The following is a 230,686-nucleotide window of genomic DNA, read 5'->3' as shown; positions in this document are numbered from 1 at the left end:
CCGTTCATTTAGTATGAGCAATCCTAACCGTGTTCGCTCACTTGTTGGTGCCTTCACTGCAGGGAATCCAGTTAATTTCCATGCAGAAGATAGCAGTGGTTATCAATTCTTGTATGAAATTTTAGTCGATCTGAATACGCGTAATCCACAGGTAGCATCAAGACTGATTGAGCCGTTGATCCGTTTAAAACGTTATGATGCAAAGCGCCAAGCACAGATGCGCAAAGTGCTTGAACAGTTAAAAGCGCTTGATAACCTTTCTGGTGATCTATTTGAAAAAATAACCAAAGCGTTAGAAAGCTAGTTTATATATAGCTAGCCAATTATTGGTTTTAATAAGCCGCTAAAATTTAATTTAGCGGCTTATTATTGTTTATGACAAAAGTGGAATATTAAATGAGAGATAACTCTCATAAAATGGTTGTTTTTCTCCCGAAACCCCAGACAAATGCATTTTTATTGATTTTTTCGTGGTAAAAGGGCAATAAGATAGGGTAATCTGTAGCGCGTTTTATCCGACGAAAAAATCGCATGTATGAATGAAAGCTCGGCAAATTGTATTTGGCGGGGTTTTAGCGTGCGACATGATGTCTACTCTATTGAAACGTACTAGTAAAAATAGGTTATTGGATATGCTATATCACCTTGCCCGCAAGGCACTATTCCAGTTCGACCCCGAAAAAGCGCATGAATTGACTTTTCGCCAGCTTCAACGTTTGAATCATTCCCCTTTCCAATGTCTTATTCGCCAATCAGTTGCCACTAAGCCCGTTCAATGTATGGGGCTTTCCTTCAAAAACCCACTAGGGCTTGCTGCGGGTTTAGATAAAGATGGTGAATGTATTGATGCATTTGGCGCAATGGGTTTTGGGTTTATAGAAATTGGTACAGTAACTCCTCGTCCCCAATCTGGTAATGATAAACCGCGGTTATTTCGACTTGTAGAAGCTGAAGGTTTAATTAACCGGATGGGCTTTAATAATAAAGGTGTCGATAACCTTGTCGAGAACGTCAAGAAATCGAATTACGGTGGGGTCATTGGAATCAATATAGGTAAAAATAAAGATACGCCTGTTGAACAAGGTAAAGATGATTATTTAATTTGCATGGATAAGGTCTATGCTCATGCAGGTTATATTGCTATTAATATCTCCTCACCAAATACGCCAGGGTTACGTACATTACAATATGGCGAAGCGCTGGATGATTTATTAAGTAGCATAAAAGCAAAACAACTGGAATTACAATTACAGTACCAAAAATATGTGCCTGTTGCTGTAAAGGTTGCGCCTGATTTATCTGAAGAGGAAATTATCCAAGTTTCAGATAGCCTAGTCAGACATAATATCGATGGCGTTATTGCAACGAATACCACGTTAGATCGTTCTTTGGTTCAAGGGATAAATCATTGCAATGAAGCAGGTGGATTAAGCGGTCGTCCTGTACAATTAAAAAGCACACAAGTTATTAAGATTATTTCGCGTGAATTAAATGGCAAACTGCCAATAATTGGAGTGGGTGGAATTGATTCCCTTACTGCAGCACGTGAAAAAATGGAAGCGGGTGCCTCTTTAATTCAAATTTATTCTGGTTTTATTTACCATGGGCCAAAATTAATTAAAGATATTGTTAATCATATCTAGTAATAAATTGTAAATTTACCTATCAAGGGGGTTTATTTATTCCCCCTTTTAAACTATATTGCTAATAGTGGCTATTTTTGTATCAAATTGAACTCAATTTTTAGTAGATTTGCTATTTAGATAACAATATTATCCGGGTATTTCTAACGTATCTTATTTAGTAGATCCAATTTTTAGCATATAAAAATAAGCCCTAGAGTAAATTTAGAAAGGATCACTATAGAGATCATTTCTGCTATATTTACCGGTAAATCGCTAAAGGGTCGTTTATGAATATTAAACCTGATGATCATTGGCGTTGGTATTTTGATCATGACCATAATAGAGTGATGTTAGATCTCGCCAACGGCATGATATTTCGTTCATGTTTTCCTGCTAAGATGCTAACGGTTTTTGCTCGTAATGAGATGCCATTTAGTATCGAAGATGCAGGTGAATATTATTTATTCGATGAGCAGGCTAAAAGATTAAATATTACTCAAGAAGAAAGAGCTGAATTAGTCTTAAATAGCTTAGTTGCTTTTCGTTTTTTAAAACCACAGATGCCAAAGAGTTGGTATTTTTCTTCATTTCACTATATTAATGAACCTAAGCAGGGGCAAATAATTCAAGTGTGTTTAGAAAATACAAACCAGTACTTCACATTTATTATTGCTGAAGCTGGCCCATCTGCGAGTTTATGTTTATTAGCAGAACCAATCTTAGAATTACCCGATCGAACTTTACGGTTTTGCGATCCAATTAAGATCATGAACGATCGCATGCTTGAATATTCATCTAAAGTTAAACGTCAATTATATGGTAATGCTATTTAAATGATCGGCAAGGATCTAGTGAAAAATAGTTAAATAAATAGGTTTCTTTGCTAATTTAATTAATCTAGTTATGAGTGTTTAACACCATCTGAGAATTACTCCCCTGATGGTGTTAAAAAGCAAAACCAACATTTAGTTAAACGCTAATTTAACCGCTGTTTTTGGGATACAGCTGCAGGCGAGTATGTAACCGTTTTCTTTGATGGCACTTTGTTTTAATGGAGTGACTTCCCCAGAAATAAGCTTAATTTTACAGCGACCACAAATACCTGCTCGACACGAATAAGGGATAGTTAAACCATGGGATTCTAATTGTTCAAGGATCACATTTTGGTTATCACCTGTATATTCTGTTTCCTCAAAAACTAAACTGACATTATTGGCTTGAGTATTTAATTTATTAGCTGCTAGGTCATTTTCCCGCTCTTGAACTAAATATTGTTTTGCAGGTTTAGTTTCTAATACCGTCAGGGTATCACCAACACGAATAACACCTGTATTTTTGATAATCACATTTTGGCCAAAATCGACATCGCCGGTTTCATCTGAACGGAAGGTTTGTAGTGTTGCAAGTGGTTCACTGTGGGGGTGTTTAATCCCTTTTTCTGGGCTAACAGTCGTTAAAATGCATCGGCTACATGGCCTATCTAATGTAAAGACGACATCACCAATTTGAATAGTTTTCCATGTATCTTCTTCAAACGGCTTGGCGCCAGTAATAATTAAGTTGCCACGAAACTGTTCTAATTTAATACTGGCAGGGCATCGACGTTGCAGTTCTTGGACAGAAGCTTCGTTGATCAGTAAAAAGGGATAGCCGTCAGCAAAAGACATTGGCACATCTTGGTATTCTTTGACGCGGCGAGAAAGCTGAGGACTAAGCCAGCGTAGTTGTACAGGTTCGTCAAAAAAGCTAGTTAACCAACTATTTATCGCTTCAGGGGCAATAAGTGCGTGAAAATGATTGCCCCAAACTTCAGTAGGGCTCTGTTTCTCATCAAAGTCCTGATACAATACTGTTGCACTTTCGCCATTTGGTGCTCGCAAGTGAAGACCATTATTGAGCATTACCGGTGTAAAAAGTAACATTTGTGGATATTTTCTCGCCGTAATAAATTTACCTTCCAGCGTGGTTACCATAAAATTACGATCAAAAGTCAAACCGCTAATATCAGCGAAGGCGTGGGATAAACGAACTCCTCGCATAGATTTAACTGGGTGTGTATAAAGGCGCGAAAGCGTTATCATTTTTTAATCCTTATAATTGTGCGTAGCAACTTTATGACAACTGCATAAGATTAGCTATAATGCGCAACAATTTTTCATCCAAATTGGTAATAAATACTATGAATTCTCTGTTTGCCAGCACAGCTCGCGGCCTTGAAGAACTACTGAAAACGGAATTAGAATCGCTTGGCGCTAGCCAATGCAAAGTGGCCCAGGGGGGTGTCTATTTTCAGGCCGACGAACGTGTTATGTACCAAAGCCTACTGTGGAGTCGGCTGGCATCGCGTATTTTATTGCCACTGAATGATTTTGACGTCTACAGTGACTTAGATTTGTATCTTGGTGTGCAAGCTATCGACTGGAGTGAGATTTTCTCCGTCAATGATACCTTTGTTGTTCATTTTACAGGGACTAACGAAGAAATTCGCAACAGCCAATACGGTGCATTGAAAGTTAAAGATGCTATCGTAGACAGCTTCGTACGCAAGCTAGACCAGCGCCCTGATGTCGCTCGCCAGCAAGCAGATATTCGTATCAACGTCTACCTTAATAAAGAAAGAGCCAGTGTGGCACTCGATTTAAGTGGTGACTCGCTACATATACGTGGCTACCGTGATTTGGCAGGCCAAGCGCCCTTAAAAGAGACACTGGCAGCAGCAATTATTAACCGTTCTGGTTGGCAACAAGGAACACCATTGGTCGATCCGATGTGCGGTTCAGGAACACTGTTAATTGAAGCTGCAATGATGGCAACAGATAAAGCCCCGGGATTACACCGTACTCATTGGGGCTTTTATGCATGGTCGAAATTTAACGCGGAACTTTGGCGTGAATTAACCACAGAAGCGCAAGTTCGTTTCCGCCAAGGTTTGAAAGAGACGACATCACGTTTTTATGGTTTTGATATTGATAAGCGTGTACTTGAAATGGCTCGTGCGAACGCGCGTCGTGCAGGGTTACAAGACTTAATCACCTTTAAGCAAGGTGATGCCGCAGCATTGGAAAACCCAGTTAACACCGATACGATAGGAACAATTATCAGTAACCCGCCTTATGGTGAGCGTTTAGAAAGTGAGCCTGCTTTAATTGCGCTACATAGCCAATTAGGGCGTATCGTGAAGGCCCGCTTCCCTGGGTGGCGTTTATCGATTTTTAGTGCTTCTCCTGAGTTACTTAGCTGTTTGCAACTGCGTTCAGAGCGTGAATTTAAGGCCAAGAATGGTCCTTTAGATTGCGTTCAAAAGAATTATCAATTAGCGGCTACACCGTCAGAAACTATCGCGGAAATTTCACCTGATTTTGCAAATCGTTTACGTAAAAATATCAAAAAATTAAGTAAATGGGCAAAACAACAAAGTATTGATAGTTATCGTGTTTATGATGCGGATTTACCGGAATACAATGTTGCGGTTGATATTTATGGCGATAAAGTGGTGATTCAAGAATATGCACCACCAAAAACCGTTGATGAACGTAAAGCTCGTCAACGCTTATTTGATGTGATCACTGCAACAATGAATGTGCTAGAACTGACATCGAATCAGCTAGTGTTAAAAACACGCCAGCGCCAAAAAGGTAAGCAGCAATATGAGAAATTAGCCCAAAAAGACGATTTCTTTTTAGTACAAGAATACAATGCAAAAATGTTGGTGAATTTGACGGACTATCTAGATACGGGGTTATTCCTTGACCATCGTATTGCCCGTAAAATGTTAGGCCAAATGAGTAAAGATGCGGATTTCCTAAACTTGTTCTGTTATACCGGTACTGCCACTGTGCATGCAGGGCTTGGTGGCGCGAAAAGCACCACTTCCGTCGATATGTCACGTACTTATCTTGAGTGGGCTGAAAAAAACCTACAAGCGAATGGGCTAACAGGTCGTCAGCATCGTTTAATTCAAGCGGATTGCTTGAGTTGGCTGGCAAATAGCCGGGAGCAATTTGATTTGATCTTTATTGATCCGCCAACATTTTCAAATTCAAAACGCATGGATGGTACATTTGATGTACAACGGGATCATATCCAATTGATTACCCATCTAAAACGGTTATTGCGCCGTGGTGGAACCGTGATGTTTTCTAATAACAAACGCGGTTTCAAAATGGATCTTGAAGCAATTAAAGAATTAGGATTACAAGCACAAGAAATCACAGCTAAAACACTGTCAGAAGATTTTGCTCGTAACCGTCAAATACATAACTGCTGGTTAATTAGCCACGCAGAGTAAGGATAGAATCAATGGCTTTAATTAATTTGTTGGGTGCATACCTTTCGTTTAGTGATGCCCCATTACTGGATAATACCGAAATTCATATCGAAGATAACGAACGTGTGTGTTTGGTTGGTCGCAACGGTGCGGGTAAATCGACATTAATGCGAGTGTTAACGAAAGAGCAGCCGCTGGATGATGGCCAGTTAATTTACGAGCAAGACTTGATTGTTGCTCGCTTACAGCAAGATCCACCGCGTAATATTGAAGGCACTATTTTTGATTTTGTGGCTGAAGGCGTTGCAGAACAAGCTCAGTACCTCAAAGATTATCACCATGTTGCGAAAGAGGTCGAAACTGACCCGAGCGAGAAAAATTTAAATAAATTAGCTGAATTGCAAGAGGTGTTGGATAACCGTAATTTATGGTTATTAGACTCTCGTATCAGTGATGTCCTGAAAAAACTCGGTTTACCTGCGGATGCAGAACTGTCTTCATTATCAGGTGGTTGGTTACGTAAAGCGGCTTTGGGCCGTGCGTTAGTGAGTAACCCGAGAGTATTATTTTTAGATGAGCCAACCAACCACTTAGATATTGAAACAATTCTTTGGCTGGAAAATTTCTTAAAAGATTTCCAAGGTAGTATCGTATTTATTTCCCATGACCGTTCATTTATCCGCAATATGGCAACCCGTATTATTGATTTAGACCGTGGGCAATTGTCTTCTTGGCCGGGTAATTATGATGACTACTTGGTGAACAAAGAAGAAGCTTTGCGTGTAGAAGAGATGCAAAATGCAGAATTCGACCGTAAATTAGCCCAAGAAGAGACGTGGATCCGCCAAGGTATTAAAGCGCGTCGTACTCGTAATGAAGGGCGTGTTCGTGCACTGAAAGCGCTACGCGTAGAGCGTTCAGAGCGTCGTGAAGTGATGGGCACAGCGAAAATGCAAGTCGGTGAAGCAGCTCGTTCTGGCAAAATTGTATTTGAAATGGAAAATGTGAATTACCAGATTGATAATAAAGTACTGGTAAAAGATTTTTCAGCTCAAGTATTACGTGGTGATAAAATCGCTTTAGTTGGGCCAAATGGTTGTGGTAAAACAACATTGTTGCGCTTAATGCTAGGGGATTTACAAGCAGACAGCGGACGAGTGCATTGTGGTACTAAGTTGGAAGTTGCTTATTTCGACCAGCATCGTGCGGCATTAGACCCAGATAAAACCGTGATGGATAACTTGGCAGAAGGCAAACAAGAAGTCATGGTAAATGGTAAGCCACGCCATGTTCTAGGCTATTTGCAAGATTTTATGTTCCCACCAAAACGTGCGATGACACCTGTTCGAGCACTTTCAGGCGGTGAGCGTAACCGGTTACTGCTCGCGCGTTTATTCCTAAAACCAAGTAACTTATTGATCCTCGATGAACCGACTAACGACCTTGATGTCGAAACTTTAGAGTTACTTGAAGAATTAGTTGATGGTTACCAAGGAACGGTTTTACTGGTTAGCCATGACCGAGAATTTGTCGATAACAGCGTGACAGAGTGCTGGATCTTCGAAGGTAATGGGGTTATTAACCGTTTTGCTGGTGGGTATTACGATGCTCAACAGCAAAAAGCACAAACCGTGAGTTTGAAAGCAGAACAAACGGGTAAAGTGGCTAGCCAAGATAAGCAGACGAAATCGAAAGAAACGGTAAAACGTTCAAATAAGCTCAGTTACAATTTATTACGTGAATTGGAACAATTACCAGCAAAATTGGAACAACTTGAAAGTGAAATTGAAGCGCTGCAAGCTCAAGTTGGTGATGCTGATTTTTTCAACCAACCACATGATGTAACAGAAAAAACGCTGAGTCAGTTAGCGGCAAAAGAAGCTGAGTTAGAGCAAGCGTTTGACCGTTGGCAAGAGCTTGAATTGCTGAAAAACGGCTAATTACGTTTTAATTAAAGGAGCAAATACACTTTGTGCAACCATGAGTCTCATGAACATGTGCTTTGTCCTCAGTGTGACATGTTGGTTGCAGTCCCTGAATTGGAGCAAGGGAGCAAGGCAACGTGTCCACGCTGCGAGACCACATTGGTCTCAAAGTGGCGATATCCGTATAAGCAGCCAGCAGCATATGCCTTCAGTGCATTAATTATGCTGTTTGTTGCCTGCTTATTCCCCTTTGTTAAGATGGGGGCCGCAGGGATTGAAAATGAAATTTCGTTATTTCAAATAATTGAAATTATAGCAACCACACGTTATAGCGGTCTGGCACTCTTTTTTCTATTTTTTTCATTGATTATTCCTGCATTTTGTATGATCACAATTATTCTTTTAGGGTTACAAGTTCATATTCCTAAAGGAATTAAAGTGGTGATCACCCGTATTTTGTTCCAAATGAAAGCGTGGTGTATGGCTGAGATTTTTTTAGCGGGGGTCTTAGTCAGTTTTGTTAAATTGATAGCTTACGGTGATATTGGCATTGGGTTAAGCTTTTTACCTTATTGTGCGTATTGCATGCTACAAGTAAGGGCTTTTCAATGCTTAGATCGCCATTGGCTGTGGAACCGAATTGAAGCGGCTCCGAAGCTAGATAGGCGGTTAATCGTGGGCCAGACAGGTATTAAACAAGACGTACGTTTATGCCTAGTGTGTACGGCGATTTTACCTGCCGAACAATCAAAATGTCCACGTTGTCACTCCCATGGTAGTGTACGTAAAAACCAAAGTTTACAATGGACTTTAGCGCTTTTAGTCACATCAATTATGTTGTATATCCCTGCTAATGTGCTGCCAATGATGACTACTAATACGTTGGGAACGGCATTAAATTCGACCATTATTGATGGTGTGATTTTGTTGTGGGAAGACGGGTCATACCCTGTTGCCATGGTGATTTTTGTGGCCAGTATCATGGTACCTACATTGAAGATGATAGGAATTGCATGGCTTTGCCTCGATTCTAAAGGGTACGGTAATCGCGACCCGCATCGTATGCACTTTATTTATGAGCTGGTGGAATATGTCGGCCGTTGGTCAATGATAGATGTGTTTGTTATCACTATTTTAGCCTCTTTGGTTCAAATGGGGCAATTGATGAATATTGTCCCTGCAATGGGGATTATTTTCTTTGGTGTGGTTGTTATTCTCACAATGTTTGCAGCGATGACCTTTGACCCTAGATTAACATGGGATCGCTGTGAAAGAAAAAATGAAGTAAATACTGTTGAACAAGAAGGAGTCATCGGGTGACTGATAAAGAAACACCACAGGCCAATGCCAAAATTAGCAAGCTAAAAAGTTGGTCGCCTGTATGGGTGATCCCAATAGTGACGCTCTTGCTTGGTGCTTGGGTCTTATTTTACCACTTTAGCAACCAAGGCCCAGAAGTGACATTAATCACTTACAATGCTGAAGGAATAGAAGCGGGTAAAACGAAAATTAAAAGTCGCAGCGTTGATATTGGCGTTGTGGAAAGCGTGACACTCGATGATAATTTTAGTCGAGTGATCATTAAAGCGCGCTTGAACAATGAAATGAAAGAGTTGCTACGTACCGATTCCGCGTTTTGGATTGTAAAACCGACAATCGGTCGTGATGGTGTCACTGGGCTGGGCACATTACTTTCAGGTGCTTATATTGAGCTTCAACCGGGGTTAGCGGCAAAAGAGCATTTCGAGTTCACTCTGTTGGATACCCCTCCTCTTGCATCACCAGATGCTAAGGGCATTCGTGTGGTACTGGTGAGTGATAAAGCAGGGCAATTAAACCCAGGTGACCCTGTATTATTCCGTGGTTACCGAGTCGGTTCTGTTGAAACTAGCAACTTTGATATGGATAAGCGTGATATGCGCTACCAATTATTTATCAATGCGCCGTATGATAAATTAATTAGTTCAAATGTACGTTTCTGGAAAGACAGTGGTATTGCTTTTGATATGTCATCCCAAGGTGTTCACGTTGAAATGGGCTCAATTGCTACACTGCTTACTGGTGGTGTGAGTTTTGATGTTCCAACGGGATGGGTTCCAGGTGCAAATGTGAAGGAAAATACGGAATTTCAACTGTTTGACAACCAAAGCAGTATTCAAAACTCTTTGTATACACAGTATCAAGATTTTGTCTTATTTTTCTCCGACTCAGTGCGAGGCTTGCAACCAGGCGCGCCGGTCGAGTTCCGGGGTATTCGTTTAGGTACTGTTGCACAAGTGCCTTTTTATACGGAAGGTTTAGACCAATCTCTGGATAATGACTTTAGAATTCCTGTTTTGATTCATATTGAGCCAGAACGTTTCTCTAAAGATGTTGGCAAGAATTTTAATTTAAAAAATGAATTAAATTTAGCATTGAAAGATGGCTTGAGAGCATCATTAAAATCAGGAAATTTACTAACTGGCGCATTATTTGTTGACTTGGATTTTGTGCAAAATGCAGAGCCTTATAAAGGCCCAATGGTGGTTGCTGGCTATAAAATTATCCCAACAACCAGTGCAGGGTTAGCGCAAATTCAACAAAAAGTCATTGCAGTGTTAGATAAAATTAACAATATGCCAATTGAACCGATGCTTAATCAAACCACACAAACATTGGCAGAAGGGCAAAAAGTTGTTAAAGAGGCTAATGCTATGTTAGCTCAGCTCAACAAAGTGATGGCGAGTAAAGAGTTCCAGAATTTACCTCATGACTTGCAAAAAACACTGCAAGAAATGAACCGAGCAATGCAAGGTTTCCAACCTGGTTCACCAGCTTATAATAAAATGGTGGATAACATGCAACGTTTAGACCAAGTATTGAGAGAAGTTCAGCCACTTTTACGTACCTTGAATAATAAGAGTAATGCACTAGTTTTTGAAGCTGAACCCACGAAGGATGTTGAGCCTAAAGGAGTGAAAAAATAATGAGATATTTATTATCGATATTTGTTTTGTTATTGGCGGCTTGTAGTAGTACTCCAGAGAAAAAGTACTACCAATTGCCAATGAAAACTCCTCAGACACAATCTGCAGAGGTGATGGATAAAGGCCAAGTATGGTTGCAGCGTATTATGTTATCGGATGTACTGACGTCAAATGGTATTACCTACCAAACGACAGATGTCAGTTATACCAATGCAAGTACCCACTTATGGGCTAGCCCATTAGAGCAACAACTTGGGCAGTCGATGGTGAGTGAATTATCTGCAGCATTACCTGAAAAATTGGTATCGTTGCAGCCATTACAGAACTCACCGGATACACTTGATATCACTTTAACGGCCTTTAATGGGCGGTATGACGGGAAAGTATTAGTGCAAGGTTTCTGGACTTACTCTCATGATAACAACGTGATCCGCCGTAATTTTGATGTACAGTTAGATCAAAATGAAGATGGCTATCCAGAGTTAGTCCGTACGTTATCGATGGGGTGGCAGCAAGTGGCTGAGAGTATTGCGAAAGAAATAGATAAATACTAGTTATTGGCAACTATTTAAGTAAATTATATTAAATGCACCTTGAATATATGTAGTTTTATATATTTCAGGTGCATTATTATTTTTATCAAATATAGATATTCTTTTAATTTATATATTAGTGAACAATAACTTCTTTTATTCGCTAATATTATGATAAATAAAAGAATGTTTTTATTTTTAATTTAAATCAATGAGTTATGCTAATTGTCACATACAAGTCACACTTATGCTATTTATGACAAATATATGAAAATCTTTACTTGATTTTTTTATCAACGGGCGCTATTTCTATAGAGTACCTATTAAAAAATAGTAGGTGCTGTTTTCTTTTCCATTTAAATGATGAGGGAAGTAAGGCATGAAAAGACAGAAACGAGACCGTTTAGAAAGAGCTTTATCAAGAGGTTATCAAGCAGGTTTAGCAGGGCGCTCTAAAGAGCTGTGCCCATATCAAGCAGTAGATGCTCGGTCGCATTGGCTAGGTGGTTGGCGAAAGGCGATGGAGGACCGAACCGTAGCGGTAGTATAATCCCCATATTCTTTGATCCTTTAGGTTAAATAACCTGTACTGATTTTCTTGCGTATTTTTGGGTTTTCAAGTTAAAGAGATCAATCAATTTAAGAACCTCCGCCATTGCGGAGGTTTGCATTTCAAAGCTTAGAATGCGCTCGTGTCTTTAAAAAGACCCACTTTTAAGTCTGTTGCAGTATAAATTAATTTACCATCAACTAATACTTCACCGTCAGCTAAACCCATAATCAGCTTACGATTGATCACGCGTTTAAAGCTAATGCGATAAGTGACTTTTTTCGCGGTAGGGAGAACTTGGCCAGTAAATTTAACTTCGCCAACGCCTAACGCACGCCCTTTACCTTCACCACCGAGCCAGCCAAGGTAGAAGCCAACTAACTGCCACATTGCATCAAGGCCTAAACAGCCTGGCATGACAGGGTCGTTTGTAAAGTGGCAGCCAAAGAACCAAAGGTCCGGATTAATATCCAGTTCAGCTTCCACATAACCTTTGTTAAATGTACCGCCATCTTCAGTCATACTGACGATACGATCCATCATCAACATGTTTCCTGATGGCAATGGAGGACCATTTTCTCCAAATAACTCGCCTTTACCAGAAGCAATTAAATCATCTTTTGTGTAGGATCCGCGTTTCTCAACCATGTTCTTAAGATAGCCTTTATTATGTGTAGGGCTACAGGATAGCGTACACTTGTACGCTGAACAACTCCGATCTGCTATTTTTTACGCAATCTTTACTCAACTCATCCATTTTAAGAACCAAGGGAGTCTAGCTTTATCAGGTGAGTTTGCTTGGTTGATTCGTTCTTGAATTAAAGCTAACAGGTGTACATTTTCCTCTTCAGCTTGTTGTTCAAAGTAAGGCTGCTTAGTGAGTAAAGTAATGGCTTGGGCAACATGTTCAACAGGCCAAATATGGAATTGACCTTTTTGTACCGCTTCAACGACAGCCGACTTGGTGCATAAATGGCGCACATTTGCCATTGGGATGATGACACCTTGACTACCAGTTAATCCTCGTTTTTCACAGATATCGAAGAAGCCTTCAATTTTCTCATTTACCCCACCAATAGGTTGGACATAACCAAATTGGTCAACAGCACCGGTGATGGCAATTTGCTGATCAATAGGTTGTAGAGCTAATGCACTAATTAAAGCACACAGCTCTGCGAGCGATGCGCTATCACCATCAACTTCACCATAGGATTGCTCAAAGACGATAGAGGCGGAGAAGGGCTGAGGTTGCTCTAATTTAAGCTCGTAATTTAAATAGGCTTGCATGATCATCATGCCTTTAGCATGAATATTACCACCTAGCTCGGCTTTACGTTCTACATCTGTAAATTCACCATCACCTAAATGCGCAACACAGGTGATTCGCGAAGGTTCGCCAATGGCATCTGGGTGCCCCGGGTATTGCAAAACAGACAAACCATTAACTTGCCCGATGACTTCGCCTTCGGTTTTAACAAAGATTTGTTCTTGTAAAATATCATCTTGAGTACGTTCAGCAAGAAAACTGTGGCGCCATTGGCGATTTTCATTTGCTTGATTAAATGACTCTTGAGTAAGCAAATGGTTAACATGGTAATGGCTGGCATCGACAAGAGATCGAACTAACCAAAGAATATCAAGAGGAAGATTAAATTTATCTTCACAGTAACGTACAGCTTGTTGGATAAAAGGAAGCCAACCTTCAGGCGAAATATTCGGTAGTTTATTCGAATCAATAATGGATTTTATGTAACGCATCCATAAGGCCAATTGCTCTTCATCCTCGAAGAACATAATAGGCTCATATTCGCCATAAATAGCGCAGCTAAATAGCTCCGGTGCTGTAAATTCAAATTCTTCTAAAGCGAGTCGGTCACCAACAATAATAACTTTAAGTTCTAAGGGGTGTGGCTCAATTTCAATTGGTAAAGGTTGATTTTCAGAATAAGGTAACCATTCAAGTTGTTGACGGTTAACCATATTTTTTAGGCGAGCCCACATTAAAGGCTGGCTAATTAATGCACTAGCTGCGATAACTAATATGCCGCCATTGATTTGATGAAGTAAGCCAGGCACTAAATTCAAGGACGGGGTGACATAGCCGAATAATTGTTCAGGTTCTATCCAATTACGGTAAGCGATTTTTTCACGAGAAGAAAAACGGCTTTTAACACCATTTTTCCACTGAAAAAGTCGGTTATCTTCAGATAACTGATAATCACCATCAATGGCGTTGATCTCTGCTAGCAGGGGGGCAATTGCATTAGCATAAAGGCTAAGATATGCCTCACTTTCATCAGACTTGATAAACATAAAGCGCGTTTGGGCAAATTCATCAACAAAATGTTGTATGCCATCAGACAGCCTAGGCTGAATGTCTGACAAAATTGCAGGGGTCAACGTTTCTGAAGATACAAATTTCGTCTGAAATGACGATAAGTTAGGAATTAGGCCTTGCCATGTTAGTTCTTGACTGATCACTATAATTATCTGCTATTAATAGGGTTATAAATAGAATGCCTGCCAATAAGCTGGGCGTATATGCCTGAACAAGGTTTATTTAATAAATTTGCTAAATAATATTGTTTGTTTTATAAACAAAATTCAGGCTAATTCATTACCCAATGGGCAAGCCTGTTATATTAGCCTTTGATAGGCAATCTTGCAGCAATAATTGTTGAATTATCGACTAGAATAACGAAAACATAAACACAATAGGTAGTGTCATTGGCCAAGTTAAACCAATTAGTATGGCGCTCAGTAAACGCATAAAACAGTTAGGGTCTTTTGTAACGAGTAAGGTAAATAGCATTGCGCATACTCCGCCAATCCCATAGATGACGAGTATGTATTCAAATGTGGACATGCAGTTTTATTAATTTGTTAACAGATAGGGGCAGATTGTACACTATTTTCACAAGGGTAGGTTGTCTTCTTTACTGAAAAAGTGAATATTCTACTAAATCGAATATCTGCTTGAGTATTTTGTTTATAATCTTGCTAATATAAAGATAGGTTCAATTTTCTTCAGGAAAAATTATGAAATATCAGCAGCTTGAAAATCTTGAATGTGGCTGGAAATGGGAATACCTCGTCAATAAAGCAAGAGGTGGTGAAGCTATTACCCGTTATATAGAAAGAAGCGCAGAAAAAGAAGCGATAGACTTGCTGCTAAAAATGGAAAATAGACCGATTGATGTACTAAAGTGGATCACTTTGCATATGAATCCTGAGCTTGATAATCGAATGAAACAGAGTATTCGAGCGAGGCGTAAACGTCATTTTAATGCAGAGCATCCCCATACACGTAAGAAATCAATAGATTTAAATTTTTCGGTGTGGCAGCGTTTGTCTAATCTTGCAGTGAAGCGTAATAAAACGTTGTCTGAAACTATTATTCAGTTGATTGAAGATGCAGAACATAAAGATAAATACGAAAGCCAGATGAGCTCATTAAAGCAAGATTTACAAGCGATCCTCGGGACGTCAAAGGAAAAGGATAATTAACAAAGGTTAGCGGCTCATTACTGTTGTATGTATTCAAGTAGTATGCTTTTATTACGAGATATTTATTTTAAAGTGAATTTTTATATCGTTCCTATTATTCTAATAGTAAAAAAAAACCCCAATATTAATTGGGGTTTTTATGTTCAGTTCGAAATTCAAACTAGGGCTAAGAATTAAGCACCTGGTTGAGTTACAACTTCAGTTGTACCTTGGATTTCGATTTCAACGCGACGGTCTGGTGCTAAACATTCGATCAGAGCAGCACGGCCTTTAACATCGTCACATTTGTTACCAGTTACTGGATCTTCTTTACCACGGCCTTCTGCAGCGATTGCGCTAGCTGGAACGCCTTTAGCAACTAAGTAGTCAACTACAGACTGAGCACGTTTTTGTGACAGTGGCAGGTTGTAGTTTTGTGAACCGATACGGTCAGTGAAACCAACTACCAGTACGCGACCTTGAGTTGGGTCGATGCTGCTAAGTTCGTTGTACAGCTCATTCAGAGCTTCTTGACCTTCTGGTTTCAGGCTTGCTTTGTTGAAGTTAAACAGAACGTCTGAACGCAGAGTAAAACGTTTGTTTTCAACAACTGGAGCAGGAGCTACAACTGGAGCTGGAGCAACAACTGGAGCATCAGCTTGACCGAAACGGTAAGCAACACCAACACTCAGCATGCCGTTGTCTGGACGAGTACCGATATTGTCTTTGTCACCTAAGTTGCTAACCCATTGGTAGTCTAAACGAGTCGCCCACTCTGGAGTGATTGCGTACTCAAGACCCAATGCGTATACAGGTGCAACGCCAGTGTCAGTTTCTTTGAAACGTTCGCCATTTTGGTGAGCTTTAGCTTCAGTGCGGTAAACCATACCACCTAAACGAGTGTAAACGTCTAAGTCATCAATGATTGGATAGCTTAATTTGGTAGTTAATGAAACACCCATAGATTTCAGGTCACCGCTGTTACCAGCGCCTTTGTATTTCATTTTACCGAACCAATCGTAGCCTAGCTCAAAGCCTAAGTATTGGTTATATTGGTAACCAGCGTAGGCACCTGCACCGATTGTGTCACGGTCAGTGCTGTTACCAACAGTGCCCCAACCTGCATAGTCTGTACCAGTTTTTGCTGGGTTCAGGCTAGTGTCTTCATAGTGAGACCAACCTAATTTAGCACCGGTATACCAAGTGTTATCTTTTGGAGCTGCTTGTGCAACGGTTGCAAAAGCTGCTACTGCCACTGCTACTGCGATAGCTGTTTTTTTCATTTTTACGCCTCGTTATCATCCAATATTGGCTTGGCTTCGCTGAGCCTTATTATATGCCATTGGTTTAATTTACTTGCTAGGTTTCGCAGACATTATCTACAAAAAAATAATAAAAGTAAAAAAATAATGCCATAAGCCGAACAAGCTAAAGTCTACAACGAACTTAAAAAGATACAAGTAGAGTGAGCAATAATCGTTAAAAAAAGTATTTTTTTAGTGTATAAATCAGAGAGATATGTATATTTTTCGTAATGATTATTTTTTATCTATCTGATTGATCTACAATACTTTTAATTTAACTTTAGAGATAAATATTTCTAAAGGTTAAATTTAGTAAGAAAATTCTTAATCTTAGCTAGTGATAATGATTTGAGTGAATTTTTAAGTGGTTTGGCTGTCCTGCATGTGTGCTAACCATATTATATGTTTCTTGTGGGCGCATAATTAAACCGATAGAACGACCTTCTTGAGCTGCATATTGTAAGCGAACAAAATCTTGCTCGCTTATTTCCGGTAGCCACCCTAGAACTACACTATAATTACCACTTCTTAGTGCTTTTTCCATAGCATCAATCGTAGTGATATCTTCCATATGATTTAATTGCATAACTTTATGAGTAGGTATACCTGATTGTTCTAACCAGTGTTTACTTAGCCTTTTATTTGGAGTTAGCCAAAGTAACCAGCGTGATTGAACCCCAAACTGACGAAGCATTGGTAATAAAATATAATCCATAATAGGGTGTTTTTCATCGTAAACAAGTTCGCTCACCATACCTTGTTGTATAGAGCTATTGGTAAGCCCTGTAGCAGGGATTGATTGTGCGTAATTATTAAGAGAATGTTCTGTTGAGTTGTTCCAAGAATAGATGCTCATAATTTACCTCGTTACAATGCTGTATGAACATACAGTAACTGTATATCCATCCAATATCAAGGCTATTTTTTCAAAGCGCTTCGCAACTTTGTTGTTTTTCTCCGCATTCTTCTTGGCATTTTTTATGGAAACTCTCAAAATTGGTTACGCGTAATTATCTGTAAAAAAAGAAATTATAAAATTAATTTTCTAAAGGATGAAAATTGAGCATACCCAAAAAGGAGTTTGGTAATGTTGTTAGAAGAAGAAAAAATTTTTTATTTATCCGGTTTGTTAAGTCAATTTGGCGCATTAAAACGTAAAAATCATTTTGGTGGATTTTGTTTACTAGTCGATGATGCAATTGTGGGGCTGGTACTTGATGAATGTTTTTATTTACGAGGTTGTTTAGTAGCGAGGAGCCACTTTGAAGCGTTAGGGTTTAATCGGTTAGTTTATAGTAAAAAAGGTATTCCATTGGAAATGCGGTACTATCAACTTTCGGAACAAGTTTGGCATGACGAAGTTTTGTTTCTCCAATATATTGAGTTGGCTTACCGTTCAGCTATCGAGGAATTAAAACAAAAGCAATCAATGACCATGCGTATAAAAGATTTACCCAATATGAATATGTCAGTTGAGCGTGCTCTAGGGAAAATTGGCGTATCTCATGTTGACGATTTGCGCATGATGGGCGCAAAGGCTTGTTTTATGAAGCTAAAAAAACATGGTAGGAATAACCCCAGTATCAAGCTACTGATTGGCTTAGCAGCTGCAATAGAAGGGTGTCATAGTGCTGTTTTGCCTAAGGATATCAAACAAGAGCTAATTGCTTGGTATAATAGTTTTGAGTTGACGTCAGCCTAAACTCACTGAAAACGACTTTTACTATTAATATAATCAATATTACATATACGCTATATGAAGATGAGTGGGTATTTAGAATTTTAATACCCGCTCATCGGTATATTTATGTTGCACTGATAGTGCGAATGATTTGCCGTATCTCAGGTATTAGTTCAAGCAATAACTTAGTTTGCTCCATGATAAGCAACGTTTTTTCGTCATCACTGGTTGAAATATAATCTATGCGGTGTAATAGACTATGGCGAAGTTTATCTGATTTTTCATCGATAACTAGTGGGTCAATGGTTGTGATTTGCAAGGATGATTCAACATAGCAAATAGCATCGTTGAGTAATGAAAGATTACTTTCATTTTGCATTTTTTCACGATGTGCACCTAATGCTGAAATATAACTGAGTAAAGTATGGTTTAAGCAAAGAAGGCGAAAAGCTTGTTCTTGGGTGATTCGATAAGACTTAGGGTCAGAAGCCATATTGGAAACAATCGATGCAAACTCTGCATCATTATTGTGTGCGTCTCTACGTGCAACTCGGTACTCAAGGCGGTTGTCTTTACCTTGGTAGTACTGCTGCAAAATAGCATCTAAATAACGGCAGTTGCTATCCATGGTTTTTTGAATGACTTGGGGGAGTTGGCGGAATTTCCAATCTGGCCAAATAAAGCTAACGGCAAGTAATGCAATAAAACAACCAATTAATGTGTCAATGATCCGTGGAAGTGCAACATCAAATCCTTCGCCCAATAGGTTAAAACAAAACAAAACGAGAAGTGTGATGAATAATGTTGCTTGGGCATATTGGCTACTGCGAAACATAAAAAACAGTAAGCCAGAAATAACGATTAGCGTAAGTTGCCCTTCCATTGAGGGGATTAAATTCAGCAAAGGTAAACCAATGAGAATACCAACAATAGTTCCTATTATGCGAAGGGCTAAGCGGCGTTTAGTGGCGCTGTAGTTAGGTTGGCATACAAATAAGCTAGTGAGTAATATCCAATATCCTCTTTCCATATCAAATAGTTGGATAATAATATAGCCAGTACAAAGGAGAATTGACATTCTTACTGCATGGCGAAATAAAGATGATTTTGGCGTTAAATGGTGCTTAACCCGCGAAATAATATCACTAATACCTGATAACGATTCATCAGATAACTGCTCTACCTGTTTATTATTTTGCTGCCATGCACTTTGCTCAAGGCTCAGGCCTTTAAGTTGAACATCAATTCCTTTTAAGTTTTTAAGTAGGTTATACAGGGCTTTAATTTCATGAAGCTCAGGCGATTGCTGTTTTAGTAGCTGTAGCGATTTTTCAATGTAAGCGAAGGTACGTTCAAAACGAGGATTATGTTGGTATTGTTTACGCCATAAAACAGATTGAGCAACTTGTTGGCAGGCTCTCGCTTGCATGGTTAATAGGCGTTGGAAACGAAATAAAATATCACAGTGACGTAAAGTGCGGCTAAGCTGTTGATATTGTATGTGGGATGAACTTGCTCGTTCGTGAATGTCTTGAGCAACAAAATAATATTGTAGCGAATTTCGTGTACCTTTTTGTCCCCGATCCCCTTTTAATCGACTCAATAATGCAATTTTTGCTTGGTTCATGGTGCTAACCAAGTGGCTGTTTACTAATGCTAAATCATAAACAGAGCGTTGGTAGTCATCTTCTAAATCAGGATCAAATAAGTTAGCTTTTGCGTCTAAATAAGCTGAAAGTTGCTGATAACATTGGGTTATTGCATCTTGCAATGGCCTTACAGGAAATAAAATATGCCCAATCAAGGTTAAAATATTATACCAAATTGCCCCTGTCAGTAATAATGCGGGTTGTTGGTACCAAGTATCAAAAATGGGTACGCCGAGCATGGTATAAATGGCAATTAATAGTGCACCAAATGCGATGGTAGCGTATCGCTGTCCTAAAGCACCAAGAAGAATAAAGCCACACGTAGAAAATGCGAGGCCAAAAAAGAAAAATAAAGGATAGGGAAAAAGGAGTTCAATAGAAACGGATGCAATAAAAAAACAAAAAAGTGTAATAATTAAATTTTTTATTCTACCAGTTAGCCTATCATCTAAGTCAGTTAGTGCTGCAGCAACGACACCCAATGTGAGTGGGATGGTGATTTTAGGCTCTTGACCTAACAACCATGGCACTAAGGTTGCGCCTGTCAGGGCTATAAATATTCGGATATAATATAAAATATGGCTGTTATATAGCACACGACGATAACTGGTAAGCAGTGTTAACACAAAGTACCTCAAAGGTAAGACAAGCCTTAATCTATATAGGATAGCTTGTTTGCAAGGAATAAAAAAACGTTTGGAATCAAGCCAACCGTATTTTTGTCATTGATTTTCTCAGGTGCAGGACGTATGGAACTGAAATCAACACAGATTGGACAGCGTCTGGCTCAGCATCCCTACAATCGGGTTCGCTTACTCAACGCAGGTATTGAAGTCAGTGGTGAAAACCACCAATATCTTATCCCATTTAATGAACTCATTGATCTTCGTTGTAAGAGAGGGATTGTTTGGGGGGAGTTAGAATTTGAAATTGTGAATGAACAGGTTGTTCGTTTACATGGCACGGAATGGAAACAAACTCAGCGCTTTTACCATTATTTAAATGAAAAATGGCAGCAATGGAGCACTGAAATGAGTCAAATCAGTGCTCATGTATTGACTGAGTTAGTTAATACGATTGAACAATTGACTCAGCAAGATCATTGGTTGACATTACACCAATTGGCTGAAATAAAAGATAAAATATCACAAAAGTTCTCATCATTGCCTATGCCTTTAGCACGCATTTCATTGTTTGAAAATTGTGCATCACAGTATCAAGAATGCCTGAATTGGCTAAATAACAGCCAAGAATGTCGAAAACAAATTAATGACTATTGGTGTGAGTCTGTTTTAGTTCGTTATCACGATTTTTTCCAGCAAGTAGAAACATCACCTCTCAATTATTCTCAGTCCTTATCTGTGATCAATGGTGAGGATAATGTATTAGTGCTGGCGGGGGCTGGAAGTGGTAAAACATCAGTCCTAGTCGCTAGAGCGGGTTGGCTTATCTTGCGAGGTTTGGCAAAACCAGAACAAATTCTCTTGCTGGCTTTTGGTCGTAAAGCTGCGGATGAAATGAACGAACGTATTCACTCACGCCTACAACAAGATATTGAAGCAAAAACTTTTCATGCTCTTGCTTTACTCATTATTCGTGAAGGTAGCAAAAAATCGCCCGTGATTAGTGAGTTAGAAACAGACACTCAAAAACGGCAAACATTATTATTAAATGAATGGCGAGAACAATGTTCAGCAAAGAAAGCGCAAGCAAAAGGGTGGCGAGAATGGCTTTCTGAAGAGTTACAATGGGAAATTCCAGACGGTGAATTCTGGAAAGACGAAAAAATTAGCACTAAAGTCGCTACTCGGTTAGACCGTTGGCTAAGCTTAATGCGTATGCATGGTGGTAGCCAAAAGGACATGATTGAGAATACGGCGGAAGAAATAAGAGATCTTTTTCAAAAACGTATTCGTTTAATGGCGCCGTTATTGAAAGCGTGGAAAAGCGCATTGAAAGATGAAGGTGCAATTGATTTTTCAGGATTAATTCATCAGGCCATCAATATTCTAGAAAAAGGGCGTTTTATTAGCCCATGGAAACATATTTTAGTTGATGAGTTTCAAGATATTTCTCCCCTTCGCGCTAAGTTATTGCAAGTACTACGCAAGCAGAATAAGCAAACGACGTTATTTGCTGTTGGAGATGATTGGCAAGCTATCTACCGGTTTAGTGGTGCAGAATTAGACTTAACCACATCATTTGAACATAACTTTGGCATTGGAGAACTTTGCGCTTTAGACACGACTTATCGTTTTAATGAGCGTATTGGTGAGGTTGCTAATCAGTTTATTTTACAAAACCCTATGCAGTTAGATAAGCCATTGAATAGCTTAACTAAAGGAAATAAAAAATCCGTTATTCTTCTGTATGAAGATGCACTGGAACGTTTGTTGGATAAAATGAGTGGTTATGTCCTTGATGATGAAACGATATTAGTGCTCGCTCGCTATCATTATTTAAAACCTAATATATTAGATAAAGCCAAGACTCGTTGGCCAAAATTAAATATTCAGTTTATGACTATTCATGCCTCAAAAGGGCAGCAAGCAGACCATGTGATAATTTGTGGTTTGAATAGTGGAAAGGATGGTTTCCCTGCTCCTGCCCGCGAATCAATTATTGAGCAAGCATTACTGCCTAAGCCAGAAGATTTTGACCATGCAGAAGAAAGACGTTTGCTATATGTCGCATTAACACGGGCTAAGCAGCAAGTTTGGTTGCTTTATCACCCAGAAAAGCCGTCAGAATTTGTTGATGAACTCAAGCAATTGGGCGTTCCAAAGCAAAAGAAACCTTAAGGTAAACTTATTTTATATTAAGCGCCAGAATGCTGTGGCGCTTAATATTGATAGATTAGTTAGTTCGTTTAGTTAAGTAGCTTTGGTAATCAGGAATAACAATGTCTATCGCATTATCAAAATAGGTGGAAGTAATTAAAAAATCAGCAGTTGCAGGGTTGGTTGCGACAGGAATATTCCAAACTGTGGCTAAGCGTAGTAAAGCTTTAACATCTGGGTCATGAGGTACTGCATTAAGAGGGTCCCAGAAGAAAATCAATAGGTCGATTTTTTGTTCTGCAATCATTGAACCTATTTGTTGGTCTCCCCCCATTGGGCCACTTAACATACTGGTAACTGGCAATCCAGTGTGCTGGTTAATTAAATTACCGGTTGTTCCTGTTGCATATAAATTGTGAGTTTGAAGCCGTTCATTGTTTTTCTTAGTCCAAGATAATAATGAGGGTTTACAGTGGTCATGGGCAACCAAAGCAATATTTTTTGAGGCTGTAATTTTACGGGTAGTTGATTCCATGATATTCCCTTAAATAAGATGCGAGATAGACATCTTTAAAAATTGAATGAGCAAAGATATACAACATATATCATAATGCTAATGAATAGTTTATAGATTTTGGGAGATATTTTGATGAGAGATCAAGAAATTGCTGAAATTTTAAAGAGTGTTCGGACTATCGCTTTAGTTGGGGCGAGTGATAAAGCAAATAGGCCGAGTTATGAAGTTATGGAATATCTTTTGCATCAAGGCTATACCGTTATTCCAGTGAGCCCAAAATTGGCAGGGCAAACTTTATTAGGGCAACTTGTATACGAAAAGCTTAGTGATATACCAGAGCCTATTGATATGGTCGATGTATTTCGTAATGCAGAAGCTGCAATAGGAGTAGCCAGGGAAGCGGTAGAAGTAAAAGCTAAAGTTTTGTGGTTACAAAAAGGCGTGATTAGCGAAGAAGCGCAAAAAATCGCTTTGCAGGCAGGTTTACAGTTTGTTATGGATAAATGCCCAAAACAAGAAATCCCTGCATTAGGCCTTGAAAAATAAACTACATTTTAGCGTTAAAAAGTAAAGCAGCTAGTTAGCTGCTTTACGGTTGCGTTCATAAATAACAATATCGATATTTGCAGGTTAGTTGCGAAGGCGAGGTGCTTGCAACTGAGACCTTATTGATTCCGCTAGTTCATCCATTGATGGTTGTTCTGGATGGTCTTCTGCGGTTTCATAGGTAATTTGAGCTTCGGCCAAATAAGTATGAACAGCATCCCCATTGTCATCTTCCATAACAACATGATACCAAGGTAGATCGCGTAGTGTGCTGTTAGCGGCAATATCATCATCATGTGGTTGTTCGAGCGAATACTCAGCGTCTACATCTACAACAACGCCTAAGTAGCCGAGAAGTTTGTGTCTAACTTGTTGCCCGATTCCATATTTACTGGTGATCATCATAGCGACCTCCTAAAAGCCTTGCTTATACTTCAAACTATATATGGGCAGTGCTACGCGTTTTCAAGCTAAGATATGGACAATTATCAATAACGCAATACACTGTCTTTATACGTAACTATCAAAAGCAGTGCCTCATTTAGCAGATTATCTGTTCAATGAATAAAAAACAACTGTTAAAAGAAGGTATCAATACAATATGCTCTGACAATGGAGGCTCACATGACTGCATCAGGTCGTTATTTTTATATTTATGGTCGTGTTCAAGGGGTTGGGTTTCGTTACCAAACCTATCATTGGGCTAATCAGAATGGCATAAAAGGCTTTGTGTGTAACCGGGATGACGGCAGCGTTAAGTTAGCTGTTTATGGCTCAGAGCAAGATATTGAGTTTGTTGATGACTGGCTGAAAGCGGGTGGTCCTCCGGGAGCAAAGATAGACCATTTTTTCACCGAAAATTGGAAAGCTGAGCCAATAGCGGATTTTAGTGTCCGCTATTAGCAAGAAATTAAATACATTTCACCGGTTTTGGCAGGCCAGCAAGTTTAGTGGCTTGCTTAGCTGGGCCTTTTGGAAATAGCCGGTATAAATAGCGGCTATTGCCTTTTTCTTCCCCAAATTGTTGAGAAACGGCTTTAACCAACATACGGATAGCCGGTGAGGTATTAAATTCCAAGTAGAAATTCCTGACGAAACGGATAATTTCTAGGTGTTCATTAGTAATTTCAATATCTTCTTGCTGCGCGAGTAAAGGGATTAATTCTTCACTCCATTGTTGGCTATCAAGCAGGTAACCTTGCGCATCTGTTTCTATTTCTTGATTATTAAAAACCAACATACTCTTATTCAACTCAAATAAAATTAGAACGTAAATTTAGCAAAAATTGGGATATAACCCAAGTAAAGTCGTTAGAATGTCGATATTTTCATCTAACAGTATGAAAGACGTATATTTTTAAAGCGAATGATCAAATTAGGGGTTTACATCCAATGAGAGGATGTTTATAGTGCACGTCATTGCGGAGGGGTGGCCGAGCGGCTGAAGGCAGCGGTCTTGAAAACCGCCGATGGGAAACCATCCGAGAGTTCGAATCTCTCCTCCTCCGCCATCTTCACTTCTAGCAACATCTTCCAAAGTCTTCCAATTCCAAGTAAATCAAGCATTCCAACTAAATCACATTATTCCAATGTCTACTAACGTCTATTAAAAACTACCCCCCCTTAGGTGGTACATTTATACTCCATAATTTGAGTGCCCCCAAATGAAGCTAATCATTATACTAGCTGATGCCAGAAGAAAGCGTGATGATGCAAAGAGATTACTGGTGGAGGGAATTGACCCAAACCAACAACCCAAAGAACAAAAGCTGGTGGAATGGGCTAAAAAATAGCAGGGGAATTTATTAAGCACCATAATTCACCATAAGATATGGTGCTTGTGAATTAGCCGTGTAAGTTAATTGGTATTCATTTTTAATTGTTCTTGATAATGCTGAATTTTAAGCTTTAAGTTACTTAAGTGTTCATTTAGAGATAAAATTTGCTTTTCAAGATTAGCGTAGTGTTCAGTAAGCAAATTCATTCTCTCAAATGAAGTTGATGTTCCTATATTTCTTAGTGCCGCGTATTCTTTAATCTTTTTTAAAGGCATGCCAGTTTCTTTTAAACGAGTGATAAACTTAACCCATTCAATATCATCTTCAGAATAGTACCTATGATTGTTTGCTTGTCTGGATGATTTCAATATTCCTTCTTTTTCATAGTATCTAAGGGTGTATATGGTGAATCCGGTTAGTTGTGCAAACTGACTGATTGAATAATTCATGTATTACCTAGAAGTTTCTTGACCTAGAGTTAACTCTATCCTTTACCCTTTTGAAACTTTTGTCAAAGAGGGTATGTCATGAGAAATAAACATTATGCGGTTATTACAGGTGCGAGCTCAGGTATTGGTCGTGCAATTTCAATAAAATTAGCTGAGCGTGGATTTAATATTATTGCTGTGGCAAGGCGAGATTCCTTGTTGAACCAATTGAAAATCGAATTGCGTAAGATTAATCAATACATTGAGGTCGTAACAAAATCATGTGATTTATCTATTACAGATGATGCAATGTCACTTTATGAGGAACTGAAAGCTTTTGATATTCGGGTATGGGTAAATAACGCCGGTGTTGGATATTATGGGGAAGCATTCTCTCAGCCAATAAAAGATGCACAAACTTTATTAAATTTGAATATCAATACACTCGCAGTTCTATCGTTAATGTTCGTGCGTGATAATCAGAATATTGATGATTCACAGTTGGTCAATGTAAGTTCTGCGGGAGGATATACTATCGTACCTACAGCCGTTACCTATTGTGCTTCGAAATTTTTTGTTAGCTCTTTTACTGAGGGGTTGGCTCATGAATTATTGAACTTGGATGCTAAGATTAAAGTAAAATTACTGGCTCCTGCAGCGACCAAAACAGATTTTGGTCGAATTGCTAACGGAGTAGAATATTATGATTATGATAAAGTTTTTGGTACATATCATTCTTGCGAGGAACTAGCTGATTTCTTCATTCAGCTATATGACTCAAACAATGTTGTTGGATATATAGATAGAGAGAGCTTTAGCTTTAAATTACTAGATAATAAAATGCCTTACGCAAATAACAATAAATTTAATCAAAAAATATAAATACGAAAAAACCGCCAAAGCATAAGCCGAGGCGGTTATGTATAATTGGCTTTATCAACTAAAGGGCTCACCAAATGAAAAAATCATGGTAATAAAGCCAGTTGTACTAATGCTTATATGATGGTTGCTAGGCAGAATATACGTTAACGAAACGTTAATAATATAAGGTGTTTTTTGTTGATCTAATGGCGTTTTTATTTGTATTTTTTGGCTTAATCAGACATGAGAGTAAATAGCATGCAGTTTTGAGTTACCATCCCACATAACTAAATAATGATTAATACCATGGGTTATAAGTAAATCATCAAGGTTAGTTTCATCAAAAAATTTCAGTGGATAGAAAGATAGTAACTTGTTGAAATTGTTTTATAAATATAATATTTAATATCTTAATGCCATGGATTTTATCAAGATGAATAAATTATTAGTTCCAATTTTTTGTATTGCTTCTTTATCAGGATGTGCGGTGACTGAGTATAATTATGTTCCTGACTCACAAAAAATCAGTGAGCCTAAAATAGGTCAGGTCAACCATATTACAGTAGGGCAACCCTTAGTAAGAGAAGGCAATATTAGTGAAATAGACGGAATTAAAGTATTAAACCCTGTGCAGATAGATTTGGCATACAAAATTATTCCGGGTGTATTCAAAAAAGTGGGCTCAAGTGATAAAGGCGATTTTTATATGCCAGACCAAATAATTGACTCTGGTTCGGTCGTTGTTGAGGTTTTAGGGCAACCTTGGAATTCACTTTTAATTAAAAAAGGGGCTAGTCCTAATGAAATTTGTATCGTAACGGATGTCAATGTTGCTGTTTGTAGCGATAAAGCACAAATCGAACAGGTAAAATTAAATAATTCTGATGGTAATTCATTTGAACAAGCCTTAATTTTCAATGGGATAAATGACCAGGTTGTCGATATTAGTTATCAGAAAATAGGTTCGAATATTGAGAACCAAGGATTTGGCGATACGATTCAGTATAATCTTAAAAACAGCGACATTATTTCTTATCGAAATGTAAAATTAAAAGTTATTGATAGCTCAGAAAATTCATTAACCTATACAGTGATAAGCAATTTTTCTGACAATTAATGTATGTCGCATTAATTAACCAATTGAAAAACAGCGTTAAACTAAATTTAATCTCTAGTTAAGCGCTGTCTCGGCATCTTTTCTCGTGTTGTTATCTTGCTAACTACAAAATATTTGGATCACATCGACAATTGTATAATATTGTCTTTTTAGTATACGTCACATACTCTAAGTTAAATTGATTTAACTTAGAGTATGTTATTTATGATGAATATCCAATCTGACCACAATAGCTTTTTTATTTTATCCGATGACAAGCAAACTCGTCTTGCCGAGATTACCTTTGTTTATACTGGCGATGAACTGGTGATTATTGACCACACTGTGGTTGATGAAAGCTTAAAAGGACAGGGCATTGCAAAGTTATTAGTTGCTAAGGTTGTTGAGCGAATGAGAAATGAAGGCCGAAAAATTATTCCATTATGCCCTTTTGCAAAAGCAATATTCGATAGAACACCTGAATACAGTGATATCCGCCAATAACATTTGCTAATTACTGATGAGGTAAGTATGAGTATTCAATTTAATGATAAAATACCTGATTTACAGTTGATTACCGCACGTTCGAAGGATGTTGGTGGGCTTCCTGTTGCACGAGTTTTGCCTACAAGGGAGCGTAGGTTAATAGGAGCTTGGTGTTTTCTTGACCACGCGGGCCCGACGGTTTTTAAAGGCGACTCAGAGGGAATGAAGGTATCACCTCATCCTCATACTGCTTTACAAACATTCACTTGGATGATTGAAGGTGAAGTATTGCATCGAGATAGCCTTGGCTATGAACAGGTTATTCGACCAGGGCAGGTTAATTTAATGACAGCAGGTTATGGGATCAGTCATTCTGAAGATACCTATGGAGAGAGCCGCCAGTTACATGCTGTGCAACTGTGGATTGCTTTACCCGAAGCAGTTAAAGATATTTCCCCACGCTTTGACCATTATCCTACATTACCTCGTTGGGCTGAAGGCGAGATCCATTTCCATTTATTAGTTGGGGAATATGGCACTTATAAAGCACCAACATTGACATTTTCACCGTTGATCGGGCTTGATATTATTGCGAAGAAAACAGCCCGACAAGTTTTAACTTTACGACCTGAATTTGAATACGGTATTTTTGCCATAAGTGGAAGTGCTACTATTGAAGGACAGCAAATTAAGAGTAATGAATTAGTTTATTTAGGCAAAAATATAACAGAAATTTCTATAGAGCTAGCTTCAGATAGCCACATTTTATTACTTGGTGGTGAGCCTTTAAATGAGTCAGTACTAATGTGGTGGAATTTTATTGGTCGAACTAAAGCCGATATTCATGCCGCAGTTGAGGAATGGAACCAAGGAAACCCACGTTTTGGTCGTGTTTTTAACGATGAGCGCGAGCCAACACCAGCTCCAATTATGCCATAATCAATTTAAGTAACTCCTTTGTTATTATTTTATAAAAAAGGAGTCACAGCCATTGCTATTCTCTATTATTTTTTCATATTTATATTTGTCTTTAGCCGAAAATGGCTTTGGATTTAATTTAAGACTCATTTTTATACTCATATTATGGGGTCATAACCTGACTTTTATCGAAAAACTGATAATATGTATACAAAAGGCTATTTTTAAGTCAAAGCAAGCCGTAGCTGTTAGAGGTGGACGATAGAAATGAGTAAAAAATACCCATTGGGAATCGTTTTTTTAAGTTTATTCCCTATTTCTTTTGTATCATTAGCGTTTCAAGAACAGCAATATAACCCAGTCGTGTTTAATCTGGCTCAACTTTATGATTTCAATCCTGTTAGAGGTGCTGTTAAGCAAATAAAATCAGTTGTTTATAATGAAGATAAATCAATTAATTATGAATCAATGTTAAAAATTGGCCATGATGGTTGTGTGGAAAGTTTTACTTTTGATCAAAAGAAAGATGAGTATTTAAATGGTGCTCATAACTATCTTTTTGTAAAACGAGTTAAAAATAAATTGATTGGTAGGGATGTTAGTGGTCCTGTCGAAATGGTGATAGGTGATAACTGTCAAATAATATCTAAAAAAGATTCAAATGGTGAATTAATCTACCAATATAACAAAGATGGCATTATTGCTGGCTCATTGCTTGCTGACACGAAAAAACAATATAGCAAAAATGATTATCAGCAGTAGTAACGAATAACAGTACAATTGAAATGGGGTTAGCAGTGAACAGTAAAGTAACTGCCATAGTTAAAGCCTCTTCGGTTATTTTAGCAACCAAAAAGTAATGGTGTTCTTATTTTATAAAAAGCGGCCATTGTAAATGAAGTGGCCGCCTTTTCTATTTCCGACATGAAATTAAGAGCTGACTAGTATCTAATATCTTAATTTTCTTGCCTTTTTTTTCAATTAATTTATCACTGACAAGTTTAGATAGTGTTCGATTTAATTGCCTAACGGAGACTCCTAGCATTGCGGCTAAAGAGTCACGCTTTTCTAATTGAAAACTTTCTCCATTCTGCTTTTCAGCAAAAGTAAGATAGCGTCTTAATTTATATTCAACTGAATATGATGCACTGGAGTGTAACTGTGATGTGTTATAAAGCTTTTTACTAAGGTGCTGACAGATAAATTGCAAAAATAATGGTGAGTAAATTTCTTTTTTTCGGATCATAGATAAAGGTAGCGCAAGTAAGTCTGCATCTGTAACTGCTTGGATCGTATTATAGATACGGTCATTTTCAAGATTGCTTTGAAAAAGTTCTAAATCACCAATTATAGAAAATGTATTTTCAAATGAAAAAATGACTTTGCAACCGTTAGTTTCATAACGTTCAATTTGCAGTTTCCCGTTAACAAGGAAGTAAAGGTGACTGATTTGGCTATCTTGAAATATTAAATATTCTTTGGCCTTTATGTGGATAAGTTTTGTATTTTTGAGAGTTTCGTCAGAAATGATTTTATCAAGTTGATGATGAGTAATAAATTCTGCACGCTTTATTGTAGAGTTTATTGCTTTCATTGTTATAACCATTTTTCGCTTGAAATTATACTTAAATCATACTCGTTTTTTTCATTTAAAAAAGGACATATGTCCTTTTTTAAATGGTAATAACCTTGCTAGCTTATTAAAAAATAACTCGCAGGATATTAACATGAAAGTCCCTTTAAAACCGTCAAGCGTATTTACTAAAAGCATAAAAGCAGCAATTAACGTAATGCCAAAAGTTGAACTACACGTACATTTAGATACATGTTTAAGTTTTTCTTATGTTAAACAAACCATTCCAATACTAACGTTTAATGAGTTTAAACAAGGCTTTATTGCACCAGAAAGATGCGAAGATCTTGGCGATTTTCTACGTTGCATTGAACCGCAACTTAATATATTACAGACAAAATCTGCTATTGGGCTAGCGGTTGATGATTTGTTTGAGCAATTAAAAATGGATAATGTAATTTATACAGAAATTCGGTTTGCTCCTTTATTACATACTCAACATGGTCTTTCAAGCCGAGAGGTTGTCGATATAATATTAGATGCGATGAATTCGGCAGTTGTAAAGTACGAAATAGAAGCTGGCTTGATTTTGTGTACTTTGAGGCATTTTACTGCCTCTCAAAGTCTTGAAACGGCAAAATTAGTTGTAGAGTATCAATCTCGTGGTGTTGTAGCACTAGATTTAGCTGCCGATGAGGCTCGCTTTTCATTAGACAATCATGAAATTGCATTTAACTATGTCAGAGAGCATGGCGGCAATGTTATCGCACATGCTGGAGAGGCTTTAGGCTATGAAAGTGTGATTGAAACATTAGATAAATTAAAAGTTTCTCGTATAGGACATGGGGTTAGAAGTATTGAAAATTCAAATACGATTGAAAAGCTCAAAGCGTTAAATGTATTACTTGAAGTTTGCCCAAGTTGCAATTTGGTGTGCAATGTCTTTGATAGTATCGAAAACCACCCTATTAATAAGTTGAAACAGCAGGGCGTTAAATTAAGCATAAATACAGATGCGCGAACAGTTGCGGATGTAACATTAAATAAAGAGTACCAATTATTGCATGATATATTTGGTTGGAGTATTGCTGACTTTACTGAGTGTAATGTAAATGCATTACTGGCGAGTTTTATTGCAGAAGAAAAAAGAGCATTGTTAATGAAAGAGCTACTAAATTAATAGAGTTGATAGAAAAAGAAGGAGGTCTTTATCCTCCTTCGCTATTGTGGTTAATTATATGTAATACCATGCAAACTCCAATGATGAGTAATCTCTCTAATGATTAATAAAAAAGCACTGAATTCGCTATTTGTCGGCAATTGTGTTGAATGAATGGGGCTGCCATTAATCACATCGACCAATTCATTAAAAGCGTCTTCAATCTGCGATGTCGTGATAAAATTACCATTAATATGCCTACTTTCTATCAGTAAATTTAATTTGTTATCATGACTAAAAAGCAATATTTCTCCTGTAGGGAGCTGTTTTTTTATCGGAATAATTGCGTTTTCGATATGTTCAATTGCCATTTCAGCTTCATAAGCTGTAATAGGGGAATGCTGAAACGTAAAGCCATTAAAATTCTTAATGCCAATAGGTAAAATTATTTTATCCGATAGGTAAGATAAAATGGCTTCATTGTCTTGAATATCCAATTGAATATGATTTTTCATTGTGGCCTCATTCATATATGATGATTTCATCATGCTACGCTGGTTAGTATTATCTGTATAGTAAATCCATTAATGTGAATGAATTGTTAATATGTTGCACAACATGGTAATGAGTATAAATTGAAAATTCCCATCTTATGACGTGCTAAAATTCAGCCTTTTCTCGTCAGGGAAAATAAGATGTAATGAAACGATAAAATTGATTGTATTATATTTTGAAGTTACACTATTTTTGCAATATAACAACATGATTAAAGTTAGAAAAGTGTTTTCTAATTTATAGAATAATAAAAGTTAAATTCTAACTTCGAGTTATGCTATAAATAGATGAGTTAAAATTATCTATTTATAACAGGGTGAGCTTATGTCAGAAATAAGAATTGTTGCAACAGTAATTGCAAAAGATAATGAAGTTGATTTTGTGAAAGCAGCAACTAAATCAATTGTTGAGCCAAGCAATAAGGATGAAGGTTGTCTTCAGTATGAATTACATCAAGATAATGCTAATCCAAACATTTTTATTTTCTTTGAGATTTGGAAGGACCAAAAATCATTAGATAAACATAATGGAACACAACATTTGAAAGATTTCATTGAGAAGATAGAAGATAAAATTGATTCATTAGATGTGAAATTAATAAGCAAAATTGCATAATATTAATTAATAATGGCTAAATAACAAAAAGGAATACAAATGTATTCCTTTTTAATTTGATTACCCGAAAATTTCGGTGAGATGTGTTTTGTAATCGTTGATATATTTTTTAATATTGGGTTCTTTGATCACGTCGTTTACCATAAAGGTTGGGAATTTTTTCAATCCGAGAAATTGTTGTGATTTATGAAAGGCAAAATAGACACCATCAACACCTCGACCATCAAAAAAATTATCAAACTCATCAAATGCATCAAGAGGGGCATTCCAAGTCACCGAAAGCATATATTTTCTTCCATGAAGTAGGCCTCCAGTACCATATTGTTTGCTTGGATCTTGGCGAGTACGACCATCGCTTGTATATAAATGACCATGACCGAGGGTATAAACCTCGTCCATATATTTTTTTACCATCCAAGGCATCATCATCCACCAACCAGGCATTTGGTAAATAATCGTATCGGCCCAAAGAAATTTTTTAACTTCATTATCGATATCGTAGCCCGACTCGATATGGGTTTCTTGCATAGTGTGCCCTAACTCATTTAGCGTGGTTTTGGCTACATCATGTAATGTACGATTAAGCTGGCCTGCCGAGTGAGCAAATGTTTGTCCGCCATTGAGAAGAAGAATTTTCATTTGTATTGCCTTATTCGTTAATTGCTAAGTTATATTTAGGCTAACAAACTAAAATAAAGATAAAAAGTAGAGTAATAAAACAGAGTTTGTTACTTTAATGGATTTTTTGTCTATATTTATGATTTGATTAGGCGAAGTTTAGTCAAATATCACTATAAAGACTATTTTTATAGTTAAAACTATTAATAATAGAGATTATTGATTTTTTAGCAAAAGTCTATTGAGCTTACGGCTATTTTTCTCTGCATTATCCCATCGTATTCTTTGTCGTATTCAAATTGTCGCAGTAATTATGGGTTAGTTCGTAGCGAATGAACATGGACTATCCAGATAATTACCCGTGAAGCTTAATGTAAAAAATTTAAGAAAGGTAACATAATGACGATTCCTGTAATTGGTGTGGGTACATTCCGTTTAAAAGATGATGTCGTGATTGCTTCAGTAAAAAATGCATTAGATGTTGGGTACCGCGCTGTTGATACAGCACAAATTTATGAGAATGAAGCTGCGGTTGGGCAGGCTATTGCAGAAAGTGGCGTTGAGCGCAGCGAGCTTTATATCACAACAAAAATTTGGATTGAGAATTTAAGTAAAGATAAACTTATCCCAAGTCTTAAACAAAGTTTAAGTGATTTGCAAATGGATTATGTGGACTTAACACTAGTGCATTGGCCATCTCCAAATGATGCGGTTTCTGTTGAAGAGTTCATGCAAGCATTATTGGAAGCCAAAAAACAAGGGTTAACACGTGAAATTGGTATTTCTAATTTCACTATTCCATTAATGGAAAAAGCAATCGCGGCAGTCGGTGTTGAAAATATTGCGACAAACCAAATAGAGCTTTCACCTTATCTGCAAAACAAAAAAGTTGTAGAGTGGGCAAAACAACATAATATCCATATTACCTCTTATATGACATTAGCGTATGGCAAAGCATTAAAGGATGAGGTTATTGCGAGTATTGCACAGAAACACAATGCAACATCCGCTCAGGTTATTTTAGCGTGGGCGATTGGTGAAGGGTATTCTGTTATTCCATCATCAACAAAACGTGAAAATTTATTAAGTAACTTGCAAGCAACTCAATTACAGTTAGATAGTGACGATAAAGCGGCGATTGCAGCATTAGATTGTAATGACCGCTTAGTTAGCCCAGAAGGTTTAGCGCCAAACTGGGACTAATTGATTATTCTATATGCTCAGAGGCTAGGATTTGTTATGGCCTCTGAATTTCTGCAAGATATTGAGTTAAGCTATCAATAAAAACCCGAATACGCTGGCTGACAACGCGGTCACTGTAATATACGGCATGGAATGGTAAAGGAACAGGCTGCAATTCATCCTTTAATACTTCGACAAATTGGCCATTTTGAATATATTTATTCACCATAAAGTCAGACAAACATGCAATCCCATTTCCAGCTAAACAAAGCTGTCTTAGTGTCTCCCCGCTATTTGATGATATCCCTGCAGTAACTTCCATTAGTTGCCCATCAATGCCTTTAACTGGCCACATATTTAATGATGCAGGTTCAGTAAAGGTCAGGCATGTATGATGCAAAAGATCTTGAGGAGATTTAGGCTCATCATGTTGTTCCAGATAATTTGGCGACGCAATAATCTTGCGATAACTCTTAAATAATGGGCGAGCACGTAAGCTGGAGTCGGTGAGATGCCCTGCCCGAATAGCAACATCAACTTTCCGTTCAATTAAATTAACAAAGGTTTCCGATGAAACTAACGACAAGTGAATGTCTGGATATTGTTTGCGAAAAATAGCAACAAAAGGAATTAATATATGCAATACAATCGGCGTTGCTGCATCAATTCGTAATAGGCCTTTTGGAGAGCTTTGTGTGTCATATAATTCATCTTCTGCCGCTTGCATTTCTTGCAAGATAATTTTCATGCGTTGAAAATAAATTTCGCCCTCTGCAGTTAGGTCAATTTGCCTGGTGGTACGGTTAAGTAAATTGACCCCCAGTTTTTCTTCCAATTTTTTGACGATTCGGCTCACTGCTGAATTTGCTAAATTAAGTTTATCAGCCGCTTTACTAAAGCTTTTTTGTTCTACCACTTCTATAAATACACGGGCTTCTTCAGATGTTGCTCTCATAATAATTTTATTAGCCAATAAGATGATAGAAAAGGTGACTATTATAGTAACAGCAATAGGTCTTAAAATTTAAACTAAAAGTTTAAGAGAATGGGGTTTTATTAGCTTAAAAGCTAATCATATTGAATCATAACCTATCGCTTTTCTTAAAAGAATTTTTAGTGCTTCAGTGTAATTTTCCTTGTGAATTGCATGTTTCGCTAATTAGCACGATAAAAGCCTTAGCCTTTACTAGGGACGTGTTTTCTCCTTGATTGAGTTAGTGGATGCTTCCTTGGATGATTGCGCTGCAGAATGTATTTTTTGTCTTACCGATTGCAAGACGTATTTCACTGATATTAGTGAAAACCACATAACAGTGTTGATGAAATTTGCTAATATCAAGGTGAAATTTATGGGGACTATTTTGAATGGGTTTTTATGTCGATAAAAATTATTGCTTTATTCTTTATCACTGCGTTGGCTGAAATTGCAGGCTGTTACTTTCCTTATCTTTGGATGAAAAAGCAAGGTGGGGCTTGGCTATTGATCCCTGCGGCGTTAAGTTTAATGCTATTTGTCTGGTTATTGACATTGCATCCGGAAGCAAGTGGCCGAATTTATGCTACTTATGGCGGGATATATATTGCAACCGCATTAGTTTGGCTGAAAGTGGTTGATGGTGTGTCTCTTACCGTGACTGACTGGGTAGGTGCTCTAGTTGTGCTCCTTGGAGCAGGGATTATAATTAGTGGTTGGAAATAGACGATAGTGTTATCACGTCACCTTGAAAAAAAATATTTGTTTATTTTAAGATGACGTGCATTTAAGGCGATCACAAAATGATTCCTTTATGTTTATTTCATCAGATAAATACTAAATCTATATTTAAATTAAATTTAAAATTTATTTTTTCTAAAAAATAGACGTATTCTCTTTTACGAAATGTTAATTGAAATGGAATTTAACTAAAATAGTTTAAATGTAACATTTGATCTAAATCAATTTAACAATAAATACTCTATTGGTAGTAATTTTAATTGATGTTTAACTACTCAGTTAATATTAATTAAACTTTTATTTTCACTTTCATTGATTTTAGGCAATATCTAATCATATTAGGCTGCTATTCTCTCACCGATTTATACAAAAAATATAAAGAGGTAGCAATGAACGTTAGTCGTAGAAAGTTTTTTAAAATCTGCGCTGGCGGGATGGCAGGTACAACTGTAGCTGCGTTAGGTTTTATGCCTGGAATGGCAATAGCTAATGTACGTGAATATAAATTACTTCGCTCTAAAGAGACGCGTAATACTTGTACCTACTGTTCTGTCGGTTGTGGATTACTAATATATAGCATGGGCGATGGCGCCATGAATGCTAAATCCGCGATATTCCATGTCGAAGGTGACTCAGACCACCCGGTAAACCGTGGTGCTTTATGCCCTAAAGGGGCTGGTCTGCTCGATTATATCCAAAGCGAAAATCGTTTACGTTATCCTGAATATAGAGCACCAGGCTCTGATAAATGGGAGCGCATTAGTTGGGATGATGCCTTCACACGCATTGCACGCTTAATGAAAGATGACCGCGATGCGAATTTCATCGAAAAAAATGCTGAAGGAACAACAGTAAACCGTTGGTTATCAACAGGAATGCTTTGCGCATCAGCTGCCAGTAACGAAACGGGAATGTTGACACAAAAATTCGCCAGATCGCTAGGAATGCTAGCGGTTGACAACCAAGCGCGTGTCTGACACGGACCAACGGTAGCAAGTCTTGCTCCAACATTTGGTCGCGGTGCGATGACCAACCACTGGGTTGATATCAAAAATGCCGATGTTGTCGTCGTTATGGGCGGTAATGCTGCGGAAGCACACCCTGTTGGGTTCCGTTGGGCAATTGAGGCGAAAAATAATAATGATGCCACACTGATTGTCATAGACCCGCGTTTTACGCGTACCGCATCAGTTGCTGACCATTATGTCCCAATTCGTTCAGGTACCGATATTACCTTTTTATCGGGCGTTTTACTGTACCTGATTGAAAATCAAAAAATCAATGCTGAATATGTTCAGAACTATACCAATGCATCATTGATTGTTAGAGATGATTTTGACTTTAACGATGGCTTATTTAGTGGCTATGACGCTGATAAGCGTAGTTATGACAAAACCAGTTGGAACTATAAGTTTGATGAAAATGGTCACGCATTACGCGATGACACTTTACAAGACCCACGTTGCGTGTGGAATTTACTTCACAAACACGTATCACGCTATACGCCTGATATTGTTGAGCAAATTTGTGGAACACCAAAAGCAGACTTCTTGAAGGTTTGTGAAATTTTAGCCACAACAAGCGCGGCAGATAAAGCCGGGACTTTCCTGTATGCGTTAGGTTGGACACAACATACTGTTGGTGCACAAAATATTCGTACCATGGCCATGATCCAGTTACTGCTAGGTAACATGGGGGTTGCTGGTGGTGGCGTGAACGCGTTACGTGGGCACTCGAATATTCAAGGCTTAACAGATTTAGGGTTACTATCAACCAGTTTACCGGGTTACTTGACACTACCTTCTGAAAAACATCAGAACATTGATAGCTACCTTACTGCGAATACGCCAAAAGCGACATTGCCAAATCAGGTAAATTTCTGGAGCAACTATCCTAAGTTCTTTGTGAGTTTGATGAAATCTTTCTATGGAGATTCCGCTCAAGCTGAGAACCAATGGGGTTATGACTGGTTACCTAAATGGGACCAAGCTTATGATGTGATGAAGTATTTTGACATGATGAGCAAAGACCAAGTGACTGGCTATATCTGTCAAGGGTTTAACCCAGTAGCGTCATTCCCTGATAAAAATAAAGTGGTTAGCTGCCTTAGTAAGTTGAAATACCTGATTGTTGTCGACCCGTTAGTCACTGAAACGGCTAATTTCTGGCAAAATCATGGTGAGATGAATGACGTTGATACAGCTTCGATTCAAACCGAAGTGTTCCGTTTACCATCCACTTGTTTTGCGGAAGAAGATGGTTCGATAGCCAACTCAGGCCGTTGGTTACAATGGCACTGGCAAGCGGCAGATGCTCCAGGTGAAGCGCGTAATGATGGCCAAATATTGACCGGTATTCTGTATAAAATCCGTGAACTGTATGAGAAAGAAGGCGGCCAAGGCCAAGATCCTCTGATGCAAATGAAATGGAATTATAAACAACAATTCCATCCGGAATCAGAAGAAGTGGCGAAAGAAAACAACGGTGTTGCACTGGTTGATCTTTATGATGCCGATGGCAATTTACAAGCGAAAAAAGGCGAACTACTCAGCTCATTTGCTTTATTGCGTGCAGATGGTTCAACGGCATCTTCTTGCTGGATTTACACTGGTAGCTGGACTGAGAAAGGCAACCAGATGGCAAATCGTGATAATAGCGACCCATCCGGTATCGGTAATACACTTGGTTGGGCATGGGCATGGCCTCTGAACCGCCGTGTGATTTATAACCGTGCTTCTTGTGACACCCAAGGTAAACCGTGGAATAAAGACCGCGTGCTTATCGAGTGGAATGGTAAAAAATGGGTCGGTAATGATATTCCTGACTTCAATGCTTCTGCTCCTGAAGTCGGAACTGGGCCATTCATCATGCAACCAGAAGGTTTAGGTCGTTTATTTGCTATCGATAAGATGGCTGAAGGGCCATTCCCTGAGCACTATGAGCCATTTGAAACACCACTTGGCACTAACCCGTTGCACCCGAATGTGGTTTCTAACCCAGCGGCGCGGATTTTTGATGAAGACAAGAAACGTCTTGGTGACCACAAAGATTTCCCTTATGTCGGAACCACATACCGTTTAACAGAGCATTTCCATACGTGGACTAAGCATGCTCGCTTGAACGCAATTGCTCAGCCTGAGCAATTTGTTGAGATCAGCGAAACATTAGCAAAAGCCAAAGGAATTGCGTTAGGCGATAAGGTCAAAGTCAGCAGTAAACGTGGGTTTATCAAGGCTGTTGCAGTTGTCACTCCTAGATTACAAACGCTGATGGTGGATGGCAAACCAATTGAAACAGTTGGACTACCTATTCACTGGGGCTTTGAAGGCGCGACTCAAAAAGGGTTTATCACCAATACGTTAACGCCGTCTGTCGGCGATGCTAACTCTCAGACACCTGAGTATAAGGCATTCTTAGTTAACATTGAGAAGGCGTAAGGGAGGGGACATGTCCATGCAATCTCAAGACATTATTAAACGTTCCGCGACCAATAGCATTACGCCTCCGCCACAAGCGCGTGATGATAAGCTTGAAGTCTGTAAGCTCATTGATGTGTCATCTTGTATCGGCTGTAAAGCTTGTCAAGTGGCATGTTCTGAGTGGAATGATATCCGTGACGAAGTTGGTCATTGCGTTGGGGTTTATGATAACCCAACGGATTTAAGCGCAAAATCGTGGACGGTGATGCGTTTTAGCGAAACCACTGAAATGGGTAAGCTAGAATGGTTGATCCGTAAAGATGGCTGTATGCACTGTACCGACCCTGGATGTTTGAAATCTTGCCCATCAGCTGGAGCAATCATTCAGTACGCAAATGGTATTGTGGATTTCCAATCAGAGCACTGTATTGGTTGTGGTTATTGTATCGCGGGTTGCCCATTCAACATTCCTCGATTAAACCCGAAAGACAATCGAGTGTACAAGTGTACCTTGTGCGTTGATAGGGTGAGTGTTGGTCAAGAGCCAGCATGTGTGAAAACTTGTCCAACGGGGGCTATCCGTTTCGGCACGAAAAAAGAGATGTTGGAATACGGTGCAGAGCGCGTAACTAAATTGCAAAATCGGGGGTATGCGCAAGCGGGAATTTATGATCCTGAAGGTGTGGGTGGTACGCATGTTGTTTATGTGCTTCACCATGCTGACAAACCTGGACTGTATCATGGCCTGCCTAAAGACCCACAAATTGATACACCAATCAATCTGTGGCAGGGCATCTTGAAACCACTTTCTGTCGTTGGATTTATCGCGACCTTTGCAGGGTTGATTTTCCACTATGTGGGAATTGGTCCAAACAAAGAAGTGAGTGATGAAGAGGAGAAAGATGACCATGAGTAAGAAAAGCAAAATGATTGTGCGGACAAAGTTTATTGACCGCGCGTGTCACTGGACGGTTGTCATCAGCTTCTTCTTGGTTGCTTTGTCGGGGATCGCGTTATTTTTCCCAACATTGAAATGGTTGACGGAAACCTTTGGTACACCGCAAATGGGACGGATTTTACATCCCTTCTTTGGTGTGTTGATTTTCGTTGTGCTGATGTTTATGTTTGTTCGCTTTGTGAAACACAATATTCCAGATAAGCAAGACTTACCTTGGATTAAAAATATTGTCGAAGTATTGAAGGGTAATGAACATGAAGTGGCTGATGTAGGTAAATATAACGCCGGTCAAAAAATGATGTTCTGGAGCATCATGAGCCTGATTTTTGTGCTCTTGATAACTGGTATTATCATTTGGCGCCCTTATTTTGCACATTTATTCCCAATGTGGGTTGTGCGGTGGGGGTTGTTGATTCATGCCGTTGCTGCAATTGTATTGATCCATGCCATTTTAATTCATATGTACATGGCATTCTGGGTTAAAGGTTCAATCAACGGAATGATCGAAGGGAAAGTTAGCCGCCGTTGGGCGCGAAAACATCACCCTCGTTGGTACCGTGATGTAGAAGCGAAAGAAGCCAAAGCCGAAGCTGAAAGTAAAAAATAATTTACGCAGTAGGTGCTAAATAACATTAAGCCATCACATTGTGATGGCTTAGGTTGTTGACAAAGCGGGATAAAAGCGTGGTTTTTCCCACTTTGTGTTATCAGCCGAAAATCAATAAATTGATTTTCCTAATTTATTTTCAAAACCTATTAGATTTGCAGCTAAACATAATATGTTTGGCTGCAAATCTGAGCCATCACATTGTGATGGCTTTTTTGTGGGTATTTGGGCTTATATGGTTTCTTATTGATGAGATTTGTTTAAAAAGTCACTGGCCTTGATGCGATACAACACATGCTCTTGCAACCAATGGCCATCAGGGAGTGCTGGGTGATAAAAGTTATTTAGTTGTTTTATCATTCCTAGTCTTTTCATTACGGATTCTGATGGTGAATTAACCACTGCCGTAAATGCAACCAGTTCGGGCAGATTTAGTTTATCAAAAGCATATTCGATGACACGACTCGCTCCTTCAGTGGCATAGCCGTGGTGCCAATATTCCGGTAACAGACGCCAACTTAATTCGATACAAGGGGAAAAAGGTAAATTAGAGGCGGGAATATTTAAACCAATAAACCCAATGAATTGTCTATTGGATTTTAATTCAACAGCCCATAATCCCCATCCTCCTTGTTGAGCAAATTTATCTATGATGGCTTGCATAAATTGTGCATTTTGCTGCTCATTAAGCACAGAAGGAAAATAATGCATGACATCGGGATGGCTATTCATTTGGTAAAATGACTGTTTATCTTCTTCTTGCCACCCACGTAGCCGTAAACGTATTGTTTCTAACTCAATGATTTTCATGGCTACTTTTTATTAAGACGCATATGAAGAATAGGGAATGGATTACCTTCGCCGTCTAATTCAGAACGTGCATATTGTGTAAAACCCATATGTTGATAGAACCCGATAGCTTGAGGATTTTGTTCGTTAACATCCAACTCAGTAATGCCTAAGGTATCAATGGCATATTGAAGCAGTTTTTTCCCTGTACCTTGGCCTCTACTTTCTTGGGAAATAAACAACATTTCAAGGCGGTGTTTATCGCACCCTAGAAAACCGGTCATATTGCCTGCGCTATTGAATGTCACAAAAACAGCTAAATACGGCAAATAAATATCTTTGATAGCAATTTTTAGTTCAGCAATTTTTTCTTCAGTTAAAAAATGGTGAGTTGCTCTCACTGAAGACTCCCAAACACGAATAATATCATCATCGTGTGCACGTGTTGCGCTTTGGACTATCATTATATTATCTCCGTGTATTGATTGGAAAATCTTAACTGCTGGTTTTCTTCTGTCAATCGTTTGTTTTTAATTTACCTTAAGATTGTTTTTGAGATATTTATCGCAGAAAAAAAAGTCAACTTCGTCATTATTAGATAAGTTGCGGTGTGATTTTTCGCTAAGTTCTTTATATAGCGATGAACGTATTTTTCTTTGTTGCTTTAATTGTAGGGGTATATTAATGAAATATAAATTGCTAACTCTCTGTTTATCTACGGCATTATTAACACCTATTGCGCCTGTATTAGCGAGTACAGATAGCAAAACAGATATGGTTTTAGATCAAGTTTTAGTCCTTAGCCGCCATAATTTACGTACACCTATCGTAAATACCGGTATTCTTACTGAAGTGACTGATAAAAAATGGCCTGCATGGGATGCACAAAGTGGTTATCTCACTACTAAAGGCGGCGCACTTGAAGTCTACATGGGGCATTATTTTAGGGAGTGGATAGACCAAAACAAATTACTTGCAGATGAACTGTGTCCAACAAGTAATGAGGATGTATACCTTTATACAAATAGTCTCCAAAGAACGATAGCAACTGCCCAATTCTTTGCTGCAGGCGCATTTCCAGGATGCAAGGTAAGTATTCATCATCAGCCTGAAATTGGTAAAATGGACCCTGTTTTTAACCCAATTATTACCAATGCTTCCCCTGAATTTAAACAGCAGGCACTCGCTGAGATGGAACAATATTTTAAAGGGTTATCACTGACTGCGGGTTATGACGAATTAGATAGTGTTCTGAATATTAAAGATTCTCAGAAATGTAAAACAGACAAATTATGTAATTTAAATAACCAAAAAAACAGCTTTATTATTGAAGCTGAAAAAGAACCAGGCGTCAGTGGTCCATTAAAAATTGCGAATTCAGCGGTGGATGCGATAGACCTTCAATATTATGAAGGTTTTCCTGCTAATGAAGTGGCTTGGGGGCTTGTGAATACCCCTGAAAAATGGAAAAAACTGAATACGCTAAAAAATGCTTACCAAGAAACGTTATTTACGCCAAAAATCATTGCAAAAAATGTCGCACATCCAATACTCAATTATATCGATAAAGGCTTTGTTTCGGTCGATAAAGGAGAAACAGCAAAATTTATATTCTTAGTCGGTCATGACTCGAATATTGCGTCACTCATGTCAGCAATGGATTTTAAACCGTATCAATTACCAGAGCAGTATGAACATACCCCGATTGGAGGTAAATTAGTGTTCCAACGCTGGACAGATAAGCAAGCGAATAAAGATTTTATGAAAGTCGAATATGTTTACCAAACTGCAGACCAGCTTAGAGATAATACGTATTTATCATTACAAACACCGCCTAAACATGTCACATTAGAGCTAAAAGGGTGTCCAATTGATAAAAGCGGCTATTGTTCTTGGGAAGATTTTCAAAAAGTCATGGCGACAGCCTTAGAACAGTAATCACGGTATATTGATGCCCTACAAACTTGAGCGGGGCATCATTTTTTGGGAAGATAGCCAAATTATATATTGGGTTTATTAATATCTTATGTGGACAAAATAGTCACTATGCCTATTCAGTTTTTTCAGCTAAATCAAATTGCTACCGCAGATCTTATCGCATTAAATACTCATCCAGCTGTACTTGAACATATGCCTCTAGGCAGCAGCCATTTCGATGAACAGGCCTGCCAGCAGTGGGTTTCAGGAAAAGAGCTGCATTGGGAGCAACATGGCTATGGAGTATGGGCCATTATGATTGATGACCAATTTGCCGGCTGGGGAGGGTTACAAAATGAAGCGGGTGATGCAGATTTAGCTTTAGTGTTACATCCTAAGTTTTGGGGAAAGGGAAAATCTATTGTTAAGAATATTATTAATAAAGCTTTTACATCACTGAAGGTTGAGTCAGTTACAATACATTTACCGTTAACACGCAAGAAAGTATCCGCGATTTTACGTTATGGTTTTACTGAAGAACGCATTGTTGATTTTGATGGTATTCCTTTTAAACGCTTTAGATTAAGCCATTCATCAGTTTTATAGCATAAAAAAACCCCGCTAAAAAAGCAGGGCGTGAAAATCACGAAAATGTTTATGAGCCTTTAATTTACCCTAAATGAACACATAAATAGCCCTATAAAGTGTATGTCTTTGCTGTTTTTTGTAACAATCATTAAGGCTAAACCTTTTGTTTGTAAAATGTGTTTGCTTAAGCTCCAAATAGCACTTTAGTCTTTATTATCTAACCACTAATACACTAGTTTTTGCATAACGAACTACTGAGGCGGCATTAGAGCCCAGCAAATAGGTTGACATACTCGGGCGGCGTGAACCTAATAGAATAATATCGGCGTTGATATCTTCTGCGGTTGCCAAAATTTCGTCTTTAACAGAACCAACGGTTGCTTTCGCCTTTATTTTATCTGCAGGGATATCAAATAGTTTAATTTTTTCTTTTAATTCTGTAAGGATAATTTCAGCTTGTTTTTCGTCGTCAGGGAAGTCTCCTGGTAAGATGGTGCCACCATAGCGTAAATAGTTTGAAATTGGTGCGGTTACGGCAAGAAAGTGCACTGTTGCATCATTCAATTTTTGTAGCGAATTAACATGAGGAACTAATAAGTTAGTGAGAGCATCTTCGGTTACATCGATCGGAACTAAGATTGTATTGTACATAATATCTCCCTTTCTCTTTTATATTATAAGTTTAGAACAATATCATACATTGTGAAATTGATTATTAATAGTAATGAATTTATTGGTGGAAGGGTGTGAGCAAGTAGCCGTAATAAGATTTTTCATCAAAAAAAGAGGGGAGCCTGATGCCATTATAATGAATAACATCAGGTAAAATGCAGGAAATATTGGGGTAGATTTATTTTTTTACGCAAGCTTCTTTTAAGCCAGCTTTGCAGGCTTGAGCTAGATATTCAGCTGCAGATTTTTCATTGATTTCAATTCCCTCTCCACTTTCTAGCATTTTACCGACTTGGTATTGTGCGGGTGGAAATTTTTTATCAGCAGATTTTTTGAACCACTCAAAAGCAGTAATATAATTTTGTTTTACACCAATACCTTGATAGTAAAACTGGCCCATATAATTTTGGGCTTCAACATTGCCTTTATTGGCTGATTTTTCGAATAGATCCATGGCTGTTTCAAGGTTGGCCTCAACGCCATTACCATTTAAATACATGTCCCCTAAAAACAACTGAGCATCAGAATTGCCCTTATTCGATGCCATCGTTAACCATTTTTTTGCTTTACCATAGTCCTGTTTAAGCTCGTTACCAAGGTAATAGCCAATTCCTAACATGACTTGCGCTTTTATATCGCCTTTTTGCGCTTCTTGCTCGATACGTTTGATAGTTTCTTTGGGAACCGCAGCGACACTTAGGTTAATTGAAAAGGCACATAAAATAATAAATGAAAGAATTCTAAGCATAATTTGATATCTTATTTTAGCGTTGTTTATTTCTATTTTTAATAAAATGTCTCAATGAGATTTATTACCAACAAAGTATATTACATAAAGAAAAGTTTACATCAAAATACGTAATATAAAATAAGCTATAAGCCTGAGGAGTTTACGCATTTTTAGAGTTATTGGCATCATCTATACTCTACGATTTTAATTTAAAAATATCAATATATAATAAAAATATACAATATATTAGGGTATGGGATTTCCTATCTTTTAGCCACGTTATGTGTTTGTTGTAACAAGATATTAATAAGAGAAATGATTAAGAAGTCATGCCAGGCAGATGAAAAGATAAGGGAATGGAATATTAATTGATATTTTAAGTGTGGTTTAAGGCGTTAGGGTGATTATTTTATAAAAACATTTAATACGAATAAATTTTCGATATAAAACACATCAGAAGTGAGAAAAGTGAATTAAATAAGGGCGGCTGATGTGTTATTAGAAAGGTGTGAATTAAAGTTTACAGAATTCGCACCTTTAGCAATATAAACAAAACCTTTATGTTGATGGCTTAAAAAAGCTTATGACTCAAATAGTGGGGTAGGTTTACCATTGTCATCAATTGCAACAAAATTAAACTGGCCATGTATCACTTCTTCACGACCTTCTGAATACATATCTTCTAAAAAAATCGATACATTGACCGTCAAACTGGTTCTTCCAACTCGAATGACTTTACCCACCAACTCAACAATGGTTCCTGAAGGGATTGGATGAGTAAAATTAATTTTTTCAGTGGAGACCGTAACAAGGCGCTTACGGCTAAAACGTGTTGCGGTAATAAAAGAAACTTCATCCATCCAAGCGAGAGCAGTACCGCCAAATAGGGTGCTGTGGTGGTTAGTTGTTGTTGGAAATACCACTTTAGATACGCGAGAAATGGATTGCTCAATTTTTTGTGTGATGACATCGTCAGCGATGGAACTCATGGTCTACCTTACAATTGTTACTTAGTATGCTAGTAATTGTTAAAAGCAATAATGTTAAAAGCTAAGTGTAATACTCATTTCAAACTAATTCAGCAATAAATGTGAAGTGAATCGTTCCGGCAGGGAAATTTTTGAGAATGTCAGCTGTAGATAAAATCAGAAGAGGGAATATTAAAGGCCCAGAGTTCAAATTATGAGCTTTTAAATTCTAATGAGGCATGGAATTAATTATCTAAATACTCTGCACTCATACGAACAGCTTTTGCGATAGAACCATCTAAAACAGGGGCTGCAATTTGTGGTTTGTTGTTATCAGCAATCATGTCCTCTAATTGCCCTACGGTGTAACTTTTTTCAGCGAAAGCTGTGGCACTTAACAGTGAAATTGCTATTGCCAATAGTGATTTATTCATAATCACTCCATTTGATTTAAGTTTCGAATACTAAGCAATAGAGCCACAATAGGTAATAAAAAAACCCTTCATATTGAAGGGTTTTTTGTGAGCAAATTTTACAAACAAGTATTAACTAAATCTGTATAGACTAAATGGTTTCACATTCAGTGAGGGTTCTTTGCCTAATAACAAGTCAGCGGTGAGCTCGGAAGAAACAGGACTTTCTGTCATTCCCCAGCCTGTCGCAGTATTGATAACTAGACCTGGGTATTCATTGACTTGAGAAATGATTGGGTGCTCATCTGGTGCGATGGCCATAGCACCACTCCATTGGTCAATCAATTTAGAATCCTTAAATGCAGGGAATTCTGTTTTTAATTTTTCAAATGATGCATTCAGCTCAGGCAAGTCAGGTAATGCAGTCATATTTCTGTGTTTTTCGAATGGTGAAACTTCATCCATTTTCCAGCTTGTTGGTTCAGTAAATGAATTAATTAACTGTTCATTTAATGAAATATGGACAGGGAAATCTGGCATCGACAGCAGTGGAATGTATTTGTAGCCATAGACGAAGGAATCTTTAACAACCGGAGCAACAATCACGCGAGGAGATGTTGCGTAGGTACCATCCGCTTGTTCACGGAAGAAAATATTGCCTGGTAAAGCAACGTTACCACCTGGCGCAGTTGGTGAACCGGTGATCAGTTGCTGAGATTGATAAGCTGGTAATGTTGGGACATCAACGCCTAAGTTTTGCATAAACAGTCTTGACCAGACACCACCTGCAACAACAACACGCGAGGTTTTAATAGGCCCTTTCTCGGTGACGACATCAGAAATAACGCCTGCTTGTGTTTCTAAGCCTCTAGCAGCACAGTTAGTGTAAATTTTGATACCTAATTTTTTCGCGTAATCTGCCATGACGAAGGTCGCAATTTCAGCATCTAAGCTACCGGAGTCTTCTTCAAAACCTGCGATAGTCCATTTAGATTGTGCACCATTTAAGCGCTGGTTGAGTTCTGCGCCTTCAATGATGCGTGTTTTGAATGGAATATCTGAACCGACGTTTTTACTGCGAGTATCAATCCATTCTCTAACATTAACAAGATCTTCTTCATCGAACGGTACTTCAACGCGCCCTTGAGTACGATAGCTTGTATCTGCACCGACTTTCGCGTTCATCTCTCTCCAACGTTGTTTGCCTAAGTGGTGGAGTAAGAAGGTTTCATCTGGCATTTTATAAGTGATGACTTGGCCATAGAAGCGGGATGATTGTTCGCCTGCAATATTACCTTTTTCAACAATAACAACATCTAAACCGCGCCCAACCAGCTCAATTGCTGTCATAATTCCTAGAATTCCAGCACCAATAACAACGACGTCAGCTTGCTGTGGTAGAGGACCTTCTGTTCCTGCGACAAAACCATGTCGCGGTTTACCAGGAACAAATCGACCTTCACGCGTTAACATTGGAGTTAAAATTCCGGCCCCTGCAGCAACGGCAACAACGCCACCACCAATCAAAAATTTTCTTCTAGTAATAGCCATCTTATAAAGTTCCTTATATCGAATGAGTTTTTCACTATTGACCAAAGCTTCAATTAGAAATATTTATAATTGTAATTATATCTTTAATAATGATTATGATTGTAAACTAAATTGAGTTGGAATTAAAATTTTTAGTTAAATGTTAAAAAAAATTTTTTTCTAATATGAAATGGGCGCCAATATTTCAAGAAAAATAATGGCGCTGGCGGAATTGAAGTAGGAGAAACAGGCAGGAAAAAATGGCTTTTATTCTAGTTTATTGATTTATAAAACTTAAATTAGGATTTGGCCTGTTAGAAACAAAACGGCGTTACCTGTTAGTTTTACTCGACCAGAGGCTAGCTCGCAATGAACTACTCCTCCGCGTGATGATATTTGATGGCCAACTAACTGCACTTTATTTAGCCGATTTGCCCATATTGGTGCAATAGCACAATGTGAAGTGCCTGTTACAGGGTCTTCATCAACCCCTTTTGCAGGGGCAAAATAACGAGAAACAAAGTCATAATCGCTATTAGCACTTTCTGCTGTAATTGTTAATCCAGGTAGAGAAAGCTGTGAAAGTTTTAGCATATCCGGCTGGCAGTTTTGAACGAGTTCTGCACCTTCAAGAAAACACAGGTAACGGTCTTTCGCTATCCAAAGCTCTTTGATTTTGATTCCAAGGATGTCAGCGAGGTGTGGGTATTGGTCTGGATGACTTTGTACAGATTCAATAATTGGAAAATCGAGTGTAAATCCTTGGGCATTTTGTGTCACAACCAACTCACCTGATAAAGAGCTAAATGTTAAAGGATGAATGTTTTGTTGGAGCACATGGTTTAACACAAAGGCTGCGGCAAGTGTTGCATGACCACATAATTTTACTTCGACTTTAGGGGTGAACCATCGAATATGGCGGCCGACTAAAAATGCGGTTTCTGACAAATTAATTTCTGCGGCAATTGCAATTAGCTGTTCATCTGATAACCAATTATCGAGTAATACAACCGCTGCGGGATTACCGTGAAAAAGGGTATCTGTAAAAGCATCAACATAGTAAATGGGAGCAGAAAGGCTCATTATAGGGTTTCCAAGAGTCATTATGGGATGATGAAAGGCCAGTATAACGCCTATTTTATGAAATATAATAGGCAAATTATTAATAGGCTAATGAAGCTGGGGGGAGATCCGGTAGCGTGTGGGTTGCTACCGGATAAAAGACAATTAATCCGCGTTATTAAGCATTTGCTTCATTTTTGTCTGCATTTTTGAGCATTTTCCTGACAGGGATAATCAACGCTGCCAATACGACCGCACAGATGACCAGCGCAATAGAGACATGGGAGAATAGCTCAGGCATTGAATCCAATTGGTCTTTACGGATGTTACCACCCATGATACCTGCGGCAAGGTTACCCAACGCACTCGCACAGAACCATAACCCCATCACTTGACCACGCATTTTTTGTGGTGCGAGCAAAGTCATTGTTGCCAAGCCGATAGGGCTCAAGCACAGTTCTCCTAATGTCAGTAATAAGATACTGCCAACTAGCCAGAAAGGGGAAACGCCACTTTGTGTTGCAAGCACTTGGTTTGCTGCCACCATCATGATAGCAAAGCCACCTGCAGCAAATAAGATACCAATCACGAACTTGGTCATGCTGCTTGGGTTCATATTACGTTTAGCCAGAGAAGGCCAGAACCAGCTAAATACTGGGGCTAACAATATAATGAACAACGCATTAATTGATTGGAACCAAATGGTTGGGATTTCAAAACTGCCCATTTGGCGGTCAGTATAGTCGCGAGCAAAGATATTAAATGAAGTCGGTTTTTGCTCAAAAGCGGACCAGAAGAATGCGGCTGCAATCAGTAAAATTAAGCAAGCCAGTAAGCGAGAACGCTCGCTACTGTTTAAACCGCCAAGGAAGAACATAAATAAGAAATAGATGCCCACACAGGTCGAGATAACATAAGCAGAGCTTTTCGCGATGATTGAGGCATTAAATGGAATCGTACCATTATCAATCAAGACAACCAGTATGGCCAATAATACCATGGCAAAGGTTACCCATTTCCCCACGTTTTTGCGCTCAACTGTTGGGCGGTTCCATGTGGAATCAAGGCCAACTTCTTTATCATAGCGGCGCATTTGAGGAATGGCGTAAAAACGGAAAATTAACAGGGCAATTAGCATTCCTAAGCCACCAAGGCCAAAACCTAAATGCCAGCCATATTTTTCATGAAGTGGACCAATAATTAACGGGGCAATAAATGAACCCATGTTAATACCCATATAGAACAGAGAGAAACCGCCATCACGACGTGTATCTTCTTTCTTATACAGCGTTCCTACCATCACAGTAATACAGGTTTTAAATAACCCTGTACCTAATACGATGAGTAATAAACCAACGAAAAAGAAGGTATTTGATAAGAAGGCAGACATTGCGATGGATAAATGGCCAAACGCAATAATTAATGAGCCGTACCAAACCGCGCGGCGCTGACCTAACCAGTTATCGGCTAACCAACCACCCGGCAACGAGGTGATATAAACCCCACCAGCGAAAATACCGACAATAGCGGAAGCTTGTTCAATAGGTAATTCCATTCCGCCTTGTAATAATGCCGCACTCATAAATAGAATAAGTAACGGTCTAACTCCGTAAAAAGAGAAGCGTTCCCACATTTCTGTGAGGAAAAGCGAACTCAATGGGTATGGATGCCCAAAAAAAGTTTTTGTTTTAGTCGCAGAATTGTTCATCTGTGAACTCCCATAAATACTCTCTTGAGAGGTTGTGCATGATATAAAACACCAAGCCGTGCGCTTGAATGTCAATTGTTATTGATATGTTAACACAAGCATGTGAAACATATTTTTAACATACATTATTATAGAATCACCTATATACAGAATGAATTTATTGTAAAAGGTGTGCTTTTAAGGTGAAAAGTCGATATAACTCTCATTTCTCACGATAAGCTAGGGGAAGATACAGGATTTTAGTTGACAATAAAAGAAAGAATTTTGAATCGATTAAATTGTTTAAAATCAATTACTTGATGTTGTAAAATTTTAATTTTAAGCAAAGTGAGACAATAAAGCGTATAAATCATCAGGTTTTTGTACAAAAAATAGCAAGGGGGTTATTGGTCGGACGGGGAAGCGCGTAGACCATCGGATTGGCGCCGGATAACTAACCATGAATAAATTAAGTTGAAGAGAACTAACGCCGCAGTGAAAAAGAATACGGCTCTGAAACCATAGGTGGCAGCGACAAAGGAGCCCATTAAAGGCCCTGTCACGTTTCCAACATCGCGTAATGCTTGGTTATAGCTGAAAATACGCCCAGTCACTTGGTGAGAAATATTATAGATAATTAACGTTTGTACCGCAGGTAATAGTGCAGCATTTAGTGCCCCAAGCATAAATCGGAGAAAGCCTAACTCCCAATAACTACTTACCAACCCCATTGGGAATAATACAAAAATAGATGCGCCCAGCACGGCGAGTAAAACTTTTTCAGGGCCTATTCGGTCACTGAGTTTACCTAACATGGGCGCACTGATTAAAGCCGCAACACCGGGAATGGAGGCTATTACACCACTGACAAAGGCGAGGTTTTCTAAAGAATCAGATAGATCCCGAACATAGAGGGTGATCACGGGGTTGATTGACCCCATCGCAGCTTGAATGATCATCGTGGTGAAAAACAAGCTAATGACTAAATTCTTATTGCGTAGTGAGGCAAATACTTGCTTGCTGGACAATGCATCTTTGCGCGAAACCGGCGTGAAGCGTTCTCTAACATAAAAGAGCGTGACAAAAAAGCAAATAAACAGCACCGTTGCTGTAATAAAAAAGACGGGGCGTAAGCCATATTGGTCAGCAAGAAAACCGCCGATTAATGGGCCAATAAGTGCGCCACTGACCGCACCAGTCGCAAGGACGCCCATAGCCCAGCCGCTTTTTTTCACGGGAATTTGAGTTGCAATCAACGCGTTAGCATTAGGAACAAAGCCACCCAATAAACCTAATATGGCTCTTAAGGCTAATAATTGCCAAATATTCTGCGCAAAGCCGATTAACACCATGACAATCGCCATGCCCAGCGCGGATCGCAATAGCATTAATTTTCGCCCTTTGCGATCGGATAATCTCCCCCAAAATGGAGCGGCAATGGCAGAAAATAAAAAGGTGATACTAAAAACGGCACCAGTCCATAAATTCAACGAAGCATGGTCTTTGACACCAAGTTCTTCAATATATAACGGGAGAAAAGGCATGATCAGGCTAAAGGCGGCACCTGTTAAAAAACAGCCGAACCACACGACGTATAGGTTACGTTTCCAATACTCTGTTTTTCCCGTCATAATTTTCCCGTTATATTCAGTTCTACAGCGTTGTTGGCCTCATTCAGCTACCCAAGTCACTTTTCCCGTCATATTCAGTTCTACAGCGTTGTTAGCTTCATTCAGCTACCCGAGTCACATACTTATGTATGCTCCTCGGGATATCTTCATTTTGCCGCCTAGCTGTAGACCCGACTATTTAGGGAAAACAGTATGAAAAACAACAAGAAAAGCATCATAAAAAACAGTTGAAAAATCACGCCATATAGAGAGAACAGTATAAAAAACAGCAAGAAAAACATCATAAAAAATAGTTGAAAAATCACGCCATATAGAGAGAACAGTATAAAAAACAGCAAGAAAAGCATCATAAAAAACAGTTGAAAAATCACGCCATATTTAGAGAAAACAGCATAAAAAATAGCAAGAAAAACATCATAAAAAGCAGTTGAAAAATCACGCCATATTTAGAGAAAACAGTATAAAAAACAGCAAGAAAAGCATCATAAAAAATAGTTGAAAAATCACGCCATAATTTATCTGATTACGTTAATCATTAATGATGGATTTTGTCTAAATCCCCGTATAACGAAGGTTCCCCTTCAGGGCGTGTTTTAAAACGGCGGTGTAGCCACATATATTGTTCTGGCGCCCTGAGGATTTCTTTTTCGATAATTTGGTTCATCATGGTTGCGGTAGCCACATTATCTTCAATTGGGAAATCATCAATGGCAGGTTGAATGATCAATTCATAACCTTTACCGTTAGGTAAACGCCTTGGGGTAAAAGGCACCACTAAAGGGGAAGCCAGGCGTAAAATAATTTGTGAACCATTGGTTGTCGCTGCATTTTCTACAGCGAATAAAGGTGCAAATGTACTATTGCGTGGGCCGTAATCATGGTCGGGGGCATACCATAAAATTTCCCCATTTTTTAAGTCGCGTACCATGCCTTTCATATCTTTGCGATCCAACATATATTTATTGGAACGTAACCGCCCACGGGTTTGTAACCAATCAAGCAGGTCATTATCATTGGCGCGATACACACCAATACCCGGGTTTAACATACCAAAGGCACGCGCACCTATTTCCAAGGTTAGAAAATGAACGCCGAGCGCGATAATCCCTCTGCCAGTTTGGCGGGCTGCAACGGCATTTTCTTCCCCAATGACTTTGACCCAGCGACGAACGCGCCAATCAGGCCAAAACCAAGCCATACCCGTTTCAAATAAGCCCATGCCGACAGATTCAAAGTTTTTGTCTATGCAACGCTGCCGTTCCTGCTCACTCATCTCTGGAAAGCATAATTGCAAATTTCGTTCTGCGACTTTCACCCGCTTTTTCAAAAAGCGCTTGGAAAACAAACCTAAACGAGTTCCCATCCAATAAATGATAGGATAAGGCAATAAAACAAGAAGATATAATACGCCAATACCTAGCCAAGTTAGCCAGTAACGAGGATGGAGGAACCGTTTTTGAAATTTTGGAGCTAGTATCATTATTATCCGAATATATTAGTCATAAATTAATAAAAAGGCATGATTAAACTATATCAAATTATTCGTTTAAAGCGTTAACTGCCTGCATGGTGCTCATTAACTCAGCTAAGTTGCGAACAGCCATTTTCTCCATGACACGAGACCGATGAACTTCAACGGTGCGCACAGAAACACAGGCTGCCTCAGCAATTTCACGGTTAATTAAGCCTTGCAACACATAGCCACAGATATCTTTTTCACGAGGCGTGAGCGTTTCATAGCGCTGTTTAATTAAATACCCTTCAGTGGCTTTCGTGGTTTGTGAGCGAGCTTGCTCTAAGGTCTTAGCAAGCTGTTGGCTATCAATGGGTTTTTGTAGAAAATCAACGGCACCCAGTTTCACTTGTTCTACCGCCATCGGGATATCCCCATGGCCAGACAAAAAGATCACGGCTAATGTGCTGTGTTGTTCCCTCAGGTATTGGTGAACTTGTCGCCCATCTAATTTAGGCATGCGCATATCCAATAACACCACACCTTCTTGGTGTAATGCCGCATTTTGGATAAATGCTTCACTGTCATTCCAAACGGTAACGCTATAGCCCAATGTTTCTAGTAAGAATTGGCAGGCATCCGTCACATCGGGGTCATCATCCACGAGATGGATCACTGGCATACATATACCTCGTCGTGTAGAGGGTGACAAAATAGGGTGCTTTATGTAATGAGCATTGATTATCGTAATAAAGCCATTGTCACATATAGTTAATGTGAATGTTATCAATTACGTGGCAAAACATGCTCAATCCACGATTTTATTGTGATAATTGAAAATGAGAGTGACCATTAGGCCATGTAATCCATCATCACTCAGGTTATTTTCGATACGAATATCGCCACCTTGGCTTTGGATCAAACGCTGGCAAATCACTAAACCTAACCCTAAACCTTCTTTTTTAGTCGTAGTAAATGGTGTGATACCTTGCTCTAATTGACCCGCAGGCATACCTCCGGCATTGTCCTGCAAGACAAGTAAAAAATGCTGCTGTGAAAAATGAAACTCGAAACGCAGTAGGGTTGCCCCCGCTTGTAAACTGTTGCTGATTAAATTGGAAAGTAATTGCTCAAGTAACGTATCAGGCAACATCAGGGAGATGTCAGGCGTTTCAGGTAAAATTAACTTTGCATCGGGGTAGTGTTGGTCTGCACGCAATAATTGCCAAATATGATTAATGGCCTGTTTAACTGATTGTTGGCTCAAGGTGACTGCCGGGTCAAGACTTGGTTTACCCGCCCAGAGGCGTAAATTACGAATGATATCGGCTCCACGTTGAGCTTGGTCATCGATTTTTGTTAATGCGTTAATTAATGGGTGGCTTTCAGACTCTTTAGTCAGGCGTAGAATACACCCTTGGGCATAGTGGCGGATTGCAGACAGGGGTTGATTCAATTCATGAGCAAATCCAGAAGCCATTTCCCCCAAAATATTTAACCGCTGTGCCTTTTGTAAATTGGCTTCTTGTTCTCGTAAGCGGTTATGCGCTTCTTCTAATTGGCGGCTACGGCGCCTAACCAAAAAGGCAATCCAAACATGATTAATGCCAAGTAACACAAAAAATAACGCGACAAGGCTAAGAGTGATTTGGTTTTGAATAGTCCAACTGACGATATCTTGCCAGATTTGACGTTGTTGCGGGTGTTGGTTAACGTCCCTGAGCAAGGTTTCAACTTGAGTCACCGAGGCCGGAGCTCCCCAACGCATGGCGGCTTTATCGGTTGATAATAATGTCTTGGTGACTTTGTCGACTAAATTATCCGGCACTTCACTTAAGGCAGCAAAAGACCAGTTTGGATACAGTTCTGTGCTAGTTAAACAAGAGAGAGAGCTTGGATGTTGAATTAGTGGACGAAATTGTGTTTTATCAATCAGCCCTTCGCTATGCATATTTTCTAATAAACAGACAGGAACAATTGCCGCAGATAATGAATCATCACGCAGTGCATATAATAATGCATCAGCAGGAAAGCCTAAAAATTGCATCTTAAAGTCTTTAGCCGCATCGTAGCCCATATCCCTTAACACTTTGTAACCTAATAAATAGCCACCAAAAGCATCTGGCGAGATAGCGCCGACTTTTTTGCCAATTAGGTTTTTAACTTCTGATATATCACTGTCTTTGCGAACTAATATTAAGCTGCCAATAACATTACGCGTCGTGCTGTTGGGCTCCACATCAGAACGAAGGGAGAGCAACCAACGTAAATGATAGCGGTTATCTAACTGAATAAATTGGGCAGGATTCGTCAGTAAAAAATCAATCTTACGGTTGGAAATTGCTTCTTTCATTTCATCTAAATTGAGTGGTTGTAACGTAAAACGTTCCCCAGGAATCGACTCATTGAGTGTGTCAATAAGTGGTTGCCAATGAGATTGGGTGGAACTCGGTCCACGCAAGGCTAATACTCCGATAGTCCATTGTGCCGAAATTGCAGGCAAAGACCACGTCAGTAGCATGATTAATAGTATGTGATACAACGGCCTAGGCGATTTTTTTAACATATTTGAGTTATTCGTTGCGTTAGATCAATTTAGCTACGGGTATGTGGTAAACCACAATAGGGCGGCGGCTCCACACTTCTTACAATGGCACTACACGTTTTATCAAGATAACTCATTTGGTTTAAAGAGAAATAACAATTCCACGGGTTATCTTAACGAGACTGTACCCATTGTCAATAACGCATGTAATACAAATAACATATTGATTAATAACTTTTATTTTCGCATTAGCAATGTCAGTACTGGAGCCAATTATGGATCTGAGTAAACGAAAATTTCTACAACAAATTGGGGCGGTGACTGCGGGAGCTTCGTTAATTCCTATCGCAGAAGCTGGGCTCAGTTTTTCCCCGACACGCCGAGAAGGCAACCCAGAAAAACGTTATGGAATGTTGATTGATTTACGCCGTTGTATTGGTTGCCAATCTTGCACAGTAAGCTGCTCGGTTGAAAACCAAACCCCACAAGGCCAATTTAGAACGACAGTGAATCAATATCAAGTTGCAGTGAAGGGCGAAGAAGGTTTTACCAACGTATTATTACCTCGCCTATGTAACCACTGTGATAACCCTCCTTGCGTACCGGTATGTCCAGTTCAAGCGACTTTCCAACGTGAAGACGGCATTGTTGTCGTTGATAACGAACGCTGTGTTGGTTGTGCTTACTGCGTACAAGCGTGCCCATACGATGCTCGCTTTATCAACCACTCTACGCAAACCGCCGATAAATGCACATTTTGCGCTCATCGCTTAGAAGTGGGGTTATTGCCAGCTTGTGTTGAATCTTGTGTGGGGGGCGCACGCATTATTGGGGATTTAAAAGACCCGAACAGTACTATTCGTAAAATGCTGACAGAGCACGAAGCTGAAATCAAAGTCCTCAAACCGGAAAATGGCACATTGCCACAAGTTTTTTATATTGGTTTAGATGACGCATTCGTGCAGCCGCTACAAGGCAAAGGGCAGCCCGCATTATGGCAGGAGGTGTTCTGATGAATGGCCAAGTAACTTATATTTCAGAAGTCATGGCTCAGCCACAAGAGTTCTTTTGGCTTCCTTGGGCGGTACAATATTTCTTCTTCATAGGAATTGCTGCTTGCGCGGTACTGTACGCTTGTTATCTTCATTGGAGAAATAAACCTGAAAACAGTCGCTTAGAGATGATTGCAGTATTTATTGCTATCACGATGGGCATTACCGCTCCATTAGCATTAACCGCAGATTTACACCAAACCGCAAGGGTATGGCATTTCTACGCGCATCCAACAATATGGTCTTGGATGTGGTGGGGGTCTGTGTTACTGCCATTATTCACTACATTTATTGGTTTATATTTTGTCGCATTAGTGGTGAAACTGATTTGGAAAAAAGAGTTTAAAGCAACACGTTGGGTGGCGTTGTTGGCTGCACTTTCAGCGATAGGATTATTGTTATATACCGGCCGTGAAGCCTCAGTATTAAATGCTCGCCCAATTTGGTATAGCTGGTGGATACCAGTATTGATGTTCCTCAGTGCGCTACAAGTATTACCTGCATTGATTAACTTAGGAGCACGCCGTGAACCTCAATATCAAAACCGCTTAGCACGCTTCCAAGTTGTGACATTATTGCTGTTCGCCGTTTGTTTTGCGCTATGGCTCTCAGGTGATACCACCTCAGGTATTGCAGTACGTCAACAGTTAGATACAGCAAGCCCTGGGTGGTGGATGTTGATGGGAGTTTGTGCATTGTGGGTAATCACTTTTGCGATGTCCGTCAGTAATTTAAAAGCGAATCGCTCGGTTGCATATATCACTGTTCTCGCTTTAATTTCAATGGCTTTTGCTTGGACGATACGTTGGATTTTCCTGATGGAAGTTCAAGCGGTACCAAAATATAACATTATCGCTAACCCATACCATTTCCCATTGGGAACAGACGGATTACTGGCAATTGTCGGCACATTCGGTTTATGGATTGCATTAACAATTATTGTTCGTGAAGGTGTTCGCTGGTTTGCGAGGAGAGTGCAACATGGCTAAATTCTCAAGACGTCAATGGCTTAAAGGTGGTTTGGTTATCGGTGGTATCGCATTATTTGGTGCAAGCTACCGTGATGTGGCCAAACGTGCAGTCGATGGTCTGGTTAATGGTACGTCAGGTAAAGTCACTCTTGATAGGCTCAATGGTAACTCTTTACGTCCTGAAGGACAGGCACTGAAAGGTTGGCAAGAAAACCCAGAACAAGTGGTTGCGATGACGCAATGTTTTGGTTGTTGGACTCAGTGTGGTATTCGTGCTCGCGTTGATACAGCGAAAAATGAAGTATTGCGTATTGCAGGGAACCCTTATCATCCACTATCTCATGAAGAGCATTTTCCGTATGGCATGCCGCTGAAAACGGCATTTAACAAAATGAGTGGGGAATCAGGCCTTGAACACCGTTCGACTGCCTGTGCTCGAGGTGCGACGTTAATGGAAGGCTTAACAAGCCCATTGCGTATTCTCGAACCGATGAAACGTGTTGGCAAACGCGGGGAAGGTAAATGGGAGCGCATCAGTTTTGAACAATTAATAAAAGAAGTGGTTGAAGGGGGCGATTTATTTGGTGAAGGGCATGTGGATGGCTTACGGGCGATCCGTGACTTAGAAACGCCTTTAGACCCATCCCAACCAAAACTGGGACCAAAAGCCAACCAATTATTAGTGACCAATGCAGGTGACGACGGCCGTGATGGTTTTATCCGTCGCTTTGCACAAAATGCCTTTGGTAGTAAAAACTTTGGAGCTCACGGTTCGTATTGTGGATTGGCTTATCGTGCCGGTTCCGGTGCATTGATGGATGATTTGGACAAAAACGCCCACGTCAAACCCGATTGGGATAATGTTCGTTTCGCACTGTTCTTAGGCACATCGCCTGCGCAATCAGGTAACCCATTTAAGCGCCAAGGCCGTCAATTGGCGACTGCGCGTTTACGTGATTCATTTAACTATGTGGTGGTTTCGCCTGCATTACCATTAACAACGACTTTAGCAAATGACCACGGCCACTGGGTCCCAGTACAGCCGGGTACTGACGCTGCGTTAGTGATGGGGATGATCCGTTGGATCATTGAAAATGAGCGTTACAATGCCAAATACCTCAGTGTGCCAAGTGAAAAATCCATGGAAGCGATGGGGGAGAAAAGCTGGACTAACTCAACACATTTAGTCATTACGGATGATAACCACCCATTAGCTGGCAAATTGTTAATTTCTTCTTATATCACAGGAGAAGGTGACGATGAGAAAGCCTATTTAGTACAAGATGCCTCTGGCGAATTAAAACTGGCAAACGAAGTTCCAACTGCTGAATTGTTTGTGACACGCCAAGTGACTTTGCGCGATGGCAGTGAAGTGACGGTTAAATCCAGCTTCCAGTGTCTTAAAGAAGCCGCAAATCGCATGACTTTGGAAGAATATAGCCAGCGCTGTCATGTCCCAGTAAAAACCATTGAATCACTGGGTAAAGCATTAACGTCTTATGATAGAAAAGCCGCAGTTATTTCCCATGGCGGTATGATGGGCGGTAATGGTTTCTACACTGCATGGTCAGTTATCATGCTTAACGCATTGATTGGTAACTTAAACTTGAAAGGCGGTGTTTCTGTTGGTGGTGGTAAATTCAACGGAGAAAACGATGGGCCACGTTACAAAATTGCCAGCTATAAAGGTAAAGTGAAACCTAAAGGTGTGGTGTTATCACGTAGCAATGAAGTGTATGAAAAATCAGATGAATTCAAAGCGCGTCAGGCAGCAGGTGAGAACCCATATCCCGCAAAAGCCCCTTGGTACCCGTTTGCCAAAGGTCAACTAACAGAACAGTTAGCATCCGCCTTGATGGGGTATCCTTATGCACTGAAAGCGTGGATCACCAATATGACTAACCCTGTATATGGTATCGCAGGTATTCGTCAGGTGATGGAAGAAAAACTGAAAGACCCTAAACACTTGCCGCTGATTATAGGTATTGATGCCTTTATGAATGAAACCACGGCATTGGCAGATTACATTGTGCCGGATACCCATAATTTCGAAAGTTGGGGGTTCAGTGCACCATGGTCTGGTGTGCAGGTCAAAGCCAGTACGGCACGTTGGCCGATTGTTGAGTCACGCACGGCTAAAACAGCAGATGGCCAGCCAGTTTCGATGGAGAGTTTCTGTATCGCTGTAGCAAAAGAACTTAATTTACCGGGCTTTGGTGATAACGTGATTGAAGATATGGATGGCAACATGCATTCACTCAATACAGCTGAAGACTATTACTTAAGAGTTGCTGCAAATATGGCATGGCTAGGGGAAAAACCAGTTCCTGAAGCCGCAACAGAAGATATCCAAATCAGTGGCGTGGAGCGCATTTTACCAGCGATTACGCGTACGTTAAAACCAGAAGAAGTTCGCCGTGTTGCCTATATTTTCACAAGAGGAGGCCGTTTTGCTCCGTATGAAAAAGCCTGGGATGGCGATGCAACAGGACCTCAATGGAAAAAAGGCTTACAAATTTGGAATCCAACGGTGGCAATCAATCGACATGCCATAACGGGTGAGCGTTATAGTGGTTGCCCAACTTACTATCCACCACGTATGGCAAATGGCGATGATGTGAATACGGTATTCCCAGAACAAGAGTGGCCGTTGAAACTGATGTCATTTAAATCCCATGTCATGAGCAGTTCAACGACAGTCATTGAACGTCTACGCCATGTGAAACCAACGAATCTTGTTGCTTTGCATCCCGATGATGCAGCAAAAATGGGTGTCAAACATGGCGATTGGATCCGGATCACCACACCGGGTGGCCATGCTGAAGCCCAAGTGAGTGTTCTTGATGGTGTAATGCCTGGGGTACTTGCGATTGAGCATGGTTATGGGCACACCGAAATGGGGGCGAAACAGCATTATCTGGATGGCCAACCAATGCCAATGAATGAGGCAAATGGTTCAGGAATTAACTTAAATGACCTTGGGTTTGCTGACCCAACACGTGAAGTCGCCAACACGTGGTTAGACTGGGTTTCGGGGGCATCGGTACGCCAAGGATTACCTGCTCGCATTGAGTTAATTGGTTAAACTAAGTAGTAAGGATGGTTAGTGATGGGGACCTGCATAGCTTCATTATTAACCATCTGGTTGTTGGCAATATGTAGTAAGCAGTTGACATTGCGCATAAAACGGTGTGCTACCACACCGTGACTTCGGCAAATGCCTGGGAGGGGGAGCCCTCCCTTTTTTAATGGTTTATCGCAACAGTGGGGAAACCGATTGTTCCAAACCGATGCTTTGAAGCATCAAAACACCCATCAAAATAAATAAAATACCTGCCAAAATTTTTAGTGAGATTGCCCAATAAGGGGAAAATGACTTTCCTTTTAATTGTGATACGCGAACCGCATTATCACGCATTAAATGAACAAAAATGGCAATTAAACAAATGGTTAATGCAGTACCCATTGCCATTGCTAAGGCAGCGATAACTCCCCATGTATATACTTCTATCACATAAGAAAACAGCAATACGAGAATTGCTCCAGAACAAGGACGAATCCCCATTGATAGAATAATCAATAGGTTACTTTTAAAACTGGATTGCAATTGATGAGACTGGATAACGTGTTGGTGGCCACAACCACAGCTGTCCGAGTGGCTATGGGCTTTTGTTTTAATTATTGCTTTCGTTGAAGAATTCAATGGCTGAATGCTTTTTATCGTGAGTGGGGTTAAGTATTTTGATTTGCGGATTAACCAGCCACGACGTAATGCGCTGAGACATAAATAGCTACCCAGTAAAATAACAAATAGATAACTGATTTGTTCTGCATATAAACTGGCTTGGTTGAGATGTTTAGTAGAGAGTTGGAATAGGATCAATACTAAGGAAACTAAAGTAATCGCAACAAGCCCTTGTAAGAGTGATGCTAGTAAGCTAATGATAACACTCTGCTTTAAATGAGTCGCTTGGGTGGCAATATAGGTGGTAATAATTAATTTGCCATGACCCGGTCCAAGGGCATGCAAAAAACCATAAGCAAAGCTGGCAATCACCAGTAACCCACCTGCATACCATGGGCGAGAGGTGGTTTCTTGCAATAAGTAAGATAACCCTTGGTTTAACTGTTTTTGCCAAGCTAGGCTAAGTTGTAGCCATGATCCCCAGTGAATGTATAGCTGCCAAGTGACATAGGTAATAAGTCCTACAAACAGCGCAGTAATTATTAATTTTTGCGTACGTAAAGGCATTATGGACATTGTATATCAACCCGTTGTGCAAACTGTTTGCCAAGTGCTAAATCCTCTTCTGGATTATCACTTTTGTCTAAAGAGAAAGCGTAGGCGCGCATTGAATCGGTCACATTTGCTTCTTGTAATTCCATCTGGCAATTTGCAGCAATATCCAACGGTAGGTTAATTTGTTGTTTATTTTGGTAAGTCATACTGACATAGAAAGTTGGGTCATAAGTTTGAATTTCCACATGGGAACCTGCTATAGGCAGGGGTTGCATAAATGAAGCGGTAAAGAAGAAAACTAAAGAAAAGCCATCTTTTTCTAAATGGTAGCTATCTGGAATTCGTTTAAAGCTCACTTTCTTCCCCTGATAATAAAAATCAGTGAAATAATCTTGCACCAACACATTTGCCATAATAATAGCTTCTTGCTGTTTCCAACGAGGATCATCCGGTTTAATGCCTTTTAATTCATAGGCGATATCCGCTGATGTCATGGGGTCCATTTTCCAAACATAGCTAATCCCTGTGTATTTATCTTGTTTATTTTCAAGGGAAATTTGCATCTCAATAAAACTGTGAGGGTGTGCCGCTACTAGTGGAGCAACTATGAACAGAAATAAAAAATAGAAAGGAAAAAATCGCATCATTCAGTCAGCTAAATTGGCTTATCAAATAAATGTTATAACATAACGAACTGCAAACTAAAAAGAAAAATATTTCGGAATGATTTAAAAATCAACTTAAAACGAGTCGTTAATACTTCCATCACAATAACCTTTCAAATAAAGGGTTTTTTATTAACAAAATAACAGCGATAATATTTGATAATAATCAGATGTGGACATTTCGTGAACACCACATGATTTTAAGCTTTAAATATTAACTAGTTACAAAGGAAAAGAGAACACCATGCCAGTGTTACATAACCAAATTTCAAATAAAATCTTAAAAGAGCGCATGTTGGCTGAGGTCGAGCCGCGCACCACTATCTCTTTTTACAAGTATTTTAATATCCAAGACCCAAACGAATTTCGTAATCAATGGTACCAACAATTTAAAGCATTGAGTGTTTTTGGGCGCGTTTATATTGCCAAAGAAGGTATTAATGCACAAATCAGTGTGCCTGAATCCAATGTGAGCGCATTACGCGAACTCATTTATGCAACAGATCCCGCATTAGAAAACCTACGTTTAAATATTGCGATTGATGATGACGGTAAATCATTTTGGGTGCTGCGTATGAAAGTCCGTGAGCGTGTAGTGGCTGATGGTATTGATGACGAAACATTTAACCCAGCAAATACGGGGCAATATCTAAAAGCTCACGAAGTGAATGAGATGATTGATGACCCAAATACTGTTTTCGTTGATATGCGAAATCATTATGAGTATGAAGTGGGGCGTTTTGATAATGCGATTGAAATACCATCAGATACATTTAGAGAGCAACTGCCAATGGCGGTTGAAATGCTGCAAGAGCAAAAAGACAAAAATGTTGTGATGTATTGTACTGGTGGGATCCGTTGTGAAAAAGCCAGTGCTTATATGCTGCATAATGGTTTTAAAAATGTCTACCATGTTGAAGGTGGGATTATTGAATACGCACGTAAGGCGAAGGAGCAGGGCCTACCTTTACGGTTTAAAGGGAAAAACTTTGTTTTTGACAACCGCATGGGTGAGCGCATTACAGAGGACACATTAGCACAATGCCACCAATGTGGCGCGCCTTGTGATGCACATACCAATTGCCGTAACGATGGCTGCCACTTATTGTTTATCCAATGCCCTAGTTGTGCAGAAAAGTATGAAGGCTGCTGCAGTTCGTCTTGCACAGAAGAAATGAAACTTCCTGAGCAAGAGCAACGCGCACGCCGTGCAGGCCGTGAGGTCAGTAATAAAATCTTTAATAAATCACGTCACCGTTTATCCGATGGGTTATTAAATAAAGACAACTAGTCATTAATGTTATCTATAATAAGAAAGCCCTGCAATTAGGGCTTTTTTTTTAATATAAATATTTAAACACATTATATATAAAAAATAACTCTATTCTGTTTTTGACGAAAACTTTAGAGGTAATATGCCTTTTTTGTGAGTAAACAGTGCTATTGCTAATTCCTAGTTTTCGAGAAATAATATGATTAGGTGTTTCATTCATCCAATTGTTAATAATATTTTGTTCTTTAATTGTGAAAATAGATGACTCAATATTATTAGCAAGCTTAGTAATTTTCTCTATTTGTTCATAGTCACGAATAACCTTATCAAGAGTTTGAATAATAATATCTTTTGATAGAATGAAATAATTATCCTTTAATAACAATGGATTGTTTGTCTGTGGGTACGGGGCGTTAATATAAATATAAAACCGTGTATTATTGGTATTGCTTAATAATTGCTGTAGCGTAGGACAGTAATTAGAGTAATTACAATAATACGTTAAATTCACCAGTATAATGCTTGGTGTGTTTATATTTATAAAACCAATGGCTTCTTTTATGCATCCTGTACTAATAAATTCGAGTTTTTTATTTTTGGATAAATATTCTGTAATGCCAAGACGTGTATAATAACATTCATCAATAACTAATATTCGCATTGGAACATCCTTGTTCAAGAAGGTGCCTTACAATAAATTGGAACTGATAGTGAAGTCAACCAAGGATTAATAAAAACAATAAATAGTGTTCTTATTTTAAATTGCGAATTAGTAATTAATTAATAAGGTAATTATATAAAAATATATAATTACCTGTATGAATGAATAAATTAAATGGATATTAGTGACCCTAATATCCATTTATTTCCCTAGTGTGTTTTAAAACCAAGCTCAACATATTCCCCAGATTCTATCTTGTCTACACCTGCTTGAAGAATATGAATGAGTTGTTTAGCCACATCAGTCGTTAGCCACATGGTTTTATCCACAATAGCGTCACCTGTGTGTTTATCTTGCTCGGGGAGGTAGTGCAAACGCAACATCATAGCGTCGTAATCATCGACTGTACTGATGTCCCAGCCAACTACTGGGTGGGTTTGAATGACATCATTTTTTTTATTCATATAAACCTCCTAATCAAACATCGTGATAAATAATAAATATCTATAACTGACTAAGAGCAATGACCTCGTGATGAGTCCACTTTTAGTATAAGGAGATTTCGCCAATAAGAAAGCAAATAAAACATTTTTTTTGTCTATATGGCAGAAAATGCATAAAACGAATAACAAGCATTGTAAAAATAGAATGGGAAGTATTTTGAACTTCCCATCGGCGTGTAAACGACTAACTCAGAGAGACTGTCCAGCGTGCATCTTGCCCTGCTAAGAAAGGAACTAATTTATCATTACAGCAGTCAATGGATTCACAAATTATATTTTGTTCTTTAGTTAGCGTAATTGCCCCTTCATTCACAGGTAAGTTATAGAATTTAGGGCCATTTAGGGAACAAAAAGCTTCGAAATGCGCCAAGGCACCGAGCTCTTCAAAAACACTTGCGTAAGCCGCTAATGCGGTGGGAGCATTAAAGACCCCAGCACAACCACAGGAAGATTCTTTACGTGATTGTATATGTGGTGCGGTGTCGGTACCAAGGAAGAAACGGTCACAACCTGAAGCAACCGCTGTACGTAATGCTTCTTGGTGCACATTACGCTTCAAAATAGGTAAGCAAAATAAATGCGGTCTTATACCACCAACTAACATATGGTTACGATTAAACATCAAATGTTGAGGTGTTAAAGTTGCAGCTGTAAATTCATTCGCTTCTTGGACATATTGAGCCGCTTCTTTGGTGGTGATGTGTTCAAAAACGACTTTTAGTTTTGGAAACTGTGCCCGTAGTGGCAACATAACTTGCTCAATAAATAAGGCTTCTCGGTCAAAAATATCGATATGACTTGCGGTGACTTCACCATGGATAAGCAGTGGCATTCCTGCTTGTTCCATTGCAGCTAATACGGGGTAAATCTTTTTAATATCGGATACGCCATGGCTAGAGTTAGTTGTTGCATTGGCCGGGTAGAGTTTACAGGCAGTAAATACCCCCTCGTTAAAGCCGCGAACGACTTCAGCAGGATCTGTGCTATCAGTAAGGTAGCAGGTCATTAAAGGGGTAAATTGATGTCCTTGTGGAACCGCTTTTAGAATACGCTCGCGGTAAGCTTTTGCGGCTTCAATTGTTGTGACTGGTGGCACTAAATTCGGCATGACAATCGCGCGGCCAAAGAATTCACTGGTATAGGGAACGACCGTTTTTAACATATCATCATCGCGAAAATGAACATGCCAATCATCAGGGCGGCGGATCGTTAGGGTAGTTACAGTTGTCATTAAACCGGCTCCATAGGGGAAGAGTGAATGATGAGCGAGTGCTCAAGCCGGAATAGAATGATAAAGGTAAAGTGAAAAAATAGCTATGAGAAATCGCGATTATAGCTTATTTCAAAGGTAGATTATGTAAATGACGTAAATAGCTAACTTATTCAGGCATGCAATAGCAAAAAACCTGCTTAAGTTTCCTTAAGCAGGTTTCTCTAAATTTTGGCTCCTCCAGCTGGACTCGAACCAGCGACATACGGATTAACAGTCCGCCGTTCTACCGACTGAACTATGGAGGAACTCCTTGGTACGCAGAGGATATTAGCTTTCTCTTACTGTATTGTCAAAGGAGAATAGCGAAAAATATGTTTGTTTGCCTGTTATCTGTGCGAACTGTTGGAAGTTTGATCGAAAATTAGGTAATGGTGATTAATCAAGACCATACACAAACAAAAAGACGGTAACAAACTTAAGTCGATGGGCGGTATATTATTTCAAATTTAGTGGTTAACTGCAGTTAACCACTAATTGATGAATGTAACTTACAGAAATTATCTACAGCGGAATAACGAGAACTGGTTGGGCGATATCGTCGAGTAAACTACGAGTCACAGAGGTATTAAGCCAGCGTCCAAGTGAAGAAAGATGGCGATGAGAAATAATTAATAATTCGCAGTTATATTTTTCCATTTTTTTGGGGATGGTATCGATAGGGGTACCTGCAGCGAGTAGTCCTTGGGCTTTAAACCCCATGCTATTTAAGGCGCTGGTGACCTCTTTTAATTGTTTTTGTGCCAAAGCTTCTTCTTTTTGCGCGGCAGGGTATTCATCCCACTCATCGCTATCTTTACTTAACCCAGTGCGGCTTAGTGCAAAGGTATTATCGACAACAGTCAATACAATCACATTGCTGACACAGCCAGTCATACGCTGCATAAAACTAAGTGCATTACTGCTATTCTCAAAGCTGTCGACGGCTAACAACACATTATTAATCATGATTAGTTCCTGATAGGCGAACTAAATAGCGCCTTTAAAGTTAGCTCCCCTTTTTTCCAATACTTTTTGTAAAATGGAAAGGTTTTTGGGGATCATACGTTGATCGATAAATGAAAAATAACCCACCATTCGGTGGGCAAAGTCGCTGTGTTTTGCGTGGCTACCCAGTTGTCTGGGAGTGTGGCTTACAGTGGAGTGAAATCTTGCCCAATGGCTTAGTAGCTGATAAGTTTTTAACAAAACCAGTGTGATCACAGTTTTGTTCATCAGCGGCTCCCATCGAGTGTATTAATGGTGACATCTGCAGACATACCCACACGCAGCGCATTCATCATCTGGGCATGCTCGGTGTTGCTATCAAAAACAATTTTTACAGGTATGCGCTGTACAATTTTAGTAAAATTACCCGTCGCATTTTCCGGGGCAACGGGTGAGAAACTTACGCCAGACGCGGGAGCAATACTATCGACATAGCCTTTTAATATTTGCCCTGGGAAGGTGTCGATACTAATATCAACGACTTGGCCATGAGTAATATTTTCCAATTGAGTTTCTTGATAATTCGCGATGATGTAGAGCTTATTTTGGGGAACAATAGCCATTAAAGCATCGCCTGGCTTAACAAACTCACCGACGCGCAAACTTTTTTTACCAATTACCCCACCAATTGGGGCAGTAATGCGGGTGTAAGAGAGGTTCAGTTCAGCCATTGCTTTTTTGGCTTGAGCTAATGTCAATTCAGCATTGCTATCAGCCTGTTTGGCTTCTAAAACTTGCAACATATTTTTGGCTGCTTTTAATGATGCTTCAGCTTGTGCAACACTTGCTGTCACTGTTTGTACACGCGTAGTTGCTTGTTGTGCCGCTTGTTGTGAGCCTGCGCCAGTATTTGCCATTTTGTGGTAGCGAGTTTTTTCTTGGTACGCAAATTGGAGTTCTGCTCTTGCAGATTGCAGTTGGGCTTCTGCCGCAGCGATTAAGGCCTGTTGACGCATTAAATTGGCTTTTGCATCATCTTGCCGTGCGCGAGCAGATTGCTCTTGTGCAGCAGCCTGAGAAAGTGCAACTGTAAATTCTCTGGGATCAATGACTGCTAATAATTCACCTTCTTTAACCCATTGGTTATCTTGCACAAGGACTTCGGTCACCACACCTGAAATCTGTGGTGATATACGTGAAATATCCGCTCGGATATAAGCATCATTGGTGTTTTGAGCATTTTTTTTAATGGCGAATTTATTAATTAATAATCCTCCCATCAAAACAACAATAGCGATGATAGCCAGAGCGACATTTTTATTAATTTTTAATTTGATCTTACTCATTCTAATTTCCTGATAATCAATAACTAAGCAGCGGCAACAGACCGCGGTGGATAAATACGAGTTGGCATCACTAAAATCAGCCCGGTTAATAACAGTGCTAAACCAGAAACCAACAGATATAGGTCAGAGCTAGCTAAAACATGTCCTTGGCTTGAAGCGAGCTGTGTGAGCTCACCGATAGAATTCGTCGCCGTATCGCGATAAGTACTGCCGTAGCTGTCAGCAATGACGCCCGAATGAAAATCACCTCGCTGGCGGCTTAATAGGGCAATTGCTCCCCCGGCAGCCGTTGCTGCAAATCCTTTAACCGCATTAAACCAAGCAGCAGCAAATGGACCATCAGTGGGCAGTAATCCGCCCGTTGCCATCATCAATAGCGGAATAACGGCCATGGGTTGTGCAACAGCTTGTAAGAGAGAAATCATTCTAAAATTGTCACCATTCCAATCAGGGGTCAGTTGTGATGCGAGAAAACAAGCGGCTGTCATCAAAAGTAAACTAATGGCGAGCACCCAACGGCAATCAACTTTGGGGGTATTACAAATAATGGCTATGATAGGGAGCGTGATGAGTTGTGGGAGTGACACCCATAGCATCATGTCGGAGGTTTGTTCTAAGCGATACCCTTGAATAGACGATAAATAGCCAGAGGTAATATTCACCAAAGAAACCATAATCAACAGCACACCACCAAGGGTGATTAATGAGAACGATAGATTCCGTTTGCTAAGTAACTGCAAGTTGAAGAAGGGTAATGGGTGGTACCATTCGTTTATCAAAAACAGAGCTAATAAACCAAGTCCACCAATCAATAAAACATAAATTAGTGATGAATTTAGCCAATCAAGGCGTTCTCCTTGAGAAATACCTACGGTGAGCATAGCAAGTGCACTTCCCCCCAGAAGTAAACCTCGCCAGTTAAACTGTTTCAGTCGTTCTAAGCGTAAAGGGTCTTGTGGCAAACCAAAGCCAATGCAGATGGTGGCTATCGCCATTAGTGGTAAGTTCCAATAAAAATACCCACTCCACCCCCAGTGGAAGGCAAACGCGGCCGCAGTGGCACCAAAAGTAGCACTCCATGCAGAAACCCAGCCATAAGCTCCTAAACCTAATACTTTAATAAGCGGAGGCATAAAGCGCAGCACTACCGTCATTAACATAGGCGGGAGAGCCCCGCCCGCAAAGCCTTGTAAACTACGTATTGTTAATAGAAGAGCATAATGATCTCCTAGCCATGGTGTAATTAATCCTCCAATCAGATAAATAGAACACATAACGAGCGCAACACGACGTAGTGAGAATGTTGGCCAAAAGCAAGGAGTAAATCCTGAACCAATTACAAAACCAGTTACATAACAGGTGATTAACCAACTGCCAGTATCAATATTTAATGCCATTGCCCCCTGAATATCGCCTAGGGCGAATTTACTGGCGTTTTCTCCCACGCCACTCGCCATTACTGCTAAAAAAACACCAAATAGACCCATCCATGTGCGGCCATTAATTTCACTCGCACTGGCTATCCATTTGTTTTTTTAGGTTGTATGATAGACGCATCAACCATTTCAAACTCCTGCCATTTAAAAATTTGCTCTGTCATTTTTTAGTAGTAGTATCTAAACTTTATTTAATTGTTTAAAATGAAATGATGTAATTAAATTATTGCATGAAACGCAATCCACTAATGAGGAGGGCTGCAAAGGGGCGAGGAGGAAAAATGCCACAAAAAATCGACTTCAATTTGATTTATGCGTTGAATTTATTATTGGAGGAAGGAAGTGTAGGAGGAGCCGCCAAAAAAATGAACCTGAGTGCTCCTGCTATGAGCCGAATTCTAGGGCGAATTCGTGAGCAATTTAATGATCCCATTTTAGTCAGGGCAGGGCGTAAATTAGTACCAACTCCCAGAGCATTAGAATTAAAAGAACAACTTAGCCATATTATTGCTCAAGCAGAAGCGTTAATTAATCCTGATGAATTATTCAATCCAAAAACATTAGAAAGAACATTTGTTATTCGGGCGAATGATATTTTTATTGGCGCCTTAGGTGGTGGGTTGTTAGAAAAACTCAGGGAATTAGCTCCCCAAAGTAGCTTAATTTTTATCGCAGAAAGTGATATTGAAGATGATTCTTTGCGTAGCGGTAAAGTCGATTTGGTTATTGGTTCTTCTCGAGATTGGCACCCTGAAATTAAGGCTCAGAGCTTATTTACTAGTACTTTTCAGGCGTTGGTTCGCCCAGGGCATCCGATTATTGGACAAGTGACACCTGAGAGTTTAACGCATTACCCGCATATTAGCGTATCGCGGCGGGGGCGTACATTGGGACCAATTGATGACGCGTTACGTGACCTTCAATTAGAGCGTAATGTTGCGTTGACTTTGCCTAGCTTTCATTCAGCTATGATGCTAACGATGAACTCTGATTATATTTTGCCGCTCCCTCGCCATGTACTGCAAGGGGTAAAGAGTGTTAATTTGCCGTTAATTGAAATTGAACTCCCTTTGGAATTGGAATCTATATTTATCGTGCAAGCATGGCATCCAAGGTTGGATAGAGATCCTGCGCATCAATGGTTACGCCAGACAATTAAACAATTTTTTCTGGAGAAAGAGTAGCTATTCATTCTATGGTGCGGGTCTTTGCGGTTGCTTAGTTAGTAGCTGAATATTCAGAAGGGTAACTTTCAGAAAGATAGCAAAAAGCCCGCATTAAGCGGGCTTTTTAAATTTGGCTCCTCCAGCTGGACTTGAACCAGCGACATACGGATTAACAGTCCGCCGTTCTACCGACTGAACTATGGAGGAATTGCTTTGTTCCTGAGAACGAGGCGCATATTACCCATCCTGTTCACCGTTGTAAAGCATAAAAACGAAAAAAATAGCCAAGTGAGTGTTAAGTAATCGATTTGATGATTATCTACTCCAATAAGTGGTGTCGTTGTCTATAGTATGCGGCTTATAGGAGATGCAGAGGGAACTGATAATAGAGGTGAATAATTCATGAGTAGCAGAACATAACAAACAGATAGCAAAAAGCCCGCATTAAGCGGGCTTTTTTTAAATTTGGCTCCTCCAGCTGGACTTGAACCAGCGACATACGGATTAACAGTCCGCCGTTCTACCGACTGAACTATGGAGGAATTGCTTGTTCCTGAGAACGAGGCGAATATTAACGACATCATCTCAGGCTGTCAATCATAAAAACAGAAAAAATATCTAACTGCTCATTCACTGCACATTCTGACGAAGTTTTGCTCTAGTTAATTGATATTGAATTAATTTTGAGCTGCAAGTGTACCAGGTAATTGCGTAGAAACTTCAGGATAAGCAACATGATAGATATCATAAAACGATATCATTCCTTTTAATGCAATTAAACGCGATATTTCTTGCTTTATTGCAGAGCTAACATCTTGTGAATCAATGATTTTACTTATCGCATTATCAGAAACGGGTTCAGTGACAAACCATTCTCCGTTATAACAAACGCGTAAATCTAACACACCAATATCTTCAAAATGATAGACAGGTTTAATGTCAAAAAGTAGCACACTTGCTAGTATAATAAAGAGAATAGTGATACCCAGAGCCCAATAAGGGCCAAAATAAGGGGCATACCAAAGAATAATGGCTAGGGGGACATAAGCCGCAACCATGCCAACACATAAATAAGGGTGGTTGGCGAGAAACTGGCTATTAAAGTAAGGTTTCCCATCTCGGTTTTCACGTTTATTGATGGCATCCAAGTCTTCGACGAGTATTTGTTTGATAATATCCATGTGTATAACTCTCTCTCAGATATCTATACTAGGAGGGTATCACGAGCCGTTGAGATTGTTATATATCAGTTAAAAAAAATATTTACACAGATTGTCATCGTATCAGATAATTCTTACTGACATTTATTGGGTTGTTGGCTTTTTAAATTAAAGTTTTCTTTAAACTATCAACTAAATGCAGCATTTTTGTTAACGTTATAGTCGATAAAAGTGACGCAATCGAAAAAACGACATATTTTTGAAGTTTACCCGTATAAAATAGTTGCTATTATCTTTAAGTCATGAGTTAATGAGTGTCGGCCTGTTTAGCAGTCCTATTTGATGTATGATTACTGAGTTAGTGTGTTCTAAAGAAGAAAGTTATCACAGATAGCCTTTGACCGTGACGCTGCATCTTGGTGTTTCCCTGATTAAATAGTTGACTCTGGCCCGTATATGCCAAAAGGCAAGTTTTTTTGATGTTATATAGGAAAAGTCAAATGTCCGACAAAATGAAAGGTCAAGTTAAGTGGTTCAACGAGTCTAAAGGCTTCGGTTTCATCACTCCAGCTGATGGTAGCAAAGACGTTTTCGTCCACTTCTCTGCCATTCAGGGCAATGGTTTCAAAACTCTGGCTGAAGGTCAGCAAGTTGAATTCACCATTGAAAACGGTGCAAAAGGCCCAGCAGCTGCTAACGTAACTGCTATCTAAGCTAATTGCTTAACTGATTTTCTAAAGCCCGTCATTTTTAATGACGGGCTTTTTCGTATGCGCTACATTTATGGTTAATATATTTTGTTGGAAAAGACTGTTATGAATATTAATGACCGTGTTTATGTAAAAACAGACGGGGAAGAGCGTCGTGAAGGCACTATTTTACTTATTGAGCCCTTCAATGAAGGGGTAATGTACTTAATCGCATTACCAGATTACCCGGAAGGTATTTGGTTTTTTAATGAAAAAGAGGGTGATGAAGGGATTTTTGTTACACCAATTGAAAGATCAGTTTCAAGTTAATGAACACTTTGTTCTTTACTTAATAATTTTCCCCACTTATACTCCTTCCATCTTTTACTTAGGAGATTATTACTTGGACAGTCAGAGTTGGAATAAAAACTTAATTTAATGGCAAGCCAGTAATCATCTTTTCTTTTCACTGCTTGCCACAATGGCGGGCGGTGTCTGATGTTTCCTCATCATACTACTCCCTTATAATTGTATTTAATTAGATAGCATATTATAGCTGTATTGAGTGTGTATCATGTTGGTCTATATTTATTCTCTATTTCCTCCAGGCAATAGCTAATGGTTTTTGAGTAATTTATTTTACTCAAAATATATGGCTATATGCTTTTTATTAGGCATATAAATCATTATCCAAGTTATTTTTGGAGGGATTATCATGCTTTTTTCCCCTGATATTTTAAATTTACTGTCTGCTATGTGTTTTGGTGCATTAATCGGTGCTGAGCGCCAGTGGCGTCAACGAATGGCGGGCTTGAGAACCAATGCACTGGTTGCAACAGGTGCTGCGGTGTTTATTTTAAGTTCTGTAACAACATCTCCTGATAGCCCTGGGCGTATTGCTGCCCAAGTGGTGTCTGGAATTGGTTTCCTCGGGGCGGGTGTGATTATGCGTGAAGGCATGAACATTCGAGGTCTAAATACTGCGGCAACGCTTTGGTGTTCTGCGGGGATCGGTGTTTTATGTGGATTAGGGCAGTACTCTTTGGCATTGATGGCGACGTTATTAATTTTATGCGCCAACATTTTATTAAGAGAAGCAGCTTCACGAATTAATAAACAACCACAGCAGCAAGCGCTTGATGTAGAACAGCGCTATAAGATCCGTGTAATGTGCCATCAAACGGATGAAATTTTAGTAAGAACACTTATTTTACAAGCAATTAACGGGCTTCATATTCGATTGCAATCGTTAAGTAGTGCCGACACATTAAAGCCTGAACAGCTGGAAGTGTGTGCTGAATTCCTTGCAACACCCGCCGAGCAAAAGGAAATTGAAGCATTAGTATGCAGAATAAGTCTTGAGCAAAGTGTTAGTGCTATCAATTGGAAAGTCGCATCAGAGCTACCTGCCTGATGACTTTAAATTAACTCACTATAGGAGCTGAAATGGACGACCACCCTCCGTCATGGAGTCGTAAGCTGGAGCTATCTAACTGATAATAAACTAATTTTATTTCAGTTGGATAGCGTTAAAATCACGAGTGTTGTATTCGAGACAACGTTATGACTGAAATAAGAGAACCGCGTAAAAGCGTCAAAGCGGCTGCACGCCAAAAATATATTGTTGGCGAACAAGCGAGTAAAAATATTGAGCAAGTGCTCAATGAATATCAAACAAATCTATTAGGCTTATCTGAGAATGAGGCGATGGACCGCCTAGTGACTGAAGGTGAGAATGAAGTTGCTCATGAAAAAGCCCCTCCAGCATGGAAGCAACTACTCACTTCCTTTAAAAATCCATTTATATTCGTACTGATTATATTAGCAGTTGTTAGTTTTTTTACGGATTATGTTATTCCCGAACGTCAAGGTGAAGAAACAGACTTAACCGGGGTGATTATTATTGTCACTATGGTTTTACTGAGTGGATTTTTGCGTTTTTGGCAAGAATATCGTACCAATAAAGCTGCGGAAGCATTGAAATCTTTAGTTCGAACGACAGCTACGGTATTTCGTCGCGACAATAAAACGGGACGTTCAGTTCGAAAAGAGGTGCCGATTAAATGCTTAGTACCTGGGGATATTGTGTTGTTATCCGCAGGAGATATGGTTCCTGCTGATTTAAAGCTAGTCGAATCAAGAGATTTGTTTATCAGCCAAGCGATTCTAACAGGGGAGTCTATACCCGTTGAAAAATATGACACATTGGGTGACGTTTCAGCCAAAAGTTTAGATCCCGTATCGCCAACAGAAAATGAATTATTAGAGATTTCAAATATTTGTTTAATGGGAACCAATGTTACCAGCGGTACAGCACGTGGAATTGTGGTGGCAACCGGCGGAAAAACCTATTTAGGCTCGTTGGCTAAATCCATTGTGGGGAGCCGTGCGCAAACATCATTTGATCGTGGTGTGAATAGCGTAAGTTGGTTATTGATTCGTTTTATGTTAGTCATGGTACCAATTGTCTTACTTATCAATGGGTTTACAAAAGGTGATTGGTTCGAAGCAACATTATTCTCACTGGCGGTTGCTGTGGGGTTAACACCCGAAATGTTACCGATGATTGTTAGCTCCAATTTAGCCAAAGGTGCAATTGCCATGTCAAAACACAAGGTGATTGTCAAAAGATTAAATGCTATCCAAAACTTTGGTGCAATGGATGTGCTGTGTACCGATAAAACGGGAACTTTAACGCAAGATCGTATTATTTTAGAACATTATTTAGACAGTAATGGGCAGAAAAATAGTAAAATCTTGCAACTGGCTTGGCTAAATAGCTTCCATCAAAGTGGCGCTAAGAACATGATGGATCAGGCAATTATTCGTCGTGGTAGAGGGAACAGTGAAGTTGAGAAGCTAAAAGGATTTCAAAAAATTGATGAATTACCCTTTGATTTTATTCGGCGTAAATTGTCAGTGACAGTACGAACACCAGAAGGTGAAGCCCTACTTATTTGTAAAGGCGCCGCTGAGGAAATGTTAGCTGTTTGCCAAAGCTATCAACAAGATGGTGAGCTTCATTTACTTGATAACCAAGCAAGAGCAACAATTACTGAGCTAGTGAGTGACTATAACAGACAAGGATTTCGTGTATTACTACTCGCAACTCGCCGTTTGAATGATGCTGAAGCCAGCTTACCGCTTTCAACTCAAGCTGAGCATCAGTTAGAACTACAAGGCATTTTAACTTTTCTTGACCCAGCAAAAGAAAGCGCAATTTCAGCCATTGCAGCGCTACGTGAAAATGGTGTTACGGTGAAGGTGTTGACGGGTGATAATGCGATTATTACCGAAAAAATTTGTCGTGATGTTGGTCTAAATATCAGTGAAATCATGACTGGTCTGGAAATTGAGGCTTTGACGGACGAAGAGCTCGGTCAGAAAGTTGAGCAGGTTTCAGTTTTTTGTAAATTAACACCCTTGCAAAAATCCCGTATTTTAAAGCGGTTACAAGCAAATGGGCATACAGTTGGCTTTCTTGGTGATGGGATTAACGATGCACCGGCATTACGTGATGCTGATGTGGGAATTTCAGTTGATACAGGGACGGACATTGCTAAGGAATCTGCGGATATTATCTTACTTGAAAAAGATTTAATGGTATTAGAGCAGGGGGTGATTAAAGGACGTGAAACTTTCGGCAATATTATTAAATACTTAAATATGACAGCGAGCTCTAACTTCGGTAACGTATTTTCTGTATTGATTGCCAGTGCATTTATTCCCTTCCTACCGATGTTAGCCATTCATTTGCTCGTTCAAAACTTGCTGTATGATATTTCCCAGCTTGCATTACCCTGGGATAAAATGGATAAAGAGTTTTTAAAACGACCTCGTAAATGGGATGCAAAAAATATTGGCCGCTTTATGCTTTGGATTGGGCCAACGTCATCTATTTTTGATATCACGACTTTTGCGCTAATGTGGTACGTGTTCCAAGCAAATAGTGTTGCTCATGAAGCGTTGTTCCAATCCGGTTGGTTTGTTGAAGGGTTACTCTCTCAGACGCTAGTTGTTCATATGTTAAGAACACAAAAAATCCCCTTTATACAAAGCACAGCTGCGCTACCTGTTATGTTAACGACAGGGTTAATTATGGCTCTCGGGCTATATATTCCATTTTCTTCATTTGGTGAAATGATAGGATTACAACCGTTGCCAATAGAATATTTCCCATGGCTAGCTCTGACATTAGTGAGCTATTGTGTTGTCGCTCAACTGATGAAGCAGTTTTATATTAAACGTTTTGGCACATGGCTATAATATATTGTTAAGTCAGGAAAAAAAAAAACCAAGGATGGTTCTTCTTTTCTGTGCGCAATAAAAAGAGCCACCAGTGTGGCTCTTGTTGATCTACAGAATAAAGAAGAATAGGGCTTATTGCAGGCCTAAAGCAGCTTTCATCTGTTTCATTGCATCAATACCTTGTTGGCAAGCTTTATCTTGCTGATCCTTAGGCAGTGCAGCAACTTGTTTTTTACCTTCTTCCAGCTGACCTTTCATTGCATCTAACTGAGTTTTTGCTTGCGGGTTTTCTGAAGCTTTAGCAATTAAGCTATCAACTTCAGCGAAGTAAGCGTTACAAGTTTCAGTTGCACCAGCAACTTCGCCTTTTTTCTCTTCTTCCGAACAAGCAGTGATTGTCAGTGCCAATAAACCCATACCACAAGCTAAAATCAACTTTTTCATAATCAACCTTATTAAAATTATTTATTTATATAGCAAATTGAGTATATAAGAGATGTTTTTAATATCAAACGTGACAAATCCTAAAATAATATCTTAGCTAATTAATTAAGTTTCAATTTAATTAGGCTATCATATTTCATTTCAGGATGTTTACATTACATAATTTTGTAACTATAACTAAATTGTTTTTTATCATGTTGTTATGGGATGCCTTTGACTATTTTACGCTTATCTAGGGTGATGAATAGACGGATGAAGTGATTGAAGCTTGAGATAAAAAGTTAAAGGTTTATTAGGAGAAGGAAAAATGGTTGTCTAATTTTAATAAACATATTTTTTGACGATAATTATGTTTCAACTCGCAAGATAGAATAATGCGTTATGCGTGAATTTACCTATATAAGATTTTGAAATATTGTTATAACATTTTTTTATACACAATTAAAATTATTAAAAAATCGTTTATTTGTAACAAAATATTTACGGTTGAATGATAAATTTTTACTATGAAATATTTATAGAATTAATGGCTGTTCATTTAAGATGCAATTATAGATGTGAAAAGTGAGCTACTTCACAAATTTAAGAAGAAAACCTTTGTATCAGTATAAGTTTGATTTTTAAATTAAATTTTCTTTGTACGAAGATGAAATTATCAGGTAAAGTCTTTGTTTTTAAGCGAACTAATAAGTAAATATCGCTTAACTTATGGTTAATGATAGGTGTACAGGGTTAACGACAATTAAGTTAATTTTGTTGACGCTAACTCAAATTCATACCAAAATTGATTCACCGTAGAAATTCGCCAAAGAGCGAGATACGGGTTAGAATGTTTTTAACAAAGGGCGATACCTTTTCTTACTGTACATTTTTAGAATGATTAGTTCTCTAAAGGTAAAGTAAGAATATATGATATGGGTTCACCATATCACAATGCAACATAGCAAATAATATATTAATGCTATGGGCATACAATGTATGTAACCTGATTTATTTGGTTACAATTTTATATTTAGACTTACACACAGGGCTTTACCATTATGTCTGCTTCTATTGTAAAGAAACGGCCTCTGAGTCGTTACATCAAAGATTTTAAACACAGCCAAACTCATTGTGCACATTGTCACAAGACCCTTGATCGCATCTCTTTAGTTTTCAACGATGACATCTTAAATAAAGAAGCTATCGCTGATATGACTGAATTGGTTGATGAAGGTACCTGGGGGGAGCTGCAAGATAAATTTACTGCACTTTGTCGTTTTTGTAGTGAAATTTATTGCAATAGTAATACTGATTATTTTGATATTATGTCATTTAAACAGTATTTATTCTTACAGACTGAGATGAGCCATAGTACTGTTCGTGAATATGTTGTTCGTTTACGACGTTTAGATGAGCTGTTATCTTCTTCTAATTTTTCTATGAAAGAATTTACTGCAAGTAAAGTTCAAGAAGAGTTAAGTGAAAAAATGACAGACTCTGCATTTAGCAATTACAATATTGCATTACGTAAATATGAACAATATTTATTCTGGGAATCTGAAAAGTGCAATAATTAGAATGACATACTGAAAATAAGCATCGTTATTTTCATTGTTGTTTTTAAACAATGGTGTCCTCGTGGGCACCTTTTATGTTTCTAGCAGTAAATATATGAGATAGCACTTATCTGATAGGAACCGCGACTGTTATTCTTATGAGATAAGTGTATTTTTAAATAAACACATTGTGATGGATGGCCTGATCCTCATAAACTGCGAGGTCAGGCCTTTTGTTTATTACCCGATCGTCATTAAGCTAGCATTACCACCTGCAGCCGCGGTATTGACACTCAATGAGCGCTCATGAAGTAAGCGTTCAGTCAGCAGATTAGTTTCACCTCGTTCAAAGCCTTGTACTGAAATAATAGGCCCTTTACGTTGTGCAACCGCTGCACAAACCTCTTTTAACTGATCGCTGTCACCATGGTAAATAACCCCTTCGATTGGCTCTTTAGATTCTATCCAGTTTTTAGTTAGCGATATGGTTTTTCTCACTTTTTCAGGTAGTGACTTAAATAGCTTCTGATGAAGTTCGCTATCTGGCCATAACACCTGACAACCCGCAGAAAGCACCGCTGTTAACTGAGTTAAACAATCTTGTTCATTATCGCTAAGGCATAAAATCAAACCACGTGGGCGCAAGGTATAGGTATTCCTTTCTCCCGTTGGACCGGGCAACACACGAGTGGTTCCTGTCTGACTATGGCGTGTAAATAGCTCAATAACGGAGGGGGAAATAACCGAATTTTGTTTTTCAGACCATTGAGTAAGTGCTTCAAATGGCTCGAGTAATACGGTTCGGGCACTGGCATCCATCGGTAAATGGCTATCTTGTCTCTCTAAAGTGTTTGAAACCGCGTTATCTGGGCGTTCGCTTAATAAACGATAGAGGTATAGTGGCCCGCCTGCTTTAGGCCCAGTTCCAGATAAACCTTCACCACCAAAAGGTTGCACACCAACAACGGCACCAACCATATTTCGGTTTACGTACAGATTACCTACTTTAGCTTTTGAAACAACTTGGTTGATAGTTTCATCGATACGAGTGTGAACACCAAGTGTCAGCCCATAACCCGCAGCGTTAATTTGTTCAACGAGTGCTTCTAGCTCATCTCGTTTAAAACGTACAACGTGCAGAACAGGGCCAAAGATCTCTTTTTTCAGCTCACTAACATCATCAAGTTCTATCAATGTCGGCTTAACATAGGTTCCTTCCATTTGTTCTTGTTGATCATCATGATTTTCAAATGCGGCTTGGAAGACGACTTTCCCTTTGCTGCGCATTTTTTGAATATGTTGATCGATATTTTCTTTTGCTTCACGGTCAATCACCGGGCCAATATCAGTTGATAAATGTTCTGGATTCCCCATGCGGCACTCTTCCATTGCGCCTTTTAACATACGAATCGTTCTATCTGCGACATCTTCTTGGATGCATAGAATGCGCAGTGCTGAACAACGCTGACCTGCGCTATCAAATGCAGATGCGACAACATCAATGACAACCTGTTCTGTTAATGCAGAAGAATCAACGATCATTGCATTTAATCCGCCCGTTTCTGCAATCAGCGGGGTTGGTCGGCCCTGTGCATCTAAGCGTCCAGCGATATTACGTTGAAGTAATCCTGCAACTTCAGTTGACCCCGTAAACATGACTCCACGAACACGGCTATCACCAACGAGTTGGGCACCAATCGTTTCACCTTTACCCGGTAAAAATTGCAGTACATCGCGTGGAATACCCGCTTGATGCAAAATGGAAACCGCAATAGCACCGATTAATGGTGTTTGTTCTGCCGGCTTCGCGAGTACGGTATTTCCTGCCGCGAGAGCAGCTGCAATTTGGCCTGAAAATATTGCTAACGGGAAGTTCCATGGACTAATACAGACCACAGGCCCTAAAGGACGGTGCGTATTGTTATCAAAATCATTCTTGACTTGAGTTGCATAGTAATTAAGAAAATCTACCGCTTCCCTAACTTCCGCAATTGCATTGTTGTAGGTCTTACCCGCTTCACGAACTAAAATATCTAATAGTGGCTGTAACTGTTGCTCCATAAGGTCAGCGGCTCGTAATAAGATAGCTGCTCGTTCAGAAGGCGGAGTTGCGAACCAGATAGTACCCGCATCGTTAGCGGTATTTAATGCATGTTCAGCTTCTTGTTCTGTTGTTTCACGAACATGGCCAACTATATCTTTATTACAGGCAGGGTTTATAATTGGTGTTGCTTCAGGTAACGTTTGCGAAGCTTGGAAATTGCCCCCTAACAGCGGTTCTGCTATTTTTTGATGCATACCTGCACTCAGTAGGGCACTTGATAAGGAAGCGAGTCGATGTTCGTTTGATAGGTCAAGCCCCATCGAATTTACTCGTTCTTGGCCGTATAAATCACGTGGTAACGGAATTTTTGGATGCGGTAAGCCAATTTGACCTTCAGTTTTAGACAGTTCTAAGACATCTTTAACTGGGTCAGCAACTAATTCATCTAGCGGAATAGTGGCATCAGCAATACGGTTTACAAATGAAGTATTTGCACCATTTTCTAATAATCGACGCACCAGATAGGCAAGTAGTGTTTCGTGAGTACCGACAGGTGCATAAATACGGCAAGGGCGGTTTAGTTTGCCATCAGCGACTTTACCAACCACCTGTTCATAAAGTGGTTCACCCATTCCATGTAGACATTGGAATTCATATTGGCCTGGGTAGTAGTTTTTACCTGCAATTTGGTAGATAGCAGAGAGAGTATGTGCGTTGTGCGTTGCAAACTGCGGGTAAATTAAATTGGGAACCGACAACAGTTTTCGTGCACAGGCAATGTAAGAAACGTCAGTATACACTTTACGCGTATAAACTGGGTAACCTTCTAGCCCATCCATTTGCGCGCGCTTGATTTCACTGTCCCAATAAGCCCCTTTTACCAGACGGATCATTAAACGACGTTGGCTGCGTTCAGCTAAATTTATGATTGAGTCAATCACAAATGGGCAGCGTTTTTGATAGGCCTGGATAACAAAGCCAATCCCATTCCACCCCGCGAGTTGTGGTTCAAAACAGAGTTTTTCTAGTAAATCTAAAGAGATTTCTAAGCGGTCGGCTTCTTCTGCGTCAATATTAATCCCTATATCGTATTGATGCGCTTGTAATACTAGGGATAACAGGCGTGGATAAAGCTCTTCCATTACGCGAGAGTATTGTGCACGGCTATAACGTGGATGTAATGCTGATAGCTTAATTGAAATACCAGGGCCTTCATAAATACCGCGGCCATTTGATGCTTTACCAATCGCGTGGATAGCTTGTTGGTAAGACACCATGTAATCTTGTGCATCTTTTTCCGTTAATGCGGCTTCGCCCAGCATGTCGTAGGAATAGCGGAAGCCTTTATCTTCGAGTTTTCGTGCGTTAGCGAGCGCTTGGGAAATAGTTTCGCCAGTAACAAATTGCTCTCCCATAAGGCGCATCGCCATATCAACGCCTTTGCGTACCAGCGGTTCACCACTTTTACTAATGATGCGATTAAGTGAGGTTGAGAGTTTAGCTTCATTATGCGTAGAAACTAGCTTACCCGTAAATAGCAGACCCCAAGTCGCGGCATTGACAAACATTGAGCTACTTTGGCCAAGGTGTGATTGCCAATTCCCATTGCTAATTTTATCGCGGATGAGCGCATCTCGAGTTGCTTTATCAGGAATGCGCAGTAAGGCCTCTGCGAGACACATTAATGCGACACCTTCTTGAGATGAAAGTGAAAATTCTTGGAGTAGACCTTGAACTAAACCTGAGCGGCCGATGCCATTTTTTTGATTGCGTAGTTTTTCAGCTATTGAATAAGCTAATTTATGAGCGGCTTCAGCTTGTTCTGTAGGGAGCTGTGCTTGCTGTAACAACATTGGCACGGCTTGTGTTTCAGGAATTCGGTAAGCAGAAGTAATTGCAGAGCGTTTTACAGATTGTGGTAAAATGTGCTCTGCGAAATCTAAGAATGGTTGATAGTTAGATTCAACGGTGGTGTCTTCATCAGAAGTTTGATTTTCTTTTACATCGATACCCGGTGAGAGCTCTGGAAAGGCTTGGCCATTATCGAGTTGTTCTAGGTAATTATAAATAGCTTGTTTGATAAGCCAATGTGATGTGCGGTCAAGACGCTGAGCGGCATTTTTAATGCGTTCACGAGTTGCTTCATCAAGTCTCACACCCATAGTTGTAGTGCTACTCATCTTAATTCCTCTAGGTCACGAGTCATTTTAATCAAAAAGTTACACCACATTATCTTAATGTTGCAACTTTGTGCAACATTGTTACGTGTAATTTCTGAAAGAAATGTGAAACATATCGAGTTTTTTGAGTTCTAATAATTTCAATTAAATTGGTATTCATTTATTTGTTATATTTTACATGTAGTTATATTTATCATCTTTAGATGAGGCGATTAAACATCTGATTGTGAATTTAAGTTTAAATTTTAACATTTGTGATATGGATTCTATTTATGCAATAAAAAATAGTTAATTTCTTGTTAATTTAATACGACTCTGTCTAGGATGTGGCAGTTAAGATATTAAGTTAGTGCAACACAAACAATCACAACCTATTTGGTGTTTGCGCAGATAAATTAAATATGTGCAATAAAGTGCAACACCATGAAGTTACAAGTTATCAGCGGTCACTTATAAAGATAACTAATAATTTTAAAGCTACTCAATGGAGAAAACAGGATGACTGTAAGCACTCCGATGATCATTATGTTCGTCGTATACATTACTGGCATGTTATTAATTGGTTATATGGCCTATCGCTCAACGAAAAACTTTGACGACTATATTCTGGGTGGGAGAAGTTTAGGCAGTGTTGTAACTGCATTGTCTGCTGGTGCCTCAGATATGAGCGGTTGGTTACTCATGGGGTTACCAGGTGCGATTTTCTTGGCCGGGATTTCTGAAAGTTGGATTGCTATCGGTTTGAGTCTCGGTGCATATCTTAACTGGTTATTTGTTGCTGGGCGTTTACGTGTCCAAACAGAAAAAAATAATAATGCGTTAACATTACCGGACTACTTTACTAGCCGTTTTGAGGATAACAGTAAGATTTTACGTATTATTTCTGCTGTTGTTATTTTAGTTTTCTTTACGATTTATTGTGCGTCAGGTGTGGTCGCAGGTGGCTTGTTATTTGAAAGCACATTTAATATGAGCTATGAGAAGGCGATGTGGTTAGGTGCACTCGCGACGATTGCTTACACTTTTCTAGGTGGCTTTTTAGCCGTGAGTTGGACCGATACTGTTCAAGCTTCATTAATGATCTTCGCATTGATTCTTACACCTATTGTTGTGATCCTTTCTTTAGGGGGAATTGATACCTCTATTGAAGTGATCAAAGCTAAGAATCCTGAATATCTTGATATGTTTAAAGACATGAATATCATCGCAATTCTGTCATTATTAGGTTGGGGATTAGGCTATTTTGGGCAACCTCACATTTTAGCACGTTTTATGGCAGCAGACTCTGCTCGTACTATTCGTTCTGCTCGACGTATAAGTATGACATGGATGGTGTTATGCCTAGGTGGAACGATTGCGGTTGGCTTCTTTGGTATCGCTTATTTTGAAAATAATCCGGCTTTAGCGGGTTCGGTCATGCAAAATAATGAGCGTATATTCATGGAGTTAACGGGGCTTTTGTTTAACCCATGGATCGCTGGTATTTTATTATCAGCCATACTAGCCGCGGTAATGAGTACGTTAAGTTGCCAATTATTAGTTTGTGCGAGTGCGCTAACGGAAGACTTGTATAAGCCTTTTATTCGTAAGAGTGCTAGCCAAAAAGAGTTAGTATGGGTCGGGCGTTTTATGGTGTTGTTAGTCGCTGCAATTGCCATTTACATTGCTCGTGATCCAAATAATAAAGTTTTGGCATTAGTGAGTAATGCATGGGCTGGTTTCGGTGCAGCGTTTGGTCCTGTTGTTTTAATCTCTGTAATGTGGAAACGAATGACGCGTACGGGCGCACTCGCAGGAATGTTAGTTGGTGCAGTGACAGTACTCGTTTGGATAAAATACAAATGGTTTGATTTGTACGAGATCATCCCAGGTTTCTTATTAGCAACAATCGCGATTGTTGTTGTCAGCTTGATAACTAAAGCACCAAGTGCAGCTGCGCAGGCTCGTTTTGATGAAGCCGAGGCAGAATATAAAGCAAGTTAATCGAGCGAGTTTATAAACTAAAAAGGCCGAGTAACAATACTGTTATTCGGCCTTTTTGCTTATTTTTCATTAATGGTTCTTTTTGCGCTTAGCGAATTGGTAACCAATGAAGAGCAAAATAAACCAAACTGGTGTTGCTATTAAGGCTTGTCTTGTATCGTGCTGAAATGCCAATAAAACAACCATAAAGGCAAAAAAGGCGAGGCTTAACCACGACATCACAATACCCGCAGGCATTTTATAATGGGATGCTTTGTGCATCTCAGGTCGCTTTTTACGGAAATTTAAATAGCTATATAAAATCATGCTCCAAATAAACATGAAAAGAATTGCAGACACGGTTGTGACTAGTGTGAATGCATGCATGATATCAGGAATAAAATAGATCAGAACAATACCAAAACTGAGGCAGATACAGGTAAAAATTAACCCAGTAGCGGGTACGGCTTTTTTCGATAATTGGCTGAACTGTTTTGGTGCATCCCCTTCTTTTGAAAGCCCAAAAAGCATTCGACTGGTGGAAAATACACCACTATTTGCAGAAGAAGCTGCAGAAGTTAAAACGACAAAGTTAACAATACTTGCTGCTGCAGGTAAGCTTATCAGGACAAACATTTCTACAAATGGGCTTTTATCGGCCAATATGGTTCGCCATGGGGTAACTGCCATAATCACAATTAAAGATAACACATAGAATGCAATGATCCGGATAGGTATCGCGTTGATAGCTTTCGGTAAAGATTTTTCTGGATCGCGTGTTTCAGCGGCTGCCGTTCCGACTAATTCAATCCCAACAAACGCAAAAATAGCAATTTGGAAGCCAGCAAAGAAGCCGCTGATCCCCATCGGAAACATTCCACCATCATTCCAGATGTTGCTTAAAGATGCCGTATGACCCGTAGGGGATTGAAAATTCATGGCAATTAGTGTGCCACCTACTGCAATGAGAGCCACTATGGCAACAATCTTTATCATAGCGAACCAAAATTCGAGCTCACCGAAAAGCCTGACAGAAACCAGGTTGAGTGTTAATAAGGTGACTACGCAGATAAATGAGGTTACCCATTCAGGAAAATCAGGAACCCAAAAGCTCACATAGGCTGTTATGGCAATGATATCGGCAATACCTGTGATAACCCAGCAAAACCAGTATGTCCAACCGACAAAGAAACCTGCCCATGGGCCGATAAGGTCAGCAGAAAAATCACTGAATGATTTGTAGTCCAGATTAGAAAGTAGCAGTTCACCCATTGCGCGCATCACAAAAAATAGCACAAAGCCGATTATCATATACACAAAGATAATTGATGGGCCCGCAAGTGAAATGGTTTTACCAGAACCCATAAATAAGCCTGTACCAATTGCGCCACCAATAGCAATAAGTTGTATATGGCGGTTACTAAGACTACGTTTTAGCTGATTACGATCAGCGTTGGGTTGTGTTGATAGTGAATTCGCATTTTCTTCCATACTAAAGATGTCCGTAGTGGTTTGTGATAATTAGCCACAGTCTTTTTTATAATTTTGTGGTTATGTTTGCGTGAAATATTGTGACACAAATCTCAATTAGAGTAAGGAAAAGTTATCTTGTTAGAAACGAAGTGATGTTTATTCAAGCGATAGTTTTCTTAAATTTTACATTCGTAACTTTAAATTAACTTAGATAATAAAAATAGCAGAATCATATTGACTGTAGCAATTGTTAGGCGTTAAATAATTTGTATCGGGTTGTTAGCTCAGTTGGCAGAGTAGGTGACTCTTAATCATTAGGTCGGGGGTTCGAGCCCCCCACAACCCACCAAAATTAAACTTTAATATCAGTATGATAAGCCACTTTATAGACGGTGGCTTTTTTGTGTCTAGTAGTCATTGTCCCTTTTTTGTCCCCTGAGATTTTTCACTACCATTGATTATTTTCGTGACATGTCACAACTATTTTTATTTTGTCTAAAGTATGTCACGCTAATTTCCCCAAATAATTTTCCAGTTCATTTCAGTTTTTCAATTCCTCTCAAGCCGCATGGTTGCTGGCTTTCTGAAATTATACGGTTGATATCGCGATCCAATAAAACTCACGTAAAATAGAAAATATTTATATATTTCATTGTGTTGTGTTTTTAACGCGATCCGCTTTGTGATCCAAAAACTGAAATCTATTGAAATTCTTTTCACACATTTCAGTTTGAGATTTTTGTCAACTCCCTAGTACTGGCGCGGCTTGGCGATATGTTTTGTAGAATTTTAAAACTGAAATAATTTTTAGATCCAAATTGTGCAGGCGGGTGCGGTGTAGTGCGTTTTACGTGGTGAAATCTTTTCTTTCGTGGGCGCTGTGACTCGCTAGCGCAATGCAGTAAGTGCGATCCATTTTATTTATTGTGTGGTATGGTTGGGTGATTGGTGCGCTCTGAGTTGCGCTCAGGCTGCTATATTGGACGCATAAAAAAGCCCACACTCGGTGGGCAAATGGTGGACGATAACTTTACTTACCAATGACGGGAGAATACTTTTCATTCAAGGTGTCTGACTTGGTGCCAGTACCTTTAATCGCTTGCGCGTTTAATGGTGCGCCTGTATTGCTGTGAGTGTGTGCTGCTGTCAATTCTGCTAATTCTTTCACTACATCAAGTGTGTCTATCATTAGCTGTGCGACGTTGATTTGCTGGCTACCTATCCAAACAACAGGGGCAATAATTTGTTGCTGTGCGCCTGCGATACTTTGTTTTATTTGTCCAACTTTCTCTATCAGCTTTTGTCCCACGGTGATAGTTGAGTTTTGTCCAATATCAAGTGTCATGTCTTTTTCAATACTGGCGACATAATTTGATGATGTGGCGATTGAGTAGTCACCCTCAGATAATTGCTGTATAGCGCCCGCTAGTAATTTTCGTGTACCTAGAACGGTTAATGTGTCGCTGGCCTGTACTGTGGTTTCCCTCGCGACCAGTTCGCGCTGTTCTTTGTCCGCTTTGATAATACGTAACATTGACGCTTCATTAATGCTTTGGTCAGTTTCACGGTTCCAACTACCATCTTGTGTGACACGCTGAAAAACTTCTTTGCGCTGTTGCTGCAATTGCTCCCCTGGTTGTATGTCCGGTAGGGTATTATTTTGACTGAGCGTTTGCCGGATAAAGGGTTTATCTGGCCTGCCGCCTTCAAAAGCAATTTCGACTAATGTTCCCTCGGGTGGAAATTGAAACATACCGCTTTCACCGCCTGCCATTGGTAGTGGTAAAGGTACCGCTTTGTAAGTTGGTGCGGCTGATTCGTTACCGTCACTATCCAGCAATTGCACGTCAACGGCATATTTCGGTCTGAATGGGTCAGAAATATCACCGGCACTAACTGACTCGCTTGGTGATTCAATTCGCGCGAATTTTGGTAAATGTAAACCTGCGGATAATTCGGGGTAAGCCTTATCAATTTGTTTTTGAATTGGGCTCTTATTTTCGGCTTTCCCTGTCAATGGATTTGCGGCTGTCCAGTAGAGCGTAATATCATCATTTTCAAGCTGAATTTTATTAACCCGCTGATTATTTACCACGGTTCCGGCACGTAAATCGTGGATTAATGGATAAGTGGCGCTGTTACCTGCAGATTGATTCTTTGAAAATTCTGCGGGGATTTCGTGGCTATCGGATTTAAACATCGAATCAACCCAACTGCCGACAAAAACTTTACCATCGGGCATTTGATACCACACATAATCAGTGATACTAAAAACTACGCCTAAATTAGTTAGTAGCTGATATCCGGTACCGTTGTGGGTGAAATGAGGAATAGGCGTATTGATGTATTTTGCATCGGGTAAAATAAACGTTAATCCGCTATTTTCCTGTAAGTAGTCGGTGATGGTTTTTAATGTTGGGTGCTGAAATGAACATGGCCACATTTTATCAAACAGGCCAACGAGCTCACGAACAAATAATTTTTGAAAGCCATTATCGGCAGGTTGTGAGCGTTCAACGTATCCCGTGAAATACCGATACAGTGAATCGGTGTACCCCGTATCAAAGCGCACTAATTTACCTGTGTAATCATCTTCTGTCTCAACCGTCAAAAAACCACGACCACACGCCGATAGTTCAAGCATGATTTTAGCATCCACAATATGGACTTCATCATTGGATAAATAACAGCGGCTAATGGGTTTCATTATTATTTATTCCCTAAATCATCAATCGGTTTCAAAACCGTACTTTCAAACCAACTTAATTCGTCTTTTTCTTCTTTTGACTCTGCCGTCGGTGCTTTCGGATTGCCCGTTTGTTTTTTCGCTTTGACTTGTGCTGCGGCTCTGGCGTCTTTTTTCTCCGATACGGATAAATGCTCTCGCAACGTGAATGTGACTTGCCACGCCATCTGCCCATCAATTTCACTGGCATCAAGATTGTTGGTAAAAGTACCAATGCGAAAATTAATCGCTTTTGCGGTGTGGTTTGCCACCCGATAACGTTTTAACTTTCCGTTTTCGGTGGCTCTTGCTAACGTAAATAGTCGCGTGAGTATTTTTTCATCAATAAAATTAATCACACCCGTGATGCGCAACTCTTGCGGCTTAATGCCTTGCTCCGCTACGGATGTGCTGGACGTTTGACCGGACTGGTCTTTATCTTGAAATTGAATAGACGAATTAACTTTGATGTTTTTCAGCGGAATAGCTTCACCATCAAGGGCGAGCGTGATTGTCGGGTTCTGTGCTGTTGATTGATTTTGTTGGATCATGAAGCATTCCTTTTAGTGGTGCCAGTTCACTTCCTGCAAACAGTGTAGCCAATGTAAAAATGGCATCTGGCTCAGGGATATCTTTTTGTAGCCGTTCCGCTAAATAATCGCCTGTACCTTTGCCCGTAAAACTCCAAATAACCACGGATTTTCCGAGTAACTCCGTGAGTTTATTGCCAATCTCTTTAAGTGCGTTCTCTCTTGCTGATTTAAAGCCAGACATAGCAGATTTCATGGCATCAATACCGCTTGCGCTGCCTGCGCTATTTTTCGCCTGTTCTATCAATTGAGCATTAATTGTTGCTCGACTTGTTGATGTTGATAGTGCCTGCGGCTTAGGTAAGCCGCCAAATTGTTTGCCCGGCAATTGCATTTTGGTGACTTGCAGATTAGCCGCTGTTTTTGCCATGCGTTCCACTTGTGAGAAAACTGGCAATGGAAACACAGACGAAAACACTTGTAACAATGACATAAATTCTACCTGCGATTTAGCGCATACCATCATGACAACAATGTCAGTTTCACCCGCCCCTGCCAATTTCTTTGCAATATGATTAATGGCATTCGTTGGGCTTAAATAGCAGCCTGTATCGGTTTTTTGCCCAAGCCCGTAAATAAACGGATGTGCAGGCACCATCGAACAAGTTAGCCCCGACATGGTCGGGGACATTTTCATCAGACTTTTACGCCACTTTGGGTGTATTACGGTTTCACTGGCCATTCGATATCCGGTGCAGTAGATGTATCAACGCGATTGAGATAAACACGGTATATTTTCCATGCTTTCAATTTTGTTTCGTAATCGTCATCATCAAGACCGACTTCAATGGCATCTTGCAAATACGTGATAGTGCTATTCGCTTCATCTAATCGCTGTGCTTTTTCTTGTTCAGCCTGCGCGACTAAAGCCGCTTTTTGTGCATCGGTATCTGTTACCCACTTTTTACCATTCCACTTATCAAATTCTGTTTTTGGTGTTAACAATGTTAAATCGCTGGGCAGGTCACCAATAAAGTCAATTTCAATAGGTTGGCGTGTTTCCGTGCTGTAAGCTGTTTTTTTGCGGTAGTCAGGAACGTGTAACCATGATTTTTCGTCGTCACTGCGAATAATTGCAATACCTGATTTGGTTGGAAGGTCTGGCTTATCTAAATAAGCATCTGCAACAACAGAACCACCAAAAGGGACATTGTCTAATGATGCTCGAACATATTCACGGGTCATTGAATCGCAAAGGTAGACTTCTACCCATCCCGCGATAGTTGCTAAACCTTGTTCATCCAATTGCGCTTTTTGAATTTCAGTTGAATATCTCATTATTTCATTCTCGTTATTAAAATTTTAGCTACGTTTTTCATGCGTGTTTCGTTTGCTGTGCGGGCTACGAGAGATACATCGAACGTTAAATCCCTAGGAGCAAATGAAACTCTCCCACCCTCCGCCGAGGCCGCTTTTTGTTCTCCCATCTTTAATACGCCTTCGCCAGCACCACCCGATAAAGATTGCCCAATTAAGTCAACTTTACCCGTGAATTTCTGCAGTGCATCTTCTTGGTATGTTGCAACCTTACGACCTGCATCTATTCCTCTTCCATTGTCAGCGACTCGTATTGCATACCCCCTATCGTCTGGTAGCTTTAAATCAGGGAATATCTTTGCAGCTTCTGGATACTCAATCTCAGAAAATGAACGCCCCTCATTAGCCCAGAAGTTGCTAGGAATTGGCGCAGATGTATTCCAAAGAATTGATGACCCAATTGGACAGACTGCATTAATTGCATCCGTTACCGCTTTTTGATTCATTATTTTTTGTGTTGAACTTCCAACATCATTTGCTAAATGATTGACAGACAATGTATCTTCTGGAGCTGGCATCCAACCACTTTTTAAGTATTTCCCATTTTCGTCATATACAGCAGTAAATATTGCGCCATCACTTCCAACGGATAGCAAAATTGCAGCATCGCTAGTACTTGATTTAACTCTGATGCCTTTCATTTTTTTATATAGGTCATTATTAACATTGATTGCACCAGAAAACTCTGACGGTGGCACATTGTTAAATTCTTTTGCGGCATTAAATTTACTTGCTAACCCTATGTTTAGTTCATTATTACTGGCTTTTTCTTTCATCATCCGAGTGATGAAATCTTGAGAAACAACGCTCTCAATATCCTCCCCAAATTCATTTTTTATTTGATTTTTATCAAATTTTTTCCCTAATAAAACCTCAACTTCTTGTTTGCTAATTGCACTATCATAATCTAATAGCCATCCGCTTTTTATAAAGTTACCATTGCTTCCGTAAACTGCTGTGAATATGGCACCATTATCCCCAACAGCAAGTAAAATCGCACTATCATCATGATTTGATTTTACTCTTATCCCTTTCATTTTTTTATATAATTCGCCAGTAGATTCCATCGCCCCAGAATATTTCCCAGATGGATGGGGGACAGTAGCGCTTGAAAGGACGCCATTAAATTTCTTATTAACCTCTTGATTTAATAGATTAATATCTTGGTCGCTTAACGCGCCTATTGGGCGTAAATCTTTTACGCTCCCTGATGCGTCAATGCTGGCAATAGCAAACACCTGATGCATAAATCCAGCCGCATCAACATAATTATTTAATGTTGGTGCTGATGTAATTTTAACAACCGTGTTCCATTTGCTAATAATGTTTCCTTGATAACTAAAATCAGCGTAAATTTTAGTATTGCGCAAGCCATTTAAAATCTGGTTTTGTGCCAGCTCGCCACGTAAGCCGCCGACATAACCCAAACCTTTTTTGACGGTAAATTGTTCACCACTGCGCGTAACTTCAAAACCATCATTAAAGAATGCCGCCGCGCCGTAACTATCAATATTAATCAGGCGTTGCATTTCATCAATGCCCGACAAACGTGCAGTAAAATCAATTTGCCATGTTTCGGCAGTAGTCGTGATTTGAGTTTCTTTTGCTGCCCCTTGAAATTCCAATAAAAACGAACGGGTTAACACGTTCCCTTGTTGGCCATTTTGTGTTTTTAATTTCTTTTGGGTCGGGGCGTGGGTAATCATTGCAACCGTGCCAGATGCTTTATTTAATAAGCCTATCCAGTTGAAATCAAAATTACCAACTTCCGTACCCATCGTGACACTATAGGCCACGGCGTTTTCGCTGGCTAAACCTGCTTTATTGACCGCTTGACGGTGAACAATTTGATTTGCAGGGGGTAATTTTTCGTTTCGGTCAATGGGTTTGGTTGGGTCTAAATTCGGCACATTAGCGAACACGAATTCATCCAACAATACGGCCTTACCGCTTGCCGCTTCTTGGGCTTTCCAATTTTCGAAAGCAGTAGTAATAACTGATGCCATGAATGTAGTCCTTTACATTAATGATGCGCCAAAGGTTTCACTTGACGCGGTAATTTGTCCAATTCGAATAAATAATGGTTGATTTGGAAGCGTGGCGTAATAGCAAATATAATCGGCTTCAATAAAGCCCACTCGCATTCCTAACTCATGCACCGCCATGACTTCAAAGCGATAGCGCCTGCACGTTCGCCCGTACTGACGGATAATTTGCAGCAACAAATCAGGGTTATTCGCTATTTGCCCGTCGCTGACCCGTAAAATAATGACATCCCAGTCAATATCCGGCTGTCGCTCATTAATTTCGACATAGCCCACACCAAGGCGTTTAAATATCTCAATAAATCCTGCGACACTGCCGGAGTCTTTGGCGTTGATAAATGCATATTTCACGCGCTTACGGTATAAATCCAACGGTTCATTATTAAAGCGGTGGATATCGCGCTGATAGGCCAACAAGTTTAATAATGGCTCGGTGCATGTATCGGGGTCTAATTGCGCCAAAGGCCACGTTAACCAGCTATAAACTATTTCCCAAAATCGCTTTGCTGACCGTAATAATATGGCGAGCTCACCAAGGTTCATCCATGACGGCAATTGCAGTCGCTTTAATCGCTCTTTAAACTCGGGCATTTTGCACCTCAACCGTGAGCGATTTTAGGCGCGGCACGCTTAAATCACTGACAATATCGGGTATGCTAAACACAATAGAATCCAAGACGGAAAATTGTTTATGTAGCTCCCGACCTAAATTTGAGAATGAAAAACGCGAATATGGCCATGTTTTTTTAACGTCATAATTGGTGTTTTCACGAAATGCACAACGCACCAAATCACCCGTATCTTGTTTAAGTTTTTGCAATTCCTCTGCGGTAAAGTTTTCCACACTTTGCACAAATAAAGTCACTTTTAATACGTGCTGTGTTTCTGGCATGGGAAAACACCGCATATCATCACCGTGTCCGTGGTGGCCTTGTGCATTAATATAATCATTCACTTTGTCGATAAATGGCTGACTGGTGACGCCACTGTCCAATAACAAATACGCATTGGCGGTACCTGCGCCACGGGGCGCATCATGTAAAAAGAAAATACGGTCAATACTCAAACCAACAACATTCGCTATCATGCCGCGATAAACCGCATCGGTATGATATTGACCGACTAAGTTGTATTGATTGCGGCAGCGGTCACGCAAATCATTGTCACTTTCTGCATTCGCACCCGGAACTAATAACCAATTTTCTTCACTTTGAACGCGCTCAATCCCTGCAATCGCCACGGGTAAAATACGAAAATAACCAGGAGCAAGATTGTAAGCCCCTCCGGCATTTTCAGCGATAACCGGCACTAATGCGCTATCGGTATTTATCGCTTTCGTTTCAACGGTTTTCATACTGTAAATAATCCCGTTGATACGCTCTGTTTGCACTATGGTTCCGGCAGGAATGGTGACTGTTCCCGCACCTGCGGTACGATAAAAACGGATGACGCCTTTTGCTTCGGTGGCAGGCTTGCGCGTTAAATTGACGCCCCATGCAAACATGTCTAGCCATTGCCCTGATGCAGTGGCTAAATACATATTTTTCAAGGTGACATTAATTAATGCTTCCGTAAGCCAGCGAACAGGCTTTGTTACGATGGTATTAATCAAGCGCCAAAACGGCGACATGTCCGAGGTGTTAGTAACAAAGCCCTCATCGTGGACAATTTCCGCAAATTTATCGCTAATTTCTTCCTCTGAGACAGGCATCCCGCTATCACGTAAAACCTGTTCATAATCAATTTCAGGAATGTTTTTACTGTTCATAATTCACCCCTAAATTGATACGGCCAAAATCATAAGTATCAGCGGTTACCCAAAGTCGCTTAGTATTTTCTTCATCAATCACAACGGTACCCGGAACTAACCGTTCATCACTTTCAACCAAGATTTCCATTTGCGTGCGAATGTCCGCACGTAATGTTGGGCTACGCTCTGCCACTAATTGGGTGGCGAGTCCGCTTTCAATAATACGGTGTGCCACATCTTGGGTGATTGATTGACGGTTATTGCATAACTCCGGTTCATTGCCGGAGTTTAATGTCAAATCTCGGTTTGTAATTAATAAATCAATGTAGAGTAAGTTAACCATTATCAAGCGCAGTCCATTCCGCTAAATCCGTTGGTGACATTCCGTTTGTCACATTGATATTTACTGTATCGTATCGCTTGCTGTTATCAATCGATTGGGTTCGGTTATTGCTGATTTGCCGACTAATGCCGCCTTTCTCTACGCCGCTAAGTTGCCCACCGACTAATAAACCTGCCGCTCCTGCTGGGGCGGGGGAGCCGTCAACGGTTCCGGTAGTTTTGGTTTCAATATTGACACCCGGCAAGTAATTTAACAGGTCGATAATGCCGTTAAATGTTTTAGCAAAGGATGATTCGATAGTTTCCCATGCGTCAAAGAACAGCTTAACAACCCCCTCAATCATGTTGTCGAATGTGTCAATTAGTGAGAAGTTTTCAAATGCGCCCCAAAGTGCCGCCCAACCATCTGCAATGGCATTCCATGCGGTATTAAACGCTTGGCTAATTAATTCAGACATGGCAATAATGGTTTTGAAAACTAAGGTATCACCGAAATAATCTTTAAATTCTTGCCATTTTTGTGCCATCCATTCCCACGCTTGTGCGGCAACTAATCCAACCATGCGAACAGCTATCGCCACCACTTTAAACGCTGTCGTGTTCATTACTGCGGCTTTAACATCATCCCAATGTTTAATGAGTTTATAGATGCCATAAGCGAGTAGGGCGATAGCGCCAATTACTAATAAGATAGGCCAGCTCATAAATGAAAAGCTGACTCCTGCCGCCATTGCAGCAATACGCACCGCTAACAATGTGCCGCGAATAAATTTAAGGGCGGTATTCCATGCCAATATTGCTGTGCGATATAACCAAATAGCAGCAGTGCCCATTTTTAGCACACCACTAAATACCCCCATGATGATACTTAACCCCACCATGATAAATTTGGAAATACCCATCACGATATTTGCGGCAGCACCTGCGGCGGCAAAACCGAGTGTTCCCATCGTGATATAACCAACCCATCGTGCAATGTTAGGGAATAACGTAAACCAACGCACAAGGGTTTGACCTCCCTCTGCGAGCTTATCAATTAATGGCGTAATAACAGGTAATAGCGTCATACCAATGGCAATGCGGATAGATTGCCAAATAGACATCAGTCGTTCCCACGGATTGGCTAATTTTGCGGCTTGTTCCGTGGTGCGCTTCATTCCGTCACTAGCCCCCAAGAAACCAATATTTTTTCGCAAAATATCGACATTGCCGTAAAGCTGTTTGACCACGACGGCAGAATCACCAAAGGCCGCTTCAATTTCTTTTTGGGCTTTTAAATTGCCCTCAATACTCTTGCCGTATTTGGCTTGCAATTTATCCAGCATTTCAGGCATGGATAACATCTGGCCTGACGCATTGACGAATGACAGGCCGAGTTTTTTACCGCTATCGGTGGCTGTTTTGAGGAATGCTTCATACGCCCCCGACGACTCACCGCCTAGCGTTCGTTGTAGCTCACCCAACACTGCGAGCTGTTCATCAATCCCGACGCCAAATTGCGTACCTGCATTTTTTGCACCCTCCATCAAACCTGTTATTTCAGCCATCGATACGCCAAATGCTTTTGACATATACACGGCCTTACCTGCCAAATCTTCGGCAAATTTAACATGACCGACGGCATTGGCTTGGTTTTCAAACTGATTGAACATTTGCCCCATGTATTCGGCGGCTTCGGTTGATGTGGCTTTCAATGCAGCGGCTGTCGTATTGGTAATACGGGTTAATTGCGGCAAATCTTGCTGCGTGACATTGTTAATGGCTTTGCTGATTGCCGTAGTGGAATTGACAAAATCAATGGATGATTTTCCGTATTGGGATGCGAATTTCAGGGCGTCTTTAGACACTTTAGACATAATGCCATCATCAATACCCTGTAATGATGCACTCATCATGGCGTCATTCATTTCAATGGCAGGGTCAAGAATGCTTTTAATAGACCAGAACGCCCCGGCAAGGCCTGCACCGCCTACCGCAATTTTACCAAAGGCGACTTGGCTATCTCTAGCAAAATTAGAGACAGCCGATTGCACTTGTCGAATAGGCTTTGTGATATTGTCGATAAGGCTGAGAGTAAAATCTAACTCGCTCATGAGTCACCTTTAAACGCTAATACAATTCCGTTTGCGACTGCAATTTGCGTGTTTTCCCAGTGACGGTTATCTAACCAGATTGCAGTAGCGATATTTTCTTCCGTGTCCGGCTCATGAGGTAAATAGTGTTTTCTGAGCGCAATGAATTGCTCTAACTCATTGCGCTCAATTGCACGAACACGGTTTTTTAGTTTTTTACGCTAATTTCCAGCTTTGGCGCGTATTCTTTGTTTACTGCTTCGGCTAGCTGTGCGGCAGCCCCCGGAAAGCTGAGTAATTCGTCTAAATATTCTTTGCTTTCAGCGGTGACAATACGTTTTAAATAAGTGGTGAGCGGGGCAACTTTATTGTCCATCGACATATCGTTAATCATGCCATTATAAGCCGTGATATTTGGCTCAAAGCTAACGTCTTTTTCATTGATAGTTAACGTAATAATTTTTTTAGTCATGAGATAGTTCCTTTCTCTTTCTGATTTCGTCCGTTAATTGGTTGTGCCGTGCGGCACATTGACCGTATAAAATAGCCATTTTTTCTAATGGCTCTGAGATATCACGGCCTGTTGTTCCCGTGAGTCTCGGAATGTCCGTCGAGCATTTTTTTAACAGGTTTTCCTGATAGTTCACGCTCGATATTGTCGGCGGTTTGGTTGTACATGCTGACAAACTCATCACTAACACAAACGTTAGTAAACACAGGCTTAATAATTTCAGTGCGTATTTCTCTGGGGGCAGCATTGGCAATCCCCTCCAATTTTTCCTCAAGCGCTTGGCCTGATTGGCTTGATATTTCTTCAAGATTAATACGGGTTTTATCTGCCACTTTTTGAGCTGTTAGCTCTAAGCTGTCGTGATAAAGCCCGTTGACTCGCCAACCTGCGCCAAATGCACAAAGTAATAACGCAAGTATTAGCGCAAGTTGCTTTGTCATTACTTAACCCCGTTATGCTCTAATGAGTAGTGATTACCGTCATTAAATCGACCGCCCCACGTTCCTCCGATAGATTCCCAATATTCGCCAAGCGGTTGATGGTCAGTGGATTTTGTCAGCCACGCACCATTTTTAAACAGATTAAAATCGACGGCTAAACGTTGCGTATGCAAACTGTTTTTAATGCCTTTGCCTGATTTTGCGTTAGCTGCGGCCTGTTCTGGCGTGCGGTAAGCTTCACCAAAGGTGAGGCGGTAGCCGTGCTCGTCAGCCCAAAAAATTAATTTAGCAATCATCACGGTAAACAATGCTTGTTTTTCACTAAGTGTCATTTTTTTAACTTTCCTTGTAATAATGCGCTTCCACGCTTTTTCAGCCACATTTCAACCAATTGATATCCTGCTATCCCGAATGCCGTGCCAATTCCTGTGAGTGCTAAGGGTGAAATATCAGGAAACCATATCAATAAAGCCCCTGCTAAAACTGATATTGCCGCGCCTAAAATTACACGCCCAAAAAACAACCGAACTGTAATTTGCTCATCACTAGTTAGAATTTTTCCTATAGCAATCAAGACCCCCATAAAAAATAGGGCTATAAACGTTTTTTCGTGTTCTTCCATGAACAAAATTACCTTATCCGATAAGGGTTTGAGTTAATTCCGACTCTAAATACGGAATACCTTTAATCCGCACAAAATCAGGACTGGTGACCAGATATTTAATTTTGTGAGTAGTGAGTGCGCCACCTTTTGGGTCGGTATCTAAAATATCAGTCAAAATCAATTTATTACCGAATGATTCGACTTTCATTTCTTCATTGCCCGCCTTGGCATACCATAAGAAATCCATTGGCTTAATCCCACGCCATGAACCTGCCGCCCGCGCTTTTGCGACGATAATCTCAAAATATTTTGTACTAATTTCGATTTCACCCTCTGCGCTCACATCACCCGCGACAAAGCCGTCGGGCATACCTTTGGTTTGCGCGGCTGCGGTATTATCAGTAATGGATAGACTCACTTTTTCGACGTGAATTAAGTCGCCATCAATATTAAAGTCAAAGGATTGACCAGATAAACGTTGGCTCATTATGCGCTCTCCAAGCTAGCATCCAGTAAGATACTGACCGTAATTCCTTTCGGACATTCATACGTTCTTACTGTGATATAAATTTCAACGGTATTTTTGGTTTTCCACACAATCACGACGTCATTGTCTTGTGGCGGTTTACATTCACCGGGGAACGTGACACCGTTGATTTCTGCACTACGTGACATTTCACGCATTGTGCGAGCAAAATAGGATTTGTGGGTTTCAATGCTGTTTGGTGTACTGTTTAAGCTACGGTCTGCAATTTTTGCAATAGCTTGTAAACGAACGCGACGCGCGACTTTATCAACAATACGCAAGTTTTCAATCGCTTGAAAATCACCGCCCTCAACATCTAAGGTGCGACCATCAGACCAATACATGCCGTCATAGTCGGGATACCACATCGGTACGCTATAACGGAGTTTTTCCAACGCTTGCAAGGTGGCTAAATCAATTTCTACACCGCTATCGTCTTTAGGTTTATCAACGCTACCTAAATCAAGCAAAGCGCCTGTTTTCACCCGAGCCGGACTATCAGCAATGGTAACCGCACGGTTACATAAACGACCCGCCAATACGCCCGCTTCATTTCCCCAAAATGTGGGCACTAATTGAATAGATTCAACCGCTTCGCCTTTTTGAAGTTCACCAAGGCGCGTTAATGCTAGTTGCCACGTTTCTTTTGCTTGTAATCCTGCGACAGAAAGAATTGCCCATGTCCAGCGCCCAAACTTCGCCATTAGATTTGCGCGGAGTGTTTGCGCGGCCTTAATGGTGGCTTTGGTGGTATCACCGATATAGACATAGCCCTCAACACTGGCAACAGATTGCGCTTTCATTACCGCATCAACAAAATCGGTTTCGGCTGCGCTCTCCGGTAAGACGTGAACATAACCAAACCAGTTCTGCCCAGCATTCGCCATTGCTGCCTTGATATTCGACTTTAAAGGGCTATTTTCTACCCCCAATAATGTATCTAAATCAGTTTGAGTATTAACAGGTAAGGTTTCACCAATATGGCTCTTCCCTTTGCCCACAAACAGCAAAACACGCTCAATTTCTTTGGTTTCGCCTTGTAACTGATTGACTTGATTAACCTGAATGTTAGGCCACATAGTTAAGTCCTTTTATTTAATATCCTGCGCTTTAACATCAGCGCCAAATCCAATCCCTTGTAACTGCCTTGCGAGTGCCTTTTTAAAATCGCTGTCGCTCATGCCTAAAAAAACACGGGATGGAACATCTATCGACCATGTATTTTTAGGTGGTTTTTCACTTAACTTTCTAATTAATAAACCTGCTTGCCCCATATCCATATTTTCACAAATATGCTTTACAGTTGGTTTTTTCCAACGTTTCCCAGATTTAACCTGATATCCTAAATCACGTAATTTTTTTGCTTGTTTCTTTGTGGCTTCACGCTCAGTTGTTTTTTTTGATTGAACATCACGTTTTCTTATTGTTGCTTTCATTCCATGTTGTTGAGTGAAACCAACAACACCCGCACTTAATTTTTTACCGCCACTATGATAATTTCCACCTTGTAAATAAATTCTTACCGAATCTGTTTCAGGCATCTCCCTGATATGCAATAATTTAGGCATATTACGAAGCATTTTTTTCTTATAATTACTTTGCCTTTTTTTCCAAGCTTCACCATCAGGCGATTGTTGATTTTTAACATTTCGTTTTGCTGATGCAATTACGCCATGTTTCGCCATGCGCCATAAAAAACGCTGTTTTTTCTTTTCTGGTAATTCAAGGTTTTTTAACGCTTTTTGCATTTCTGCAAATTGCTCTTTGCTCAATTGGCCTTTAATTATCATTTTTCACGTCACTATAAATTTCAGCGTGTTCTGCGTATCCAAATTCGGTATCTGCCAGTGACCAACGTTTACCATCAAAAGGAACAATCCCGTTTATGTCTTCTTTCATCACAACGGGCTCAGCGAGTGAAATTGACACAATGACAACGGCTGTTTCGTCATCAACTTCAACAATCATAGATGGCGGTTCTTGTTCGATATTGCTATTGCCTAACTCGTTATCTTGTTCACATGCCCACGCATCAATTAGCAAAGGGATATAATCAGGATGAATCAGTCGATAAGGAAAACGCCCCCATGAAATGACAGCTTCACTTTGTCGTATCATCATTTGATATTGGTCTAAGCCTAAGTCCCGATGCGCGCGGATAAACTGTATTTCGTCCATTTCGCTTTTAAATTCAACATCGCAGACGCGTGGCGGTAAATTGGCTTTTAAAAAATCAGTTAGGCTTTTTAATTTATTCATATCATCGCCACCGTGACACGTTTTAAGCCTTTCATATTGCGGATCACAAATGCGGCTTCTGCGAGTAAATTATTCTTTGTTTCAGGGTTTTCTTGCTTCGGATTTGCCGCACGGCTGACAATTGATGTTATTTCGCCTATCAAATCCGCTTTAGCCCGTGCATAGAGTGCCTTTTTATATTGTGCACACAATGCATTTTGCCCATTGGCTTTTGCTCCCGGAGCATCATTTGCCGTGTTATAACCTTTAGACAACAATTGTTTTTTCAGTGATTCGAGCGATAAATTAATTTCAGCAACACTCGCTAATAACGCATCGGTTAATAACTCATGATTTAAATCAGGTGGTACTTGGCGCTGCTTTTGAAAATCCGCTAAATTAATATCAGGCCAAAAACCATCATTAGTTATTTCGACCGATTGATAATTTAACTCGTTGCCATTAAACATAATTTATCGCTCGCTACTTTGAATCACTCCGCCAGAATATACTTCGCAATACAAATAAAATGACTGATAGCCCAATAACCGTTCCCCAATTTACAGGTACTACCGTATTTAATTCGGCTGAAATTGAGAACCAATTCCAGACACTTAATATTCCCCAAGAAAAGCCCAGAGATAACAATAAACACACTGCAATAATGAGTAATACCAATATCGCGCCAACCATTGTTTCTGATTTCATTTTCTATCCTTGTAATAAAAAAACGGGCAGTCCGGTTTCCACGGTTAATGACATGATTGTCATACCTCCACCGCGCCCGTTTCGGCTTGCGGTAGTCGTTTTTATTCTGCTGTTAACGCTCGAATGCGCATGGCGATCCGTTTTAAATGCGTATCAACACCCACTTTCGGATTAAGCTGTCGTGCTTTTTCCATATAGGATGAGGCTTGCTCCAATGTATCAACACAATCAATGGCGCTGGCTTTCGCATCTTCATTGATATTGCTTCTGAGTAAATTCAATGCAGCAAATTTGTAGTATTTCGCCCTGATTTTTTCGTGAACTCGCCATTTTTCAGTGACATTTTTAAAGGTTCTTGAAAAATAAGGCTCAATACTGTTTCCCGCTTCATTTTCTAATGTTGCCCACGCTAAGATAGTGTCAGCAACAAAGGCCGGAAAATTACTGCGGAAATTGTCTGGGGTGAGCTGTCCTTGCTCAATGGCAATATCTGCCCAATCCAATCCCTTGTCGAAATCCCCAACATCAAATAGCCAAACGGTGCAGTAAGCAAAAATCGGGTTTCGGTAGATCTCCCCCTCGGACAAATAGCGTTCAGCGGTGGGAAGATAAGCGGGGAGTAACTCCCGCTTTTTCATTTCCACGCGGTCAGCCGTTGTCGGTTGCTCACGCAGTCTTTTGACATCCCGCTCAATCGCCCTCGCTTGTAAGTGCATGCTGGCACCATCAGCGATAGTGATGGCCTCTTGCCTTTCCAGCTTTTGCTTGACTTCAACGTCTAAGCGGTGGCGTTGTGCGGGTGATAACATTACTCTTGTTCCTGATTATCTGGATTGTTCGGTAATTCAGAAACGGTGCCGATAGTCACTGCATCTTCATCATAAGCGGCATATAACTCTGGGTATTCCAACGCATATCCCTCATTACGCAGATATTTGTTTTCATACTGCTTACGGTCTTCTACAAACTCTGCTTTACGCTGACGCGTGTTGCGCTGGGTGTAGATATGCAGGTTTGACAACATTGTCACAACCATGCGCTTACCGGGCATAAATGGCGGCACTAACGCTTTACGACCCGCGATAGTATCTGCCAGCATTTGTGCAGCGATTTTTTCGGTTGGTTTATCAGCCGCTTGATATAATCGATATTGCTCTGCTGCCACTAAATCAGCACCAACAAGCACCACCAAGCGCGGGTCATTACGGAATTGCTGTGGAATGCAGGTATTAATCAGGTCTGATGCCATCGCATCTAATGAGCGATAATCGCCTTTGTCATCCAAGGTGACCGGAGTAGTAATAATTTGCTTACCATTCTCCCAATTTTTAGCGATTTGATGCCAACCGATATTGACATCTTCACCGTTCGGGTATTTTTCAGGGTCGGTTTTAGCCGCAACTTTCACACCATTAAAACCAATACGGAGCATATCTAGCGCAAAAGATTCATTAGTAAATGTTTGCATGCGTTGTGCAAATTCGTCTTCCGAGCCAGCATTCGCCCAAACAGACAATAAACTCCATGGCAACGCAGCACCTGAGTCGGTTTCAACCAATTTATATTCGTTACCACTAACCGCAGTTTTTCGAATAAAACGACCAGTATCACTTCGACCTGTAAAAATACCCGGATTACCAACAGCGACGACTTGGCCTTGTAACTGGTCAACATCAGCGCAAGTAATCATATTAAGAAACTCAATGCGGTCTAATAATGCAGAACGCAAAGCGGTTTCTTTTGGGTCTGACAAATTAAAATAACGAGAAGTCTTATCAATCCCATAAGATTTTCTAAGGCCTTCTTCATAACTATCAAGACACTTAACTGCCTTTTGATTTAACATGGAAATCCCTCTCCTAAACTAATGACGATTAAAGATATTCGAAGCCTTTTTTGCGTTCTTTATCTTCGCCTTTAGGGTTATTTTTTGGCAACTTAGTGACTTTTTCGTCTAACTTTCCAAAGTTTTTAACGATTTGTGGTAGGTTCTCGCGCAAACGTGCGAATTCTTCCGTGTCTACCACTTCTTTTACCGTGTCGACGTCGTCTTGAACGTCTTCCACTTCCTGCTGAGTAGATGCAAGCTGTTCTTTTAACAGTTTAATTTCTTCTTCGGCAGCGGCTAATGCTTCCGCTAGTTTCTGTAACTTATCACCGTCAACCGTTTCCTCTGGCGGTGTCGCTTCTGGCTCAGCAATATTAAACAACTTACGCCAGCTTGTTTTCTTAGACTTTGTTGACATGTCCTTGTCCTTTCGTTTTTTTCGGCTGAAATGTAGCCTTGTGGTTCCAACACTGGCAGGCTCATTAGTAACAGCCAGCCCTTCAAGATACGATTTACCTGTCCCTCTAAAATTACCGTCAGGCGTTAATTCTATGGAGGTAAACAGGTATTTATCCTCGGCATTTGCGATTAATAAGCTGACAAATGGCCTGATAATGGCGAGAAGCTGTAATTCACCATGCTCATTTTCTTCAAGCATGACCTCAAGCACTTCGCCCATTGGTTCTGCATCGTGATTATGTTCCGGCCAAATTAGTGCCGCATATAATTTATAATCGTAGAGCTCTGCCGCATCTAACAGGTCTTGCCTTTCAATGACTCTGCCGTCTACGGTGTCACCCTCTGTCGCGATACATAACCATGTTGTTCTTAATTGCGACATTTACATGTTGCTCCCGTCCTTGGGTTTATTGCTTCCATTTCGTTAGGTGCTCAGTATTGCCCACATTTTTTTCACTGGCGACAAGTTCGATTCGGTTATAAATGCTTTGCCGAAAGCCGCTTAATGCCAGCGTTTAAAGGTCGGGGCACAATGCATCTACTATGGCTAAATACACGGATGCAAAAATACAGGTCGCAAAATCGTTATATTTGCGACGCTATACTCCAGCGGAAATCGCGGAGGAATTGAGCCTGCCTAATCGTCGGATTGTTTACTATTGGGCAGAAAAATGGAATTGGGCGGATATGCTCAGTCATGAGAGTGTGATTGAAGCAATTAACCGTCGCATTGTTTTATTAAGCGAGCGAACCAAAAAAACGGAGCTTGAATTAGATGAGTTAGACCGCTTGATTGCTAGCCACGTTAAATTAATGGCGCAAGCGAATAAGCACGCTGAAAAAATGGCAGCGTTAAAATCACAAGTTTCGGATATGCAAGGTCGGGGGGATTATGTCTCTGACGATACTGGCGAACCGAAGAAAAAGAAACGTTATCGTAAAAATGACATTTCTAGCCTGACACCAGAAGATTTCCAACGCTTTGCTGATGAAATGCTGTTTGGTTATCAAAAGCATTTACGTATTAATATTACAAAATCCATTCGTAATATTTTAAAAAGTCGTCAAATCGGGGCGACATGGTACTTTGCTTTTGAAGCTTTTGAAAATGCTTGTTTAACGGGTGACCCACAGATATTTCTATCAGCATCACGACCACAAGCCGAAGTTTTCCGGTCTTATATTGTCAATATTGCAGAGAAATTTTTTGGGGTGACATTAACAGGTAACCCAATTCGTTTAAGTAATGGGGCTGAATTACGCTTTTTATCCACCAATAAAAACACAGCGCAATCTTATAGCGGTCACTTATATTGTGATGAATATTTGTGGGTACCTGATTTTAAACGCTTAAATGATGTTGCATCAGCAATGGCGACGCACGACAAATGGCGTACTACTTATTTATCAACACCGAGTTCTAAAACGCATGCAGGTTATAAATTTTGGATTGGTGATGAATGGCGCGGCAATGATCCAAAGCGTAAAAAAATTGAGTTTCCCAGTGAAAAAGAAATGTGCGACGGTGGGCGTGATTGCCCTGATGGGCAATGGCGCTATGTTATTACCCTTGAAGATGCGATTAAAGGCGGCTTTAACTTGGCGTCCATTGATAAGCTACGACAACGCTACAACCCTGATACATTCAACATGTTGTATATGTGCGTATTTATCGACAGTGGCGCATCCGTTTTTAAATATGACCAGCTAGAAAAATGTGGCGTTGATGTAAATTTATGGGAAGACCATAAACCCAACGACCCGCGCCCATTTGGCAATCGCGAAGTGTGGGGCGGGTATGACCCTGCACGCTCTGGCGACACATCAACGTTTGTTATCGTTGCACCCCCCATGATGGCACCCGAAGTATTTCGGGTATTGGCAACATTTTATTGGCAAGGGTTTAGCTGGCGACATCAAGCAAAATTGATTGAAGATTTAACCAAGAAATATCGTTTCACACACATTGGCATCGATACCACAGGGATAGGTCAATCCGTGTATGAAATGGTGCAAGATTTTGCGCCACGTATTACACAGCCCATTCTTTATAGTCTGCAAATGAAAACGCAACTTGTGATGAAAATGATAGATATTGTCGACGAAGAACGCATTGAATGGGATATGGATCAGAAAGAAATCCCCGCGTCATTTTTATGCATCCGTCACACAACTACAGGTAAAGGTGGCGCAATGACATTCGTCGCAGATAGAACACAAGAAACAGGCCACGCGGATGTTTTCTGGGCAACGTCTCACGCAGTAATTAAAGAGCCGCTTAACACGGATAAAAAGCGCAAATCTAAATATATATTACCAAAGGCTGCATAATGAAAAAGAAACGGAATTCACGTAAACAAATGGCGCAACCCGCTAAAGCCCCCTCTAAAGGATTTAGCATCACACTGGGCAAGCCAACACCTATTTTAACGACGCATACTGATTATAAAAATATCTGGTATGACAATGATTTTGACCATTGGACACCACCAATCGACCGTGAAGCACTGGCGCAATTGGTGAATTTAAATGGCCAACATGGGGGCGTTCTCTATGCCCGCCATAATATGGTCACCAGTGATTATATTGGCGGTGGCCTAACCCACGAGCAATTAAAAGCGGCTGTCTTTAATTACTTTTTATTTGGTGATGTGGCCATTTTAAAAGTGCGTAACGGTTGGGGGGAAATCATCGGACTGGAGGTTTTACCCTCACTTTACTTGCGTAGGCGTAAAGACGGTGATTTTGTTATTTTACAAGAAGGTGAGCCGCTAGTTTATACCCCTGATGAAATCATTTATATCAAGATGTATGACCCACAACAGCAAGTTTACGGCTTACCGGACTACATCGGCGGTATTCATGCAGCTTTATTGAATAGTGAAGCCACTATATTTCGTCGTCGTTATTACCATAACGGGGCACACACGGGCGGGATGATTTACTGTAATGACCCGAATATGACCGACGAAGTAGAAGAACAAATTATCCAAAAACTCAGCCAAAGCAAGGGAATTGGTAATTTTGAAACCATGTTTGTGAGTGTGCCGAATGGCGACCCGGACGGCATCAAATTTATTCCCGTTGGGGATATCTCTGCAAACGATGAGTTTAGCAATGTGAAAAGTATTAGTGCGCAAGATATCTTGAATGCTCACCGCTTCCCCGCTGGCCTTGCTGGCATCATTCCCGGCTTAGGCTCTGGCGGCTTAGGTGACCCCTTAAAAGCAAGAGAAGCCTATCGACAAGATGAAGTTATCCCCGTACAAAATTTATTTATGAATGCGGTTAATAGTGAAATCGGTAGAAATGAGTCTTTGAAATTAAATTTCCGTCAAAATATCATTAAGGAAAATGAATAATGTCTAAAAATAGGGTAAAATTAAGACGTTATCAACAATCGGAGGTCTGGAACGTGCGAGTATTAAAAATATTCTGCCCCATTTGCGGCCAACGCGCGACAATTCGCAAATCGAATCGTAAACATCGTGAAATTTCAGACCTTTATTGCGCCTGTAATGATGTTGAATGCGGTCACACCTATGTTTTAAATCTAACGTTTAGTCACACAATCAGCCCTAGCGCCCACTCAGATGATTTGATTCAATCCATGATTGAAAAATTTAACCCCGAACAGCGCCAACTGGCGCTAGGGTTATTAACCTCAAAGGGTGCATGATTGCTGATTTACATCAGGGCTGCTATTTAGCAGCCTAATTTTTTGATTGCTCTTTTTTGCTATTTCTTCCCTTGCACCGTCTGCAAGTTCAGTAATCAGTGTGAGTACAACTTGACGCTCATAATGGTTGCAACCCTCTAAACTCCCCAGCTTTGCAATAACACTAATGCGCTCAAACGCTACCGATTCCTGTAATAAATCGCTCATATTCAAATTCCCATTTGTATACTGGATATTTGTACAGTATACATAAATAAAGTCATTGGGAAACCCTGTAAATCAGAAATAATTAAAATTTCTTTTGAATTACAGGGTTATGTGATTCATTTATAAACTATCTGCTTTGTGACATGTCACAGCAATATTATCCAACTTCAAATCATGCCAGCCGTTTGTATTCCAACAATCAGCCGCACCTGATAAGCAACACTGACTAACAGGTAATTGCTCACCGCATCTTTTACAGGTTGATTTTGATAACTAGCGAATTTTATCACTTAGTCGCGCAGTATCTTGGCGAATTAATAGTTGAATGTATTCATTCATTTCGTAAGGCTCCCGCCCTGGTCGACGAATAGCACAATTTTTTTTCAACATGTCCAATTCTTGGCTATCGACCATCAACTCAAATTTGATTTCGCCACTGTCTTTTTGTCGTTTACGCTGTTCCGCTTTCCGTTCTGCTGCTGTTTTTGCCATGTGCTCTACTCCCTTAGTTATCGTTAAAACAACAAAAAATCATTTCTTGAGCATCTTTTTCAATCATTCCGAATGAATCACACTGATTGACAGTTTTTTCATTCAGCAAACATAAGCTTCCAATTTCATATTCTGAGTTTTGGACAGTATCTTGATAGTAATCATTTCCTAGTAATTCCTTATATATCCAACTATTGTTATAACAACTACGAATATCTTTTGTGGAACGAAACGTATATAAAGTGACTCGCCATTTAACATGCATCGAAATTGAACGAGCCAACTCAATAATGTCAGGTAAGTTATTAATCCATGACCATTCAGAAATATAGACATCCCCTGACAACCCACCAAATGTGGTTTTGGGTAAATAATCGGGATTAAAAATATAAATACTTGCACCGTTACTTAATCTAAATATGTAATTATGGGCAATCTCAGCCTCTTTCATCATTGCATGCTTTAATAAATAATTTACTGGTACAGAACCAAAAAATATTTTATTGCGGCCTGTTAAACAGGCATCCTGTAAAGCTTCAAATAAAAAGTAGTAATCAGCGCCTATTTGCCGACCTTTTCTTAAAGAACGACCTTTCACGAATCGTGTTTGATACCATCGACACTGCCACGGCAAAAAATTCATCTGCTCTTTTTGCAGACTAAATAACAATTCACTTGTGATATTTATTTCCTCTACAGCAATTTTAGTTGTCATATTAGTTTCCTATGAGTGATTGAATTCTAGACATGGCTTGTTCACACCGAGCCAGTGATTTTTTAACTTTATCTGACTTAAATACGATTTTTTGAATATGGCCATTCGCATGAAACCTCACGCTTTGCCCGTTCTCTGTATAAATAGCCCCTCTAGCGAGAGAATGGATCATAAATTTGTCTTTTTCAGGGTCTAAAGTAATGCCAATTTCCTTAGCTTTTCTCACAATATCGGGAACAACCGTTTCTTTAGTTTTAATCGTCCTCCGTGCCTGCGTACAGTTATTGACAGAACTCCAAGGGGCGCTAATCGCGCCATCAAAACCAGCCTCCGCTGTCGCTTCGGCTAACTTCGGCACAATCTGCCAGTTCTTAATACGTGTGATAATTGGGGAGTCGTTCCCCACCAAAGTACAGTAAACCCCTTTGATACAATCGACGGGCTCACCATATGTGTTGGTCTTTTCCTCACGCTCATACCAAAGACGGGCGATAAGGTCGGCACGACGAACAAATGCACCACCTTGCAACTTGGTATATTCGCTCCAGTTGCTGGTATCTGCTGCTTTGTGGACTTCGGCAAATTCAACATCCAAACCTGTTGATGCTTCGGTATCATCCCCCATGCGGCGTAGTTCACGCCATACCGACACAGGCGCACCGCCTATTTGTTGAAACTGGCGAATTTTCCAATGTGAAGCCCAAGCGGAAACCGCACGCGCCATGTCTTTGCACTTCTGGCCTGATTCCTTATCGACTTCATCGTCCATTGCGTAACCGTCGATATTTTTTGAAATGTATTTAGCGATATAGCCTGTTGCACTGCCTTTACGTTCGTCGATAGGCTCAACGTGAAAACGGGCTCTTAATGCTTTAGGTGTAGTAAGTTCGTCTCTATCTTCTAAACGTGCATAGTGACTAAAAATAGAACGCAATTGTTTTTTATGTTCAGGCATAACAAACAGCAACATATGCCAGTGCGGTGTACCGTCGTGGTGCGGCTCAGTAACACGAAAACCAAAAACACGGATACCTGCACGGCTATAAGCTGCGCGTATTTTCGCCCACGTTTTACATAGATACTTTTGAGTTGCTCTTGGATCACATCCGTTCCAATTATCAACAAATCCGCCTGCTTGATAGGCTGAATGGTATTTTGATGGAGCTGTCATTGTGTAAAATTCACCATCACAGCCCATTTCCTTGGCGAGGTCTTCAAACCCGCGCATACGCGCCATTAGCTCGCAACGACGAACGGCTGGGTTTGCAATACTACCTAAAACCATTTTTGTAAGTTCGGTTCGGTTGCCGTCTTCGTCTTCTAATTCAAAGTCTTTAAGAAATTGCCAATTTGACCGCTTTTGCTCTACCCAGCGATGCAAGGTTGTTTTTGAAACATAAGGGGATGCGGATTTTTGAACTTGACCAATCGCGATAGCAAGGTGCTCACGTTTAAGGTCACATAAACGCTTTAAGCGACGATACCACCAAGCAGCATCAAACATGCGAAGTAATGCCGCGCAAAGTTTATCTTCATTTGGTTTAATTCTGCCTTTAATGAATTGCAGCCAATATGGCGGTTGGGTACCTGACTGTAATGTTAACTTAGCAATGAAAGCGTAAGTTTTATCAAGACGCTGACGGGCTTCATACTCATCTTTTGGATCGCTGTTGGCGTATTGCTTTGTTGCAGCTTCATAGTTATCACTCATAAAACTGGCAATTTCATTTGCTAAAGTTTTGATAACCGTTCTATCTAACTGCGCAACATTTTCTAGTTGCTCAATAAAGGGGAATGGCCTATCACCTGAAACACGATGTTTAAACTCATACTGTTTCATGACACGTTCGAATCGTGGCAATACATTTTTAGCGGTTTTGCGCAAAAATTCATTGGCACGACGACGACCCTTTTGATTAAAAAGGCGTGCGTATTTAGTGGCAAAGTAAATTGATAGGAAATCGGGGACATGAGAAATAATTTCATGACGCCACTCAGCATCATCTTTATTAGCATCCCACATAATGCGTTCAGCCAGAGTCGCTGATTTCGGCAACTCTGGCTTGTTTTCTTCTTGTTGGCGACGTATTGAAATATATACGTCGCTATTGTGTTCTTGGTTCGAGCTCATTTTGTTAGTCCGTGATGTTTAGTTAATTCTTTTTTGTTGGTATATCTGTGATAATGATTCAGCATATTCAGTATTTTTCTAAAACTCATAGAGGAGTTACCATGGACGATTCATACATTGATAACATCAAGCGAAGTCAACTTGAGGAAAAAATCTCCAAAATAGCTAAAAAGGTATCAAAAAATGAATTAGGAGGAGGGCCGATGGTGGTTGCAATTGAAAATGAAAATGGAGAAATCTATAGAGTGATAACAACATATGGAATGTCCTCATACCTTAGCTTAGTTGATAAATTGGCTGCATTAGGCTTAACGGATTTGTTTGCCGATAATTTAAGTCCGGGTAAGTACGACAGCCAATTCACATTTAAATGATTATTAAGAGCAGTTTTAGAACTGCTCATTTTTGACCATATACTTTTCAACGTATCGATTGGATGTTTCCTGATTTTCAATATGACTAATTTCACTTTCTAATAACTGGCTGATTGCCGCATAATCTGGCTTTTCTTGCAGCACATACATTTGAAGCTTACGTAGGCGTGATGCGTAACGGTCATTGCAAACCTTGCGTTCATCGTTACGATTCCAATTGATACAGACATCAATTAAAATTGCATCATTTGAAGTGGCATCTAATACGGGTGTGAATGTTGGTTCTGGTATATTCATTTATTTAATTCCTAAATTTAGAGTGTAAAAATCCCTGACGTGCTAACGTCATTTATTTAATTGGGTATTATTTAATTAAGTGGTAAGGTTAAATTTTTTGGTAATAATGGACATGAGCCTTTAAGATAATTAATGGCTTCAACAATCTTAAATATTTCTTTTGAAGTGAAATCTTCATATTGACAACCATGTCTAGATTTATCAATTTCAGCCATAAAAAATATAATAGCTAAAAGCTTTTTATTATTTGCATGGTCTTCATTAAAACGGTCACGCATTTCTTTTATAAATGATTTTAATTCTTTATTCTCTAATCCCGACGTTTTAGATTTAACTTCACATACTTTATTGATACCGTGTACACGCTGGCCTATAGACATTGGCATGTAACGTTGCTCAAGTATTGCTGGGTTCTGTTGCATAGTAATCACCTATATTCTAGAAATTAAATAAATAGTCGCAAACAAAATAACAGGAACAATATATTTTAATAAACCATCTTTTTTGTTTACGTTGATTTCTTCTAAATGTTTAAATGAGTCGCCAGTGACTTTATATTTGTACTGCTGTTTATGTGCTTGAGTCATTTCTTATTCCTCAGAATGGAACTTCATCATTACCTAGTCCGTAATCAAACTCGTTACGAACATCATTAAGTACTTCATAAACTGCACCAATATCTAATGAACATATATTCATTGAATAAAAAATTTGATTTAAAAGTTCTTTTTTCAATGTTGCTTTTTCTGATACTCTTTTAAAAACATCACCTTTAAGCTTTTCTTGTGATGGTGTTATTAAAATGTTTTTTCCTGTCATTTCAGCTAACTTTTCTAAATCACTTTTTTTATTGCACATAATTACCTCACACCATTGCTTGACTGAATCCCACAATGGTATCAATCGCTGATACAAACGCAGGGGATGAATGTAAACGGGCTGAAATTGTCACACCAACTAATGCTAAACAACGGATCGCATTATTTACGCTCTGTTTAATTTCAGCGGAACGGGCATTATTAATATGACCACCTAAAACCACTTGGCTTGCTAACTTTCCGACCTCTGCCGTTGCATTTAGAATATGTGCAGGGAAATTTCCTTCACTTGCATTATTCAAAGGTACAGACGGCTGGCATTGAAGCTGCTCTAATAAACCATCTAACAACGTGGCATCTTCTGTCGCATCCGTAATTTTAACTAAATCACTTGATGTTAATTGGTGCGGCTGTTCAGGGTTTAACTTGTTACGCAACATTTGTGCATTCATGCCGATTGCTTCCGCTATCTGAACAAGGTCACCTTTGTGAGTAATCGCAAAAGCACGACACGCATTATCAAAGTGTGATTGTTTGGAAGCCTGATAATCAAACATAGTATTTTTTCTCCTAAAGCGAATAATACTTACGCTTGAAGCGAAACATTACATTCTGACAGTGATTCAACAGTGATTGCAGCAAGATTAATAAAAACTGTACCTTGCTTTAAACCTTTATCCTTTTTGCGAATAGGTAGGCGTCCATCAGCAATCATATTGCGTACAGAGCTTTTAGATAAACCAGTACGCTTAGAATACTCACTAACTGTGACGTATGGGTCTGGAATGGTTATTGTAATGTTTGGGCGCATAAGGCAAAATCTCCTATTAGTGTGCTATTTGGTATTGCTTAGTGTTATTTGGCGCTTTGCTTAATGGGAAATTTACTTCACTTTATGTGAAGTGTCAACATTAAGCCGGCTTTATTTTGCATTGTGTAAAGTTTACGGGAAAGAAAATGAATGACTCATTTGATTTTGTATCATGTGAAAACAGCGGAGTTGTCTTAGATAGAATCATGGAAGCCTATGGTTTTACTTCAAAAATGACATTAGCTGAACATTTCAACATGGGAGCTAGTGCAATTTCAGGACGGTATAAAAGAAATATTTTTCCTGCTGATATGGTTGTCAGGTGTATGCATGAAACAGGAGCTAATCTTGAATGGTTAGTTTGGGGAACTGGCAATCCATTTGATAACGAACGAGTTGATATATTGAAGCTAACTAACTTCAAAGAACTAAACGGTGAGCTACAAAGAGCAAGCACTGTAATGTTTGATAAAGTTATGTTTTCAGCTAATAAGCCAATGCCAATAGAGCCAATTTGTGTACAAATTGACAGGGATTACTATTTAATTGATAAATCCTTTGGTGATATTTTTGATGGCAAATGGCTCGTAGATATTGAAGGAAAAATCAGTGTTCGTGAGTTAACTCGCATTCCAATCCAACGCGTTCGAGTTTCTGGCGTTGGCATGGCTTTTGATTGTGATTTAAAAGACCTAACAATACTTGGCAGGGTTATAAAAGAAATTAAGGATTATTGATATGAGCGAATCTAAAAAAGAAAATAAAGAAAAAAAACCTAAAGCAAATGAGTCTGTAGAAAAAGTAGTAACAGATGAAAAAACCTGTTTTGTTATAATGCCTATTGCGGATCACCCTGATTATCCAAAAGGTCATTTCAATCGTGTTTATGAGTATTTAATAAAACCAGCGTGTAAAAATGCTGGGTATAAAGCAATTAGGGCTGATGATAGTAAAGCGTCACATTTAATAATGTTTGATATTTTACAGAATATTGTTAAATGTGATATGGCGATATGTGATTTAACTACCAAGAATGCAAATGTTTTTTACGAGTTAGGATTAAGACAAGCATTCAATAAAAAAACTATTTTAATCACTGATGGAAAAGAAAGAGCTCCATTTGATATATCAGCATTTCGTTATATTACATATTCTCCAACGTTAAGAATAGATGAAACAACCGTAGATATAGCTAATATTACTAGCATGTTAATTGAAACAGAAAATGCACCGGAAAGTGATGTTAATTCAATAGTGAAACTATTGGAAATAGAGCCAGCTAAAATAGATTATAAAGCATTAAACTCAGAAGAATCTATGTTTTTTAAAATGTTAATGGGAATGAATGATAAGTTAGAGTCATTATCAAATGATGTTTATAGAAAGGCTAGCCCAACCCGTTTGGATTCGGAATTAAACAAATTCACCATCAATTATTCTGAAGGGGATAATAATAAACTTAACTTATCATTATATGCAATAATAAATCATGGGTTAGATATTTATAACTATGAATACTCAAATTCAGTAAGAAGATTGGGTACAGTGAAAAAGATTGATGATGATTTTATCTATTTCACCCCAAGAGCTGGTCGAATGATTAGAGTTAGAAATACTGAGGATAAATTAAGAAGAATTATAGCTACTGAACTGGATGTTTAATGTTAAAAAAACAACTCGATGGTCGCTGGCGTTTAGATTTTTATCCTGAAGGGAAGAAAAACGGGAAGGGTAAGCGCATTCGAAAAACATTCACCACCAAAGGTGAAGCGATAGCCTATGAACGTTATATTTTAGACAACACCGACAACCAACCTTGGTTGAATAATAAAGAAGACCGACGCAAACTTATTGAGCTTGTTATTTCGTGGTATGAAGCGCACGGGATAACTTTGAATGATGGTGAGCAGCGTTTAACCGGGATGACTTTTGCCTGTGAAGCAATGGGTGACCCATTAGCCACTGAATTTAATGCGCAAATGTTTTCTTCATATCGTGAAAAGCGCATGTCTGGCAAAATTTACCGTACTGAAAAATATAAGCAAGTTTCAACTCGAACCATGAATATTGAGCTTGCATGGTTTCGCGCCATGTTCAATGAACTATCAAGAATGGGAACTTGGAAACACGGGAACCCTTTACAAAGCATTAGGCCGTTTAGAACTGACGAATCAGAAATGGCTTTTCTGACTCATGATGAAATTAAGTTATTACTTGAAGAGTGCGCGAACAGTTCAAATAAGCATTTACTAACAGTCGTTAAAATTTGCTTATCAACAGGGTCTAGGTGGTCAGAAGCTGAAAGCTTGAAAGCGTCCAATGTTACACCTTACCGAATTACGTATAACAAAACTAAAGGCAAGCGCAATAGAACGGTTCCAATCAGTGAAGAGTTATACGAACTACTGACAGCAGGAAACAAAAGAGGGGCTTTGTTTACTTCTTGCTATTCTGCTTTTGGTAGTGCTTTAAAACGCACTGGCATTGAATTACCTGATGGACAATCAACCCACGTATTGAGACATACATTTGCCAGCCACTTTATGATGAACGGTGGCAATATTTTAGTCTTACAGCGCATACTTGGTCATACTGATATCAAAATGACAATGCGTTATGCACACTTTGCCCCTGACCATTTAGATGAAGCTTTGCGATTAAATCCACTTGTTACAATGCCCTAGCTAGTAAAATTATTGCCCCTTTTGTGTCCCTCTAGGTAATCAATCATTGATGCTATTTATTTCTATTTGATACTGAAATTATTTATATTTCAGTAAGTTATTGTTTTATAAATGTAAGGTACATTACTCTTAATCATTAGGTCGGGGGTTCGAGCCCCCCACAACCCACCAAGATTTTCAATGAGTTATGAGCATGCTGCGGAACCTATACTGACTGTATGGGACGTATTTGGGACGCAAGCATTAAATATTGCATCAATTTGCTTAGCATGTTTGGCTAAGTGATCTGGTGCTCAGTGAGCATATCGCAGAACCATCTCAATACTTTCCTAGCCGCCCATTTCTTGAAGATCAGACAGCGGGACGCCGGATTGAACTAACTAGGATTGCAAGGAATTTAAACAGCGTTTCAAACTAACCTGCTGAGGTGATTTTTTATCTGTTTTAATTAGTATTCAAATAGCATTGATTGTTTATGAGTTAGGCTTTTACCTCATTATTTCAATTTATTAGAGTAAAAAATAGGATCTATAAACCAATGAATAATTGGAATTGATGCTAATAAAAGTGCTATACAAATGGTTAGTAGAGTAAATGTTATTATTAATAATAAATTAAGCTCTATACCTAAAAAAACTAATGTTTGTAATATAATAAAACAAATAATTGGGTGGATTAAATAAACACCTAAAGCATTGTTTGATGTTTTCGCATATTTATCAGTTGATAAGGCAAAGTAAATAATGCTTGACCCTAACACTAGACTTATAGAAAAATTTAAAATATGAATAATAAATTCGTTGAAGAATAAATAGGAGTTGATACCGCTGAGCATTTCACTTAAGAAAGCATCTCGATAATGAAGGAATAAAATAGCTGAAATTGTAATACAAAAAATTACCATGGTAGGTTTTTTTCTTAACGAAGATATACTTTTATTATTAATAAAATAAGCGATGACAAAAAATGGAAAATATAGAATAATTGAGAAGAAACTAGAAAATGACATAAGGTAAGTTTTTGTTATATAAGAAATTATCAATGATAATATTAAAGTTATAGAGAGGTAGAATTTATTTAATTTAAAGCTTTTCGGTAATAATAAAAAAATAGCTTGCCAGATAGGCGTTGCTAAGAAAAACCAAACTCCGTACTGAGGAGAAAGTAAATAGGTTCTTAAAGTTAACTCACCGGTGAAATAAAGTGGGAGCATATCGATTGTTTGGAACGTAAAATAAATGATAACAGCAGGAAGAAGATGAGATTGTAACCCTTTCCATGTTGTATTTTTTGTTATAAATGCAACTATAAATACAAACATAGGGATTAATGTTAATTCAAAAGTATTAATAAGCAACGCATATTTGTTCTTATCAACTAAATTTAAATAAAAATTAAAAACAATTAATGAACTCAATATAAGCTTTAGTGTAGGCCAGTATGGTTGGTTATTATCTTTTATATTCGAGATTAAGTGATTTTCATTTTTCATACATATACCCTATATAAAAACTCACTTATTGTACCTCATTGAGATTTTTATTTAAAATAAATTATTTTAGGGATTATGAAAGGGAAGGTAATACGTCAAATATTGATGAGTCTTATTAAGTTAAATGTTACTCTTAATTCGAGTTAATTCATGATTTAGTAACCGGATATAAGGCTACAATATCCTTTATTCATCATTTAAGAGTACGATAAAAATCACAGATGCTTAAGACATGAAACGTGATAGACACCCCAAGGAATCTGTATTGGGGTGGAAAAGTATGATTTGGTTGAATTGCGAACAATTTAAAGAGACTATTTTTTAATATGGAATGTACCTAAGAAGTGATTGCAATTACAGGGTTTGAGACATGAGGAAAATAAAATTAACTCAAGTCTCTGCCATTTCATCAACGCCTAACAATCAGTATAGGTAAATAAAGGTGTTTCAGGCTATTTCGGCGCTATTCTTATCAATGATGATCAGTTCATGCTGTTATCAACCAATTTTTGGGTGATTGTAATTGAAGCTTCAACGCCTAATATATATAAAGCCTGCTCTAAAAGTTCAATTTTAGATGCGTAATGAATATCGAGTAAGCGTTCTATCTGTTGTGCATTGATGTTCAGCCTGCGAGCGAGGTCGATGCGTTGTGTTGCAGAATTGAGAATCGCGTTATGCAAGGCAATTTTTAAGCAGCAGATTATGGGTAAATAAACAGTAAAGGTTGCTTCACTTTTTGTTTGTGTTGCTAATGGAATAGGTTTTCTGAGTTCAATTAGTTCAGCAAAAGAAGCGAGCAAAATTTCTTGGGCTTCTAACTCAACATCTTCTTTACAATAGCTAACGCCCTGTAGCCCAGAAAAATCACTAAAGTTGATTTCATATACGTTTTCTTCCTCAATGAAGTCTACAGTTGCTTGATAATTGAACATGCTTTTCCTTAAAATTATATTTTAGTGTGCTCAGTGTTGCATTGGTGCATGAGGAAAACAAGTTTATCACTTCACTGGCCTTGTCATTTTTTCATCATTTTGTCTATATTGATCCTACATACGACTTAGAGAGCATTGTAAGCAATATTAATGTGATCTTCTTAACATAAATATATCAATGAGAGTATCGTTTTATTCGGAAATTATTGAGAAACAAAGAAAACAAGTGTGAAGACTGTCGCAAATTGGAGAATATTTTTGCTCATAAAAAGCACAATAAATTTGTTTGTTTTATAAGCAAGCTTCTCACTGAATTATTTTAACTAAAAGTCATTTTTTTCTATTCCTTCATTATTGGATTAAGCAATTTTACTTAAGTTAGGATGATGATTAGGGTATTTTGTTAAAATAAAAGTATATAGTAATCAAAGGTTACTATAACCTTGGTTAATCAAATTTGTTGTCATTGCGTGAAAACAGCTAGAACGGATAAGCATGAAGACATGTAATAATACGCTTAGTCGTTTTTATTTTAAGTGCCAATCGAATGTTTTAAAAGTGATATGAAAAATATATAGAAAATGGAATGTTCTTAATTGAAACCTTCATTTTTCACCCTTAACACAAAAGTGATTGGTTAACGTAGGTTGATCTTTTTATTAAAAAAAATGAAATCTCAGCTACTTTATATAAAAAAACAAATATTAATTAATCAAAAAAAATTACTTTAATGAATTAATAACAAAGTGATTACTTAAAATATTAAAAAAACAAAAATAACCAGTAAAAGTATTTAAGCTAAATAGTTTTTTATTATTGGTAATTTATTTAAATTTTATTAATTTTATTAATATTACGAGATGATGACATTATAATCATTGTTTAATTAATCTAATGAGAATTGAGGGTGGATACTTAATATGTATGACAATATAGTGAGAGTTTGTATGATAACTACGATTGAATAATTTTGAACGATGGTTGTAATGTAGATTAAACTTATTGAAAATTAATGATTAAGTTTTATTCCAATAGTGCCGATAACGGCTTATTACAGACATGGGTAACTCAGTTTCTTAATACTAAAAATTGATTTGGATCAATATGTTGTTTTTGATGTTGTGCTTGGTTTTTTTCGCTTGGTAATCACATGTAAAGAGTGAATGCTTTGATTAAAATCCTGCCATTTTGCTTAAGGTGACTAAAAATGTTGTGGATATTTAGGATAAAGTAATAGAAGATAAAGAGATAATGAAGATTATTTAATGAATTAAGGGGTAATCATCCCATTGGTATAAAAAGAAACATAAGTACCTTGAATAGTTAATTTAGTGGTGCATAATAATTAGCGACTAATAATGACATCAGCCATTTCTGATTTTTACGGGAACCGCTAATTTTTTAGTCATTCTTTATTGTTGTAGGTATTCAGGAAATATCTTTAATTTAAGTTTGGAAATTTGTGTGTTTATACTCCAAATTGGGTACTTTTGAATGGATGACATGGGAAAATTAATGGAATTGTATTTACCCAATTTAATTACTTTTTAAATTTAATAATTTGATTACACAATACTTTCAAATTTATATTTGTTCTTTTTGCACACAGATCGCACAGATGTTGATAATTTTCGGAAAGGAAAAAAAATGAGCTCGACGACAGATTTTCTGAAGCATATATACGATATTAACCTCTCATATTTGCTATTAGCCCAAAAACTCATCTCCCAAGAGAAAGCCTCTGCGATGTTTCGTTTAGGTATCTCTGATGCAATGGCAACTACTTTAGCAGACCTTACACTCCCTCAATTAGTCAAATTAGCAGAGACAAACCAGCTAATCTGCCAGTTTAGATTTGATAATAGTGACACAATTGAAAAGCTAACCCGTGATTCAAGAGTTGATGAATTGCAACAAATTCATACAGGTATCTTACTTTCGACCCGATTATTGCAAACGCATAATGAGGGCGACACAGAAATAGCGAGAAAAAGATGAGTACCGCAGCTGAAAAAAGTATAGTCCAAGAAGCGAATGATATTCGATTAGCCATGGAACTAATCTCTTTAGGCGCTCGCCTTCAAATGTTAGAAAGTGAAACTCAAATTAGTCGTGGTCGTTTAGTTCGTTTATATAAAGAGCTAAGAGGCTGCCCACCACCAAAAGGCATGCTACCTTTTTCTACAGATTGGTTTATGACGTGGGAACAGAATATTCATTCATCCATGTTCTATAATGCTTATCAATTTTTACTTAAAAGTGGTCAATGTCGTGGTGTGGATGCCATATTAAAAGCCTACAGGTTATACCTTGAACAGTGCATTCCAGAACCTGGTGAGGAGCCTTTGTTAGCTTTAACACGCGCTTGGACATTAGTCCGTTTTGTGGAAAGTGGCATGTTACAAAGTTCACAATGTAGCTGTTGCCATGGTTCTTTTATTACTTACGCACATATTCCTGAAAATAGCTTTACTTGTAGTTTATGCCAACCGCCATCACGTGCAATAAAAAAACGTAAACTTTCCGAGCATCTAGCCGATATTACGGTATATCGACAGGATGGCATTACTAAAGCGGTAATGTAATTGGATTGATTTGGTTAACAGGCAAAGGTTTTTGCCTGTCACTCCTAATATTCCCTTTGACTGCCATCTGTTAACCAACGGAGTGAAAGGGAATATTGTGTTAATACTCATCGGGTATATCATTGTTACAGTTGCGGTTATAGGCGGATACTTAATGGTCGGTGGCCATTTGGGTGCGCTTTATCAACCTGCTGAATTTGTTATTATTTTAGGTGCAGGTTTAGGTGCCTTTGTTGTTGGTAACAGTGGCAAATCCATCGTCGCCTTGTGTAAAGTATTACCAAAACTCTTTCGTCGTTCCTCTTACAATAAAACAATGTCAATGGACTTAATGGCGTTGTTATTTCAATTACTTAATAAATCACGCCAGCAAGGGTTACTTGCACTTGAAAAAGATATTGATAACCCAAGTGAAAGTGAAATTTTTTCCCAGTATCCCCGTATTTTAAAAGACGAATCCACCATGATGTTCATCGTGGACTACTTACGTTTGATGGTAAGCAGTAACTTACAAAGCCATGAAATTGAAGCATTAATGGACGAAGAGTTAGAAACTTTTCGCCAAGAAAATGAAGTACCGGCTTCGGGGTTAAATATGGTCGGTGACTCTATGCCTGCATTTGGGATCGTTGCGGCCGTTTTGGGTGTCGTAAATGCCTTGGGCTCAGCGGATCGTCCTGCTGGTGAATTGGGTGCTTTAATTGCTCATGCTATGGTGGGAACATTTCTAGGTATTTTAGTGGCTTATGGCTTCATTTTACCTTTGGCTGCACTAATAAGACTACGCAGTAGTGAGCAATTGAAAATGATGGAATGCATTAAAGTGACTTTCCTTTCAGCATTGCAAGGCTATGCCCCTCAAATTGCAGTGGAATTTGGCCGCAAGGTGTTATTCAGTGCAGATAGGCCTTCATTTGTTGAACTTGAAGATAAAGTTCGAGAAGTGAAAGTTGGTGCCCGCTCACAAGAAACAACTGAGGAGTAACTAACGGATGGCAGCCAATACACCGCATGTTATTCGGGTTAAAAAACGCAGTTCGCATCAGCAAAACGGGCATGGCGGTTCATGGAAAATTGCTTATGCCGATTTTATGACGGCGATGATGGCATTTTTTTTAGTGATGTGGCTAATCTCAATTTCAAGTCCTCAAGAATTAACTCAAATTGCCGAGTATTTTCGTACTCCCTTAAGTACAGCTATCAACCCAGGAAGTAAAAGTGGAGATGCCACAAACCCTATTCCAGGTGGTGGTAAAGACCCTATTTTCCGTGATGGGGATGTGATGCCAGAACCTAATAATATTATTGATGGAAATGCAAACTATCGTTTTGAAAAATTAAAAGAGTCACTTGAGCAGGCCATTTTAAAAGACCCACGTTTGAATGAATTAAAACCACATTTACTGATTGATATGATCAACGATGGGCTGCGAATTCAAATTGTAGACAGTGAAAATCGCCCAATGTTTAAAGTTGGTTCGGCAATGGTTGAACCGTATATGCGTGATATTTTGCGAGCAATAGCACCACTTCTTAATGATGTTCCCAATCGAATTAGTATCTCCGGTCATACTGATGATCTTGCTTATGCCAACGGAGCCAATTACAGCAACTGGGAGCTTTCATCTGATCGCGCGAATGCTTCACGCCGTGAATTGATTCGCGGTGGAATGGATGAAAATAAAGTCTTACGCGTGGTTGGAATGGCATCAGCTATTCATTTAGACAAAGATGATGGCTTTGCTCCGATCAACCGCCGGATAAGTATCATTGTTTTAAATGATGAAGAAACAAAGCAGATCCTCCGTGAATATGATGGCGCGAAGCCGATCAATGATGTGCTGAATAAACCGCAAAAGCCCACACCAGAAACGTCCGTGGGTGTTGTCGCTGCGGTGAAAATACCGTGATGAATTGCTGTTATTTGAATTTATTACATAACATGTTTAGTTGCCTGCCGGAATGTCCGGCAGTCAGCGTTAAGTGAAACTTAAGCGAAATTGGATAAAAACCATGGATATTACCGAGTTTTATCAAACATTTTTCGATGAAGCTGATGAGTTGCTCAGGGATATGGAACAACATTTACTTGAGCTTGATCCTTTTGACCCGGATAGCGAGCAGCTAAATGCCATCTTCCGCAGTGCCCATTCAATAAAAGGAGGGGCTGCAACCTTTGGTTTCACTCAGTTGCAGAATACGACTCATACATTGGAAAACCTTTTAGATAAGGCGCGTCATGATGAGTTAACACTCACACCTGACATTATTGATGTTTTTCTTGATGCTAAGGATGTCATGGCATCACAGTTAGATGCCTATAAAAATGATTCTTTGCCGGATGAAGAGACCTTTAAGCGCATTTGTGAGGTGCTTAGCCGGGTTGAAAATAGAGCAGAAGAGGTCACTGAAACAACGGCTGCGTTACCTGAGACTAAAGTTGATGTTGCGGTTGTTGAAGAAGCTCCCGCAGAGCAAGGTGAATATTCACACTACTTTATGATCTCGTTAAATCAGCTCAAAGAAAATGAAGTTGATTTACTGGCAGATGAGCTCAGTTTATTTGGGCACTTGTATCATACTGAAAAAACAGCAAATAGTTTGCAAGCATGGCTTGGTACAAACACTGATATTGATGATATTAGTGGCGTATTATGTTTTGTGGTGGATGAATCACAGATTGCTCACCAAGTCGTATCATTTGCGGATTGCCTCGCCTTATCTCCTGAAGAAGTCATCACGGATGGCTCCGATGGCACAATCGAAATTAAGATTCCTGAGCCGGAGAAAGAAGCAAAACCTGTAACTGTTTCACCAGCGGTAGCTGCGCCTGCAAATACATCGAAAAAACCTGCAATCGCTAAACCGAAAGGGGATTCGAGCAGTATTCGTGTGGCTGTAGAGAAAGTTGACCAGTTGATCAACTTAGTCGGGGAGTTGGTCATTATTCAATCAATGCTGACCCAACATAGTCAGCATGTCGATCAAAATGAATACAGTGATTTATTAAGCTCAATCGTACAGTTGGAGCGTAATTCTCGTGCCTTGCAAGAATCCGTTATGTCAATTCGCATGATGCCAATGGATTACGTATTTAGTCGTTTCCCACGCATGGTACGGGATATAGCATCGAAATTAGGTAAAAAAATCGAGCTGAAAGTGGAAGGAAGTTCAACTGAACTCGATAAAAGCTTGATTGAGCGCATCGTCGATCCCCTGAATCACCTTGTTCGTAATAGCCTCGACCATGGGATTGAAAAGCCAGAAGTTCGCGTGGCAAATGGTAAGCCAGAAGCTGGCACATTGACCTTAGCGGCAGCACATCAAAGTGGCAATATTTGCATTGAAGTTCGTGATGATGGCGCAGGGCTAAACCGTGAACGTATTTTGGCAAAAGCGAAGTCACAAGGCATGAACGTGCATGATGGTATGAGCAATGATGAAGTTGCGATGCTGATTATGGCTCCAGGATTTTCAACCGCAGAGGTAGTGACAGACGTTTCGGGACGCGGTGTTGGAATGGATGTGGTGAAAAGAAATATCCAAGACATGGGCGGTCGTATTCAAATCGGTTTTACCGAAGGCAAAGGCACCATTATCCGCATCTTATTACCGCTCACTTTAGCTATTTTGGATGGGATGTCGGTGAAAGTAGCGGAAGATGTCTTTATCGTGCCATTGAGTGCAATTATCAGCACGTTGCAGCCTCGACAAGAGGATATTTATCGCTTGGCTGGAGAGGAAAAAATGCTGCTTGTGCGAGGTGAATATCTACCGCTTGTTGAATTACACCACGTATTTTCCATCGAAGAAGCCGAACGAAATTTAGATAACAGTATTGTGCTGATTATTCAGAATGCAGGTCATCGTTTTGCATTGTTGGTCGACAAATTAGTTGGGCAGCAGCAAGTGGTGGTGAAAAACATTGAAAGTAATTATCGCAAGATCCCCGGTATTTCCGCAGCAACGATTATGGGTGATGGTTCTGTTGCATTGATTTTAGATGTGGCTGAACTACAAAAAATGAATAACAGCATTTTGATTAAAAAGAAACAGCAGGTTTCTCAACCTGTCGTGCACTAAATAGAGGCCATACACCATGTCTATGTTAGATGATGATTTAAATAAACACGAAGAAGAAAAAAACGGCGAAGGCTACCTCATTTTTACCTTGGGTGAAGAAGAGTATGGCATTGAGATCTTAAAAGTGCAGGAAATTCGTGGTTACGAACAAGTGACTCGTATCGCGAATACCCCTGATTTTATCAAAGGAGTGACTAACTTACGTGGGGTCATCATTCCGATTATTGATTTACGGGTGAAATTCTCCCATGAAAACGTGGTGTATAACGATAACACGGTCGTTATCGTAGTGAATTTAAAAGATCGCGTCGTTGGTATTGTCGTCGATGGAGTTTCGGATGTACTGGTCTTGAATGAAGAACAAATTGCACCACCACCTGATTTTGCCGTGACATTATCAACACAATATCTGACAGGGCTCGGAACATTAAACGACCGTATGTTGATTTTAGTCGATATCGAAAAATTATTAACAAGCGATGAAATGGCGCTGATTGACAGCATGGCTGAGTAATTCTCAGCCCCAATAATTGTTCAAATAATAATAAGTCATTAACTAAAGTTTTTGGTTGGATGACCGATATCCAAAATACAACAAAATTATGTTAGTAAAACGTCATGTACAGTCGAATTAAAATCGTATCGGGACTTTTGTCCGTCATTTTTATCTTTATTTTGCTGCAACTGGTATCCAGTGGGTTGATGTTTACCAAACTGGGCGATAACAGCGACAGCATCAGTTATTTGAATTCATTACAACGCCAAAGACAAGTATTAACGGAAAGCTGGGTCAATTTGTTACAAGCTCGAGCTAACTTAAACCGCTCTATCAATGCCTATTTACTTGAAGGTCGTAAAATTCAAGACGATGCAACGACAGAAGATTTGATTAAAGCCGCTAAACGTAACTTTAAATCAGCGGATGATGCCTATGCACGTTATAACAAGCTGATGCAAAGTTCGGATTATGATAAGGCCAAATTTGAAAAACTATTTAGCACCTATGAAACCTATCGTGATGCGTTAATCAAGCTAGGTGAATTCGCTGAAAAAGGTGACCTTGAAGGCTTTTATGCACACAGAACCTCAGGGCACCAAGTAAAATTTGAAGAGCAATTTAACGCTTATTTTGCGGATATCTCAGCAGATTTTCAAGCCGAAGTCGTTAACGCAGATAATAACTATCGCCAATCTTTATATATGTTGGTGACGCTATTTATCTTACTCGCCTTAATTGGCTTCTTTAGTTATCGCTATGTTCGTAAAGGCATTATTGAACCACTCGGTATCTTAATTGAGCGTATTAAAGTCTTTGCTTCAGGCGATTTAACACCGAATGTGACAACAATTGCCAAGAATGAAATTGGTGAGTTGGCCAATGGTGTTCAACATATGCAGCAGGAATTGATTAATACCGTTCGTGGTGTGCTAGATGGTAGCGAAACTATTTACCAAGGTACAACCGAAATTGCAGCAGGTAACAATGACTTATCTGCACGAACTGAGCAGCAAGTTGCTTGCTTAGAAGAAACCTCAGCCAGTATGAGTGAGCTGACTGCAACCGTAAAACAAAATACGGAATACGCCCACCAAGCGAGTGAATTTGCAAACCAAGCTTCAGTGATAGCAAAAGAGGGTGGCAAAGTGGTATCGAATGTGGTCAGTACCATGCTGAACATTGCCGATAGCTCACAGAAAATCTCTGATATTACTGCGGTTATCGATAGCATCGCCTTCCAAACCAACATCTTAGCGCTAAACGCAGCGGTTGAAGCGGCGCGAGCAGGTGAGCATGGTCGTGGTTTTGCTGTGGTGGCTGATGAAGTGCGTAATTTAGCACAACGCAGTGCTGATGCGGCTAAAGAGATTAAAACGTTAATTGAAGATTCAGTGTCAAGAACTGGGACAGGCGCTCGCCAAGCAGAAGATGCGGGCGAAACAATGACCAAGATTGTCGAGTCTGTCACACGTGTCACTGACATTATGACGCACATTGCAACTGCATCAGACGAGCAAAGTAAAGGAATTGCACAGGTCAGCATCGCTGTTGCAGAAATGGATAAGGTTACACAGCAAAATGCGTCGCTGGTTGAGCAGTCTGCGGTTGCAGCCAATGTATTGGAAGAACAAGTGGCAAAACTGTCGCAATTGATTTCCATCTTCCGTTTACCACCATTAAAACAAAGCGAAATACGCAATATTCAGCCGGCAGCAAGAACGGTTTCAAATATCGTTAAAACGCCGGATCTGACAAAACTGTCATCGAAAGAACATAAAGATGATGACAATTGGGAAACTTTCTAACGGTTAAGCTCAGTCTTTCGCTGCAAGGCTTTGGTTTTGCAGCGTTTCTGTGCATTAGAAAACAAGGCAATGTTTCAGAGGTTCAGTTCTCTTAGCTGGCACAAGTGGGGATTTCTATGTTTGGTAAAAATATCCGAATTTCGGTGAGTTTGTATCTACTTCTCATTTTATTTTGTGGGATGCAGATTGTGTCTAGCGGGGTTTCTGTCGGGATTGTTGTAAGTGAATTAAAATCTTTAGAGCGTATTGATTTGGGGTCTGATAAGCGAGCGATGCTTGAAGAAACCAGTAAACACCTAATGCAAGCACGCAACAGCTTAACGCAAATTGCTTTGCTGCATAAAGTGGGTGGTAACGAACCGTTGATTGAAGAAACGAGAGTAACTTTTGATAAATTACTCGAAGAAGCTGAGAAAGATTACACCACGTTTAAAAACCAGCCTCTTTTGAGTGAGAAAGAAAATCTCGCCGCTCTTGAGGCTCGGTATCAAGCCTTTGTATTGACACTCAAAGCATTAAAAACACATTTAGATAATAAAGATATTGCAGCCTATATTGAACTTCCTGCCCAAGAAAACCAGGATCAGTTGGAGCAAGTTGTCGAGGAATACCTTGAATTACTGAATGCTGAAAATGATGAATCTCTTGCAGCAGCAAGAATGTATAACACGTTTGCGTGGAGTTCATTCGCTTCAGTGATTGTTATTATCCTTGCCGTTATTGTTTTTGTTAACTACTGGATGAAACGTAAAGTGATTAACCCATTGAAAAGTATGGGAGAGCACTTTGCATTAGTGGCTGATGGTAAACTCAATCAGAAAATTGAAGTCACTACCCGTGATGAAATTGGTGAAGTGTTTGGTAAGTTAAAAGACATGCAGGAGTCTCTAGCGACTTCAGTAACAGCGCTACGTTCAAATACGGACCAAATGTACACTGGTATCCGTGAAATCGCGTTAGGAAATAATAATTTATCTTCACGTACTGAACAGCAAGCGGCATCACTTGAAGAAACCGCAGCCAGTATGGAAGAGTTAACCGCTACGGTTAAGCAGAATGCGGATAACGCGCGCCAAGCCAGTGAACTTGCTGTTAGCGCATCGAAAACCGCAACGAAAGGCGGAGAGATCACCGAAGACGTGATTGACACCATGACTTCCATTTCCAATAGCTCACAAAAAATCAGTGCCATTATTAGTGTGATTGATGGCATCGCCTTCCAAACCAATATTTTAGCATTGAATGCTGCTGTTGAAGCTGCTCGAGCGGGTGAACAGGGGCGCGGTTTCTCTGTGGTTGCTGGTGAGGTTAGAGCATTAGCTCAGCGTAGTGCGGAAGCGGCAAAAGAAATTAAAACCTTGATTGATGAATCTGTTGGCAGAGTCAGCCAAGGTTCTCAATTAGTTAATGAAGCAGGAGCAACTATGAGTGAATTGGTTGCTGCAGTTAACCAAGTTACTGAATTAATGGGTAATATTGCCTCTGCATCCAATGAGCAAAGCCGTGGTATTGAGCAAGTCGCAACAGCAGTAAGCCAAATGGACTTAGTCACACAACAAAATGCGGCGTTAGTTGAGCAATCGACCAGTGCGACGGCAGCGCTAGAAGATCAAGCGAACAACTTAGTTGATACGGTTGCATTCTTTGAATTACCTGAAAGTCAATTAAATCGTAATCGGCGTTAAGTGTTGTGAAAACTCGTTTTTGAGTTTTCGGTGGATAATCGTAACTGGTTATTTTTTCTTAGGTTATCCATCCTAAAAGGCAGCCAAATAACTGGCTGCCTCTGGGTTTTTATTGAATAGGACGACAAGTACGATGCTTTTTGTACCACAGGTAGAACCACTGACTGATGATGAGTTTGGTCGGGTTTGTCGATTTATTCATAAAAAATCAGGCATTGTCCTCACCATGAATAAAAAAAATATGGTCTATAACCGGCTGTTAAAGCGGTTGCGTGATTGTAATATCGACAATTTTTCCGATTATTTACGGATGTTAGAGCGTGAGCCTCACCATGCAGAATGGCAAGCTTTCGTGAATGCTCTGACGACAAATTTAACCGCATTTTTTCGTGAACCGCACCACTTTGTGACGCTAGCAGACTTTGTTCGCACACGTAAAAATAGCGCGATTAATATTTGGTGCGCTGCATCTTCAACAGGAGAAGAGCCATATTCGATAGCCATGACATTGAGTGATGTGCTTGGGCCAAACGCAATTAATGCCAAAGTCATTGCCAGTGACATTGACACGGAAGTGCTAGAAAAAGCGAAACAAGGCGTGTATCGCATAGAAGAGCTGAAGTCTTTAACGGCATTACAGAGACAACGCTATTTTATGAAAGGCGTTGGCGAGTTTGATGGCTATGCGCGAGTCAAGCCAGCATTACGCCAAATGATTGAATTTCGTTATTTAAATTTGAGTGACCATGATTGGCAAATGCAACATCGATTTGATGCGATTTTTTGTCGTAACGTCATGATTTATTTTGATAAAGAGATGCAGATAAAAATGCTGGAGCGTTTTGCTCCATTGCTTAAGCCAGATGGTTTGTTATTTATTGGGCATTCTGAAAATTTATCGCAGTTATCACAAAGTTTCGTTATTAAAGGGCAAACCGTCTACAGCTTGCAAGCGGCGAGGAGGGGGTAATGAAAAAAATTAAAGTGCTATGTGTGGATGACTCAGCACTGATGCGCCAATTAATGCGCGAAATTATTAATAGCCATGATGACATGATAGTGGTTGATACCGCACCAGACCCTTATGTTGCTCGTGATTTAATCAAGCAATATGAGCCGGATGTGATTACGTTAGATGTGGAAATGCCACGAATGGATGGTATTGATTTCTTAGAGAAATTAATGCGCTTACACCCAATGCCTGTGGTCATGGTTTCAACATTAACGTCGAAAGGTTCTGAAGTGACATTAAAGGCGCTGGAATTAGGTGCTGTGGATTTTGTCACGAAACCGCAAATTGGTATTCGTGAAACCATGATGAGTTATCGCGATATTATTGGTGAAAAAATTCGCGCAGCAGCTATGTCAAAAATTACTCAGCGCAGCCGTTTTGCTCGTCCGGACAAAAAGGTCAGTGAGCCAGTTTCTCAAGCCAAAGCGCTCTCTCCCTATGTTTGTAACAGCCGTGTGATTGCGGTTGGCGCATCGACAGGTGGAACAGAGGCGATACGTCAATTTCTGGAAATGTTACCTCATGAATGCCCACCTGTCGTGATCACTCAGCATATGCCTGCGGGTTTTACGCGTTCTTTTGCTGATCGCTTAAATAAGCTGTGTGTATTGACCGTAAAAGAAGCTGAACACAACGAGCTATTACAAAAAGGCCATGCATATATCGCACCAGGCGATTCGCATATGTTGATTGCCGATAAAGGCAAGGGATTTCAAGTCATTTTACAGCAAAGCGAACCTGTTAACCGGCACCGTCCTTCTGTTGATGTGTTGTTCGATTCAGTAGCTCAATGTGTTGGGCGAAAATGCATTGGTATTTTATTGACGGGAATGGGGATGGATGGAGCGAAAGGACTATTAAATTTACGTAAGCAGGGGGCAATCACTTACGCACAAAACGAAAGTAGTTGTGTGGTATTTGGTATGCCGCGTGCTGCGATTGAAATGGGAGCTGCGGATGAAGTGCAAGATATTCTCAAGATTGCCCCAAGTGTTTTAGCAAGACTTTCTTCTGTCACGGTTTAACCCGGGGCAGGAATTCACAATTGTATTTTGAAGGAGTGGTTATGGCCGCTAAAGATCTCAGTTTTTTGGTTGTTGATGATTTTTCTACTATGCGCCGCATCGTCCGTAACTTATTAAAAGAGCTCGGATTTAATAAAATAGAAGAAGCGGAAGACGGTGTTGATGCCTTAGAGAAAATTCGTGCAGGCAGCATCGATTTTGTGGTTGCCGATTGGAATATGCCAAATATGGATGGTTTAGAACTGCTCAAAACTATTCGCGGTGATGATGCATTAAAGCACATCCCAGTTTTGATGGTGACGGCTGAAGCGAAAAAAGAAAATATTATTGCGGCTGCACAAGCGGGTGCGAGTGGTTACGTAGTTAAGCCGTTCACTGCCGCTATTTTAGAAGAAAAATTGAATAAAGTATTCGAAAAAATGGGTCTGCAATAACAGTGCGTGCCAAAGGAGATTTTCATGACTGAACAAGTGGGTATGGAAGGTATTCGCAATGGTAATGATGATTTAAAACAAGTCATTACACGCATTGGTACGCTAATGAGAACCCTGCGTGAAAGTATGCGCGAATTGGGCCTAGAAAAAAGCGTTCAACAAGCCGTGGCGAGTATTCCAGACGGAAAAGACAGGCTGCGTTATATCGCACAAATGACGGCGCAAGCGGCAGAAAAAACCTTAAATGGCATTGATGTCATCAAACCACTGCAAGTGGAAATGAATAAAAATGCGCAGGTGCTGCAACAGCAGTGGCAAGAAACCGCTGGAGATGCGGTTCCTGCACAATTGCGTGAGTCAACAGAAGCCTTTTTAGGACAGGTGATCCAAGACAGCGAAACGACTAAAGCAGAGTTGTTGGAAATCATGATGGCACAAGATTTCCAAGATTTAACAGGACAAGTCATCAAAAAAATGATGGAAGTGGTTGAAGAAGCTGAAAAACAACTGCTTGCATTATTAATGGAAAATACGCCACCTGAAATGCGTGCGAAAACGCAAAACGAAAGTTTGCTCAATGGCCCGCAAATCAATAAAGAAGGCGTTAATGTCATGGCATCACAGTCTCAGGTTGATGATTTACTTGATGAGTTAGGTTTCTAATTGCTAACAAGATTTTAATTAAACTACTCTAATTACATAGGATTAGGGTAGTTTTATTGTACTTGCGTTACAAGGAAGGGATTGCAATGATAAATAACGATTTAATTTCTACTTTCGTGATTAAAGAACAAAAAGAACAAGCTGATATCGTTCAAGAAAATAACGGGGATGTTGATGAGTGCTCTTCAGAATTACAAATGAGGCAAGCGTTAATCAATCAACTTAAAAAAGCGCGTTTAGCCAATAACTTAACCCAGATGCAAATTGCAGAAAAAATGCAAACTCAAAAGCAAAACGTGTCGCGTTTGGAAAAAGCGCAATTCGACCCGAAATTAGGCACATTATTAAAATATGCGGAAGCGGTTGGCTTGAGCCTTACCTTGGATTTTCCTTCTAAGCCCTGAATTATATAGTGTATAAGTAAATCTATATGTATTCAGGTGAGTATTTAATCGCTAATCATGTTGATAGACTGCGATGATCTTACTGCCAAGTATTTGTGCAAATAGCTCAATAAAATCATCGCGGACATCCCAATTATGAAAACTAAAACCTAAATTACCGAATGCCCATTGCGGATCAAATTGCCACGCATTAAGTGGACCATGAAAATCGCAACAAAAACAAGCGAGGTTTTCTGGTTTTCCCTCATACCAATCAGATACCGTATCGCTCCATGCATGGCTCTGTTCGCTTTGTTCACTGGCACATTGTGGGCAGTAAATACCGAGGCCATTGCCACCTGCGTGAAAAACCGTGTGTTCAGTTACGATAGACAGGTAATTTTTTAGCATATCTTCCGGGAGTTGGGTTGGGACGATTTCATCATTAATGACGTACAAAATGGGTTCTTTGTGAGCGGGTGTAGGGCGATAAATGACTTCACCATATTCAACGCCTTGGAAATGTGGGTCAATAATGCCTTGTTCTTTTAGCCAGTCAAGCATGCGCTGGGCATGTTTGGGGGCATCTTCTAAGGAAATATCTGGGGCAACAAGGTGGCAAGTATCCATAATAACCCTTTATTGTTAAAAGCCATTAATAAGTAAGTCGATTGCGTGTTTAATGTTGTCTCGTTGGCAACTTAAGTCAACGATTTTTTTCCCTAATAATGAATGAGGGACGCAAGCCATTTGATGAGTCATTAAAATGAAAACCTGCCCGTTGATTGATAATTGTGGATTTAGGCGTACAGGTAATGTTTTTTTAACAAGCCTTGCTTGCTCATAAAGTTCAGGCGCGATAGTGACACTGGCGTTTTTTTCATGCTTTGAGCCATTGTACTCATGGTATCTCCTTAATTACACGTGTTCAGGCATGTGAAATTAAGCATGCTTATTGCTCAATAGCCAAATAACCCCCTTGAACTACGTCTATTTTCCACCATTGATTTTTTTACACTCTGTCATGCTATAGCGATAACTCGTATTTTCATTAAATTTTGGAATCACGGTGTCCGACGAGAGTGATGTAGAAAAAACAGAAGAGCCCACCCCCCATAAAAAGCAAAAAGCCAAAGATGATGGGCAAATCGTTCGTTCAAAAGAATTGAGTTCGCTAATGATGATGTTAGCTGGCGTGAGCTTGCTATGGTTAAGTGGCGGACATTTGGCGGCACAACTGCGGCAAATAGCTCGTCAGGGTTTTATTTTTGATGGTCATTACTTACAAAACACAGGCTTGATGATCAGCTATTTAGGACGTGTTGTCAGTGAGGCTTTATTTGCCTTATTACCCGTGATTGGTGGGTTAGCTTTGGTGGGGATTTCTGCGTCATCGTTAGTGGGTGGGCTCGTTTTTAATAGCAAGTTGATTAAATTTGATTTGAAAAAGTTAAATCCAATCAAAGGGCTAAAGCGTATTTTTTCGATGAATGCGTTATCTGAGTTATTTAAAGCAATTTTAAAATCCTTATTTGTGGGTTTAGGGGCGTTTATTTTTCTTTGGCAAAGTTGGCCATCATTACTGCATTTAGTGATGGAATCACCGGTTACGGCGCTAAGTAATGCACTACAGAAAGTCATTTTTGCCGGGTATTTAATTGTGTTTTTGCTGATCCCGATGGTGGCTTTTGATGTTTTCTATCAGTTTCGCTCCCATTTAAAAAAATTGCGCATGAGTCGTCAGGAAATTAAAGATGAATTCAAGCAGCAAGAGGGTGACCCGCAGATTAAAGCCAAAATTCGCCAACAACAGCGTGCGATTGCGCGTAACCGAATGATGGCGGATGTCCCAAGTGCGGACGTCATCGTCACTAACCCGACACACTATGCGGTTGCCCTTAAATATGACGACAAAAAAATGAGGGCGCCAAAAGTATTAGCGAAAGGTGCGGGCGTATTGGCTCAGCGCATCAAGGAAATTGGTGAAGAGCACCGAATATTACAGTTAGAAGCACCGCCGCTTGCTCGTGCGCTATATCGCCATGCGGAGATAGGCCAAAGCATTCCTGTTGCCTTATATGCGGCGGTTGCAGAAGTTTTAGCATGGGTTTACCAATTGCGCCGCTGGCGTCGTGAAGGTGGACTCAGACCAAAAAAACCGAAAAATTTGCCAGTGCCACCGACGCTGGACTTTGCTGGAGATAACAATCGCGATGGCTAATTTGGCTTCATTATTAAAATTGCCTAAAAATTTACAGGGAACGCAGTGGCAAATACTTGCTGGACCGGTTCTTATCTTATTGATTTTGTCGATGATGGTACTGCCATTGCCGGCATTTTTATTGGATTTACTGTTTACCTTCAATATTGCACTTTCTATTATGGTGCTATTAGTGGCGATGTTCACTAAGCGCACATTAGACTTTGCTGCATTTCCAACCATTTTGCTATTTGCAACCTTATTGCGCCTTTCTTTGAATATCGCCTCAACGCGAATTATTTTGTTAGATGGCCATACAGGGCCAGATGCAGCTGGACGAGTTGTCGAAGCTTTTGGTCACTTTTTGGTGGGCGGTAACTTTGCCATCGGTATTGTGGTGTTCATTATTCTTGTACTGATTAACTTTATGGTTATCACTAAGGGAGCAGGGCGTATTGCGGAAGTGGGCGCTCGCTTTGTGTTAGATGGTATGCCGGGTAAACAGATGGCCATCGATGCCGACTTGAACGCAGGTATCATTACGGATGATGAAGCGAAAAAACGCCGTGCGGAAGTGACTCAAGAAGCGGATTTTTACGGTTCAATGGATGGTGCGAGTAAGTTCGTGCGTGGGGATGCGATTGCGGGGATCATGATTATGGTGATCAACGTGGTTGGCGGGTTAATTATCGGTGTTGGTCAACACAATATGTCATTGGGTGAGGCGACAAGTGCGTATACCTTGCTGACCATCGGTGATGGCCTTGTGGCGCAAATTCCTGCTTTGATTATTTCAACGGCTGCTGGGGTTATTGTCACTCGAGTGGCAACCGATGAAGATGTGGGTGAGCAGATGGTCACCCAGCTATTTAATAACCCGCGAGTGATGTGGTTGAGCGCAGGCGTTTTAGGCCTAATCGGTTTGATTCCGGGTATGCCTAACTTTGTTTTCTTGCTATTTACTGCAGCACTGGCCGCCCTTGGTTGGTATTTAGTGCGTAAATCGCAACAACCCGAAAGTGCCACGGGAGATAATAGCCAATCGCAGCATTTCCAAGAAGCAAATAAAGTGGTTGAAGCCACGTGGGATGACGTGCAACTAGAAGATTTGTTGGCGATGGAAGTGGGGTATCGGTTGATTCCCTTAGTTGATAATGACCAGCAAGGTGAATTATTAGGGCGACTGCGTGGTTTACGTAAGAAATTTGCTCAAGAAGTGGGGTATTTACCACCTGTCGTACATATTTGCGATAACTTGGCGCTTTCCCCCTGTGAATACCGAATTCTGATCAAAGGTGCAGAAGTTGGGCGGGGAGAAGCACAGCCTGGTCGTAGCCTGGCTATTGACCCAGGTAATGCCGCCGGGTCGTTACAAGGCGACGTCACCAAAGAGCCTGCATTTGGTTTACCTGCAATCTGGATTGATGATGATTTACGTGAGCAAGCGCAAATACAAGGGTATACCGTGGTATCTGCGAGTACCGCAGTGGCAACTCATTTTAATCAAATTTTGTTGCAAAACTCCAGCACCTTATTTGGCCGCCAAGAAGCACAAATGTTGTATGATCGTGTGAAAAAAGAGATGCCAAAATTGGCAGATGACCTGATCCCAGATACCATTTCGTTAACCATTTTGCACCGTGTACTACAAAATTTATTAATGGAAGATGTGGTAATCCGCGATATGCGTACCATCATTGAAACCTTAGCTGAAATGGCGGGGGAAAATGGTGAGAATAAAGATACGGATTACCTGACGTCACAAGTGAGAATTGCGTTAGGTCGGGCTATCACCCAGCAATGGTTTGGTAATGCAGAAGAAATTCAAGTTATCGGTTTAGAAGCTAGTCTTGAACAGATCTTACTGCAAGCCGCTAAAAATGGCGGGGGATTAGAGCCAAACTTGGCGCAGTTTATTCAAACTCAAGCGGAGCAAGCCGTGGCACACCAAGAGGCGATGGGAGCCCCAACGGTATTATTAGTTAACCATGGCTTACGCCTAATTTTATCGCGTTTCTTGCGGCGCAGCCTGCCACAGCTAGTGGTCATGTCGAATTTAGAAATGACTGACCACCGTAAGATCAGAATGACGTCAATGATCAGCGGCAGTTAATTCTATCGGTATTATTTGCCATTTAGCTACAGTATTAAAAAGAGGAAAATTGCCAATAGGATACGGTAATTTTCCTCTTTTTTTATTCCAAGACTTTGCTTAATTAGCATATTTTCTTCCTTAACCATGATAATTTTTACTATAGTAAAAATTATAGTGAGTTGAAGCTAACCTGTTGGTGGGGATTCATTATGAATAATAAAATAAATGAGTTACTGAAATTTGCTCAAGAAATGAAAGCAATTGGTGGTGCTGATGGCACCGCGGCTCGCCGTATCGAGGCGCGGATAAAAACACAAGAGCTTAAGAAAAAATTCACCAACCCTAAGTCTATGACAGGAGAAGACATTAAACGTATTTGTGAGCAAAATAATATTTCTTAATCTTCTCTCGCTTCGATATTAAATATGACCAAGGAAAGTGTTTCTAAATGGGAAAGAGGGGAGATTAAACCAAATGGTGCAGCATTAAGGCTACTCAAACTAATTGATGAAAAGGTGTTTATTATCTAGTACATGAAAGGGTAATCCTTTTTAGTTTAAAAATACAAAACAACCTTAAATTGAAATTTTCTTACCTAATATAGGGCGCTTTGACTCTAAGCCATCAGCACCATAAGTAGACTGGTTATTATGCTTTTTCACAAAGTTTAGGCGCTGAGCATTTAGCTCAATATGCAATTGCAGCATCTGGTGATTACGATAATTCAGCTCTTTTAGGTTGGTGGTTAAGGTTTTAATGGCTTCCCATACCCCAGCTAGTGCGTCATTGTTCTCATAAGGTGCACTAACCTCCGCTTGTGCTTCTAATGCCAAGCGGTTTGTTTCACCATGACCAATTGCGGCAACCAGAAACCGTTTTTGTTCAGTGGTTTCTTGAAAAGGCGAAGGTGGTACACGGTGATAACCTAATAATAACTCTTCATTTTTCATTACTATCTGTAATGATTGCAAGTGAGAGAGTTGTTGCTCGAGTAATATCAGTAATTCGTCAGTCATGATGGCTATTTTTATTTCATTGATAACATGCATTCATGGGCATCACGTAAAATGCCATCGGCAATTTTTTCAGCGTCCATTTTTAAGGTGCCATCTTTGATAGCTTGTTTGATTTGCTCAACTTTAGCACTGTTAATATCGCTAGCTTGAGGTTGCAATAATTTTTTTTGTAACTCACTTGGCGCAAAAGAACTCTCTTGAACGACTTCATTGCTGGATACTTTTTTGTCGCGCATCGGGGCAGCCGCATCTTGTGGGTCGCGGTTTGTCACCTGAGTCAGCGCAGGAATTGCAGATGTTTGCTCAATAGCCATAATGTATTTTCCTATTCCCGATTTTTGTCATATGTCAGTTATCGGCTTATATTGATGAATCTTTAGTGTCTATAGTGTTACAAAATATTGCATCATTCACCAGCTATACTCGTCATACTTGAAGTTGCAGCGTTGTTGACTGCACTCAGCTAGCCGAATCACATACTCATGTATGCTCATCGGTCTATCTTCACTTGTCGCCTAGCTGCAACTCGAATTATTTAGAGTATATACTCGTATTACTGCAAGTTGCAGCGTTGTTGACTGCACTCAGCTAGCCGAATCATAGACTCATGTATGTTCATCGGTCTATCTTCACTTGTCGCCTAGCTGCAACTCGAATTATTTAGCGTATCAATGGGGTTATCTTTACCTCAATACCACTTGGACACTGCCATTTTCTAACGCTTCCCCATTCACCACTTGCCCATTTAACAAGCGTACTCGGGTATTTTGGCCGGCAGTGGCATTATTAATGGCACGACCTTCATATTTCACTGAAAAATTATCACCATTGGCGAACACAAATACCGTTTGTCCCGCTTTTATTGCCCAAGGCTGTCTTGTCATTGATTTTGTGAATGTTTGCCCGGCAGGAATATTACGCAGGGCTATCGCACCACGTAGCGCGATTTTATCGGTGCTTGCACCTGTGGGGAGTTTATGTAATAAGCCCTTCTTGGTACCGATATCGACAAATTGTATGGATTCCCCTCTATTTATATTACGTGTTGCCACGTAATACTGACCTGTCACATTCACGGTAAGCTGAATAAACTGCTTTTTCTTACCACATTGTATCGGTAGGGAAACATTACCCATATTGCGCCCACCAACTGGGGGGTTGAGCTGGGGGTTTTCACAAGTCGGCCAACGCTCAATCGGTGTTTTAATCTCAATTGAAACTTGCTTGCCTTTCCCATGAATTTGTCGAAAGTATTGGTTGATGTCTTGAGGTAACGACGCTTGAGAAAGTGTTGGAGTAAGCCCTAATAAGCTGATTACCAAGTATAATGGCAATTTTTTAGCGTAATACATCCCTTTTATCTCCCCCAGCAAGCAAACTTTTTCACGATTGCAGTTTACGCAGCTCTGAAATAACGAATGAGCCAAATAGGTCAATTATTTTGCCTTTATCTCGCCATTAGAATTTTTCGTAGGCCGCTAAGATATGCAGGTCGAATTTTAATTTTTACTCGCGAACGTTCAAATCAGGGATCGCGTTATCTCCATTGAGGGCCACTATGATTGATAAATTAAACGCCACGTTTGCTTTCCAGCAACAGGCTTTGTCAATACGCGAAGCAAGGCAGACCGTATTAGCTTCAAACATTGCTAATGCCGATACACCCGGCTACCAAGCACGTGATATTGACTTTAATCGTCAACTTCAACAAGCCATGGATAAAGGTGTGGTAGGGGGAAAAGGTGTGACTCTTGCTGTCACTTCGAAAGGGCATATCGAAGGGCGAGGAGGCAAAGCCCCCAATATTGACCTGAAATATCGAGTTCCTTACCAAACCTCAATGGATGGTAATACGGTAGATATGGACATTGAACGTAGCCAATTCGCAGATAACACCCTGAAATATCAGGCCGACCTTACATTCATCAATAGCCGCGTCAAAAGTATGTTGGCTGTCTTACAGCAAGGGTAATCTTCATGGCTTTACTGAGTATTTTTGATATCTCTGCATCAGCATTGACCGCGCAATCTCAACGCTTGAATGTCAGTGCGAGCAATATGGCCAATGCAGAAAGTATAGCAGGGCCTGATGGCCAACCATACCGTGCAAAACAAGTGGTTTTTCAAATGGCACCACAAGGGCGCCATGAAGTAGGTGGTGTACGTGTGAGCGAGTTGATAGAAGACCCTACGCCACCTCGTATGGAATATAAGCCCGGCCACCCGTCAGCGAATGAAAAAGGCTATGTGCAAATGCCAAATGTCGACATGGTCGGTGAAATGATCAACACCATTTCAGCTTCCCGTAGCTATCAAGCCAATTTAGAAGTGATGAATACAGCAAAAACCTTGCTGCAAAAGACACTCACAATAGGCCAGTAAGGGAGCGTTTTCATGGGAATTGCAGCCACAATGTACGACCCTTTGGATAATACGACAGCTGGCCCTGAGCCAGCTGCGAGTAATGTGCCAAAGAAAAGTCAAAGTGACGATATGCGTGACACTTTTTTAAAAATGATTGTCACGCAAATGCAAAACCAAGACCCAACCAAGCCAATGGAAAACACGGATTTAACCAGCCAATTGGCGCAAATAGCCACGCTTGAAAGCATGAATAAACTCAGCGATAGCGTGAGTGGTATTTCCCAACAAATTGGTTCAGGTCAGTCATTACAAGCCACTCAGCTGGTTGGTAAGGGTGTGCTTATTCCGCGCAATGAAATCATCTTAGCGCCGCTCAAGAAAGAGAGCACAGGTGAAGACAGCAATGTGACTAAGCCATCAAACCCGCTTCCTGATGAAGGCATCAGCCCAAATAGCCCTTCAACATTTGGACTGAGTAATAAAGAGGCTATTGAAGGTGAAGAAGGCGGTGAAGAGCCGCAATCTGAATATATTTCTTCGCCGTTTGGTTTCTTTTTACCGAAATTGGCAGACAAAGTTGAAATTACTATTCGTGATAAAAACCGAATGGTTGTGCGAACCATTACCTATGATACGGAAGTTAAACCCGATATCTATGATATGGCGTGGGATGGTCGTGATAACAACGGAAACTTAGTCACAGATACAACAGGAAAATATTACTTTGATGTGAAAGCCGTCAGTTCGGGGGCTGAAATCGAAGTCACCAAACTGGGGTATACCCGTGTTAACGGTGTGACTCCAGGGGCTGACGCACCATTACTTGATGTTGGCATTGGGCAAAGTGTCCCGCTGAGCAGCATTTTCAAGGTTTATCCATCTTCTTAATTTACCCCCAATACTCATGGAGAAAATATGTCTTTTTCACAAGCAGTCAGTGGCTTAAATGCAGCCTCAGCGGGGCTTGATTCAATTGGTAATAATATTGCCAACTCCGCAACAAATGGTTTTAAAGGAGCGACAACCTCATTTGCAGATATGTTTGCAGGTTCAGGTGTTGGTCTCGGTGTTAATGTGGCCGCGGTGACACAAAATTTTAAAGATGGCCCAATCACGCGTACTGATAGAGCGACAGATGTTGCTATCTCCGGAAATGGCTTTTTCCGTGTACAAGACCAAAACGGTGATACTTATTACAGCCGAGATGGCCAATTCTTACGGGATAAAAGCGGTAACCTAGTGAATAACCAAGGTATGGTGGTCACAGGCTATCCTGCGAGTGTCGACGAAAAAGGCAATGTTACCATTCAAAGTGGTGGTGTACCTGAGGGCTTGAATATCCCAACGGATATGATGGATGCAAAAGCATCGGAGTTAGCGAAATTAACCATTAATTTGAATTCAGAAGACAAAATCAAAGATAAAGCTTTCGATGTTGATAACCCTGATGATTCCGCGACTTATAATTTCAGTACAACCATGACGGCGTATGATAGCCAAGGTAACACGCATGAAATCTCTGTTTATTTTGTAAAAACAGCGGACAACAAGTGGACGGCTTACGCTAAAGATGCGAATGACACAGCAGCAACTAAGCTGGGGGATATGTCATTTGATGGTAACGGAAAATTGGTGACAGAAACGGTAACACCGGGCCCGAATCCAGGTGATGACCCTGTTGTAACGCCAATAGAAACAACGTTTGATTTTGCATACAAAGGGCTAAATGGTGCAAATGATGGCACCTTAAAAGTTGATTTAGGGAAAACTCGTCAACAAAAAGTCAGCGAATCTTCCGTCAGTGCGATTGATGTGAATGGTTATCCTGCTGGTGAATACACCACCTTTAAAATTGAAGATAACGGTTTGATTACCGCTAACTATTCTAACCAACAAAAACGTGTGGTTGGCCAAGTGGCGTTATCTGCGTTCGCAAACCCAAATGGTCTGGTATCCCAAGGTGGCAACGTTTGGGCCTCTTCTAATGCCTCTGGTAACCCAATGGACGGTGTTCCGGGTGTCGGCCAGTTTGGTAAATTAACCAGTGGTGCATTGGAATCTTCTAACGTCGATATGAGCCAAGAGTTAATCAGCATGATTGTGATGCAGCGTAATTACCAATCAAACGCGCAAACCATAAAAACACAAGATCAGATGTTACAGACGCTGGTTAACTTACGATAAAACAAGAGGGTGGCCATGGATCACGTCATTTATACCGCGATGGGGGGAGCGCGTCATGCGCTGGAAAACCAAGCGATTGTTTCAAATAACATTGCCAATGTGTCAACTGCAGGCTTTAAAGCGCAATTGTCCGCAATGCGTGCCGTTCCAATAAATGGTGACAGCGAGCAAACCAGAACGCTGGTGGTGGCATCGACTCCTGGTGCTGATATGAGCCAAGGGCCACTCAATTATACGGGTAAACAAACCGATGTTGCGTTAAACGATAAGCATTTTTTGGCTGTTGAGTTAGCCGATGGCACAGAGGCTTATACCCGTAACGGCAACATCCAAGTGTCTAGCGAAGGTGAACTTGTCATTGGCGAGCGCCGCTTACAAGGTGATGGTGGGCCGATTAACGTTCCGCCAAATGCAGAATTAACCATTGGTGCAGACGGGACAGTTACCGCACTTTTAGCCACTGACCCGCCAACGATGTTAGGGCAAATCGGGCGTTTGAAAGTGGTTGAAGCGCAACCGCAAGACTTGATCCGTGGCGAAGATGGTTTGTTCCATTTATCACCACAAGGGCAAGCGGCAAATGGCAATGCTTTGCCACAAAGTGAACGAGGAATTGTCACCGCGGGAGTCATTGAAGGCAGTAATGTCAATGCCGCGGAAGCGATGGTTTCTATGATTGCTAATGCAAGGCACTTTGAAATGCAAATGAAAGTTGTCCGCAGTGCTGATGAAAATGCACAACGGGCGAACCAACTGCTCGCTGTTAGCTAATTTCACAAAGGAATTATTATGATCCGCTCATTATGGATTGCCAAAACAGGGCTTGATGCTCAACAAACTAACCTTGATGTTATTTCCAATAACTTAGCCAACGTTAGTACGAATGGTTTTAAGCGCCAACGTGCTGTTTTTGAAGATTTAATGTACCAAAATATTCGCCAGCCGGGTGCCATGAGTTCAGAACAAACTTCGTTACCATCTGGTTTACAAATGGGTACAGGTTCACGCCCTGTTGCCACAATGCGTATTCATGCGCAAGGCGCATTAAATAAAACGGGAAATACCAACGATATCGCTATCAGAGGGCAAGGTTTTTTACATGTGCAAATGCCGGATGGTACAGATGCTTATACTCGTGATGGGGCATTACAGCCAAACCAAGATGGCCAGTTAGTGACCTCAAGTGGTTATCAAATCGTTCCTGCGATTATGATCCCCGATAACGCGAATAGCTTGTCAATTGCGCGCGATGGTACCGTGACTATCACTGTATATGGCGATAACCAACCACAGCAAATTGGCCAAATAACATTAACCACCTTCATCAATGACGCCGGTTTGGAAAGTATGGGTGAAAACCTGTATATGGAAACGGCCAGTTCTGGTGCACCAAATGAGAGCGCACCAGGTACTAACGGCGCCGGTTTACTTTATCAACATATGTTAGAAACCTCTAACGTTAACGTGGCAGAAGAGTTGGTCAACATGATCCAAACTCAACGTTCTTATGAAATCAACAGTAAGGCGGTATCCGCTTCTGACCAAATGTTACAGCGCTTAACGCAATTGTAATTGGTAAAAAATACGTAAAAATAACTCATTGCGATAGTGATGAGTTATCAATGAGAGGGATCTCTTCGTGATGATAAAACGTACACAGCAGCAAAAGAGTAACATGATGATTGAAAGCGGCACGATTTCTCAACAGCAAAAAACAGCGTTGCTAACGCATTTCATAGCGCCTAAACAGGCAGGGTTACTTGCCATTTTGGTCTTAGTTACCAGCGGTTGTGCACAAATCAAATCGCGTCCATTAGTGGACACACAAACCACTGCAATTCCAACAGCACCGACAGCACCTGCACCCAATGGCTCGATATTTCAAAGCGCGCAACCCGCTTATTATGGTTATCAACCGTTGTTTGAAGACAGGCGCCCTCGTAATGTTGGCGATATTTTAACCATTAATTTGCAAGAAAACGTAAGTGCGAGCAAAAATTCCTCTGCGAATGCGAATCGTAGTGGGAAAACAGGTTTCTTAGCTGCGATCTTACCGGGTTTCATGCAAGGGTGGATTGGCGGTAAAAACACAGAATTAGATATTAAAGGTAACAGTGACTTTAGCGGCAAAGGCGGTGCCAATGCCAACAACACCTTTAAAGGCACCATTACTGTCACAGTAGATCAATTATTGGCGAACGGTAACTTACATGTGGTTGGTGAGAAACGTATCGCGATAAACCAAGGTACTGAGTCGATTCGTTTCTCGGGAGTGGTTAACCCACGCACAATTGGTTCAGACAATCATGTGAGTTCGACACAAGTCGCTGATGCACGTATTGAATATGTGGGCGACGGCTATATTAACGAATCGCAAAACATGGGATGGCTACAACGCTTTTTCTTAAATGTTTCGCCTTATTAATTAAACATTAGCGAGAAAACAGCCGAGATAATTCAATGAAAAACAAAGTATTAATTTTGCTATCACTATTTTTTTGCTTCGCTTTTTCAGCATACAGTGAGCGTATTAAAGATTTAACTACCGTACAAGGTGTACGAGATAACGCGTTGATTGGCTATGGTTTAGTCGTTGGTCTGGATGGGACAGGTGACCAAACCATGCAAACGCCGTTTACCACACAAAGCTTGAATAACATGCTGTCACAAATGGGGATTACGGTTCCGCCGGGTACCAATATGCAATTAAAGAATGTGGCAGCGGTCATGGTCACCGCGAAATTGCCGCCTTTTGCACGAACTGGGCAGTCCGTAGATATTGTTGTTTCCTCAATGGGTAACGCGAAAAGCTTACGTGGTGGTACGCTGCTGATGACCCCCCTAAAAGGGGTAGATGGGCAAATTTATGCAATGGCTCAGGGTAACATCTTAGTGGGTGGTGCGGGTGCCAGTGGCGGTGGGAGTAGTATTAAGGTTAATCAACTCAATGGTGGCCGTATTACAGGTGGAGCGACTATTGAGCGCGAATTACCGAGCAGTTTCGGGCAAAACGGTGCGATTAACCTGCAATTAAACGAAGATAGCTTCACATTGGCACAAGATATTGCTGATGCAATTAACCGTATGGGCGGTATGGGGACTGCATCGGCGTTAGATTCAAGAACGGTACAACTACTGGTGCCTGCCAATAACCGTGACCAAGTGCGTTTTTTAGCCCGGGTACAGGAACTGAATGTACGTGCGCCAGTGGCTGAGGCGAAAGTCATTCTCAATTCGCGTACGGGATCTGTAGTGATTAACCGCAGTGTCACTTTAGATAGCTGTGCTGTTGCACACGGCAGTTTAGCGGTTACGGTAGAAAGACAAACTCAAGTTAGCCAACCGGATACCCCATTTGCGGGAGGGCAAACCGTAGTGACTCGTAATACCAATGTTGGGGTGCGTGATCAAGGTGGGGCGCTGCAAAAAGTCAATGCAAGTGTGCAATTAAACCAAGTTATTCAAGCACTGAATACACTCGGTGCAACACCAAACGATTTGATGTCGATATTACAAGCGATGGAAAGCGCAGGTTGTTTACGCGCGAAACTGGAGATCATCTAATGAGTGACATGCAGCTATTGCAAGGTGCCGCATTTGATTTACAGTCACTGGGGCAGTTAAAAGGTGAACTGAATAAAAATTCGGAGCAAGGGCTGCGCCATGTCACGCAGCAACTTGAGGCAACATTCGTTCAATTGATGCTAAAAAGTATGCGTGACGCACTCCCGCAAGATGGCTTATTTTCCAGCGACCAAACTCGTATGCTGACCAGTATGTATGACCAGCAAATCGCCCAAGATCTTTCGCAAAAAGGTTTAGGTTTCGGGGAAATGATGTACCAACAGCTCACTCGAGACCAACACACTTCAAGCGAGCCAACATCCAACAGCTTACTAGCGTTAGATGAAAAAACAGCGCAATCATTACCACCATTTAATATGGAACAAATGATGCGACACTTTGCGCCAATGGGCGATGCACTATCGGCACCATTCCAAAAAATCAAAGCATTATCGCTTAACAGCAGCAATTTTATTAGCCGATTAATTGGCCCCGCAAAAGCCGCGAGCCAAGACAGCGGTATTTCACATTTTCTGGTATTAGCACAGGCGGCATTAGAAAGTGGTTGGGGTCAGCGAGAAATTCTGAAGTCAGATGGAAAAACCAGTCATAACTTATTTGGGATCAAAGCGGGAAAAAACTGGCAAGGGCCTGTTACGAATATTATGACAACAGAAGTGATTAACGGCAAAACCATCAAAATACGTGATGATTTCCGCGTTTATGGCTCTTATGAAGAGGCGATTGCGGATTATATCAATCTATTGACAGAAAACCCGCGTTATAAAGACGTCAAAAAAGCGCCGACACCAGAGATTGCTGCACGCCGTTTACATCAAGCAGGATATGCCACAGACCCGAGTTATTCGGACAAACTGATTACTTTGATTAATCAAATACGTGGTCATCAACCAATAGGTAGTCATTCTGCTTCAAGGGCTGTACAGGCATATACCATAGATTTGAACGATATCTTCTAAAAATACGGAATTATTGGGAGTTTGGACTAAACAATTACGCTGAATTTCCGATAACCAAATATGCTCTAAATAATTTGAGTTGCTATCGCTTTCATTGTGTCAGCCAATGGTGGCGATAAGCACCCAGAACAGGAAAAGCTTATGCTGAACAATGTAATGAATAATGCGCTCAGTGGTGTGAACGCTGCACAAGGCGGGTTAAGTGTTATTTCTAACAACTTAGCCAACGCTGGTGTGGGTTACTATCACCGCCAAAGTGCTGTTTTCGGGGAGAATCCCGGTACGATGACACCTAATGGCTATTTTGGTAACGGCACTTATTTCAGCCATGTTCGCCGTGAGTTTGATGAATTTATCAATGCGCAGTACAGCCAATCCCGCGCACGTAGTGGCGACTATGAGGCGTACGTTAAGAATTGTAATAAAGTTGATGATTTGCTTACTAATGATATTGAAGATATCTCAAGCAATATTGGTAGCTTTTTCACCGCGTTAGATGCAGCTAGCAGTGATGCAAGTGACAAAACGTTGATTGACGTTTTTTTAGGCAATTCAAATGCACTACTAAGCCAGTTTAAAGAAGCGGATCGTCGTCTGCAGGAAATGGAACGCGATACCAATCATCAGATAGAAAATAAAGTAAAAGACATCAATATCTACGCTGAAAAAATTGCCGGCTTAAACCAGCAAATTTCACGGATCCGTTCAGTAAGTGGTTCAGAGCCAAACGATTTATTAGACGTGCGTGACCGTTTAGTCAATGAAATTAACTCATTAATTGGAGTGAAGGTTATTGAGCAAAACGGTAACTATAATGTGACCTTTGCCAATGGGTTACCACTAGTCACGGGGGAGAAAGCTAATCGTCTGGAAGCGGTTCCGTCTTCTAAAGATGATAGCCGTTTTAGTATTGGCTTTGTTGGAGCTAATGGCCAAGTCCGCGAAATTCCTGACGAATCATTTCGTGGTGGGGAACTCAGTGGTATTTTGCGTTCTCGCCAAGAAGTCATGGACCCGGCTTATCAAAAACTCAATAAGTTAGCATTAGTTTTCGCGACTAAATTCAATGAAGTACATAGCAAAGGTTATGATGCCAACGGCAACACGGGCAAAGACTTCTTTGAAATTGGTAAAGGAACTGTCGTTAGCAACACCCATAATAGTGGCAAAGCGGACTTTGATCTCAGTTATAGCGATGTGTCTAAAGTCACAGGCAATAACTACGAGATGCGTTTTGACGGCAGTGAATGGAATGTCACACGTTTACCAGAAGGTACCAAAGTACCTGTGGATTCAAATACGGCAGGGACACTGAAATTTGATGGTTTAGAAATCAAAATCAGCAATAGTACGGGTATGTCAAAAGGTGACTCATTTCTGGTGAAGCCAGTGAGTGGTGTGATCAACGGTATGCAGACCTTGGTCAGCAATGCATCCGATTTTGCGGCAGCGGGAAGCAAAGACAGTGGCCCTGGTGACAATGAAAACATTAAAGAACTGGTTAAATTACAAGACGAAAAACTGATTGATGGTAGTTCTACGTTTTCCGATTTCTATGCAACGTTAGTTAATGATGTGGGTAGTAAAACCAAACAAGCGCAAATTGATTCAGAAACACAGAACAAGATGACCGAGAGCTTCTATGAGCAAGAACAAGCTATCTCGGGCGTGAATATGAATGAAGAAAGTATTCAGATGCAGAAAATCCAACAGTTTTTCAATGCCAATGCGCAAGTGCTAAAAACGGTGGATGATTTATTTAACGCATTGATGCGTGCATTCTAAATATTAGCGATAGGATAAGGATTTAGCGATGCGTTTAAGTACCAATATGATTTATCACCAACGCTTGCAAGACATGAATAGTGCGCAAGCGCGTTGGATGGATGCAGGGAGCCAATTAGCTTCTGGTAAGCGTGTAAGCAAGCCTTCTGATGACCCGCAAGCATCTTCGCAAGCGGTGCGGATTAATCAGTCAGAAAACCGTAACCAACAATATGTAGCAAGCCGCGGATTTGCGAAAACGGGAATGACATTGCAAATGAGTATTTTGACTCAGATGACGGATGTGACGACGCAAATCGATACCACGATTATTCAGGCATCAAACCAAGGTGCTTTAAGCGATAAAGACCGCAGTACTTTGGCTGAACAGCTAACGGGTTTAAAAGAGCAATTAGTGGCGTTAGGTAACTCGACAGATGGAAATGGTCGGTATATTTTTGCGGGTTTTAAATCAGATAAACCGCCATTTGAAATTGATGCTAGTGGTGAGGTGCTCTATCACGGTGGTGATAAAGCCATTATGCAGAATGTGGCGAGTGACCGTGAGATGACAACCTATTTCACCGGTGCGCAAGTGTTTGATACAGACAGTAATGGTGTGGTCAATATTTTTAAAGCGTTGAACACGGGTATCGAATCACTGAAAAAACCATTGCAAGGAGCACCACAAGCAGATTTAGACCAAGCGCAAGCAGAGTTGGGTGAAGCGAACAGTGCCATCAAGTCCGCATTAGATCAAATTTCCAACATTGAAGCTAAGCAAGGTCTACAGCTACAGGAAATTGATAAATTAGACTTTTTAGCTGACACGCGCTCTATTCAAAATGCAGCCCGTAAAAGTGAGTTGTTAGAAACCAACTGGACTGGCACCACTACAGATTATTATAAAGAAAAAGCGATGTTTGAAGCTTCACAAAGTATTTTTAAAGACTTAAACAGCATGTCACTTTTCGGCAGCCGTTAATTATTTAATATTATTTTTACTCACCGCGCTTTGGAGTGATCCAAGCGCGGTTTTTTTGAGCTTTAAAAATGCTATGTTAGACAATATGTTATAGATTTGATGTAAAAAAATTGAATTAATGTTTTATTACGCAATAAACTTTAATAATTAAATGATAATATGTATTATTCTCATTTGAGTGTTTTGTGATATAGGAGATTTATGCGAGTTTTTAAGGTAAATACTAAATGGGTTTTCACTATTATTGTTTTATTAGGAGCTATTCCTTTAGCTGCAATATGGCTAAATGTGTTCTCAAATTCTACTGTAACTAATATTAATAACTGGTTGGGTGAGTTTCATGCAATATACATTAGCAGCATCACTTAACGAAATATTACCATGTGCTGTGGGAGCGATTCCATCGTATATCAAATTATCACGGAAACTACTATGTGGGGTAACTACCATTACATCATTCATCTGATTTCCTCTTTATGAAAATATAAATAAATTACAATATTTAAATACATTCATTAAAGAAATGAAACAATACACAAAATATAATGACACTTATTAAAATATTAATGAGAAGTCAATGATGTGAGAGAATGGCTATTGTGACATGTTCAGAGCGACACTGGCATATAAATTTACTTGCGAAAATAAATTAATTTTATACCTAAATTTTAGTTAGGTTTAGTATTGGGTATTTACTGAGACTGTCATTAGATAGTTTAGAAATGTATCAAATAATAGGTGATATTTACAACTATACTAGTTGCTTTTAATATAGACTACAAATAGGAAATTAAATCAGTTTTTCTTGGGCTACTTTAATTATCAAATTCGAAAAATTACTTTGATAATCAATTAATCATTAATTAATTTATTAATTATCTATTCTCAAACAAACAAATTAAACATCAATGATAGCTGCTCAAATGCTTGGTGGATAAGCCGTTCCGTGTAGCGGGGAAGTATGGAAATAATCAACCCTAACATACTGATACCGATGGTTAATGTAAGGGGGAAACCCACCACAAACACGGATAGCTGTGGGGTCATTCGGTTTAGAATACCGAGAGCAAGGTTAAGAATGAGAAATAGTGTAATGAACGGTAGTGCTAGCATTAACCCATTAATAAATATAGTGTTAGCAAATTGAACAAACACCCAAAAACCATCACGATTTAATGGTGCGGTTTGAATTGGGATAAGTTCAAATGAATTGACCACAATATAAATAAGCCACAGGTGCCCATCGAAAGCGAGAAACAATAAAATAGTGATGACGTTAAATATGCGCCCTAAAATCGGCATATTAGGTCCACCGGTCGGGTCAAAAAAGGTGGCGAACGATAACCCCATTTGCAAACCAATCACTTCTCCCGCATGGCGCACGGCAGCAAATGCCATTTGCATTGTGAGTCCCATCGCAATACCAATCACCATTTGCTGCACGATAACCCATAGCCCCATGGCAGAAAATAGGGGAATATTTACGACAGGAAGTTGTGGGGAAACAATCAAGACGACAAAAAAAGCCAATGCGACGCGAACTTTGGTAATTGCCTGTTTTTCATTAAAAAAGGGCGCTGTACCAAGCAGCGCCAAAAGGCGTATGAAAGGGTAAAAACCTTGGCTTAGCCACAATGTGAGTGTTTCGCTGGTAATGGTTAGCATTGTTAGCCAATAATAAACGGTAAATTGCTCAACAATGACCGCATATAATCGGTAAGCAAATTCAGCATCCAGGGCCCTGCAATAATAATCACAGAAATGACCGATAAAATTTTAGGGATAAAAGATAGCGTCATTTCATTCACTTGTGTGGCGGCTTGCAGTAAGCTGATAATTAAACCTGCGGCTAAAGCGGCTAATAACAAGGGAGCCGCTAGCATCAGTGCGATTTTCATCGCCTCAGTTCCCATCGCCATCACTGATTCAGGTGTCATAACTACTCCGAGTAAAATAATCCTAATTAAAAAAGCTTTGCGATAATGAGCCAAGTAATAATTGCCAGCCATCAACCAAAACAAACAACATTAATTTAAATGGCAAGGAAACTGTTGCAGGTGGAACCATCATCATCCCTAATGCCATTAAAACACTGGCAACCACTAAGTCGATGATTAAAAATGGAATAAAAATGGTAAAGCCAATTTGGAATGCAGTTTTTAGCTCGCTGGTAATAAAAGCGGGCACTAAAATACGTAACGGAACATCTTTCGCTTCTTGAATTTCACCGACTTTAGCTATCCTTGCAAACAGGGCCAAGTCGGATTCTCGCGTTTGCCCTAGCATGAAGGTTCTTAATGGTGCAGTGCCTTTCTCTAAAGCGGTTTCGAGGCTAATTTTATCTTCGCTAAACGGCTGGTAGGCTTCGCGGTAAACTTGGTCAGCAACGGGTGACATCACAAAAAAGGTCAAAAATAGCGCCAAGCCTAGTAAGACTTGATTCGGAGGCGCGGAGGGCGTTCCGAGAGCGTTACGTAATAAACCTAAAACAATAATGATGCGAGTAAAACTGGTCATCATTAACAATAAGGCAGGAATAAAGCCTAATAAGGTTAAAAATAATAGAGTTTGAACGGGTAAAGACCAAGTTTGTCCCCCATCTGCTAGAGAATGGCTAATAACGGCAGGTAGTGCCGCAGAAGCTGAATTCGGCAGTAAAAACAAGAGCGCAGTAATCGTGAAAAGAGATTTTAGAGGTAACATTGAGTGCTTCCGATTACTTATGCATAGATGTCACTGAAGCTGCAAATTTTGCAGCCTCTTGTTTTTTCTTTAATAAAGACTGAAATGTGAGCGGTTCAACTGGCAATCCCGTTGTGCTTTCAGGTTCTGATGAGTATTGGTGTAACAGGCTGATATTTTGTGTGGTAACACCTAATACTAAGCACTCATTATTCACCTCAACCACCACAATGCGTTCTTTATTTCCTAATGAGCAGCGGCTTTTGACTTTTATGAGTTGCTCATTGCCCATTTTTTTTGGCGCAAATCCTAATTTTTTCACCAACCAAGCCCCTGCTAATATCAATAAAATGATCCCCCCTAAAGTACCGGATATCTGCGTTAAGCTATCATTATGGTCAATAGCCGGCGCATTAGGTTCACTCGAGGAAACGGTTGTTGATAAAAAAGGCACAGATGTCGGTGCCTGCTCAGTTTGATTGGATATTGCCATTATTAGCGACTCACGTTGTTAATTAACGGCTTAAACGGCGCATACGTTCAGAAGGCGTGATGATATCAGTGATACGAATACCGTAATTGTCTGAAACCACGACCACTTCACCTTGTGCAATTAAATAGCCATTGATTAAAATATCCAGCGGCTCACCCGCTAAGCCATCCAGAGAAACTACTGAACCTTGGGATAAGCTCAGTAACTTTTTAATGGTCATTTTAGTGCGACCCAATTCAACAGAAAGACGCACTGGGATGTCCATGATCATATCGATATCGGACAGCTGATTTAGCGGGTTTTGTCCATCAAAGTTGTCGAAAGCCTGTGCACCAGCTGAGGCGGATTCCGCTTTTTTTTGCTGTTCCAGCGCTTCAGCCCATAGGTCTTCACTGTCGTGATTGGTTGATGCATCAGGAGAGTTCTTCGCCTCACTCATTGGTACTTTCCTCATCTAGAGTGTTTAATACAGGGTTAATCAAATGTTCTACACGCAATGCATACTGGCCATTTTGAGTACCGTATTGACTGGTTAATACGGGAACACCATCAACATTAACGATGAGGCGGTCAGGTTTCTCAATTGGGATCACATCCCCTTTTTGCAGTTGCAGTAAGCGAGAAATTCGCATTGGAATGTCAACAAAGTTGGCAACCAATTCAAGTTCAGAGCGTTTTACTTGGGTAACAAGATTGGTTACCCAAGTTTCATTTTCTTGGTGACCTTGCTCCATTGGTGGGTTAATCAAGCGCTCACGCAATGGCTCGATCATGGCAATTGGAATACATATACTGAATTCACCAACGGTATTGCCTATCTCCACTAAAAACGGTGTGGTCACCACAATGTCATTAGGAGAGGTAGTGATATTGGTGAATTTGACTTGGATTTCAGAACGTACATATTCCACTTCAATATCAGCAATTGGTTTCCAAGCATCGCGATAAGCCCCTAAAGCTAATTTGAGCATGCGATTGATAATGCGTTGTTCAGTATTGGTAAACTCTTTACCTTCTTGCCGTACAGGGAAGCGACCATCTCCACCAAATAGGTTGTCGACAGCGATATAAACTAGTGCGGGTTCAAAGGTAAACAATGCCGTACCGCGTAACGGAGGCATATGAATTAAGTTGAGGTTGGTTGGTACCGGTAAATTACGCGCAAACTCATGATAAGGTTCAATTTTAATTCCGCCTACTGTAATGTCTGGGCTGCGGCGTAGCATATTGAACAAACCCATACGGAACTGGCGAGCAAAACGTTCATTGATGATTTCGAGAGACTGCATTCGCTCACGAATAACCCGACGTTGAGTGTTCGGGTCGTAAGGGCGAACATTATCTTTCCCTTGAGTCTCTGGCACAGGCGTACTGCTTGATGGCGTATCATCATTAAGCAGCGCATCAATTTCGGCCTGAGATAAAATATTATCGCTCATGAATATTACCGCAGAATAAAAGTAGTAAATAACACATCAGAAATATCCTGATCGGTATCCCCCGGGATCAGGGTAGGGGTAAGGGTTTGCTTGATATCTTTCATTAACTGCAACTTACCTTCATGCGTCTCGATATTTTTTGCTTTTTGCTCTGAAAGCAGCAGTAACATACGGCTACGTACTTCAGGGAGGTATTCATGAAGTTGTTTACGCGATTTTTCATTCGCCAGTCGCAAGGTCACATGGATATAAAGCACTCGATCCGGCGCATCGGCAGCACCGGTTAAATTGACGGTAAATGGCTCTAATTCCATAAAAATAGGTTGTGGCATGTTCGGACGCTTTTCTTCCTCATTCGCCGTTTGTGTGCCTTGTTGTGTCGTCCACCAGGTATAACCCCCAAACCCTGCACCAGCAAGGGCAATAAGGGTAAGTAGAATAAGCAACCCTTTATTGGAACTTTTTGATTTTTTGCTCGACGACATTTAGCTGAATTCCTGTTTCTTGGATGCTAAACCCAAATGGGTTTTTACGTTATGATCTCTAGCATTATGGCTTGGTTGCCAAGAGTTAAAGGAGTGAAAAACGAAACAAAAAGGCGGTAACTCGGCGCTTTAGCTAGGAAATTACCGCAATTTGTTTATTTATTATGCAAAAGTGTTAATTCCACCTTGTCGTGATGCCGTTGTTATTGGTGTAACAGTGGCATTCGCTTCGCTGATACCGACAGCCCCCACGGATGGATGTGTGGCTTGAATTTGTCCATCGTGTTGGTGGGTATTTTGCTGCGAGCTATCAGACTGGTGGTTCAAGTTATCTTGGCCAACAGAGCCCTGAGCGAGATGAATACCACTTTCTTGTAATGCACTGCGTAGCACTGGTATCATCGACTCCATGGCGGCACGTACATGGCTATGTGGTGACACAAAATGCATCACCGCTTGGTTATCTTCGATACGTAAATGCACATTTAGTGAACCTAACTCTTCAGGATGCAAACGAATTTGCGCTTGAGAAACCCCTTGGCGAGAGAAAAACAGCATATGTTGGCTTAATTGCTGCTGCCATGCTTCGCTGCCTAATTGGCTGGCTAAATGCAGAGTTGGTGTAGAGGTTGGTGCATTCATCGTTGCCGCTTGGGCCGTTGATGTAGTTGGCATCATGCTAATCGGCGCAGTTGTTGTAGGTTGTGACGATGTGGTAGTAAAAGCACCAGTTTCAGTTTGTAAGGTAAACGCACCTTTTGTGGTTTGGTTTAGGGTATCGCTTGAAACATTTTGTAGGTTTAATACGGGTTCTTTATCACTCACTTTTTTATTCAATGCCATAAAATCGGTAGTTAAATTTTTGCCACGTATATCTTTTGGGTTATCAAGGGGAAAAAGAGATTGGTCACGACGTTCTTCTTTTTCATTCTTAATAAATACCCCAAGCTTTGGGCTGTCTTCTTCGCCTGCCAACTGTAGCTGTGAACCCTCAAGATGCTTGCCATCATCTTGATTAATGATGCCATTCGCATTATCCGTTAGATGTTGCATTTTTTGACTAAATGCCCCTAAAGCTGGATGAGCTTCAGTTCGGATTGTGGTATTCGCCGCGGTTTGTACTTGGCCTGCTAATGACTGTTTCAAGCTATTTAACCATGCTTGCTCGTTGGCGTCTTTACCTGTCAATAAGTCAGTATTAAGGGCAGTTTGTACACTATCTGCCCGTAAGTTACGGCTAAAATTGAGCTGTTCTATGGCACTTTCAGCCGTTTTTTGTCCAGCTTGGGTTTGCTCTATCGTTTCTTTACCCGCTATTGCCAATTTGTTGTCGACAATGTCTTTATTAAGAGCTTCTTCATTAACAGGTTGATTAGTAACGTTTTGTTTTTCAATAGGTTGCTGGCTATCAAGCATGGCTTGAAAGGGAAGAGCAGGGGCTTGATTTTCATCAGCGCGCGATTCATTTTGTGGTAGATTGCCATTTTTTGTCGATGACGAAGCTGGCATATTCAGGGCGTTGATGTCCATTTATTGAGGTCTCCGTAAAGTCGCTCGTTGAGCAAACTCATCCATTTGCTTTTGTTCTAAGCGGTTTTGACGTTGGTATTCAGTATGTTCAGCGCGTTGAATTAATGTATCGAACGCATTGACACGTTGTTGTTTTTCTTGCCAGTGACGATTAGCTTCGTTAACGCGTTGCTCCCATAAATTCAGTTGCTGTTGCTGCTGCTCGATGGTCAGCTCCAATGTGACCAAAAATTGCTGATAATTCTGCCACTTATCCGATTCCATGCCTGTATGCAAGGTTTGGTTGAGTTTTTGACGATATTCGGATTGATAGTTTTCCAACATACTCAGCTGCTGCGCCATTTGTGTATGCGTTTGGCGTACTTGAGCTAACACTTTCGCCGCTTCTTCCGAGGCTTCAACAGCTAAGGTGAGTAATGTTGTTAAGGCATTATTTTTGGCCATTTATCCCCTCGTTATTCGTTGGGAACCACTTGAGTCAACTGTTCGCATGCGGTTTGATAATCACATCGCTCATCAATATCTTGCTGCAAGAACTTCGACATCCGTGGGTAATATTGAATTGCTGTATCCAACATGGGGTCACTGCCCATGGCATACGCACCGACGTTAATTAAATCTCGGTTGCGTTGATAACTAGACGTTAACTGCTTGAAACGTTGAATTTTTCGGTAATGCTCTTTAGGAATGAGCTCCGTCATTGCTCGGCTGATGGATGCCTCGACATCAATCGCAGGGTAGTGCCCTGACTCTGCCAGTGAACGTGAAAGAACAATGTGGCCATCCAAAATGGCGCGAGCCGAGTCAGCAATTGGGTCTTGTTGGTCATCCCCTTCCGTTAAAACGGTATAGAAAGCGGTAATTGACCCACCATTTTTCCCATTTCCTGCACGTTCAACTAATGCCGGTAATTTGGCAAATACAGAAGGTGGATAGCCTTTCGTTGCTGGTGGTTCACCTACGGCTAAAGCAATTTCCCGTTGTGCCATGCTGTAGCGGGTGAGTGAATCCATAATCAACAGCACACTTAAACCTTTATCGCGAAAATACTCAGCGATACGAGTGGCATAAGAGGCGCCTTGCATGCGCAATAAAGGGGACACATCGGCTGGCGCAGCAACGACAACGGCACGTTTTAAGCCATCAGCCCCTAAAATATTTTCAATAAAATCTTTAACTTCACGGCCACGTTCACCAATCAACCCGACTACGATAATATCGGCTTGTGTAAAGCGAGCCATCATGCCAAGTAACACGCTTTTCCCCACACCAGAGCCTGCAAATAGCCCCATGCGCTGACCTCGACCAACCGTTAATAACGCATTGATTGCACGAACTCCAACATCCAATACACTGCTAATAGGCGTTCGTTCCAATGGGTTAATTGGTGGAGTGATTAACGGAGCGCGGGTTTTTACCTCCAATGGACCTTTTCCGTCTAATGGATTACCTTGCGCATCAAGTACTCTACCTAATAATTCATTACCAATGGGTAATAGGCGGCTAGTTTGCCCGTCATCGCCAGTTGATTGCGCATAAACACGCGCACCTGGTGCAATTCCTTCAAGGTCAGCAAGGGGCATTAATAGCATTCTTGGGCCGTTAAAACCGACGACTTCACATACCACTTCGTCCGAGCCGCCATTAATAGAGCGCTCAATAAAGCAGGTTGCCCCTAAAGGCATTTTAATACCTTCGGCTTCCATCACTAAGCCAGTGATTTTTGTGAGGCGGCCATAACGACGCACCATCGGGATCCCTTTCATCCGCGATTCTAAATCGTCCAGTGAGGCAATCCAGCGTCCCAATCGTGCCGTCATGAAAAGCTCTCCGGTGCATATAAACGGCACAATTCTTGCCAGCGTGTCGCCACAGTCATATCAATTTCACCGTCTTCTGCGACGACTCGGCAACCACCGATATGCAGTTTAGGGTCAGCCACTAAGCGCCAGCCATTCAAGTTGAGTAGGGAACCGAGATGCTGCTCGATTAATTCAAAATGATTTGGATTGACGTGCAGCTCAGGTTGCCCAGCAAAAATTGGTTTTTGCTGGAGTAAATGACTGATCTCTTCCAGTAATGCCGTACCATCACAGACGGTAGATTGGCCTAAGACTTGCTTAGCGGCGGTCAACGCTATCTGCAACAGCTTAGTGGTCACCACCGTATCAAAGGTATCGAGTGAATAATTGAACTCAGACAGCAATTTTTGCCATGTTTCAATTACGGGTTGTTGCATAGCGAGCGCTTGCTCACGGCCTTGCTCTTCTCCAGCACGCAAGCCTTGTTCAAAGCCAGCTTGATAACCTTCTTGCTGGCCTTTTTCATGCCCTTGTTGGTAGCCGGTGCGCTGCGCATCTTCTTTTATGTTATCGAGCAAGTTAATTTGCTCTAACACTTCTTTCGGCTCAAGGCATGGGACTTTGGGGGCGTCAGGTTCAGGAACATCGCTTAATGCAGGAATGCCTGAGTTGAGATCCCATTGATTAAGCTCACGAAGCTGCCAAGGTTGCCATTGGTCATTTGGAATTGTTGACTTAGACATACACGTCGTCTCCACCACCTATAGCGATTTCGCCTTTTTCGACTAAACGACGAACGATAAGCAAAATGGCTTTTTGTTCGTTTTCCACTTGAGACATACGTACAGGAGAGCGAGATTCCAAATCGTCGCGTACGATTTCCGCTGCACGAGCGGCCATATTGTTGAGGAAGTGGTCGCGTAGAGCTTGGTTGCTGCCTTTGAGGGCAATAACCAGCGAGTCTGTCGAAACATCCTGCAAAATACGTTGAATGCTGCGATTGTCCACTTCGATAAGGTTTTCGAATAGGAACATTTCATCAATAATTCGTTGAGCCAGTTCACCATCGTAATCACGCATTGCATCGATAACGCTTTCTTCTTGCTGGCTTTTCATCAAGTTGATGATTTCTGCCGCAGTTCTTACGCCACCCATTTTGCTGCGCTTGAGGTTTTGACCATCCAGTAAATTGTTCAATACCTCAGTCAATTCCGCTAATGCCGCAGGTTGTACACCACCAAAGGTGGCGATACGTAACATAATATCGTTGCGTTGGCGCTCTTCGAATAATTCAAGTACATCTGCTGCAAGGTTGCGTTTTAAATGAACCAAAATGGTGGCGATAATTTGTGGATGTTCATCGCGAATAATATCGGCAACGGTTTGTGGTTCCATATAGTTGAGGCTTTCGATCCCTGAGGTGGTTTCTTGTTTTTCAAAGATATCTTCCAGCAGGCTCGCAGCACGTTCTTCGCCCAGAGCCTTTATCAATACAGAACGCAGGTAATCGTTGGTGTTAATATTAAGCGCCGCAAATTGAATTGCGGACTCTTCAAATTCCGTTAACACTTCCGCCAGTTCATTATTTGAGATTTGGCGCATGTTTGACACCGCCATACTCAATTGCTGAACTTCTTTAGGGTTCAGGTGCTTAAACACTTCAGCAGCCTGATCTTCACCGAGTGTCATTAACATGACGGCACTTTTTTCTGTTCCACTTAAACTCATTGGGATTTTCCTAACCACTGACGGATAACCATTGCCACGATTTGTGGGTCTTTTTCTGCCATTTCACGTATGCGTTGGCTTTGGATTTCTGCGCTAACACGTTGACGAGTTAGACGACGACGCGTTTGCTCATCCATATCTTCATCAATCACTTCATCAACCACGAGAGGGGTTTTCATTTGTGTTGCAACGAAAACTTCAGCATCGGCTTGAGCTTGCTGTGTCTTACGGTATTTAACCCATTGTGGTTTGATACCAAAACGCCACATAAACCAAGCAATAATGGCAATAAGCAGTATTTTTCCGTAATCCAGAAGCTGAGCAATAAATTGTGGGCTTTCCAGTAACGATGGTACTTCCTCAACAGGCGTCTCATTGGTAAACAATGAATTAGTAATGTTGAGGGAATCACCTCGTGCAGTGGAAAAACCCATGGCTTCGCGTGTCAATGCTTCAATTTGTTGCAGCATTTCTGGCGGCAATGGCTTCATTTCTGGACCATTTTCGCCATCTTGTGAATGGTAATTAACAATAACTGCGACCGAGAGCCTATCAACGACACCAATTTGCCGTTGGGTATGGCTAATTTTGCGATCTACCTCGTAATTCGTAGTTTCATCGCTTTGTGAGTTTGAGACACTATTACGGTTATTTGCTGTTTGAGTGCCGTCTTTATTGTCTTTATTGGTTTCAATTGGTGCATTTGGTGCACTAACGGGTTGATTTGAAAGCGCTCCTGGTACTCCACCTGTTCCACCATTGTTATTTTGCATACTTTGGCTATTTTGGCGGGAACGAATAGCAGCGCTATCTGGCGTTTGGTTAGGCTTATATTCCTCTGAAGTTTGCTCCACTTTAGAGAAATCCATTTGCGCGGTAACCTGTGCATGGATATTGGCGCGCCCCACGAGAGGGGACAAAATATCTTCAATACGCTGTTTGAGATGCGACTCCATCTCTTTGGTCATTTTTATTTGCGCACTATTAACCGACTGCTGGCTATTATCATTATTGGTCAGTAAACGGCCCGCTTGGTCAACAATAATGACATTGCTTGCAGTTAATCCTGTGACACTGCTGGATACCATATGCACAATGGCGCTAATTTGCCCCTCATCGAGCATTCTTCCTGGTAATAAACCGACCGTCACCGAAGCTGTTGGTAACTTTTGCTCACGCACAAATAAGGTCGGTTTAGGGATCGCTAAATGCACCCGAGCACTTTGTACTGGGCTTAATGATTCAATAGTTCGAGAGAGTTCACCCTCTAGCGCACGTTGGTAGTTGATTTGTTCACTAAATTGGCTAATACCAAATTGTTCTTTATCTAATAATTCAAACCCCGTATTGCCACCTTTAGGTAAACCTGATTGAGCGAGCTTTAAACGTAATTCATGCACTTTATCTGCAGGAACTAAAATAGCGCTACCATTATCAGCAATTTGATATGGCACATTCATCTGAGTTAGCTGGCCAACAATATCGCCACCATCTTTAGCACTTAAATTGCTAAGAAGTACACGGTAGTCAGGGCTGCGTAACCAGAGGAGAAGGGCGACAATAATTGAAACAGCCGCAGCCGCCGCAATCATTAACGGTATTTTAGGATCAGCTTTAATCCTTTCAACTATAGAGGCAAAACCCTTTTTGGCCTCCCCCGTGTCTTTAGATGCGGCACTCATAAATATTCCCTGCTTGGCAGACTACTAGACGGATGAAAATACTTTTGGTGAAACAATGTTATTTCCCTCTTCGTAACGTCACTTTTTCACTTTGCTATTATTTCTTGTCTTGCGGGAATCTAATGACGGAATCAGCCTATAAAATTGGTGTTATTTATCGGCTTCAAGTTAAAAAGGGTGTGATAGGGTAAGCTGGCCAATATAGGTTAGTGAAAAATTCACAATAATTAATAAGAAGAGAATCGAATGACAGTTCAAGCCATTGAAGGGGTTATTTCACAATTAAATGTCGTGGCAACCCAAGCCACTAACCCAATAAAACCAGCAATAGAGCCAGTTGGATTTGCTGACCATCTGGTTGCTTCTGTAAATCAAATTAATAAAACACGTAATGATTCTGCCAAGCAAATTGAAAATTTCACGTTAGGAAAGCAAGATATTTCCTTGAATGATGTAATGGTCGATATGCAAAAAGCCAGTTTAAGTTTACAAATGGGTATTCAAGTGCGTAATAAGCTGGTGGCGGCGTATCAAGAAATTATGTCAATGCCAGTGTGATTGGTTTATCTATTTGAATAAGGTCAAGTCGTTGATAGTGATGGCCGTATATTAACGTGTGTTAGAAAACATGGGCGTGGGAAACTGCGCTTGAGCAAATTCGGTAGGAATGTGAGAAAAACATGGTTCCACTTTAAAAGTGGCATTATTAAAATCTGATTTTTTTGTAGTTTCTTAGGCCTTCAGTTAATAGCTGATGGCTTTTATTTATAGAAAAACTGAAAAGCAAAGAAAAGCCCCAAATATCAAGGAAAAATAAACTGATACAATAGGTTAGAATACACTATCAGCATAGACTCTTTATAAAGGATTTACATGAATAAAGTGTAAGCAATACAGAAAATAAAATACAAATTAGAGTCTCGTTAAATGAATAAGGAATACTAGAGGATTCAAAATAAATATACCCTCTAGCATTTGAAATAAGAGCATTAATGTTTATTGGGCCGCTCTTTGTATTGCTTCTCCTCCTGCTTCTATATCTTCACCAACACCTTTAGTGGTATTACAGGCAGTTAATGTGAAAGCAACAACTAATGAGCAAATGAGGAAATTGATTTTTTTTAACATATTATCTTCCTTTCAAGTTTAAAGTTATAAATTACAAAAGGTCATCTTTAATTATAGCAGAACAAGTCGATGACTATTTTTAGCTGTATACTGCAGTAAGGTTAGGATTAAACCCTCATATTTTTGTGGAATTAGTATTGTTAGTGATACCTGACAAATGAAAATGAGCTGCTATATTTTAAGTGTTAGTACTTATTTTGGGTGATCAATCTACATTAGCAATAAAGGGTATACTCTATGATATTAAAAGAGCTATTTATCCGTATGCTTTATGTTTTTCAATACTTATTATTTGGTTTTCTTTTGTTATTATCATCAATAGCCTTACCTAATTGGTTAGGTAACGCCACAAGTTTTTTGTAGGATAGTATCTCATCGAGAAATATTCAACGGAGTTACCATGCGAGTGAAGTCAATTTTTATGTTTTTAAGTATGCTTCTACTTAACGGATGTAGCGTTAAAGTGCCAAAAGATATATCACCTGTTGAGAAGTTTGATTTATCACGTTACCTTGGCGAATGGCATGAAGTAGCGAGAATAGATAATCGATTTGAAAAAGGATTAAGTAAAGTCTCTGCTAACTATTCTCTTCGTGATGACGGAGGTGTAAAAGTAGTGAATAGAGGATGGAATTCTGAAAGCAAAAAATGGAAAGAGAGTATAGGGAAAGCTTACTTTGTTGAATCCTCGGATACTGGGGCTTTAAAGGTTTCATTCTTTGGGCCCTTTTACGGCGGCTATAATATTATTAAGCTAGATGATAACTATCAGTATTCATTAGTTGTTGGACCTAATAAAGATTATCTATGGGTACTATCGCGTACTCCAACTATGCCACCAGAGTTATTAAATGAATACCTTAGTTTTGCAAGTAACCATGGTTTTGATAGGCAAAGAATATTGATATTCCAGTAGAACCTATTCTTTATTAAAAATGAGAAGTTTAACAAGTGAAATATATGACCCGCCAAGTGCGGGTTTCTTATTTGACATTATTACCTATATCCTCTTAAGCAAAGTTATAGGCATAATATGGCGCTTACCGACAGATAAGAAATGTTTTGTCGCGAGTACCTCAGCGATTTAAACACTACACAGGAGGCTATTCGTGCAGGATACAGCGATAAAACTGCAAACGTAAAATCAAGCCGACTGTTAATAAATGTTAACATTCAAAATAGAATTAAAGACTTAAATTAAATAGGAATGAACGTGTCGAAATAAATGCTGATTATGTTTTTAACCGCTTTGTCGAAATTGACCAAATGGATGTATCAGATATTGTCAATGATGGTGGGAAGCTAAAACCAATAAGCAGTTGGCCTAAATCATGGCGGACAACATTATCAGGTTTTGATATCTCTACGACAATCCGTGACTACGATGAGAGCACCAAAGAAACTATTCTCATGAAAATCAAATGGCCTGATAAAGATTAAAAATCATGAGCTCTTAGGTAAGAATGTCAAAATTCAGGCATTTAAAGAGCAAATTGAACGGAAAAGCTGAGAGACTCGCTAAGCTAGAAGCAGAGCAATTAGCGGACGAAGTGGAAATGGATTTGGAGATTTAGGTTAACTTTTGGGTGGTATTTTGATTATAACAGAGTGTTGTATGGTTTGTTTTTGATAAGGAGTGCTTTTTGCTGAATTAATGGGGTGAATCCTAATGCTATTTGTGTGAATCAAAGTGTAGTTTTGAAACTCAAATTAATAACTCGAGTTATTATCACATATATTACAATAAGATAATATTATGTATTTTGGCTGCTTTCACTTTTTCATCGCAAGCTAATTCATTATGGACTTATGAAGGTAGTGGCGCACCTGAAAACTGGGGGAAATTGAGTGATGAATTTAAAGTTTGTGAAAATGGATTTAATCAATCACCGTAAGGAAAAAACTTATGTGTCAGCTTGAGTGGTTGGTATATTTAGAACATTATCTAATTATGTGAGTTTTCCAATTTTGGTATTCAATTACTTACTAAATAAACAGGCTAAAGAGTACGCAAAAGGTAGAGTCAGAAATTTAGTAATGAAATTTTTAATACTTACAGCATACGATATAAATTAAATGTTTCCATATATTATTAATTAGTCCATAAAACAGGTCACTACCTTCAAGGCTTTTTATGTAAATACTAATTAATAATAGGAGATATTTAATGGATAACCAAAATTCGATTTCTAATCATATTGCTTGCAGTCTTCGTCAATTAAGGATAAAAGCTAGGTTATCAGTATTCGAGCTATCTAGAATGGCGGGAATAGAGAGTGAGCAGCAACTATATCGTTATGAATATGAAATTGATAAGATAGGAATAGCGGAGACAGTAGCTATATTAAAGGTATTGAATGTTGATATTGAAAGTTTTTTTAGTAATTTGGATGAGTATAAAACTATAATTGCATGTAGCGGAGATATAAACTAAGTTTATTTCGATGAAACTTGCTTTCGCTTGAGTTATATAGCAAAAACCAACTGTAAACGGTTGGTTTTTACTATATAGGGAGGAGCGATAAAGTGATTACTATACTAGTATATAGTGTATTTATTTAATTCTCGCAATTGAATTAATTACATGATATTTATAGCTATTGTTAAACGTCATAATAAAGGTCAATCATAATATGTCGGAGGCTCTATCTCACTGGATAATTGAATATGGATACTTAGCTGTGTTTCTGGGTTCCATGATTGAGGGAGAAACAGTAGCTTTCTTATCGGGCATAGCAGCACATAATCAATTACTTTCTTACCCTCAAGTAGTTATAGCCGCCTCTTTAGGTGGGATTGTTAGTGATAATGTATTGTTTTTTATAGGCCGTTATTTTGGAGCACAAATTTTACCCAAACTACATAGTCAAAAAGATAAAATAGTATATGCGCAAGAATATATTCAAAAAAATGAGAATTGGGTTGTTATAGGTATTCGCTTTGCTTATGGGTTAAGGACAATAGGACCTATTATTATCGGTGCTAGTGATGTAAGTCCATTTAAATTTTTTATATTAAATATTATCGGTGGCGCAATTTGGGGAGCTTTGATAGTTTCTGCAGGATATTTTATTAGTAAACTAGTTCTTTCACTACCAACTCATTTTTCAATAAGTATGCTAATAGCTGTAGGTATATTTTTGTTATTGCTAATTTTTTGGAGAAAACATCTATTGCAAAAAATGCGGAAATAATACGAGATAGCTACTTGTAATTATATTATGCGAATGCAGTATCAATACCTGATTAATACTGCATTGGTTTATAAGCTGAAAAGAGTTAATTCCCTCTATATGTTGAATAACCATATTGGCTTAAAAGCAAGGGGATATGGTAATGTTCATCTAAATTATCTATTTGAAATTCAACGGGGATTTCAGGGAAAAAACTGTGTTTACCTTGTTGCTTAAAATACTCACCAGTTTTAAAAATCACTCTATAGTCTCCTATAGAAGGCTTCTCAGGGCTGTCAGGTAAGATAGATTTAATTCTGCCATCATTACTTGTTTTTTCTGTGTTTATGAGTACCCAATTGTTTCCCTGTTTTTTCTCTAATGTAACCTCAACATTAGGGGCTGGCTTCCCTGTTTGCTGATTAAGAATATGAACACTTAAAATATTATTTGACGCTATTGAAGTTGCTGGAGTTAAAATAAAAGGAATGAATACTAAAAGTAGTTTTTTTTTCATTTAGATATCCTCTATTGATATATTGAGGATACTTTATCAATGGAGGCTAATGGTTAGCCTTACAGTTTGATTACATTTTTTTAATCTAAACTTCATTACATTAGTTAATGGTAGATAGATTAAAAATAGTAAGTTTATCGATTTCGACTGGAGTCTTTGTATGAAGACTGAAAGCACTGTGTCAACATTAATAGGAAAGAAAATTAAAATATTAAGGCGCAATGCTGGATATACCGCAAGTGAGTTTGCAAGATTGAGCGGCTGTAAAAGTGATCAATAATTGTATCGCGATGTACGAGGTGTTAATAAAATTGATACCATATGTTGGTATCAGTACTAAGGATCCTTAATATAAATATAAGTAGTTTTTTTGAGCAGATAGCTGATGAGATAATTAAAGAATTCGATGATTATAATGTAAATATATAGACATCTAGTATGGCGAGGCCGCTATAAATGGCTGCTTTTTATATTATGGAATAAATCAGTCAGTTGATTGATACTTTTTTATAGTCGTTTCTATTACCTATTATTCATTTAAATAGGATTAAGCCGCCAATCCTTAATGTTTTCAACATTCACATAGGATATTTAAGGTTGTTATCGATATTTAATTTTGCTAGGTTTTTCTATTGTCAATAATTACCCAAGTAGATCATTATGAAATTAATCTCTTCGCTTTTTTGCCTCTTTTTAGTGACAGGCTGTACATTTACACCTTCTTTTGAGCCCAATAAGTCAACCTGGCCTAAGCCACATAAAGACGCCCGTTCATCTGAACAAAAAAGAGCTGATAGAGAGGCTGTACATGAGCAACAGCGAGCTGTGATGAGAGGTGAAAGACCGGATTACGGCGTTTTTGATAGATACTAAACCCGAGGACGTAAGAACTTTTGGGTTAAGATTAAGATAAACAGCAAACTATTTGTTTATAAAATCGACGCGAAAATAAAATTTGCCATTTGGTTCTAAGTGTGGCTTAATATGCTCACTGGTTTGGAAGTACAGGCCTATTTATGTTAGTCAGTTTTAAGATGTTCACCATTAAGCGCTATCTCAGATACCACTTCATTGCGAATTCCTTCTAATTAATTCCCATAAGTACCACAAGAACAAACCGCAACATGCCTTATGGCAATTTTAAAAAATTAAAGGAAATTCTATGTCTAATACAATGACTGGTACAGTAAAATGGTTTAACGATGATAAAGGTTTTGGTTTTATCACTCCTGCAGACGGCAGCAAAGATGTATTTGTTCACTTTTCTGCAATTCAAAGTGATAACTTCAAATCATTAGCAGAAGGCCAACAAGTTTCATTCAGCATCGAAAATGGTGCTAAAGGCCCAGCAGCAGCTAACGTTATCGCTAAATAACGATAACGAATCGCTAAGCATTCAAAAACCTCGCTAAATGCGAGGTTTTTTCGTTTTATAGCCTGCTATTTTCAATAAATACAGAGTTAATATTATAAAAGTTGTTTGATAAAATAATTAGCACCATCACGAATCGCCTCGTCTGATATTTGCATCATGCGTGAATAATGTAAGAAGGCGTGCAAAGTTCCTGGGTACATTTTATATTCACAAGGTATATCATTGGCATCTAGCGTTCGGAATAAAGCCAAACTATCATCTAATAGTGGGTCAAACTCAGCACTGGCAATATAACAAGGTGGAATACCGTAGGTTAAATCATTATTGAATAAGCAATAATATGGCGCCTCTCTATCGCCAGCTTCACCAAGATAGGCATTATCATAATCTTCTAAATCTTGTTTTTGTAACCCATCCCATTCTCCACCATATAGCCGTCGGCTTATTGAATCCTGCAAACCATACAGCCCATACCACAATAAAACAGCTTTTATATTGGCACATTCTATCACGTTATCACGTAACCAAAGTACAGAAGCAAGAGATAACATCGCGCCAGCTGAGTCACCGGCACAGCCAGTTTGTTGCATATTGATATTATATTGTTCAGCATTTTGCTGATAGTACTGATAAACCATGGATATTTCCTCAATTGCTTGAGGGTAGCGTGCTTCAGGGGATAACGAATAATCAACTCCAATAACTGTACAGCCCGAATATAGTGCCAGTAAGTGCATAATACGTTCGTGGGTCTGTAAATTACCTAAAATAAACCCACCGCCATGGAGATAAAACAAGGTGGCTGATGGGGATTCAATCGGCTGAAATATACGCGTCAAAATATTGCCATATTTAGTTGGAACTTGAATATCGTGAATGGAGTGCATCGTTGGCGCTTCTGAATTCCAATATTTTCTATCTTCAATATACGCTTGTCGCATACCATTATAAGTGGCGTCAAGAGGTGCTGGAGATGGATTTTCTGCATAAAATCGCATTACAGATTGCATCTCAGGTGAAATAAGGTCTAACACATTAATTTTATTTTTTTTGTTCATTATGCTCTCCTAGCTAGATGTTTCCATTGTAAAAGGGGGGCATAATTAAGTTGTGATCCTGCTAACCAATATTAAAAGGTTCTGTATTTTTAAATTATAAGGCTTGAGAATTTATAGGTATTTTAATTTATATCTCAAACGGTGAGATCATCACCGTTTGAAATATATGTGAGTTTTAGGTGGGAAAGTTAATATTTAACGATGATGTCAGTTAACAATTATTTAGCAGCTCTTTGTATGGCTTCTCCACCGGCTTCTATGTCTTCACCAACACCCTGAGTGGTGTTGCATGCGCTTAAAGAGAATACTACAGCTAATGAACAGGCCAAAAAACAAATTTTTTTAATCATATCTTCTTCCTTTGGTTAAACTCACTTACGGGTTATAAGACATTTCACGTATAAGTATAGCAGAAGGATAAATGAGTGTTTTTTGAGCTGACGTATGTTGCGATTTGATAATATAAAAATTATCAGTTTATTATGCTTTGATTTTTCATTTTAATGAAGCATAAGGCTATAAGTTAATAAATAAAAAGAGAATTATAGCAATAAATGATAAATAGTTTTAACTATTTTAGAGAAAAGAAAGATACAGAAAAATCCGAATTCCACTATATCCTTATGTTAGTAAACATGAATGCGACTGATATTAGACCAGTTACATAAACTTTATTAATCTAAATGGATATTCCATGATGGAATTTTATCATTTTGTTAACAAATTCATCGTTATTATATTTGTGAGCTTATGTAATAATACTTAGTCGATTTTTTAATTAATCACAAGTTAAATCAAAATGTTATATATTGTCGTAAGAGAATTTTAATGTAATATCGAATCTGTTTGAAATTCCCTTGGTTTCATTGATTTATTTAAACCGCCATATAGGCGGTTTTTTTTAGTTTTTACCCAGTGAGAACTTTTCAAATAACCAAAGCCCACTTTTTTTCATTGCGAAACCAAATAGCACACCAATTAATAGTGATTGAATAGTGACCAACCAAACACCTTCTGCCGCAAAAATAGTACAGGTGCCGACAAACGTGCCGGGTATATAAGAAAGCCACTGTTTTTTAGCTTGTATACACATCAAAAAGGCAACAATACCAGTAACGAAGTATCCTACAAAGTGAGGTAACTGCTTCAGGTAGTCACCGCTGTGCAGGATCACTAAGCCCCAAACCACACCACTACAGACGGTTAATGCGGTAATACCCAGACCTTTTATCCCATCTTTAGGATAAGCAAAATAGGCTGTACAGCCTAAAAAGCCTGCCCAGCCGATTAGCCCTAAACTATCAGCAACCCAAGCCCATATACCAGAAAGAATGGCGGTTGTTAAAGAAAGACAAAATAGTAATTTCACAATATGCACTTTACGTTATGGTTGTTTGTTAATAATACGGACGATGAATGCTATGGCCTATCGCTTGGTTACTAAGCCCATTAGCTGCAAAGCCAATTTATTCTAGAGTTAAGCTTTAACGATTCAGCTATCTTTTATTCGAACACCATCTAGGGAGTTTTAGGTATGGCTAGAGGGGTAACTGACTAATAATAGGATAGTTATTTGTAATTGCAGTGACTCTGGGGCCGTGTAAAGAAAAGCATTGTATAGAGCTAAGGTAAATCTGGCAATGAGTATCCGATAATTTATATGTTTTAATTTTATCTTACTGATAATAAATAATTATCTGTAAATTTAACGTTAAATAAATAATGTATAATTTAAAGATTAATTTTGAGTGTGTGAATAGTTGATGGCTTTTTTACTTTAATTTAGCGACTCCTCGCTGTAGCATGAAGAAAATTGACTTGTGAGGTAAGGGTATGAAATGGATGATAGCTGGTGCTACTGCACTGTTATTGGTAGGGTGTGATAGCACATCGACTGCACCATTTGGCTTAAACTGGGGGCAAAGCATTGATAGCATCAGTTTTATTAAGGCGGGGAAATGCCAAGCAAGTGGTAGTAAAACAGTTTGTACTTTTGGGCAGCAAAAGCCATTTAATGATTGGAGCTATGAAAACCAACTCACTTTTGATGGTGGTACGCTCATTCAAGTGGCTACCACACTTGTTGGGGTTGAGGATTATGCCTCGCCAAAACCGGATTTTTTGGACTTCCAACAGAAGCTAGAAAATGAAATGGGCTATTTGACAAAGCAAGGGTTTAGCTCACAAGTCGCTAGTGACATTCTCACTAAATGCCAATCAGAGACTAGCTGTCACAAAGTGAGTGAGTCATCTCAAACTCGTAGTGGCATGTCTAATCTTTGGGTTACCATTAACCCTACACCAATTGCCATTATCACTTACAGCCAAGATTAAGCTTAATTTAAAGCCAGTTAATGTTGATATTAATTTGCGTGGCGAATATAAATAGTACCAATATATCATTGGTACTATTGGTTAAGGCTTATAAATAATTTATAAAAATGATAAGAACAATATAGGTTGAAGAATTACCACCCGAAGGCGACACCCGCTCCAATAACCGCAGCATCTGAATTATTCCAAGATACAGAACTGCGTAGGTTGATGTTTTCTTTTAGTTGATATTGAGCACCGGCAGCGATCGCTGAGCCATTTTTGTAATTACCTGCACCAATCCCTGCGCTAAAACGAGTATTTGTTGCGTAAGGAATATTGCTCATTGCTGCGACAGACGCAATACCGGAATTCGCTTCTTGAGCACGTTTATCTATTTTCCTATCAAGCTGATGGAGCCCATGATCTACTTTATTTTCTAAGCTGGTGAATTTGAGTTCATTAGCTTTTTGCGTTTTCGACGTGTCACTTTTTAGGGTCTTAATTGACGAGGTATTTCCAATCACTTTGTTATCTAGATTTTGCATATTGGTATTTAATTGGTTGGTGATTTGGTCAGCCGCATTGACACCAGTTAGTGCTCCTTGCAAATGTAATTCGACATCTTTTAATTTTGAGTCAAGTGCATGGTGCTCTTTTTCTCTGCCTTGTTGTATTGATGTGATTTTACTATTAATTAAATCATTGTTGTTTTTTATTTCCTGAAAAATATCTTGAGAATATATTTGTTCAAAACTAACGATTTCATCATTCAATGCTTTTAAATCATTTCGTATATCTATAGTTTCTGATTTAAGTTTACTATTATTTTGTTTTAATGTGTCAATGTCGCTATTAAAACGTGAGTCCATTTGGTTAATTGTAGTGTTGATATGGTTGATTTTTCCACTGATATCACTAATTTTTTTAACATTAGTGCTGATACCTTGCGCGTTGACACTGCTTAAGGATGGTGGAGGACTTGAAAATGAAGTGTTGGCTATTACATTGCAAGACACACCGCTAAGTAATAGAGCTGACAAAAGACGGGATGATATTTTCTTTTTCATTTGTTAATTTCCGTATTATTTAAAATTATCATCTAAAAGAAGAATGAAAGATAAATTTATTTTCCTTTATTCGTTTATAATAAAGATATTTATTTGGTGGGTAAAATCGATTTTTAAAATGATATTTATTCGGGATATCCGTGTTTGAGTGAAATAAATACAGTGATATATATTTTTTATATTAACTAGATACTTTTATTTGATGGAATTATATTTGATAGTGCTTATTTTGAAAAGTTAATTTAAATTGATAGTAACTTTAATGTGGCCTAAATATATTCTCAATATTAATAAAAACTAAAAGCGAAAAAATAGCCACAAGCGAATAGATGCCATCAGTGGGTAAAAGCAAAAACAGTGAAGAGCCTACAAAGGGTCACCATTTTTCCTGTTTTAGATGTTTTTTTCCAAATAACGTGTTATTTTTCTGTAAAATTTTATGTGGCTTATGTTCCATGAAGGGGCAGTCTAAATAGGCAGGCGTTAATTTATTGATGTTTAAAATAAATTTTGTTTTCTGATTAACAATGCCATTTTTTGCATGTTGTTGGTGAAATAGAAAGACGATAATATTTTATCTGTTCTTCATACTTCACAGGCAGAGTTGTGGCGGCAGTTAGCGGCTATTGTATGCGTCACTGTTGCTTAAAATAGTTTGAATGATTGATATTTGAATGAAAGTAATCGAATTTATAGGGTTTAAATTATGGCAGTAAGAGAAATTATTGAAATTCCAGATGAACGACTGCGTATTAAATGCAGCCCAGTGACGGATTTCGCTGCGGTACAAACCTTGATCGACGATTTGTTAGATACCATGTACAGCACCGATAACGGTATTGGTCTCGCTGCCACGCAAATTGCGGAAACTAAATCCATTATGGTGATTGATATTTCAGAAAACCGTGATGAGCCGATGGTATTTGTTAACCCTGAAATCGTCGAAAGTGAAGGGGAAACCAGTTATCAAGAAGGGTGCCTGTCAGTACCCGAAATCTACGCCGATGTAGACCGCTTCCTGCGCGTTAAAGTGAAAGCGTTCGATAGGCACGGTAAAGCGTTTGAAGTAGACAGCGACGAGTTCTTAGCGATTGTCATGCAACATGAAATCGACCATTTACACGGTAAAGTGTTCCTCGATCACTTATCGCCGCTAAAACGCAATATGCTGTTGAAAAAGCTGAAAAAGCAGCAACGTTTAAAACAGCAGCAATAGGCTGAGAGTTGAAGATAAAAGGCGTGTCAGGTCTGTCGGCCTGACACTCAAATTATTCCATCGGGCGAACGACTAACGGGGTATCCGGCTCATCAAATTGGCCATAGCTGTTATTTAATACCCGTTTTTGGTCTAATTGCTTAATTTCTTTGCTTAAAAAGTTTAAATGCTGTTGTAAATATTCTTTAGTAATGCGTTCATTTTCAATAATTTTATGCAATAACTGAATAAACTCTTCAGTTATTGGCTGCTGTTCTTCGAACGCTTGCGTTAACTTGGTGAGGTTTTCCACCGCAAGGACATATTCTGTCTCTCGGGAGACCAACGTCTCCCATTCCCCGGATTGCGCTAAGGCAACTAAATTTTCACTTAATACTAAGACATTACGGTATATTTCATGTAAATCGATAGGATTTTTATTGTCCACCTGATTATCTTTCATCCACATTTGCACCGATTTGTTGCCACGCAGAGGCGATATCGGAGAGTAACTGATAAACTTCTTGGACATAAGCCACGTTGTTTTCGAGGTTGGCGCGAAGTAACTGCATTGTCATGTACTCATACAAACTTGCTAAATTTTCTGCAAGTTCGCCGCCAGCTTCATAATTTAACGACTGCTTTAACCCAGTGTCAATGATGTCGATAGCTTTTGAGATTTCTTTACCTTTTTCTGCCACCTTACCTTGCTGCATAAAAATCTCACCGCGTTTCAGGGCACTAAGGGCCCCTTTAAACAGGATTTGGATCAGTTGGTATGGGGTCGCGTTGGTGATTTCACTCTCTAAATCAACCTGTTGGTAAGCTTGCTGTGCGTGTCGTTGATACATGTTTTTAACCTAAAAGTGTTAGCCTAATAATCGGCCTAAAGAATTCGTAGTGCTATTGAGTGAGCTCATCATTTTATCGAGGTTTTGGAATTGACGACGGTACATGTCCATGGTGTTTTCGATTTGTTTATTGGTCTGCTCAATACGTTTATCTAAACTTTTCTTTTTCTTTTGGATACCATCGGTGGCGTTGTGTAGTGAACCATCTTTTGTATCTAAAGTACCCTTTAAAAAGTTAAAGTTTTCAGTCCCAAAACCGGTTTCTTTGCCGTCACCTGCAAAAAATACTTTGACGCTTGATGGGTTTTCTTTAAGCGCTTTATCCAGAACCTTATTGTCAATTTCTAAGGTTCCATCTGTTTTCTGTTTGATCCCCATTTTATTCAGCGTGTCGATTTCACCACTATTTTGTGGAGCACGGACTTGAGTACGCATCGTACTTTGAATAACTCGTAACGTGGAATCTCCAATGAGCGGGCCGTTGGTTTTATTAGGAGTTGTTCCACTTTCATTTGGTGTGTATTTTGTCAGTTCTTTCGCTAACGTTTGGAATTCATTATAGGCATCTACCCATGCTTTAATTTTATCTTTAGCGGGCTCGATATCTTCAGAAACCATTAAATGGTCAGCTTTATTGTCTTCGCTTTCTTTTTTTAGTGTCAGTGTTAAACCAGGGAACAAATCTTTGGCTTCATTGGTTTGCGACTCAAGTTCGAATCCATCAATAGTTAACTGTGCATTTTGAGGGGCAACCTTTTGCTCCATACCGCTAGTTTTCTCATCTTTGATGATAATTTTTCCGTCTTTATCAACATCAGATTCCACATTTAGTATTTTAGCCAGTTCATCGTCACCCTCCACATTAATGCTAATGCGGTTGTCAGTACCTTCTTTTTTTGAGGTTACGACAAGGTGGTATTGATTATCTCGGTCTTTAATAACAGATGCGGTAACACCTTTATCTGTTTTATTAATTGCATCAGCGAGCTCGATTAAAGATGTACTTTGGTCATCAAGTTTAATAACAATCTTATCTTTTTCTTCTTTTTGTGAAGGCTGAGTGATCGTGATGGTACGTTCTTTAGCATTACTGCCTAAGAGTTGCTTGTTGTCAGAATGGCCTTTAGTGGCGATAGTTTGTGCTTTAGCAAGTTGCGTCACTAACACATCGTGCACACCGGCGACTGCTTTACCATCGGTTTTTACGTCAAAGGCTTTATATTCACCAGTGACTTTGGTGGTACTGATATCGCCGTATTTTTTTAAGTCCTCAGCGGCTTTTTTCAGTTTTTCTAATGATGATTGCATTTTGCCATAGGCGCTAATTTGCGCGTCATAGCTGGCTTTCTGTGTGGTTAATGGGTCAAGGCGGCGACGCTCCATTGCCTCAATTTGGTCCATTTGCACATTTAAATCTAAGTTTGCCCCGATACCGAGAGTGGATATTCCTGCCATATTTTCTCCTACGCTATGTCTGTGACATAAAACCTGTAATAAAATCCATTTAGAGTCTTATCGGCAAAACGGAGCAAAATTTTAGACTATTCTGAAAAAGAGTGATGGCGGGAGCTGATAAGAGAAAAGTAGTTAATTATCGCTATTGAAATTAAATAATAAGAAAGTTAATAAAGATAAATGAGTGTGTTAAAAACGAAAGTGTTAAAAAATAATGGCATTAAAAGCGGGCGGTAAAGCCATTTCTAACCTTATAGATAAAAATTTTCATCAAAAAGCCTAAAGGGGACTTTTTTGTAGCCGATAACCTAGTTGCTGACGAAATTCATCAAGTTAAGCATTTTGGCTTAACGCATTAATTTGAATAATAAGGATCACATCATGGCACAAGTTATCAACACTAACATTCTGTCTCTGACAACTCAGAACAACTTAAACCGTTCACAAGGCGTATTAGGTTCTGCAATTGAGCGTTTATCTTCTGGCTCACGTATCAACAGCGCTAAAGACGATGCGGCAGGCCAAGCGATTGCTAACCGTTTTACTTCAAACGTTAAAGGTTTAACTCAGGCAGCTCGTAACGCTAACGATGGTATCTCTATCGCACAAACCACTGAAGGTGCATTGAACGAAATCAATGATAACTTACAACGTATTCGTGAGTTAACGGTTCAAGCGAAAAATGGCACTAACTCTAATTCAGATATCACTTCGATTCAGAATGAGGTTGATGAACGTTTAAAAGAAATCGATCGTATCTCTAAAGAAACGCAGTTTAACGGTGTTAAAGTTCTGAGTGGTGAAAAAACAGATATGAGTATCCAAGTGGGTACTAATGATAATGAAGTTATCAATTTTAAATTAGATAAAATTGATACTAAAGTTTTAGAAGTTGAAAAAGAAAAATTATTTGATGCGAAAGTTGCGGGCACAGCTACTTCTAAAGGTGACGCAATAGATGCAACAGTTGCTGATGCTGCGATTACAGGTGCAACTGGCTTCGGTGCGGGTATCACAGCGGTCACTAAATATCAAGAAGATGGTGCAGACGTTGCAAACAAATTTGTTGTAACGAAAGATGATGGTACCGAAGTGGTTGCGACATTAAAAGTAGGTACCGGGGCAGATGCTAATAAAGCAGTTATCGATGCTGAAGAGGGTGAATTTAAAGCTACTGACGGTAAAGCTGGGTTAGAAGTTAAAGCTGATGCTCTGAAAACTTTAGATGACGCAATTAATAAAGTTGATGAAAGCCGTTCTAAATTAGGTGCGATCCAAAACCGTTTCCAATCTACCATCAACAACCTGAACAACTCTGTTAACAACCTGAGTGCAGCACGTAGCCGTATTCAAGATGCTGACTTCGCAACAGAAGTTTCTAACATGAGCCGTGGTCAAATTCTGCAACAAGCAGGTACTGCTGTGTTGGCACAAGCTAACCAAGTTCCACAAGGTGTTTTAAGCCTGTTACGTTAATTCGTGATTGGTTGATGATATTGAAGGCCAGCATTGCTGGCCTTTTTCATGCCTTTAAAATCAATATATCCAATGAAAACAATATAGTAAACATATGGATAACAGCGCCTAAAAACGCCAAAGCACGCTATAGTGTGGTCAACGTGTGGACATTTTTTACATTACTGTTTTTCCTTTTAGTGGATTATATGAGATGGCATCTTGTAAAAAATCAGGAGCAAAATGAGCATAGGTTAAGGTTTGCATTAATGAACCATGACCTAATATTTTTTGAAGCGTAATAATGCTACCCCCGTTCATCATAAAGTGGGTTGCAAACGTATGTCTTAAAGAATGTACCGCTTGTCCTTTAGGTAATGAGGGTTTGGCTTCTTTTAGTAATTGGCGAAATAAAGAATATTTAACACCAGAAAATAGCAGTCCTTTTTTATTTTTACATATAAGGTCTGCAACTTCTGACGATATAGGCACAATCCTCGCTTTACCTGTTTTGGTATAAGTAAACCGAACCTTATTTTCAATTACATGCTCTCTTTTTAATTTCATTGCCTCTCCCCATCTAGCTCCAGTACTTAAACATAGAACTGCTATGTTGTAGTTGTCACCTGATAGCTTGGATAAAAATAATTTAATATCTTCATTAGTTAGATAAGACATTTCGGGCACTTGTTCTTTCAGTCCCTGAAAACCAGCTAATGGGTGATTACCATGATAAAGATTAGTTTTGATAAGATCTGAATATATCCCCCTTAACGCTGTTATTTCCCTATTGACCGTTGATGCTTTAATTCCTTTTGCTTGTCTTATTTCCGCGTAGATATTAACTCGACCTATGGTCACCTGAGATGAAATCGGATCTGATAATCCATCGCAAACTCGCTCTGCTTTTTTTCGCTGATTAATGCCATGTACAGCGTTTTTGCCAAACAGATCCCACCATTGTGATATCAGCTCGCTTAACTTTCTTTTATCGGCTAGTTTTGGCTTCCAAGCTTTTTCAGAGTAATTTGCTAAGGTGTAACGCTCAAAAGCAATAGCTTCATGTTTTTTATTAAACTTCCTTCTGATCCGCTTTCCATTGCGGCCAGTAGGTCTAATGTCCACTTCATATCGACCATCTTCGAGTTTCTTAATTGACATAAGAAATCCCTCCAATGGCTGAAAGACTTAGCGAATCAATAAACTCGCAAAAATCTTGATGTATTGTTAACCAGTTTTCTTTTCTGAACGGGATGAGGTTGTTGTTTCTTGCCCATTGTGTGCGAGAGCCGGTGCGATTTGACCAGCTTCGGGATCGGTCTCATCAAACATGAACCAATCTCTATATTTTCTAAATCGTGGGTGTTTAAACAGCTTTATACCAGCCTCCATTGGCATCTTAGCTTTATCAGTTTCATATCCATGATATGAGGTGTAATTAATCTCTGTTATATCAGATACTTCCCTCTTTGTTAGCTGCTCTGAGTTACGGATTAGCTTTAATTTTCCACCTTGACTTATTGACATTGTTTCGATATCTCCATATTATTTCGATAAATAGAAATCACCCAGCATCGCAACTAGGCGCAAAAGAGCGCCAAAGGGCGCCCATGAATAAGAGGTTATCAGATGTCGAAAGAAATCGAAATTCCTAATACTGCTTCAGAGTTTGTTACTGAGACAAAATTTGCCGGCTATATCGGTAAAACACCCAAAGCTGTGTCTGATATGCGTAAGGATGGGAAATTGCCTTATGTAGAAGTTAAGCACCCAGATAATTCCCGCGGTGAGTATTACATCGACGTAACCGATTGGAATAAAGGCTTACGTATGGCGCGTGAAAAAATGCCAAAAGAGCTACGCGACGGCTGGTTAATCTGGTTGGGATTAGGTGAACCTCAATGATTAATCAATTAATCCAGATATCAACTCACAGTTTTAAATATCGTGGCTTTCTAATCGTTAAGTTACCGGCTAAAGCTGTGAATCCAGTAACCCGCTATCATGTCCAACGAAATGATGATTCATACGGTTTATTTGATTCAATGAGTGATGCAAAAAAATATATAGATTCATTATTTGTAATTATCGATGAATTGCCATTCTCTCCACTAATAAAGGGTTAATAAAATGACTCAATTACAATTTCAGCAACACAAACATAAATTAACGAGTTCATCATTTAATGAACATAAACGAAATAAAAAACGCCAATTATCGTTAATGGATAAAATTTTAATGATTGGCGGTATTTTATTCTTTTTATATTTATTCTCGGCAGCTATTAAATAATAGTGAGGGTTAAAAATGAAAATCAAAATAGAAATGTCAGAACCAAAAGAATTTAATAAAACAAAAACTGCATGCTCTGATGAATTTAGTGTTATTAAAAGACTACGTGCATTATCAGCAGCAAAGCATGATATTAAGCAAGATATTATATCCGTCATGAATAAAGCCATAGTTACCTATGGTTTAAGTCCTCTAGATGTTGATTTTATTATCTGTGAGTTAAGTAGTGACGTAAGAGAGGCTTGTGCTGAAATGCATTGGGAACAAGAGGTAAAGGTATACATTGCATGAGTGATATTCCAATGGATGATAACATCCCATTTTAGGGGGTTGATATAGAACATGGGAACTACGGCAATTGAGTTAGTTAAAACAAAAAAGCTTATTGAATCACTCGATAATGTGAAAACTGATGATGTGCCAGTAAAGAATGTAATAACTAGGCACTACGAAAATCACGGTGACAGCTTAGAATATCGCGTGAATGAGTTGAATAAAGCTGCTCAATTAAGGACAACCGTTTTTCATTCAAATAAAGAATGTCCAGATAATAAAGAGCTTTCCGGATTTATTGAGTATCTAAGATTAAGTGATGAGAGAATGCTTAATATGATTCTTTATTTAGCCGAAATTAATAGTGATAAACATCATTTAGGTTTTGAAGAATTTAATAAAGAGGAAATGCAATCAATTATTTCAGCAATAAATCAAATTAAAGCACTTACGGCGCTATTCCCTAAACATATCGCCATGCCTATTTAAGGTAAATAAACAAATTAATGACGTTAGCGCGTCAGGGATTCCTACATTCTAAATTTGAGGATTGGATAATGAAAAATAAAGAGATAAAGCCAATTTTGATAGGTGTTGATACTGCAACTGGTAAGCACGATTACTCCGCTGTCGCTATCAGTATTACAGCAATTCGCGAAGATGAACGCAAAACCATGTATGACAAATTTTCATCTCGCCTTGATGCCCTTGCATGCAAGTTAATCAATGAAAAATTAAATGACGAACAAATTCACCAGTTATTAGTTGGTGAATCTGAGCATTACTCAAACCTAGCTGCGGAACTGGATCATGTCTAAAGAAATTGACCTCGCTAGCGAGAACGAAATGCTTATACGTGAACAGCAAATAAAAACCATTACTAATCGCCTAGTCAGTGTTTCAGCTTTCGAATGTGAAGATTGTGGCAAGCCGATTCCAGAAGAACGCCGCATCGCATCACAGGGCTGCATCCGCTGTATTGACTGCCAAACTATTTTTGAGCTTAAAAGTAAACATTATCGGAGCGTGTGACGATGAAAAGAAAACATGAGCTCAAGCTAGCCCCTCATTACTTTCAGCTCGTTCAAGATGGTTTGAAAACAGCAGAGTTTCGCCGTGCCGATAGGGATTTTCAGGTTGGTGATGAACTGTTTTTACGTGAATTCAATTCAATCAATAAGCCTTATGCCAGTTACACCGGCAATGCTATTTCATGTCTCATCACTGACATCACAAAAATTAATGAGGTTTACCCAGAGTTAAGGGCATTACCTCCTTTTGTGATGATTTCATTTTCAGTTATTCGAATTGAGGATAATTATCGTGGCTAAATCAAATAAAACTATCCTCAAGTGGGCTGGCTCTAAAGTTCGTATCATGGAGCAATTACGCCCACACTTACCAAAAGCAAAACGGTTAGTTGAGCCGTTTGCTGGTTCATGCGCTGTGATGATGAACACGGACTATGAGCAGTATTTAATTGCGGATGCTAATCCTGATTTAATTAACCTATATCTCATGGCTCAGTCATTGCCTGTGCAGTTTATGCCAAATGCTGAATATTATTTTCAGACATTTAATCAAGTAAAAAGCTATTACGACATAAGAAACAAATTTAACACAACTAAGAAACACATGACTCCAGAAGGAATGGCTGTCAATTTTTTGTATTTAAATAGGCACTGTTACAACGGACTTTGCAGATATAGCGAAAAAACAGGTTTTAATGTTCCTTTTGGTAATTACAAAAAACCGTATTTTCCAAAGGAAGAAATAATAACCTTTGCTGTTAAATTTCAGGATGCCATCATCACTTGCCTTGAATGGCAAGATACACTTTCATTAGTTGAATATAGTGACGGTATCTATTGTGATCCGCCATACATGGGCGGGAGCGATAGCTTCACTCAATATCATACAGCCGGCTTTACCTATGCTGACCATGAAGCGTTAGCGATTGCATTAAAAGATATTAATGATAGCCAAGGCAATCCGATCACCGTTTCTAATTCCCCGCAAGCTAAAACACTTTACGCTGACCTTGGTTTTACTATTCATGAAATAGAAGCACCACGCACAATCGCTGCAAGTGGTTGTCGTAAGCCCGCAAAAGAAATTATCGCTGTTTTAGAGGGGGTTAAGTAATGATGCTTGATCCAATCAATGGCGTCTACATTAGCGGCACACGCTTTGCTATTCAGAGACATGTTGATACAGAAAATAATAAAATTATCTGGCGCTTGCTGTCATATAACCGTCGTAATCGTTGTTATAGCCTCGTTTGCTGTCATTCTGATCCGTGGATGCTGGCAATTGATTTAGTTTCTTATCATGTTCAAAACGTTAAGGGGCGAGGTATTAAAACATTAGATGTTTATCGTGAAGCGGTAGATATCATTTCTCGCCGGTGTGAAACTGCTATTAATCTTTTAAGACCTGAAACATTAGGCGGGGCGCTTAATGTCTAAGGTATTAGATTTCACCACGTTACCGCTGACTTATACCGCGGATATGGTATTTCCTTATCCGTGGAATAAGCCAAAAGATAATGATTACTATAAATCTGATATAGAAAGACCGCTTACCCGTGAACAAATTGTTCAGGGGCAAGCGATTTTAAGTGATATTCAAACCTTGCCACGCGTTCTGCGCTATCGCTATCAAAAACACTATGACAATTTATTAAAAGAAAGTGGCCTACGTAAAGCCTACGACTTTTTATATTACCGTTTCCATCAGCAGATATGGCAAAGATTGCTAGTTATCAATGCACGTTATGAAATTGAAACAAAAGCATTATTAACAATTTCAACTCGTTTATCGCCTGATGTTAGCCAATATAACCGGTTGTTTGATTTGAATGATAAATCGGTGAAAAAGTTGGCTGAAATTATTGCTATCGGTTTCTCTAATTTGTATGAAATCTATTGCGATAAGTTTACAGAACAGAATAACGGTGATCGTGAAGTTATCTATCAAGATTCAGTACAAACAGAAATTTACGGGCGTTTGGCTGAGTTGGTGAAAGGGTTACATGTTGCACCGCTTCATTATAAAGCTTACCGCCGAGTTTTGAAAAATCGTAAGAAAGGCAAAGGTAAACAAAATCTAGAAATTCGAAAAGTGATCGCGACTGTACAGCGCTTGGTTAATGCGGATTTTTGGTGCCGAAAGTTAAAAGCCCACCGCACTCAATGGCTAGAAGCCTTAATGATTGCCAATATGGATGTTTGTCAAAATCGCAATCCATATGCAAGTAAACAAGCTATTCGCGCAGTGCAAGCGCAGCGTTTGTCTAATATGCAATACCTACAAGGCATGGATATTCAGGATGTTGAAACCGGTGAACGCTTTGATCTGTTCGATAAAGTTATGGCGAGTGTTTCAAATCCTGAAATTCGCCGCATGGAACTTATGGCTCAAATGGCGGGGATTGAACGCGTAGCGAAAGAACGTGGTGATATTGGAATGTTTATTACTATGACTTGCCCGTCAAAATATCACCCAACAAAGCTACGTAAACGCAAAAAAGACGTGATCGCAGTACTTAACAGCAAATGGAAAAATGAGGCCTACACACCAAAGGACGGTCAACAGTACTTAGTCAAAGTTTGGTCGCGTATTCGTTCGGCATTTAATGACAATAACATTAATGTTTATGGTGTTCGGGTTGTCGAACCGCATCATGACGGTACACCACATTGGCACATGCTACTTTTTGTTGATAAGGCAAGTAGGGCTGATGCCATTGATATTATGCGCAAGCGTGCATTAAAAGAAGATGGTGACGAGGCTGGCGCACATAAATACCGTTTTGAATGTAAACACATGAACCGCGGTGGTGCAGTAGGCTATATCGCAAAATATATCGCTAAAAATATCGACGGTTACGCCCTTGATGGTGAGATAGACCACGAAACCGGTAAAGATTTAAAAAGTATGGCGGCGGCTGTTACTGCGTGGGCTTCAACTTGGCGTATACCACAATTTCATTTCTATAAACTCCCATCAAAAGGCGCTTATCGAGAGTGCCGTCGTTCTTGTTTGCGTGGCGTTTCTATTGCTGATCAGCTTGGTGAAGTTGCAGAGCGCGTGCGCGCGGCTGCAGATAGCGGTGATTTCTTTGAATATGTTATGTCACAAGGTGGCCCATGTATTCGCCGGAGTGAAGAAACGATACGCGTTGCTCGTGAGATCAGTGATGTAAATGTTTACGGCGAAGATGTTCAGAAAGTTGTTGGTATCTACAACCAATTAAAAGCCGGTACTCCAGTCATTAAAACGCGTGACAGAAAGTATCAAATCGTTAAGAAAAGCGCCGTTGACGTTGACCTTAATCTTTTAAGAAGCGACAGCGGAGCGCCTCGGAGTCCTGTCAATAACTGTAGATCGCGGATCACATCCAATCTATCAGATGTGCAATTTTACGAGCCTGAGCACGGCTCAGGTGAAGTATGCAACATTAAGGAATACGGTTTCGCATTTGTGGAAAAGAATGCTGGAGAATGTAGCCTAGTACAAATTTTATATGATAGTCGATAATTTTAAGTCAAATATTTTAATGGCTAACATATTGATGTTTTATAGTATAGATTGGTACTATCGTATAATAAATATTATTCGGGAGTTATAGTGTCATGGTTATAGAAAATTTAGCAATCGGATTGATTGGTAAGGCTGCTGATAAAGTTACCGAGAAGGTTACTGGTGAGTTTGCGGAATTAATGGTAAATATTCTTAAAGATAAATGGAACCATAAGTCAAAAAAAGGGAATAGATTAATAAAAGAAATTAAAGATAATAACAGTATCTATAATAATTTCATAAAATGTCATATAATGGAAAATTTGTATTTCAAAACTATTGATGGTAAACAAAAAAACATTTTCATTGAGGATGTTTTTATCGAGTCAGATATTAAAGATGAAGACGGGGAATTAAATTCAATTATCGATATACTACATGAGAGCAATGGAAATATAATATGTTTAGAAGGAATAGCCGGCCAAGGGAAAAGCACGCTATTAAGAAAAATTTTAATCGAGTGTATTAGATTTAAATTTAAATTACCAATATTCATAGAGTTAAGAAAAATAGAAAAAGAAAGTAGTATTATAGATGAAATTGTTAATGTTTTAAAAATAGCAGGATTAAATGCAGATAAAGAAGGTGTGGAATCAGCTTTATCTAGTGGCCGTCTTCTTTTGTTACTAGATGGATTTGATGAAATTGAATCAACATTTAGTAAAAGTATATTTAATGAACTAGAATATTTAAAATTAAACATTAAAACTCCGATTATTTTAACATCAAGACCTGACACTCCAATTTGTAATAGTCCCATGGTCAAAAATATGAAGCTAAAAAACCTCTCAGAAACTCAAGTATTAGAAATAATAAAGAAGAGAATGAGTGAAGATGATTTTAAAAAATCAAATATTGCATTGAAAAACAATCCAAGACTAATGAAGTCATTAATTACACCTATTCTTGTATCCTTATTTTGTGCAAGTTACCCAGAAACAGATTACATTCCTGTTACTGCCAGCGATTATTACGGTCGTATATTCCATATATTATATGAGGGACATGACAAAAAAAAATCATACTATGATCGAGAGAAAAAATTTAATATACAAACAGATGATGCGTTTAAAGTATTTACTGCATTCTCTTTCCTTTGTTTCTCTTTAGCTAAACTATCATTTGATAAAGGGTTAGCCATAGAAAATATTAGTAAATCACTGACTAAAATTGGAGTTTCATCTACTAACTTAGAGCAAAATAACTTCCTTGATGATTTAATTAGAATCACTGGATTAATAAAAAATGATGGACACAATAGATATACATTTATACATAGAAGTATATTAGAATATCATACAGCCATATATATATTGGAATCAGATGAAAAAAAGAAAAAATATCAAGATTTTATATTAAAAAAATTATTGTTATCTCAAGAAAGATATATTTCTGTAACAGAATTTCTTTTTGAAAAAGATAAAGAATCCACTATTAAAAATATTGCGATCCCATTACTTGAAAGTATAGGACTAACGGATAACAACAATGATATTTTAAAAATAAAAGAAAACCTAATAAACATTTCCATTCCAGAAGCAAGGATAGCAGTCTTACTACATAAAGAAATAAAAGAAAAAGAAAAAGTCATAGGTAAGAACTCCGTTTCTCAAACAACAAAAGGATTTTATTTAGTAAAATTACAAAATTTAAATGACATCTCTAACTCAATTAATATATTTATTGATAATAAAAAGGAAAAATTAAATCCACTTCCTACAACAATTCAGCATACAATTTTTGAACAAGAAGGTGTAAAATCTAAAGTAATTGAAGAGACTTTTTCTAGCAGTGAGGATGTAAAATCTAAAGAAATTGAAAAAACTATTTCTAGTAGTAAAGGGTTTGAAGACATATTTCTTGATGAAAAAAATTCATTATCAATGATTGATTTAATTGACAGATTTAATCTAAGGGATGTTGTTTACAAAGATTTAGACCCTACAGTAACAAAAATAGTTAATTGTTATACAACACTCAGTCATTTGTTAAATGTCATGAATTCTCAAGATACTGACTTTGATTGGGAATAGATAAAACTTTCGCTAAATAATCATAGGTAAGAAATTCCGCAATTTTCCGCCTAAATCTGCAAGTTATAAAAAGGATCGTTATCCACGTAAAGCGCCACCACTGGCGCGGTTCTAACGATCTCTTGCAGGTGCATGAAAACCGACCTATTTAGTGGGCAGGCGTGGCGGGGCTACGATTGCGCGGCGAGGTGTTTATTGTTAAATATCCGTCCGCAAAATCTCCGAGCCGTCACAGCGTTAAAATCAAATTTATATAACTAGATAGCAATTATTTTTGCACGCTTTGTGGTGGCGTGTGGTGCGTTTAAATCGCTATTTGATGGAAGAAATTTATTGCGGATTCGTCTTGGTGAGCTAGGTTTGGTATAATACAATGGGGTCTTATTATTATTTAGGGCGTCGAGATCACCTACTTGCAGGCAGAAAAATACCGCCTCAGTGGGCGGTATCATTGAATTAACTAGTAATATTATTCGTCGTCTAAGTCCAGCGAGTACTTATCAAACTTTATAATCTCCCCACCAAACCAATCATTCAATTGCATCATCTTACTTTGTAACGGCATCAACTCATTGCGCACAAATACTTTTGCCGCTTTCTCAACATCACCAAAGCCGCCCACATTTTCAGGAATGATCCCCATGATTTGTGGTGGCACGCGGTGTGCCGCTAACATATCGTCACGACTTACATTTTTAATATTAAGGAATTCATCTTTTGCGGCAGCTTCGGAAAGCGGAATAGTTTGGATGCCGTCTTTCTTTCCCCCTGGTGCGTACAAAAATAAATTGCGAAAGTTCCCTGGTCCTTTACTGCTTTTGAGTGCTTCACGAATTTTATCAACATCATCGGTTTTTTGTGCTGCATCACTGATATACAAGATATAACCGGCATGCGAGCCATTGAGATAATATTTACGGCGAAATAGTGTTGCCGATTCATTGAGCAGTACGGAGGGGATCGCCGCAAGATATTCCGGCAAGCCGTATAACTCTTGGTTAATATCCGGCTCAATCAAGTGAAACACTTTACCCGTTTGAAATTCATACGGTTTAATATCGTAGCCATATTGCACAAACCAGTAAGTTTCTAAGTCAACACCGCGGCGGGTAAACTTAGCCGGCGAATGTTTAAAATTCAGCGACTGCCCCAGACGGTTATTTCGTTCTTCAAGATACCCATTACCAAACAGTAAAAAATCTAATGCCCAACTATCAAACGTCTGACGACTTAAATATTTATTAGGAATAAAGGTACTGGTGAGAATATTACGTTTTACATAAATTGCGCTGCTATGGTGTGGGGCTGCGCGGAACGTGCGCGCAAGGCCATTAAAACTAATTGGCGGCTCATAGTAATTATCAATTTGCACACATTCCAAATAATCAAAAATTTCACGCTTATCAAGTACGGGGATTGGATCACCGAAAGTGAATGCTTCCATTGATGCGCTGTCGGTTTTTTGCGCCAGTGTTTGTGATTGGCGTTTTTTATTTTTACGGCTCATTAAAAGACCTCGACGATATTATGTTGATTGTGATTTTCACCGGTGATCGGTTCGTTATAAAGGGCGTGCATGGTTGCCCATGCTAAATCTGCGTGGCTGGCTTCTTCGCTGCGGTCAGCTTCATAAGTTGGGCGGTTACCACTGGCGGTAGTGGCACGGCGAATGGCCATAAAAGATTGCGTGATATCATTACTACCCGCGTCATATTCCAACCGGTCATGGCTAATCACGTCATAAGCTTTAAGCACCAATGCATTTTTTAAGGCAGGGTTATAGACAAATTCTTTTGCAGCAGGGAAAAATTCCCGCACATTTTGCAGGACACCATGGCCAATACCTGTGGAATCAATCCCGATGTATTGCACGTTGTAACGCTCGGTGAGTTCTTTTATCGCGTCCGATTGCGCGCGAAAATCCATGCCACGCCATTGATGATGCTCAAGTATGCGAAACTTACCGCCTTTGTGTAGCGGTGGCGCAATCACCACACAACCCGCACTATCTCCGTTTTGAGTACCTTTCGCGGGGTCATAACCAATCCAAACAGGGTGATAAGCATAGGGACGTATCATTAACGGCTGAACGTCGTCCCATATTTCCCAACTGTCCACCATGCATTTTTGCATTAACTGCAAATTAAAGATGGATGCAATATCATCGACAAACTCACACATCAGCAAGTTTTCGAATTCATCAGGGCTATATTCTAAATAGAGTTGATCAATATCGAATAAATTACACCCGCCCCGCATGGCATCTTCAATCGTGACAATTTGCCGCCACTGACCATCCCCACACATCATGCCATTCACTAACGCTTGATGGCTGATATCGACCTCAACGTGATCGGCCTTACGACGACCACGATTAAAGAGCTTTCCAGACCAGAACGGATACGCGCTGTGTGTTAATGCGGATGGGGTCGAAAAGTAGGTTTGACGCCATTTTTTGTGCATGGCCATACCGGAGGCGACTTTGCGTAATTCTTGGAATTTGGGTATCCAGAAATACTCATCAAGATACAAATTACCGTGGTAACTCTGCGCGGTACGGGCATTGGTGCCAAGAAAATACAGTGTTGCGCCATTAGGCAAAACTATCGGATCACCTTTTAAGTCAACATCAACCTCTCGCGCCATATCAATAATGTAGCCTTTAAATACGTGCGCTTGGGCTTTACTCGCCGATAAAAATATTTGGTTTCGACCGGTAATGAGTGCATCCATAAAGGCTTCACGAGCGAAAAAGTAAGTTGCCCCGATTTGGCGTGATTTTAAGATGTTGCGAATTCGGTGCTTATGGCCGGCTCCGTACCATGCTTTCTGGTACTCAAACATATTTTCACGAAAGATTTCTTCCAGCTTTTCAATCTGCTCTTCGCTGAATAAATTCTTCTCAGGGGCGCGGCGTTCACCTTTATTGCGATTGGCCAGTTTCGGGTTCAAATCAACCTCATTGCCGCCGTTTTGGTACTTGTGAATTTTGGCATGCCGCTCTACTTGGCGATAAAGTAAGTCGATTTCTTTAAAGTCTTTCCCCTCTTTATTTTCTTTACTCAATAGCGTACAAAGTCGCATCTCCAGCGTCATTTCCACGCGATCAATGGGGGTGATTTCATCCCACTTATCGCGGCGTTTCCAACTGTGAATTGTCGCGGCCTTTTCCTTGAGAGCCTCGGCAATACGCGCGATGCGATACCCACTAAAATACATGTGCATGGCGCGTTTTCTTGGGTCAAAATCGTGTAATGTTTTCATGTCGCCAGATTACTGGCTCAGACGACCAATCGCCCCGAGCTGCCGTTGTGCCATTTCCCACACAATGGCAAAGCATTGTTTCTTAGCCCCCATCCCTGAAAACATAGGCTCATCAATTTTTTATCTACGCATTAAATTTAATTGCCGGAGCCTGAGCAATGACAAAAAAATCTAAACCGGTGCGCCTTTGTGTTGAGGGAGCCACAACCGACGGGCGCAAAGTACAACGCCAATGGTTGACGGAAATCGCCAAAAATTACGATAAAAATGTTTATGGTGCCCGCATCAATATGGAGCATTGGAATTATTCTTTTATGCCGCGCTTCGGTGATGTTGAGTCGGTCTATACCGAGGAAATCAGCGAGGGAGCATTAGCAGGCAAGTTAGCACTATATGGCGTGTTAACCCCAACACCTGAGTTGGTCGAAATGAATAAAAAACGTCAGAAAGTTTACACGTCTGTTGAAATCAATCCAAATTTCTCTGATATGAACGGTGCTTACTTGGTGGGCGTAGCTGTCACGGATAACCCTGCCAGCCTTGGCACGAGCATGTTGGAATTTAGCGCGGGTGCAGATAAAGCCGCGACTTTCTCAGAACGCAAGCAAGATAAAGATAACGTCTTTACGGCGGCGGAAGAAACGGTGATTGAATTTACCGAAGAAGAAAACAAACCAGAAAAACCCAGCTTGAAAGATCGCATCATGGCGAAATTCAGTCGCGAACGTCAGCGCAATGATGTTGAACTCAATGACATTCACCAAGCGGTAGAGCTTTGCGCGGAAGAGCAAACCGAAACTGCACAAAAGCTGACTCGACTTGAAACACAAGTCAAAGCGTTATCGGGTATCAAAAAAGAAAATGAAACCCTGCGCAGTGAGCTGGACCAACTCAAAAAAGATTTGAGCCAGCAAGATAATCAGCAACACCGCCCCACGTCTTTTGGTGGCAATACAACCAACACTGAAAACCTGACTGATTGCTAAACGGGAAAAACAATGAGAAAAGAAACAAAAGTTAAATTTAACGGTTACATGACCCGTCTAGGTGAGATTTACGGTGTTCAGCCACACGAATTCACAGATTCAAAAGTGGAAATTGAGCCTTCGGCAGCCCAAAAACTGGAAAGCAAAATTCAGTTAAGCGCCGTCTTTCTGACCAAAATTAATATTGTGCCTGTCAAAGACCAAGTGGGCGAAAAAATCGGCCTCGGCATTGGCTCAACGGTTGCCGGCACGACGGACACCACCAAACAAGACCGCGAACCGACTGACCCAACTCAATTGGCCAAACAAGGGTATCACTGCCGCCAAACGAATTTCGATACCGCTATTCGTTATGAAAAACTGGACATGTGGGCGATGTTTGAAGATTTCCAGCGCCGCATACGTGATGCCATTATTCAGCGTCAAGCTCTTGACCGCATTATGATTGGCTTTAACGGGACACATCGTGCTGCAACTTCAAACCGTGAAGTCAACAAGCTACTACAGGACGTAAATGTTGGTTGGTTACATAAAATTCGCCTTGAAGCCCCTGAACATGTTTTAGGTTCTTCAACCGATAAAGACACCAACCAAATCACCCCTGAGCCTATCAAAGTGGGTAAAGGTGAAGAGTATGAAAACCTTGATGCACTGGTTATGCAAGCCGTCGACCACGCCATTTCCGAAGTCTATGCCGATGATACCGATTTAGTGGTTATCTGTGGTCGCTCATTATTAGCCGATAAATATTTCCCAATCGTCAATCGTGATCAAGCCAATACCGAGGCGTTAGCTGCGGATGTGATTATCAGCCAAAAACGCCTCGGTGGATTGCCGGCGGTACGTGTTCCCTATTTCCCGAAAAATGGAATGCTTATCACACGATTAGATAATTTATCTATCTACTGGCAAATCGAATCACGCCGCCGTCAAGTGGTGGACAATGCAAAACGTGACCGTATCGAAAACTACGAATCAGTGAATGAAGATTACATTGTTGAAGATTACGACTGTGTGGCGTTGATTGAAAACATTGAGCTGACGTCTGGAAAACCGGCGGAGCCTACTGAGCCGGACGAAGTAAAAGACGCGCCAACCGGAGAATAATCTGTGAATCCGTGGGAACGAAAACGCATGCAGGTTGAAGCCAAGAACGTCAGCGCCTATGGCGTTCTTGCTGACCCCTCGGCAGCAACACAAGTCAAATTGATGTTGCGCCAACACATGCGTGATTTAGGTAAAACCCAATCATTTGAACGTAAAGCCGCGTACAAACGTAAAGCCTTACCGCTATACGAAACGTGGATCACTGAAACATTAAAAGGCAATTCAGGCGTTCAAGATGATGTTTTGATGTACCTCATGTTGTGGAGTTTTGACGCGGGTTTGTACGCGCAAGGGCTAGATATTGCGGAGTATGCATTAAAACACAAGCTCGCCATGCCGTCAGGCCAATCTCGCACAACCGGTTGTGCTATTGCCGAAGAAATGGGAGATAGAGCCAAAGAAGCCTATACCGCAAAAAATCCCATTCCATTGGATATCTTGCAGCGCACTATGGCATTAATTGAGCATGAAGATATGCCCGATAAAGTCCGCGCCGAGCTACATAAATGGCTCGGTTACAGCTTGCGCGATAATGATTTTCCGCAACCGGCTTTATGTGAATTAATGCGTGCTCTTGAGCTTAATGAACGCTGCGGTGTTAAGCAGGATATTAAGAATATTGAAAAGTTTTTGTCAGCAAAAAACAGGGCTGATGAATAAAGAACGTGCCAACGCGCAAGGCGGCGCGAGATAAGAAATTTATTTTTCGGACTCTCGCCCACCGCCTACCTATTTTTAAGGTGACCTTATGGATTTTGTTTCACCCGAACCCGCTAACGAAAAAGACGAAATGATCACCAGTGGTGATTTTTGGCCTGCGATTAATACCCGTGCATTTCGGGAATCAATGCGAGTTGACGGTACGGTCACCCAAGGTCGATTAATTGAAGCCTTAAAAAACGCCATCATTGAAACCAACCGTGAATTATCCCGCTTTCAACAGCAAGAAATCCACTTGGGCTATACAACGTTAGACGCGGTTCCGGCCAGCAAAATTACCCATGGGGAGATTGACGTATCGGAATTAGTGATCCTTTATCGCCGTGCCGTATTCAGCGCGGCAAAAGCAAACTTAATCGAACGTTACCGCGATATTGATACAACCCCCAACGGTAATAAAAAAGCTGATGCCTTAGAGACGAATATTGATGATTTACAGCGTGATGCTATCTGGGCAATTCAGCGCATCAAGGGTACGACACACAATATTGTTGAATTGATATGAAAACCAGAGCGATAAAAGGTGACACCGTAGACGCGATATGTTGGCGATTTTACGGCCGAACGACAGGCATGACCGAGGCTGTTTTGTTAGCGAATCCCAATCTTGCCGAACATGGCGCGGTGCTACCTGCGGGGCTATTGATTGAGTTACCTGAAATTACCGAAGAGCCGGTACAGCCACTTATACAGCTATGGGATTGATACATGTTTGATAAAGATCCGAACAGTTTCGGTATCGCACAGTGGTTATTAATGCTCTTCATTTCAATGTGGGGAGGTGTTGTGAGATACATCATTGACGTTAAAACGAATAATGCCCCGTGGAGCTGGTTTGCGGCTTTTATGCAAATGGTTGTTTCTGGCTTCACAGGGTTACTCGGTGGGCTACTCTGCATAGAGTACAACCAAAGCCAATACATTACGCTGTTTGCAACTGGCGTTTGTGGGGCTATGGGGAGTGTCGCCCTCACTTATTTTTGGTCACGCTTTACAGGGGGAAAACATGTCTAACGTACCACGCGGCATACGCAACAATAATCCGGGCAATATTGATTATAACCCGAAAAATTCATGGCGAGGGGAGCTGGCCTTTGACCCTAGCATTGAGCCCCGTCATAGCCGTTTTGAGAAACCTGAATACGGTATTCGCGCTTTATTCAAGCTTTTGCGGACCTATTCAACCTACGCGGGAAAACAAGGGGTTGGCTGCGGCAAAATTGATACGGTGGAAGAAATTATTGAACGTTGGGCACCGGCAAAAGACCGCAATAATACAGAGGGTTATATTAATCGTGTCTGTAAAGAAACGGGCTTTGGTCGTCGTGATTGCCTTGATGTTTATGACAAAGAAACGGCATTCAAAATCGCTAAAGCGATAGTCCATGTTGAAAATGGTCAGCAGCCATACAGTGATGAACTGTTTGAAAAAGCGTGGGCGATGTTGTGATGTTTGAACCCAATAATGCGAGACGAAAAGCTTATGTTTAATATGAAAAAATGGGTAATCGCTTTCGTATTATTCCTTGCCGCCGGTGTCATATTCGCCGGCTGGCAAGGTCTCAAAAAAATAGACCGGCTCAATGAACGAGTCGGCATACTCACGGCAGAAAACCAACAACTCGCGTTAGACGTTGATAAAAAATCCGCGCTGATCACTGACCAATCTTTAAGTTTTCACCGTGCGAATCAAATCGCGGGTGATGCCTATCGCCGCGGCATTATTCAACGTGCCGCCGCCGAGGAAAGAAAAATTGAATATAGAACCATTCTTAAAAACGAGCCAACGTGTGATCTGCCTGTGCCTGAGTATCTTGCTGATCGGGTGCTCAACAACGCCTACCGTATCCGTGCAAGCGCAATGCGTTCCCATTCCGAAAACACTAACCCAGCAAGTACCACCGCCTCTACCGGACGGGTTCTAACTTATTGCGATTTGGCTTTGATGGTTGACCCTTTACTTGCGGCCTTAGAAACGGTCAATATTCAGCTTGGTGCAATTGAGCAATTTGATGAGGAACGGAACCGTGAAAAAACTCATTAACTTACGGGAATATTTAGACCGCAAAATTCCATTTCTCAAAGATAATCCTGAAAATTTATACTTGTTTGTTGAAAACGGGCGGATTATTTCCACGTTAGAAGAAACGCCCAGTTTTGAATATGAATACACCGCTAATATTATTATTGAGCGCTATAGTGGTGACCAAAATGTCTTAATTGCGGTAGTCAATGATTGGCTAAGAAAAAATCAATCCGATATTTCAACGAACCCCGCAAAGCGGCAACAAGATTTTAGATTTGAGGCGGTGATTTTAGATAACAAAACCGCCCACATCAGTATTGATTTAAATCTCACCGAGCGTGTATTAGCGATTGATAAAGACGGTAAATATGTGATTGAGGCTACCCCTGAGCCGGATAACCCGTTTAATGAATGGCCAACGACACGATGAATGATGATACTTTGCGTCAACTTGACAGTGAATTAACGCATTTATTAAATCGCATGTCGCAAGGCCAGCGCCGGCAGCTCGCCAAAGAAATCACTCGCGATTTACGCCGTTCTCAAATTAAGCGCATTTCACAACAAAAAAATCCGGATGGCAGCCCATACACCAAACGCAAAGCGAATTTCATCACGGTACAACGTGAAATCCAATTTATGTGGCATGGACAAAAACGTACCTTACGGAACTGGCGAGGTAATAGCAAAACAATCACTGGGCAAGATGCGAATAAAAAAGCGCAGCGCTCATTTCGTAAATCAGATATTCAGCGCTATATCAGTATCAAGAAAGATAAAATCAGTACAGAGCGCAAAACCAAGCAAACCCGCATGTTTAAAAAACTGGCCACCGCACGTTTTTTACGCGCCTATAATAGCGATAAAGAAGCTGTCATTTATTTTTTACCTTCCGCAGCAAATATTGCCGGTGTACACCAGTTTGGTTTAACAGAGCGTATTGGCAATACAAAAATCACCTATCCCTCTCGCCAGTTATTAGGGCTCACACCGCAAGAAATCAGGCATATTGAAAGTCAGATTATTGATTTCCTCTCACGATAATGTGTATCACAGACTGCACAAAAGGCAGTAGCTGCAATCAATACACTATCAATGGCACGCTTAAGAAAATCATTTTTTTGAGGTTGCCATGCGCAAATACATTCCGCTAATTCCTACTCTATTTATCATTATTTACTCACTGGTTATCTTTTTTGATACGGGCGTAGGTAACTATATTTCTGTGGTGATCATCAATACGTACATTTCACTTCACGGCTTTAAATTATTTTTTACTCTCACGCCTTTTTTATCCAATAAAGATTATGAATATACCTTTGAGGGCTTCGAAAAGCTTCTCATACCGCTTGATGAATGGATTTATCGAACGGTGATTTTATTGACAGCGATCGGTGTGATTATCCTATTCATAACAAGTCAGTGGGTTGTCGTGCCATTCTTTGTATTTTGGTGTTTTTGGCAGGGGTTGGCTCGCGGTGTGCTTTTGTCGGCAGTCAAGGCAGCGAGTAAATAAACTATGTATGCCGAGATTCGTCGCCTAATCAAAAACCTGATCCGCACTGGCACTGTGACTAATGTTGATGCACAAAAAGGGTGTCGTGTTAAAACTGGTGAGCTAGAAACCGACTGGCTAAATTGGATCACCTTGCGTGCTGGTAATACTCGCACCATGAATGCACCTAGCGTGGGTGAGCAAGTTCTTATCCTTGCTTTAGGCGGCGAACTTACCACGGCATTTGTGCTAACCGGTATCTTTTCCAATGAACATGCCGAGCCGACCAGTTCACTCACAGCAGACCACCGAACCTATTCAGATGGGGCAATCATTGAATATGAACCCGCCACTGGTGCATTAATCGCAACAGGAATTAAAACGGCCACGATTGACGCCAGCGAACAAATTAATGCCACAACAAATGTGGTTATCATCAATGCAAGTAAACAAATTAATCTCACCACACCAACAGTGATTTGTTCGGAAAATCTGACTTGTGCCACGCTCAATGTGACTAAGGGCGGCGAAATGACGGGTAATTTTACACACACCGGCGGCGCGATTAAATCCAATGGTATTACGTTGCATGATCATACTCATGGCGGTGTACGTAGCGGCGGAGAATCCACAGGAAAACCCCAATGAGATATTGCGGTATGAGTCGAGAAAATGGAAAGTGCCTTTCCGATATTGAGCATATACGTCAATCCGTGCGCGATATCTTGATCACGCCTATTGGCTCACGCATCGCACGGCGAAATTATGGTTCGCTATTATCAGAACTTATCGACCAGCCACAAAATCCCGCGCTGAAATTGCAGTTAATGTCAGCGTGCTACACCGCATTGTTGAAATGGGAGCCACGCATTTTATTAACTCGCATTAGCCTAAATAGCACTGAGGCTGCGCAGATGATTGTGGATATTGAAGCCACAAACCAAGACACCAATCAGTCACTTAATTTTTCGGTCAATGTGAGGTAACCATGGCAGCCAGTATTGATTTAAGTTTATTACCGGCACCGGATGTGGTCGAAACGTTAGATTATGAGGTGCTCTTTGCCGAACGCAAAGCGGCGCTCATTGCTGCGATGCCAGCAGAACAACGGGAAGCCATCACCCGCACCTTAGAATTGGAATCTGAGCCGTTAACCAAATTATTGCAAGAGAGCTGCTACCGTGAATTGATTTTACGTCAGCGCGTTAATGAAGCGGCTCGTGCAAGTATGGTGGCCTTTGCCACCGGTGCCGACCTTGACCAACTCGCGGCCAATAACAACGTGAAACGCCTGATGTTATCAGCCGGCGATGAAAACGCCATCCCACCGATTGCACCGGTATATGAGTCAGATTCCAATTTACGCATGCGTATACCGGCCGCTTTTGAAGCGTTAAGCGTAGCTGGCCCGATTGGCAGTTATGAATATCACGCACGCTCTGCCGATGGTCGGGTTTCTGACGCTTCTGTCATTAGCCCATTACCGGCTCACGTCACTGTCACCGTTTTATCTCGTGAGGGAAACGGCAGCGCACCTGCTGATTTAATTGAAAAAGTCGATATGGCGCTAAACGATGAGGACGTTAGGCCGGTTGCTGACCGTGTCACCGTACAATCAGCCAAGATTATCAATTATGAAATCGACGCTGTGATTTACTGTTATCCCTCTCCTGAATATGAGCCGATTATGGAGGCGGCAGAGGAACAAGTGAAACGTTATGCGACACAGCAACACCGACTAGGCCGTGACATTGTCCTTAGTGCCATTTATGCCGCTTTGCATGTTCAAGGCGTGCAACGCGTTGAACTGAAAAAGCCGGTTGCAGATATCAAATTGGATAAAACACAGGCCAGCTTCTGCACACAAATTAATGTGGCATTAGGGGGCTCAGATGAATAATCGTTTATTACCTGTCGGCTCATCACCGTTAGAGCTCGCGGCGGCCGAGTCATTGGCACAGATTGAGCGCGTGCCTATTCCTATTCGTGAACTTTGGAACCCTGATAAATGCCCCGTGCATTTGCTGCCGTATCTGGCGTGGGCGTTCAGCGTTGACCGATGGGATAAAAACTGGACTGAAAAAGCCAAACGGGATGCCGTGAAAGCCGCGATGTTTATTCATAAACACAAGGGAACGATAGGGGCATTGCGCCGTGTGGTGGAGCCGTTGGGTTATTTAATCCGCGTGATTGAGTGGTGGAAAACCAACGAAACCGCCGGCACGTTTCGCCTTGATATCGGGGTGCTTGAAACTGGTATTACTGAGGAAATGTATCAAGAGTTAGAAGCATTGATTTTTGATGCAAAGCCGGCGAGCCGTCACCTTGTGGGGCTCACTATCCAACTTGAAACGCGCGGTGAGTTTTATTGCGCGGCATCCAGTTACACCGGTGACTCGTTGACTGTTTATGCGTATACACCGCCTTTAATTTCTGTTTCTGGCCTTGATGTTCAAGGTGCGGCTATTCACTTAATTGATGAAATGAGGATTAATCCACAATGAAATACTTTGCCTTACTCACAAAATTAGGTGAGAACTTATTAGCCCAAGCGACAGCGCTAGGGACAAAACTTGAATTAACACATATGGCGGTGGGCGATGGTGGCGGGAGTTTGCCAACACCAGACACAAATCAAACTAAATTAATTGCTGAAAAACGCAGAGCCGCCATTAACACATTATTTATTGATGATAAAAATAAAAATCAAATCATTGCTGAACAAATTATTCCAGAACAGGATGGCGGTTGGTGGATACGTGAGATTGGCTTATTTGATAAAGCCGGTAATTTAATTGCGGTAGCAAACTGCCCCGAAACGTACAAGCCACAATTAGCGGAGGGGTCAGGCCGTACGCAATCTATTCGAATGGTATTGATTGTCAGCCACACTGAATCCGTCACATTAAAAATTGATCCGTCGGTGGTACTAGCAACTCGTGAGTATGTGAATACTGAAATTACCGTTATTGATAAAAAAATTGATGCACTATCAGCGCAAACCAAACTGGATTTAAATAAAAAATTCGATAAAGCGAATATTTCAGGCCAGAAAGGCAACGATAACGACAAAGTCCCTAGCCTGAATTTGTTTACGACTGAGATTGGTAAACTTGCCGCACTTGGGTACAGCTATTCAAAAATTGAATCAGACGGCAGATATCAACCTAAAGGAAATTATGCCCCTGCGGGTGACTATGCAACAAAATCTGAACTTAAAAATGGGCTTGATGGAAAACTAAATACATCATCACCAGAAGCAGAAAATAGATTAACAGTAAAAAATACTGGGGATTATGCTGCTATATCGCTCAAAAAAAATTCAAATAATAATGGTGAGCGTGTTGATATTGAAACAATGCCAAACGCAAATAATAGTTCGCTAAACATTATTTATCGAGACAAAGACGGGAGAAATGTATCTGTTACTAGCATACCTAAAAAAACAGGTACTACAATGTTAGTTGGCGATTTTGGCTGGGGTGCGACAAAAAAAGAAAATTCAATAAAAGAGACTGATTTTGGCATTAATAAACATAGAACATTTGGTGTTTTTTATCATGATTCAGATGCGAAAAATACACCAAATGGCCATCAATATGGCGGAGGGATATTTTTTGGTCGAGACCCAGCCGTATCTACCCACATGCTTTATTCGCCAGATTGGTCAAATCGGTTATATATGCGCTCTTCCAAAAGCGCATCAACGATGAATGATTGGGCTGAGTTTTATAGTACAGAGATTGCCAAATCCGATCGTAATGGACATTTAAAACACACTAACTTTCCAGATGAATTAAGTGATTACCCTGTAGGTGCTCCGATTCCATGGCCTCAGGCTACCGCTCCAGCAGGTTTTTTAGTCTGCAATGGACAGTCATTCAATAAAACAACCTATCCACTTTTAGCAAAAGCATATCCAACAGGGGTTTTACCTGATTTACGAGGAGAGTTCCTTCGAGGTCTTGATGCGGGGCGCGGTGTTGATTCTGGTCGTGCGGTTCTATCTGCTCAAGGAGATGCATTTCGAGCACATAACCACTCGGTAATTGGCGAAGATTCCGGCTCTGGTACCTCCTATTTTGGTCGGGGTAATGGAAGTCGTCGTTCAATTGCAAAAGACGCGATGAACCTTGAGGGCGGAACTGAAACACGTCCGCGCAACATTGCATTTTTATATATCGTGAGAGCAGCATAATGAAAAACTATAATTTAGAGATTGAACAAGCCGAAATTGGCGAAAATGGTTTAGCAACAAAAGCGGGTTGGATTAAAGTCTACATCGCAGACCCACAAACGCGCGAATATTTAAACGCGAGCATGGAGAATATTTATTTTGATGTAAGTGTGTCCGCTGGTGCTTATATTGATGCGCCAGAATTACCGACAAAAGCGAGCTTTGCGGTGGTGCGTAGTGAAGATGGCTCCAAATGGGAAATTGTCACCGATAACAGAGGGAAAACGGCTTACAGCACAGAAACCCGCCAACCGATTGAAATTGATTTTATTGGCGATTTGTCCGATACGCTAACTTTCTTAGAACCGAAAACAGAATTTGATAAGTGGAACGGCAAAAAATGGGTAACAGATATTGAATCTCAAAAAGCGGTATTGGTTGCACAAGCCGAGCAGGAAAAGGCGCAGCGATTAGAGGAAGCGAATGCCACTATCACGTATTTACAAGATGCCATTGAAGTCGGTCTTGATGATGACGATTACCAAGCAAAATTAACAGCGTGGAAAACATACCGTGTTTTGTTAAACCGTGTTGATACTTCACTCGCACCAGATATTGATTGGCCTGAAAAACCCGAATAACATTAATCTACTCTGTGCCCCAATCAACGGGGCTTTGTTTCATCCCTCACACAATCCCCATTTCGTGCATTTGTCTTAACCCCAACCCAAAATTGAGCTATTGCAAAATAGAGGACGCTAGTAATGGCTCAAGATTATCACCACGGCGTGCGAGTGATTGAACTCAACGAAGGCACGCGACCCATTCGCACCATCAACACCGCCATTGTCGGAATGGTGTGTACTGCTGATGATGCAGACGCAAAAGCCTTTCCACTCAATACCCCTGTTTTAATTACAGATGTGAAAAATGCAGCGGGTAAAGCTGGCGAAACTGGCACGCTTGCTCGCTCACTGGATGCCATCGGTAACCAATCAAAACCGGTCACCGTGGTTGTACGTGTTGAACAAGGCGAAAGCGAAGCAGAAACCACATCCAATATTATTGGTGGCACCACGCCCGATGGCCGCAAAACCGGCTTGCAGGCATTAACCGTGGCGCAAGGCCGTTTAGGTGTTAAGCCTCGCATTCTAGCCGTACCGGCTCATGATACACAGGCGGTTTCATCAACGCTCGCCGGTATCGCGCAAAAAATGCGTGCCATGGCTTATATTAGCGCCTATGGCAGTAAAACTATTTCAGATGCCATTGATTACCGTAAAAACTTTAATCAACGTGAATTAATGTTGATTTGGCCTGAATTCCAAAGTTGGGACACCGTCACGAATGCAGAGAGTAATATCTACGCCACCGCGTGTGCCTTGGGTTTACGTGCCAAGATTGATAATGAAATTGGCTGGCATAAAACCTTGTCTAACGTGGGCGTTAATGGTGTAACGGGCATTTCTGCCGATGTGTCATGGGATTTACAAGACCCTGCCACCGATGCCGGCTTACTTAACGAAAACGATATCACCACGCTAATTCGCAATAACGGCTTCAAGTTTTGGGGCTCCCGTACTTGCTCTGATGATCCGTTGTTTGCCTTTGAGTCCTACACCCGCACCGCACAGGTGTTATCCGACACCATCGCCGAGGGGCTAGACTGGTCCATTGACGGCACGCTCAATCCCTCACTGGCTCGTGACATTATCGAAAGTATCAATGCAAAACTGCGCAGCATGACAACGCAAGGCTATTTGTTAGGCGGTGAATGTTGGTTCGATCCAGACGTTAACACCAAAGAAGAGCTGAAAAGCGGCAAGTTATACATTGATTATGACTATACAGCCGTACCCCCACTGGAAAACTTACTGTTACGTCAGCGTATCACTGACCGCTATTTATTGGATTTTGGCTCAAAAATTAAGGGGTAATCATGGCCTTACCACGCAAACTTAAAGATTTAAATTTATTCAATGAGGGTGAAAGCTATATGGGGCGTATTGAAGAAATCACGCTACCGAAAATCACCCGTAAATTTGAAACCTATCGCGGCGGCGGCATGAATGGCGGCGTCAAAATTGATATGGGGTTAGAAGATGATGCCCTCTCAGCCGAATTAACATTTGGGGGCTTAGAAGCTCAGCTTTATAAGCAATGGGGTATCACTCAAATTGATGGCGTGATGTTACGCCTCAATTGTGCTTATCAACGCCAAGATACCAAAGAATACACCGCCGTTGAGGTCGTGTTACGGGGTCGATTCAGTGAAATTGACTCCGGTAATGGCAAGGCCGGTGAAAATACCCAAGTCAAAGCGCCTTTTAATGCCACGTATTACAAACTCATTTGGGATGGTGAAACACTCATTGAGATTGATTTACTCAATATGATTGAAAAAGTTGATGGTGTTGACCGCCTAGAAGAACAACGCGCCGCATTAGGTTTATAGGAAAAGTAAATGACTGAACCCGTAGAAAAAAATCAAATCACCGTGACGCTAGATGAACCCATCACGCGTGGAACAACCACAGTGACAGAGATTGTGGTACGTAAACCCAATTCTGGCGCATTGCGTGGTGTTCGTTTAGCCGCACTGATGGAAATGGATGTGGATTCGGCGATGTTGGTATTACCCCGCGTCACCGCACCGGCATTGACGAAACCCGAATTAATCATGATGAACCCTGCGGATATGCTGAATTTAACCAAAGAGCTTGTGCTTTTTTTGTTACCGAAGTCGGTGACTATGGATTTCCAGAACGATTAACCGTCAATGATTTAGTGGCAGATATTGCCACTATTTTTCACTGGTCACCCGCTGTCACCGATGAATTTTCCCTAACTGAATTATTAGAATGGCGTTATCACGCCCTTAAACGTAGCGGTGTAGAAGATGAGTAAAGATTTACGTTTACAGGTGATTTTAAGCGCCGTCGATAAATTTACGAAACCGTTTAAGAGCGCCCAAGCGTCGAATAAAAAATTGGCGGAAACCCTCCGCCAATCTAAACAACAACTCAAAGAGCTCAACAACCAAGCCAAGCAAATTGACGGGTTTAAGAAAACCAAGCAATCCCTTGATAGTGCGAGTCAAGCGTATCAACAGGCTACCGCCAAAGTTAGCCGGCTCGCACGTGAATTATCCACCGTTCAAAATCCCACGAGGGCCCAATCACGGGAGCTTGACCGCGCAAAAGCGGCGGCCGCAAAACTCAAAGCTGAAACCGGCACACTGAGTGCCTCATTGCAGCGCCAACGGGAAGCCCTAAAAGGCAGTGGGATTTCAACACGCCAGCTAAGCCAAGCCCAAATCAAATTAAATAGCGACATTGCCAGCACAAGCCGGCGATTACAGCAACAAGAGCAGCAACTAAAACGGGTAGCCAACCAAGAAAAGCGAATGTCTGCGGCAAAAAATAGCTATCAAAATGCCATGGGAGTGCGTAATAAAATGGCCGGTAGCGGCGCGGGTATGCTTGCATCCGGTGTGGGGTTAGGTTATGCGGCTAAAAAAGTCTTAGTACCCGGCTATGATTTTGAAATCGGCATGTCGAAAGTGCAAGCCTTAACCCGCCTTGATAAAAATTCCGACGACTACAAGATGTTAAGGGAGCAAGCGCGAGACCTTGGGGCGACAACCGCATTCACCGCTAATGAAGTTGCACAAGGCCAAGCGTTCTATGCCATGGCTGGTTTTAAGCCAGAACAAATTAAAAATGCCATGTCCGGTACTTTATCCATGTCATTGGCCGGTGATATCGACTTGGCCACCACGGCTGATATTGGTTCCAACATCTTGACCGGCTTTAAGCTGAATTCTAATGAAATGAACCGTGTCAGTGATGCCCTTGTTGCCACCTTTACCCGTTCAAACGTCAACCTCACGATGCTCGGTGACACCATGAAATATGTAGCGCCAGTGGCATCAGGTCTTGGTGTTGATATAGAAACAGCAGCCGCAGCCGCGGGAAAACTGGGTGATGCGGGTATTCAGGCTAGCATGGCGGGTACAGGATTAAAATCTATTTTAGGTCGTTTGGCTGAACCACCTAAAATGGCAGGTGAAGCTCTTGATAAACTGAAAATTAAAACTCGTGATTCAAAAGGTAACTTGCGTGAATTTACAGATATACTTGTTGAACTAGATAAAAAAACCAAAAAAATGGGTAATGCAGAACGTGCGGGATTATTCAAGCATATTGCGGGCGAAGAGGCATTTGCAGCCCTAACGGTACTTGTTGACCAAGCAGGAAGCGGGCAATTACAAACTTTAATTTCTGAAGTTAAAGCCGCCAAAGGGGAAGCGGAAAAAGTCGCCAAAACCATGACAGATAACCTTGATGGCGACTTAAAAAACTTAACCTCGGCTTATGAAGATGTAGGAATACAAATTTTTGGCGGTGCAGATAGCCCTTTGCGGGATATCACTAAACGAGTCACAGACCTCATTTCGAAGTTTGGCCAATGGGCAAAGAAAAACCCTGAACTGATCAAACAAATCACCATGATCAGCTTGGGGTTAGGTGCGGTGCTGGCCGTTGGTGGCGGTATCACATTGATGATTGCGGCATTAATTGGACCACTCGCCATGGCAAAATTAAGCCTGTCCGTATTAGGTATCAAAGGCAGTGGTTTTCTATCATTACTGATTAAGCCTATTAAGTTAATTGGAACGGCATTTATGATGCTAGGCCGTGCGCTATTAGCTAACCCGATTATCTTATTTATCGCAGGGATCGCTGGCGCGGCTTACCTGATTTATAAATATTGGGATGATATCGTTCCGTACGCAAAAAAATTATGGAACAGAGTGACAGAGATATTTTCCCAGTTTTGGGAGGGGGTTAAATCCTATGTGCTGAATTGGGGGCTTGTCGGGCTAGTCTATCAACACTGGGATGAGATTGTCGCTATCACTTCTCGCATGTGGGCATTAGTTAAGAAAACCATTTCTGATAAGTGGGATCAGATTGTCGCGGATGTTAAAGGTTTGCCGGAACGTTTTAAACAAATTGGCGGTGAGATCATTGATAGCCTGAAAAACGGCATTCTGGAAAAATGGGAGGCACTGAAAGCTCAATTTGCCGAACTCAAGCAAATGGCCACAAACATATTACCCGATTGGATGCTTTCAGATGAAACCAAAACTGTCCGCGCCATGTCACAAGTGACCGTTATTCAAGCCGGTATGAAAAGTGCGGGCATGTTCGACAATGGCGGATTTATCCCTAGTGGACAATTTGGCATTGTCGGCGAAAAAGCCCCTGAAATAGTAACTGGCCCTGCTCATATAACTAGCCGGAGAAAAACCGCTGCGCTGGCTGCGGCGGCATTAACTATGGGCTCTATGACCGCGACAGCAAAACCCATCCATCCTTATGCTTTACCCGCAAATAGCTATCAATCCGCACCAACAAACATAAACCAAAGCAATCATGCGGCAAATACTGCGCCGGTCACTATCAATGTTTATCCATTACCGAACCAGTCAGCAAACGATATTGCAAGAGAAGTCGCCAGACAATTAGAGCAAAACCAACGGCGTGAACAGGCAAGACGACTGAGTCGGTATCAAGACAGCGAGGACGATTAATTATGGCAATGGCAGCACTAGGCTTGTTTGTCTTTCAATTAAATACAACGCCTTACCAGATGATGCAAATTAACCAAAAATACCGTTATGGCGTGAATAATCGTGTCGGCAAACGTCCCGCAGTTCAATTTATCGGCCTTGATAATGACGATATCACATTAAGTGGCTCATTATTTCCGTCACTGACTGGCGGCAGACTGTCATTGCTGGTATTGGAGCAAATGGCAGAAACGGGGAAAGCATGGTCGCTGATTGATGGCTCAGGCACCATTTACGGTATGTTTGTGATTGAAGAAATCACCCAATCGAAAAGTATTTTTTTTGATGATGGCTCGGCCAGAAAAATTGATTTTACGCTGAAATTAAAACGCACTGATGAATCGCTGTCTCAAATGTTTGGCGATCTAGGTCAGCAACTCAATGATATTCGCGGAGCCTTACCGCTATGAGTTTTTTAACCAAAGATGAACTAACCCCTGCTTTTGCGCTCGCGGCAGGCGGTGAAAATATTAATAGCCTGATTCAGGGGCGTTTAATGTCATTAACCATGACTGATAACCGCGGCTTTGAAGCTGACCAATTAGATATTGAATTAGATGACAGCGACGGAAAACTCGCCTTACCTAAACGTGGAGAAACCTTATCATTGCATCTTGGTTGGAAAAACGAACCGCTGATCTACAAGGGGACGTTTACGGTTGATGAGGTTGAACATAGCGGCGTGCCCGATAAGCTCACGATCCGTGGTCGTAGTGCGGACTTTCGCGACACTTTAAACGTCAAGCGTGAGCAGTCTTACCATCAAAAATCGTTGGGCGATATTGTACGCACCTTGGCGGAACGCAATAAGTTAAAGGCGGTTATTGATGAAAAGTTAGATAAAATTAAACTCGCTCATATCGACCAAACCAACGAATCGGACGGCTCATTTTTAACGCGAGTGGCGAAATCCGAGGGGGCAATCGTCGCAGTTAAAAACGGGAATTTACTGTTTATGAAACAAGGCCAAGGCTTAACCGCCAGTGGTCAGCCCATTCAAACTATGCACATTACTCGCTCAGTCGGTGACGGACACCGTTTTTCACTGGCCGATCGTGGTGCATATACCGGTGTTATTGCTAACTGGCTTGATACACGTGAGCCGAAAAAGAAAAAAGCAGTGACGGTAAAGCGTAAGCGAAAAAGCAAACAACCTGCAAAACTCGCCAAACCGAAAGAAAAACAAGGGGAATATTTAGCCGGCGAACAAGGGAACGTCCTGACGCTTTCCCATACTTACGCGACTAAAGAAAACGCCGCTCGAGCCGCAAAAGCCAACTGGGAAAAAATCCAACGTGGTGTTGCGTCATTTTCGATTCAACTCGCGGTTGGTCGTGCAGATCTCTACCCTGAAATGCCTGTCACCGTCAGCGGATTTAAACCCGAAATTGATAACGCGGACTGGACATTAACGCGAGTCGTTCATTCACTGAATGACAGTGGTTTTACAACCGCATTAGAGCTAGAGGTAAAAATCTCGGATTTAGATATAGCTGACGAATAATTTTTTAGACTGTATAAAAACACATGATATAATTCACATAACATCAACATCATGACAAAAGGTAATCTATCATGATGAATTGTCCAGAATGCGGTCATGCTGCACATACACGTAGCTCCTATCAAGTCTCATCCGAAACCAAAGAACGTTATAACCAGTGCCAAAATATTAATTGTGGTTGCACATTTGTCAGTCACGAATCAGTGACCAAAATTGTTGTTAAACCTGCACATATTAATGTTGTTGAACCGCATCCGAACAAATATCAACAACCCTCTTTAGCATTATAGAAATCAAAGCCCCTCAATTGAGGGGCTAATTTTTGAAAACCTGATACATTCAGAGTGTAATGCGGATACTAATATTGGCCTTGAGATGCTACACCTGCAATAACAGCCGTCATTGTAGAGAAAAAGAAAAGGAAAAATACCGCAGTAAGGATAATAGATAATATGAAATACACTAATCCGGCTCTATTCCATGTCTCTTGTACTTTCATAAAAGTTTCAACAGAATCATAATCCCCATTTTTCCAAGCCCATTCATTACCTTTGAAGCCACAAACGAAAATCCAAATTAAATTAAAAACAGGTATTAAAGCAAGTAAAGGAAGGTATGACTTATTACCAAACCCCCAGATAATGTTGAAAACAAAAGCCCCCCAATTCCATCTCTTAATTTCTTGAGGTACTGCTTTATTCGTGTATGACATCTGAAATCCCTATATGTAAGTAAAATAGCAATAAAAAATCTGCAACATGATACATGACGAAGATACATAAGTTAAATTTTCATATCCACACATAAAGATATCAATTTGAACTTGCGCCTAAAAAATAAACCCCTCAAGCGAGGGGTTTATTAGTCTATAATATTAAGTGTGGTCGATATGTGGACATCGGCAGAAATAAATCCTTTTATTTCATATAATTAAACCACTATAGCAAGGCCAGCATTGCTGGCCTTTTCTTTGCCCGTCATATTAGCCGTCATATTTCGCACCATAGCGTTGTTGGCTTCATAAGTTCATCCGAATCACGTACTTATGTACGCTCATCGGTATAAACTTATTTGCCGTCTAGCTATAGCACGAACTCTATAGGCTAAAGAAACATATTTTTAAAGCCAAAACACCAAAAGCTAAAAATGGTTCAAAAAGTGGTTTTAACAAACCAACCACTCCCACTTGTATTACCAGTAAAACCCTCTGAAAATTGTGTTAAAACAATCATTAACCTGGTAATTATTCAAATTTGACCTATTTAGGATAAGGCAAATAAAGCCACATTTAGTGCCTTACTCTACGGATTGAATTCAAAACCAACACAGATAATGAATACCTTTTATAAAGCTTGAAGGGTGATTCAGGTTGTGAGTGATTTGTATACTGCCGAAGGTGTGATTAATAAAAATAGCCTATGGGAGCGTTATTACCCTCTAATACGCCATGAAGCCCTGAAACTGCAAGTCAGACTACCCGCCAGTGTTGATATCGACGACTTAATTCAAGCGGGGGGCATTGGTTTACTGCATGCATTGGAACGTTTCGATGTTACCCAAGGGGCATCGTTTGCCACGTATGCAGTGCAGCGAATTCGTGGTTCGATGTTAGATGAATTGCGTAGCCGTGACTGGGCGCCGCGCAGTGTGCGCCGCCAAGCACGAGAAATGACCAAAGCCATTGGTGTGCTGGAGCAATCGTTAGGGCGCAGCGCCACCGAGCCGGAAATCGCCAAAGCGTTGGATATCGACCTTGCGGAGTATCGCCAAGCGCTACTAGATACCAATAATAGTCAACTGTTTTCCTACGATGAGTGGCATGAAATTCACGGGGAAAGCTGTGAGCCGCAAATGGATGAAGACGATGGCGGCAACCCGCTGAGTTTGTTGCTGGATTCTAGCCTACGTGACCAAATCGCGGCGGCAATCAATCAGTTACCAGAACGCGAAAAAATGGTGCTGACACTGTATTACCAAGAAGAGCTGAATCTTAAAGAGATTGGGGCGGTGTTGGATGTCGGGGAGTCAAGGGTGAGTCAGCTGCATAGTCAGGCTATTAAGCGTCTCCGCGGCCGCCTCAGATAGATGCTCGTCATACTTCGCACCACAGCGTTGTTGGCTTCACTAGTTCACCCTAGTCACATACTTGTGTATGCTCCTAGGGCTAAACTAGCTTGCCGCCTAGCTGTAGCACGAATTATTTAGAGCATCAGTATTGAGTACTTTTAAAACTTATTTAAATTTGTTTTTTCTATTATAGGATGAATTGGTTAGGCTGTTGATATTTAAGTTTTTTATACTTCAAGCACATCGCTGCTTTCTAGACTTATGTCTGCTCCGGCTTCCTACCCACAATACGAATTATTTAGAGCATACGCAGAGGGGTATTTTAAAGCTCATTTAAATTTGTTTTTTCTACTATATTTCTACGCTTTTAACGATGTTACTTTCTATTATTCATCCAGTTCTGTCGATCTAGCCAAATAGTTCTCTGCCGTGGTGTGCCACGCTCTTGGGGATTGGGTGAAGCCCAGTTTTAAATATTCGGTGAGGTTACTGTCGGTGGAAAAAAATAAAATCTGGCAGTCGGCGGGGAGCTCTTCAGCGGCGAGGCGCATTAATTGGCGGTCGATGCCGTGTTTTTGATAATGCGCATCAACGGCCAGTTCGCAGATATAACAACAAGAACTAAAATCTGTTACTGTGCGGACAAACCCTACCACCTGCTCGCCATCCCATGCACTAACCAATAAATCCGCATTATTCAGCATCGCATCTAATTGGGTAAGATTATCGGTTGGCACGGCTTCTTTAAACGGTGACTGGCGAATTAACCGAATAAAATCCTCAATAGAGATAGCAAAGTTGACTTTATAGTTCAGGCGACTGGCAATAGCATCCATAGAGTTCCCTTTGTAATCAAACGACACTCTTATAGGTTTAGCCTGAAATAACGTAAATTTCCTGTTTTTTGTGGAATTTTATCATAGCCTAGCTATTCCAATTACTGCGTAAATGTCCTAAGTTAAATTCAAGGTAGTTGTGATGTTTAGCCCAACTGGGTAAATACCATAAGAATTCTATTCAACAGACAAGTGAACGAGATATGACTATGGAACTAAAGGATTATTACAGCATCATGGGTGTTAAACGCACTGATGATTTAAAAACCATTAAGACTGCGTATCGCCGTTTAGCGCGAAAATATCATCCTGACGTTAGTAAAGAACCGGATGCCGAAGCGCGCTTTAAAGAAATTGCAGAGGCATGGGCGGTACTTGGTGACAAAGAAAAACGCGCAGAATACGATGAAATGTGGGAACACAGGAATGACCCTTATTTTAACCAAGCTAACCAAGGCCAACAGAGCCACACCTATTCCCAGCAAGGGTTTGATGCAGGCGGCTTTGATGATATTTTTTCATCGATGTTTTCTCAACGAGCACGGGGTGGCAGCACAAGGCAGGCGCGCAGTCATCGTGGGCAGGATTTAGAAGTTGAATTGGCTATTTTCCTTGAAGAAAGCCAAGAGTCGCATAAGCGTACCATCAGTTATAACCTACCGGTCTATAACGCTTTTGGTTTTATCGAAAATGAAGTTCCCAAAACACTTAATGTCACTATCCCAGCAGGCGTGATTGACGGGCAACGCATCCGTTTAAAAGGGCAAGGCACTGCGGGGGAAAATGGCGGTGAAAATGGCGATTTGTGGATAACCATCCGCATTGCACCACACCCATTATTTGATATCAAAGGCCATGATTTAGAAGTGGTCGTGCCGCTTGCTCCATGGGAGGCAGCCCTCGGAACTAAAGTCACCATTCCAACATTAAAAGACCCAATTGTGATCACTGTTCCTGCTAATAGCCAAGCCGGACAAAAATTACGTATTAAAGGTAAGGGACTGAAACATAAAGGTACAGCAGGGGATTTGTATGCGATTATAAAAATCGTGATGCCAAATAGCAGTAATGCAGAAGCGGATGCGCTGTGGCAGAAATTGTCGGAGACCCAACAGAGTTTTGACCCACGTAAAAATTGGGGAGGCAAATAATGGAACAGTTCACATCATTAACCGTTATTGATTTCTGTATTCACACGGGTATTGCGGAAGAGGAATTACGGGAAATTGTCGGCCTTGGGATAGTTCAACCCATTGAAACTGCTAATGAATGGTTATTTGATGATCACGCAGTGATCATCGTGAGAAGGGCAGTGCGACTTTACCATGAGCTCGAAATTGACTGGCCGGGAATTGCAATGGCAATGAGCTTGATGGAGCAAAATGAGCGGCTTCAGCGTGAAAATGAGATGCTGCGGCTACAACTAAAACGTTTTATTGGTTAGTTAGCTAATAGTTTAATTGTTCACCACCACGAGCCTTAATAACTAAAATTGGGTTTGTGGTGGTTATAATTACATCTAAAATCTAAATTATTAGTAAATTGTATTATATTTTTTGATTAATTTGATAAAGCTAATAATTAAATAATATTTTAATGAACACGAACAACAAAAAAGCCCTTACCATCCAGTAAGGGCGTAATAACGACAACGAGATTTTTTATTGTTAATTAAATGGTTGCAGCTTCAGCAATTAACTTACCAAGCTCTTGCCAGTTCTCACTATCAATAAGGTCATTGGGCACCATCCATGAACCGCCGCACACTAATACAGAAGGTAGTGCTGTGTATTCTTTAATATTTTTCACACCAATACCGCCAGTTGGCATAAATTTAACCGGGTAAACGGCGCTGAGTGCTTTGAGCATGGCAACCCCGCCAGAGGCTTCGGCTGGAAAGAATTTCAACGTGGTGAGATTAAATTCAAGGGCTTGTTCTACTAAACTTGGATTATTCACACCAGGAATAATAATCACGTTCTTTTGTTGGCAATAGGCGACAATTTTGGGGTTAAAGCCCGGGCTGACGATAAAATCCACACCCGCTTCAATGGCTTGGTCAACTTGCTCTGTGGTTAATACGGTACCTGCAGCAATCAGTAATTCAGGGTAGGCAGCACGCATATTTTTAATCGCTTGTACCGCGGCCGGGGTGCGGAAGGTGACCTCTGCACATGGCAGGCCATTATCCACTAAGGCTTTTGCTAATGGCGCACCATGCTCTGCACTATTAATGGTGATAACAGGAACAACATTGAGTTTCTTAATTCTTTCAAGTAATTGATTCATGGTTAAAGCCTCTTAACATGTTTCTAAAGCAGTGGTTGGCATAGCTTCGGATGGAATAATCGCTCCCCGGTGTTGGATGACGGTTCCAGCCAGTAAATGACCTGTTTTTGCCGCTTCGCATGGGCTGCCACCTAAAATACGGCAAGCAAGGTAGCCGGCACTGAAAGAATCCCCTGCGGCAGTGGTATCAACCACATGGCTTATTTTATTGGCAGGAACTTCAATGCGTTCGTTATCAATAACCACAAAACAGGCATCGGCACCGCGCTTAATCACAATCTCATTCACGCCATATTGTTGGGTACGGGCAATTGCATCGGTTTCATCAATATCACCGTAAAGCAGTTGTTCGTCATCAAAGGTCAGAAAAGCGATCTCGGTTAACGTGAGAATTTGCTGGTATGCTTGTTGAGCGGCTTGTTTCGATGGCCAAAGTGCTGGGCGATAGTTATTATCAAATACAATTTTGGCGCCATTCTGCTTAGCTTGTTGTAACATTTCAAATAGTAACTGACGTGAAGCGTCAGGCAAAATGGCTAGGCTGATGCCACTTAAATAGATAAATTGTTGTGAATTTAGAATTTGCTGTGTGTGGGCTTTGCTGTTTTGATCAAGGCACACTGCATCAAGCCAAAATTTTGCCGCAGCATTATCTCGCCAATAGAAAAAACGGCGCTCGCCATCAGCAGCGGTTTCGATCAAATACATCCCGGGCAAATGTTTGTCTGAAATAAACACTTCTTCAGTATTGATGCCTTCTTGTTGCCAACTATTTAGCATTTGTTGGCTGAATGGGTCTTTGCCTAAACCGGTGATATAACGGGTTATCACACTGTGATCTTTGGTTAAACGAGACAGGTATAGTGCGGTATTTAGCGTATCCCCACCAAACGTTTGTTTATAAAGCTCACCCGATTTTTGCAACTCAACCATGCATTCGCCAATAACGGCAACTTGCGGATATGCACTCATTTTCACCACCGAATTAGTAAACTATTGCTGACTTGATAGTGCTATTAAAGCGCATTTCATTGCCAATTTCAATAAAAATGAAACGCCGTTTTAAAAATATCGAATCATCGTTCTTGTTTTTGTATGAAGAGACAATTATGCTACTCAAACTTAGGTGATATCAGTTAGTTTCGTTAATTTGGGGTATAATATTGCTATCAATTTATAGGATGCAATTTATAGGATGATGGAAAGGTAATGGATAAGACAACACAAACGGATGCCGTGTCAGCGGTAGTAAAGGTATTTAGTATTCTTAGTGCCCTTGGAGAGCAAAAGGAGATTGGCGTATCTGAATTGTCCCAACGTTTGTTGATGTCAAAAGCCACTACATTTCGTTTTTTGCAAACGATGAAGCAGTTGGGGTATGTCGAACAAGAAGGTGAGGCAGATAAGTATTCACTGACCTTGAAGCTCTTCGAATTAGGTGCGAAATCCCTCGAGTATGTTGATTTAATCGAAATTGCAGATAAGGAAATGCGCCATATAGGCCAACTGACGAATGAAGCGGTGCATTTGGGTGCATTAGATGAAGACGCCATTATTTATATTCATAAAATCGACTCGAGTTATAATTTGCGTATGTATTCACGAGTTGGGCGTCGTAACCCATTATATTGCACTGCAATCGGTAAGATTTTACTCGCTTGGCAAGATGAACAAACGATTCGTCTAGCATTGAAAGATGAAACCTTTAGCCAAAAAACAGCAACGACGATTTTAACCTTAGAGGACTTGCTGGCGGAATTAGCCACAGTTCGTGAGTGCCATTATGCGCAGGACCGAGAAGAGCAGGAGTTAGGCCTGCGCTGCATTGCAGTACCAGTGTATGACAGGTTTGGCCATGTGATTGCAGGGTTATCGATTTCATTCCCAACTATTCGTTTTGATGGACAACGCATTGGCGATTATGTCGAATTACTGAAAACAGCCGGGCGTAATATTTCACAGAAAATGGGTTATCACCAATATCCATAATATTGGTGATATGGGCTATTTATGAATTAAGTTGTTGAGTAAATAAATCGGTATATTCAAATTCATAGGTTTGTTCTGGGTTGCCAGAGCTTATGGCCTCTGGGAAAGGTTTATTTCCCGGGCGGTCACGGGTTAAGCTCCACATTGACACCAAGTTAAGGCCATTATTTTTAGCAAATTCAGCGAGAATATTGACATCATTAAAGTTAAACATGGTGAGGTCATCATTGAGACCAATCATGGGGGTAATTTGTACATAATTATATAGTTCGTTATCGTCTATCCCTGGATATAGCGGTTTTAGTTGGTTTTTGATGCTATTGGCGGCTTTTACCGCTGCATCCCCAAGGCTCGTGATATTCGGGTCGTAGTAGTCCATTGCCATCCCATTAACCTTTATCATTAAACCCGCATCAACCGATTTTTTCACGAGTGCTAAGCCTGTGCTGGTTAGCCCTGTTGGCATAGTCGGCAAGGTTAAGCTGAGGGTGATTTGTGGATTATTATCTACAATGACTTTTAAGGCATAAAATGCATTATCAGCATCGTACAGACCATTCTCGAAATCTAAATCAATATGTGAGGCATTGAGTGTATCAATGGCTTCTTGGTAGGTGTTGATGAGTTGTTCTTGTGTTTGTACCAATGAAACATCTTGGTTAGCAGCTCCCCCAAATGAAACAGCAACTTTAACACCGCCAGCAATCAGTTCATCACACAAAGGTTTAGCCCAGCTAATTGGCATGGATGGCTGGGCTGACCATGCTGCTTTTTTATCTAATGTGGCGGTTAAAAAACCAAGAGACAGTATATCTACCCCATACTTAATAGCGGCTTGGCTATATTTTGCATTAGGCCTGCCATTTGGGTAATTTTGCCAATCATTCCAAGTTGCATCAACACTGACATCCATATAAGGACCAAAATAAGTTTTATGCATTGTATACCCTTAGTTTGTTAATTTATAAAAGGAAATTTTAGCCTATGCTCTACGGTGTAATTGATAGGACAAGGTCACTTTTATAGAAAATTGACTCTGTAACAAGAACAAAAATTATTAGTAACCTAATAGGTTATAGGTCGGTTATGAGCATGGAAATGGAAGTGATTCGCTGTCGACTGCGTTCAGAAAGCCGGATCATATACTGATATTTGCTTATTCGCCTACCTCCACTTTTTATCTAGGAGCTGGCGCTTTGCCTTCTTTCAAATTTGTATTACCCCAATTAGCAGAGACGCTTAGATTGCCATTTGCATCATCATATGCTGTGTAAACACCCTTTTTGAGATTAATATTTCATCTTCGCATTGCCATAAAAACAACCAACAGATTTAAAATAAACCCATAATGGAACTAATTAATTATTCTGATTTGTTTTGAAGTTGAGCTTATATACTTGGACAAAATTGAAGAGGATAACAAGGTTGAAAAGTAACAGAAATTAATGGGTTAATGTGGGGGATGGTTGGTGAAAAAACACCCTTAGTATTCAGATAAGTCAATAACAACGATGTATCAATCAATTGATTTAATAACTCATGTAAATTACTTATTTGAATATTAAGGTTTTTATAAATTTCACTTATTATTATTCAACATTCAGTGTTGCTGCTGACATATAATATTCGCTTATGGACACAGCAGGAAATTGATATGTTTAAAAAGATTATTGTTATTATTTTTCTTTGTTTCACTTCTTATGGCTTTGCCAGCGACTTTACATTTAAAGAAAAGTCACCCGCTGATCGCGAGTTTGATAAAGACTACCAAGGAATTAAAGAATTACAGGCACAACAAAAGTTTGTCTTTGATCCCAAAAAGAAACTTTCTCAAGAAGAACAAAGTTATCAAGCGTTGTTAGAACAGCGAAATGCAGATGAAAACGCGTTTCCACAGCGTTTTAATGTGTGTGATGTTAACCCGACGGGAGCAGGGTGCCCTAATTCAATGGCTTGGATGAATGACCGCGAGCAAATGAAAAAAATGCTGGAGCAAGCAGGTCGTCCTTATTAATTATTGGTTTATGTGTTGGCTCTAAGGGAGCATAGCCCCCTTAGAGTTCATATTATACAGATTCAGGGAATGTTAAGGTTGCACCGGGAGCTTCACGGCTTAAATGTATGAAATTCATATGTTTTTCATATTGGTCGAGAATATCACTGATCACTTGTTCTTTAGTGTAATCCATTAAATCATTCCCTTGCGAGCCTTCCCATAAGAAAGTTTCTAAGCGGTAATAATGGGATTTTCCTGAACGTGCGCGATAGGTAAAACCAGGAACCGAATAGCGCTGAGGCCATACTTGGTAAATAAAGCTTTGTTCTTCGCCAAGGTCGACCGTTAACTCTAAATGGTCTAATCGCTCATCAGCAATCGGTGGTAAGGTGTTAAATTCCACTTTTGCTCCCCTTAAACTGAGCTCTTTTGCCACTTCTTGCATGGCTGGAATACAGACTAAATCAAGCATTCGCTGGGTATACGTTGTTCCAGGGAAATTCATCACTCGTCCCAAACGCTGTTTCCAATTGAGTGTTCCATTGCCATACAGTGGTGCTGGCGCATTGGTATTTAACGAACTAACTCGTCTAAAGTCCTCAACTTTTAATGACTTATATAGCCCAGCCATAATAAAGAAGATAACAAAACTGAATGGTAAGCCCATGATCACTGTCGTATTTTGTAACGCAGCGACGCCATCTGTCATTAACATCCCTAAGGTGAGTAAACCAATCGCGACAGACCAAAAAATCCGCAACCAATTGGGCGCATCGTTGTTAATATCACTGAGTTTTGAGGTGAAATTGCCTAACACCAAAGAACCGGAGTCCGCTGAGGTGACATAGAACAACAACCCAGTAATTGTGGCGACGGAAGCGGTTAGGCCAAAGCCGGGGTAAAGCTCAAGTAGTGAATAGAAGCCTTTTTCGGGTGCGTCGAGCACGGTTTTAGCAAGTTCGCTATTACCGTGAATGATTTCATACAATGCACTATTACCAAAAATAGATAACCACAATAGTGTGAAAACAAACGGAATAATTAAAGTGCCAATCACAAATTGTCTAATCGTTCGACCGCGAGATATACGCGCGAGGAATAAGCCAACAAATGGCGACCATGCGACCCACCAAGCCCAGAAAAACAGCGTCCAGCTATTCATCCAATCGGTTGGGCGATCAAAGGCAAAGCTGTTGAGAGTCATCCCCATAAAGCGATTGACATAGTCCCCCACATTCAGTACTAAGGCATTAAGTAAGAACTCGGTATCTCCGACAAATAAGATAAATAAAATCAAGCCAAGTGCCAAAAGCACATTGAGCTCTGATAACACGCGAATACCTTTATTTACCCCTGATGTAGCGGAGATCACTGCCATAATCACCGACAGCAGAATCAATCCACTTTGCACGGGAAGCCCTTGGGGTAAATCGAATAATACTTTGAGTCCATAATTTAACTGAACAACACCGATCCCCAGAGTTGTTGCGATACCGAAAATCGTCCCTAGTACTGCAGCAATATCCACGGTATGGCCAATCGGGCCGTCAATCCGTTTGCCAAAAATAGGATAAAGTGCGGAGCGAATGGTTAACGGCAAGTTATAACGATAACTGAAATAACCCAGTGCAATCCCCATTAAGGCATACATAGACCAGCCCGTTAGGCCATAGTGGAACAGGGTCCACACCATCGCCTGACGAGCTGCTTCTAAGGTTTCGCCTTCACCCGTTGGCGGCAGCATGTATTGAGTGACCGGCTCAGCGACAGAGAAAAACATTAAATCGATACCAATTCCTGCGGCGAATAGCATCGCAGACCAACTTAGTACGCTAAATTCAGGTTTAGATTGCTCGGGGCCGAGCTTGATATTACCAAAGCGCGAAGTGGCAACGAAAATGACGAAAACAATATACAGCGTCGCTGCTAACAAGTAATACCAACCAAAGGTTTTGGATACCCACCCAAGGGCGGCAACGATCCACTGATTTGCTGTTTCGGTCATCAAGATGGTGAAAAAAGAAAACGCCAGAATAAGGCCGGCGGAAGTAAAAAAAACCACAGAATTCAATTTATCCTTCTGCTTATTTTTTGGACTATTTTGAGTTGTCATTGGTAGTTCCACATTTTTATTTATTTAACAGGTTAAAATTACTTTCTAAGCTAATTAATTGATTTATCAGCTAAGATTTGATTTTTGTTATCCTCTCCTTTATGCTAATTGTGAACGAATTGTTGTAAACAATAGTTAATATTGATTGAACATTCAATTAAAAAAACGTTTAATACAAGGGATCAATGTATTTTTTAGGTTCAAATACCATGCCGAAGATAGGAATGCAGTCGATACGTAAACAGCAGTTAATCCAAGCCACGTTGGCAGTGATTAATGAAGTTGGAATGCAGGAAGCCAGTTTTGTGTTAATTGCCCGTAAAGCCGGGGTTTCTACAGGAATTATTAGTCATTATTTTCGTGATAAAAATGGCTTACTTGAAGCCACTATGCGCCATATTCAATATCAATTGGGGTTTGCGGTAGCAATACGCCTACGCATGTTAGCTGGGGCGGAGCCAAAATTACGCATTCAAGCGATTGTTGAAGGTAACTTCGACCCAACGCAAACCAGTGAGGCGGCGATGAAAACATGGTTAGCCTTCTGGGCTAGCAGTATGCATCAACCAAATTTAAACCGTTTACAGCAGGTCAATGACCGGCGTTTGTATTCAAATTTAAGTTATGAGTTTGGGCGAGTGTTAAGCAAAGCGGATGCGCGGATGGCTGCGAAGGGACTAGCTGCTTTAATTGATGGCTTATGGTTACGGAGTGCTTTGAGTAATGAGCAATTTCCTGTCAAGGATGCACTCAAGATCACCAACGAGTATATCGATATGCAACTGAAACGTGCAGAGGTTATCGGAACCTAATGACCAATTCAGAGGAGATAATATGCAACATCCACCGATACATAAGCTTTATATTCATGGTGGCTATGTCGACAGTTCACAACCTGAATGCGGGCAATTTCCTGCAGTCAACCCTGCAAATGGTGAAACTATCGCGCATTTGCAGTCTGCAACGCTTGAAGATATCCAATGGGCGGTAGAAAGCGCCAAACAAGGCCAGAAAGTATGGGCGGCAATGACCGCAATAGAACGTTCACGTATTTTACGCCGTGCGGTGGATATCTTACGGGAACGTAACGACGAACTGGCTTACCTCGAAACGCTTGATACGGGGAAACCACTTTCTGAAACTCGTTATGTAGATATCGTTACAGGAGCGGATGTCCTTGAATATTATGCAGGGTTAATCCCTATGTTAGAAGGGCAGCAGATCCCTCTGCGTGATAGCGCGTTTGCCTATACTCGTCGTGAACCGCTAGGAGTGGTGGCAGGGATTGGCGCATGGAATTACCCCATCCAAATCGCGTTATGGAAATCTGCACCTGCTCTGGCAGCTGGTAATGCTATGGTATTCAAACCCAGTGAAGTCACTTCGTTAACGGCCTTAAAGTTAGCTGAAATCTATACGGAAGCGGGCGTGCCTGCAGGAGTATTTAACGTGGTGACCGGGCAAGGCGGTGAAGTGGGCCAATGGTTAACAGAGAACCCTGATATTGCCAAAGTTTCATTCACAGGGGGGATCGCAACGGGTAAAAAAGTGATGGCGAATGCGTCAGCCTCTTCATTAAAAGAGGTGACGATGGAACTAGGTGGTAAATCACCTCTCATTATTTTTGATGATGCAGACTTAGATAAAGCCGCGGATATTGCCATGATGGCGAATTTTTATAGTTCAGGCCAAGTGTGTACCAATGGAACAAGGGTTTTTGTTCCTGAATCGCTTAAATCGCAGTTTGAAGACAAGATCATTGAGCGTGTAGCTCGGATTAACATAGGTTCACCTGTTGACGAAAATACTAACTTTGGGCCATTAGTCAGCTTTGCTCATATGGAAAATGTATTGCGTTATATTGCGTTAGGTAAACAGCAAGGCGCGAAACTATTGTGTGGTGGTGAACGCTTAATGGAAGGTGATTTTGCGCAAGGTGCGTATGTTGCACCAACGGTATTCACCGATTGCCATGATGAAATGCAGATCACGCAGGAAGAAATTTTTGGTCCTGTCATGAGTATTTTGAGTTATCAATCAGAAGATGAAGTGATTGCTCGTGCAAACAATAGCGTATATGGGCTTGCAGCTGGGGTCGTGACACAAGATTTAACGCGTGCACATCGGGTTATCCATCAATTAGAAGCAGGAATTTGCTGGATTAATACATGGGGTGAATCACCTGCTCAAATGCCTGTGGGCGGATATAAGCATTCCGGCGTTGGTCGTGAAAATGGCATTATGACGCTACAAAATTACACGCAAATCAAATCTATCCAAGTAGAACTCGGGGAGTTTTCATCCGTATTTTAATCACATCATTTTAATTTGACTGAAACAGAGGAGATAACAATGGTCTATGACTATATTATTATCGGTGCTGGTTCAGCCGGTAACGTTCTTGCTACCCGCCTGACAGAAGATCCTGATGTTACTGTGCTGCTCCTTGAAGCAGGTGGACCGGATTATCGGTTCGACTTTCGCACACAAATGCCAGCGGCATTAGCGTACCCATTACAAGGGCGACGTTATAATTGGGCTTATGAAACTGACCCTGAACCGCATATGAATAACCGCCGCATGGAGTGTGGACGTGGAAAGGGGCTTGGTGGCTCATCATTGATTAATGGGATGTGTTACATCCGAGGGAATGCTCTAGACTTTGACGGTTGGGCAGAGGCACCAGGGTTAGAAGACTGGCGTTACCTCGATTGTTTACCTTATTTTAGGAAAGCGGAAACGCGTGATATTGGCCCTAATGATTACCACGGTGGAGATGGTCCCGTTAGTGTGACCACACCGAAGAATGGCAATAATGTGTTATTCCATGCGATGGTGGAAGCTGGTGTACAAGCGGGCTATCCAAAAACAGATGATTTAAATGGGGTTCAACAGGAAGGTTTTGGTCCGATGGATCGCACAGTCACACCACAAGGGCGACGTGCTAGCACCGCAAGAGGGTATTTGGACCAAGCGAAAGGGCGAAGAAATATCACCATTGTGACACATGCGACAACAGATACCATTGAGTTTGAAGGGAAAAAAGCGGTTGGTGTGAAGTATTACCAAGGCCAGAGCACGGCACCTACGGTGGTGAAAGCCCGTAAAGAAGTATTATTGTGCGCGGGGGCGATTGCGTCACCGCAAATCTTGCAGCGCTCTGGCGTGGGGCCTGAAGATGTTTTAGCTGAATTTAATATTTCGCCTGTCCATGTCTTACCCGGTGTTGGGCAAAACCTGCAAGATCACCTTGAAATGTATTTGCAGTATGAATGCAAACAGCCTGTTTCATTATATCCTGCATTAAAATGGATTAATCAGCCCAAAATCGGTGCCGAATGGCTATTTAAAGGTACTGGAATTGGAGCAAGTAACCAATTTGAAGCCGGTGGATTTATTCGTACCAGTGAAAAATTTGCATGGCCAAATATTCAATTCCACTTTTTGCCTGTGGCGATTAACTACAATGGTAGTAATGCAGTCAATCAGCATGGTTTTCAAGCTCATGTGGGCTCAATGCGCTCGCCTAGTCGAGGTCGTGTTCGCTTAAAATCTTTAGACCCAAGGCAACATCCGAGCATTTTGTTTAATTACATGTCATCGGAACAGGATTGGGAAGAGTTCCGTGCTGCTATTCGTATTACCCGTGAAATTATGGCTCAACCTGCACTTGACCCATATCGCGGAGAGGAAATAAGCCCTGGAAAACAGATTAGTACGGATGAAGAGCTAGACGCATTTGTCCGCGAGAGAGCAGAAACCGCTTTTCACCCATGCGGAACCTGTAAAATGGGTCATGATGATATGGCGGTAGTTGATGGTGCAGGGCGAGTTCACGGTATTGAAAATTTACGGGTTATCGATGCATCGATTATGCCGTTGATTATTACGGGGAATTTAAATGCAACGACCATCATGATCGCGGAGAAAATTGCCGATAAAATTCGAAACCGTCCTCCATTACCCACAAGTGATGCAGATTATTATGTTGCAGGTGATAGGCCAGTGAGAAAACAGCCATTACGAGATTAGTTTATTCACGCAATTTTTATATACAAAGCGATTGATATTCATATCAGTCGCTTTTTTATGTGATTAAAGAATAAAGGTAAGTCAATTAACACCAATAATATTAATGATAATGCAAATGATATTCATTATGATCTTGATCATTATTATCATTGGTGTATATTCCAAGGCTTAATAATATTCACAAGGGAAATGAGTACGTAACCATTCAATAAATAAGGTTTTTCGAACTAGTTACATCTATGGCATAGCACTTAAATTTACTTTAAATGCATAAATGGAAAAGTATAAAAAATGTATCCTCACATCTTTTATACGCTATTTCTTCACGTCTATCTAATCATCATTAATTAATGAAGGCATTACTTAAATGATATTTCAAAATAAAAACATAATTAGCTTAATTATTATATGTTCTTCAAGCACAGCATTAGCGAATCAAACCAATACCACAACTCAAAAAGATAAACTTCTCGTCACAGCCAGCAAAATAAAGTCAAATAGCAAGCAAATAGACGCCAATGATATTTCTACCGTAAGAGGAACGACCAATTCAGATATATTTGCCAATGAAACTTCATTGCAAGTTAATAATGCACGAAATGAAGCGGGTGCACTGGATATCGGTATTCGAGGCTTACAAGGTAATGGTCGAGTCCCCATTATCATTGATGGCAGTTTGCAATCAACCAACACTTGGCGTGGTTACCAAGGAAGTACAGATAGAACTTATGTGGATATGGATTTAATCGATACAATTGAGATCGAAAAAGGGGCTTCGATGAGTAAATTCTCAGGAGGAGCCATCGGAGGTACGGTTAAATTAAAAACATTATCAGCAAATAGTATTATTCCTCAAGGTGACCAATTTGGTTTCTTATTTAAGGGGAATATTTACAATAATAACCGACGCCCGACTATCGCTTCAGATGAAAAAGGCGAGTCTGGGTATCGTGTTTCAAACGGTGTTAAGAATTCACATTTTAATAATGGCTCTATCACGACTGGGGTTGCATATCGAAATGATAAATTTGACATTTTGTTGGCTCATAGTGATAGAAAACAAGGGAACTTCTTTGCCGGTAAAAATGGTTATCATAAATACGCAAATACAGATGCTCCTATTAAACCTGGGCAAGAAGTCGTTAATACCAGCTATGAAAGTCAGTCAACATTATTAAAAACTAATATTTATCTTAACCCATACTCAAGTATTGAATTAAATTACCGACATCATGAACAAAAAGCAGGCGAGGTTTTAGCGGCGTATTGGTACCAATTCGATGGGAAAATGCCGCAGTGGTCATTAGGTAGCGCAGATATTGATACTGCCTCTTTAAACTATTCTTATAAACCCGATTCATTATGGGTAGACATGAATTTAGGCCTTTGGTGGACAAAAGGTAAATTTAAACAACGTAATGGCACAACGGATGATGTTACCGCGCACTACGGTAATCAATATCAGCATCGCTATACCGATGAACGAATGGGCTTTAACTTAGAAAATACGTCTGAGTTTGCAGATTATCCTATCGATATCACTTATGGTGTGGAATATATGCAACAAAAATCAAAGCCATTGACTAAAACCTATCAACCGATTTGGACACCAGAAGGAACCATACCCGGTGAGGAGTTAGATCCTGTAACGCGTAATGCTAAAGGAACGAATAAATCAGCCTTTACCAATATGGCATACAAAGGGGAATGGGTGAGTACTTTAGTCGGGTGGCGTATTCACGCTTTTGATGTTGATGACCATGTTTTAGGTAAAAGTATTAGCTACGGTCCGAAAAATGATTTAATGGGTGAGCTACGTTTTCATGTGACTGACGAATTTGATATTTATACCAAATATTCTGATAGCTATAGAGAACCGAGTTTATTCGAGACCACAGCATCAGGGCAAACCTACTCTTATTCTCCTGATGTTCCATTAAAACCAGAACATGCTAAATCATTTGAAGTTGGAATGAATGTAGAAAAAGAAAACCTTATATTTGATGAAGATAATGCTAAATTACGTGTGGCTTATTTTAATAATGATATAAAGGGCTATCTCTCTCAAGGAGTGAACCCAACGGGCGTATATCACCCTTATATCGTGATGAAAAACTACGATAGTTTCAAGCTCGCAGGTTATGAAATCGAACTGAAATACGATTCTAATTATGCATTTGGTTCCTTCGATGCGACATTTTATAACAATTCTGAGTTATGTTCACGAGACGAAATGGAGTTAGGTCGCCTTCCAACGGCATGTAATTCAGTTGGGTTTGCTTGGGGGTTATCGCCTTCACGTATTCCACCGAAAAAGGTTGTGACCGGTATTGTTGGGGTGAAAATGTTTGATCAAAAACTACAAACAGGTTTGCGAGTTCGTTATAACTCAGGCAAAGACTACCCTCATGAGTGGCTAGTGGGAACCGCTGCGGCCCCAGTAACTAAGCTATATTCAACCACTACATTCGATTTGTTAGGCAAATATCATGTTTCGAAAAATATTCATGTGAATTTTAACATTGATAACCTCACTAATCGCTATGCATTTGACCCAGGAACTGTGATTTATATGCCTATCCCAGGAAGAACGTTTAGACTTGGCGTCGAAGCAACATTTTAGTTAATTTCGTGATTATTACCTTAGGTTTATATTAGCCTAAGGTAATATAGAATTCATTATATGGCTTTAATAGATTAATTTTTATGATAATTTAAATAAAACAGTGTGTAATGTTGTTTATTAGTTGCGCTTTTTATGACTTTTTTCTTCGGGTTTAAGGAATATGCACTAGTCAATTTTAGACAAAAAAAACCTCCAAATATTTAAGGAGGGAAAATAAATATAAAGCGAGCCTATTTATATAACATTAATTTACGGTAAACCATAGCCGACCAGTTGAATTAATTTATACAAAAACGACATTAGCTCACAATTTATAGCGTTTTAGTTATTCAATTTAGATGAACATCTATTATTTAACAGAGTTAATCAGCCATTGTAGATAATTATCTTCAATTTGGCTTGGGTCTAAGCGAATGAGTTCTGGGGTTTCATATGGGTGTATTTTTTTTATCTCATTAAATAAATTGAGTTGATTTCCTTGAGTCGTTTTGATCAATAGTAAGATCTCCTTATCTTGTGTGATATTACCATGCCATAGATAAACTGATGTTATTTCTGGGAGTAGAGAAATACATGCAGCTAAACGATTAGCTAACAAATGTTGAGTTATTTTAATTGCACTTTCATGGCTATTGGTCGTACATAACACAATACATGGGCGTTGAGCATTTGTGGTGTAAATGTTATCAGTAGACATTTTATTTCCTTATTAGTCATATTTAGATGGGCTTTGTTACTCATATTAGATTAGTGATAAAAAGAGTATGAGAACAAAGGATAATCACTATAAGTGTTTTTTAGCATTATCAGATTAGATAATAACTAATATAAATTAAGCAGAGAGTATGGGTTCAATAGTAAAGTGTGCGTTTTTTAATCAGTTGTTATCATTATTATAATTTTTTATATATTCAACACAATTTAGAATATTTCTTGATTTTATTTTATTAATTCGATTCAGCAATCATAAATTGATGACGCTCTATAAAAATAATTGAAATTTTAGTATATTAAGAAAAAAATTGATTAGAAGAAAAATGCGAGTTTATGTGCTGTTAGCCTAGTAAAAAAGCAAATAATAAGCCCAGTTTTATTCTTACTCTTATTAATGTAAGAATAAGCTTGTTTTTGTGTGCAAGATATATCAGAAGATTAATTGCTGAAATAATATATTACGTATTGTTACAAATTAGTTTGAGTTTTTATCATAAAAGAATCTACGTACTGATAAATATCAAGGTTTTTGAGCTATATATTGTTAATCTAAAGATAAAATTAGAATATATAACTGAAATTACTCTGTATTTCCATCTTTAAACGTGTATGGATAACCTTATGAATAAACTGACACCTTTAAAACCTGTTCCAACTCTAATCGCAGTCGCAATAACATTAATTATTTGGTTTTTAATTCCTGTTCCTGAAGGTGTTAATCCAAATGCGTGGCACCTTTTGGCATTATTTGTCGGCACAATCGCTGCCATTATTGGTAAAGCTTTACCGATAGGGGGTGTTTCTATTGTCGCAATTTCATTAGTTGCAGCTACAGGAGTCACTAATCCTGAATCAACCAAAGGGGCAATTGCGGATGCCTTAAGTGGTTTTTCCAATGACCTAATCTGGTTAATTGGTATTTCTATCATGGTTTCCATGAGCTTGAATAAAACAGGTTTAGGGGCGAGGATAGGTTATTATGTCATTTCTTTATTTGGTAAAAAAACATTGGGTATTGCTTATTCATTGGCAATAGCAGAAACAATTTTGGCTCCTGTCACACCAAGTAATACTGCGCGAGGTGGGGGAATTATTCACCCAATTATGCGCTCGATTTCAGATAGTTTTGGGTCAAAGGCCGAAGATGGAACCGCAGGTAAAATAGGGCGCTACTTATCACTCGTTAACTACAATATTAACCCGATTACTTCCGCAATGTTTATTACGGCGACAGCCCCCAATCCATTAATTGTTAGCTTGATAATTAGCGAGACTAGCCAAGAAAATGAATTAACTTGGGGGATGTGGGCTATTGCCGCATTTGTTCCAGCCATCGTGTCATTAATATT

General features: G+C 40.2%; 241 protein-coding genes, 5 tRNA genes and 4 pseudogenes (2 of these 250 cut by a window edge). 133 read left to right on the top strand and 117 right to left on the bottom strand.

All coding sequences use genetic code 11. From position 1 onward, the window contains the following. From pepN to ACU696_RS16600, 3 genes are all read left to right on the top strand, one after another. Positions 1 to 304 carry the 3' portion of an aminopeptidase N gene (gene pepN / locus ACU696_RS16610; RefSeq protein WP_110731831.1) on the top strand. 2,315 nt of this gene lie to the left of the window's left edge, so 304 of the gene's 2,619 nt are visible here — the last part of the coding sequence; the start codon falls outside the window, past its left edge; its stop codon occupies positions 302 to 304. Between the two features lie 328 nt (positions 305 to 632). Further along, positions 633 to 1,643 (top strand): quinone-dependent dihydroorotate dehydrogenase, encoded by a 1,011-nt coding sequence (pyrD, locus tag ACU696_RS16605; protein WP_109911326.1) that lies wholly within the window; start codon positions 633 to 635, stop codon positions 1,641 to 1,643. Positions 1,644 to 1,912: 269 nt separating this feature from the next. Continuing rightward, positions 1,913 to 2,458 carry a cell division protein ZapC gene (locus tag ACU696_RS16600; RefSeq protein ID WP_004909622.1) on the top strand — a complete coding sequence of 182 codons (546 nt, stop codon included), beginning with the start codon at positions 1,913 to 1,915 and terminating at the stop codon, positions 2,456 to 2,458. 132 nt (positions 2,459 to 2,590) lie between these two features. Here the strand turns inward: ACU696_RS16600 and ACU696_RS16595 are convergent, their stop codons facing one another. Further along, entirely contained in the window at positions 2,591 to 3,706 is a 1,116-nt protein-coding gene (locus tag ACU696_RS16595; RefSeq protein ID WP_004909625.1) for a YcbX family protein, read from the bottom strand. 98 nt (positions 3,707 to 3,804) lie between these two features. Between ACU696_RS16595 and rlmKL the strand changes: the two genes are divergently transcribed. The 6 genes from rlmKL (at position 3,805) to rmf (ending at position 11,866) form a co-directional block, all read left to right on the top strand. Continuing rightward, positions 3,805 to 5,913: a bifunctional 23S rRNA (guanine(2069)-N(7))-methyltransferase RlmK/23S rRNA (guanine(2445)-N(2))-methyltransferase RlmL gene (rlmKL, locus tag ACU696_RS16590; RefSeq protein WP_209101262.1), complete on the top strand. Its 2,109-nt coding sequence runs from the start codon at positions 3,805 to 3,807 to the stop codon at positions 5,911 to 5,913. An 11-nt stretch (positions 5,914 to 5,924) separates the two neighbouring features. Continuing rightward, a complete protein-coding gene (locus tag ACU696_RS16585) occupies positions 5,925 to 7,832 on the top strand; it encodes an ABC transporter ATP-binding protein (protein WP_209101266.1) in 1,908 nt (635 codons plus the stop codon). A 30-nt stretch (positions 7,833 to 7,862) separates the two neighbouring features. Beyond that, positions 7,863 to 9,137, top strand: coding sequence for a membrane integrity-associated transporter subunit PqiA (gene pqiA, locus ACU696_RS16580; protein WP_196723972.1), 1,275 nt, complete (start codon positions 7,863 to 7,865; stop codon positions 9,135 to 9,137). Next, complete coding sequence (gene pqiB, locus ACU696_RS16575; protein ID WP_004909634.1) at positions 9,134 to 10,783, top strand: intermembrane transport protein PqiB; 1,650 nt, start codon at positions 9,134 to 9,136, stop codon at positions 10,781 to 10,783. Before pqiA ends, pqiB begins: the two co-directional genes overlap by 4 nt. Next, complete coding sequence (pqiC, locus tag ACU696_RS16570) at positions 10,783 to 11,337, top strand: membrane integrity-associated transporter subunit PqiC (RefSeq protein WP_004909636.1); 555 nt, start codon at positions 10,783 to 10,785, stop codon at positions 11,335 to 11,337. The genes pqiB and pqiC overlap by 1 nt, the downstream gene beginning before the upstream one ends. 358 nt (positions 11,338 to 11,695) lie before the next feature. Then, positions 11,696 to 11,866, top strand: a complete 171-nt coding sequence (gene rmf / locus ACU696_RS16565; RefSeq protein ID WP_004909639.1) for a ribosome modulation factor — start codon at positions 11,696 to 11,698, stop codon at positions 11,864 to 11,866. A gap of 129 nt (positions 11,867 to 11,995) precedes the next feature. On the opposite strand, the gene fabA is transcribed toward rmf, so the two are convergent. The 3 genes from fabA to ACU696_RS16550 all read right to left on the bottom strand — a co-directional run bounded on the left by fabA (position 11,996) and on the right by ACU696_RS16550 (position 14,732). Beyond that, a complete protein-coding gene (gene fabA / locus ACU696_RS16560; RefSeq protein WP_004909641.1) occupies positions 11,996 to 12,514 on the bottom strand; it encodes a bifunctional 3-hydroxydecanoyl-ACP dehydratase/trans-2-decenoyl-ACP isomerase in 519 nt (172 codons plus the stop codon). Between the two features lie 96 nt (positions 12,515 to 12,610). Continuing rightward, positions 12,611 to 14,347, bottom strand: coding sequence for an AAA family ATPase (locus ACU696_RS16555; protein ID WP_196723973.1), 1,737 nt, complete (start codon positions 14,345 to 14,347; stop codon positions 12,611 to 12,613). A 208-nt stretch (positions 14,348 to 14,555) separates the two neighbouring features. Further along, positions 14,556 to 14,732 (bottom strand): GhoT/OrtT family toxin, encoded by a 177-nt coding sequence (locus ACU696_RS16550; RefSeq protein ID WP_004909646.1) that lies wholly within the window; start codon positions 14,730 to 14,732, stop codon positions 14,556 to 14,558. Between the two features lie 173 nt (positions 14,733 to 14,905). On the opposite strand from ACU696_RS16550, the gene matP reads away from it, so the two are divergent. Then, on the top strand, positions 14,906 to 15,373 hold the full coding sequence (matP, locus tag ACU696_RS16545; RefSeq protein WP_004909648.1) for a macrodomain Ter protein MatP: 468 nt from the start codon (positions 14,906 to 14,908) through the stop codon (positions 15,371 to 15,373). Positions 15,374 to 15,546: 173 nt separating this feature from the next. Here the strand turns inward: matP and ompA are convergent, their stop codons facing one another. Beyond that, positions 15,547 to 16,635 carry a porin OmpA gene (gene ompA / locus ACU696_RS16540; RefSeq protein WP_109911065.1) on the bottom strand — a complete coding sequence of 363 codons (1,089 nt, stop codon included), beginning with the start codon at positions 16,633 to 16,635 and terminating at the stop codon, positions 15,547 to 15,549. Between the two features lie 355 nt (positions 16,636 to 16,990). Next, entirely contained in the window at positions 16,991 to 17,512 is a 522-nt protein-coding gene (sulA, locus tag ACU696_RS16535) for an SOS-induced cell division inhibitor SulA (RefSeq protein WP_004909652.1), read from the bottom strand. Between the two features lie 231 nt (positions 17,513 to 17,743). On the opposite strand from sulA, the gene ACU696_RS16530 reads away from it, so the two are divergent. After that, on the top strand, positions 17,744 to 18,358 hold the full coding sequence (locus ACU696_RS16530) for a TfoX/Sxy family DNA transformation protein (protein WP_004909656.1): 615 nt from the start codon (positions 17,744 to 17,746) through the stop codon (positions 18,356 to 18,358). Between the two features lie 103 nt (positions 18,359 to 18,461). Here ACU696_RS16530 and yccS read toward each other — a convergent pair whose 3' ends face one another. Then, entirely contained in the window at positions 18,462 to 20,612 is a 2,151-nt protein-coding gene (yccS, locus tag ACU696_RS16525) for a YccS family putative transporter (protein ID WP_004909659.1), read from the bottom strand. 123 nt (positions 20,613 to 20,735) lie between these two features. Here yccS and helD point away from each other — a divergent pair, with 123 nt between their 5' ends. Next, positions 20,736 to 22,787: a DNA helicase IV gene (gene helD, locus ACU696_RS16520; protein ID WP_209101269.1), complete on the top strand. Its 2,052-nt coding sequence runs from the start codon at positions 20,736 to 20,738 to the stop codon at positions 22,785 to 22,787. A gap of 55 nt (positions 22,788 to 22,842) precedes the next feature. Here helD and ACU696_RS16515 read toward each other — a convergent pair whose 3' ends face one another. Then, positions 22,843 to 23,301, bottom strand: coding sequence for a methylglyoxal synthase (locus ACU696_RS16515; protein ID WP_109911069.1), 459 nt, complete (start codon positions 23,299 to 23,301; stop codon positions 22,843 to 22,845). 114 nt (positions 23,302 to 23,415) lie between these two features. Between ACU696_RS16515 and ACU696_RS16510 the strand changes: the two genes are divergently transcribed. Beyond that, a complete protein-coding gene (locus ACU696_RS16510; protein WP_109911070.1) occupies positions 23,416 to 23,829 on the top strand; it encodes a CoA-binding protein in 414 nt (137 codons plus the stop codon). Between the two features lie 84 nt (positions 23,830 to 23,913). Here the strand turns inward: ACU696_RS16510 and hspQ are convergent, their stop codons facing one another. After that, positions 23,914 to 24,234, bottom strand: a complete 321-nt coding sequence (hspQ, locus tag ACU696_RS16505; RefSeq protein ID WP_181937016.1) for a heat shock protein HspQ — start codon at positions 24,232 to 24,234, stop codon at positions 23,914 to 23,916. A 219-nt stretch (positions 24,235 to 24,453) separates the two neighbouring features. On the opposite strand from hspQ, the gene ACU696_RS16500 reads away from it, so the two are divergent. After that, a complete protein-coding gene (locus ACU696_RS16500) occupies positions 24,454 to 24,732 on the top strand; it encodes an acylphosphatase (protein WP_184957450.1) in 279 nt (92 codons plus the stop codon). A 7-nt stretch (positions 24,733 to 24,739) separates the two neighbouring features. On the opposite strand, the gene ACU696_RS16495 is transcribed toward ACU696_RS16500, so the two are convergent. After that, on the bottom strand, positions 24,740 to 25,069 hold the full coding sequence (locus ACU696_RS16495; protein WP_004256090.1) for a TusE/DsrC/DsvC family sulfur relay protein: 330 nt from the start codon (positions 25,067 to 25,069) through the stop codon (positions 24,740 to 24,742). A 183-nt stretch (positions 25,070 to 25,252) separates the two neighbouring features. Here ACU696_RS16495 and ACU696_RS16490 point away from each other — a divergent pair. Further along, positions 25,253 to 25,340: transfer RNA gene (locus tag ACU696_RS16490), tRNA-Ser, on the top strand. A gap of 347 nt (positions 25,341 to 25,687) precedes the next feature. On the opposite strand, the gene ACU696_RS16485 is transcribed toward ACU696_RS16490, so the two are convergent. After that, positions 25,688 to 26,056: a MerR family transcriptional regulator gene (locus ACU696_RS16485; protein WP_004909678.1), complete on the bottom strand. Its 369-nt coding sequence runs from the start codon at positions 26,054 to 26,056 to the stop codon at positions 25,688 to 25,690. A 78-nt stretch (positions 26,057 to 26,134) separates the two neighbouring features. On the opposite strand from ACU696_RS16485, the gene ACU696_RS16480 reads away from it, so the two are divergent. The 6 genes and pseudogenes from ACU696_RS16480 to ACU696_RS16455 all read left to right on the top strand — a co-directional run. Continuing rightward, positions 26,135 to 26,917, top strand: a complete 783-nt coding sequence (locus ACU696_RS16480) for an SDR family NAD(P)-dependent oxidoreductase (RefSeq protein ID WP_004909680.1) — start codon at positions 26,135 to 26,137, stop codon at positions 26,915 to 26,917. A 412-nt stretch (positions 26,918 to 27,329) separates the two neighbouring features. Then, positions 27,330 to 28,013 (top strand): hypothetical protein, encoded by a 684-nt coding sequence (locus tag ACU696_RS16475; protein WP_226537858.1) that lies wholly within the window; start codon positions 27,330 to 27,332, stop codon positions 28,011 to 28,013. A gap of 207 nt (positions 28,014 to 28,220) precedes the next feature. After that, positions 28,221 to 28,496 (top strand): GNAT family N-acetyltransferase, encoded by a 276-nt coding sequence (locus tag ACU696_RS16470; protein WP_164529360.1) that lies wholly within the window; start codon positions 28,221 to 28,223, stop codon positions 28,494 to 28,496. Between the two features lie 27 nt (positions 28,497 to 28,523). Then, a complete protein-coding gene (locus tag ACU696_RS16465; RefSeq protein ID WP_109911075.1) occupies positions 28,524 to 29,417 on the top strand; it encodes a pirin family protein in 894 nt (297 codons plus the stop codon). Between the two features lie 246 nt (positions 29,418 to 29,663). Then, positions 29,664 to 30,158, top strand: coding sequence for a hypothetical protein (locus ACU696_RS16460; RefSeq protein ID WP_245211113.1), 495 nt, complete (start codon positions 29,664 to 29,666; stop codon positions 30,156 to 30,158). Continuing rightward, a pseudogene (locus ACU696_RS16455) lies at positions 30,146 to 30,256 on the top strand (TOBE domain-containing protein); the annotation flags it as partial. The gene ACU696_RS16460 and the pseudogene ACU696_RS16455, both read left to right, overlap by 13 nt. Before the next feature lie 53 nt (positions 30,257 to 30,309). On the opposite strand, the gene ACU696_RS16450 reads toward ACU696_RS16455, so the two are convergent. After that, a complete protein-coding gene (locus ACU696_RS16450; RefSeq protein ID WP_162598817.1) occupies positions 30,310 to 30,990 on the bottom strand; it encodes a Crp/Fnr family transcriptional regulator in 681 nt (226 codons plus the stop codon). Between the two features lie 133 nt (positions 30,991 to 31,123). Between ACU696_RS16450 and add the strand changes: the two genes are divergently transcribed. Beyond that, positions 31,124 to 32,149 (top strand): adenosine deaminase, encoded by a 1,026-nt coding sequence (gene add, locus ACU696_RS16445; RefSeq protein WP_209101323.1) that lies wholly within the window; start codon positions 31,124 to 31,126, stop codon positions 32,147 to 32,149. A gap of 50 nt (positions 32,150 to 32,199) precedes the next feature. Here the strand turns inward: add and ACU696_RS16440 are convergent, their stop codons facing one another. Next, positions 32,200 to 32,643, bottom strand: a complete 444-nt coding sequence (locus ACU696_RS16440; RefSeq protein ID WP_123382100.1) for a hypothetical protein — start codon at positions 32,641 to 32,643, stop codon at positions 32,200 to 32,202. 364 nt (positions 32,644 to 33,007) lie between these two features. Here ACU696_RS16440 and ACU696_RS16435 point away from each other — a divergent pair, with 364 nt between their 5' ends. Next, the gene (locus tag ACU696_RS16435) at positions 33,008 to 33,298 is read left to right on the top strand and encodes a putative quinol monooxygenase (RefSeq protein ID WP_004909705.1); all 291 of its coding nucleotides are present in this window, start codon (positions 33,008 to 33,010) and stop codon (positions 33,296 to 33,298) included. Positions 33,299 to 33,358: 60 nt separating this feature from the next. Here ACU696_RS16435 and ACU696_RS16430 read toward each other — a convergent pair whose 3' ends face one another. Beyond that, entirely contained in the window at positions 33,359 to 33,937 is a 579-nt protein-coding gene (locus tag ACU696_RS16430) for an NAD(P)H-dependent oxidoreductase (RefSeq protein WP_004909707.1), read from the bottom strand. A 378-nt stretch (positions 33,938 to 34,315) separates the two neighbouring features. Here ACU696_RS16430 and dkgB point away from each other — a divergent pair, with 378 nt between their 5' ends. Continuing rightward, positions 34,316 to 35,119 carry a 2,5-didehydrogluconate reductase DkgB gene (gene dkgB, locus ACU696_RS16425; RefSeq protein ID WP_109911079.1) on the top strand — a complete coding sequence of 268 codons (804 nt, stop codon included), beginning with the start codon at positions 34,316 to 34,318 and terminating at the stop codon, positions 35,117 to 35,119. A gap of 34 nt (positions 35,120 to 35,153) precedes the next feature. Here dkgB and yafC read toward each other — a convergent pair whose 3' ends face one another. Beyond that, entirely contained in the window at positions 35,154 to 36,053 is a 900-nt protein-coding gene (yafC, locus tag ACU696_RS16420) for a DNA-binding transcriptional regulator YafC (protein WP_004909711.1), read from the bottom strand. Positions 36,054 to 36,473: 420 nt separating this feature from the next. Between yafC and ACU696_RS16415 the strand changes: the two genes are divergently transcribed. The 4 genes from ACU696_RS16415 (at position 36,474) to fdnI (ending at position 41,796) form a co-directional block, all read left to right on the top strand. Further along, positions 36,474 to 36,797 (top strand): YnfA family protein, encoded by a 324-nt coding sequence (locus ACU696_RS16415; protein WP_004909715.1) that lies wholly within the window; start codon positions 36,474 to 36,476, stop codon positions 36,795 to 36,797. Between the two features lie 404 nt (positions 36,798 to 37,201). After that, positions 37,202 to 40,249, top strand: coding sequence for a formate dehydrogenase-N subunit alpha (gene fdnG / locus ACU696_RS16410; protein ID WP_117162065.1), 3,048 nt, complete (start codon positions 37,202 to 37,204; stop codon positions 40,247 to 40,249). Between the two features lie 10 nt (positions 40,250 to 40,259). Continuing rightward, complete coding sequence (gene fdxH, locus ACU696_RS16405; protein WP_164528965.1) at positions 40,260 to 41,147, top strand: formate dehydrogenase subunit beta; 888 nt, start codon at positions 40,260 to 40,262, stop codon at positions 41,145 to 41,147. Continuing rightward, positions 41,140 to 41,796: a formate dehydrogenase-N subunit gamma gene (fdnI, locus tag ACU696_RS16400; RefSeq protein ID WP_004909726.1), complete on the top strand. Its 657-nt coding sequence runs from the start codon at positions 41,140 to 41,142 to the stop codon at positions 41,794 to 41,796. Before fdxH ends, fdnI begins: the two co-directional genes overlap by 8 nt. A 243-nt stretch (positions 41,797 to 42,039) precedes the next feature. Here fdnI and ACU696_RS16395 read toward each other — a convergent pair whose 3' ends face one another. Continuing rightward, positions 42,040 to 42,606, bottom strand: coding sequence for a GNAT family N-acetyltransferase (locus ACU696_RS16395; RefSeq protein WP_109911080.1), 567 nt, complete (start codon positions 42,604 to 42,606; stop codon positions 42,040 to 42,042). Positions 42,607 to 42,608: 2 nt separating this feature from the next. Next, positions 42,609 to 43,049, bottom strand: a complete 441-nt coding sequence (locus tag ACU696_RS16390) for a GNAT family N-acetyltransferase (RefSeq protein WP_004909731.1) — start codon at positions 43,047 to 43,049, stop codon at positions 42,609 to 42,611. Positions 43,050 to 43,269: 220 nt separating this feature from the next. Between ACU696_RS16390 and agp the strand changes: the two genes are divergently transcribed. Continuing rightward, on the top strand, positions 43,270 to 44,523 hold the full coding sequence (agp, locus tag ACU696_RS16385) for a bifunctional glucose-1-phosphatase/inositol phosphatase (RefSeq protein ID WP_109911081.1): 1,254 nt from the start codon (positions 43,270 to 43,272) through the stop codon (positions 44,521 to 44,523). 108 nt (positions 44,524 to 44,631) lie between these two features. Then, the gene (locus tag ACU696_RS16380) at positions 44,632 to 45,108 is read left to right on the top strand and encodes a GNAT family N-acetyltransferase (RefSeq protein ID WP_109911082.1); all 477 of its coding nucleotides are present in this window, start codon (positions 44,632 to 44,634) and stop codon (positions 45,106 to 45,108) included. Between the two features lie 195 nt (positions 45,109 to 45,303). Here ACU696_RS16380 and ACU696_RS16375 read toward each other — a convergent pair whose 3' ends face one another. From ACU696_RS16375 to ttrS, 11 genes are all read right to left on the bottom strand, one after another. After that, on the bottom strand, positions 45,304 to 45,741 hold the full coding sequence (locus ACU696_RS16375; RefSeq protein WP_004909739.1) for a universal stress protein: 438 nt from the start codon (positions 45,739 to 45,741) through the stop codon (positions 45,304 to 45,306). Between the two features lie 199 nt (positions 45,742 to 45,940). Then, positions 45,941 to 46,510 carry a tetratricopeptide repeat protein gene (locus tag ACU696_RS16370; RefSeq protein ID WP_004255883.1) on the bottom strand — a complete coding sequence of 190 codons (570 nt, stop codon included), beginning with the start codon at positions 46,508 to 46,510 and terminating at the stop codon, positions 45,941 to 45,943. Positions 46,511 to 47,073: 563 nt separating this feature from the next. Next, positions 47,074 to 47,481 (bottom strand): acyl-CoA thioesterase, encoded by a 408-nt coding sequence (locus ACU696_RS16365; protein WP_004909747.1) that lies wholly within the window; start codon positions 47,479 to 47,481, stop codon positions 47,074 to 47,076. A 224-nt stretch (positions 47,482 to 47,705) separates the two neighbouring features. Beyond that, on the bottom strand, positions 47,706 to 47,894 hold the full coding sequence (locus tag ACU696_RS16360) for a hypothetical protein (RefSeq protein WP_004909749.1): 189 nt from the start codon (positions 47,892 to 47,894) through the stop codon (positions 47,706 to 47,708). A 111-nt stretch (positions 47,895 to 48,005) separates the two neighbouring features. After that, a complete protein-coding gene (locus ACU696_RS16355) occupies positions 48,006 to 49,424 on the bottom strand; it encodes an NAD(P)/FAD-dependent oxidoreductase (protein WP_004909751.1) in 1,419 nt (472 codons plus the stop codon). A gap of 273 nt (positions 49,425 to 49,697) precedes the next feature. Further along, the gene (locus ACU696_RS16350; RefSeq protein WP_004909753.1) at positions 49,698 to 50,486 is read right to left on the bottom strand and encodes a PhzF family phenazine biosynthesis protein; all 789 of its coding nucleotides are present in this window, start codon (positions 50,484 to 50,486) and stop codon (positions 49,698 to 49,700) included. A gap of 157 nt (positions 50,487 to 50,643) precedes the next feature. Then, positions 50,644 to 52,173, bottom strand: a complete 1,530-nt coding sequence (locus ACU696_RS16345) for a peptide MFS transporter (RefSeq protein WP_004909757.1) — start codon at positions 52,171 to 52,173, stop codon at positions 50,644 to 50,646. A gap of 383 nt (positions 52,174 to 52,556) precedes the next feature. Next, a complete protein-coding gene (gene mdtG, locus ACU696_RS16340; RefSeq protein ID WP_004909760.1) occupies positions 52,557 to 53,783 on the bottom strand; it encodes a multidrug efflux MFS transporter MdtG in 1,227 nt (408 codons plus the stop codon). Positions 53,784 to 54,318: 535 nt separating this feature from the next. Beyond that, a complete protein-coding gene (locus ACU696_RS16335; RefSeq protein ID WP_209101327.1) occupies positions 54,319 to 55,263 on the bottom strand; it encodes a Kdo(2)-lipid IV(A) acyltransferase in 945 nt (314 codons plus the stop codon). 58 nt (positions 55,264 to 55,321) lie between these two features. Next, on the bottom strand, positions 55,322 to 55,918 hold the full coding sequence (gene ttrR, locus ACU696_RS16330; RefSeq protein ID WP_109911086.1) for a tetrathionate respiration response regulator TtrR: 597 nt from the start codon (positions 55,916 to 55,918) through the stop codon (positions 55,322 to 55,324). Between the two features lie 126 nt (positions 55,919 to 56,044). Then, complete coding sequence (gene ttrS / locus ACU696_RS16325; RefSeq protein WP_109911087.1) at positions 56,045 to 57,802, bottom strand: tetrathionate respiration histidine kinase TtrS; 1,758 nt, start codon at positions 57,800 to 57,802, stop codon at positions 56,045 to 56,047. A gap of 254 nt (positions 57,803 to 58,056) precedes the next feature. Here ttrS and ttrB point away from each other — a divergent pair, with 254 nt between their 5' ends. From ttrB to ttrA, 3 genes are read left to right on the top strand one after another with little or no spacing between them, the layout of a single operon-like run. Continuing rightward, positions 58,057 to 58,794 (top strand): tetrathionate reductase subunit TtrB, encoded by a 738-nt coding sequence (gene ttrB, locus ACU696_RS16320; RefSeq protein WP_109911088.1) that lies wholly within the window; start codon positions 58,057 to 58,059, stop codon positions 58,792 to 58,794. Beyond that, entirely contained in the window at positions 58,776 to 59,822 is a 1,047-nt protein-coding gene (gene ttrC / locus ACU696_RS16315; protein WP_109911089.1) for a tetrathionate reductase subunit TtrC, read from the top strand. The genes ttrB and ttrC overlap by 19 nt, the downstream gene beginning before the upstream one ends. Then, positions 59,815 to 62,889: a tetrathionate reductase subunit TtrA gene (gene ttrA / locus ACU696_RS16310; protein ID WP_209101332.1), complete on the top strand. Its 3,075-nt coding sequence runs from the start codon at positions 59,815 to 59,817 to the stop codon at positions 62,887 to 62,889. The genes ttrC and ttrA overlap by 8 nt, the downstream gene beginning before the upstream one ends. Positions 62,890 to 63,057: 168 nt before the next feature. On the opposite strand, the gene ACU696_RS16305 is transcribed toward ttrA, so the two are convergent. Further along, complete coding sequence (locus ACU696_RS16305; RefSeq protein WP_232799045.1) at positions 63,058 to 64,065, bottom strand: nickel/cobalt transporter; 1,008 nt, start codon at positions 64,063 to 64,065, stop codon at positions 63,058 to 63,060. After that, on the bottom strand, positions 64,056 to 64,607 hold the full coding sequence (locus ACU696_RS16300) for a DUF1007 family protein (RefSeq protein ID WP_231136563.1): 552 nt from the start codon (positions 64,605 to 64,607) through the stop codon (positions 64,056 to 64,058). Before ACU696_RS16300 ends, ACU696_RS16305 begins: the two co-directional genes overlap by 10 nt. A 346-nt stretch (positions 64,608 to 64,953) precedes the next feature. Here ACU696_RS16300 and trhO point away from each other — a divergent pair, with 346 nt between their 5' ends. Next, positions 64,954 to 66,000 carry an oxygen-dependent tRNA uridine(34) hydroxylase TrhO gene (gene trhO / locus ACU696_RS16295; protein ID WP_109911091.1) on the top strand — a complete coding sequence of 349 codons (1,047 nt, stop codon included), beginning with the start codon at positions 64,954 to 64,956 and terminating at the stop codon, positions 65,998 to 66,000. A gap of 49 nt (positions 66,001 to 66,049) precedes the next feature. On the opposite strand, the gene ACU696_RS16290 is transcribed toward trhO, so the two are convergent. The 5 genes from ACU696_RS16290 to ACU696_RS16270 form a co-directional block, all read right to left on the bottom strand. Further along, positions 66,050 to 66,643 (bottom strand): LuxR C-terminal-related transcriptional regulator, encoded by a 594-nt coding sequence (locus ACU696_RS16290; protein WP_181937011.1) that lies wholly within the window; start codon positions 66,641 to 66,643, stop codon positions 66,050 to 66,052. 209 nt (positions 66,644 to 66,852) lie between these two features. Continuing rightward, positions 66,853 to 67,107: a biofilm formation regulator BssS gene (gene bssS / locus ACU696_RS16285; RefSeq protein WP_004909784.1), complete on the bottom strand. Its 255-nt coding sequence runs from the start codon at positions 67,105 to 67,107 to the stop codon at positions 66,853 to 66,855. Positions 67,108 to 67,330: 223 nt separating this feature from the next. After that, positions 67,331 to 68,377: a dihydroorotase gene (pyrC, locus tag ACU696_RS16280; RefSeq protein ID WP_209101335.1), complete on the bottom strand. Its 1,047-nt coding sequence runs from the start codon at positions 68,375 to 68,377 to the stop codon at positions 67,331 to 67,333. A gap of 211 nt (positions 68,378 to 68,588) precedes the next feature. Beyond that, a tRNA-Asn gene (locus tag ACU696_RS16275) sits at positions 68,589 to 68,664 on the bottom strand. Between the two features lie 256 nt (positions 68,665 to 68,920). Then, positions 68,921 to 69,364, bottom strand: a complete 444-nt coding sequence (locus tag ACU696_RS16270; protein WP_109911092.1) for a universal stress protein — start codon at positions 69,362 to 69,364, stop codon at positions 68,921 to 68,923. A gap of 110 nt (positions 69,365 to 69,474) precedes the next feature. On the opposite strand from ACU696_RS16270, the gene ACU696_RS16265 reads away from it, so the two are divergent. Continuing rightward, the gene (locus ACU696_RS16265) at positions 69,475 to 69,615 is read left to right on the top strand and encodes a hypothetical protein (RefSeq protein WP_196719714.1); all 141 of its coding nucleotides are present in this window, start codon (positions 69,475 to 69,477) and stop codon (positions 69,613 to 69,615) included. A gap of 15 nt (positions 69,616 to 69,630) precedes the next feature. Here the strand turns inward: ACU696_RS16265 and ACU696_RS16260 are convergent, their stop codons facing one another. Continuing rightward, complete coding sequence (locus tag ACU696_RS16260; protein ID WP_196718662.1) at positions 69,631 to 70,689, bottom strand: HlyD family secretion protein; 1,059 nt, start codon at positions 70,687 to 70,689, stop codon at positions 69,631 to 69,633. A 23-nt stretch (positions 70,690 to 70,712) separates the two neighbouring features. Next, entirely contained in the window at positions 70,713 to 72,176 is a 1,464-nt protein-coding gene (locus ACU696_RS16255; protein ID WP_447343202.1) for an MFS transporter, read from the bottom strand. A gap of 230 nt (positions 72,177 to 72,406) precedes the next feature. On the opposite strand from ACU696_RS16255, the gene ACU696_RS16250 reads away from it, so the two are divergent. Beyond that, positions 72,407 to 73,309: a LysR family transcriptional regulator gene (locus tag ACU696_RS16250; RefSeq protein ID WP_447343201.1), complete on the top strand. Its 903-nt coding sequence runs from the start codon at positions 72,407 to 72,409 to the stop codon at positions 73,307 to 73,309. A 113-nt stretch (positions 73,310 to 73,422) separates the two neighbouring features. Here ACU696_RS16250 and ACU696_RS16245 read toward each other — a convergent pair. From ACU696_RS16245 to ACU696_RS16235, 3 genes are all read right to left on the bottom strand, one after another. Further along, a tRNA-Asn gene (locus tag ACU696_RS16245) sits at positions 73,423 to 73,498 on the bottom strand. A 259-nt stretch (positions 73,499 to 73,757) separates the two neighbouring features. Next, positions 73,758 to 73,833: transfer RNA gene (locus tag ACU696_RS16240), tRNA-Asn, on the bottom strand. A 135-nt stretch (positions 73,834 to 73,968) separates the two neighbouring features. Then, entirely contained in the window at positions 73,969 to 74,472 is a 504-nt protein-coding gene (locus ACU696_RS16235; protein WP_004909795.1) for a YlaC family protein, read from the bottom strand. Between the two features lie 479 nt (positions 74,473 to 74,951). Here ACU696_RS16235 and cspE (ACU696_RS16230) point away from each other — a divergent pair, with 479 nt between their 5' ends. The 4 genes from cspE (ACU696_RS16230) (at position 74,952) to mgtA (ending at position 79,406) form a co-directional block, all read left to right on the top strand. Beyond that, positions 74,952 to 75,164 carry a transcription antiterminator/RNA stability regulator CspE gene (gene cspE, locus ACU696_RS16230; RefSeq protein ID WP_004909801.1) on the top strand — a complete coding sequence of 71 codons (213 nt, stop codon included), beginning with the start codon at positions 74,952 to 74,954 and terminating at the stop codon, positions 75,162 to 75,164. 102 nt (positions 75,165 to 75,266) lie between these two features. Continuing rightward, positions 75,267 to 75,470: a protein DsrB gene (dsrB, locus tag ACU696_RS16225; protein WP_209101344.1), complete on the top strand. Its 204-nt coding sequence runs from the start codon at positions 75,267 to 75,269 to the stop codon at positions 75,468 to 75,470. A 385-nt stretch (positions 75,471 to 75,855) separates the two neighbouring features. Beyond that, the gene (locus ACU696_RS16220) at positions 75,856 to 76,554 is read left to right on the top strand and encodes an MgtC family protein (RefSeq protein WP_004255789.1); all 699 of its coding nucleotides are present in this window, start codon (positions 75,856 to 75,858) and stop codon (positions 76,552 to 76,554) included. 149 nt (positions 76,555 to 76,703) lie between these two features. Next, the gene (gene mgtA / locus ACU696_RS16215) at positions 76,704 to 79,406 is read left to right on the top strand and encodes a magnesium-translocating P-type ATPase (RefSeq protein ID WP_004909805.1); all 2,703 of its coding nucleotides are present in this window, start codon (positions 76,704 to 76,706) and stop codon (positions 79,404 to 79,406) included. Positions 79,407 to 79,520: 114 nt separating this feature from the next. On the opposite strand, the gene ACU696_RS16210 is transcribed toward mgtA, so the two are convergent. Then, the gene (locus ACU696_RS16210) at positions 79,521 to 79,832 is read right to left on the bottom strand and encodes a DUF5339 domain-containing protein (RefSeq protein ID WP_004909809.1); all 312 of its coding nucleotides are present in this window, start codon (positions 79,830 to 79,832) and stop codon (positions 79,521 to 79,523) included. A gap of 1,040 nt (positions 79,833 to 80,872) precedes the next feature. Here ACU696_RS16210 and fliZ point away from each other — a divergent pair. Further along, the gene (gene fliZ, locus ACU696_RS16205) at positions 80,873 to 81,391 is read left to right on the top strand and encodes a flagella biosynthesis regulatory protein FliZ (protein WP_004255757.1); all 519 of its coding nucleotides are present in this window, start codon (positions 80,873 to 80,875) and stop codon (positions 81,389 to 81,391) included. Positions 81,392 to 81,610: 219 nt separating this feature from the next. Here fliZ and putA read toward each other — a convergent pair whose 3' ends face one another. After that, on the bottom strand, positions 81,611 to 85,594 hold the full coding sequence (putA, locus tag ACU696_RS16200) for a trifunctional transcriptional regulator/proline dehydrogenase/L-glutamate gamma-semialdehyde dehydrogenase (RefSeq protein WP_240105806.1): 3,984 nt from the start codon (positions 85,592 to 85,594) through the stop codon (positions 81,611 to 81,613). 498 nt (positions 85,595 to 86,092) lie between these two features. On the opposite strand from putA, the gene putP reads away from it, so the two are divergent. Beyond that, a complete protein-coding gene (gene putP, locus ACU696_RS16195; protein ID WP_164528956.1) occupies positions 86,093 to 87,577 on the top strand; it encodes a sodium/proline symporter PutP in 1,485 nt (494 codons plus the stop codon). Between the two features lie 69 nt (positions 87,578 to 87,646). Here the strand turns inward: putP and cycA are convergent, their stop codons facing one another. Then, on the bottom strand, positions 87,647 to 89,047 hold the full coding sequence (cycA, locus tag ACU696_RS16190) for a D-serine/D-alanine/glycine transporter (protein WP_004909817.1): 1,401 nt from the start codon (positions 89,045 to 89,047) through the stop codon (positions 87,647 to 87,649). Positions 89,048 to 89,302: 255 nt separating this feature from the next. Here cycA and ACU696_RS16185 point away from each other — a divergent pair. Next, positions 89,303 to 89,378: transfer RNA gene (locus tag ACU696_RS16185), tRNA-Lys, on the top strand. A gap of 681 nt (positions 89,379 to 90,059) precedes the next feature. Here ACU696_RS16185 and ACU696_RS16180 read toward each other — a convergent pair. From ACU696_RS16180 to ACU696_RS16070, 23 genes are all read right to left on the bottom strand, one after another. Beyond that, positions 90,060 to 91,736, bottom strand: a complete 1,677-nt coding sequence (locus ACU696_RS16180; protein ID WP_447343200.1) for a hypothetical protein — start codon at positions 91,734 to 91,736, stop codon at positions 90,060 to 90,062. A 2-nt stretch (positions 91,737 to 91,738) separates the two neighbouring features. Next, positions 91,739 to 92,305 (bottom strand): baseplate complex protein, encoded by a 567-nt coding sequence (locus tag ACU696_RS16175; protein ID WP_447343199.1) that lies wholly within the window; start codon positions 92,303 to 92,305, stop codon positions 91,739 to 91,741. Beyond that, the gene (locus ACU696_RS16170; protein ID WP_447343198.1) at positions 92,250 to 93,026 is read right to left on the bottom strand and encodes a hypothetical protein; all 777 of its coding nucleotides are present in this window, start codon (positions 93,024 to 93,026) and stop codon (positions 92,250 to 92,252) included. The genes ACU696_RS16175 and ACU696_RS16170 overlap by 56 nt, the downstream gene beginning before the upstream one ends. Next, positions 93,008 to 93,622 (bottom strand): tail fiber assembly protein, encoded by a 615-nt coding sequence (locus ACU696_RS16165; protein WP_447343197.1) that lies wholly within the window; start codon positions 93,620 to 93,622, stop codon positions 93,008 to 93,010. The genes ACU696_RS16170 and ACU696_RS16165 overlap by 19 nt, the downstream gene beginning before the upstream one ends. Beyond that, positions 93,622 to 95,667: a phage tail-collar fiber domain-containing protein gene (locus ACU696_RS16160; protein ID WP_447343196.1), complete on the bottom strand. Its 2,046-nt coding sequence runs from the start codon at positions 95,665 to 95,667 to the stop codon at positions 93,622 to 93,624. Before ACU696_RS16160 ends, ACU696_RS16165 begins: the two co-directional genes overlap by 1 nt. 12 nt (positions 95,668 to 95,679) lie before the next feature. After that, the gene (locus ACU696_RS16155; protein WP_447343195.1) at positions 95,680 to 96,297 is read right to left on the bottom strand and encodes a phage tail protein; all 618 of its coding nucleotides are present in this window, start codon (positions 96,295 to 96,297) and stop codon (positions 95,680 to 95,682) included. Then, a complete protein-coding gene (locus ACU696_RS16150) occupies positions 96,284 to 97,474 on the bottom strand; it encodes a baseplate J/gp47 family protein (protein WP_447343194.1) in 1,191 nt (396 codons plus the stop codon). Before ACU696_RS16150 ends, ACU696_RS16155 begins: the two co-directional genes overlap by 14 nt. After that, entirely contained in the window at positions 97,464 to 97,799 is a 336-nt protein-coding gene (locus tag ACU696_RS16145) for a DUF2590 family protein (RefSeq protein WP_447343193.1), read from the bottom strand. Before ACU696_RS16145 ends, ACU696_RS16150 begins: the two co-directional genes overlap by 11 nt. After that, positions 97,792 to 99,891: a phage tail tape measure protein gene (locus tag ACU696_RS16140; RefSeq protein WP_447343192.1), complete on the bottom strand. Its 2,100-nt coding sequence runs from the start codon at positions 99,889 to 99,891 to the stop codon at positions 97,792 to 97,794. The genes ACU696_RS16145 and ACU696_RS16140 overlap by 8 nt, the downstream gene beginning before the upstream one ends. Further along, a complete protein-coding gene (locus tag ACU696_RS16135; RefSeq protein WP_409373456.1) occupies positions 99,888 to 100,034 on the bottom strand; it encodes a DUF6890 family protein in 147 nt (48 codons plus the stop codon). Before ACU696_RS16135 ends, ACU696_RS16140 begins: the two co-directional genes overlap by 4 nt. A gap of 44 nt (positions 100,035 to 100,078) precedes the next feature. After that, on the bottom strand, positions 100,079 to 100,342 hold the full coding sequence (locus ACU696_RS16130) for a putative phage tail assembly chaperone (RefSeq protein WP_096864679.1): 264 nt from the start codon (positions 100,340 to 100,342) through the stop codon (positions 100,079 to 100,081). 101 nt (positions 100,343 to 100,443) lie between these two features. Then, positions 100,444 to 100,821 (bottom strand): hypothetical protein, encoded by a 378-nt coding sequence (locus tag ACU696_RS16125; protein WP_375083699.1) that lies wholly within the window; start codon positions 100,819 to 100,821, stop codon positions 100,444 to 100,446. Next, positions 100,821 to 101,153, bottom strand: coding sequence for a M15 family metallopeptidase (locus ACU696_RS16120; protein WP_447343191.1), 333 nt, complete (start codon positions 101,151 to 101,153; stop codon positions 100,821 to 100,823). The genes ACU696_RS16125 and ACU696_RS16120 overlap by 1 nt, the downstream gene beginning before the upstream one ends. Further along, positions 101,150 to 101,443 (bottom strand): phage holin family protein, encoded by a 294-nt coding sequence (locus tag ACU696_RS16115; protein WP_239354600.1) that lies wholly within the window; start codon positions 101,441 to 101,443, stop codon positions 101,150 to 101,152. The genes ACU696_RS16120 and ACU696_RS16115 overlap by 4 nt, the downstream gene beginning before the upstream one ends. Before the next feature lie 13 nt (positions 101,444 to 101,456). Beyond that, positions 101,457 to 101,912, bottom strand: coding sequence for a phage protein (locus tag ACU696_RS16110; RefSeq protein ID WP_048608860.1), 456 nt, complete (start codon positions 101,910 to 101,912; stop codon positions 101,457 to 101,459). Beyond that, positions 101,912 to 103,030 carry a DUF2586 domain-containing protein gene (locus ACU696_RS16105; RefSeq protein WP_166184541.1) on the bottom strand — a complete coding sequence of 373 codons (1,119 nt, stop codon included), beginning with the start codon at positions 103,028 to 103,030 and terminating at the stop codon, positions 101,912 to 101,914. The genes ACU696_RS16110 and ACU696_RS16105 overlap by 1 nt, the downstream gene beginning before the upstream one ends. A 12-nt stretch (positions 103,031 to 103,042) precedes the next feature. Beyond that, a complete protein-coding gene (locus ACU696_RS16100; protein WP_164529147.1) occupies positions 103,043 to 103,741 on the bottom strand; it encodes a hypothetical protein in 699 nt (232 codons plus the stop codon). Beyond that, entirely contained in the window at positions 103,731 to 104,210 is a 480-nt protein-coding gene (locus ACU696_RS16095; RefSeq protein ID WP_164455410.1) for a phage tail protein, read from the bottom strand. The genes ACU696_RS16100 and ACU696_RS16095 overlap by 11 nt, the downstream gene beginning before the upstream one ends. Then, on the bottom strand, positions 104,207 to 104,659 hold the full coding sequence (locus ACU696_RS16090; protein ID WP_369105765.1) for a head completion/stabilization protein: 453 nt from the start codon (positions 104,657 to 104,659) through the stop codon (positions 104,207 to 104,209). The genes ACU696_RS16095 and ACU696_RS16090 overlap by 4 nt, the downstream gene beginning before the upstream one ends. 13 nt (positions 104,660 to 104,672) lie before the next feature. Beyond that, positions 104,673 to 104,897, bottom strand: a complete 225-nt coding sequence (locus ACU696_RS16085; RefSeq protein ID WP_447343190.1) for a hypothetical protein — start codon at positions 104,895 to 104,897, stop codon at positions 104,673 to 104,675. A 101-nt stretch (positions 104,898 to 104,998) separates the two neighbouring features. Further along, positions 104,999 to 105,706, bottom strand: coding sequence for a phage terminase small subunit (gene gpM, locus ACU696_RS16080; RefSeq protein WP_447343189.1), 708 nt, complete (start codon positions 105,704 to 105,706; stop codon positions 104,999 to 105,001). Further along, entirely contained in the window at positions 105,706 to 106,743 is a 1,038-nt protein-coding gene (locus ACU696_RS16075; RefSeq protein WP_375083695.1) for a phage major capsid protein, P2 family, read from the bottom strand. The genes gpM (ACU696_RS16080) and ACU696_RS16075 overlap by 1 nt, the downstream gene beginning before the upstream one ends. A gap of 28 nt (positions 106,744 to 106,771) precedes the next feature. Next, entirely contained in the window at positions 106,772 to 107,566 is a 795-nt protein-coding gene (locus ACU696_RS16070; RefSeq protein ID WP_272671140.1) for a GPO family capsid scaffolding protein, read from the bottom strand. Positions 107,567 to 107,727: 161 nt separating this feature from the next. Here ACU696_RS16070 and ACU696_RS16065 point away from each other — a divergent pair, with 161 nt between their 5' ends. Genes ACU696_RS16065 through ACU696_RS16055 form a run of 3 tightly spaced genes read left to right on the top strand, consistent with a single transcriptional unit; the run spans position 107,728 to position 110,863 of the window. Further along, positions 107,728 to 109,515: a terminase large subunit domain-containing protein gene (locus ACU696_RS16065; protein ID WP_447343188.1), complete on the top strand. Its 1,788-nt coding sequence runs from the start codon at positions 107,728 to 107,730 to the stop codon at positions 109,513 to 109,515. Beyond that, positions 109,515 to 110,546 carry a phage portal protein gene (locus tag ACU696_RS16060; protein WP_109911720.1) on the top strand — a complete coding sequence of 344 codons (1,032 nt, stop codon included), beginning with the start codon at positions 109,515 to 109,517 and terminating at the stop codon, positions 110,544 to 110,546. The genes ACU696_RS16065 and ACU696_RS16060 overlap by 1 nt, the downstream gene beginning before the upstream one ends. Beyond that, positions 110,546 to 110,863 carry an ogr/Delta-like zinc finger family protein gene (locus tag ACU696_RS16055; protein WP_141395919.1) on the top strand — a complete coding sequence of 106 codons (318 nt, stop codon included), beginning with the start codon at positions 110,546 to 110,548 and terminating at the stop codon, positions 110,861 to 110,863. Before ACU696_RS16060 ends, ACU696_RS16055 begins: the two co-directional genes overlap by 1 nt. Here ACU696_RS16055 and ACU696_RS16050 read toward each other — a convergent pair. The 4 genes and pseudogenes from ACU696_RS16050 to ACU696_RS16035 all read right to left on the bottom strand — a co-directional run bounded on the left by ACU696_RS16050 (position 110,849) and on the right by ACU696_RS16035 (position 114,408). Beyond that, positions 110,849 to 111,070, bottom strand: coding sequence for a hypothetical protein (locus tag ACU696_RS16050; RefSeq protein ID WP_096864691.1), 222 nt, complete (start codon positions 111,068 to 111,070; stop codon positions 110,849 to 110,851). The genes ACU696_RS16055 and ACU696_RS16050 overlap by 15 nt on opposite strands. A 120-nt stretch (positions 111,071 to 111,190) precedes the next feature. Further along, a pseudogene (locus ACU696_RS16045) lies at positions 111,191 to 111,562 on the bottom strand (hypothetical protein). 13 nt (positions 111,563 to 111,575) lie between these two features. Beyond that, complete coding sequence (locus tag ACU696_RS16040) at positions 111,576 to 112,277, bottom strand: terminase large subunit domain-containing protein (protein WP_447343187.1); 702 nt, start codon at positions 112,275 to 112,277, stop codon at positions 111,576 to 111,578. Position 112,278: 1 nt separating this feature from the next. Next, positions 112,279 to 114,408, bottom strand: coding sequence for a replication endonuclease (locus ACU696_RS16035; protein WP_447343186.1), 2,130 nt, complete (start codon positions 114,406 to 114,408; stop codon positions 112,279 to 112,281). A gap of 101 nt (positions 114,409 to 114,509) precedes the next feature. Here ACU696_RS16035 and ACU696_RS16030 point away from each other — a divergent pair, with 101 nt between their 5' ends. Then, on the top strand, positions 114,510 to 114,782 hold the full coding sequence (locus tag ACU696_RS16030) for a hypothetical protein (RefSeq protein WP_096864694.1): 273 nt from the start codon (positions 114,510 to 114,512) through the stop codon (positions 114,780 to 114,782). Positions 114,783 to 114,797: 15 nt separating this feature from the next. Here the strand turns inward: ACU696_RS16030 and ACU696_RS16025 are convergent, their stop codons facing one another. From ACU696_RS16025 to ACU696_RS16000, 6 genes are all read right to left on the bottom strand, one after another. Next, positions 114,798 to 115,079 carry a DUF2732 family protein gene (locus ACU696_RS16025; RefSeq protein ID WP_447343185.1) on the bottom strand — a complete coding sequence of 94 codons (282 nt, stop codon included), beginning with the start codon at positions 115,077 to 115,079 and terminating at the stop codon, positions 114,798 to 114,800. 71 nt (positions 115,080 to 115,150) lie between these two features. Further along, positions 115,151 to 115,501, bottom strand: coding sequence for a DUF5347 family protein (locus ACU696_RS16020; protein WP_447343184.1), 351 nt, complete (start codon positions 115,499 to 115,501; stop codon positions 115,151 to 115,153). Between the two features lie 9 nt (positions 115,502 to 115,510). Beyond that, positions 115,511 to 115,666, bottom strand: coding sequence for a hypothetical protein (locus ACU696_RS16015; RefSeq protein ID WP_447343183.1), 156 nt, complete (start codon positions 115,664 to 115,666; stop codon positions 115,511 to 115,513). A gap of 10 nt (positions 115,667 to 115,676) precedes the next feature. Further along, positions 115,677 to 115,937, bottom strand: coding sequence for a hypothetical protein (locus ACU696_RS16010; RefSeq protein ID WP_447343182.1), 261 nt, complete (start codon positions 115,935 to 115,937; stop codon positions 115,677 to 115,679). 7 nt (positions 115,938 to 115,944) lie between these two features. Next, positions 115,945 to 116,454: a phage regulatory CII family protein gene (locus ACU696_RS16005; RefSeq protein ID WP_272665219.1), complete on the bottom strand. Its 510-nt coding sequence runs from the start codon at positions 116,452 to 116,454 to the stop codon at positions 115,945 to 115,947. A 29-nt stretch (positions 116,455 to 116,483) separates the two neighbouring features. Further along, a complete protein-coding gene (locus tag ACU696_RS16000; protein ID WP_272661892.1) occupies positions 116,484 to 116,708 on the bottom strand; it encodes a helix-turn-helix transcriptional regulator in 225 nt (74 codons plus the stop codon). A gap of 146 nt (positions 116,709 to 116,854) precedes the next feature. Between ACU696_RS16000 and ACU696_RS15995 the strand changes: the two genes are divergently transcribed. The 3 genes from ACU696_RS15995 to ACU696_RS15985 are packed head-to-tail and all read left to right on the top strand — an operon-like array spanning position 116,855 to position 119,392. Further along, positions 116,855 to 117,445 (top strand): phage repressor protein CI, encoded by a 591-nt coding sequence (locus ACU696_RS15995; protein ID WP_272665218.1) that lies wholly within the window; start codon positions 116,855 to 116,857, stop codon positions 117,443 to 117,445. A 1-nt stretch (position 117,446) separates the two neighbouring features. Beyond that, positions 117,447 to 118,370, top strand: coding sequence for a hypothetical protein (locus ACU696_RS15990; protein WP_272665217.1), 924 nt, complete (start codon positions 117,447 to 117,449; stop codon positions 118,368 to 118,370). Beyond that, positions 118,370 to 119,392: a phage integrase gene (locus ACU696_RS15985; protein WP_272665216.1), complete on the top strand. Its 1,023-nt coding sequence runs from the start codon at positions 118,370 to 118,372 to the stop codon at positions 119,390 to 119,392. The genes ACU696_RS15990 and ACU696_RS15985 overlap by 1 nt, the downstream gene beginning before the upstream one ends. Before the next feature lie 185 nt (positions 119,393 to 119,577). Here ACU696_RS15985 and ACU696_RS15980 read toward each other — a convergent pair. The 3 genes and pseudogenes from ACU696_RS15980 to ACU696_RS15970 all read right to left on the bottom strand — a co-directional run. Next, positions 119,578 to 119,772: pseudogene (locus ACU696_RS15980) on the bottom strand (integrase); the annotation flags it as partial. A 116-nt stretch (positions 119,773 to 119,888) separates the two neighbouring features. Then, complete coding sequence (locus ACU696_RS15975; RefSeq protein WP_245211114.1) at positions 119,889 to 120,884, bottom strand: acetyltransferase; 996 nt, start codon at positions 120,882 to 120,884, stop codon at positions 119,889 to 119,891. A 482-nt stretch (positions 120,885 to 121,366) separates the two neighbouring features. Continuing rightward, positions 121,367 to 121,819, bottom strand: coding sequence for a hypothetical protein (locus tag ACU696_RS15970; RefSeq protein WP_004909821.1), 453 nt, complete (start codon positions 121,817 to 121,819; stop codon positions 121,367 to 121,369). A gap of 1,647 nt (positions 121,820 to 123,466) precedes the next feature. Between ACU696_RS15970 and flhD the strand changes: the two genes are divergently transcribed. From flhD to ACU696_RS15905, 13 genes are all read left to right on the top strand, one after another. Beyond that, complete coding sequence (flhD, locus tag ACU696_RS15965; RefSeq protein WP_004909823.1) at positions 123,467 to 123,817, top strand: flagellar transcriptional regulator FlhD; 351 nt, start codon at positions 123,467 to 123,469, stop codon at positions 123,815 to 123,817. Continuing rightward, positions 123,814 to 124,404 (top strand): flagellar transcriptional regulator FlhC, encoded by a 591-nt coding sequence (flhC, locus tag ACU696_RS15960; RefSeq protein WP_004909826.1) that lies wholly within the window; start codon positions 123,814 to 123,816, stop codon positions 124,402 to 124,404. Before flhD ends, flhC begins: the two co-directional genes overlap by 4 nt. 97 nt (positions 124,405 to 124,501) lie before the next feature. Continuing rightward, positions 124,502 to 125,389 carry a flagellar motor stator protein MotA gene (motA, locus tag ACU696_RS15955; protein ID WP_004909829.1) on the top strand — a complete coding sequence of 296 codons (888 nt, stop codon included), beginning with the start codon at positions 124,502 to 124,504 and terminating at the stop codon, positions 125,387 to 125,389. Between the two features lie 7 nt (positions 125,390 to 125,396). Further along, positions 125,397 to 126,314, top strand: a complete 918-nt coding sequence (motB, locus tag ACU696_RS15950; RefSeq protein ID WP_004909832.1) for a flagellar motor protein MotB — start codon at positions 125,397 to 125,399, stop codon at positions 126,312 to 126,314. Positions 126,315 to 126,417: 103 nt separating this feature from the next. After that, the gene (gene cheA / locus ACU696_RS15945) at positions 126,418 to 128,487 is read left to right on the top strand and encodes a chemotaxis protein CheA (protein ID WP_196718658.1); all 2,070 of its coding nucleotides are present in this window, start codon (positions 126,418 to 126,420) and stop codon (positions 128,485 to 128,487) included. Positions 128,488 to 128,503: 16 nt separating this feature from the next. Further along, entirely contained in the window at positions 128,504 to 129,001 is a 498-nt protein-coding gene (cheW, locus tag ACU696_RS15940) for a chemotaxis protein CheW (RefSeq protein WP_004909833.1), read from the top strand. Between the two features lie 104 nt (positions 129,002 to 129,105). Then, on the top strand, positions 129,106 to 130,791 hold the full coding sequence (locus tag ACU696_RS15935; protein WP_109911153.1) for a methyl-accepting chemotaxis protein: 1,686 nt from the start codon (positions 129,106 to 129,108) through the stop codon (positions 130,789 to 130,791). 116 nt (positions 130,792 to 130,907) lie between these two features. Then, entirely contained in the window at positions 130,908 to 132,476 is a 1,569-nt protein-coding gene (locus ACU696_RS15930; protein WP_109911154.1) for a methyl-accepting chemotaxis protein, read from the top strand. A gap of 133 nt (positions 132,477 to 132,609) precedes the next feature. Further along, complete coding sequence (locus tag ACU696_RS15925) at positions 132,610 to 133,446, top strand: CheR family methyltransferase (protein WP_004909839.1); 837 nt, start codon at positions 132,610 to 132,612, stop codon at positions 133,444 to 133,446. Continuing rightward, complete coding sequence (locus ACU696_RS15920) at positions 133,446 to 134,513, top strand: protein-glutamate methylesterase/protein-glutamine glutaminase (RefSeq protein WP_004909841.1); 1,068 nt, start codon at positions 133,446 to 133,448, stop codon at positions 134,511 to 134,513. The genes ACU696_RS15925 and ACU696_RS15920 overlap by 1 nt, the downstream gene beginning before the upstream one ends. 41 nt (positions 134,514 to 134,554) lie before the next feature. Beyond that, positions 134,555 to 134,947 carry a chemotaxis response regulator CheY gene (gene cheY / locus ACU696_RS15915; protein WP_004909843.1) on the top strand — a complete coding sequence of 131 codons (393 nt, stop codon included), beginning with the start codon at positions 134,555 to 134,557 and terminating at the stop codon, positions 134,945 to 134,947. 24 nt (positions 134,948 to 134,971) lie between these two features. Further along, on the top strand, positions 134,972 to 135,610 hold the full coding sequence (locus ACU696_RS15910; RefSeq protein WP_110731846.1) for a protein phosphatase CheZ: 639 nt from the start codon (positions 134,972 to 134,974) through the stop codon (positions 135,608 to 135,610). An 86-nt stretch (positions 135,611 to 135,696) separates the two neighbouring features. Continuing rightward, the gene (locus ACU696_RS15905; RefSeq protein ID WP_004909849.1) at positions 135,697 to 136,014 is read left to right on the top strand and encodes a helix-turn-helix transcriptional regulator; all 318 of its coding nucleotides are present in this window, start codon (positions 135,697 to 135,699) and stop codon (positions 136,012 to 136,014) included. A gap of 51 nt (positions 136,015 to 136,065) precedes the next feature. On the opposite strand, the gene ACU696_RS15900 is transcribed toward ACU696_RS15905, so the two are convergent. Together ACU696_RS15900 and ACU696_RS15895 are read right to left on the bottom strand one after the other, a co-directional pair. After that, positions 136,066 to 136,623: a hypothetical protein gene (locus ACU696_RS15900; RefSeq protein WP_110731848.1), complete on the bottom strand. Its 558-nt coding sequence runs from the start codon at positions 136,621 to 136,623 to the stop codon at positions 136,066 to 136,068. A gap of 15 nt (positions 136,624 to 136,638) precedes the next feature. Further along, positions 136,639 to 136,779 carry a CcdB family protein gene (locus ACU696_RS15895; RefSeq protein WP_245211118.1) on the bottom strand — a complete coding sequence of 47 codons (141 nt, stop codon included), beginning with the start codon at positions 136,777 to 136,779 and terminating at the stop codon, positions 136,639 to 136,641. A gap of 283 nt (positions 136,780 to 137,062) precedes the next feature. On the opposite strand from ACU696_RS15895, the gene flhB reads away from it, so the two are divergent. The 3 genes from flhB (at position 137,063) to ACU696_RS15880 (ending at position 140,689) form a co-directional block, all read left to right on the top strand. Next, positions 137,063 to 138,214: a flagellar biosynthesis protein FlhB gene (gene flhB / locus ACU696_RS15890; RefSeq protein WP_209101347.1), complete on the top strand. Its 1,152-nt coding sequence runs from the start codon at positions 137,063 to 137,065 to the stop codon at positions 138,212 to 138,214. Next, positions 138,207 to 140,306 carry a flagellar biosynthesis protein FlhA gene (gene flhA, locus ACU696_RS15885; protein ID WP_004909858.1) on the top strand — a complete coding sequence of 700 codons (2,100 nt, stop codon included), beginning with the start codon at positions 138,207 to 138,209 and terminating at the stop codon, positions 140,304 to 140,306. Before flhB ends, flhA begins: the two co-directional genes overlap by 8 nt. A 191-nt stretch (positions 140,307 to 140,497) precedes the next feature. Continuing rightward, positions 140,498 to 140,689 carry a hypothetical protein gene (locus ACU696_RS15880; protein WP_226537852.1) on the top strand — a complete coding sequence of 64 codons (192 nt, stop codon included), beginning with the start codon at positions 140,498 to 140,500 and terminating at the stop codon, positions 140,687 to 140,689. A gap of 174 nt (positions 140,690 to 140,863) precedes the next feature. Here ACU696_RS15880 and ACU696_RS15875 read toward each other — a convergent pair whose 3' ends face one another. From ACU696_RS15875 to flgA, 3 genes are all read right to left on the bottom strand, one after another. Beyond that, positions 140,864 to 141,304, bottom strand: coding sequence for a flagella synthesis protein FlgN (locus ACU696_RS15875; protein ID WP_109911332.1), 441 nt, complete (start codon positions 141,302 to 141,304; stop codon positions 140,864 to 140,866). A gap of 11 nt (positions 141,305 to 141,315) precedes the next feature. After that, positions 141,316 to 141,618, bottom strand: a complete 303-nt coding sequence (gene flgM, locus ACU696_RS15870; RefSeq protein ID WP_209101350.1) for a flagellar biosynthesis anti-sigma factor FlgM — start codon at positions 141,616 to 141,618, stop codon at positions 141,316 to 141,318. Positions 141,619 to 141,987: 369 nt separating this feature from the next. Next, on the bottom strand, positions 141,988 to 142,656 hold the full coding sequence (gene flgA / locus ACU696_RS15865) for a flagellar basal body P-ring formation chaperone FlgA (protein ID WP_164528951.1): 669 nt from the start codon (positions 142,654 to 142,656) through the stop codon (positions 141,988 to 141,990). Between the two features lie 206 nt (positions 142,657 to 142,862). Here flgA and flgB point away from each other — a divergent pair, with 206 nt between their 5' ends. The 11 genes from flgB to flgL all read left to right on the top strand — a co-directional run bounded on the left by flgB (position 142,863) and on the right by flgL (position 153,145). Continuing rightward, positions 142,863 to 143,276 (top strand): flagellar basal body rod protein FlgB, encoded by a 414-nt coding sequence (flgB, locus tag ACU696_RS15860; protein WP_004255669.1) that lies wholly within the window; start codon positions 142,863 to 142,865, stop codon positions 143,274 to 143,276. A gap of 5 nt (positions 143,277 to 143,281) precedes the next feature. Beyond that, positions 143,282 to 143,686: a flagellar basal body rod protein FlgC gene (gene flgC / locus ACU696_RS15855; protein ID WP_004909868.1), complete on the top strand. Its 405-nt coding sequence runs from the start codon at positions 143,282 to 143,284 to the stop codon at positions 143,684 to 143,686. A 12-nt stretch (positions 143,687 to 143,698) separates the two neighbouring features. Next, complete coding sequence (locus ACU696_RS15850; RefSeq protein ID WP_209101353.1) at positions 143,699 to 144,556, top strand: flagellar hook assembly protein FlgD; 858 nt, start codon at positions 143,699 to 143,701, stop codon at positions 144,554 to 144,556. Positions 144,557 to 144,583: 27 nt separating this feature from the next. Beyond that, positions 144,584 to 145,852, top strand: a complete 1,269-nt coding sequence (gene flgE, locus ACU696_RS15845; RefSeq protein WP_004909872.1) for a flagellar hook protein FlgE — start codon at positions 144,584 to 144,586, stop codon at positions 145,850 to 145,852. A gap of 15 nt (positions 145,853 to 145,867) precedes the next feature. Beyond that, the gene (locus ACU696_RS15840; protein WP_109911160.1) at positions 145,868 to 146,623 is read left to right on the top strand and encodes a flagellar basal body rod protein FlgF; all 756 of its coding nucleotides are present in this window, start codon (positions 145,868 to 145,870) and stop codon (positions 146,621 to 146,623) included. Positions 146,624 to 146,641: 18 nt separating this feature from the next. Continuing rightward, positions 146,642 to 147,424: a flagellar basal-body rod protein FlgG gene (gene flgG, locus ACU696_RS15835; protein WP_209101355.1), complete on the top strand. Its 783-nt coding sequence runs from the start codon at positions 146,642 to 146,644 to the stop codon at positions 147,422 to 147,424. A gap of 70 nt (positions 147,425 to 147,494) precedes the next feature. Then, positions 147,495 to 148,277 (top strand): flagellar basal body L-ring protein FlgH, encoded by a 783-nt coding sequence (locus tag ACU696_RS15830; protein ID WP_004909879.1) that lies wholly within the window; start codon positions 147,495 to 147,497, stop codon positions 148,275 to 148,277. A gap of 35 nt (positions 148,278 to 148,312) precedes the next feature. After that, positions 148,313 to 149,416 carry a flagellar basal body P-ring protein FlgI gene (locus ACU696_RS15825; protein ID WP_004909881.1) on the top strand — a complete coding sequence of 368 codons (1,104 nt, stop codon included), beginning with the start codon at positions 148,313 to 148,315 and terminating at the stop codon, positions 149,414 to 149,416. Further along, the gene (gene flgJ, locus ACU696_RS15820) at positions 149,416 to 150,396 is read left to right on the top strand and encodes a flagellar assembly peptidoglycan hydrolase FlgJ (protein WP_109911162.1); all 981 of its coding nucleotides are present in this window, start codon (positions 149,416 to 149,418) and stop codon (positions 150,394 to 150,396) included. Before ACU696_RS15825 ends, flgJ begins: the two co-directional genes overlap by 1 nt. A gap of 141 nt (positions 150,397 to 150,537) precedes the next feature. Continuing rightward, on the top strand, positions 150,538 to 152,181 hold the full coding sequence (flgK, locus tag ACU696_RS15815; RefSeq protein WP_110731852.1) for a flagellar hook-associated protein FlgK: 1,644 nt from the start codon (positions 150,538 to 150,540) through the stop codon (positions 152,179 to 152,181). Between the two features lie 28 nt (positions 152,182 to 152,209). Further along, a complete protein-coding gene (gene flgL / locus ACU696_RS15810; RefSeq protein WP_109911164.1) occupies positions 152,210 to 153,145 on the top strand; it encodes a flagellar hook-associated protein FlgL in 936 nt (311 codons plus the stop codon). Between the two features lie 885 nt (positions 153,146 to 154,030). Here the strand turns inward: flgL and fliR are convergent. From fliR to fliF, 13 genes are all read right to left on the bottom strand, one after another. Continuing rightward, positions 154,031 to 154,810, bottom strand: coding sequence for a flagellar biosynthetic protein FliR (fliR, locus tag ACU696_RS15805; protein ID WP_117162049.1), 780 nt, complete (start codon positions 154,808 to 154,810; stop codon positions 154,031 to 154,033). Positions 154,811 to 154,812: 2 nt separating this feature from the next. Further along, on the bottom strand, positions 154,813 to 155,082 hold the full coding sequence (fliQ, locus tag ACU696_RS15800; protein ID WP_004255630.1) for a flagellar biosynthesis protein FliQ: 270 nt from the start codon (positions 155,080 to 155,082) through the stop codon (positions 154,813 to 154,815). A gap of 22 nt (positions 155,083 to 155,104) precedes the next feature. After that, on the bottom strand, positions 155,105 to 155,848 hold the full coding sequence (fliP, locus tag ACU696_RS15795) for a flagellar type III secretion system pore protein FliP (protein WP_004909893.1): 744 nt from the start codon (positions 155,846 to 155,848) through the stop codon (positions 155,105 to 155,107). 13 nt (positions 155,849 to 155,861) lie between these two features. Continuing rightward, on the bottom strand, positions 155,862 to 156,320 hold the full coding sequence (fliO, locus tag ACU696_RS15790) for a flagellar biosynthetic protein FliO (RefSeq protein ID WP_117162048.1): 459 nt from the start codon (positions 156,318 to 156,320) through the stop codon (positions 155,862 to 155,864). Between the two features lie 22 nt (positions 156,321 to 156,342). Further along, the gene (fliN, locus tag ACU696_RS15785) at positions 156,343 to 156,759 is read right to left on the bottom strand and encodes a flagellar motor switch protein FliN (protein ID WP_004255621.1); all 417 of its coding nucleotides are present in this window, start codon (positions 156,757 to 156,759) and stop codon (positions 156,343 to 156,345) included. Beyond that, the gene (gene fliM / locus ACU696_RS15780; protein WP_004909898.1) at positions 156,752 to 157,759 is read right to left on the bottom strand and encodes a flagellar motor switch protein FliM; all 1,008 of its coding nucleotides are present in this window, start codon (positions 157,757 to 157,759) and stop codon (positions 156,752 to 156,754) included. The genes fliN and fliM overlap by 8 nt, the downstream gene beginning before the upstream one ends. 5 nt (positions 157,760 to 157,764) lie before the next feature. Beyond that, entirely contained in the window at positions 157,765 to 158,244 is a 480-nt protein-coding gene (gene fliL / locus ACU696_RS15775) for a flagellar basal body-associated protein FliL (RefSeq protein ID WP_109911167.1), read from the bottom strand. A 162-nt stretch (positions 158,245 to 158,406) separates the two neighbouring features. Then, positions 158,407 to 159,774: a flagellar hook-length control protein FliK gene (locus ACU696_RS15770; protein ID WP_209101357.1), complete on the bottom strand. Its 1,368-nt coding sequence runs from the start codon at positions 159,772 to 159,774 to the stop codon at positions 158,407 to 158,409. Next, positions 159,775 to 160,218, bottom strand: a complete 444-nt coding sequence (gene fliJ, locus ACU696_RS15765; protein WP_004909907.1) for a flagellar export protein FliJ — start codon at positions 160,216 to 160,218, stop codon at positions 159,775 to 159,777. It lies immediately after the preceding gene. 11 nt (positions 160,219 to 160,229) lie between these two features. Then, entirely contained in the window at positions 160,230 to 161,594 is a 1,365-nt protein-coding gene (gene fliI / locus ACU696_RS15760; protein ID WP_004909909.1) for a flagellar protein export ATPase FliI, read from the bottom strand. Then, positions 161,591 to 162,319, bottom strand: a complete 729-nt coding sequence (gene fliH / locus ACU696_RS15755) for a flagellar assembly protein FliH (RefSeq protein ID WP_109911169.1) — start codon at positions 162,317 to 162,319, stop codon at positions 161,591 to 161,593. Before fliH ends, fliI begins: the two co-directional genes overlap by 4 nt. Beyond that, positions 162,312 to 163,304 carry a flagellar motor switch protein FliG gene (gene fliG / locus ACU696_RS15750; RefSeq protein WP_004909913.1) on the bottom strand — a complete coding sequence of 331 codons (993 nt, stop codon included), beginning with the start codon at positions 163,302 to 163,304 and terminating at the stop codon, positions 162,312 to 162,314. The genes fliH and fliG overlap by 8 nt, the downstream gene beginning before the upstream one ends. After that, the gene (gene fliF, locus ACU696_RS15745) at positions 163,301 to 164,986 is read right to left on the bottom strand and encodes a flagellar basal-body MS-ring/collar protein FliF (protein WP_109911170.1); all 1,686 of its coding nucleotides are present in this window, start codon (positions 164,984 to 164,986) and stop codon (positions 163,301 to 163,303) included. The genes fliG and fliF overlap by 4 nt, the downstream gene beginning before the upstream one ends. A 246-nt stretch (positions 164,987 to 165,232) precedes the next feature. On the opposite strand from fliF, the gene fliE reads away from it, so the two are divergent. Further along, the gene (gene fliE / locus ACU696_RS15740) at positions 165,233 to 165,544 is read left to right on the top strand and encodes a flagellar hook-basal body complex protein FliE (RefSeq protein WP_004909916.1); all 312 of its coding nucleotides are present in this window, start codon (positions 165,233 to 165,235) and stop codon (positions 165,542 to 165,544) included. Positions 165,545 to 165,982: 438 nt separating this feature from the next. Here fliE and ACU696_RS15735 read toward each other — a convergent pair whose 3' ends face one another. Then, on the bottom strand, positions 165,983 to 166,114 hold the full coding sequence (locus ACU696_RS15735; RefSeq protein ID WP_109911171.1) for an entericidin A/B family lipoprotein: 132 nt from the start codon (positions 166,112 to 166,114) through the stop codon (positions 165,983 to 165,985). A gap of 400 nt (positions 166,115 to 166,514) precedes the next feature. Between ACU696_RS15735 and ACU696_RS15730 the strand changes: the two genes are divergently transcribed. From ACU696_RS15730 to ACU696_RS15715, 4 genes and pseudogenes are all read left to right on the top strand, one after another. Next, positions 166,515 to 167,030 carry a lipocalin family protein gene (locus ACU696_RS15730; RefSeq protein WP_004261469.1) on the top strand — a complete coding sequence of 172 codons (516 nt, stop codon included), beginning with the start codon at positions 166,515 to 166,517 and terminating at the stop codon, positions 167,028 to 167,030. Positions 167,031 to 167,171: 141 nt separating this feature from the next. After that, positions 167,172 to 167,624, top strand: a pseudogene (locus ACU696_RS15725) (terminase small subunit). A 657-nt stretch (positions 167,625 to 168,281) separates the two neighbouring features. Continuing rightward, complete coding sequence (locus ACU696_RS15720) at positions 168,282 to 168,548, top strand: helix-turn-helix domain-containing protein (protein WP_004909925.1); 267 nt, start codon at positions 168,282 to 168,284, stop codon at positions 168,546 to 168,548. 199 nt (positions 168,549 to 168,747) lie between these two features. Next, positions 168,748 to 169,308, top strand: coding sequence for a DedA family protein (locus tag ACU696_RS15715; protein ID WP_004909929.1), 561 nt, complete (start codon positions 168,748 to 168,750; stop codon positions 169,306 to 169,308). 85 nt (positions 169,309 to 169,393) lie between these two features. On the opposite strand, the gene uraH is transcribed toward ACU696_RS15715, so the two are convergent. Then, positions 169,394 to 169,804: a hydroxyisourate hydrolase gene (gene uraH, locus ACU696_RS15710; RefSeq protein ID WP_109911174.1), complete on the bottom strand. Its 411-nt coding sequence runs from the start codon at positions 169,802 to 169,804 to the stop codon at positions 169,394 to 169,396. Between the two features lie 1,162 nt (positions 169,805 to 170,966). Between uraH and cspE (ACU696_RS15705) the strand changes: the two genes are divergently transcribed. Beyond that, the gene (gene cspE, locus ACU696_RS15705; protein ID WP_004909940.1) at positions 170,967 to 171,179 is read left to right on the top strand and encodes a transcription antiterminator/RNA stability regulator CspE; all 213 of its coding nucleotides are present in this window, start codon (positions 170,967 to 170,969) and stop codon (positions 171,177 to 171,179) included. A gap of 92 nt (positions 171,180 to 171,271) precedes the next feature. Here cspE (ACU696_RS15705) and aes read toward each other — a convergent pair whose 3' ends face one another. The 3 genes from aes to ACU696_RS15690 all read right to left on the bottom strand — a co-directional run bounded on the left by aes (position 171,272) and on the right by ACU696_RS15690 (position 173,606). After that, positions 171,272 to 172,237: an acetyl esterase gene (gene aes / locus ACU696_RS15700; RefSeq protein WP_110731853.1), complete on the bottom strand. Its 966-nt coding sequence runs from the start codon at positions 172,235 to 172,237 to the stop codon at positions 171,272 to 171,274. A gap of 218 nt (positions 172,238 to 172,455) precedes the next feature. Then, complete coding sequence (locus tag ACU696_RS15695) at positions 172,456 to 172,587, bottom strand: entericidin A/B family lipoprotein (protein ID WP_004909948.1); 132 nt, start codon at positions 172,585 to 172,587, stop codon at positions 172,456 to 172,458. A 551-nt stretch (positions 172,588 to 173,138) separates the two neighbouring features. Beyond that, positions 173,139 to 173,606 (bottom strand): DUF1097 domain-containing protein, encoded by a 468-nt coding sequence (locus tag ACU696_RS15690; RefSeq protein WP_004909951.1) that lies wholly within the window; start codon positions 173,604 to 173,606, stop codon positions 173,139 to 173,141. A 464-nt stretch (positions 173,607 to 174,070) separates the two neighbouring features. On the opposite strand from ACU696_RS15690, the gene ACU696_RS15685 reads away from it, so the two are divergent. Then, a complete protein-coding gene (locus ACU696_RS15685) occupies positions 174,071 to 174,571 on the top strand; it encodes a hypothetical protein (protein ID WP_042851567.1) in 501 nt (166 codons plus the stop codon). A 134-nt stretch (positions 174,572 to 174,705) separates the two neighbouring features. On the opposite strand, the gene ACU696_RS15680 is transcribed toward ACU696_RS15685, so the two are convergent. Further along, positions 174,706 to 175,620, bottom strand: coding sequence for a YadA C-terminal domain-containing protein (locus ACU696_RS15680; protein ID WP_004909959.1), 915 nt, complete (start codon positions 175,618 to 175,620; stop codon positions 174,706 to 174,708). 706 nt (positions 175,621 to 176,326) lie between these two features. Between ACU696_RS15680 and def the strand changes: the two genes are divergently transcribed. Then, positions 176,327 to 176,836 (top strand): peptide deformylase, encoded by a 510-nt coding sequence (gene def / locus ACU696_RS15675; protein WP_004909962.1) that lies wholly within the window; start codon positions 176,327 to 176,329, stop codon positions 176,834 to 176,836. A 52-nt stretch (positions 176,837 to 176,888) separates the two neighbouring features. Here the strand turns inward: def and fliT are convergent, their stop codons facing one another. The 3 genes from fliT to fliD are packed head-to-tail and all read right to left on the bottom strand — an operon-like array spanning position 176,889 to position 179,121. Next, positions 176,889 to 177,278 (bottom strand): flagellar protein FliT, encoded by a 390-nt coding sequence (fliT, locus tag ACU696_RS15670; RefSeq protein WP_109911176.1) that lies wholly within the window; start codon positions 177,276 to 177,278, stop codon positions 176,889 to 176,891. Further along, a complete protein-coding gene (fliS, locus tag ACU696_RS15665) occupies positions 177,268 to 177,666 on the bottom strand; it encodes a flagellar export chaperone FliS (RefSeq protein ID WP_004909969.1) in 399 nt (132 codons plus the stop codon). Before fliS ends, fliT begins: the two co-directional genes overlap by 11 nt. A gap of 18 nt (positions 177,667 to 177,684) precedes the next feature. Next, on the bottom strand, positions 177,685 to 179,121 hold the full coding sequence (fliD, locus tag ACU696_RS15660) for a flagellar filament capping protein FliD (protein WP_123382088.1): 1,437 nt from the start codon (positions 179,119 to 179,121) through the stop codon (positions 177,685 to 177,687). Positions 179,122 to 179,502: 381 nt separating this feature from the next. Here fliD and ACU696_RS15655 point away from each other — a divergent pair, with 381 nt between their 5' ends. Beyond that, complete coding sequence (locus ACU696_RS15655) at positions 179,503 to 180,597, top strand: FliC/FljB family flagellin (RefSeq protein ID WP_004909974.1); 1,095 nt, start codon at positions 179,503 to 179,505, stop codon at positions 180,595 to 180,597. 156 nt (positions 180,598 to 180,753) lie between these two features. Here the strand turns inward: ACU696_RS15655 and ACU696_RS15650 are convergent, their stop codons facing one another. Together ACU696_RS15650 and ACU696_RS15645 are read right to left on the bottom strand one after the other, a co-directional pair. Further along, positions 180,754 to 181,737: a phage integrase gene (locus tag ACU696_RS15650; RefSeq protein WP_166685293.1), complete on the bottom strand. Its 984-nt coding sequence runs from the start codon at positions 181,735 to 181,737 to the stop codon at positions 180,754 to 180,756. 66 nt (positions 181,738 to 181,803) lie between these two features. Beyond that, on the bottom strand, positions 181,804 to 182,103 hold the full coding sequence (locus ACU696_RS15645) for an XRE family transcriptional regulator (RefSeq protein WP_166685292.1): 300 nt from the start codon (positions 182,101 to 182,103) through the stop codon (positions 181,804 to 181,806). A gap of 102 nt (positions 182,104 to 182,205) precedes the next feature. On the opposite strand from ACU696_RS15645, the gene ACU696_RS15640 reads away from it, so the two are divergent. From ACU696_RS15640 to ACU696_RS15585, 12 genes are all read left to right on the top strand, one after another. Further along, positions 182,206 to 182,481 carry a Cox family DNA-binding protein gene (locus ACU696_RS15640; RefSeq protein ID WP_166685291.1) on the top strand — a complete coding sequence of 92 codons (276 nt, stop codon included), beginning with the start codon at positions 182,206 to 182,208 and terminating at the stop codon, positions 182,479 to 182,481. After that, complete coding sequence (locus ACU696_RS15635; protein WP_272661076.1) at positions 182,478 to 182,702, top strand: hypothetical protein; 225 nt, start codon at positions 182,478 to 182,480, stop codon at positions 182,700 to 182,702. Before ACU696_RS15640 ends, ACU696_RS15635 begins: the two co-directional genes overlap by 4 nt. Positions 182,703 to 182,706: 4 nt before the next feature. Continuing rightward, positions 182,707 to 182,868: a TetR family transcriptional regulator gene (locus tag ACU696_RS15630; RefSeq protein WP_155405729.1), complete on the top strand. Its 162-nt coding sequence runs from the start codon at positions 182,707 to 182,709 to the stop codon at positions 182,866 to 182,868. 15 nt (positions 182,869 to 182,883) lie between these two features. Continuing rightward, positions 182,884 to 183,159 (top strand): hypothetical protein, encoded by a 276-nt coding sequence (locus ACU696_RS15625; RefSeq protein ID WP_447343181.1) that lies wholly within the window; start codon positions 182,884 to 182,886, stop codon positions 183,157 to 183,159. A gap of 51 nt (positions 183,160 to 183,210) precedes the next feature. Then, the gene (locus ACU696_RS15620; RefSeq protein WP_048606889.1) at positions 183,211 to 183,630 is read left to right on the top strand and encodes a DUF5347 family protein; all 420 of its coding nucleotides are present in this window, start codon (positions 183,211 to 183,213) and stop codon (positions 183,628 to 183,630) included. A gap of 68 nt (positions 183,631 to 183,698) precedes the next feature. Further along, positions 183,699 to 183,959: a DUF2732 family protein gene (locus ACU696_RS15615; RefSeq protein WP_254879844.1), complete on the top strand. Its 261-nt coding sequence runs from the start codon at positions 183,699 to 183,701 to the stop codon at positions 183,957 to 183,959. Beyond that, complete coding sequence (locus tag ACU696_RS15610) at positions 183,952 to 184,173, top strand: TraR/DksA family transcriptional regulator (RefSeq protein ID WP_125893551.1); 222 nt, start codon at positions 183,952 to 183,954, stop codon at positions 184,171 to 184,173. Before ACU696_RS15615 ends, ACU696_RS15610 begins: the two co-directional genes overlap by 8 nt. 2 nt (positions 184,174 to 184,175) lie before the next feature. Continuing rightward, positions 184,176 to 184,472 (top strand): DUF3850 domain-containing protein, encoded by a 297-nt coding sequence (locus ACU696_RS15605; protein ID WP_272661077.1) that lies wholly within the window; start codon positions 184,176 to 184,178, stop codon positions 184,470 to 184,472. After that, positions 184,465 to 185,286: a DNA adenine methylase gene (locus ACU696_RS15600; protein ID WP_447343180.1), complete on the top strand. Its 822-nt coding sequence runs from the start codon at positions 184,465 to 184,467 to the stop codon at positions 185,284 to 185,286. Before ACU696_RS15605 ends, ACU696_RS15600 begins: the two co-directional genes overlap by 8 nt. Continuing rightward, positions 185,286 to 185,609 carry a DUF5405 family protein gene (locus ACU696_RS15595; protein ID WP_094961855.1) on the top strand — a complete coding sequence of 108 codons (324 nt, stop codon included), beginning with the start codon at positions 185,286 to 185,288 and terminating at the stop codon, positions 185,607 to 185,609. The genes ACU696_RS15600 and ACU696_RS15595 overlap by 1 nt, the downstream gene beginning before the upstream one ends. Beyond that, positions 185,602 to 187,683, top strand: a complete 2,082-nt coding sequence (locus ACU696_RS15590; protein WP_447343179.1) for a replication endonuclease — start codon at positions 185,602 to 185,604, stop codon at positions 187,681 to 187,683. The genes ACU696_RS15595 and ACU696_RS15590 overlap by 8 nt, the downstream gene beginning before the upstream one ends. Positions 187,684 to 187,778: 95 nt before the next feature. Continuing rightward, positions 187,779 to 189,758: an NACHT domain-containing protein gene (locus ACU696_RS15585; protein ID WP_447343178.1), complete on the top strand. Its 1,980-nt coding sequence runs from the start codon at positions 187,779 to 187,781 to the stop codon at positions 189,756 to 189,758. A 469-nt stretch (positions 189,759 to 190,227) separates the two neighbouring features. Here the strand turns inward: ACU696_RS15585 and ACU696_RS15580 are convergent, their stop codons facing one another. Both ACU696_RS15580 and ACU696_RS15575 read right to left on the bottom strand, forming a co-directional pair. Continuing rightward, on the bottom strand, positions 190,228 to 191,265 hold the full coding sequence (locus ACU696_RS15580; protein ID WP_112308399.1) for a phage portal protein: 1,038 nt from the start codon (positions 191,263 to 191,265) through the stop codon (positions 190,228 to 190,230). Further along, positions 191,265 to 193,022 carry a terminase ATPase subunit family protein gene (locus ACU696_RS15575; protein WP_117161992.1) on the bottom strand — a complete coding sequence of 586 codons (1,758 nt, stop codon included), beginning with the start codon at positions 193,020 to 193,022 and terminating at the stop codon, positions 191,265 to 191,267. The genes ACU696_RS15580 and ACU696_RS15575 overlap by 1 nt, the downstream gene beginning before the upstream one ends. 158 nt (positions 193,023 to 193,180) lie before the next feature. Here ACU696_RS15575 and ACU696_RS15570 point away from each other — a divergent pair, with 158 nt between their 5' ends. The 25 genes from ACU696_RS15570 (at position 193,181) to ACU696_RS15450 (ending at position 210,965) form a co-directional block, all read left to right on the top strand. Beyond that, positions 193,181 to 194,008 (top strand): GPO family capsid scaffolding protein, encoded by an 828-nt coding sequence (locus tag ACU696_RS15570; RefSeq protein WP_447343177.1) that lies wholly within the window; start codon positions 193,181 to 193,183, stop codon positions 194,006 to 194,008. A 12-nt stretch (positions 194,009 to 194,020) separates the two neighbouring features. Further along, on the top strand, positions 194,021 to 195,115 hold the full coding sequence (locus ACU696_RS15565) for a phage major capsid protein, P2 family (protein ID WP_210783229.1): 1,095 nt from the start codon (positions 194,021 to 194,023) through the stop codon (positions 195,113 to 195,115). 3 nt (positions 195,116 to 195,118) lie between these two features. Beyond that, positions 195,119 to 195,775, top strand: a complete 657-nt coding sequence (gene gpM, locus ACU696_RS15560) for a phage terminase small subunit (protein WP_265524186.1) — start codon at positions 195,119 to 195,121, stop codon at positions 195,773 to 195,775. 88 nt (positions 195,776 to 195,863) lie between these two features. Continuing rightward, on the top strand, positions 195,864 to 196,340 hold the full coding sequence (locus ACU696_RS15555; RefSeq protein WP_272578468.1) for a head completion/stabilization protein: 477 nt from the start codon (positions 195,864 to 195,866) through the stop codon (positions 196,338 to 196,340). Continuing rightward, entirely contained in the window at positions 196,337 to 196,540 is a 204-nt protein-coding gene (locus ACU696_RS15550) for a tail protein X (RefSeq protein WP_272519809.1), read from the top strand. The genes ACU696_RS15555 and ACU696_RS15550 overlap by 4 nt, the downstream gene beginning before the upstream one ends. 3 nt (positions 196,541 to 196,543) lie before the next feature. Further along, positions 196,544 to 196,849 (top strand): phage holin family protein, encoded by a 306-nt coding sequence (locus ACU696_RS15545; protein WP_048606846.1) that lies wholly within the window; start codon positions 196,544 to 196,546, stop codon positions 196,847 to 196,849. Further along, the gene (locus ACU696_RS15540; protein ID WP_369098645.1) at positions 196,842 to 197,285 is read left to right on the top strand and encodes a structural protein; all 444 of its coding nucleotides are present in this window, start codon (positions 196,842 to 196,844) and stop codon (positions 197,283 to 197,285) included. The genes ACU696_RS15545 and ACU696_RS15540 overlap by 8 nt, the downstream gene beginning before the upstream one ends. Positions 197,286 to 197,318: 33 nt before the next feature. Continuing rightward, positions 197,319 to 197,879, top strand: coding sequence for a DUF2570 domain-containing protein (locus tag ACU696_RS15535; protein ID WP_369098646.1), 561 nt, complete (start codon positions 197,319 to 197,321; stop codon positions 197,877 to 197,879). Then, positions 197,863 to 198,291, top strand: coding sequence for a phage tail protein (locus ACU696_RS15530; protein WP_369098647.1), 429 nt, complete (start codon positions 197,863 to 197,865; stop codon positions 198,289 to 198,291). The genes ACU696_RS15535 and ACU696_RS15530 overlap by 17 nt, the downstream gene beginning before the upstream one ends. Beyond that, a complete protein-coding gene (locus ACU696_RS15525; RefSeq protein WP_102140828.1) occupies positions 198,288 to 198,905 on the top strand; it encodes a phage virion morphogenesis protein in 618 nt (205 codons plus the stop codon). Before ACU696_RS15530 ends, ACU696_RS15525 begins: the two co-directional genes overlap by 4 nt. Before the next feature lie 88 nt (positions 198,906 to 198,993). Then, a complete protein-coding gene (locus ACU696_RS15520; RefSeq protein WP_180312220.1) occupies positions 198,994 to 199,377 on the top strand; it encodes a hypothetical protein in 384 nt (127 codons plus the stop codon). 3 nt (positions 199,378 to 199,380) lie between these two features. Beyond that, positions 199,381 to 200,004 carry a phage baseplate assembly protein V gene (locus ACU696_RS15515; protein ID WP_369098648.1) on the top strand — a complete coding sequence of 208 codons (624 nt, stop codon included), beginning with the start codon at positions 199,381 to 199,383 and terminating at the stop codon, positions 200,002 to 200,004. Then, positions 200,001 to 200,342: a GPW/gp25 family protein gene (locus ACU696_RS15510; protein WP_036962053.1), complete on the top strand. Its 342-nt coding sequence runs from the start codon at positions 200,001 to 200,003 to the stop codon at positions 200,340 to 200,342. The genes ACU696_RS15515 and ACU696_RS15510 overlap by 4 nt, the downstream gene beginning before the upstream one ends. A 2-nt stretch (positions 200,343 to 200,344) precedes the next feature. Next, entirely contained in the window at positions 200,345 to 201,256 is a 912-nt protein-coding gene (locus ACU696_RS15505; RefSeq protein WP_447343176.1) for a baseplate assembly protein, read from the top strand. Beyond that, complete coding sequence (locus ACU696_RS15500; RefSeq protein ID WP_048606836.1) at positions 201,249 to 201,860, top strand: phage tail protein I; 612 nt, start codon at positions 201,249 to 201,251, stop codon at positions 201,858 to 201,860. Before ACU696_RS15505 ends, ACU696_RS15500 begins: the two co-directional genes overlap by 8 nt. Beyond that, positions 201,857 to 203,554, top strand: coding sequence for a phage tail-collar fiber domain-containing protein (locus tag ACU696_RS15495; protein WP_447343175.1), 1,698 nt, complete (start codon positions 201,857 to 201,859; stop codon positions 203,552 to 203,554). Before ACU696_RS15500 ends, ACU696_RS15495 begins: the two co-directional genes overlap by 4 nt. After that, positions 203,554 to 204,174, top strand: a complete 621-nt coding sequence (locus tag ACU696_RS15490) for a tail fiber assembly protein (protein ID WP_447343174.1) — start codon at positions 203,554 to 203,556, stop codon at positions 204,172 to 204,174. Before ACU696_RS15495 ends, ACU696_RS15490 begins: the two co-directional genes overlap by 1 nt. A 123-nt stretch (positions 204,175 to 204,297) precedes the next feature. Continuing rightward, positions 204,298 to 205,470: a phage tail sheath protein gene (locus ACU696_RS15485; RefSeq protein ID WP_447343173.1), complete on the top strand. Its 1,173-nt coding sequence runs from the start codon at positions 204,298 to 204,300 to the stop codon at positions 205,468 to 205,470. A 2-nt stretch (positions 205,471 to 205,472) separates the two neighbouring features. After that, the gene (locus tag ACU696_RS15480) at positions 205,473 to 205,988 is read left to right on the top strand and encodes a phage major tail tube protein (protein ID WP_036962042.1); all 516 of its coding nucleotides are present in this window, start codon (positions 205,473 to 205,475) and stop codon (positions 205,986 to 205,988) included. 9 nt (positions 205,989 to 205,997) lie between these two features. Further along, the gene (locus tag ACU696_RS15475) at positions 205,998 to 206,306 is read left to right on the top strand and encodes a phage tail assembly protein (protein WP_036962040.1); all 309 of its coding nucleotides are present in this window, start codon (positions 205,998 to 206,000) and stop codon (positions 206,304 to 206,306) included. Between the two features lie 14 nt (positions 206,307 to 206,320). Then, positions 206,321 to 206,440 (top strand): GpE family phage tail protein, encoded by a 120-nt coding sequence (locus ACU696_RS15470; RefSeq protein ID WP_036962273.1) that lies wholly within the window; start codon positions 206,321 to 206,323, stop codon positions 206,438 to 206,440. Beyond that, a complete protein-coding gene (locus ACU696_RS15465; RefSeq protein WP_447343172.1) occupies positions 206,433 to 209,132 on the top strand; it encodes a phage tail tape measure protein in 2,700 nt (899 codons plus the stop codon). The genes ACU696_RS15470 and ACU696_RS15465 overlap by 8 nt, the downstream gene beginning before the upstream one ends. A gap of 2 nt (positions 209,133 to 209,134) precedes the next feature. Further along, entirely contained in the window at positions 209,135 to 209,581 is a 447-nt protein-coding gene (locus ACU696_RS15460; RefSeq protein WP_102140831.1) for a phage tail protein, read from the top strand. Beyond that, positions 209,578 to 210,675 carry a phage late control D family protein gene (locus tag ACU696_RS15455; RefSeq protein ID WP_214195998.1) on the top strand — a complete coding sequence of 366 codons (1,098 nt, stop codon included), beginning with the start codon at positions 209,578 to 209,580 and terminating at the stop codon, positions 210,673 to 210,675. The genes ACU696_RS15460 and ACU696_RS15455 overlap by 4 nt, the downstream gene beginning before the upstream one ends. Before the next feature lie 71 nt (positions 210,676 to 210,746). Beyond that, positions 210,747 to 210,965, top strand: a complete 219-nt coding sequence (locus ACU696_RS15450; RefSeq protein ID WP_102140616.1) for an ogr/Delta-like zinc finger family protein — start codon at positions 210,747 to 210,749, stop codon at positions 210,963 to 210,965. A gap of 68 nt (positions 210,966 to 211,033) precedes the next feature. Here ACU696_RS15450 and ACU696_RS15445 read toward each other — a convergent pair whose 3' ends face one another. After that, on the bottom strand, positions 211,034 to 211,387 hold the full coding sequence (locus ACU696_RS15445) for a hypothetical protein (protein ID WP_048606821.1): 354 nt from the start codon (positions 211,385 to 211,387) through the stop codon (positions 211,034 to 211,036). Between the two features lie 659 nt (positions 211,388 to 212,046). Here ACU696_RS15445 and ACU696_RS15440 point away from each other — a divergent pair. Further along, a complete protein-coding gene (locus tag ACU696_RS15440) occupies positions 212,047 to 212,760 on the top strand; it encodes an RNA polymerase sigma factor FliA (protein WP_209101359.1) in 714 nt (237 codons plus the stop codon). 368 nt (positions 212,761 to 213,128) lie between these two features. Here the strand turns inward: ACU696_RS15440 and ACU696_RS15435 are convergent, their stop codons facing one another. Beyond that, entirely contained in the window at positions 213,129 to 213,605 is a 477-nt protein-coding gene (locus ACU696_RS15435; RefSeq protein ID WP_272671058.1) for a GNAT family N-acetyltransferase, read from the bottom strand. A gap of 182 nt (positions 213,606 to 213,787) precedes the next feature. Here ACU696_RS15435 and cbpA point away from each other — a divergent pair, with 182 nt between their 5' ends. Then, on the top strand, positions 213,788 to 214,729 hold the full coding sequence (gene cbpA / locus ACU696_RS15430) for a curved DNA-binding protein (RefSeq protein ID WP_209101650.1): 942 nt from the start codon (positions 213,788 to 213,790) through the stop codon (positions 214,727 to 214,729). Beyond that, the gene (locus tag ACU696_RS15425) at positions 214,729 to 215,022 is read left to right on the top strand and encodes a chaperone modulator CbpM (RefSeq protein WP_004910002.1); all 294 of its coding nucleotides are present in this window, start codon (positions 214,729 to 214,731) and stop codon (positions 215,020 to 215,022) included. The genes cbpA and ACU696_RS15425 overlap by 1 nt, the downstream gene beginning before the upstream one ends. Positions 215,023 to 215,249: 227 nt before the next feature. Here ACU696_RS15425 and ACU696_RS15420 read toward each other — a convergent pair whose 3' ends face one another. Both ACU696_RS15420 and ACU696_RS15415 read right to left on the bottom strand, forming a co-directional pair. Beyond that, on the bottom strand, positions 215,250 to 215,867 hold the full coding sequence (locus ACU696_RS15420; protein ID WP_004910004.1) for a bifunctional 4-hydroxy-2-oxoglutarate aldolase/2-dehydro-3-deoxy-phosphogluconate aldolase: 618 nt from the start codon (positions 215,865 to 215,867) through the stop codon (positions 215,250 to 215,252). Between the two features lie 12 nt (positions 215,868 to 215,879). Continuing rightward, on the bottom strand, positions 215,880 to 216,839 hold the full coding sequence (locus ACU696_RS15415; protein WP_109911181.1) for a 2-dehydro-3-deoxygluconokinase: 960 nt from the start codon (positions 216,837 to 216,839) through the stop codon (positions 215,880 to 215,882). 237 nt (positions 216,840 to 217,076) lie between these two features. On the opposite strand from ACU696_RS15415, the gene kdgR reads away from it, so the two are divergent. After that, positions 217,077 to 217,856 (top strand): DNA-binding transcriptional regulator KdgR, encoded by a 780-nt coding sequence (gene kdgR, locus ACU696_RS15410; protein WP_209101361.1) that lies wholly within the window; start codon positions 217,077 to 217,079, stop codon positions 217,854 to 217,856. 19 nt (positions 217,857 to 217,875) lie between these two features. Here the strand turns inward: kdgR and ACU696_RS15405 are convergent, their stop codons facing one another. Continuing rightward, entirely contained in the window at positions 217,876 to 218,796 is a 921-nt protein-coding gene (locus ACU696_RS15405; protein ID WP_123382059.1) for a chitinase, read from the bottom strand. A 714-nt stretch (positions 218,797 to 219,510) separates the two neighbouring features. Here ACU696_RS15405 and ACU696_RS15400 point away from each other — a divergent pair. Beyond that, entirely contained in the window at positions 219,511 to 219,870 is a 360-nt protein-coding gene (locus tag ACU696_RS15400) for a hypothetical protein (protein ID WP_004910017.1), read from the top strand. 52 nt (positions 219,871 to 219,922) lie between these two features. Here ACU696_RS15400 and ACU696_RS15395 read toward each other — a convergent pair whose 3' ends face one another. Beyond that, positions 219,923 to 221,965: a choline transporter gene (locus ACU696_RS15395; protein WP_109911184.1), complete on the bottom strand. Its 2,043-nt coding sequence runs from the start codon at positions 221,963 to 221,965 to the stop codon at positions 219,923 to 219,925. Positions 221,966 to 222,174: 209 nt separating this feature from the next. Here ACU696_RS15395 and betI point away from each other — a divergent pair, with 209 nt between their 5' ends. The 4 genes from betI (at position 222,175) to ACU696_RS15375 (ending at position 228,620) form a co-directional block, all read left to right on the top strand. Continuing rightward, positions 222,175 to 222,777 carry a transcriptional regulator BetI gene (gene betI, locus ACU696_RS15390; protein ID WP_042851798.1) on the top strand — a complete coding sequence of 201 codons (603 nt, stop codon included), beginning with the start codon at positions 222,175 to 222,177 and terminating at the stop codon, positions 222,775 to 222,777. A gap of 22 nt (positions 222,778 to 222,799) precedes the next feature. After that, complete coding sequence (gene betB / locus ACU696_RS15385) at positions 222,800 to 224,278, top strand: betaine-aldehyde dehydrogenase (protein ID WP_123382057.1); 1,479 nt, start codon at positions 222,800 to 222,802, stop codon at positions 224,276 to 224,278. A gap of 39 nt (positions 224,279 to 224,317) precedes the next feature. Continuing rightward, positions 224,318 to 225,997 carry a choline dehydrogenase gene (gene betA, locus ACU696_RS15380; protein WP_123382056.1) on the top strand — a complete coding sequence of 560 codons (1,680 nt, stop codon included), beginning with the start codon at positions 224,318 to 224,320 and terminating at the stop codon, positions 225,995 to 225,997. A 367-nt stretch (positions 225,998 to 226,364) separates the two neighbouring features. Then, positions 226,365 to 228,620, top strand: coding sequence for a TonB-dependent receptor domain-containing protein (locus ACU696_RS15375; RefSeq protein WP_198634906.1), 2,256 nt, complete (start codon positions 226,365 to 226,367; stop codon positions 228,618 to 228,620). Between the two features lie 352 nt (positions 228,621 to 228,972). Here ACU696_RS15375 and cutA read toward each other — a convergent pair whose 3' ends face one another. After that, entirely contained in the window at positions 228,973 to 229,320 is a 348-nt protein-coding gene (cutA, locus tag ACU696_RS15370; protein ID WP_004910033.1) for a divalent-cation tolerance protein CutA, read from the bottom strand. Between the two features lie 638 nt (positions 229,321 to 229,958). Here cutA and ACU696_RS15365 point away from each other — a divergent pair. Then, positions 229,959 to 230,686 carry the 5' portion of an anion permease gene (locus tag ACU696_RS15365; protein WP_004910038.1) on the top strand. It continues 745 nt past the right edge of the window, so only the first 728 of its 1,473 coding nucleotides appear in the window; the start codon lies at positions 229,959 to 229,961; its stop codon lies off the right edge, out of view.

The organism is Providencia sp. PROV_01 (genome assembly GCF_053098325.1).
Note: the sequence above shows the minus strand (reverse complement) of the source record. Positions and strands in the feature narration are given on the sequence as shown.

Bases quoted from the DNA above. Each gene is read 5' to 3' on its own strand.
- pyrD (WP_109911326.1), top strand. From the start codon at position 633: ATGCTATATCACCTTGCCCGCAAGGCACTATTCCAGTTCGACCCCGAA.
- ACU696_RS16600 (WP_004909622.1), top strand. From the start codon at position 1,913: ATGAATATTAAACCTGATGATCATTGGCGTTGGTATTTTGATCATGAC.
- ACU696_RS16595 (WP_004909625.1), bottom strand. From the start codon at position 3,706: ATGATAACGCTTTCGCGCCTTTATACACACCCAGTTAAATCTATGCGA.
- rlmKL (WP_209101262.1), top strand. From the start codon at position 3,805: ATGAATTCTCTGTTTGCCAGCACAGCTCGCGGCCTTGAAGAACTACTG.
- ACU696_RS16585 (WP_209101266.1), top strand. From the start codon at position 5,925: ATGGCTTTAATTAATTTGTTGGGTGCATACCTTTCGTTTAGTGATGCC.
- pqiC (WP_004909636.1), top strand. From the start codon at position 10,783: ATGAGATATTTATTATCGATATTTGTTTTGTTATTGGCGGCTTGTAGT.
- rmf (WP_004909639.1), top strand. From the start codon at position 11,696: ATGAAAAGACAGAAACGAGACCGTTTAGAAAGAGCTTTATCAAGAGGT.
- fabA (WP_004909641.1), bottom strand. From the start codon at position 12,514: ATGGTTGAGAAACGCGGATCCTACACAAAAGATGATTTAATTGCTTCT.
- ACU696_RS16550 (WP_004909646.1), bottom strand. From the start codon at position 14,732: ATGTCCACATTTGAATACATACTCGTCATCTATGGGATTGGCGGAGTA.
- matP (WP_004909648.1), top strand. From the start codon at position 14,906: ATGAAATATCAGCAGCTTGAAAATCTTGAATGTGGCTGGAAATGGGAA.
- ompA (WP_109911065.1), bottom strand. From the start codon at position 16,635: ATGAAAAAAACAGCTATCGCAGTAGCAGTGGCAGTAGCAGCTTTTGCA.
- sulA (WP_004909652.1), bottom strand. From the start codon at position 17,512: ATGAGCATCTATTCTTGGAACAACTCAACAGAACATTCTCTTAATAAT.
- ACU696_RS16530 (WP_004909656.1), top strand. From the start codon at position 17,744: ATGTTGTTAGAAGAAGAAAAAATTTTTTATTTATCCGGTTTGTTAAGT.
- helD (WP_209101269.1), top strand. From the start codon at position 20,736: ATGGAACTGAAATCAACACAGATTGGACAGCGTCTGGCTCAGCATCCC.
- ACU696_RS16515 (WP_109911069.1), bottom strand. From the start codon at position 23,301: ATGGAATCAACTACCCGTAAAATTACAGCCTCAAAAAATATTGCTTTG.
- ACU696_RS16510 (WP_109911070.1), top strand. From the start codon at position 23,416: ATGAGAGATCAAGAAATTGCTGAAATTTTAAAGAGTGTTCGGACTATC.
- hspQ (WP_181937016.1), bottom strand. From the start codon at position 24,234: ATGATGATCACCAGTAAATATGGAATCGGGCAACAAGTTAGACACAAA.
- ACU696_RS16500 (WP_184957450.1), top strand. From the start codon at position 24,454: ATGACTGCATCAGGTCGTTATTTTTATATTTATGGTCGTGTTCAAGGG.
- ACU696_RS16495 (WP_004256090.1), bottom strand. From the start codon at position 25,069: ATGTTGGTTTTTAATAATCAAGAAATAGAAACAGATGCGCAAGGTTAC.
- ACU696_RS16485 (WP_004909678.1), bottom strand. From the start codon at position 26,056: ATGAATTATTCAATCAGTCAGTTTGCACAACTAACCGGATTCACCATA.
- ACU696_RS16480 (WP_004909680.1), top strand. From the start codon at position 26,135: ATGAGAAATAAACATTATGCGGTTATTACAGGTGCGAGCTCAGGTATT.
- ACU696_RS16475 (WP_226537858.1), top strand. From the start codon at position 27,330: ATGAATAAATTATTAGTTCCAATTTTTTGTATTGCTTCTTTATCAGGA.
- ACU696_RS16470 (WP_164529360.1), top strand. From the start codon at position 28,221: ATGAATATCCAATCTGACCACAATAGCTTTTTTATTTTATCCGATGAC.
- ACU696_RS16465 (WP_109911075.1), top strand. From the start codon at position 28,524: ATGAGTATTCAATTTAATGATAAAATACCTGATTTACAGTTGATTACC.
- ACU696_RS16460 (WP_245211113.1), top strand. From the start codon at position 29,664: ATGAGTAAAAAATACCCATTGGGAATCGTTTTTTTAAGTTTATTCCCT.
- ACU696_RS16450 (WP_162598817.1), bottom strand. From the start codon at position 30,990: ATGAAAGCAATAAACTCTACAATAAAGCGTGCAGAATTTATTACTCAT.
- add (WP_209101323.1), top strand. From the start codon at position 31,124: ATGAAAGTCCCTTTAAAACCGTCAAGCGTATTTACTAAAAGCATAAAA.
- ACU696_RS16440 (WP_123382100.1), bottom strand. From the start codon at position 32,643: ATGAAAAATCATATTCAATTGGATATTCAAGACAATGAAGCCATTTTA.
- ACU696_RS16435 (WP_004909705.1), top strand. From the start codon at position 33,008: ATGTCAGAAATAAGAATTGTTGCAACAGTAATTGCAAAAGATAATGAA.
- ACU696_RS16430 (WP_004909707.1), bottom strand. From the start codon at position 33,937: ATGAAAATTCTTCTTCTCAATGGCGGACAAACATTTGCTCACTCGGCA.
- dkgB (WP_109911079.1), top strand. From the start codon at position 34,316: ATGACGATTCCTGTAATTGGTGTGGGTACATTCCGTTTAAAAGATGAT.
- yafC (WP_004909711.1), bottom strand. From the start codon at position 36,053: ATGAGAGCAACATCTGAAGAAGCCCGTGTATTTATAGAAGTGGTAGAA.
- ACU696_RS16415 (WP_004909715.1), top strand. From the start codon at position 36,474: ATGTCGATAAAAATTATTGCTTTATTCTTTATCACTGCGTTGGCTGAA.
- fdxH (WP_164528965.1), top strand. From the start codon at position 40,260: ATGTCCATGCAATCTCAAGACATTATTAAACGTTCCGCGACCAATAGC.
- fdnI (WP_004909726.1), top strand. From the start codon at position 41,140: ATGAGTAAGAAAAGCAAAATGATTGTGCGGACAAAGTTTATTGACCGC.
- ACU696_RS16395 (WP_109911080.1), bottom strand. From the start codon at position 42,606: ATGAAAATCATTGAGTTAGAAACAATACGTTTACGGCTACGTGGGTGG.
- ACU696_RS16390 (WP_004909731.1), bottom strand. From the start codon at position 43,049: ATGATAGTCCAAAGCGCAACACGTGCACACGATGATGATATTATTCGT.
- agp (WP_109911081.1), top strand. From the start codon at position 43,270: ATGAAATATAAATTGCTAACTCTCTGTTTATCTACGGCATTATTAACA.
- ACU696_RS16380 (WP_109911082.1), top strand. From the start codon at position 44,632: ATGCCTATTCAGTTTTTTCAGCTAAATCAAATTGCTACCGCAGATCTT.
- ACU696_RS16375 (WP_004909739.1), bottom strand. From the start codon at position 45,741: ATGTACAATACAATCTTAGTTCCGATCGATGTAACCGAAGATGCTCTC.
- ACU696_RS16370 (WP_004255883.1), bottom strand. From the start codon at position 46,510: ATGCTTAGAATTCTTTCATTTATTATTTTATGTGCCTTTTCAATTAAC.
- ACU696_RS16365 (WP_004909747.1), bottom strand. From the start codon at position 47,481: ATGAGTTCCATCGCTGACGATGTCATCACACAAAAAATTGAGCAATCC.
- ACU696_RS16360 (WP_004909749.1), bottom strand. From the start codon at position 47,894: ATGAATAAATCACTATTGGCAATAGCAATTTCACTGTTAAGTGCCACA.
- ACU696_RS16355 (WP_004909751.1), bottom strand. From the start codon at position 49,424: ATGGCTATTACTAGAAGAAAATTTTTGATTGGTGGTGGCGTTGTTGCC.
- ACU696_RS16350 (WP_004909753.1), bottom strand. From the start codon at position 50,486: ATGAGCCTTTCTGCTCCCATTTACTATGTTGATGCTTTTACAGATACC.
- ACU696_RS16345 (WP_004909757.1), bottom strand. From the start codon at position 52,173: ATGAACAATTCTGCGACTAAAACAAAAACTTTTTTTGGGCATCCATAC.
- mdtG (WP_004909760.1), bottom strand. From the start codon at position 53,783: ATGACGGGAAAAACAGAGTATTGGAAACGTAACCTATACGTCGTGTGG.
- ACU696_RS16335 (WP_209101327.1), bottom strand. From the start codon at position 55,263: ATGATACTAGCTCCAAAATTTCAAAAACGGTTCCTCCATCCTCGTTAC.
- ttrR (WP_109911086.1), bottom strand. From the start codon at position 55,918: ATGCCAGTGATCCATCTCGTGGATGATGACCCCGATGTGACGGATGCC.
- ttrS (WP_109911087.1), bottom strand. From the start codon at position 57,802: ATGTTAAAAAAATCGCCTAGGCCGTTGTATCACATACTATTAATCATG.
- ttrB (WP_109911088.1), top strand. From the start codon at position 58,057: ATGGATCTGAGTAAACGAAAATTTCTACAACAAATTGGGGCGGTGACT.
- ttrC (WP_109911089.1), top strand. From the start codon at position 58,776: ATGGCAGGAGGTGTTCTGATGAATGGCCAAGTAACTTATATTTCAGAA.
- ttrA (WP_209101332.1), top strand. From the start codon at position 59,815: ATGGCTAAATTCTCAAGACGTCAATGGCTTAAAGGTGGTTTGGTTATC.
- ACU696_RS16305 (WP_232799045.1), bottom strand. From the start codon at position 64,065: ATGTCCATAATGCCTTTACGTACGCAAAAATTAATAATTACTGCGCTG.
- ACU696_RS16300 (WP_231136563.1), bottom strand. From the start codon at position 64,607: ATGCAAATTTCCCTTGAAAATAAACAAGATAAATACACAGGGATTAGC.
- trhO (WP_109911091.1), top strand. From the start codon at position 64,954: ATGCCAGTGTTACATAACCAAATTTCAAATAAAATCTTAAAAGAGCGC.
- ACU696_RS16290 (WP_181937011.1), bottom strand. From the start codon at position 66,643: ATGCGAATATTAGTTATTGATGAATGTTATTATACACGTCTTGGCATT.
- bssS (WP_004909784.1), bottom strand. From the start codon at position 67,107: ATGAATAAAAAAAATGATGTCATTCAAACCCACCCAGTAGTTGGCTGG.
- pyrC (WP_209101335.1), bottom strand. From the start codon at position 68,377: ATGACAACTGTAACTACCCTAACGATCCGCCGCCCTGATGATTGGCAT.
- ACU696_RS16270 (WP_109911092.1), bottom strand. From the start codon at position 69,364: ATGATTAATAATGTGTTGTTAGCCGTCGACAGCTTTGAGAATAGCAGT.
- ACU696_RS16265 (WP_196719714.1), top strand. From the start codon at position 69,475: ATGAAAAATAACCCACCATTCGGTGGGCAAAGTCGCTGTGTTTTGCGT.
- ACU696_RS16260 (WP_196718662.1), bottom strand. From the start codon at position 70,689: ATGAGTAAGATCAAATTAAAAATTAATAAAAATGTCGCTCTGGCTATC.
- ACU696_RS16255 (WP_447343202.1), bottom strand. From the start codon at position 72,176: ATGGGTCTATTTGGTGTTTTTTTAGCAGTAATGGCGAGTGGCGTGGGA.
- ACU696_RS16250 (WP_447343201.1), top strand. From the start codon at position 72,407: ATGCCACAAAAAATCGACTTCAATTTGATTTATGCGTTGAATTTATTA.
- ACU696_RS16235 (WP_004909795.1), bottom strand. From the start codon at position 74,472: ATGGATATTATCAAACAAATACTCGTCGAAGACTTGGATGCCATCAAT.
- cspE (WP_004909801.1), top strand. From the start codon at position 74,952: ATGTCCGACAAAATGAAAGGTCAAGTTAAGTGGTTCAACGAGTCTAAA.
- dsrB (WP_209101344.1), top strand. From the start codon at position 75,267: ATGAATATTAATGACCGTGTTTATGTAAAAACAGACGGGGAAGAGCGT.
- ACU696_RS16220 (WP_004255789.1), top strand. From the start codon at position 75,856: ATGCTTTTTTCCCCTGATATTTTAAATTTACTGTCTGCTATGTGTTTT.
- mgtA (WP_004909805.1), top strand. From the start codon at position 76,704: ATGACTGAAATAAGAGAACCGCGTAAAAGCGTCAAAGCGGCTGCACGC.
- ACU696_RS16210 (WP_004909809.1), bottom strand. From the start codon at position 79,832: ATGAAAAAGTTGATTTTAGCTTGTGGTATGGGTTTATTGGCACTGACA.
- fliZ (WP_004255757.1), top strand. From the start codon at position 80,873: ATGTCTGCTTCTATTGTAAAGAAACGGCCTCTGAGTCGTTACATCAAA.
- putA (WP_240105806.1), bottom strand. From the start codon at position 85,594: ATGAGTAGCACTACAACTATGGGTGTGAGACTTGATGAAGCAACTCGT.
- putP (WP_164528956.1), top strand. From the start codon at position 86,093: ATGACTGTAAGCACTCCGATGATCATTATGTTCGTCGTATACATTACT.
- cycA (WP_004909817.1), bottom strand. From the start codon at position 89,047: ATGGAAGAAAATGCGAATTCACTATCAACACAACCCAACGCTGATCGT.
- ACU696_RS16180 (WP_447343200.1), bottom strand. From the start codon at position 91,736: ATGAAACCCATTAGCCGCTGTTATTTATCCAATGATGAAGTCCATATT.
- ACU696_RS16175 (WP_447343199.1), bottom strand. From the start codon at position 92,305: ATGATCCAACAAAATCAATCAACAGCACAGAACCCGACAATCACGCTC.
- ACU696_RS16170 (WP_447343198.1), bottom strand. From the start codon at position 93,026: ATGGCCAGTGAAACCGTAATACACCCAAAGTGGCGTAAAAGTCTGATG.
- ACU696_RS16165 (WP_447343197.1), bottom strand. From the start codon at position 93,622: ATGAGATATTCAACTGAAATTCAAAAAGCGCAATTGGATGAACAAGGT.
- ACU696_RS16160 (WP_447343196.1), bottom strand. From the start codon at position 95,667: ATGGCATCAGTTATTACTACTGCTTTCGAAAATTGGAAAGCCCAAGAA.
- ACU696_RS16155 (WP_447343195.1), bottom strand. From the start codon at position 96,297: ATGCCCGAGTTTAAAGAGCGATTAAAGCGACTGCAATTGCCGTCATGG.
- ACU696_RS16150 (WP_447343194.1), bottom strand. From the start codon at position 97,474: ATGAACAGTAAAAACATTCCTGAAATTGATTATGAACAGGTTTTACGT.
- ACU696_RS16145 (WP_447343193.1), bottom strand. From the start codon at position 97,799: ATGGTTAACTTACTCTACATTGATTTATTAATTACAAACCGAGATTTG.
- ACU696_RS16140 (WP_447343192.1), bottom strand. From the start codon at position 99,891: ATGAGCGAGTTAGATTTTACTCTCAGCCTTATCGACAATATCACAAAG.
- ACU696_RS16130 (WP_096864679.1), bottom strand. From the start codon at position 100,342: ATGACTAAAAAAATTATTACGTTAACTATCAATGAAAAAGACGTTAGC.
- ACU696_RS16125 (WP_375083699.1), bottom strand. From the start codon at position 100,821: ATGACAAAGCAACTTGCGCTAATACTTGCGTTATTACTTTGTGCATTT.
- ACU696_RS16120 (WP_447343191.1), bottom strand. From the start codon at position 101,153: ATGACACTTAGTGAAAAACAAGCATTGTTTACCGTGATGATTGCTAAA.
- ACU696_RS16115 (WP_239354600.1), bottom strand. From the start codon at position 101,443: ATGGAAGAACACGAAAAAACGTTTATAGCCCTATTTTTTATGGGGGTC.
- ACU696_RS16110 (WP_048608860.1), bottom strand. From the start codon at position 101,912: ATGAGCCAACGTTTATCTGGTCAATCCTTTGACTTTAATATTGATGGC.
- ACU696_RS16105 (WP_166184541.1), bottom strand. From the start codon at position 103,030: ATGTGGCCTAACATTCAGGTTAATCAAGTCAATCAGTTACAAGGCGAA.
- ACU696_RS16100 (WP_164529147.1), bottom strand. From the start codon at position 103,741: ATGATAATTAAAGGCCAATTGAGCAAAGAGCAATTTGCAGAAATGCAA.
- ACU696_RS16095 (WP_164455410.1), bottom strand. From the start codon at position 104,210: ATGAATAAATTAAAAAGCCTAACTGATTTTTTAAAAGCCAATTTACCG.
- ACU696_RS16090 (WP_369105765.1), bottom strand. From the start codon at position 104,659: ATGTTTAATGGCAACGAGTTAAATTATCAATCGGTCGAAATAACTAAT.
- ACU696_RS16085 (WP_447343190.1), bottom strand. From the start codon at position 104,897: ATGAAATCAGAAACAATGGTTGGCGCGATATTGGTATTACTCATTATT.
- gpM (WP_447343189.1), bottom strand. From the start codon at position 105,706: ATGTTATCACCCGCACAACGCCACCGCTTAGACGTTGAAGTCAAGCAA.
- ACU696_RS16075 (WP_375083695.1), bottom strand. From the start codon at position 106,743: ATGTTAAATCAAAAGGCAGTTAAGTGTCTTGATAGTTATGAAGAAGGC.
- ACU696_RS16070 (WP_272671140.1), bottom strand. From the start codon at position 107,566: ATGTCGCAATTAAGAACAACATGGTTATGTATCGCGACAGAGGGTGAC.
- ACU696_RS16065 (WP_447343188.1), top strand. From the start codon at position 107,728: ATGGCTAAATACACGGATGCAAAAATACAGGTCGCAAAATCGTTATAT.
- ACU696_RS16060 (WP_109911720.1), top strand. From the start codon at position 109,515: ATGAAAAAGAAACGGAATTCACGTAAACAAATGGCGCAACCCGCTAAA.
- ACU696_RS16055 (WP_141395919.1), top strand. From the start codon at position 110,546: ATGTCTAAAAATAGGGTAAAATTAAGACGTTATCAACAATCGGAGGTC.
- ACU696_RS16050 (WP_096864691.1), bottom strand. From the start codon at position 111,070: ATGAGCGATTTATTACAGGAATCGGTAGCGTTTGAGCGCATTAGTGTT.
- ACU696_RS16040 (WP_447343187.1), bottom strand. From the start codon at position 112,277: ATGACAACTAAAATTGCTGTAGAGGAAATAAATATCACAAGTGAATTG.
- ACU696_RS16035 (WP_447343186.1), bottom strand. From the start codon at position 114,408: ATGAGCTCGAACCAAGAACACAATAGCGACGTATATATTTCAATACGT.
- ACU696_RS16030 (WP_096864694.1), top strand. From the start codon at position 114,510: ATGGACGATTCATACATTGATAACATCAAGCGAAGTCAACTTGAGGAA.
- ACU696_RS16025 (WP_447343185.1), bottom strand. From the start codon at position 115,079: ATGAATATACCAGAACCAACATTCACACCCGTATTAGATGCCACTTCA.
- ACU696_RS16020 (WP_447343184.1), bottom strand. From the start codon at position 115,501: ATGCAACAGAACCCAGCAATACTTGAGCAACGTTACATGCCAATGTCT.
- ACU696_RS16015 (WP_447343183.1), bottom strand. From the start codon at position 115,666: ATGACTCAAGCACATAAACAGCAGTACAAATATAAAGTCACTGGCGAC.
- ACU696_RS16010 (WP_447343182.1), bottom strand. From the start codon at position 115,937: ATGTGCAATAAAAAAAGTGATTTAGAAAAGTTAGCTGAAATGACAGGA.
- ACU696_RS16005 (WP_272665219.1), bottom strand. From the start codon at position 116,454: ATGTTTGATTATCAGGCTTCCAAACAATCACACTTTGATAATGCGTGT.
- ACU696_RS16000 (WP_272661892.1), bottom strand. From the start codon at position 116,708: ATGCGCCCAAACATTACAATAACCATTCCAGACCCATACGTCACAGTT.
- ACU696_RS15995 (WP_272665218.1), top strand. From the start codon at position 116,855: ATGAATGACTCATTTGATTTTGTATCATGTGAAAACAGCGGAGTTGTC.
- ACU696_RS15990 (WP_272665217.1), top strand. From the start codon at position 117,447: ATGAGCGAATCTAAAAAAGAAAATAAAGAAAAAAAACCTAAAGCAAAT.
- ACU696_RS15985 (WP_272665216.1), top strand. From the start codon at position 118,370: ATGTTAAAAAAACAACTCGATGGTCGCTGGCGTTTAGATTTTTATCCT.
- ACU696_RS15975 (WP_245211114.1), bottom strand. From the start codon at position 120,884: ATGAAAAATGAAAATCACTTAATCTCGAATATAAAAGATAATAACCAA.
- ACU696_RS15970 (WP_004909821.1), bottom strand. From the start codon at position 121,819: ATGTTCAATTATCAAGCAACTGTAGACTTCATTGAGGAAGAAAACGTA.
- flhD (WP_004909823.1), top strand. From the start codon at position 123,467: ATGAGCTCGACGACAGATTTTCTGAAGCATATATACGATATTAACCTC.
- flhC (WP_004909826.1), top strand. From the start codon at position 123,814: ATGAGTACCGCAGCTGAAAAAAGTATAGTCCAAGAAGCGAATGATATT.
- motB (WP_004909832.1), top strand. From the start codon at position 125,397: ATGGCAGCCAATACACCGCATGTTATTCGGGTTAAAAAACGCAGTTCG.
- cheA (WP_196718658.1), top strand. From the start codon at position 126,418: ATGGATATTACCGAGTTTTATCAAACATTTTTCGATGAAGCTGATGAG.
- cheW (WP_004909833.1), top strand. From the start codon at position 128,504: ATGTCTATGTTAGATGATGATTTAAATAAACACGAAGAAGAAAAAAAC.
- ACU696_RS15935 (WP_109911153.1), top strand. From the start codon at position 129,106: ATGTACAGTCGAATTAAAATCGTATCGGGACTTTTGTCCGTCATTTTT.
- ACU696_RS15930 (WP_109911154.1), top strand. From the start codon at position 130,908: ATGTTTGGTAAAAATATCCGAATTTCGGTGAGTTTGTATCTACTTCTC.
- ACU696_RS15925 (WP_004909839.1), top strand. From the start codon at position 132,610: ATGCTTTTTGTACCACAGGTAGAACCACTGACTGATGATGAGTTTGGT.
- ACU696_RS15920 (WP_004909841.1), top strand. From the start codon at position 133,446: ATGAAAAAAATTAAAGTGCTATGTGTGGATGACTCAGCACTGATGCGC.
- cheY (WP_004909843.1), top strand. From the start codon at position 134,555: ATGGCCGCTAAAGATCTCAGTTTTTTGGTTGTTGATGATTTTTCTACT.
- ACU696_RS15910 (WP_110731846.1), top strand. From the start codon at position 134,972: ATGACTGAACAAGTGGGTATGGAAGGTATTCGCAATGGTAATGATGAT.
- ACU696_RS15905 (WP_004909849.1), top strand. From the start codon at position 135,697: ATGATAAATAACGATTTAATTTCTACTTTCGTGATTAAAGAACAAAAA.
- ACU696_RS15900 (WP_110731848.1), bottom strand. From the start codon at position 136,623: ATGGATACTTGCCACCTTGTTGCCCCAGATATTTCCTTAGAAGATGCC.
- flhA (WP_004909858.1), top strand. From the start codon at position 138,207: ATGGCTAATTTGGCTTCATTATTAAAATTGCCTAAAAATTTACAGGGA.
- ACU696_RS15880 (WP_226537852.1), top strand. From the start codon at position 140,498: ATGAATAATAAAATAAATGAGTTACTGAAATTTGCTCAAGAAATGAAA.
- ACU696_RS15875 (WP_109911332.1), bottom strand. From the start codon at position 141,304: ATGACTGACGAATTACTGATATTACTCGAGCAACAACTCTCTCACTTG.
- flgM (WP_209101350.1), bottom strand. From the start codon at position 141,618: ATGGCTATTGAGCAAACATCTGCAATTCCTGCGCTGACTCAGGTGACA.
- flgA (WP_164528951.1), bottom strand. From the start codon at position 142,656: ATGTATTACGCTAAAAAATTGCCATTATACTTGGTAATCAGCTTATTA.
- flgB (WP_004255669.1), top strand. From the start codon at position 142,863: ATGATTGATAAATTAAACGCCACGTTTGCTTTCCAGCAACAGGCTTTG.
- flgC (WP_004909868.1), top strand. From the start codon at position 143,282: ATGGCTTTACTGAGTATTTTTGATATCTCTGCATCAGCATTGACCGCG.
- ACU696_RS15850 (WP_209101353.1), top strand. From the start codon at position 143,699: ATGGGAATTGCAGCCACAATGTACGACCCTTTGGATAATACGACAGCT.
- flgE (WP_004909872.1), top strand. From the start codon at position 144,584: ATGTCTTTTTCACAAGCAGTCAGTGGCTTAAATGCAGCCTCAGCGGGG.
- ACU696_RS15840 (WP_109911160.1), top strand. From the start codon at position 145,868: ATGGATCACGTCATTTATACCGCGATGGGGGGAGCGCGTCATGCGCTG.
- flgG (WP_209101355.1), top strand. From the start codon at position 146,642: ATGATCCGCTCATTATGGATTGCCAAAACAGGGCTTGATGCTCAACAA.
- ACU696_RS15830 (WP_004909879.1), top strand. From the start codon at position 147,495: ATGATAAAACGTACACAGCAGCAAAAGAGTAACATGATGATTGAAAGC.
- ACU696_RS15825 (WP_004909881.1), top strand. From the start codon at position 148,313: ATGAAAAACAAAGTATTAATTTTGCTATCACTATTTTTTTGCTTCGCT.
- flgJ (WP_109911162.1), top strand. From the start codon at position 149,416: ATGAGTGACATGCAGCTATTGCAAGGTGCCGCATTTGATTTACAGTCA.
- flgK (WP_110731852.1), top strand. From the start codon at position 150,538: ATGCTGAACAATGTAATGAATAATGCGCTCAGTGGTGTGAACGCTGCA.
- flgL (WP_109911164.1), top strand. From the start codon at position 152,210: ATGCGTTTAAGTACCAATATGATTTATCACCAACGCTTGCAAGACATG.
- fliR (WP_117162049.1), bottom strand. From the start codon at position 154,810: ATGCTAACCATTACCAGCGAAACACTCACATTGTGGCTAAGCCAAGGT.
- fliQ (WP_004255630.1), bottom strand. From the start codon at position 155,082: ATGACACCTGAATCAGTGATGGCGATGGGAACTGAGGCGATGAAAATC.
- fliP (WP_004909893.1), bottom strand. From the start codon at position 155,848: ATGTTACCTCTAAAATCTCTTTTCACGATTACTGCGCTCTTGTTTTTA.
- fliO (WP_117162048.1), bottom strand. From the start codon at position 156,320: ATGGCAATATCCAATCAAACTGAGCAGGCACCGACATCTGTGCCTTTT.
- fliN (WP_004255621.1), bottom strand. From the start codon at position 156,759: ATGAGTGAGGCGAAGAACTCTCCTGATGCATCAACCAATCACGACAGT.
- fliM (WP_004909898.1), bottom strand. From the start codon at position 157,759: ATGAGCGATAATATTTTATCTCAGGCCGAAATTGATGCGCTGCTTAAT.
- fliL (WP_109911167.1), bottom strand. From the start codon at position 158,244: ATGTCGTCGAGCAAAAAATCAAAAAGTTCCAATAAAGGGTTGCTTATT.
- ACU696_RS15770 (WP_209101357.1), bottom strand. From the start codon at position 159,774: ATGGACATCAACGCCCTGAATATGCCAGCTTCGTCATCGACAAAAAAT.
- fliJ (WP_004909907.1), bottom strand. From the start codon at position 160,218: ATGGCCAAAAATAATGCCTTAACAACATTACTCACCTTAGCTGTTGAA.
- fliI (WP_004909909.1), bottom strand. From the start codon at position 161,594: ATGACGGCACGATTGGGACGCTGGATTGCCTCACTGGACGATTTAGAA.
- fliH (WP_109911169.1), bottom strand. From the start codon at position 162,319: ATGTCTAAGTCAACAATTCCAAATGACCAATGGCAACCTTGGCAGCTT.
- fliG (WP_004909913.1), bottom strand. From the start codon at position 163,304: ATGAGTTTAAGTGGAACAGAAAAAAGTGCCGTCATGTTAATGACACTC.
- fliF (WP_109911170.1), bottom strand. From the start codon at position 164,986: ATGAGTGCCGCATCTAAAGACACGGGGGAGGCCAAAAAGGGTTTTGCC.
- fliE (WP_004909916.1), top strand. From the start codon at position 165,233: ATGACAGTTCAAGCCATTGAAGGGGTTATTTCACAATTAAATGTCGTG.
- ACU696_RS15735 (WP_109911171.1), bottom strand. From the start codon at position 166,114: ATGTTAAAAAAAATCAATTTCCTCATTTGCTCATTAGTTGTTGCTTTC.
- ACU696_RS15730 (WP_004261469.1), top strand. From the start codon at position 166,515: ATGCGAGTGAAGTCAATTTTTATGTTTTTAAGTATGCTTCTACTTAAC.
- ACU696_RS15720 (WP_004909925.1), top strand. From the start codon at position 168,282: ATGGATAACCAAAATTCGATTTCTAATCATATTGCTTGCAGTCTTCGT.
- ACU696_RS15715 (WP_004909929.1), top strand. From the start codon at position 168,748: ATGTCGGAGGCTCTATCTCACTGGATAATTGAATATGGATACTTAGCT.
- uraH (WP_109911174.1), bottom strand. From the start codon at position 169,804: ATGAAAAAAAAACTACTTTTAGTATTCATTCCTTTTATTTTAACTCCA.
- cspE (WP_004909940.1), top strand. From the start codon at position 170,967: ATGTCTAATACAATGACTGGTACAGTAAAATGGTTTAACGATGATAAA.
- aes (WP_110731853.1), bottom strand. From the start codon at position 172,237: ATGAACAAAAAAAATAAAATTAATGTGTTAGACCTTATTTCACCTGAG.
- ACU696_RS15695 (WP_004909948.1), bottom strand. From the start codon at position 172,587: ATGATTAAAAAAATTTGTTTTTTGGCCTGTTCATTAGCTGTAGTATTC.
- ACU696_RS15685 (WP_042851567.1), top strand. From the start codon at position 174,071: ATGAAATGGATGATAGCTGGTGCTACTGCACTGTTATTGGTAGGGTGT.
- ACU696_RS15680 (WP_004909959.1), bottom strand. From the start codon at position 175,620: ATGAAAAAGAAAATATCATCCCGTCTTTTGTCAGCTCTATTACTTAGC.
- def (WP_004909962.1), top strand. From the start codon at position 176,327: ATGGCAGTAAGAGAAATTATTGAAATTCCAGATGAACGACTGCGTATT.
- fliT (WP_109911176.1), bottom strand. From the start codon at position 177,278: ATGAAAGATAATCAGGTGGACAATAAAAATCCTATCGATTTACATGAA.
- fliS (WP_004909969.1), bottom strand. From the start codon at position 177,666: ATGTATCAACGACACGCACAGCAAGCTTACCAACAGGTTGATTTAGAG.
- fliD (WP_123382088.1), bottom strand. From the start codon at position 179,121: ATGGCAGGAATATCCACTCTCGGTATCGGGGCAAACTTAGATTTAAAT.
- ACU696_RS15655 (WP_004909974.1), top strand. From the start codon at position 179,503: ATGGCACAAGTTATCAACACTAACATTCTGTCTCTGACAACTCAGAAC.
- ACU696_RS15650 (WP_166685293.1), bottom strand. From the start codon at position 181,737: ATGTCAATTAAGAAACTCGAAGATGGTCGATATGAAGTGGACATTAGA.
- ACU696_RS15645 (WP_166685292.1), bottom strand. From the start codon at position 182,103: ATGTCAATAAGTCAAGGTGGAAAATTAAAGCTAATCCGTAACTCAGAG.
- ACU696_RS15640 (WP_166685291.1), top strand. From the start codon at position 182,206: ATGTCGAAAGAAATCGAAATTCCTAATACTGCTTCAGAGTTTGTTACT.
- ACU696_RS15635 (WP_272661076.1), top strand. From the start codon at position 182,478: ATGATTAATCAATTAATCCAGATATCAACTCACAGTTTTAAATATCGT.
- ACU696_RS15630 (WP_155405729.1), top strand. From the start codon at position 182,707: ATGACTCAATTACAATTTCAGCAACACAAACATAAATTAACGAGTTCA.
- ACU696_RS15625 (WP_447343181.1), top strand. From the start codon at position 182,884: ATGAAAATCAAAATAGAAATGTCAGAACCAAAAGAATTTAATAAAACA.
- ACU696_RS15620 (WP_048606889.1), top strand. From the start codon at position 183,211: ATGGGAACTACGGCAATTGAGTTAGTTAAAACAAAAAAGCTTATTGAA.
- ACU696_RS15615 (WP_254879844.1), top strand. From the start codon at position 183,699: ATGAAAAATAAAGAGATAAAGCCAATTTTGATAGGTGTTGATACTGCA.
- ACU696_RS15610 (WP_125893551.1), top strand. From the start codon at position 183,952: ATGTCTAAAGAAATTGACCTCGCTAGCGAGAACGAAATGCTTATACGT.
- ACU696_RS15605 (WP_272661077.1), top strand. From the start codon at position 184,176: ATGAAAAGAAAACATGAGCTCAAGCTAGCCCCTCATTACTTTCAGCTC.
- ACU696_RS15595 (WP_094961855.1), top strand. From the start codon at position 185,286: ATGATGCTTGATCCAATCAATGGCGTCTACATTAGCGGCACACGCTTT.
- ACU696_RS15590 (WP_447343179.1), top strand. From the start codon at position 185,602: ATGTCTAAGGTATTAGATTTCACCACGTTACCGCTGACTTATACCGCG.
- ACU696_RS15585 (WP_447343178.1), top strand. From the start codon at position 187,779: ATGGTTATAGAAAATTTAGCAATCGGATTGATTGGTAAGGCTGCTGAT.
- ACU696_RS15580 (WP_112308399.1), bottom strand. From the start codon at position 191,265: ATGAGCCGTAAAAATAAAAAACGCCAATCACAAACACTGGCGCAAAAA.
- ACU696_RS15575 (WP_117161992.1), bottom strand. From the start codon at position 193,022: ATGAAAACATTACACGATTTTGACCCAAGAAAACGCGCCATGCACATG.
- ACU696_RS15570 (WP_447343177.1), top strand. From the start codon at position 193,181: ATGACAAAAAAATCTAAACCGGTGCGCCTTTGTGTTGAGGGAGCCACA.
- ACU696_RS15565 (WP_210783229.1), top strand. From the start codon at position 194,021: ATGAGAAAAGAAACAAAAGTTAAATTTAACGGTTACATGACCCGTCTA.
- ACU696_RS15555 (WP_272578468.1), top strand. From the start codon at position 195,864: ATGGATTTTGTTTCACCCGAACCCGCTAACGAAAAAGACGAAATGATC.
- ACU696_RS15550 (WP_272519809.1), top strand. From the start codon at position 196,337: ATGAAAACCAGAGCGATAAAAGGTGACACCGTAGACGCGATATGTTGG.
- ACU696_RS15545 (WP_048606846.1), top strand. From the start codon at position 196,544: ATGTTTGATAAAGATCCGAACAGTTTCGGTATCGCACAGTGGTTATTA.
- ACU696_RS15540 (WP_369098645.1), top strand. From the start codon at position 196,842: ATGTCTAACGTACCACGCGGCATACGCAACAATAATCCGGGCAATATT.
- ACU696_RS15535 (WP_369098646.1), top strand. From the start codon at position 197,319: ATGTTTAATATGAAAAAATGGGTAATCGCTTTCGTATTATTCCTTGCC.
- ACU696_RS15525 (WP_102140828.1), top strand. From the start codon at position 198,288: ATGAATGATGATACTTTGCGTCAACTTGACAGTGAATTAACGCATTTA.
- ACU696_RS15520 (WP_180312220.1), top strand. From the start codon at position 198,994: ATGCGCAAATACATTCCGCTAATTCCTACTCTATTTATCATTATTTAC.
- ACU696_RS15515 (WP_369098648.1), top strand. From the start codon at position 199,381: ATGTATGCCGAGATTCGTCGCCTAATCAAAAACCTGATCCGCACTGGC.
- ACU696_RS15510 (WP_036962053.1), top strand. From the start codon at position 200,001: ATGAGATATTGCGGTATGAGTCGAGAAAATGGAAAGTGCCTTTCCGAT.
- ACU696_RS15505 (WP_447343176.1), top strand. From the start codon at position 200,345: ATGGCAGCCAGTATTGATTTAAGTTTATTACCGGCACCGGATGTGGTC.
- ACU696_RS15500 (WP_048606836.1), top strand. From the start codon at position 201,249: ATGAATAATCGTTTATTACCTGTCGGCTCATCACCGTTAGAGCTCGCG.
- ACU696_RS15495 (WP_447343175.1), top strand. From the start codon at position 201,857: ATGAAATACTTTGCCTTACTCACAAAATTAGGTGAGAACTTATTAGCC.
- ACU696_RS15490 (WP_447343174.1), top strand. From the start codon at position 203,554: ATGAAAAACTATAATTTAGAGATTGAACAAGCCGAAATTGGCGAAAAT.
- ACU696_RS15485 (WP_447343173.1), top strand. From the start codon at position 204,298: ATGGCTCAAGATTATCACCACGGCGTGCGAGTGATTGAACTCAACGAA.
- ACU696_RS15480 (WP_036962042.1), top strand. From the start codon at position 205,473: ATGGCCTTACCACGCAAACTTAAAGATTTAAATTTATTCAATGAGGGT.
- ACU696_RS15475 (WP_036962040.1), top strand. From the start codon at position 205,998: ATGACTGAACCCGTAGAAAAAAATCAAATCACCGTGACGCTAGATGAA.
- ACU696_RS15465 (WP_447343172.1), top strand. From the start codon at position 206,433: ATGAGTAAAGATTTACGTTTACAGGTGATTTTAAGCGCCGTCGATAAA.
- ACU696_RS15460 (WP_102140831.1), top strand. From the start codon at position 209,135: ATGGCAATGGCAGCACTAGGCTTGTTTGTCTTTCAATTAAATACAACG.
- ACU696_RS15455 (WP_214195998.1), top strand. From the start codon at position 209,578: ATGAGTTTTTTAACCAAAGATGAACTAACCCCTGCTTTTGCGCTCGCG.
- ACU696_RS15450 (WP_102140616.1), top strand. From the start codon at position 210,747: ATGATGAATTGTCCAGAATGCGGTCATGCTGCACATACACGTAGCTCC.
- ACU696_RS15445 (WP_048606821.1), bottom strand. From the start codon at position 211,387: ATGTCATACACGAATAAAGCAGTACCTCAAGAAATTAAGAGATGGAAT.
- cbpA (WP_209101650.1), top strand. From the start codon at position 213,788: ATGGAACTAAAGGATTATTACAGCATCATGGGTGTTAAACGCACTGAT.
- ACU696_RS15425 (WP_004910002.1), top strand. From the start codon at position 214,729: ATGGAACAGTTCACATCATTAACCGTTATTGATTTCTGTATTCACACG.
- ACU696_RS15420 (WP_004910004.1), bottom strand. From the start codon at position 215,867: ATGAATCAATTACTTGAAAGAATTAAGAAACTCAATGTTGTTCCTGTT.
- ACU696_RS15415 (WP_109911181.1), bottom strand. From the start codon at position 216,839: ATGAGTGCATATCCGCAAGTTGCCGTTATTGGCGAATGCATGGTTGAG.
- kdgR (WP_209101361.1), top strand. From the start codon at position 217,077: ATGGATAAGACAACACAAACGGATGCCGTGTCAGCGGTAGTAAAGGTA.
- ACU696_RS15405 (WP_123382059.1), bottom strand. From the start codon at position 218,796: ATGCATAAAACTTATTTTGGTCCTTATATGGATGTCAGTGTTGATGCA.
- ACU696_RS15400 (WP_004910017.1), top strand. From the start codon at position 219,511: ATGTTTAAAAAGATTATTGTTATTATTTTTCTTTGTTTCACTTCTTAT.
- ACU696_RS15395 (WP_109911184.1), bottom strand. From the start codon at position 221,965: ATGACAACTCAAAATAGTCCAAAAAATAAGCAGAAGGATAAATTGAAT.
- betI (WP_042851798.1), top strand. From the start codon at position 222,175: ATGCCGAAGATAGGAATGCAGTCGATACGTAAACAGCAGTTAATCCAA.
- betB (WP_123382057.1), top strand. From the start codon at position 222,800: ATGCAACATCCACCGATACATAAGCTTTATATTCATGGTGGCTATGTC.
- betA (WP_123382056.1), top strand. From the start codon at position 224,318: ATGGTCTATGACTATATTATTATCGGTGCTGGTTCAGCCGGTAACGTT.
- ACU696_RS15375 (WP_198634906.1), top strand. From the start codon at position 226,365: ATGATATTTCAAAATAAAAACATAATTAGCTTAATTATTATATGTTCT.
- cutA (WP_004910033.1), bottom strand. From the start codon at position 229,320: ATGTCTACTGATAACATTTACACCACAAATGCTCAACGCCCATGTATT.